The 229,168-nt window shown below is 61.8% G+C and carries 213 protein-coding genes, 3 tRNA genes, 2 pseudogenes and 1 riboswitch (1 of these 219 cut by a window edge); of the genes and pseudogenes, 93 read left to right on the forward strand and 125 right to left on the reverse strand.

The features are described 5' to 3' along the window. Positions 1-392, forward strand: a 392-nt coding sequence (locus tag APH34_RS06620) for a LysR substrate-binding domain-containing protein (protein WP_256215535.1), incomplete at its 5' end; no start/stop codon positions are given. Between the two features lie 24 nt (positions 393-416). Here the strand turns inward: APH34_RS06620 and APH34_RS06625 are convergent. Then, positions 417-1,166 carry a sulfite exporter TauE/SafE family protein gene (locus APH34_RS06625; protein WP_054900390.1) on the reverse strand — a complete coding sequence of 250 codons (750 nt, stop codon included), beginning with the start codon at positions 1,164-1,166 and terminating at the stop codon, positions 417-419. 113 nt (positions 1,167-1,279) lie between these two features. Here APH34_RS06625 and APH34_RS06630 point away from each other — a divergent pair, with 113 nt between their 5' ends. From APH34_RS06630 to APH34_RS06640, 3 genes are all read left to right on the forward strand, one after another. Beyond that, positions 1,280-2,236: a LysR family transcriptional regulator gene (locus APH34_RS06630; RefSeq protein WP_054900391.1), complete on the forward strand. Its 957-nt coding sequence runs from the start codon at positions 1,280-1,282 to the stop codon at positions 2,234-2,236. 55 nt (positions 2,237-2,291) lie between these two features. After that, on the forward strand, positions 2,292-2,747 hold the full coding sequence (locus tag APH34_RS06635; protein WP_054900392.1) for a MarR family winged helix-turn-helix transcriptional regulator: 456 nt from the start codon (positions 2,292-2,294) through the stop codon (positions 2,745-2,747). Positions 2,748-2,888: 141 nt separating this feature from the next. Then, positions 2,889-3,317, forward strand: a complete 429-nt coding sequence (locus APH34_RS06640; protein WP_054900393.1) for an organic hydroperoxide resistance protein — start codon at positions 2,889-2,891, stop codon at positions 3,315-3,317. A gap of 70 nt (positions 3,318-3,387) precedes the next feature. Here APH34_RS06640 and efp read toward each other — a convergent pair whose 3' ends face one another. Together efp and earP are read right to left on the reverse strand one after the other, a co-directional pair. Beyond that, entirely contained in the window at positions 3,388-3,957 is a 570-nt protein-coding gene (gene efp / locus APH34_RS06645) for an elongation factor P (RefSeq protein WP_012271109.1), read from the reverse strand. Between the two features lie 48 nt (positions 3,958-4,005). Continuing rightward, positions 4,006-5,139, reverse strand: a complete 1,134-nt coding sequence (earP, locus tag APH34_RS06650) for an elongation factor P maturation arginine rhamnosyltransferase EarP (RefSeq protein ID WP_054900394.1) — start codon at positions 5,137-5,139, stop codon at positions 4,006-4,008. Between the two features lie 132 nt (positions 5,140-5,271). Between earP and APH34_RS06655 the strand changes: the two genes are divergently transcribed. Both APH34_RS06655 and APH34_RS06660 read left to right on the forward strand, forming a co-directional pair. After that, positions 5,272-5,664 carry a hypothetical protein gene (locus APH34_RS06655; RefSeq protein WP_054900395.1) on the forward strand — a complete coding sequence of 131 codons (393 nt, stop codon included), beginning with the start codon at positions 5,272-5,274 and terminating at the stop codon, positions 5,662-5,664. 2 nt (positions 5,665-5,666) lie between these two features. Next, positions 5,667-6,137, forward strand: a complete 471-nt coding sequence (locus tag APH34_RS06660; RefSeq protein WP_054900598.1) for a GreA/GreB family elongation factor — start codon at positions 5,667-5,669, stop codon at positions 6,135-6,137. Between the two features lie 97 nt (positions 6,138-6,234). Here APH34_RS06660 and APH34_RS06665 read toward each other — a convergent pair whose 3' ends face one another. Then, complete coding sequence (locus tag APH34_RS06665; RefSeq protein ID WP_054900396.1) at positions 6,235-7,173, reverse strand: LysR family transcriptional regulator; 939 nt, start codon at positions 7,171-7,173, stop codon at positions 6,235-6,237. Between the two features lie 118 nt (positions 7,174-7,291). Here APH34_RS06665 and APH34_RS06670 point away from each other — a divergent pair, with 118 nt between their 5' ends. From APH34_RS06670 to APH34_RS29205, 4 genes are all read left to right on the forward strand, one after another. Further along, positions 7,292-8,041: a 3-oxoacyl-ACP reductase family protein gene (locus APH34_RS06670; protein ID WP_054900397.1), complete on the forward strand. Its 750-nt coding sequence runs from the start codon at positions 7,292-7,294 to the stop codon at positions 8,039-8,041. Positions 8,042-8,207: 166 nt separating this feature from the next. Continuing rightward, on the forward strand, positions 8,208-9,401 hold the full coding sequence (locus APH34_RS06675) for an MFS transporter (RefSeq protein WP_054900398.1): 1,194 nt from the start codon (positions 8,208-8,210) through the stop codon (positions 9,399-9,401). A gap of 94 nt (positions 9,402-9,495) precedes the next feature. Next, complete coding sequence (locus tag APH34_RS06680) at positions 9,496-9,876, forward strand: hypothetical protein (RefSeq protein WP_054900399.1); 381 nt, start codon at positions 9,496-9,498, stop codon at positions 9,874-9,876. Positions 9,877-9,895: 19 nt separating this feature from the next. Further along, positions 9,896-10,027 carry a hypothetical protein gene (locus APH34_RS29205; protein WP_313731286.1) on the forward strand — a complete coding sequence of 44 codons (132 nt, stop codon included), beginning with the start codon at positions 9,896-9,898 and terminating at the stop codon, positions 10,025-10,027. Positions 10,028-10,112: 85 nt separating this feature from the next. On the opposite strand, the gene APH34_RS06685 is transcribed toward APH34_RS29205, so the two are convergent. Next, positions 10,113-10,202, reverse strand: a tRNA-Ser gene (locus tag APH34_RS06685). A gap of 290 nt (positions 10,203-10,492) precedes the next feature. Between APH34_RS06685 and APH34_RS06690 the strand changes: the two genes are divergently transcribed. The 3 genes from APH34_RS06690 (at position 10,493) to APH34_RS06700 (ending at position 13,086) form a co-directional block, all read left to right on the forward strand. Further along, on the forward strand, positions 10,493-11,182 hold the full coding sequence (locus tag APH34_RS06690) for a crotonase/enoyl-CoA hydratase family protein (protein ID WP_054900400.1): 690 nt from the start codon (positions 10,493-10,495) through the stop codon (positions 11,180-11,182). Positions 11,183-11,331: 149 nt separating this feature from the next. Beyond that, positions 11,332-12,051 (forward strand): 1-acyl-sn-glycerol-3-phosphate acyltransferase, encoded by a 720-nt coding sequence (locus APH34_RS06695; protein ID WP_054900401.1) that lies wholly within the window; start codon positions 11,332-11,334, stop codon positions 12,049-12,051. A gap of 63 nt (positions 12,052-12,114) precedes the next feature. Then, positions 12,115-13,086: a magnesium and cobalt transport protein CorA gene (locus tag APH34_RS06700; protein WP_054900402.1), complete on the forward strand. Its 972-nt coding sequence runs from the start codon at positions 12,115-12,117 to the stop codon at positions 13,084-13,086. 51 nt (positions 13,087-13,137) lie between these two features. Here the strand turns inward: APH34_RS06700 and APH34_RS06705 are convergent, their stop codons facing one another. Beyond that, the gene (locus APH34_RS06705; protein ID WP_054900403.1) at positions 13,138-13,872 is read right to left on the reverse strand and encodes an amidotransferase; all 735 of its coding nucleotides are present in this window, start codon (positions 13,870-13,872) and stop codon (positions 13,138-13,140) included. A 527-nt stretch (positions 13,873-14,399) separates the two neighbouring features. Here APH34_RS06705 and APH34_RS06710 point away from each other — a divergent pair. Then, positions 14,400-15,200 carry a cytochrome c gene (locus APH34_RS06710; protein WP_054900404.1) on the forward strand — a complete coding sequence of 267 codons (801 nt, stop codon included), beginning with the start codon at positions 14,400-14,402 and terminating at the stop codon, positions 15,198-15,200. 62 nt (positions 15,201-15,262) lie between these two features. Here the strand turns inward: APH34_RS06710 and APH34_RS06715 are convergent, their stop codons facing one another. The 4 genes from APH34_RS06715 to APH34_RS06730 all read right to left on the reverse strand — a co-directional run bounded on the left by APH34_RS06715 (position 15,263) and on the right by APH34_RS06730 (position 18,526). Beyond that, on the reverse strand, positions 15,263-15,592 hold the full coding sequence (locus tag APH34_RS06715) for a ribonuclease E inhibitor RraB (RefSeq protein ID WP_054900405.1): 330 nt from the start codon (positions 15,590-15,592) through the stop codon (positions 15,263-15,265). A gap of 175 nt (positions 15,593-15,767) precedes the next feature. Beyond that, positions 15,768-16,004: a hypothetical protein gene (locus tag APH34_RS06720; RefSeq protein ID WP_054900406.1), complete on the reverse strand. Its 237-nt coding sequence runs from the start codon at positions 16,002-16,004 to the stop codon at positions 15,768-15,770. A gap of 109 nt (positions 16,005-16,113) precedes the next feature. Then, entirely contained in the window at positions 16,114-18,168 is a 2,055-nt protein-coding gene (locus APH34_RS06725; protein WP_054900407.1) for an LTA synthase family protein, read from the reverse strand. Positions 18,169-18,334: 166 nt separating this feature from the next. Then, positions 18,335-18,526, reverse strand: coding sequence for a PLDc N-terminal domain-containing protein (locus APH34_RS06730; RefSeq protein WP_054900408.1), 192 nt, complete (start codon positions 18,524-18,526; stop codon positions 18,335-18,337). Between the two features lie 126 nt (positions 18,527-18,652). On the opposite strand from APH34_RS06730, the gene APH34_RS06735 reads away from it, so the two are divergent. Continuing rightward, positions 18,653-19,591, forward strand: coding sequence for a ZIP family metal transporter (locus APH34_RS06735; protein ID WP_054900409.1), 939 nt, complete (start codon positions 18,653-18,655; stop codon positions 19,589-19,591). A 61-nt stretch (positions 19,592-19,652) separates the two neighbouring features. Here APH34_RS06735 and APH34_RS06740 read toward each other — a convergent pair whose 3' ends face one another. Beyond that, positions 19,653-20,183, reverse strand: a complete 531-nt coding sequence (locus APH34_RS06740) for a hypothetical protein (protein ID WP_054900410.1) — start codon at positions 20,181-20,183, stop codon at positions 19,653-19,655. A gap of 59 nt (positions 20,184-20,242) precedes the next feature. Further along, the gene (locus tag APH34_RS06745) at positions 20,243-20,767 is read right to left on the reverse strand and encodes an ankyrin repeat domain-containing protein (protein WP_054900411.1); all 525 of its coding nucleotides are present in this window, start codon (positions 20,765-20,767) and stop codon (positions 20,243-20,245) included. 267 nt (positions 20,768-21,034) lie between these two features. Here APH34_RS06745 and APH34_RS06750 point away from each other — a divergent pair, with 267 nt between their 5' ends. Next, the gene (locus APH34_RS06750; protein ID WP_054900412.1) at positions 21,035-21,307 is read left to right on the forward strand and encodes a DUF3509 domain-containing protein; all 273 of its coding nucleotides are present in this window, start codon (positions 21,035-21,037) and stop codon (positions 21,305-21,307) included. A 117-nt stretch (positions 21,308-21,424) separates the two neighbouring features. On the opposite strand, the gene APH34_RS06755 is transcribed toward APH34_RS06750, so the two are convergent. The 3 genes from APH34_RS06755 to aroC form a co-directional block, all read right to left on the reverse strand. Continuing rightward, entirely contained in the window at positions 21,425-21,961 is a 537-nt protein-coding gene (locus APH34_RS06755) for an oxidase (protein ID WP_054900413.1), read from the reverse strand. Beyond that, positions 21,961-23,115, reverse strand: coding sequence for an MFS transporter (locus APH34_RS06760; protein WP_054900414.1), 1,155 nt, complete (start codon positions 23,113-23,115; stop codon positions 21,961-21,963). The genes APH34_RS06755 and APH34_RS06760 overlap by 1 nt, the downstream gene beginning before the upstream one ends. A gap of 117 nt (positions 23,116-23,232) precedes the next feature. Beyond that, on the reverse strand, positions 23,233-24,324 hold the full coding sequence (gene aroC, locus APH34_RS06765) for a chorismate synthase (protein ID WP_054900415.1): 1,092 nt from the start codon (positions 24,322-24,324) through the stop codon (positions 23,233-23,235). A 183-nt stretch (positions 24,325-24,507) separates the two neighbouring features. Here aroC and APH34_RS06770 point away from each other — a divergent pair, with 183 nt between their 5' ends. Then, on the forward strand, positions 24,508-25,470 hold the full coding sequence (locus APH34_RS06770; protein WP_054900416.1) for an alpha/beta hydrolase: 963 nt from the start codon (positions 24,508-24,510) through the stop codon (positions 25,468-25,470). 83 nt (positions 25,471-25,553) lie between these two features. Continuing rightward, complete coding sequence (locus APH34_RS06775; protein ID WP_054900417.1) at positions 25,554-26,342, forward strand: hypothetical protein; 789 nt, start codon at positions 25,554-25,556, stop codon at positions 26,340-26,342. Between the two features lie 37 nt (positions 26,343-26,379). On the opposite strand, the gene prmB is transcribed toward APH34_RS06775, so the two are convergent. Continuing rightward, a complete protein-coding gene (prmB, locus tag APH34_RS06780) occupies positions 26,380-27,288 on the reverse strand; it encodes a 50S ribosomal protein L3 N(5)-glutamine methyltransferase (RefSeq protein WP_054900418.1) in 909 nt (302 codons plus the stop codon). A gap of 179 nt (positions 27,289-27,467) precedes the next feature. On the opposite strand from prmB, the gene APH34_RS06785 reads away from it, so the two are divergent. The 5 genes from APH34_RS06785 to APH34_RS06805 all read left to right on the forward strand — a co-directional run bounded on the left by APH34_RS06785 (position 27,468) and on the right by APH34_RS06805 (position 30,199). Then, positions 27,468-28,058, forward strand: coding sequence for a cysteine hydrolase family protein (locus tag APH34_RS06785; protein ID WP_054900419.1), 591 nt, complete (start codon positions 27,468-27,470; stop codon positions 28,056-28,058). 72 nt (positions 28,059-28,130) lie between these two features. Beyond that, positions 28,131-28,451 carry a hypothetical protein gene (locus APH34_RS06790; protein ID WP_054900420.1) on the forward strand — a complete coding sequence of 107 codons (321 nt, stop codon included), beginning with the start codon at positions 28,131-28,133 and terminating at the stop codon, positions 28,449-28,451. Between the two features lie 146 nt (positions 28,452-28,597). Then, entirely contained in the window at positions 28,598-29,158 is a 561-nt protein-coding gene (locus APH34_RS06795; RefSeq protein ID WP_054900421.1) for a Smr/MutS family protein, read from the forward strand. 70 nt (positions 29,159-29,228) lie between these two features. Next, a complete protein-coding gene (gene folE / locus APH34_RS06800) occupies positions 29,229-29,774 on the forward strand; it encodes a GTP cyclohydrolase I FolE (protein ID WP_054900422.1) in 546 nt (181 codons plus the stop codon). Positions 29,775-29,833: 59 nt separating this feature from the next. Then, complete coding sequence (locus APH34_RS06805) at positions 29,834-30,199, forward strand: glutathione S-transferase N-terminal domain-containing protein (RefSeq protein WP_054900423.1); 366 nt, start codon at positions 29,834-29,836, stop codon at positions 30,197-30,199. Between the two features lie 55 nt (positions 30,200-30,254). On the opposite strand, the gene APH34_RS06810 is transcribed toward APH34_RS06805, so the two are convergent. Next, positions 30,255-30,857, reverse strand: a complete 603-nt coding sequence (locus tag APH34_RS06810; RefSeq protein WP_054900424.1) for a glutathione S-transferase family protein — start codon at positions 30,855-30,857, stop codon at positions 30,255-30,257. Positions 30,858-31,001: 144 nt separating this feature from the next. Between APH34_RS06810 and APH34_RS06815 the strand changes: the two genes are divergently transcribed. Next, positions 31,002-32,192: a benzoate/H(+) symporter BenE family transporter gene (locus tag APH34_RS06815; RefSeq protein WP_054900425.1), complete on the forward strand. Its 1,191-nt coding sequence runs from the start codon at positions 31,002-31,004 to the stop codon at positions 32,190-32,192. Positions 32,193-32,233: 41 nt separating this feature from the next. Here APH34_RS06815 and APH34_RS30280 read toward each other — a convergent pair whose 3' ends face one another. From APH34_RS30280 to APH34_RS06825, 3 genes and pseudogenes are all read right to left on the reverse strand, one after another. Further along, positions 32,234-33,115 carry a methyl-accepting chemotaxis protein gene (locus APH34_RS30280; RefSeq protein ID WP_371263298.1) on the reverse strand — a complete coding sequence of 294 codons (882 nt, stop codon included), beginning with the start codon at positions 33,113-33,115 and terminating at the stop codon, positions 32,234-32,236. Next, positions 33,095-34,174: pseudogene (locus tag APH34_RS30285) on the reverse strand (HAMP domain-containing protein); the annotation flags it as partial. The gene APH34_RS30280 and the pseudogene APH34_RS30285, both read right to left, overlap by 21 nt. 116 nt (positions 34,175-34,290) lie before the next feature. Then, positions 34,291-35,688: a PLP-dependent aminotransferase family protein gene (locus tag APH34_RS06825; protein ID WP_054900427.1), complete on the reverse strand. Its 1,398-nt coding sequence runs from the start codon at positions 35,686-35,688 to the stop codon at positions 34,291-34,293. Positions 35,689-35,730: 42 nt separating this feature from the next. On the opposite strand from APH34_RS06825, the gene APH34_RS06830 reads away from it, so the two are divergent. Further along, positions 35,731-36,987, forward strand: a complete 1,257-nt coding sequence (locus APH34_RS06830; protein ID WP_256215536.1) for an MFS transporter — start codon at positions 35,731-35,733, stop codon at positions 36,985-36,987. Positions 36,988-37,015: 28 nt separating this feature from the next. Here APH34_RS06830 and APH34_RS06835 read toward each other — a convergent pair whose 3' ends face one another. Continuing rightward, positions 37,016-37,777 (reverse strand): SDR family oxidoreductase, encoded by a 762-nt coding sequence (locus APH34_RS06835; protein ID WP_054900429.1) that lies wholly within the window; start codon positions 37,775-37,777, stop codon positions 37,016-37,018. Between the two features lie 210 nt (positions 37,778-37,987). On the opposite strand from APH34_RS06835, the gene APH34_RS06840 reads away from it, so the two are divergent. Both APH34_RS06840 and kdsA read left to right on the forward strand, forming a co-directional pair. Next, positions 37,988-38,989 (forward strand): NADP-dependent oxidoreductase, encoded by a 1,002-nt coding sequence (locus APH34_RS06840; protein ID WP_054900430.1) that lies wholly within the window; start codon positions 37,988-37,990, stop codon positions 38,987-38,989. A 97-nt stretch (positions 38,990-39,086) separates the two neighbouring features. Continuing rightward, positions 39,087-39,929, forward strand: coding sequence for a 3-deoxy-8-phosphooctulonate synthase (gene kdsA / locus APH34_RS06845; RefSeq protein WP_054900431.1), 843 nt, complete (start codon positions 39,087-39,089; stop codon positions 39,927-39,929). A 39-nt stretch (positions 39,930-39,968) separates the two neighbouring features. Here kdsA and pyrF read toward each other — a convergent pair whose 3' ends face one another. Further along, positions 39,969-40,670 carry an orotidine-5'-phosphate decarboxylase gene (gene pyrF, locus APH34_RS06850; RefSeq protein ID WP_054900432.1) on the reverse strand — a complete coding sequence of 234 codons (702 nt, stop codon included), beginning with the start codon at positions 40,668-40,670 and terminating at the stop codon, positions 39,969-39,971. A 183-nt stretch (positions 40,671-40,853) separates the two neighbouring features. Between pyrF and APH34_RS28555 the strand changes: the two genes are divergently transcribed. Then, a complete protein-coding gene (locus tag APH34_RS28555) occupies positions 40,854-41,021 on the forward strand; it encodes a DUF2897 family protein (protein ID WP_082422733.1) in 168 nt (55 codons plus the stop codon). 68 nt (positions 41,022-41,089) lie between these two features. Here the strand turns inward: APH34_RS28555 and APH34_RS06855 are convergent, their stop codons facing one another. The 11 genes from APH34_RS06855 to APH34_RS06905 form a co-directional block, all read right to left on the reverse strand. Further along, a complete protein-coding gene (locus APH34_RS06855) occupies positions 41,090-41,422 on the reverse strand; it encodes a ComEA family DNA-binding protein (protein ID WP_054900433.1) in 333 nt (110 codons plus the stop codon). Between the two features lie 185 nt (positions 41,423-41,607). After that, positions 41,608-43,617, reverse strand: a complete 2,010-nt coding sequence (locus APH34_RS06860) for a nucleoside-diphosphate sugar epimerase/dehydratase (protein WP_054900434.1) — start codon at positions 43,615-43,617, stop codon at positions 41,608-41,610. Between the two features lie 104 nt (positions 43,618-43,721). Beyond that, positions 43,722-44,726, reverse strand: coding sequence for a glycosyltransferase family 4 protein (locus APH34_RS06865; protein ID WP_054900435.1), 1,005 nt, complete (start codon positions 44,724-44,726; stop codon positions 43,722-43,724). Continuing rightward, complete coding sequence (locus APH34_RS06870) at positions 44,723-45,691, reverse strand: SDR family oxidoreductase (protein WP_054900436.1); 969 nt, start codon at positions 45,689-45,691, stop codon at positions 44,723-44,725. Before APH34_RS06870 ends, APH34_RS06865 begins: the two co-directional genes overlap by 4 nt. A gap of 84 nt (positions 45,692-45,775) precedes the next feature. Then, the gene (locus APH34_RS06875; protein WP_082422735.1) at positions 45,776-46,894 is read right to left on the reverse strand and encodes a glycosyltransferase family 4 protein; all 1,119 of its coding nucleotides are present in this window, start codon (positions 46,892-46,894) and stop codon (positions 45,776-45,778) included. Beyond that, positions 46,891-48,036, reverse strand: a complete 1,146-nt coding sequence (locus tag APH34_RS06880) for a glycosyltransferase family 1 protein (RefSeq protein WP_054900437.1) — start codon at positions 48,034-48,036, stop codon at positions 46,891-46,893. Before APH34_RS06880 ends, APH34_RS06875 begins: the two co-directional genes overlap by 4 nt. Further along, the gene (locus APH34_RS06885) at positions 48,033-48,929 is read right to left on the reverse strand and encodes a GDP-mannose 4,6-dehydratase (protein WP_054900438.1); all 897 of its coding nucleotides are present in this window, start codon (positions 48,927-48,929) and stop codon (positions 48,033-48,035) included. The genes APH34_RS06880 and APH34_RS06885 overlap by 4 nt, the downstream gene beginning before the upstream one ends. Beyond that, positions 48,929-49,960 (reverse strand): GDP-mannose 4,6-dehydratase, encoded by a 1,032-nt coding sequence (gene gmd, locus APH34_RS06890; protein ID WP_054900439.1) that lies wholly within the window; start codon positions 49,958-49,960, stop codon positions 48,929-48,931. The genes APH34_RS06885 and gmd overlap by 1 nt, the downstream gene beginning before the upstream one ends. Positions 49,961-50,215: 255 nt before the next feature. After that, on the reverse strand, positions 50,216-51,682 hold the full coding sequence (locus APH34_RS06895) for a TolC family outer membrane protein (RefSeq protein WP_054900440.1): 1,467 nt from the start codon (positions 51,680-51,682) through the stop codon (positions 50,216-50,218). After that, the gene (locus APH34_RS06900) at positions 51,679-53,004 is read right to left on the reverse strand and encodes an HlyD family type I secretion periplasmic adaptor subunit (RefSeq protein ID WP_054900441.1); all 1,326 of its coding nucleotides are present in this window, start codon (positions 53,002-53,004) and stop codon (positions 51,679-51,681) included. The genes APH34_RS06895 and APH34_RS06900 overlap by 4 nt, the downstream gene beginning before the upstream one ends. A gap of 12 nt (positions 53,005-53,016) precedes the next feature. Continuing rightward, on the reverse strand, positions 53,017-54,828 hold the full coding sequence (locus APH34_RS06905; RefSeq protein WP_054900600.1) for a type I secretion system permease/ATPase: 1,812 nt from the start codon (positions 54,826-54,828) through the stop codon (positions 53,017-53,019). Between the two features lie 531 nt (positions 54,829-55,359). On the opposite strand from APH34_RS06905, the gene APH34_RS06910 reads away from it, so the two are divergent. From APH34_RS06910 to APH34_RS06935, 6 genes are all read left to right on the forward strand, one after another. Continuing rightward, on the forward strand, positions 55,360-56,238 hold the full coding sequence (locus APH34_RS06910; protein ID WP_054900442.1) for a hypothetical protein: 879 nt from the start codon (positions 55,360-55,362) through the stop codon (positions 56,236-56,238). Between the two features lie 17 nt (positions 56,239-56,255). After that, a complete protein-coding gene (locus APH34_RS06915; protein ID WP_054900443.1) occupies positions 56,256-57,698 on the forward strand; it encodes a DUF4214 domain-containing protein in 1,443 nt (480 codons plus the stop codon). A 145-nt stretch (positions 57,699-57,843) separates the two neighbouring features. After that, the gene (locus APH34_RS06920; RefSeq protein WP_054900444.1) at positions 57,844-60,315 is read left to right on the forward strand and encodes a glycosyltransferase family 2 protein; all 2,472 of its coding nucleotides are present in this window, start codon (positions 57,844-57,846) and stop codon (positions 60,313-60,315) included. Continuing rightward, the gene (locus APH34_RS06925; protein WP_054900445.1) at positions 60,312-62,684 is read left to right on the forward strand and encodes a glycosyltransferase; all 2,373 of its coding nucleotides are present in this window, start codon (positions 60,312-60,314) and stop codon (positions 62,682-62,684) included. Before APH34_RS06920 ends, APH34_RS06925 begins: the two co-directional genes overlap by 4 nt. A 75-nt stretch (positions 62,685-62,759) precedes the next feature. Next, positions 62,760-64,199: a glycosyltransferase gene (locus APH34_RS06930; RefSeq protein ID WP_177337014.1), complete on the forward strand. Its 1,440-nt coding sequence runs from the start codon at positions 62,760-62,762 to the stop codon at positions 64,197-64,199. Continuing rightward, complete coding sequence (locus APH34_RS06935) at positions 64,196-65,290, forward strand: hypothetical protein (RefSeq protein WP_054900447.1); 1,095 nt, start codon at positions 64,196-64,198, stop codon at positions 65,288-65,290. Before APH34_RS06930 ends, APH34_RS06935 begins: the two co-directional genes overlap by 4 nt. A gap of 45 nt (positions 65,291-65,335) precedes the next feature. Here the strand turns inward: APH34_RS06935 and APH34_RS06940 are convergent, their stop codons facing one another. Then, positions 65,336-66,256, reverse strand: a complete 921-nt coding sequence (locus APH34_RS06940; protein ID WP_256215537.1) for a glycosyltransferase family 2 protein — start codon at positions 66,254-66,256, stop codon at positions 65,336-65,338. Between the two features lie 417 nt (positions 66,257-66,673). Here APH34_RS06940 and rfbB point away from each other — a divergent pair, with 417 nt between their 5' ends. The 4 genes from rfbB to rfbC are packed head-to-tail and all read left to right on the forward strand — an operon-like array spanning position 66,674 to position 70,114. Further along, on the forward strand, positions 66,674-67,774 hold the full coding sequence (gene rfbB, locus APH34_RS06945; protein WP_054900448.1) for a dTDP-glucose 4,6-dehydratase: 1,101 nt from the start codon (positions 66,674-66,676) through the stop codon (positions 67,772-67,774). Beyond that, a complete protein-coding gene (gene rfbD, locus APH34_RS06950; RefSeq protein ID WP_054900449.1) occupies positions 67,771-68,673 on the forward strand; it encodes a dTDP-4-dehydrorhamnose reductase in 903 nt (300 codons plus the stop codon). The genes rfbB and rfbD overlap by 4 nt, the downstream gene beginning before the upstream one ends. A gap of 11 nt (positions 68,674-68,684) precedes the next feature. Continuing rightward, positions 68,685-69,566 carry a glucose-1-phosphate thymidylyltransferase RfbA gene (gene rfbA, locus APH34_RS06955; protein ID WP_054900450.1) on the forward strand — a complete coding sequence of 294 codons (882 nt, stop codon included), beginning with the start codon at positions 68,685-68,687 and terminating at the stop codon, positions 69,564-69,566. Next, a complete protein-coding gene (gene rfbC, locus APH34_RS06960; protein ID WP_054900451.1) occupies positions 69,566-70,114 on the forward strand; it encodes a dTDP-4-dehydrorhamnose 3,5-epimerase in 549 nt (182 codons plus the stop codon). Before rfbA ends, rfbC begins: the two co-directional genes overlap by 1 nt. A gap of 32 nt (positions 70,115-70,146) precedes the next feature. On the opposite strand, the gene APH34_RS06965 is transcribed toward rfbC, so the two are convergent. The 23 genes from APH34_RS06965 to mtnA form a co-directional block, all read right to left on the reverse strand. Then, a complete protein-coding gene (locus APH34_RS06965; protein ID WP_054900452.1) occupies positions 70,147-71,079 on the reverse strand; it encodes an SIS domain-containing protein in 933 nt (310 codons plus the stop codon). A 351-nt stretch (positions 71,080-71,430) separates the two neighbouring features. Next, positions 71,431-73,497: a glycosyltransferase family 39 protein gene (locus tag APH34_RS06970; RefSeq protein ID WP_054900453.1), complete on the reverse strand. Its 2,067-nt coding sequence runs from the start codon at positions 73,495-73,497 to the stop codon at positions 71,431-71,433. A gap of 57 nt (positions 73,498-73,554) precedes the next feature. Then, the gene (locus APH34_RS06975; RefSeq protein ID WP_054900454.1) at positions 73,555-73,893 is read right to left on the reverse strand and encodes an EamA family transporter; all 339 of its coding nucleotides are present in this window, start codon (positions 73,891-73,893) and stop codon (positions 73,555-73,557) included. Next, positions 73,890-74,933 (reverse strand): glycosyltransferase family 2 protein, encoded by a 1,044-nt coding sequence (locus APH34_RS06980; RefSeq protein ID WP_054900455.1) that lies wholly within the window; start codon positions 74,931-74,933, stop codon positions 73,890-73,892. The genes APH34_RS06975 and APH34_RS06980 overlap by 4 nt, the downstream gene beginning before the upstream one ends. A 71-nt stretch (positions 74,934-75,004) precedes the next feature. Next, positions 75,005-75,394: a GtrA family protein gene (locus APH34_RS06985; protein WP_054900456.1), complete on the reverse strand. Its 390-nt coding sequence runs from the start codon at positions 75,392-75,394 to the stop codon at positions 75,005-75,007. Continuing rightward, positions 75,391-76,341, reverse strand: a complete 951-nt coding sequence (locus tag APH34_RS06990; protein WP_054900457.1) for a glycosyltransferase family 2 protein — start codon at positions 76,339-76,341, stop codon at positions 75,391-75,393. The genes APH34_RS06985 and APH34_RS06990 overlap by 4 nt, the downstream gene beginning before the upstream one ends. Next, on the reverse strand, positions 76,341-77,930 hold the full coding sequence (locus tag APH34_RS06995; protein WP_232964022.1) for a DUF6311 domain-containing protein: 1,590 nt from the start codon (positions 77,928-77,930) through the stop codon (positions 76,341-76,343). Before APH34_RS06995 ends, APH34_RS06990 begins: the two co-directional genes overlap by 1 nt. Before the next feature lie 81 nt (positions 77,931-78,011). After that, entirely contained in the window at positions 78,012-80,537 is a 2,526-nt protein-coding gene (locus tag APH34_RS07000; protein WP_054900459.1) for a glycosyltransferase family 1 protein, read from the reverse strand. Further along, on the reverse strand, positions 80,537-81,892 hold the full coding sequence (locus APH34_RS07005) for a bifunctional 2-polyprenyl-6-hydroxyphenol methylase/3-demethylubiquinol 3-O-methyltransferase UbiG (RefSeq protein ID WP_054900460.1): 1,356 nt from the start codon (positions 81,890-81,892) through the stop codon (positions 80,537-80,539). The genes APH34_RS07000 and APH34_RS07005 overlap by 1 nt, the downstream gene beginning before the upstream one ends. Continuing rightward, complete coding sequence (locus tag APH34_RS07010; RefSeq protein ID WP_054900461.1) at positions 81,885-83,105, reverse strand: ABC transporter ATP-binding protein; 1,221 nt, start codon at positions 83,103-83,105, stop codon at positions 81,885-81,887. Before APH34_RS07010 ends, APH34_RS07005 begins: the two co-directional genes overlap by 8 nt. Further along, positions 83,102-83,896 (reverse strand): ABC transporter permease, encoded by a 795-nt coding sequence (locus APH34_RS07015; protein WP_054900462.1) that lies wholly within the window; start codon positions 83,894-83,896, stop codon positions 83,102-83,104. Before APH34_RS07015 ends, APH34_RS07010 begins: the two co-directional genes overlap by 4 nt. A gap of 2 nt (positions 83,897-83,898) precedes the next feature. Further along, the gene (locus tag APH34_RS07020) at positions 83,899-85,260 is read right to left on the reverse strand and encodes a phosphomannomutase/phosphoglucomutase (RefSeq protein ID WP_054900463.1); all 1,362 of its coding nucleotides are present in this window, start codon (positions 85,258-85,260) and stop codon (positions 83,899-83,901) included. Between the two features lie 126 nt (positions 85,261-85,386). Next, positions 85,387-86,829, reverse strand: coding sequence for a mannose-1-phosphate guanylyltransferase/mannose-6-phosphate isomerase (locus APH34_RS07025; RefSeq protein WP_054900464.1), 1,443 nt, complete (start codon positions 86,827-86,829; stop codon positions 85,387-85,389). Between the two features lie 323 nt (positions 86,830-87,152). After that, positions 87,153-88,601 (reverse strand): MBL fold metallo-hydrolase RNA specificity domain-containing protein, encoded by a 1,449-nt coding sequence (locus APH34_RS07030; RefSeq protein ID WP_054900465.1) that lies wholly within the window; start codon positions 88,599-88,601, stop codon positions 87,153-87,155. Between the two features lie 98 nt (positions 88,602-88,699). Continuing rightward, the gene (locus APH34_RS07035; RefSeq protein WP_054900466.1) at positions 88,700-88,966 is read right to left on the reverse strand and encodes a lipopolysaccharide assembly protein LapA domain-containing protein; all 267 of its coding nucleotides are present in this window, start codon (positions 88,964-88,966) and stop codon (positions 88,700-88,702) included. Positions 88,967-88,985: 19 nt separating this feature from the next. Beyond that, positions 88,986-89,282 carry an integration host factor subunit beta gene (gene ihfB / locus APH34_RS07040; protein WP_012313292.1) on the reverse strand — a complete coding sequence of 99 codons (297 nt, stop codon included), beginning with the start codon at positions 89,280-89,282 and terminating at the stop codon, positions 88,986-88,988. Positions 89,283-89,527: 245 nt separating this feature from the next. Beyond that, complete coding sequence (gene rpsA, locus APH34_RS07045; protein WP_008095150.1) at positions 89,528-91,204, reverse strand: 30S ribosomal protein S1; 1,677 nt, start codon at positions 91,202-91,204, stop codon at positions 89,528-89,530. 123 nt (positions 91,205-91,327) lie between these two features. Next, positions 91,328-92,014, reverse strand: a complete 687-nt coding sequence (cmk, locus tag APH34_RS07050) for a (d)CMP kinase (protein WP_054900467.1) — start codon at positions 92,012-92,014, stop codon at positions 91,328-91,330. Further along, positions 92,011-94,251, reverse strand: coding sequence for a bifunctional prephenate dehydrogenase/3-phosphoshikimate 1-carboxyvinyltransferase (locus tag APH34_RS07055; RefSeq protein ID WP_054900468.1), 2,241 nt, complete (start codon positions 94,249-94,251; stop codon positions 92,011-92,013). Before APH34_RS07055 ends, cmk begins: the two co-directional genes overlap by 4 nt. 79 nt (positions 94,252-94,330) lie before the next feature. Then, on the reverse strand, positions 94,331-95,425 hold the full coding sequence (gene pheA / locus APH34_RS07060) for a prephenate dehydratase (RefSeq protein WP_013971453.1): 1,095 nt from the start codon (positions 95,423-95,425) through the stop codon (positions 94,331-94,333). Then, a complete protein-coding gene (gene serC / locus APH34_RS07065) occupies positions 95,425-96,510 on the reverse strand; it encodes a 3-phosphoserine/phosphohydroxythreonine transaminase (RefSeq protein WP_054900601.1) in 1,086 nt (361 codons plus the stop codon). Before serC ends, pheA begins: the two co-directional genes overlap by 1 nt. A 158-nt stretch (positions 96,511-96,668) precedes the next feature. Continuing rightward, entirely contained in the window at positions 96,669-99,440 is a 2,772-nt protein-coding gene (gene gyrA / locus APH34_RS07070; RefSeq protein ID WP_054900469.1) for a DNA gyrase subunit A, read from the reverse strand. 303 nt (positions 99,441-99,743) lie between these two features. Beyond that, positions 99,744-100,820, reverse strand: a complete 1,077-nt coding sequence (gene mtnA / locus APH34_RS07075; protein WP_054900470.1) for an S-methyl-5-thioribose-1-phosphate isomerase — start codon at positions 100,818-100,820, stop codon at positions 99,744-99,746. Positions 100,821-101,021: 201 nt separating this feature from the next. Here mtnA and ubiG point away from each other — a divergent pair, with 201 nt between their 5' ends. The 3 genes from ubiG (at position 101,022) to APH34_RS07090 (ending at position 103,200) form a co-directional block, all read left to right on the forward strand. Further along, complete coding sequence (gene ubiG, locus APH34_RS07080) at positions 101,022-101,720, forward strand: bifunctional 2-polyprenyl-6-hydroxyphenol methylase/3-demethylubiquinol 3-O-methyltransferase UbiG (RefSeq protein ID WP_054900471.1); 699 nt, start codon at positions 101,022-101,024, stop codon at positions 101,718-101,720. Positions 101,721-101,722: 2 nt separating this feature from the next. Continuing rightward, the gene (mupP, locus tag APH34_RS07085) at positions 101,723-102,394 is read left to right on the forward strand and encodes an N-acetylmuramic acid 6-phosphate phosphatase MupP (protein WP_054900472.1); all 672 of its coding nucleotides are present in this window, start codon (positions 101,723-101,725) and stop codon (positions 102,392-102,394) included. A gap of 65 nt (positions 102,395-102,459) precedes the next feature. Next, positions 102,460-103,200 carry a YciK family oxidoreductase gene (locus APH34_RS07090; RefSeq protein WP_054900473.1) on the forward strand — a complete coding sequence of 247 codons (741 nt, stop codon included), beginning with the start codon at positions 102,460-102,462 and terminating at the stop codon, positions 103,198-103,200. A gap of 60 nt (positions 103,201-103,260) precedes the next feature. On the opposite strand, the gene APH34_RS07095 is transcribed toward APH34_RS07090, so the two are convergent. The 7 genes from APH34_RS07095 to APH34_RS07125 all read right to left on the reverse strand — a co-directional run bounded on the left by APH34_RS07095 (position 103,261) and on the right by APH34_RS07125 (position 111,083). Continuing rightward, positions 103,261-104,046, reverse strand: a complete 786-nt coding sequence (locus APH34_RS07095; protein ID WP_054900474.1) for a TenA family transcriptional regulator — start codon at positions 104,044-104,046, stop codon at positions 103,261-103,263. Between the two features lie 40 nt (positions 104,047-104,086). Further along, the gene (locus APH34_RS07100) at positions 104,087-106,543 is read right to left on the reverse strand and encodes an EAL domain-containing protein (RefSeq protein WP_054900475.1); all 2,457 of its coding nucleotides are present in this window, start codon (positions 106,541-106,543) and stop codon (positions 104,087-104,089) included. Between the two features lie 94 nt (positions 106,544-106,637). Next, positions 106,638-108,470 (reverse strand): ABC transporter ATP-binding protein, encoded by a 1,833-nt coding sequence (locus APH34_RS07105; protein WP_054900476.1) that lies wholly within the window; start codon positions 108,468-108,470, stop codon positions 106,638-106,640. Beyond that, on the reverse strand, positions 108,463-109,095 hold the full coding sequence (locus APH34_RS07110; RefSeq protein ID WP_054900477.1) for a DsbA family protein: 633 nt from the start codon (positions 109,093-109,095) through the stop codon (positions 108,463-108,465). The genes APH34_RS07105 and APH34_RS07110 overlap by 8 nt, the downstream gene beginning before the upstream one ends. Before the next feature lie 3 nt (positions 109,096-109,098). Further along, complete coding sequence (locus tag APH34_RS07115) at positions 109,099-110,031, reverse strand: rhodanese-related sulfurtransferase (protein WP_054900478.1); 933 nt, start codon at positions 110,029-110,031, stop codon at positions 109,099-109,101. 217 nt (positions 110,032-110,248) lie between these two features. Beyond that, a complete protein-coding gene (locus APH34_RS07120) occupies positions 110,249-110,548 on the reverse strand; it encodes a BolA family transcriptional regulator (protein WP_054900479.1) in 300 nt (99 codons plus the stop codon). Between the two features lie 10 nt (positions 110,549-110,558). After that, entirely contained in the window at positions 110,559-111,083 is a 525-nt protein-coding gene (locus tag APH34_RS07125; protein WP_054900480.1) for a DUF2059 domain-containing protein, read from the reverse strand. Between the two features lie 154 nt (positions 111,084-111,237). Here APH34_RS07125 and APH34_RS07130 point away from each other — a divergent pair, with 154 nt between their 5' ends. Beyond that, the gene (locus APH34_RS07130) at positions 111,238-112,632 is read left to right on the forward strand and encodes a class II fumarate hydratase (protein WP_054900481.1); all 1,395 of its coding nucleotides are present in this window, start codon (positions 111,238-111,240) and stop codon (positions 112,630-112,632) included. Between the two features lie 98 nt (positions 112,633-112,730). On the opposite strand, the gene APH34_RS07135 is transcribed toward APH34_RS07130, so the two are convergent. From APH34_RS07135 to pap, 3 genes are all read right to left on the reverse strand, one after another. Next, positions 112,731-114,050 (reverse strand): hypothetical protein, encoded by a 1,320-nt coding sequence (locus APH34_RS07135; RefSeq protein WP_054900482.1) that lies wholly within the window; start codon positions 114,048-114,050, stop codon positions 112,731-112,733. A gap of 136 nt (positions 114,051-114,186) precedes the next feature. Beyond that, on the reverse strand, positions 114,187-115,140 hold the full coding sequence (locus APH34_RS07140) for a DMT family transporter (RefSeq protein ID WP_054900483.1): 954 nt from the start codon (positions 115,138-115,140) through the stop codon (positions 114,187-114,189). Positions 115,141-115,262: 122 nt separating this feature from the next. Next, positions 115,263-116,756, reverse strand: a complete 1,494-nt coding sequence (gene pap, locus APH34_RS07145; protein ID WP_054900484.1) for a polyphosphate:AMP phosphotransferase — start codon at positions 116,754-116,756, stop codon at positions 115,263-115,265. A 153-nt stretch (positions 116,757-116,909) separates the two neighbouring features. Between pap and mnmC the strand changes: the two genes are divergently transcribed. From mnmC to APH34_RS07170, 5 genes are all read left to right on the forward strand, one after another. Continuing rightward, positions 116,910-118,874 (forward strand): bifunctional tRNA (5-methylaminomethyl-2-thiouridine)(34)-methyltransferase MnmD/FAD-dependent 5-carboxymethylaminomethyl-2-thiouridine(34) oxidoreductase MnmC, encoded by a 1,965-nt coding sequence (gene mnmC / locus APH34_RS07150; RefSeq protein WP_054900485.1) that lies wholly within the window; start codon positions 116,910-116,912, stop codon positions 118,872-118,874. Positions 118,875-119,005: 131 nt separating this feature from the next. Further along, on the forward strand, positions 119,006-120,793 hold the full coding sequence (locus APH34_RS07155) for an N-acetylglutaminylglutamine amidotransferase (RefSeq protein WP_054900486.1): 1,788 nt from the start codon (positions 119,006-119,008) through the stop codon (positions 120,791-120,793). Positions 120,794-120,796: 3 nt separating this feature from the next. Further along, on the forward strand, positions 120,797-122,542 hold the full coding sequence (gene ngg, locus APH34_RS07160) for an N-acetylglutaminylglutamine synthetase (RefSeq protein WP_054900487.1): 1,746 nt from the start codon (positions 120,797-120,799) through the stop codon (positions 122,540-122,542). Between the two features lie 133 nt (positions 122,543-122,675). Further along, positions 122,676-123,860, forward strand: coding sequence for an osmoprotectant NAGGN system M42 family peptidase (locus APH34_RS07165; RefSeq protein WP_054900488.1), 1,185 nt, complete (start codon positions 122,676-122,678; stop codon positions 123,858-123,860). A gap of 58 nt (positions 123,861-123,918) precedes the next feature. Further along, positions 123,919-124,146, forward strand: a complete 228-nt coding sequence (locus APH34_RS07170) for a YheU family protein (RefSeq protein ID WP_054900489.1) — start codon at positions 123,919-123,921, stop codon at positions 124,144-124,146. A gap of 99 nt (positions 124,147-124,245) precedes the next feature. On the opposite strand, the gene csrA is transcribed toward APH34_RS07170, so the two are convergent. Both csrA and APH34_RS07180 read right to left on the reverse strand, forming a co-directional pair. After that, complete coding sequence (csrA, locus tag APH34_RS07175) at positions 124,246-124,434, reverse strand: carbon storage regulator CsrA (protein WP_054900490.1); 189 nt, start codon at positions 124,432-124,434, stop codon at positions 124,246-124,248. A 127-nt stretch (positions 124,435-124,561) separates the two neighbouring features. Beyond that, on the reverse strand, positions 124,562-125,371 hold the full coding sequence (locus APH34_RS07180) for an SDR family oxidoreductase (protein ID WP_054900491.1): 810 nt from the start codon (positions 125,369-125,371) through the stop codon (positions 124,562-124,564). Positions 125,372-125,577: 206 nt separating this feature from the next. On the opposite strand from APH34_RS07180, the gene APH34_RS28560 reads away from it, so the two are divergent. After that, complete coding sequence (locus tag APH34_RS28560; protein ID WP_012271016.1) at positions 125,578-125,730, forward strand: DUF3309 family protein; 153 nt, start codon at positions 125,578-125,580, stop codon at positions 125,728-125,730. Positions 125,731-125,792: 62 nt separating this feature from the next. On the opposite strand, the gene APH34_RS07185 is transcribed toward APH34_RS28560, so the two are convergent. The 3 genes from APH34_RS07185 to APH34_RS07195 all read right to left on the reverse strand — a co-directional run bounded on the left by APH34_RS07185 (position 125,793) and on the right by APH34_RS07195 (position 128,809). Then, positions 125,793-127,457, reverse strand: coding sequence for a cation acetate symporter (locus APH34_RS07185; protein ID WP_054900492.1), 1,665 nt, complete (start codon positions 127,455-127,457; stop codon positions 125,793-125,795). Continuing rightward, positions 127,454-127,765, reverse strand: coding sequence for a DUF485 domain-containing protein (locus tag APH34_RS07190; RefSeq protein ID WP_054900493.1), 312 nt, complete (start codon positions 127,763-127,765; stop codon positions 127,454-127,456). Before APH34_RS07190 ends, APH34_RS07185 begins: the two co-directional genes overlap by 4 nt. Positions 127,766-127,948: 183 nt before the next feature. Further along, the gene (locus APH34_RS07195; RefSeq protein WP_054900494.1) at positions 127,949-128,809 is read right to left on the reverse strand and encodes a glycine betaine ABC transporter substrate-binding protein; all 861 of its coding nucleotides are present in this window, start codon (positions 128,807-128,809) and stop codon (positions 127,949-127,951) included. 197 nt (positions 128,810-129,006) lie between these two features. On the opposite strand from APH34_RS07195, the gene APH34_RS07200 reads away from it, so the two are divergent. After that, positions 129,007-130,569 (forward strand): hypothetical protein, encoded by a 1,563-nt coding sequence (locus APH34_RS07200; protein ID WP_054900602.1) that lies wholly within the window; start codon positions 129,007-129,009, stop codon positions 130,567-130,569. On the opposite strand, the gene APH34_RS07205 is transcribed toward APH34_RS07200, so the two are convergent. Next, positions 130,566-130,937, reverse strand: a complete 372-nt coding sequence (locus APH34_RS07205) for a hypothetical protein (RefSeq protein WP_054900495.1) — start codon at positions 130,935-130,937, stop codon at positions 130,566-130,568. The genes APH34_RS07200 and APH34_RS07205 overlap by 4 nt on opposite strands. A gap of 194 nt (positions 130,938-131,131) precedes the next feature. On the opposite strand from APH34_RS07205, the gene APH34_RS07210 reads away from it, so the two are divergent. Then, the gene (locus APH34_RS07210; protein ID WP_054900496.1) at positions 131,132-132,430 is read left to right on the forward strand and encodes a serine/threonine protein kinase; all 1,299 of its coding nucleotides are present in this window, start codon (positions 131,132-131,134) and stop codon (positions 132,428-132,430) included. Then, positions 132,423-133,247, forward strand: coding sequence for a VacJ family lipoprotein (locus tag APH34_RS07215; protein ID WP_082422737.1), 825 nt, complete (start codon positions 132,423-132,425; stop codon positions 133,245-133,247). Before APH34_RS07210 ends, APH34_RS07215 begins: the two co-directional genes overlap by 8 nt. Positions 133,248-133,292: 45 nt before the next feature. Here the strand turns inward: APH34_RS07215 and APH34_RS07220 are convergent, their stop codons facing one another. After that, a complete protein-coding gene (locus tag APH34_RS07220; protein WP_054900497.1) occupies positions 133,293-134,441 on the reverse strand; it encodes a patatin-like phospholipase family protein in 1,149 nt (382 codons plus the stop codon). Positions 134,442-134,504: 63 nt separating this feature from the next. Next, positions 134,505-135,440, reverse strand: coding sequence for a lipid A biosynthesis lauroyl acyltransferase (locus tag APH34_RS07225; protein WP_054900498.1), 936 nt, complete (start codon positions 135,438-135,440; stop codon positions 134,505-134,507). A 111-nt stretch (positions 135,441-135,551) separates the two neighbouring features. Between APH34_RS07225 and minC the strand changes: the two genes are divergently transcribed. The 7 genes from minC (at position 135,552) to APH34_RS07255 (ending at position 142,179) form a co-directional block, all read left to right on the forward strand. Beyond that, entirely contained in the window at positions 135,552-136,316 is a 765-nt protein-coding gene (minC, locus tag APH34_RS07230) for a septum site-determining protein MinC (protein WP_054900499.1), read from the forward strand. 99 nt (positions 136,317-136,415) lie between these two features. Then, positions 136,416-137,228: a septum site-determining protein MinD gene (minD, locus tag APH34_RS07235; protein ID WP_054893840.1), complete on the forward strand. Its 813-nt coding sequence runs from the start codon at positions 136,416-136,418 to the stop codon at positions 137,226-137,228. A 3-nt stretch (positions 137,229-137,231) separates the two neighbouring features. Continuing rightward, a complete protein-coding gene (minE, locus tag APH34_RS07240) occupies positions 137,232-137,486 on the forward strand; it encodes a cell division topological specificity factor MinE (RefSeq protein ID WP_003252572.1) in 255 nt (84 codons plus the stop codon). Positions 137,487-137,637: 151 nt separating this feature from the next. Then, positions 137,638-138,273, forward strand: a complete 636-nt coding sequence (locus APH34_RS07245) for an RluA family pseudouridine synthase (RefSeq protein ID WP_054900500.1) — start codon at positions 137,638-137,640, stop codon at positions 138,271-138,273. Between the two features lie 126 nt (positions 138,274-138,399). After that, positions 138,400-139,689, forward strand: a complete 1,290-nt coding sequence (locus tag APH34_RS07250; RefSeq protein ID WP_054900501.1) for a M18 family aminopeptidase — start codon at positions 138,400-138,402, stop codon at positions 139,687-139,689. Positions 139,690-139,810: 121 nt separating this feature from the next. Next, positions 139,811-139,978, forward strand: coding sequence for a hypothetical protein (locus APH34_RS29510; protein WP_176512607.1), 168 nt, complete (start codon positions 139,811-139,813; stop codon positions 139,976-139,978). A gap of 44 nt (positions 139,979-140,022) precedes the next feature. Further along, positions 140,023-142,179 carry a mechanosensitive ion channel family protein gene (locus APH34_RS07255; RefSeq protein WP_054900502.1) on the forward strand — a complete coding sequence of 719 codons (2,157 nt, stop codon included), beginning with the start codon at positions 140,023-140,025 and terminating at the stop codon, positions 142,177-142,179. A 60-nt stretch (positions 142,180-142,239) separates the two neighbouring features. Here the strand turns inward: APH34_RS07255 and APH34_RS07260 are convergent, their stop codons facing one another. Beyond that, on the reverse strand, positions 142,240-142,953 hold the full coding sequence (locus tag APH34_RS07260) for a UTRA domain-containing protein (RefSeq protein WP_054900503.1): 714 nt from the start codon (positions 142,951-142,953) through the stop codon (positions 142,240-142,242). Between the two features lie 340 nt (positions 142,954-143,293). Here APH34_RS07260 and APH34_RS07265 point away from each other — a divergent pair, with 340 nt between their 5' ends. The 6 genes from APH34_RS07265 to APH34_RS07290 all read left to right on the forward strand — a co-directional run bounded on the left by APH34_RS07265 (position 143,294) and on the right by APH34_RS07290 (position 148,590). Then, a complete protein-coding gene (locus APH34_RS07265; protein WP_054900504.1) occupies positions 143,294-144,358 on the forward strand; it encodes an ABC transporter substrate-binding protein in 1,065 nt (354 codons plus the stop codon). A gap of 135 nt (positions 144,359-144,493) precedes the next feature. Then, entirely contained in the window at positions 144,494-145,300 is an 807-nt protein-coding gene (locus APH34_RS07270) for an alkaline phosphatase family protein (RefSeq protein WP_054900505.1), read from the forward strand. Next, positions 145,297-146,136, forward strand: coding sequence for an ABC transporter permease subunit (locus APH34_RS07275; RefSeq protein WP_054900506.1), 840 nt, complete (start codon positions 145,297-145,299; stop codon positions 146,134-146,136). Before APH34_RS07270 ends, APH34_RS07275 begins: the two co-directional genes overlap by 4 nt. Next, positions 146,126-146,932, forward strand: coding sequence for an ABC transporter permease (locus APH34_RS07280; RefSeq protein WP_054900507.1), 807 nt, complete (start codon positions 146,126-146,128; stop codon positions 146,930-146,932). Before APH34_RS07275 ends, APH34_RS07280 begins: the two co-directional genes overlap by 11 nt. Position 146,933: 1 nt before the next feature. Further along, a complete protein-coding gene (locus APH34_RS07285; RefSeq protein ID WP_054900508.1) occupies positions 146,934-147,923 on the forward strand; it encodes an ABC transporter ATP-binding protein in 990 nt (329 codons plus the stop codon). 13 nt (positions 147,924-147,936) lie between these two features. Beyond that, entirely contained in the window at positions 147,937-148,590 is a 654-nt protein-coding gene (locus APH34_RS07290) for an HAD family phosphatase (protein ID WP_054900509.1), read from the forward strand. Positions 148,591-148,651: 61 nt separating this feature from the next. On the opposite strand, the gene APH34_RS07295 is transcribed toward APH34_RS07290, so the two are convergent. Beyond that, on the reverse strand, positions 148,652-149,614 hold the full coding sequence (locus APH34_RS07295) for an NAD(P)H-quinone oxidoreductase (RefSeq protein ID WP_054900510.1): 963 nt from the start codon (positions 149,612-149,614) through the stop codon (positions 148,652-148,654). Positions 149,615-149,754: 140 nt separating this feature from the next. On the opposite strand from APH34_RS07295, the gene APH34_RS07300 reads away from it, so the two are divergent. Beyond that, a complete protein-coding gene (locus APH34_RS07300; protein ID WP_176512611.1) occupies positions 149,755-151,836 on the forward strand; it encodes a carboxy terminal-processing peptidase in 2,082 nt (693 codons plus the stop codon). A 78-nt stretch (positions 151,837-151,914) separates the two neighbouring features. Here APH34_RS07300 and APH34_RS07305 read toward each other — a convergent pair whose 3' ends face one another. From APH34_RS07305 to pcaQ, 5 genes are all read right to left on the reverse strand, one after another. Next, the gene (locus APH34_RS07305; RefSeq protein ID WP_054900512.1) at positions 151,915-152,283 is read right to left on the reverse strand and encodes a hypothetical protein; all 369 of its coding nucleotides are present in this window, start codon (positions 152,281-152,283) and stop codon (positions 151,915-151,917) included. Then, positions 152,280-152,618 (reverse strand): helix-turn-helix transcriptional regulator, encoded by a 339-nt coding sequence (locus APH34_RS07310; RefSeq protein ID WP_054900513.1) that lies wholly within the window; start codon positions 152,616-152,618, stop codon positions 152,280-152,282. Before APH34_RS07310 ends, APH34_RS07305 begins: the two co-directional genes overlap by 4 nt. Positions 152,619-152,718: 100 nt before the next feature. Then, the gene (locus APH34_RS07315; protein WP_054900514.1) at positions 152,719-153,159 is read right to left on the reverse strand and encodes a YkvA family protein; all 441 of its coding nucleotides are present in this window, start codon (positions 153,157-153,159) and stop codon (positions 152,719-152,721) included. 279 nt (positions 153,160-153,438) lie between these two features. Beyond that, complete coding sequence (locus tag APH34_RS07320) at positions 153,439-154,191, reverse strand: FKBP-type peptidyl-prolyl cis-trans isomerase (RefSeq protein WP_054900515.1); 753 nt, start codon at positions 154,189-154,191, stop codon at positions 153,439-153,441. Positions 154,192-154,420: 229 nt separating this feature from the next. Next, a complete protein-coding gene (gene pcaQ / locus APH34_RS07325; protein ID WP_054900516.1) occupies positions 154,421-155,353 on the reverse strand; it encodes a pca operon transcription factor PcaQ in 933 nt (310 codons plus the stop codon). 174 nt (positions 155,354-155,527) lie between these two features. Here pcaQ and APH34_RS07330 point away from each other — a divergent pair, with 174 nt between their 5' ends. Continuing rightward, positions 155,528-156,847 (forward strand): hypothetical protein, encoded by a 1,320-nt coding sequence (locus APH34_RS07330; RefSeq protein ID WP_054900517.1) that lies wholly within the window; start codon positions 155,528-155,530, stop codon positions 156,845-156,847. 105 nt (positions 156,848-156,952) lie between these two features. Here APH34_RS07330 and nirD read toward each other — a convergent pair whose 3' ends face one another. The 3 genes from nirD to APH34_RS07345 all read right to left on the reverse strand — a co-directional run bounded on the left by nirD (position 156,953) and on the right by APH34_RS07345 (position 164,134). Continuing rightward, positions 156,953-157,315 carry a nitrite reductase small subunit NirD gene (nirD, locus tag APH34_RS07335; RefSeq protein WP_054900518.1) on the reverse strand — a complete coding sequence of 121 codons (363 nt, stop codon included), beginning with the start codon at positions 157,313-157,315 and terminating at the stop codon, positions 156,953-156,955. Beyond that, positions 157,315-159,867: a nitrite reductase large subunit NirB gene (gene nirB, locus APH34_RS07340; RefSeq protein WP_054900519.1), complete on the reverse strand. Its 2,553-nt coding sequence runs from the start codon at positions 159,865-159,867 to the stop codon at positions 157,315-157,317. The genes nirD and nirB overlap by 1 nt, the downstream gene beginning before the upstream one ends. A gap of 277 nt (positions 159,868-160,144) precedes the next feature. After that, entirely contained in the window at positions 160,145-164,134 is a 3,990-nt protein-coding gene (locus APH34_RS07345; protein WP_054900520.1) for a bifunctional nitrate reductase/sulfite reductase flavoprotein subunit alpha, read from the reverse strand. A gap of 309 nt (positions 164,135-164,443) precedes the next feature. Here APH34_RS07345 and map point away from each other — a divergent pair, with 309 nt between their 5' ends. Further along, positions 164,444-165,220, forward strand: a complete 777-nt coding sequence (gene map, locus APH34_RS07350) for a type I methionyl aminopeptidase (protein ID WP_054900521.1) — start codon at positions 164,444-164,446, stop codon at positions 165,218-165,220. 143 nt (positions 165,221-165,363) lie between these two features. Here the strand turns inward: map and APH34_RS07355 are convergent. Both APH34_RS07355 and APH34_RS07360 read right to left on the reverse strand, forming a co-directional pair. Then, positions 165,364-165,440: transfer RNA gene (locus APH34_RS07355), tRNA-Asp, on the reverse strand. A 13-nt stretch (positions 165,441-165,453) separates the two neighbouring features. Further along, positions 165,454-165,529 (reverse strand) — tRNA-Val (locus APH34_RS07360). A gap of 216 nt (positions 165,530-165,745) precedes the next feature. Between APH34_RS07360 and rdgC the strand changes: the two genes are divergently transcribed. From rdgC to sugE, 3 genes are all read left to right on the forward strand, one after another. Continuing rightward, positions 165,746-166,666, forward strand: coding sequence for a recombination-associated protein RdgC (gene rdgC, locus APH34_RS07365; RefSeq protein WP_054900522.1), 921 nt, complete (start codon positions 165,746-165,748; stop codon positions 166,664-166,666). A gap of 95 nt (positions 166,667-166,761) precedes the next feature. Then, entirely contained in the window at positions 166,762-167,727 is a 966-nt protein-coding gene (locus APH34_RS07370; protein ID WP_054900523.1) for a bile acid:sodium symporter family protein, read from the forward strand. Between the two features lie 120 nt (positions 167,728-167,847). Then, positions 167,848-168,165 (forward strand): quaternary ammonium compound efflux SMR transporter SugE, encoded by a 318-nt coding sequence (gene sugE / locus APH34_RS07375; protein ID WP_054900524.1) that lies wholly within the window; start codon positions 167,848-167,850, stop codon positions 168,163-168,165. 10 nt (positions 168,166-168,175) lie between these two features. Here sugE and APH34_RS07380 read toward each other — a convergent pair whose 3' ends face one another. Further along, positions 168,176-170,050 carry a 1-acyl-sn-glycerol-3-phosphate acyltransferase gene (locus APH34_RS07380; RefSeq protein WP_054900525.1) on the reverse strand — a complete coding sequence of 625 codons (1,875 nt, stop codon included), beginning with the start codon at positions 170,048-170,050 and terminating at the stop codon, positions 168,176-168,178. 259 nt (positions 170,051-170,309) lie between these two features. Between APH34_RS07380 and APH34_RS30290 the strand changes: the two are divergent. Then, positions 170,310-171,374 (forward strand): annotated as a pseudogene (locus APH34_RS30290) (methyl-accepting chemotaxis protein); the annotation flags it as partial. Next, positions 171,366-172,229: a methyl-accepting chemotaxis protein gene (locus tag APH34_RS30295; RefSeq protein WP_371263299.1), complete on the forward strand. Its 864-nt coding sequence runs from the start codon at positions 171,366-171,368 to the stop codon at positions 172,227-172,229. The pseudogene APH34_RS30290 and the gene APH34_RS30295, both read left to right, overlap by 9 nt. Positions 172,230-172,315: 86 nt before the next feature. Here the strand turns inward: APH34_RS30295 and APH34_RS07390 are convergent, their stop codons facing one another. From APH34_RS07390 to APH34_RS07400, 3 genes are all read right to left on the reverse strand, one after another. Continuing rightward, the gene (locus APH34_RS07390) at positions 172,316-173,149 is read right to left on the reverse strand and encodes an amidohydrolase (RefSeq protein ID WP_054900527.1); all 834 of its coding nucleotides are present in this window, start codon (positions 173,147-173,149) and stop codon (positions 172,316-172,318) included. A gap of 24 nt (positions 173,150-173,173) precedes the next feature. After that, positions 173,174-174,448: an MFS transporter gene (locus APH34_RS07395; protein ID WP_054900528.1), complete on the reverse strand. Its 1,275-nt coding sequence runs from the start codon at positions 174,446-174,448 to the stop codon at positions 173,174-173,176. Between the two features lie 132 nt (positions 174,449-174,580). Beyond that, the gene (locus tag APH34_RS07400; protein ID WP_054900529.1) at positions 174,581-175,312 is read right to left on the reverse strand and encodes a GntR family transcriptional regulator; all 732 of its coding nucleotides are present in this window, start codon (positions 175,310-175,312) and stop codon (positions 174,581-174,583) included. A 190-nt stretch (positions 175,313-175,502) separates the two neighbouring features. On the opposite strand from APH34_RS07400, the gene APH34_RS07405 reads away from it, so the two are divergent. After that, positions 175,503-176,681, forward strand: a complete 1,179-nt coding sequence (locus tag APH34_RS07405; protein WP_054900530.1) for an MFS transporter — start codon at positions 175,503-175,505, stop codon at positions 176,679-176,681. A 129-nt stretch (positions 176,682-176,810) separates the two neighbouring features. Then, on the forward strand, positions 176,811-180,287 hold the full coding sequence (locus tag APH34_RS07410; protein ID WP_054900531.1) for a hybrid sensor histidine kinase/response regulator: 3,477 nt from the start codon (positions 176,811-176,813) through the stop codon (positions 180,285-180,287). Here APH34_RS07410 and rmuC read toward each other — a convergent pair. Both rmuC and APH34_RS07420 read right to left on the reverse strand, forming a co-directional pair. Beyond that, the gene (gene rmuC / locus APH34_RS07415) at positions 180,259-181,632 is read right to left on the reverse strand and encodes a DNA recombination protein RmuC (protein ID WP_176512647.1); all 1,374 of its coding nucleotides are present in this window, start codon (positions 181,630-181,632) and stop codon (positions 180,259-180,261) included. The genes APH34_RS07410 and rmuC overlap by 29 nt on opposite strands. Positions 181,633-181,827: 195 nt before the next feature. Next, entirely contained in the window at positions 181,828-182,247 is a 420-nt protein-coding gene (locus APH34_RS07420) for a tetratricopeptide repeat protein (protein WP_054900533.1), read from the reverse strand. Positions 182,248-183,200: 953 nt separating this feature from the next. Between APH34_RS07420 and APH34_RS07425 the strand changes: the two genes are divergently transcribed. The 3 genes from APH34_RS07425 (at position 183,201) to APH34_RS07435 (ending at position 185,568) form a co-directional block, all read left to right on the forward strand. Further along, the gene (locus tag APH34_RS07425; RefSeq protein ID WP_054900534.1) at positions 183,201-183,425 is read left to right on the forward strand and encodes a hypothetical protein; all 225 of its coding nucleotides are present in this window, start codon (positions 183,201-183,203) and stop codon (positions 183,423-183,425) included. A 248-nt stretch (positions 183,426-183,673) separates the two neighbouring features. After that, a complete protein-coding gene (locus tag APH34_RS07430; RefSeq protein ID WP_054900535.1) occupies positions 183,674-184,156 on the forward strand; it encodes a hypothetical protein in 483 nt (160 codons plus the stop codon). 146 nt (positions 184,157-184,302) lie between these two features. Continuing rightward, positions 184,303-185,568, forward strand: a complete 1,266-nt coding sequence (locus APH34_RS07435) for an OmpP1/FadL family transporter (protein ID WP_054900536.1) — start codon at positions 184,303-184,305, stop codon at positions 185,566-185,568. Between the two features lie 41 nt (positions 185,569-185,609). On the opposite strand, the gene APH34_RS07440 is transcribed toward APH34_RS07435, so the two are convergent. Next, complete coding sequence (locus APH34_RS07440; protein ID WP_054900537.1) at positions 185,610-186,539, reverse strand: LysR family transcriptional regulator; 930 nt, start codon at positions 186,537-186,539, stop codon at positions 185,610-185,612. Between the two features lie 114 nt (positions 186,540-186,653). Between APH34_RS07440 and APH34_RS07445 the strand changes: the two genes are divergently transcribed. Beyond that, the gene (locus tag APH34_RS07445; protein ID WP_054900538.1) at positions 186,654-186,914 is read left to right on the forward strand and encodes a DUF2798 domain-containing protein; all 261 of its coding nucleotides are present in this window, start codon (positions 186,654-186,656) and stop codon (positions 186,912-186,914) included. Between the two features lie 177 nt (positions 186,915-187,091). Here the strand turns inward: APH34_RS07445 and APH34_RS07450 are convergent, their stop codons facing one another. The 15 genes from APH34_RS07450 to cobO all read right to left on the reverse strand — a co-directional run bounded on the left by APH34_RS07450 (position 187,092) and on the right by cobO (position 199,564). Further along, positions 187,092-187,643 carry a glutathione peroxidase gene (locus APH34_RS07450; protein WP_054900539.1) on the reverse strand — a complete coding sequence of 184 codons (552 nt, stop codon included), beginning with the start codon at positions 187,641-187,643 and terminating at the stop codon, positions 187,092-187,094. 46 nt (positions 187,644-187,689) lie between these two features. Then, complete coding sequence (locus APH34_RS29885; RefSeq protein ID WP_256215539.1) at positions 187,690-187,812, reverse strand: hypothetical protein; 123 nt, start codon at positions 187,810-187,812, stop codon at positions 187,690-187,692. Then, positions 187,809-189,011: an MFS transporter gene (locus APH34_RS07455; protein WP_054900540.1), complete on the reverse strand. Its 1,203-nt coding sequence runs from the start codon at positions 189,009-189,011 to the stop codon at positions 187,809-187,811. Before APH34_RS07455 ends, APH34_RS29885 begins: the two co-directional genes overlap by 4 nt. A 63-nt stretch (positions 189,012-189,074) precedes the next feature. After that, on the reverse strand, positions 189,075-189,479 hold the full coding sequence (locus APH34_RS07460) for a MarR family winged helix-turn-helix transcriptional regulator (RefSeq protein ID WP_054900541.1): 405 nt from the start codon (positions 189,477-189,479) through the stop codon (positions 189,075-189,077). A 42-nt stretch (positions 189,480-189,521) separates the two neighbouring features. Continuing rightward, positions 189,522-190,700, reverse strand: a complete 1,179-nt coding sequence (locus tag APH34_RS07465; RefSeq protein ID WP_054900542.1) for a glycoside hydrolase family 5 protein — start codon at positions 190,698-190,700, stop codon at positions 189,522-189,524. Between the two features lie 99 nt (positions 190,701-190,799). Beyond that, complete coding sequence (locus tag APH34_RS07470; RefSeq protein ID WP_054900543.1) at positions 190,800-191,534, reverse strand: adenosylcobinamide-GDP ribazoletransferase; 735 nt, start codon at positions 191,532-191,534, stop codon at positions 190,800-190,802. Next, on the reverse strand, positions 191,535-192,101 hold the full coding sequence (locus tag APH34_RS07475; protein ID WP_054900544.1) for a histidine phosphatase family protein: 567 nt from the start codon (positions 192,099-192,101) through the stop codon (positions 191,535-191,537). Further along, a complete protein-coding gene (cobT, locus tag APH34_RS07480) occupies positions 192,098-193,153 on the reverse strand; it encodes a nicotinate-nucleotide--dimethylbenzimidazole phosphoribosyltransferase (protein ID WP_054900545.1) in 1,056 nt (351 codons plus the stop codon). Before cobT ends, APH34_RS07475 begins: the two co-directional genes overlap by 4 nt. Next, positions 193,150-193,671, reverse strand: a complete 522-nt coding sequence (gene cobU / locus APH34_RS07485; RefSeq protein WP_054900546.1) for a bifunctional adenosylcobinamide kinase/adenosylcobinamide-phosphate guanylyltransferase — start codon at positions 193,669-193,671, stop codon at positions 193,150-193,152. The genes cobT and cobU overlap by 4 nt, the downstream gene beginning before the upstream one ends. A gap of 1 nt (position 193,672) precedes the next feature. Beyond that, on the reverse strand, positions 193,673-195,127 hold the full coding sequence (locus APH34_RS07490; protein WP_054900547.1) for a cobyric acid synthase: 1,455 nt from the start codon (positions 195,125-195,127) through the stop codon (positions 193,673-193,675). Then, a complete protein-coding gene (gene cobD, locus APH34_RS07495; protein WP_054900548.1) occupies positions 195,124-196,116 on the reverse strand; it encodes a threonine-phosphate decarboxylase CobD in 993 nt (330 codons plus the stop codon). The genes APH34_RS07490 and cobD overlap by 4 nt, the downstream gene beginning before the upstream one ends. After that, a complete protein-coding gene (gene cbiB / locus APH34_RS07500; RefSeq protein WP_054900549.1) occupies positions 196,109-197,017 on the reverse strand; it encodes an adenosylcobinamide-phosphate synthase CbiB in 909 nt (302 codons plus the stop codon). The genes cobD and cbiB overlap by 8 nt, the downstream gene beginning before the upstream one ends. Then, positions 197,014-197,664, reverse strand: coding sequence for a 5,6-dimethylbenzimidazole synthase (gene bluB / locus APH34_RS07505; protein WP_054900550.1), 651 nt, complete (start codon positions 197,662-197,664; stop codon positions 197,014-197,016). The genes cbiB and bluB overlap by 4 nt, the downstream gene beginning before the upstream one ends. Next, complete coding sequence (locus APH34_RS07510) at positions 197,661-198,956, reverse strand: cobyrinate a,c-diamide synthase (RefSeq protein WP_054900551.1); 1,296 nt, start codon at positions 198,954-198,956, stop codon at positions 197,661-197,663. Before APH34_RS07510 ends, bluB begins: the two co-directional genes overlap by 4 nt. Further along, entirely contained in the window at positions 198,953-199,564 is a 612-nt protein-coding gene (gene cobO, locus APH34_RS07515; RefSeq protein WP_054900552.1) for a cob(I)yrinic acid a,c-diamide adenosyltransferase, read from the reverse strand. Before cobO ends, APH34_RS07510 begins: the two co-directional genes overlap by 4 nt. A 121-nt stretch (positions 199,565-199,685) precedes the next feature. After that, positions 199,686-199,907: riboswitch (cobalamin riboswitch) on the reverse strand. Between the two features lie 154 nt (positions 199,908-200,061). Between cobO and APH34_RS07520 the strand changes: the two genes are divergently transcribed. Both APH34_RS07520 and APH34_RS07525 read left to right on the forward strand, forming a co-directional pair. Continuing rightward, positions 200,062-200,640: a hypothetical protein gene (locus APH34_RS07520; RefSeq protein WP_054900553.1), complete on the forward strand. Its 579-nt coding sequence runs from the start codon at positions 200,062-200,064 to the stop codon at positions 200,638-200,640. A gap of 58 nt (positions 200,641-200,698) precedes the next feature. Next, on the forward strand, positions 200,699-202,015 hold the full coding sequence (locus tag APH34_RS07525) for a sorbosone dehydrogenase family protein (protein WP_054900554.1): 1,317 nt from the start codon (positions 200,699-200,701) through the stop codon (positions 202,013-202,015). Between the two features lie 10 nt (positions 202,016-202,025). Here the strand turns inward: APH34_RS07525 and APH34_RS07530 are convergent, their stop codons facing one another. The 5 genes from APH34_RS07530 to APH34_RS07550 form a co-directional block, all read right to left on the reverse strand. Further along, positions 202,026-202,559: a C40 family peptidase gene (locus APH34_RS07530; RefSeq protein ID WP_054900555.1), complete on the reverse strand. Its 534-nt coding sequence runs from the start codon at positions 202,557-202,559 to the stop codon at positions 202,026-202,028. 139 nt (positions 202,560-202,698) lie between these two features. Beyond that, positions 202,699-203,340: a C40 family peptidase gene (locus tag APH34_RS07535; protein WP_054900556.1), complete on the reverse strand. Its 642-nt coding sequence runs from the start codon at positions 203,338-203,340 to the stop codon at positions 202,699-202,701. Positions 203,341-203,466: 126 nt separating this feature from the next. Then, on the reverse strand, positions 203,467-204,174 hold the full coding sequence (hda, locus tag APH34_RS07540) for a DnaA regulatory inactivator Hda (RefSeq protein WP_008092169.1): 708 nt from the start codon (positions 204,172-204,174) through the stop codon (positions 203,467-203,469). Between the two features lie 189 nt (positions 204,175-204,363). After that, positions 204,364-205,437, reverse strand: coding sequence for an AI-2E family transporter (locus APH34_RS07545; protein ID WP_054900557.1), 1,074 nt, complete (start codon positions 205,435-205,437; stop codon positions 204,364-204,366). 12 nt (positions 205,438-205,449) lie between these two features. Continuing rightward, positions 205,450-206,511 (reverse strand): DUF2066 domain-containing protein, encoded by a 1,062-nt coding sequence (locus tag APH34_RS07550; RefSeq protein WP_054900558.1) that lies wholly within the window; start codon positions 206,509-206,511, stop codon positions 205,450-205,452. 341 nt (positions 206,512-206,852) lie between these two features. On the opposite strand from APH34_RS07550, the gene purM reads away from it, so the two are divergent. The 4 genes from purM (at position 206,853) to APH34_RS07570 (ending at position 209,645) form a co-directional block, all read left to right on the forward strand. Beyond that, positions 206,853-207,911, forward strand: coding sequence for a phosphoribosylformylglycinamidine cyclo-ligase (gene purM / locus APH34_RS07555; RefSeq protein ID WP_054900559.1), 1,059 nt, complete (start codon positions 206,853-206,855; stop codon positions 207,909-207,911). Then, complete coding sequence (gene purN / locus APH34_RS07560) at positions 207,911-208,564, forward strand: phosphoribosylglycinamide formyltransferase (protein WP_054900560.1); 654 nt, start codon at positions 207,911-207,913, stop codon at positions 208,562-208,564. The genes purM and purN overlap by 1 nt, the downstream gene beginning before the upstream one ends. Positions 208,565-208,572: 8 nt before the next feature. Next, the gene (locus APH34_RS07565) at positions 208,573-209,283 is read left to right on the forward strand and encodes a DUF3108 domain-containing protein (protein WP_054900561.1); all 711 of its coding nucleotides are present in this window, start codon (positions 208,573-208,575) and stop codon (positions 209,281-209,283) included. A 179-nt stretch (positions 209,284-209,462) separates the two neighbouring features. Further along, positions 209,463-209,645 carry a hypothetical protein gene (locus APH34_RS07570; protein WP_054900562.1) on the forward strand — a complete coding sequence of 61 codons (183 nt, stop codon included), beginning with the start codon at positions 209,463-209,465 and terminating at the stop codon, positions 209,643-209,645. 46 nt (positions 209,646-209,691) lie between these two features. On the opposite strand, the gene APH34_RS07575 is transcribed toward APH34_RS07570, so the two are convergent. From APH34_RS07575 to APH34_RS07605, 7 genes are all read right to left on the reverse strand, one after another. Then, a complete protein-coding gene (locus APH34_RS07575) occupies positions 209,692-210,231 on the reverse strand; it encodes a DUF2058 domain-containing protein (protein WP_054900563.1) in 540 nt (179 codons plus the stop codon). A 26-nt stretch (positions 210,232-210,257) separates the two neighbouring features. Further along, positions 210,258-211,091, reverse strand: a complete 834-nt coding sequence (gene mazG / locus APH34_RS07580) for a nucleoside triphosphate pyrophosphohydrolase (protein WP_054900564.1) — start codon at positions 211,089-211,091, stop codon at positions 210,258-210,260. Positions 211,092-211,207: 116 nt separating this feature from the next. Continuing rightward, on the reverse strand, positions 211,208-213,448 hold the full coding sequence (gene relA, locus APH34_RS07585; protein ID WP_054900565.1) for a GTP diphosphokinase: 2,241 nt from the start codon (positions 213,446-213,448) through the stop codon (positions 211,208-211,210). 96 nt (positions 213,449-213,544) lie between these two features. Continuing rightward, the gene (gene rlmD, locus APH34_RS07590; protein WP_054900566.1) at positions 213,545-214,903 is read right to left on the reverse strand and encodes a 23S rRNA (uracil(1939)-C(5))-methyltransferase RlmD; all 1,359 of its coding nucleotides are present in this window, start codon (positions 214,901-214,903) and stop codon (positions 213,545-213,547) included. After that, complete coding sequence (gene cysM / locus APH34_RS07595) at positions 214,904-215,803, reverse strand: cysteine synthase CysM (protein ID WP_054900567.1); 900 nt, start codon at positions 215,801-215,803, stop codon at positions 214,904-214,906. It lies immediately after the preceding gene. A gap of 87 nt (positions 215,804-215,890) precedes the next feature. After that, positions 215,891-217,297 (reverse strand): sensor histidine kinase, encoded by a 1,407-nt coding sequence (locus APH34_RS07600; RefSeq protein WP_054900568.1) that lies wholly within the window; start codon positions 217,295-217,297, stop codon positions 215,891-215,893. A gap of 3 nt (positions 217,298-217,300) precedes the next feature. Then, positions 217,301-218,017: a response regulator transcription factor gene (locus APH34_RS07605; protein ID WP_054900569.1), complete on the reverse strand. Its 717-nt coding sequence runs from the start codon at positions 218,015-218,017 to the stop codon at positions 217,301-217,303. Positions 218,018-218,210: 193 nt separating this feature from the next. Between APH34_RS07605 and APH34_RS07610 the strand changes: the two genes are divergently transcribed. The 4 genes from APH34_RS07610 to APH34_RS07625 all read left to right on the forward strand — a co-directional run bounded on the left by APH34_RS07610 (position 218,211) and on the right by APH34_RS07625 (position 222,937). After that, complete coding sequence (locus APH34_RS07610; protein ID WP_054900570.1) at positions 218,211-220,970, forward strand: response regulator; 2,760 nt, start codon at positions 218,211-218,213, stop codon at positions 220,968-220,970. A 107-nt stretch (positions 220,971-221,077) separates the two neighbouring features. Then, positions 221,078-222,067: a 2-hydroxyacid dehydrogenase gene (locus APH34_RS07615; protein WP_054900571.1), complete on the forward strand. Its 990-nt coding sequence runs from the start codon at positions 221,078-221,080 to the stop codon at positions 222,065-222,067. 31 nt (positions 222,068-222,098) lie between these two features. Next, positions 222,099-222,536 (forward strand): hypothetical protein, encoded by a 438-nt coding sequence (locus APH34_RS07620; protein ID WP_054900572.1) that lies wholly within the window; start codon positions 222,099-222,101, stop codon positions 222,534-222,536. Beyond that, complete coding sequence (locus APH34_RS07625) at positions 222,533-222,937, forward strand: META domain-containing protein (RefSeq protein WP_054900573.1); 405 nt, start codon at positions 222,533-222,535, stop codon at positions 222,935-222,937. Before APH34_RS07620 ends, APH34_RS07625 begins: the two co-directional genes overlap by 4 nt. Positions 222,938-223,018: 81 nt before the next feature. On the opposite strand, the gene APH34_RS07630 is transcribed toward APH34_RS07625, so the two are convergent. Further along, the gene (locus APH34_RS07630; protein WP_054900574.1) at positions 223,019-223,483 is read right to left on the reverse strand and encodes a TlpA disulfide reductase family protein; all 465 of its coding nucleotides are present in this window, start codon (positions 223,481-223,483) and stop codon (positions 223,019-223,021) included. An 85-nt stretch (positions 223,484-223,568) separates the two neighbouring features. Between APH34_RS07630 and arsC the strand changes: the two genes are divergently transcribed. From arsC to APH34_RS07645, 3 genes are read left to right on the forward strand one after another with little or no spacing between them, the layout of a single operon-like run. Then, positions 223,569-223,922: an arsenate reductase (glutaredoxin) gene (gene arsC, locus APH34_RS07635; protein ID WP_054900575.1), complete on the forward strand. Its 354-nt coding sequence runs from the start codon at positions 223,569-223,571 to the stop codon at positions 223,920-223,922. After that, on the forward strand, positions 223,919-224,524 hold the full coding sequence (wrbA, locus tag APH34_RS07640) for an NAD(P)H:quinone oxidoreductase (protein WP_054900576.1): 606 nt from the start codon (positions 223,919-223,921) through the stop codon (positions 224,522-224,524). The genes arsC and wrbA overlap by 4 nt, the downstream gene beginning before the upstream one ends. Further along, complete coding sequence (locus APH34_RS07645) at positions 224,517-224,930, forward strand: DUF2069 domain-containing protein (protein ID WP_054900577.1); 414 nt, start codon at positions 224,517-224,519, stop codon at positions 224,928-224,930. The genes wrbA and APH34_RS07645 overlap by 8 nt, the downstream gene beginning before the upstream one ends. Positions 224,931-224,966: 36 nt before the next feature. Here APH34_RS07645 and APH34_RS07650 read toward each other — a convergent pair whose 3' ends face one another. Together APH34_RS07650 and ttcA are read right to left on the reverse strand one after the other, a co-directional pair. Further along, positions 224,967-225,638: a DNA-3-methyladenine glycosylase I gene (locus APH34_RS07650; protein WP_054900578.1), complete on the reverse strand. Its 672-nt coding sequence runs from the start codon at positions 225,636-225,638 to the stop codon at positions 224,967-224,969. A gap of 3 nt (positions 225,639-225,641) precedes the next feature. Then, positions 225,642-226,466 (reverse strand): tRNA 2-thiocytidine(32) synthetase TtcA, encoded by an 825-nt coding sequence (gene ttcA, locus APH34_RS07655; RefSeq protein WP_054900579.1) that lies wholly within the window; start codon positions 226,464-226,466, stop codon positions 225,642-225,644. A 283-nt stretch (positions 226,467-226,749) separates the two neighbouring features. On the opposite strand from ttcA, the gene APH34_RS07660 reads away from it, so the two are divergent. Together APH34_RS07660 and APH34_RS07665 are read left to right on the forward strand one after the other, a co-directional pair. Continuing rightward, a complete protein-coding gene (locus APH34_RS07660) occupies positions 226,750-227,349 on the forward strand; it encodes a Yip1 family protein (protein WP_054900580.1) in 600 nt (199 codons plus the stop codon). Between the two features lie 131 nt (positions 227,350-227,480). Then, positions 227,481-227,975 carry a SprT family zinc-dependent metalloprotease gene (locus APH34_RS07665; RefSeq protein WP_054900581.1) on the forward strand — a complete coding sequence of 165 codons (495 nt, stop codon included), beginning with the start codon at positions 227,481-227,483 and terminating at the stop codon, positions 227,973-227,975. Positions 227,976-228,198: 223 nt separating this feature from the next. Here APH34_RS07665 and APH34_RS07670 read toward each other — a convergent pair whose 3' ends face one another. Further along, a protein-coding gene (locus APH34_RS07670) for a dicarboxylate/amino acid:cation symporter (protein ID WP_054900582.1) crosses the window boundary here: on the reverse strand, positions 228,199-229,168 show its 3' portion. 353 nt of this gene lie beyond the right edge of the window; 970 of the gene's 1,323 nt are visible here — the last part of the coding sequence; its start codon lies off the right edge, out of view — the gene reads right to left on this strand; its stop codon occupies positions 228,199-228,201.

Consider the following 229,168-nt stretch of genomic DNA (forward strand, 5'->3'; position numbering starts at 1 on the left):
ACGAGATTGGCCAATTGCTACGCCAGGAACGCCTGGTATGGGCCGCCGCCGAAGGCTTCTGCCCGCAGGAACAACGGCCGATGCCGGTGGCCCTGTTCAACACCGACTGCTTTTGCCGCGCCTGGACCTGCAACGCCCTTGAGGCGCAGGGCATCGACTATCGCATCGCCTATACCAGCCCCAGCCTGGCGGCGATCTTTGCCATCGTCACAGCCGGGCTGGCGGTGACGGCGCAACTGCAGAGCCTGATTGGCGGGAATATCCGCATCCTCGGCGAGCAAGAAGGGTTGCCGCAGTTACCCGTGGCCAATGTAATGCTGTTGCGTAATACGCAGAGCCAGTCACCGATCACCGACTGCATGGCCGACTACATCATCGAAGGGTTCAAATAACCCGGACCGGCTGCGCCCCTCGGCTCAGAGCTCAAACCCCAGCATCAAAGCGCACACCACCAGAAACACGCAGAACATCCCCCGCAAGACCTTCTCGGGCAGCGCATGGGCCAGGCGCACCCCCCAACTGATGCTGAGCAGGCCACCCACTGCCAACGGAATGCCCACGCCCCAGTCGACACTGTGGTGCACCCCGTACGTCAGCAAGGTCACCATGGTGCTCGGTGCAGCCAGCGCCAGTGACAACCCCTGCGCCACCACCTGAGTGGTGCCGAACACACTGGTCAGGATCGGCGTAGCCACCACCGCGCCACCCACGCCGAACAGGCCACCCATGGTCCCGGCAAAGCTGCCCAGCACGCCCAGCCAAGGCCAGGCATAGCGCAGTTCAGCGCTTGGTGGGGCGACCTTGAGGAACATCCGCGCGACGTTCCAGACAGCCAACGCCACCAGAAAGCCGACGAAGCCCAGACGCATGGCGTGGGCATCGATGCCCACCGCCCAGATCGACCCCAGCCAGGCGAACACAAAGCTGCACAGTGACAACGGCACGGCATGGCGCAGTTCGATGCGGTTGCGTTGGTGATAGCGCCACAGCGCCAGCAGCACGTTCGGCACCACCATCACCAGCGCCGTGCCCTGGGCCAACTGCTGATCGAGGCCGAACAGCACCCCCAGCGCCGGAATCGCGATCAGCCCGCCGCCTATGCCGAACAGCCCACCCATGGTGCCCAGTGCAGCGCCCAGCACGATATACAACAACCACTCGATCATCAGGGTCTCATCCGCCTGTTTTTGACAATGGGGGCATGCTAACGATTGGGCGCTGGCAGGGAAACGCACAGCAACGCACAATGGCTATGCGTTTTCCGCAAAAGCGACCGGTCATGAACCCAGACACCCTTACCGAACAACTGAGCCTTTTTCTGGATGTGCTGGAAACCGGCAGCTTTTCTGCCGCCGCCCGCCGGCATCCACTGACCCCTTCGGCGGTGGCCCGGCGCATCGACACCCTCGAAAACGCCGTCGGCAGCCGCCTGTTCACCCGTAGCACCCATGCCGTGCGCGCCACACCGGCGGGCAATGCCTTCGCCGAACGCGCCCGGCGCATCATCGAAGAGCTGCGCCTGGCCCGTGCCGAAGCCGTTTCACTGAGCAATGCCCCAGAAGGGCTGATCCGAATCGACGCCCCAGCTGCCTTTGGCCGCCGTCACCTGGCCCCGGCCATCGCCGACTTCCTGGTGGCCTACCCCGGCCTGGACGTGCACCTGCGGCTGATCGACAGCTTTGTCGACCTGCACGGCAGTCACCTAGGTGAAGTGGACCTGGTGCTGCGCGCCGGTCCCCTGGCCGATACCCGCTTGGTCGCCACACCGCTGGCTTACATGGTGCGCATCGCCTGCGCCAGCCCCGCCTACCTGGCCAGCCGCGGCGTACCCACCTGCCCCAGCGAGCTGCCCGAACACGATGGCCTGGACTGGGACGGCCTGGCACCGCCCTTCGCCTGGCGCTTCGATGTTGCCGGGCGGCCCCGGGTGTATCGCCCGTCACGCATGCGCATGGCCGCTAACAACGCCGAAACCTTGCTGTTCGGAGCGCTTGCAGGCCTAGGTATCGCCCACCTGCCCACCTGGCTGATCAGCGAATACCTGCTGCGCGGTGAGTTGCTACCGCTGTTCTGTCACAACGGCCTGCCGGCGGCGGAGACCAGCGGAATTTATGCGCTCCGCCTGGAACATGAAACGAACTCTCGCAGCCGCTTGCTGCTCGAATTCCTCAAGAGCCGCTTCAGCCCGATACCACCGTGGGACCTGGCACTGCGCAGCGAACTGCATTGGCAATGAGCGCACTAACAATCAGCGTGCTAGATTCCCCAACTGATTACATTCAAGGACCTGCATGAACGCCGAGACCCAAGCCTCCTCTGACGCGCAGCTGCTGGACAACCAGGTCTGTTTTGCCTTGCATTCGACCTCGCTGCTAATGACCAAGGTCTACAAACCCTTGCTCCAGGCCCTGGGGCTGACCTACCCGCAATATCTAGCCATGCTTGTGTTGTGGGAGCAGGACGGTTTGACCGTGGGAGAAATCAGCCAGCACCTGCTCACCGACCCCGGCTCGCTCACCCCCCTGCTCAAGCGCCTGGAAAGCGAAGGCTTGCTCAAGCGCAACCGCAGCCGCGAAGACGAACGGGTGGTATTGGTGCAACTGACCGACAAGGGTCGCGCCTTGCAGCAGCAGGCCAAAACGGTGCCGCAGTGCATCCTCAAGGCCACCGGTCGCAGCCTGGAGCGCCTGCAACAGCTGCAGGCCGACCTGCTCGAGTTGCGCGAGAGTCTGCAAAAGAACCTCTGAGGGCTATGCTGTGTGATGCCCGTTCGGATGAGCGGTTGCGATTTATCTTGCGCGCAAACTAATTGCGCGCTAATTTAAATCCCGTACCCACCCGGCGCCTCTGGTCACACCAGAGCGCCCTGCACACTAGCGAGGCTCAAGATGCAAAAGGTCACTCCGCTGTACATCGCAGAAGCCACCTCCACTGGCGGTCGCGACGGTAAATCTCGCTCCAGCGACGGCAAGCTGGAGGTCAAGCTGAGCACCCCCAAGGAACTGGGCGGCGCTGGCGGTGATGGCACCAACCCTGAGCAGATGTTCGCCGCGGGTTATTCGGCCTGTTTTATCGGCGCATTGAAGTTTGTGGCCGGCCAGGAGAAAAAACAGCTGCCGGCTGACGCCTCGATCACCGCCAAGGTCGGCATTGGCCAGATCCCAGGTGGGTTCGGCCTGGACATCGACCTGCACATCAACCTGCCCGGCCTGGCCCAAGCCGATGCCGAAGGGCTGGTGGAAAAAGCACACAAGGTTTGCCCGTACTCCAACGCCACACGCGGCAACGTGGATGTGCGCTTGCATGTGACGGTCTGACCCCAGAGGCGCACGCCTGGGAAACAAAAAAACCCGGCCAAGGCCGGGTTTTTGCGCATCGCAAGAAGCATTACTTCTTGGAACGGCCCTTGAAGCTGTTGTCGCGAGTGTCGATGTCGATCCACTCGTCGATCTGGATGAAGTCGGCAACCTGGATCTCAGTACCGTTCTTCAGTTTGGCAGGCTTCATGACCTTGCCCGAGGTGTCGCCGCGAGCAGCGTTCTCGGTGTAGACAACCTGACGGCTGATGGTGGTCGGCAGTTCAACCGACACCAGGCGGCCTTCGAAGAAGACGGCTTCACAGATGTCTTCCATGCCTTCTTCGATGTACGGCAGAACGGCGTCGATGTCTTCGGCGTTCAGTTCGTACATGGTGTAGTCGGTGGTGTCCATGAAGGTGTACGAGTCACCGCTGATGAACGACAGGGTCGCTTCTTTGCGATCCAGGATCACGTCATCCAGCTTGTCGTCCGCACCGTAGACGGTTTCGGTCTTGTAGCCGGTCAGCAGGTTTTTCAGCTTGGTCTTCATGATCGCGCTGTTGCGACCCGACTTGGTGAACTCGGCTTTTTGAACCAGCCACGGGTCGTTGTCGATCCGCAGTACGGTACCGGGTTTCAGTTCTTTACCAGTTTTCATTACGAAGTATCCGAATCTGGATGGATTTATAAAAATCGAGGCCGCATATCATAGCCAATTTCGGTAAAACTGTACCAGCGCCTTGGCAAGGTCCGGCCGAGCGGCCTGGCGGGCGGCCCAATCCCGGGCATGCTGTTGCAGCTGCGGCCAATGTTTGCGGGCGCCTTGCCAGGCCTGGTGCATGTCGCGATCCATGTTCCAGGCGCGCCACAATGCCACCATTGCCTCGCCGGCGGCGTCCGACAAACCCTGTCGATAAAGCTTCAGAAACGCTTCGAGCTTTTCCCAGTGGGCGTTTTCTTCCTGCACATAGATGTGCCACAGCATCGGGCGACCGGCCCACTGCGCCCGCACGAACGAGTCCTCGCCGCGCACGGCATTGAAGTCGCAGCACCACAACAGGCGGTCATAATCGTCCTGGCTGACGAACGGCAGGACCTGCACGGTCAGTGCGCCTCGCTGGAACAGTTCGCCGACCTGAGGCTGCGCTACGCCCAGCCAAGGGCCAAGGTCAGCCAGGATACGGCCCTGCGGGACCAGCAGGTGCGTTGCGCAGGTGTCGGCCGCCAATGCATCGAGCCAGGCACCGAGTTGCGGGTTTTCGTAGGCGAACAGCGAGATCAGCAGGGCATCGGCCTGCACGTGCACACCCAGCCCCTGCAGGAACGCAGCACGCGCCTGGGCAGAATGCTGGAAGGCCTGGCGACGCGGCAGCAAGGTTGCCTCACGCAGCAGCCCACCGGTCTTGTCGGTAAACCCCGGGAAGAAAAATACTTTGCGCAGCCCATTGGGCTGGGGCGACGGCAAACCGTGGCAGCCTTCCACCCAGTCCTCTGCGCTGAGGTAGTCGAGGTTCAGCCACAGTACCGGCGTTTCACGGGCGCGCATGGCGTCGACGTATTGCGCCGGCAACTGGCAGGCAAAAGCACCGATAACCACATCGGCCGGTGCCACAGGCTGCCATTCGCTCAGCCAGGCGCGCACCTCCACCCCCTGCTGCCATTGCTGCGCGGCGCTGGCGTCGGCGCCCGGGCACAGGGGCACGAAGGCGTTCAAGTCGTCGACCCACAGGCGCACCGCCACGCCGTGTTCGGCCACCAGTTGCCGGGCCAGGCGCCAAGTCACGCCAATGTCGCCGTAATTGTCGACGACCGTGCAGAAGATGTCCCAGGTGACGTTCATGTGCCCTTCCCCGCCCGGCGCAAAAACCGCGAATTCTGCGGCTAAATTGTCGCAGACAAAAGCACCGGCGCTGAAAAACCGCCCGACGCCATGCGACAATGGCGCCTGGACCCACCTTGCCAGGAGGCCGCCGTGCGCCGCCACCGTGAACTGACGATCACCCTCAAACCCTTGCAACTGATCCTGTGTGTGGCGCTCGGCCTGTGGCTAGGTGCCGTGGCCATCGCCTTGAGCCTGTGGCTGGCCTTGCAGCTTTGGCCCGACCAGGTGCAACCGCTGGCCCAGGCCGTTGCGCCGGCCATCGCCCAGCCGCCAGCCCCGCCTGCGCATCCTGTGGATGCACAAAGCGAGATGTTCGAGCGTTACAAGGACATCCTGCACAAGCAGGAACTGCAACAGGCCGCCGATGCTGCCCAAGGTAACCCACGCAAGCTCAACAGCCCCAAGTGCCAGTTCTGGCTCTCGCAAAACCGCACCGCGCCGACCGACAAGAGCCAGGCCAACGTGCTGGAGTTCTGTTACTGATGATGGACAAGGCTACCCTGCTCGCACGCATTGTCGCGGCGCTGGAAACGGACATGGACGTACTGCGCCGCGCCGCCCAGACCGCCTACGAAGCCGCCCTCGCCGAAGAGAACATCGCCGAGAACAAGTACGACACCCTGGGCCTGGAAGCCTCGTACCTGGCCACCGGTCAGGCGCGGCGCACGGCCGAGATCCGCCAGGCGCTGGTGATCTATCAGCAGTTGCTATTGCGCGATTATGACCCAGTGCGTGGGATACAGATCAGTAACCTGGTGACCTTGGAAGATGAGACAGGTGCCCGGCGTCACCTGTTCCTGGGCCCGGAGGCGGCGGGCTTGAAAGTGGATGGCGGGGACGGATGGGTGACGGTCATCACGCCGCGTTCGCCGTTGGGGCAGCAACTGATGGGCAAGAAGGTCGATGATGAAGTGAGCCTGGGAACACAGGCGCTCTTCGTCATCGAGGTTGTCTGAGCTGGCCGGCTACAGGCAAAACCGGCCTCACGAGGCCTTACGCTGTTCACTGGCTCAAGTGAAGGGGTTGGAAGCGGCCAGCATTGGCACTGCTCGCCTATGCCCCTGCCAGCGCATCGAACCGCCCTGCCCACCCCCGTTCGGCAAACTGCTCCTGCACGAACTCAATGAACGCCCGCGTCTTGCCCGGCAACAGCTTGTGCTCAGCGTAATACAGGCTGATGTGCCCGTCCTCCACATACCAGTCCGGCAACACCCGCTGCAATTGCCCGCCTTCCAGGTAAGGCACGGCGAACGGCAGGCTGACCAGGGCAATACCCAACCCTTGCTGAGCCACTGCGCACGCCGCATCTGAATCACTCATGGTCATCGCCTGGCGCAATTGCAGTGGCTGCTGCTGCTGCCAGCGACTGGTCAATGGCCACGAGCGCACGCGGCCAGTTTGCGGCGAGCGAATCAGAATACCGGCATGAAGCTCAAGCTCCTGGGGCTGCTCAATCGCCTCGTACCGCGCCAGGTAGGCCGGTGCCGCCACCAATACCCGGTGCGCCGGGGCCAGCTTGCGCGCCACCACCCCGGGCGGCAACTCGAAACCGCCGCCAATGGCGGCATCGAAGCCTTGGCCAATCAAGTCGACCTGACGGTTATCGAAATGCCAGTCCGGGATGATCGCCGGGTAACGCCGTAAAAACTCACCCAGCAGCGGTAACACGTAGAGCCGGCCAAATACGGTGCCCATGCTCACCCGCAACAGCCCCGCTGGCTGGCCCTCGGCGCTGGCCAGGTTGGCCACGGCGTACTGGATGGTACGGAAGCTGTCACCCACTTCACCCAGAAAACGCTGGCCGGCCTCGGTCAGTGTCAGCTTGCGCGTACTACGCTGGAACAGCCGTACACCCAGGCGTCCTTCCAACTGAGCCACATGCTTGCCCACGGCGGCAGGTGTGAGGCTCAAGCGGCGGGCCGCTTCGGCAAAGCTGCCAACCTCAGCGCTGCGGATGAAACACTCGAGGGCGTTGAACGATTCCATGGCCATGATTGGCAACCCAAAGTTTACTCTGCCGATAGCGATTACCATCTTATCAGCGATTAATCATCAGCCGATACTGCACCCCATCCAAGGCATTCAGCCTTAGTTTGAACAGGAGATCGACATGTCCAAGCACCTTACGCTCGAAGGTAAAGCCGCCCTGGTCCAGGGCGGCTCGCGCGGCATTGGCGCCGCCATCGTCCGCCGCCTGGCCCAGGAAGGCGCACAGGTTGCGTTCACCTACGTCAGTTCGCAAGGCCCGGCCAACGACCTGGTCGAGCAAGTCAAGGCAGCCGGTGGCCAGGCACTGGCCCTGCGCGCCGACAGCGCCGATGCTGCCGCTGTACAACTGGCGGTGGACGACACCGTGAAAGCGTTCGGCCGCCTCGATATCCTGGTCAACAACGCTGGCGTCCTGGTGGTAGCGCCGCTGGCAGACTTCGACCTCGCAGACTTCGACCGCACCCTGGCCGTCAACGTGCGCAGCGTGTTCGTCGCAAGCCAGGCCGCCGCCCGCTACATGGGTCAGGGGGGGCGCATCATCAATATCGGCAGCACCAATGCCGAGCGCATGCCGTTTGCCGGCGGCGCGCCGTATGCCATGAGCAAGTCGGCCTTGGTTGGCCTGACCCGCGGCATGGCGCGTGATCTGGGGCCACAGGGGATTACCGTGAACAATGTCCAGCCAGGGCCAGTGGACACTGACATGAACCCGGCAAGCGGCGAATTTGCCGAGAGCCTGATCCCGCTCATGGCGATCGGCCGTTACGGCCAGGCGGATGAAATTGCCAGCTTCGTGGCGTACCTGGCCGGGCCAGAGGCGGGGTACATCACCGGGGCCAGCCTGACCGCCGACGGGGGTTTCGCCGCCTGATCGAAGGGTTACCGTTACCGGCCCTGCGCGGGTCAACCCGCGCAGGGCTCCCCCAACCGCGCCTCATCTGCGTTCAAGATGAACAACGTGACAACGAGCCAATGGCGCCACGCCTGACACTTATTGATACTGGCGACCCATTACTGCCGCCCGCAACGAGATTTCCATGAACACCCCGACCTTGAGCCGCGCCTTGATTCTGCTGATGGCCACCGCCACCGGCCTGGCCGTGGCCAGCAATTATTACGCACAGCCCCTGCTGCACAGCATCGCCGAACAGTTCGGTTTGAGCACCGCCAGCGCCGGCAGCATCGTCATTGCCGCCCAGCTCAGCTACGGTGCAGGCCTACTACTGCTAGCACCGCTGGGCGATCTTTTCGAGCAGCGACGGCTGATCGTGGTGATGACAGCCATTTCCACCTTGGGCCTGGTGATCAGCGCCTGCGCCCCAAGCCTGCCTTGGCTGATCCTCGGCACCACGCTGACCGGCCTGTTCTCGGTGGTGGCCCAGATACTGGTGCCCATGGCCGCAACCTTGAGCGCGCCTGAGCAACGGGGCCGCGCCATTGGCACGTTGATGAGCGGCTTGCTGCTGGGCATCCTGCTGGCGCGCACCGCCGCTGGCTTCATGGCCGAGCTGGGAGGCTGGCGCAGCATCTATGTTCTGGCCGCCATGCTGATGGCCATCACCGCGCTCGCTCTGTACCGCAGCTTGCCGCAACACCACAGCCATGCCGGGCTGAAGTACCCGGCGCTGATCGGCTCGGTGTTCCGCCTGTTCAAGGACGAGCCCGTGCTGCGCCTGCGCTCGCTGCTCGGCTTGCTGGCGTTCAGCTTGTTCGCCCTGTTCTGGACACCCCTGGCGTTCCTCCTGGCCAAAGAGCCCTACCACTATTCCGATGCAGTGATCGGCCTGTTCGGTCTGGCAGGGGCAGCAGGTGCCTTGTCGGCCAACTGGGCCGGGCGCCTGGCAGACCGCGGCAAAGGCTCGCTGGGCACCACCGTGGGGCTGGTGGCACTGTTGCTGTCATGGGTACCGCTGGGCTTTGCCGAGCACTCGCTGGCAGCCTTGCTCGTTGGCGTACTGGTGCTGGACCTGGCCGTGCAACTGGTGCATGTGAGCAATCAGAATGCAGTGATTGCCCTTCGGCCTGAAGCACGCACGCGGCTGAACGCCGGCTACATCACCTGCTATTTCATCGGTGGCGCATTGGGCTCATTGCTGGGCACGCAGCTGTTCGAGCGCCAGGGCTGGATGGGTATCGTGGTCGCCGGGTTGCTGATCGGGGCCTTGGCCCTGGCGCTATGGGCGCTGGCCGAACGCAAGCGCAAACGTGGCTTGCCGGCCTGCGCGGCATAGCGCCACAACCCTCCGTCGCCTTGTCGTTGACTTGCCCTTTGCACCAGCGCATCAGTAAGCGTTGGTCAAAGCTCTTTCACTACAGGACGACCCCATGACAAGGCTCACGGTGCAATCCGGTGATTTCTTGCAAGGTGAAGGCGAGTACCGCAATGGATCGCTCACACTCAAGACCCCGCGCAGCCCCTCGCCTGGCGAGCGGATTTCCCTGACCCGCATCACTGACTTGCGGCTTGCCAGCCTGGAGTCCAGCCGCAGCCTGGGCACTGCCCTGGGCTGGGGCATGGCCGGTGCGCTGGTAGCAGGCCCGGTAGGGTTGCTGGCCGGCCTGTGGCTGGGTGGCAAAGAGGAGGAAGCCACCTTCCTGGCCACCTTCAAGGACGGTCGCAAACTGATGGCCAGCACGGATGGCAAGACCTGGTCGAAGATCGATGACAGTTGGCGCCAGCATCGACGCCCGCCTGTCAGCGACTGAGCAATGACTCGATGACACCGTGCTGCGGCTGACCGTGGATAACGTCTTCGACATACGCTATTGGCGGGATATAGGGGATTACCTGGGTGACCACTACCTGTTCCAGGGGACGCCGAGGACCGCACGGTTGTCGGCTTCCGTGAGTTTCTGACGGGTCGAGGGGCCGCTTTGCGGCCCCAATACCCTGAAAACAAAAAGCCCCCGGACTTTTCAGTTCGGGGGCTCTTCGTAGAATGTGGCGGTGAAGAAGGGATTTGAACCCTTGATACGATTTCTCGTATACACACTTTCCAGGCGTGCTCCTTCGACCACTCGGACACTTCACCGTTTTCTCTTCAAGCTGTTCAGCCTGTCGAGGCGCGCTAATTTAGTAGAAGAGCTTTTCTTTGGCAAGCATTTTTTTCAATTTTTTCATGCATTTAAGCCAACCCACTGAAAACCCCAGCCTGCCACGGCATTGCTGCCAATCTCGCCAGCGCTTTTACCACCCGCCCACGCCGCGCCCCGGCAGCACACGGCATGGCGCGCCAACGCTGACTGATCGGTCAGCCTTGCTGCTTTACCTGGCCCGCCGCGCTGGGTAACGTCATCGCCACGCCCCCTAAAGGACTCTGTCATGAGCGAGCTGATTACCTACCATGCCGAAGACGGCATCGCCACCCTGACCCTGAACAACGGCAAGGTCAATGCCATTTCTCCGGATGTCATCACCCAGTTCAACGCTGCGCTCGACCGCGCCGTCCAGGACCGCGCGGTGCTTATCATCACCGGCCAACCGGGCATTCTGTCTGGCGGCTATGACCTCAAGGTGATGACCGCCGGCCCGAAGGAAGCAGTCGGCCTGGTCACCGCCGGTTCTACCCTGGCGCGGCGGCTGTTGTCGCACCCCTTCCCGGTGATTGTCGCCTGCCCCGGCAACGCGGTGGCAAAAGGGGCCTTCCTGCTGCTGTCGGCCGACTACCGCATCGGCGTCGAAGGGCCGTACAAGATCTGCCTGAACGAAGTGCAGATCGGCATGACCATGCACCACGCCGGTATCGAACTGGCCCGCGACCGCCTGAGCCGGGCGGCCTTCCAGCGCTCGGTCAACAATGCCGAGGTTTTCGACCCGCACGGCGCCGTTGAGGCTGGCTTTCTCGACAAGGTGGTATCGGCCGAGCAACTGCAGGACGCTGCTCTGAGCGCGGCGCGCGAGCTGAAAAAGCTGAACATGCTGGCGCACAAGAACACCAAGCTGAAGGTGCGCAAGGCGTTGCTGGATGCGCTGGACGAGGCGATCCTGCTGGACCAGAATCATATGGGCTGACGCTCCCGCTTGAGAGGGATCAGAATCGGCAGTGGGCCATGGACGTAGAGCCGGCGACAGGGCCATCAGCCCAGACGCCTGACCGAGGGTTTGCCCAACACAGTGCACAGCCGTACACTGCACCGCGACTGTCTGGTGTGAGTCGTACCATGCTCTACTCCCTTCGCATGCTCCTGCTGGCGCTGCATTTTCTGCTGGTAGGAGTCATCGGCCTGCTGATTGGCCTGCTGCGCCCCTTCAACCGTGACAACAGCCGCGTGTTCGCCCGCCTTTACAGCTTGCCCGCCACTTGGCTGATGCGCATCAAGGTCAAGGCCGAAGTTGGCCCGCTGTGGGACCAGCCACCCGGCTGCGTGATCGTTGCCAATCACCAATCCAACTTCGACCTGTTCATCCTCGGCCATGTGGTGCCGCAGCGAACCGTCGCCATCGGCAAGAAAAGCCTGGGCTGGATTCCGCTGTTCGGGCAGCTGTTCTGGCTGGGCGGCAACGTGCTAGTGGACCGCAAGAACGCCTACCAGGCGCGCAAGGCCATGCAGGTGACCACCCGCATCCTGCGTGACGACACCTCGATCTGGATCTTCCCGGAAGGCACGCGTAACCCCGACGAGCAGTTGCTGGCTTTCAAGAAAGGGGCATTCCACATGGCCATCGAAGCGGGTGTGCCGATCGTGCCGGTGTGTGTCAGCCGTTATGCGCGACGCCTGAGCCTGAACAGTTGGCGGCGGCGTACGGTGATTGTGCGCTCGCTGCCCCCCATTGCCACCGCGGGCTTGAGCCAGCAGGACCTGCCGGCGCTGATCGAACAGTGCCGCGGGCAGATGCAGCAGTGCATCGACCACATGGAAGGCGAGCTGGCCAACCAGTAGGTTGCCCTTGCGCGCCTTACAGCCCAAGCTGTAACCCGTGTACAACCGAAGAAGTGGATCACCATGGGGCGAGTCGTGGCATCGGCGGTTTACAGCGCCGGCAGAAAGGTCACCAACATCAGCATCGACGAAGGCGCCGAATGGGCACGCAAGCCGGGACACTTCGTGTGGATCGGCCTGGAGGAGCCCAACGCCGAAGAACTGGCCAACTTGCAGTCGCAGTTCAACCTGCACGAACTGGCCATCGAGGATGCCCTGGAGAAACACAGCCGGCCCAAGCTGGAAACCTTCGGCGACGCCCTGTTCATCGTCACCTATTCGCCGGTGCGCCACGAAGGCAAGCTGGAGTTCATCGAGACACACATTTTTGCCGGTAACGGCTACATCATCACCTGCCGCAACGGGCACTCCAAATCCTATGCCCTGGTCCGCCAACGCTGTGAAGCACGCCCCTTGCTGCTGGAACACGGTGAGGACTTCGTGCTCTACGCGCTGCTGGACTTCGTCACCGAAAACTACCAGCCCGTCAGCGAGGCCATCCACGGCGAGATCGAGGAGCTGGAGCAGAGCGTCCTCAGTGGCTCGCTGCTGGAGGAAGACATCCGTCGCCTGCACGGCCTGCGCCGCGACATCCTGCGACTGCGCCGCTACGTGGCACCGATGGTGGAAATCAGCGAAGAACTGCAGCGCCTGAGCTTTCCGTTCATCGACAAGAACATGCGCCCGTACTTTCGCGACGTCCAGATCCACGTGACACGGCAGATGGAAGACCTGGTGGGGATCCGCGACATCGCCAGCCAGACCATCGAGATCGGCATGCTGCTGGAATCGTCACGGCAAAGTATCGTGCAACGCAAGTTTGCGGCGTGGGCGGCGATTCTGGCCTTCCCCACGGCCATTGCCGGGATTTACGGGATGAACTTCCAGAACATGCCGGAGCTGGGGTGGCATTACGGCTATTTCGCGGTACTGGGGGTGATTGGGCTGGGCTGCGCAGGTCTGTATGCCAGCTTCAAGAAGTCGGGCTGGCTTTGAGGGCCCAATCGCCGGCACGCCGGCGATTGGGCTGCTACGCCGCCCCGAGCATCAGGCAGCGCTATCGCGGGCCTTGGTCGGCTGCTGGACGAAACGCAACATCCACTCCCCTACCAAGTCGCCCTGGTGCTCGGTCGCCAGGCTAGCGATCGCCTTGTGGTACACCTCATCACCCAGGTAATCCTGGCGCGCATCGAGCAGCGCCCGGGAATAGTCATGGACGAACTCAGGGTGGCCCTGGAAGCAAAGCACCTGGTCCCGAATGTGGTAGGCCGCGTTAGGGCAGAAATCACTCGACGCAATTACCGTGGCGCCTTCGGGCAGCTCGGTGACCTGGTCTTGGTGGCTGATCAGCAGGGTCAGCTCGGAGACCTCAGGGTCCATCCATGGCGCGTGTGCCGCCAGCGAATACCGGTGCACGCCTACACCCCAGCCCTTTTCAGCGCGCTCGGCCTTGCCGCCGAGGGTCAGCGCCAGCAATTGATGGCCAAAACACACCCCGAGCAACTTCTCACCGCGCTCGTACAACGTGAGCAGGTACGCCTTCAGGGTCTGGATCCACGGGTCGGTGCCGAATGAATCAGCCTTGCTACCGGTCACCAGGTAGGCATCGAAGCGTTCGTCATCGGCGGGGTAGTCGCCGTTCATCACGTTGTACACACGAAACTCGGCTGCGATCGGCTGCCGCGAGAAGAGCTGCTCGAACATCCTTCCGTAGCCCTGGTACTGCGCGGTCAACTCCGGTCGCAGGACATCGGTTTCAAGGATGCAGATGCGTAACGACATAGGGATAGTCCTGAACGACATGAGTGGGAATCTGCTGTAGAGACTGACGCGAAAGGCACGTACAAGCAAGTAGGCCGCACTGACGAACGGTCACATTTTGTCGGCCCTCTGCAGAGGCGTATGCGGGTGTCTAGCCAGAGGCTGTCAACGAAATGGCCCTTGGCCGCAGTGCAATCTGAAATAAAAAAGCCAAACTTATAGAACAAAGAGTTCTTAAACAGAGATGACGTTCGCCCTACTGTAGGTTGTATATCGACTCTAAGAGGCAAGCAGTACCGGCGTGCCCGCACGCCACTGTGATCGACCCGAAGCGCGACAAGGAAGCCAACGGGTATTCAGGAATAACAACAAGAAGGCGGTCCGCCATGTTCAGACACTCGAAACTGCGTCAAGCTGGACTCATTCTTTTCGCCACCACACTGCTATTGATCCTGCCGAACCTTTCACGCTTGTTCGGTTGACGGCGGCTGTGGCTTTGACGGGCAATGCCCAGGTAACCTGCCGGCCTTGACGGTCGGAGATTGCCCATGCGCCATTGTTTTGCCCTGCTTGCGCTTCTTCTTAGCCTGCCGCTAGCGGCGGCGCAACTGCACCTGGAGTTGGGCAATATGTCGCGCCAATGGGACAGCAACGAACTGCTGGTCCATCCGCAGGCCCGCGACATCCGTATCGATCAGGACGTTTCCTACAAGCGGCCCATGCGCTATCGCGCCGTGCCGTTGGCCACCTTGCTCACGGGCATAAAGCCCGATGACCATCTGCAAGCCGTGGCGCTGGATGGATTCGCCGCCGAGATGCCCGCCGCAGCGTTGCTGCAGGAGGGCCCGGCACGCGCTTGGTTGGCCGTTGAAGACCCTGCCAAGCCATGGCCGGCCTTGGGCAAGGGGAAACCCAGTGCCGGGCCGTTTTATCTGGTATGGACCGCCCCCCAGGCCAATGGCATCCGCCCAGAGCAATGGCCGTTTCAGATCGCCACGATCCGCCGGTTGGCATCGGTCGAGCAGCGCTTCCCGGCGCTGCTGCCCGACCCCAACCTGCCAACCGATGACCCGGTGCGCAAAGGCTTCGCTCTGTTCCAGCAAAACTGCCTCGCCTGCCACCGGCTAAATGGCGCGGGTGATGCGCAGTTCGGGCCGGACCTGAACCTGCCCCATAACCCTACTGAGTATTTTCAGCCGGCGTTCTTGCGCCAGTACATCCGCAACCCGCAAAGCTTGCGGCAATGGCCACAGGCGCGTATGCCCGGGTTTAGCGACAGTGTATTGAGTGAACAGGAGTTGGATGCGTTGCTGGCTTACCTGCGCCATATGGCCGGGCGCAAGCCTTGAACCCGGCCGCACGAAAGACAAGTGGCCTGCTGAGGATGGGCTGCATGGCAGCCCCCCAGGGTTCAGGCAATCGGCCGCTCTTGCTTGACGCCCCACCCTTCTACCTCACCGCCATAGGGTGAAACGGCCTGCTCGAACGTTTCTTCGAAGTCACCAATACCACCATAGGTGGCGTACATGATCTTGCTCAGCTCCAAGTGCCACACACCATCGTCCCGTTCACGCACCTGAGCATTGAGCGACTCACCGCGAAACTGACCGGCGGCCCTTCGCGCGCCGGCTTCATCTGGAAATACCGCGTAGAACTCGATGGGGTGGATACGGCTGAAGTCGAAACCGCCAGCTTTCATCTGGCGTAGAACATTGCTGCTGATATCGTCGTGGCTGCTCATGAATCGTCCTCCTGAATAACGCAATGGATAGACTTTCCGTGCACTACGCACCTGCCGGCAGGGCCGGGCAGATCGAGCGGATGCAAGACGCGAATTGAACAGGTGCAGCCCCGCAGAACAGGCCAACACCTCACACCAGCGTAGTGCCTACCACGGCACCACGCCAACCTGTGGGTCAGGGAGCTTCCTGGATGCTGCGGATGATCACGCCGTTCTGCTCCTTGAGCCAGCGTGCAGTGGGGGATGGGGCACGATCCTGGAAGTCGTTGAGGTCCAGCTCGTCCATGACCGGGAAAAGGTGCGAACGGATGGCGCGGGCCGCCTCCTCTTCGCTGGGGCACTGCTCACCGTGCATCAGCAATGTGGTCGGCTCGCCTTTCTGGTCGGCAAAAATGACTTCCCACTCTTTCATCGAATAGCCCTCTCAAGCAGAGAACATCGGGGGTGATGCCTGTAATTGCTTGACCGTGGGCCGGAGGATTTGTTCAGTCCGATCCGGCCCATCGAGGGCTAGCTCAGCGCTACTTCGGTGTACCGTGCACTACACCGGCAGTGTTATCCAGCAAGCTCTTGGTCGCCGTCTGGATGTAGGCTTCAAGCTTCTTGAGCAACTCCGGCTGGTCCGGGCTTTCGATCAGCTCGGCCTTGAACTCGCTGCCCAGTTGGTAGCGATACATGCGCGGGGTCATGTCCTTGGACTCGATGAGGATGCGGTCACCCTGCACCAGGCCGACAATCTGCTCGCTGCCCGACGGTTTGATCATGCCCACACCCTGGTCGCCCTCAGGCAGGTTGAGCAGGTCGCGGCCCCAGCACTGGTGACGGGCCTGGCCACCCAGGCGGCCCATGATGGTCGGCACGATGTCGACCTGGGTACCGACGGTGTGATTGACCGCACCGAACTTCTCCTGGATGCCCGGCGCAATCAGCAGCAGAGGCACATTGAAGCGGCCCAGGTCGAGCTCGGTGACCTGCTGTTGGTTGCCGAAACCGTGGTCACCGACAATCACGAACAGGGTGTCCTTGAAGTACGGCTCCTTGCGGGCCTTTTCGAAGAACTGGCCCAACGCCCAGTCGGAGTAGCGCATGGCAGTCAGGTGCTCGTCCAGGCGGCCCTGGCCTGTGACCTTCTCTACCGGCAGGTTGGCAGGTAATGCGTATGGCGTGTGGTTGGACAGCGTCTGCAGCAGCGCGTAGATCGGCTTCTTGCCATCGTGCTTGGCCAACTCCTCATTGCCACGGTCGAACATGTCCTGGTCGGACACGCCCCAGGTCGGGTCGGAGAACACCGGGTTGACGAAGTCGTTACGGCCAATGAACGTGGTCATGCCCTGGTTACCGAAGAACCCGGACTGATTGTCCCAGGCAAAGTCACCGTTGTAGACGTAGACGTCGTCGTAGTCTCGGGCGCTGAGCAGTGCCGGTAGGCCAGACAGCTTGTGGCCGCCCTCCGGGGTCTGCATCAGGTACTCGAAGCCCGGCAGGTTGGGGAAGCAGGCCATGGTGGCGAACATACCCTGGTGAGTGTGGGTGCCGTTGGAGAAGAAGCGGTCGAACAGCAGCCCCTCCTTGGCCAGCTTGTCGAAGTACGGGGTAATGTTGTTCGGGCTGCCCAGGGCTCCCACCGAATGACCGGCGAAGCTCTCCATCAGGATGACCACGACGTTCTTGATCGGCAGGGTACGCTCGGCCGGCGGCACGAAATCACGGCGTACGGCCGCTTCATCGGCGTCTACCAGGGTGTCGTAGGGGGTCAGCAGTTGGTCACGCACGGTCTGCGTGGCCAGCGTCTGCTCCAGTACCGGCTTCCAGATATTGGCGCGGTCCTCACCGAAGCGGCTCTTGGCGGCGTCGATGAGGGTCAGGGTACCGTTCAGGCCCAACTGGTTGACGAAGTTGGAATCGGTGGTGAAGGCATCACCCCAGCGCATGGGCGGGCCCTGGCGCAGGGTGCCACGGGCGGCGACCACGGCCACCAGCAGAATCACCATGAACACCGCAAGGCGGTTGTACCAGGGCGCAACGCGTTGCTGGCCAGTACCGCGGGTCAGGCGGTCGATACCCTTGAACAGCAGGCTCAGCAACCAGGTGCCGAACAGCCAGGCCAGCAGGTAGCGAACCACCGGGAAGCCGTACCAGAGCATGCTCAGCACGGTCTTCGGGTCTTCCTTGATGTACTGGAAGACCAGGCCGTTGAGGCGCTGGTGGAACTCGCGATAGAAGTCCATTTCCATCAGGCCGAGGAACATCACCACACTCGAGGTGATGGTCAGCCAGAAGCGAAACAGGCCGCGCTGGGCCATGGCCCAAGGGCTGAGGGTAGCCAGCAGCAGCGGCACGCTCAGGTACACCACCACCCGCAAGTCGAAGCGCAAACCGTTGAGCAAGCCCTCGGCGACGGTCGAATAGGGGGTGTCGCCGATCATGTCGCTGTTGTAGATCAGCAGCGCCAGGCGCACCAGGCTGAGCATCAACATGATCACCAGGCCGCTGAGCAGCGTGTAGGCCAGGTGGGATTTCAAGGTCGGCGTGAAAGCTCGCGCGCCCTGTTGCTTCAAGGCATCCGTGTTAGCCATGAATGGGGAGATCCTAGGATTGCGGGTTTGCGGAGATGGCGCAGGCCAACGGCCCACGCAGCATTGTGCGGGTGCGGATTCTGTTTAAACCAATGTGAAAATTTTGTCACGAGCCTGTTGCTGTTTTTGTCTGTTACGGGCGCCTCGCGGGTAAATCCGCGCCCGGTCATGCCCGTACATTGCCCCTGGGCCCGGCAATCGCCCAGATCACCAACCCGATCACCGGCAGCAGCGCGATCAGCAAAATCCACAACACCTTGACCCCCACCTCACTGCCGCTCCTGAACACATTGAGGATCGCCCAGATGTCCAGGGCCAGAATGATAAGGCCAACCAGGCCATTGAAAGTGGAACCCATGCCAATACCCTCGTTAGAAGTGCGTGAGGCTGAGCATAGTCAGCTATCACGTCGATAGAAGGGAATCCTTGGCCAGCCCTGTGGGTCACTGGATAAACTGCAGTCATCCACCGTTTAGAGGTTCGCATGCCCCCAGCCCATACCCAAAGCGCCACCCCGCCCTCTTTGCTGAGCGCCTGGCGGCAACAGGTCATGAACACCCCATGGCTCAGCGCGGGCCTTGGGGTGAGTTTGCTGGTGGTCATCGCGCTGCTGGCGGCAAGCTTCTGGAACGCGGTAAACGGCGACCATGCCGACAACCTGCACCTGGCGCTACTGGGTGGCTTGTCGGGCTTCGGCGCCACGGCTCTGGGTGCGGTGCTGGCAGTGGTGCTGCGCGACGTCAGCGCACGCAGCCAGGATGTGATGCTCGGCTTCGCGGCAGGCATGATGCTGGCGGCCAGCTCGTTTTCGCTGATTCTGCCAGGGCTGGATGCGGCACGGGAAATCACCGGCAATGGCCCGGCCGCAGCCTTTACCGTGGTATTGGGCATGGGCCTGGGCGTGCTGCTGATGCTCGGCCTTGACCGTTTCACCCCGCACGAACATGAAAGCACCGGCCCCTGTGGCCCCGAGGCCGAGCGCATCAGCCGGGTGTGGCTGTTCGTGCTGGCGATCACCCTGCACAACCTGCCAGAGGGCATGGCGATTGGCGTGAGCTTTGCCAATGGCGACATGAACATCGGCCTGCCGCTGACCAGCGCCATCGCCATCCAGGACATTCCCGAGGGCCTGGCCGTGGCCTTGGCTTTGCGCGCAACCGGCCTGTCAAACATGAAGGCTGCGCTCGTGGCGATCGGGTCAGGCTTGATGGAGCCTCTGGGCGCAGTGATCGGGCTCGGCATTTCTACCGGATTTGCGCTGGCCTACCCCATCAGCATGGGGCTGGCGGCGGGGGCGATGATCTTCGTGGTGTCACACGAGGTGATCCCCGAGACCCATCGGAACGGGCACCAGACGTCGGCAACCCTGGGGTTGATGGGCGGGTTTGCGGTGATGATGTTTCTGGATACCGCGCTGGGCTGAAACCCATCCGGTTGACCGCACTGGCCCTGCACGCGTATTCCCGTAAAGGGCCATGGGCGCATCAGACATGCACCGCGACCTTAAGCGCCTCCAACGCCGGCTCGACCTTGATGCCCAGTTCCGTTCCCAGCTCCAGCACCCGCAGCAGGTCGTTCTGGCCCACCATCACCATCTGTAGCTCGTCATCGAGCAACTGGCTGAAATTGACCAGCACATAACCGCCAGCGTCCTTGTTCAAGGCACCCATTTGCACCTGAATACGGTTTAGCGCCGTCAGCGGTTCGGTACGCGCCAGCTGCTTGGGCTTGAGGGTCAACGGCACGCTTTTGTCGAACGAGTCACTGATGTGCTGGAACAGCTCCTGGTAACTGTCGGCCTGGAACACCACTGTGTCCGGCAGGCTGCCCAGCACCACCCACTCCCCAAGCGGGATGGGGAAGCTGTCGTCGTAGTTGATGTCCGGGTTGGCAGCGAGGAAGGCGGCGGGGTCGGCGTAGGCCTGGGCGGCCTCGTCGGCAATGCGCTCGATATCGTCATCGCGCATGCAGCCGGCGGCAATGAGACTGATGAATTCGAGCAACTGGTTTTTCATGAAGGGGGCCTGCGACGGGTGAAAAGTCGCCAAGGATAGCCGCAAATGCCCCCTTGCAGTTAGCCGGCCAGCGCCTGCAGGCGTGCGGCAGTGTCCGCCGCGCCCATGGTCTGGGCAGCCATCAGCGCGGTAGCGCCCCGCGCATCCTGGCGCGCAGGGTCGGCGCCTTGGGCCAGCAGGTAATCAAGGATTTCACTGCGGTTGAACATGGCCGCCAGCATCAGTGCGGTACGCCCGTCCTGGGCCGCGGCATCCACCGGCACGCCGTTGTCCAGCAACAGGCGGATCATCGCCAGATCCCCCTTGAATGCAGCACCGGCAATCGGCAGTTGGCCGTTGTCATTGGCAATCAGGGCGTCGGCGCCATGCGCCAACAGCACACGTACCGCATCGTGATGGCCATGGTAACTGGCCAGCATCAGCAGCGTGTCACCCTTGTGGTTGCGCAGGTTCGCCGGCAGACCGCTGGCCAGCAGGCGTTCGAGCATCGGAGCATCGCCCTGGCGTGCGCGCTCGAAGACCTGTTCGGCGAATGCCGCGGTTTCTTCATCGGTCATGGCAGCGGGCGTGTGTTGGTCGGACATCTGGAACCTCCTGGCAGAAAAGATTGCCCAAGTGTTTGTCAGGCACGGCCGGTAGGTCAAAGGTTCAGAATCTATGAGGACGATAGAGATTACCCCGCCCGTGCAAAATGCACTATGCAAAATGCACGACCATGCAGCCTGCACGACGCCACTGGCTAAAACAGTACGTAACTCATTGATTTTAAAGCACTTTATGATAAGTACAGTTCTGGCACGGTCACTGCAACATACAACTCACGTCTGCCCACTTAACAGTCAGGAGTTGATATGGACCTCATCCAGGAAAAATTTGTCTCGGTGTTCTCGGCCTACCAGGTCACCACCCAGCCACGCCCCGATGGTGGCATCCTGCTGACCCTTCGCGCCGCTGATGGCAAAGTGACTCGCCGCGTGCTGACCTACGGGCAACTGCACAGTGCCGAGCAACTTTCCTGGGCGATCAGCGCCATTCGCCGTGATCTGGCCGAACAGGCCAGTGAATTGCCAGTCATCTCGATGCTGCAGAGCCAGCAGCGCTTCGCGCTGCCCACCTACCGCTGAGTTTGTCTGCACCGGCCCTGGCGCGGGTAAACCTGCTTTCACCACGTACTGCATTGCCCATAGGGATGGCGGGGTACGTGGTAAAACAGGCTTACCCGCAAGGGGCCGGAGCGGACACTAAAGCTCGTCGATCCCTGCGAAGGATCGCGCCGTTTCATCCCCGGTAAAGCGCGCCTGGGCCCCATGTTCACTGGCAAACAAGCGCAGCGCCAGGCAGAACGGATTGTCCCCCAGCTCTATCCAGCGCCGGCTACCTGCCGGTATCTCCAGTTGGTCGCCCTTCTCACACAACACCGCATAGACATAGTCGCCAAGGCGCAACCCTATTTGCGCACGGCCTGTCACCACGGCAAACACTTCGTCAACATCATGCACATGCTCATCACGCAGGTCGGCCTGCGCCGGGTCGGCACCGTTGCGGTTGAGCACGGTGAACGCCTTGCTGCCCTGGGCGGTCATCAGCGTATCGAGGTGTTCGCGGCACGCGTTGAGCACCTCGTCCTGGCTGGTGCCTGGACGCACCCGTAATTCGAGCGAGGTGTGGACAAAACGCACGCCCTGCTCGGCCAACGTCGCGGCGATGTCGGCATGGTGGGTCAGTACCTTGTTCGGCAAGGCCGGGCTGGACAGGTGGTAAACACAGAGGATGCTCATCAGCGGCGGGTCCTGGTCGATTTCAAACGAGTGGCAATGATAACGGCTGCCGCTAGCGCTGCGGCACTGGCCATACCAAAGGTGAAGGTCGGCCCCAGCCATTTCCAGCTGTAGCCTGAATACAGCGCCCCCAACGCACCGCCTGTGCCCGACAGCGCCGCATACAGCGCCTGACCCTGGCCTTGCTGGCGGGCGCCGAAACTGGCCTGCACGAATGCGATGGACGCAGCATGAAAGCAGCCGAACGTCGCAGCATGCAACAGTTGGGCGAAGATCAGCACGCTCGGTTCGCCCGCCAGGTTGCCCAACAGCAGCCAGCGCACGGCCGCCAGCACAAAGCTGACCAGCAACACCTGCTGCACGCTGAAGCGGGCAAAGATGCGACTCATGGCCATGAACATGAGCACTTCGGCCACCACGCCCAGCGCCCATAGCAACCCGATGGCCCCGCGGCTGTAACCCAGGTGCTCAAGGTGCAAGGTGAGGAAGGTGTAGTACGGGCCGTGGCTCAGTTGCATGAGCGCGACACAGGCGTAGAAAGCCACAACCCCCGGGGCCATCAACTGACGCAGGAAGCCTCCTGCTGCGCGGCGCTCGCCCTGCTCCACCGGCTGGGCGTTGGGCACCCACAGGCTGGCAGCGACGATACCGGCCATGATAGTCACCAGGGCGACGGGGTAGATGTCCAGGCTTAGCCATTCGAACAAACGCCCCAACCCCACCACGGTCAGGATGAAACCGATCGAGCCCCATAGCCGCACCTGGCTGTAGCGCGCCGTCTGGCCGTGCAGGTGGGCCAGGGTGATGACCTCGAACTGCGGCAGCACCGCGTGCCAGAAGAACGCGTGCAAGGCCATGACCAACGCCAGCCAGGCATAGCTCTTGCCAAAGAAGATCAGCGAGAAGGTGGCCAGGGTCGACAACGCACCCAACCGCACGATCAGTAGCCGCTGGCCGCTGCGGTCACCCAGCCACCCCCACAGGTTGGGGGCGATGCAGCGCATCAGCATGGGGATGGCCACCAGCTCGCCGATGCGCGCCGGAGGGAAGCCGAGGTGGTCGAAGTACAGGGCCAGGAATGGGGCTGTGGAACCCAGCAGCGCGAAGTAGAACAGGTAAAAGCTGGACAGGCGCCAGTAGGGGATCGGGTTCATCAGGGCTCAGCCAGTAGGGTATTGCCTGTTCCGGCCCTCACAGGCTCACCCCCCTTGCGAAACGCGTGGGGTGTCTGTGGAGAGCCGGCTCGCCGGCGATAAGCCGGAACAGACCAATCAGCGCTGGCCCAGCACCGGGGTAGCGACCTTCACCTCGGCATTCTGCGCACGATGACGCAGCAGGTGGTCCATCAGCGCGATGGCCATCATCGCCTCGGCGATGGGCGTGGCGCGGATACCCACGCACGGGTCATGACGGCCCTTGGTGATCACCTCCACCGGGTTGCCATCGACATCGATCGAGCGGCCCGGCGTGGTGATGCTGGAGGTCGGCTTGAGCGCCAGGTGAGCGACGATCGGCTGGCCCGAACTGATACCGCCAAGGATGCCGCCGGCATTGTTGCTGAGGAACCCTTCCGGGGTCAGCTCATCACGGTGTTCGGTGCCGCGCTGAGCGACGCTGGCGAAGCCCGCGCCGATTTCCACCCCCTTGACCGCGTTGATGCTCATCAGCGCATGGGCGAGCTCGGCGTCGAGCCGGTCGAAGATCGGCTCGCCAAGGCCCGGCATCACGCCTTCGGCGACCACGGTGATCTTGGCGCCGACTGAATCCTGGTCGCGGCGCAGTTGATCCATGTAGGCCTCGAGCTCTGGCACCTTGTCCGGGTCCGGGCAGAAGAAGGCGTTGTCCTCTACCGAGTCCCAGGTCTTGAAGGGGATCTCGATCGGGCCAAGCTGGCTCATGTAGCCGCGCACCTGAATACCCTGCGTCGCCAGGTACTTCTTGGCGATGGCTCCGGCGGCCACGCGCATGGCGGTTTCGCGGGCCGAACTGCGGCCACCGCCGCGGTAGTCGCGGGTGCCGTATTTGTGGTGGTAGGTGTAATCGGCATGGGCCGGCCGGAACAGGTCCTTGATGGCCGAATAGTCCTTGGACTTCTGGTCGGTGTTGCGGATCAGCAAGCCGATCGAGCAGCCGGTGGTGCGGCCTTCGAACACGCCTGAGAGGATTTCGACTTCGTCCGGCTCCTGGCGTTGGGTGGTGTGCCGGCTGGTGCCAGGCTTGCGCCGATCAAGGTCGTGCTGCAGATCGGCGAGGGAGATTTCCAGGCCCGGAGGGCAGCCATCGACAATGGCGACCAACGCCGGGCCATGGCTTTCGCCAGCGGTGGTGACAGTGAACAGCTTGCCGTAGGTATTGCCGGACATGAATGCTCCGCGAATCTGCCTGAGGTGAACGAGGCCGCCAGTATACGGAAATTTTCATGTGGGTTGGTTGTCTGTGCAGGCCTGTTCACGGCCAACCTCACGAACAGACCTGCACCGCCCCGCTATCTGCCGAACCTTCCCGCAAACGTTGGGTCAAAACGTCATCTCCCCATGTAGTACCGCATGATGCCGCGCCTCGTCGCCTTCCTCCTTCTGCTGTGCACCGGCCTGGCTCAGGCCGCCGCGCCTACCGTTCTGCAACGCCCCATCGACCTGGACACCGGCCAGGGCGTGCTGCACGGCAGCCTGCTGTTGCCCCAACAAGCCACGCCACCCCCGGTGGTGCTGATCATCGCGGGCTCCGGCCCCACTGACCGCGACGGCAACAACCCAGCCTCGGGGCGCATCGATAACCTCAAGCGCCTGGCGCTGCTGCTGGCCAACGAGCATATCGCCAGCGTGCGTTACGACAAGCGCGGCGTGGCCGCCAGCCAGCCGGCCACGCCTGACGAACGCAATCTCAGCGTCGAGCGCTACGTCGCCGACGTAGTGGCCTGGAGCCGCAAGCTCAAGGCCGACCCACGCTTCGGCCCACTGATCCTGGTCGGCCACAGCGAAGGCGCGCTGATCGCCAGCCTCGCTGCCGAGCAGGCCGGCGCCAGTGCGGTGATCACCCTGGCCGGCAGTGGCCGGCCGCTGGCGGACGTGCTGCGCGAGCAACTGGCGCAACGCCTGCCCCCGACCCAACTGGCCCGCGGCAGCGCCCTGCTCGACCGCCTGCAGGCCGGGCAAACCAGCCTGGATGTGCCGGCCCCCTTGCGCCAGGTGTTTCGCCCCAGCGTGCAGCCGTACCTGATCTCGCTGTTCCGCCAGGACCCGGCACAGGCCTTCGCCCGCCTGCCCATGCCGGCGCTGATCGTCCAGGGCCGCAACGACGTGCAGGTAGACGTCGCCGATGCCGAGCGTCTCAAGGCGGCCAAGCCGGACGCCCAGCTGGTGCTGATCGACGGCATGAACCACATGTTGCGTATCAGCCCCAAGGACATGCGCTTGCAACGCGACAGCTACCTCAACCCGGAGTTGCCCTTGGCCCGCGAACTGGGTGAACGGGTAGTGACGTTCATTCACCAACTGCCCTCCGCCTGAGGAGATCGGCGCAAAATGGCCTCAGGTCCTGGACGATACGGCCGATACGCTCTGTATTGGCCTGTATTTTGAGAACCGTCCAGATGACCGATGCCCCCGCCGCCGTAGAGCCGGCCGAAGAGCCACAAGCCCCGGAAAGCCCCCCGCTACCTTGGGCCGACCTAGCTGTCGAACACTTCCAGTTGCTGCGCCTGGCGCCTCTGCCCACCGACCGCAGCAGTGGCGCACGACCACTGCGCTTCGTGGAGTTCGGCCATGCCGAGCGTCACGACAAGGCCCACAGCCTGCTGCGCATGGAAATCCGCCTGCCTGGGCAGAAAGTGCGCAAGGAGCAGAACCAGCTGGACGTGCGCGTGGACCACGCCGAGCGCCAGGTGAGCATCGGCAATGACGGCGGCCTGCAGCTGGAGCCCGTGAACCGCGGCCTTGGCCGTTTCATGCTGGCCCAGGCAGTGCAGTGGCTGCAGCGCAAATGGCCGCATTACCAGGTTCAAGGCATGGCCCTGCCAAACAAGGATGCGCTGAATGAAGATACGCGCCTGCGCCGCGACCGCTTCCTCGGCGCGACCGGCATCGAGGTCGAATACGCCGACCCACAGCATCTCAAAGGCCGTAGCGTCGAAACCACGGTGGGCCAGCTCAAGGGTGGTTGGAACAGCGAAAAGGTACAGCGCGTAGGCATGCTCGATGCGGCGGGCATGTTGCAGCAGGCCGAGCAGCAGCTGCAGGAGAAAGTCGCCCAGTTGCGCGAGCGTGATGAGCGGGTGGCCAAGTACCAGCGCGAAGACAGCGGGCTGCGCTTTACCATCACCTGCCTGGTGGCCTTTGCAGTGTTCCAGGCGGGGTTGTTGATCTGGATTGCCACGCACTAGGGACCCGGGGCTGACGTGCAGCCCCAGGCCTTCAGCGTCAGACCCGAGCCTTGAACAGCTCCTGATGCTGCCGGCACTGCTCCGCCGTCAGCATGAACACCCCGTGCCCGCCCCGTTCGAACTCCAGCCAGGCAAAATCAACCTCGGGGTACAGCGCCTCGACATGCACTTGGCTGTTGCCCACCTCGACAATCAACAGCCCTTTGTCGGTCAGGTGTTCGGCCGCCTCGGCAAGCATGCGTCGCACCAGGTCCAGGCCATCGTTGCCACACGCCAGGCCTATCTTCGGCTCGTGGTGATACTCGGCCGGCATGTCACCGAAGTCTTCGGCATCGACATACGGCGGGTTGGACAGGATCAGGTCGAAACGCTGCCCTGGCAGGCCGCCGAAACCGTCGCCTTGCACGGTGTACACGCGCTCCTCGAGGCCATGGCGCTCGATGTTCTGGTTGGCCACCTCCAGTGCCTCGAAGGACAGGTCGGCAAGCACCACCTCGGCGTCGGGGAACACTTCGGCCGCCACGATGCCGATGCAGCCGGAGCCGGTGCACAGGTCGAGGATGCGTGCAGGTTCGGCCGCCAGCCACGGCTCGAAGCGTTTTTCGATCAGCTCGCCGATCGGTGAACGGGGCACCAGCACGCGCTCATCGACGATGAACGACATGCCGCAGAACCAGGCCTCGCCCAGCAGATAGGCGGTGGGCACGCGTTCTTCGATACGGCGCTTGAGCAGGTGCTGCAGGCGTACGCGCTCGTCGTCCTCGAGCTGGCAGTCCAGGTAGCTGTCGGCTACCTCCCAGGGCAGGTGCACCGCACCGAGCACCAGCAGGCGGGCTTCGTCCCAGGCATTGTCGGCACCGTGGCCGAAGAACAGCTCGTGCTCATGGAAGCGGCTGACCGCCCAGCGGATGTGGTCGCGCAACGTGCGCAGACGAGATGTGATCACGGGGTACTCCTATTCAGACCTGACAAAAGTCTAACAGCCCAAACCGCACAATTGTTGCCACGGATCACCCCGTGAGTAGCCACAGGCCAGTAATCACGCCGGTTACGATGTCAACCATTCCCATTGGCGCCAAGGCAGGGGAGAATAGGTATACAAAAGCCCTACCCAAGGAGCCCTTGATGTCCGTTCCAACCACGATGTTCCGCCTCACTGGCCGCGACTACCCGCCGGCCAAGCTGAGCCAAGCCAGCCTGATCATCATCGATGCGCAAAAAGAGTACCTCAGTGGTCCGCTCGCGCTGTCGGGCATGGACGAGGCCGTGGCCAACATCGCCAGGTTGCTCGACGCCGCCCGCAAGGCCGGCCGTCCGATCATCCACGTCCGCCACCTCGGCACTGTCGGCGGTCGCTTCGACCCACAGGGCCCAGCGGGTGAATTCATCCCGGGCCTGGAGCCACGCGACGGTGAAATCATCATCGAAAAGCGCATGCCCAACGCCTTCAAGAACACTAAACTGCACGAAACCCTCCAGGAGTTGGGCCACCTGGACTTGATCGTGTGCGGTTTCATGAGCCATTCCAGCGTCAGCACCACGGTACGCCGGGCCAAGGACTATGGTTACCGTTGCACCCTGGTGGAAGATGCCTCGGCTACCCGCGACCTGGCCCTGAAAGACCAGGTCATTCCGGCTGCACAGATTCACGCGTGCGAAATGGCCGTGATGGCCGACAACTTCGCCTGCGTCGCGCCTACCGCCAGCCTGATCTGACCGCCCGGCGGCCAGGCGGAACCCGAAGGTCGACCGCAGGTCGTATTCCGGATGTCCACAGAGGAAATCGGAATGAAACTCAAAGGCAGTTTCGACGCCAAGCGCCTGCGCCCGCGCGAACCGCGTAACTGGGGTGCCCGCCTGGCCGCCGGCTTGTCGGCACTGCTGGCAACGCTCGGCGTGCTGCTGGCCATGGCCGGCGTCGCCGGGCTGCTCGGCAATTACCCGGCGCTGGCCGAACTCAACGCCAATCGGGCGTTGTCCGGCACCCTGACGGTGGCCGGGTTGTTGCTGTTGTACCTGGGGGTGCGCTTCTGGCGGCGTAGCCGCATTCGCTTGCGCCGCGGGCGAGAGCTGAACCTGTCGCCGCACCTGATGAAGAAGCACGACTAAAGCCCTCGCTGCCTCCATGCCCTGTCGCCGGCAAGCCGGCGCCCACAGTTCGATGGTGCCTTAGCGGAGCCGGCTTACTGGCGATAGGGCCGGTGCTGACGCAAAAGGGCTGATCGCGTAAACTACGCCGCCCACGCGGAGGCAGCATGCAAGACGACGATTTCTCCCTGTTCAGCGCCGAGGTGCGCGGCGTCAAGCCGATCAAGCACGACCGTGCCGAAGTCGGTAAACCCAAGGCTGACCGCAAGCAGCTCGCCGGCCTGCGGCAGGCCGCGACCGTGCCTAGCGACCAGCCGCTGGTGATCGACGGCCTGTCGGACCAGTTCGTCATCGACGTGGGCGCCGAAGACGAACTGATGTGGCGCCGCGACGGCGTACAGGAAAGCCAGATCCGTAAGCTCAAGCTGGGTCAGATTGCGTTCGAGGGCAGCCTCGATCTGCACGGCATGAGCGTGGAAAAGGCGCGCGAGACCCTCTGGGACTTCATCGCCGAGGCCACCAAGCTGGAAGTGCGCTGCGTGCGCGTTACCCACGGCAAGGCGGCACGCCTGGATGGCAAGCGCCCAATGATCAAGAGCCACGTCAACACCTGGTTGCGCCAGCACCCGCAGGTGCTCGGTTTTACCTCGTGCCAGGCCCGCCACGGCGGCACCGGTGCGGTGTACGTGATGCTCAAACGAACCATGATGGAAGGCCGCGACGAGTAACGCCACGCTTGCAGCAAGGGCGTTGCCGCCGTACCCTTCGTTTTTGCGATTTTTTCCCACAGGTAGATACATGTCCCTGGAACAGAACTACACCGAGATCCTCAGCCAACTTGGCGAGGACGTCTCCCGTGAGGGCCTGCTCGACACGCCCAAGCGGGCTGCAAAGGCCATGAAGTACCTTTGCCGCGGTTACGAGCAGACGCTGGAAGAAGTGACCAACGGCGCCCTGTTCACCTCCGACAACAGCGAAATGGTGCTGGTCCGGGACATCGAGCTGTATTCGATGTGCGAACACCACATGCTGCCTTTCATCGGCAAGGCCCATGTGGCCTACCTGCCCAAGGGCAAGGTGCTGGGCCTGTCCAAGGTCGCGCGGATCGTCGACATGTACGCCCGCCGCCTGCAGATCCAGGAAAACCTCAGCCGCCAGATCGCCGAGGCCGTACAGCAGGTCACTGGCGCTGCGGGTGTGGCCGTGGTCATCGAGGCCAAGCACATGTGCATGATGATGCGCGGTGTCGAGAAACAGAACTCGACCATGCTCACCTCGGTGATGCTCGGTGAGTTCCGCGAGAACGCGGCAACCCGCAGCGAGTTCCTCAGCCTGATCAAGTGATCGGCGCGTGACCCGAGCCGACCCTGTGGGGTCGGCTTTTTCATTTCAGGAGTTGCAACATGATCGTCAAAGCCTTGCGGGTCGGCCTCGGCCAGCTCATCGTGTTCGGCGACTGGATCAGCCGCCCGGCCAAGCGCAAGCGCGATGCCGCGGCACAGGCGCGTGTCGAGCAAGAGGCCAAGGGCCTTGCGCTGTACCAGTTCCATGCTTGCCCGTTCTGCGTGAAGACGCGGCGTACCCTGCACCGCTTGAACGTGCCGGTGGCGCTGCGCGATGCCAAGAACGATGCGGTGCACCGCCAGGCGCTGCTGGAAGGTGGCGGGCGGGTGAAAGTGCCGTGCCTGCGCATCGAAGAGGCAGGACAGGTGACCTGGATGTATGAATCCAAGGCCATCATTGCCTACCTGGACAAACGCTTTGCGTGATCGATAAAACGTGCTGCCCTATCGCCGCCGAGCTGGCGATAGGGCCAGTAACGCCTCAATCGACCATCGACACATGCCGAGGATGCGCGGCCACACGCTCCAGCCAGGCCCGCACCGCCGGGTAATCCGCCAGCTCGAAGCCACCCTGATGGGCCACATGGGTGTACGCATACAGCGCCACGTCGGCAATCGAGTACTGGTCACCGACCAGGTACGGCGTCATCTGCAACTGCCGCTCCATCACCTTCAGCGCCTTGTACCCACCCTTGTGCAGCTTGCGGTATTCCTCCACACGCTCGTCCGGCAAGCCCAGGTAGAACTGGATGAAACGCGCCACAGCAATGTATGGCTCATGGCTGTACTGCTCGAAGAACTGCCATTGCAGCACCTGGGTGCGCAAGCGTGGCTCGCTGGGCAGGAACTCGCTGCCATCGGCCAGGAAGTTGAGAATCGCGTTGGACTCCCACAGGTAGGTGCCGTCCTCGAGCTGCAGCACCGGCACCTTGCCGTTGGGGTTCATGGCCAGGAATTCGGGCGTTTCGGTCTCACCCTTGAGGATATCCACCGGATGCCATTCGTACGGACGGTCCAACAGGCTCAGCATCAGCTTGACCTTGTAGCAGTTGCCCGACTGGTAGTCGCCATAAACCTTGTACATCGCCCCTCCCCTCCCATGCAGTGAGCATTCGTGCCCAATAGTTGGCGACTGTACGGTTAAAAGCAATGCCTGCTGTATGGCAAAGATCAACCTTGGGCGCGGTAGTCTGCAAAAACTGCTTACACATGGACAAGGACCTACCCCATGACCGATGCCACCTCCGCACGCCTGCGGCCCCTGGCAGACAGCTCCCCTTCAGCAGTGGTCGCCGGTTTCATCGCCATGCTCACCGGCTATACCAGCTCGCTGGTGCTGATGTTCCAGGCCGGCCAAGCTGCCGGCCTGACCACGGCGCAGATTTCCTCGTGGATCTGGGCCCTGTCGATTGGCATGGCGGTTTGCAGCATCGGCTTGTCACTGCGCTACCGCACGCCCATCACCGTGGCCTGGTCGACGCCCGGCGCCGCCTTGCTGATTACCAGCCTGGGCGGGGTCAGTTATGGCGAAGCCATCGGCGCCTACATCACGTGCGCCGTGCTGGTGCTCATCTGTGGCCTGACCGGCAGTTTCGATCGCCTGGTCAAACGCATTCCGGCATCGCTGGCCTCGGCGCTGCTCGCCGGGATCCTGTTCAAGATCGGCAGCGAGATTTTCGTGGCGGCCCAGCACCGCACGCTGCTGGTGCTGGGCATGCTCTTCAGTTACCTGCTGGTCAAGCGCCTGTCGCCGCGGTACTGCGTACTGGCCGCCTTGCTAGTGGGCACGGCGCTCTCCGGCGCCCTCGGCCTGCTGGATTTCAGCGGCTTCGCGCTGGAAGTGGCGACACCGGTATGGACCACCCCGAGCTTCTCGCTGGCCGCGACCATCAGCATCGGGATCCCGCTGTTCGTGGTGGCCATGACATCGCAGAACATGCCCGGCGTGGCCGTGCTGCGCGCCGATGGCTACCAGGTGCCGGCCTCGCCGCTGATTTCGACCACCGGCTTTGCCTCGCTGCTGCTGGCGCCGTTCGGCTCGCACGGGGTCAACCTGGCGGCGATCAGTGCGGCCATCTGCACCGGGCCACATGCCCATGAAGACCCGAGCAAGCGCTATACCGCGGCGGTGTGGTGCGGGATCTTCTACGGCATTGCCGGGGTGTTCGGCGCAACGCTAGCGGCATTGTTCGCCGCGCTGCCCAAGGAGCTGGTGCTGTCGATCGCGGCGCTGGCATTGTTCGGCTCGATCATGAACGGCTTGACCGTGGCCATGGGCGAGGCGCGCGAGCGTGAGGCCGCGCTGATTACCTTCATGGTCACTGCGTCGGGGTTCACTCTGTTCTCGATCGGGTCAGCGTTCTGGGGGATCGTGGCAGGAGTAATCACCTTGCTGATCCTGAACCCGCGCAAAGCGTGATCACCCCACTGCTTGCACCGGCCACAGGGCCGGTGCAGCACTTACAACCGGAAGTGCCCCACCATGCCCTTCAAGTCGCTGCCCAACTGCGCCAGTTCGATGCTGGACCGGGCATTGCCCTGCATCGCCTGCGCCGCCTGATCGGCGCTGCCACGGATCTGCGTGACACTGCGGCTGATCTCTTCGGCCACCGAGCTCTGCTGCTCGGCCGCCGCAGCAATCTGCTGGTTCATTTGCTGGATCATGGACACTGCCGCAGCGATGCTGCCCAGGGCGCTCTCGGTATGCAGCGCATCGGCCACCGCCAGGCGCACCAGTTCGGTACTGCCACGAATCTGCGCCACCGACTGCTGGGCATTGCCACGCAGGCTGGCCACCAGCCGTTCGATCTCTTCGGTCGAGTGCCGGGTGCGCCGGGCCAATGCCCGCACCTCGTCGGCAACCACGGCAAAGCCGCGCCCCTGCTCACCGGCCCGGGCCGCTTCGATGGCGGCGTTGAGCGCCAGCAGGTTGGTCTGCTCGGCAACGCTTTTGATCACCTCCAGCACATCACCGATGGTATGAATTTCGGCACTGAGGCTATCGATACCGGCACTGGCGGCTTCTGCCGCCACCGCTAGCTGCTCGATGCGTTGCATGCTCTGGCGCACCACCACCTGGCCGGAGTCGACCTTGTCGTCGGCGGCCTGGGCTGCCAGCGCTGCCTCTTCGGCATTGCGCGCCACATCGTGCACCGTGGCGGTCATCTGCTGCATCGCGGTGGCCACCTGTTCGGTTTCTTCTTTCTGGCTACCCACTTCGCGGTTGGTCTGCTCCGTCACCGCCGACAGCGCCTGGGCACTCCCGGCCAACTGCTCGATACCCTGCTGCAGGCCGCTGACGATTCCCGACAGCCCCGCCGCCATCTGTTCGATGGCCTGCATCAACTGGCCGATCTCATCGTTACGCGGCGGCTCTGCCTCAAGGTTCAGTTCTCCCGCAGCGATACGCTGCGCCCGACCGATCACGCGCCTGAGCGGTGCGACCACCGCGCGGGTGATCAGCCAGGCCGCCAGCACGCCTACCACTAACGCCAGCCCGGTCGCCAGGGCGATGGCCACCGCATTGCGTGTCAGCTCGCCCTGCATGGCCAGTTCCTCACCGGCATACGCCTGGTCGACCTGGCGGGTGACCTGTTCAGCACGCGCCTGTAACTGGGCCTTGATGCCTTGCTCCTTGCCGAGCAGGTCGGTGTATTCGTTGAGTTTCTCGGAAAAGCTGCCAATGTGCCCGGCCACCTCACCGAGCACACTCTGGTAACCGGCATCGCCCACCGAGGCCTTGAGCTGTTCGACCAGTAGCGCAGCCTCCTCTGTCTGGGCGATGCGCGACTGGCCTTCACCCGCCTCGCCTTTGCGGCTTTTGTCCAGGCGCACCCGCGCCTCATCCATGGCCTGCAGCATCAACCGGGCAACCTGCGCCACTTGCGCGGCCTGCTCGAGAAACTCGCCGCCCTGCTGGCCTTGGGACTGCTTGAGGGTATACGTGCCATCGTCCGCCAAACCGGCCTGCAACACGTCGAGGTTATTGGCCACACTGGACACCGACCAGCTGGCCATGTCCAGCGCCAGCTCCTTGGCCTGCACCACCTCGACGAACGCTTCGAAGGCCTGGCCATACGCCGCCAGGTCCGCCTGCGCGGTTGCCAGCGCCGGCAGAATACGCGCGCGATCGCTCAGGTTTTGCAGGCCACTGCGCAAGGCATCGGCCTCCTGGGCGTCGGAGCGCAGGGCAAAGGCCTGTTCGTGCTGACGCAACCTGAGCAGGTCGGTATTGAACTGGCCCAGCTGACGCAGGCCATCGAAGCGCTGGCCGACCCCGTGCAAGGCAACAATGCCGATGCCCGCCACCGCCAAGGTCAGCAGCAATACCAGGGCAAAGCCCAGGCCCAGTTTGCGGGCCATGCCCAGGTTGGCCAGAACACCGTGCCTGCTCGCCACCATCGCCGATCCCCTTCGCTTTGTGCGGTTTCCCCGAAGGCCAAGCGTGGCAACTCGGACGCCCCGGCAACAAGACCTTGGCGGAAGAATGGTGTCAAATGGCTATACAGGCGTCGCTATCAGCTTGCTGAAGGTCGTCCTGCGTGCAAAAGGAAGGCTTGAGCGCGGGAATCCTGTCCATAGGCGACATTGATGCGTAGCCAGTCACTGCCGCACCCTTGGTAGTCGAACGCACTGCCGGGGGTGAGCAGTACGGCATGTTGCGTTGCCAGCCGTTCGAGGCTGGCGAAGTCACGCCCTGGCACCCGCGCCCAGACGAACATACCGCCATAGGGCTCGCAGAACACTTGCCAACCGTACTGCTCCAGTTGCCCAAGCAATTTGGCCATGTGCTGCCCCAGGCGCACCCGCAGGCGCTGGGTACTCTTGCGATAACTGCCGTTGGCGAGCATCTGCCCGACCACCTGCTCGGCAAAGCGTGAAGTGCCGATGCCGCTGACCATTTTCAGCTCGGCCAGGCGCGCCAGCAATGGCGCATCGGCCACCAGGTAGCCCACCCGCAGCGAACTGCTCAGGGTCTTGGAAAAGCTGGCCATGTAGATGACCCGTTGTTCACTGTCGAGGGTGGCCAGGCGGGTGGCCGGGCCTTCCTGGAAGTCCGCGTAGATATCGTCTTCGATGATGCGCACATCGTGCTCACGGGCCAGTTCCAACAGGCGGTAAGCCACTTTGGGCGTCAGGCTGGTGCCGGTCGGGTTCTGGTACAGGCTGTTGATGAACAGGCAGCGGGGACGGTGCTCGGCCAGCAGTTGCTCGAGCACGGCCACGTCCGGGCCGGCGACCGTGCGCGGTACGGGCAGCATGCGCACCTGGTGCTGGCGCAGCAAGTTGTACAGGTTGTAATAGCCTGGGTTTTCCACCAGCACCGTGTCGCCGGGGCACAGCAGCGTGCGCACCAGCAGGTCGAGGCCATGGCTGGCGCCCTGGGTGGTGAGGATACGCTCCGGGCCGGCAGCAATGTCCAGCCGCGCCAGACGCTTGTGCAGTTGCAGGCGTAGCTGGGCCAAGCCCATGGGCGGGCAATAGTCGAACAGATCCTGCGGGTTGCCGCGGCTGACCTGGCGTATGGCCTGGGCCAACTCGGCCTCCGCCCGCCACGCGGTGGGCAGCCAGCCACAGCCCAGTTTGAGCACCTCATCATGGCCTTCGCGAAACTGCCGCCAACTGCCATCGCCGGCCTCGCCCCACACGGGTTGGTCATCCACCGCCAGCCCTGGTTTGCGTTCAGCGACGAAAAAACCGGTGCCGTGGCGCGCCTCGAGCCAGCCGCTGGCGACCAGACGGTCGTAGGCCTCGATCACACAGGACGCACTGATCGCCTGAGTACTTGCCAGGGTGCGGATCGAGGGGAGACGCGCGCCGGGGCGCAGACGTTGCTGCTCGATCCAGGCTTGCAGGTGGTTGGTGAGTTGCTGCACCAGAGGGATTGGGCTTTGGCGGTCGAGGGGAACGTGCATGGCGTGAGTGTTCGGCGGTTTTGAGCGAACAGTTAAGCATAAATGGGGCGGTGCTGTGTCTTGTTGGCGGGCAGAGCAAGCAGCACTGTTGCCCGTACCTACATCCCAGTACTCCAGGAATACTCCATGCCCCCACGCTCCAACCCTGCCCTGCTGGCCTTTGCCCTGTGCTTGATCACCCTGGCCGTGAACCTGCAGGCCCCGCTCTATATCACCTACGCCGACCTCTGCGGCCAGGGCGCCGCCGCCACCGCCGTGGCCTTCTCCGGTTATGTCCTGGGCGTATTGCCTGTGCTGCTTGCTCTGGGCGGGCTGGCCGATCGGGTGGGGCGCCGACCGCTGATTATCGCTGCACTGTTGCTGTCGATGGTCGCCACGGTGCTCATGCTGCTGGCCCCTGGCCTGAAAACCCTTGGCCTGGCCCGCCTGTTCCTGGGCCTGGGCACCGGCCTTGCCTCGGCCACGGCAACCGCCTACATGGGCGAGCTGATGGGGGCCGACAGCAGCGGCCGGGCCGCCAACTGGGTAACCGCCAGCACCTCGCTGGGTTTTGGCCTGGGCGCGGCGCTGACCAGCCTGTTCCTGCTTAGCGGCCCGAGCCTGACCCCTGGCAGCTTCCACGTGCAGCTGTTGCTCGCCGCCGTGGCCGTGATGCTGGTATGGCGCCTGCCCGACCCGCGCCCGGCGCAACGCAGCGCCATGCTGCGCCTGCCCTTCTATCCCAAGGGCAGCGTGGTATACGGGCTGGCCATCCTGCTTGCCTGGGCTTGCGTCGGCCTGGTCATCGCGTTGCTGCCAGGGATACTGCGCCAACACGGCCTGAGCGCCTGGTCTGGCTTTTCGACCTTTTGCGTGATCAGCTGCGGCCTGCTGTTCCAGCCACTGGCACGGCGCCTGGCCAGTGTGAGGGCCACCCTGCTGGGCCTGGCGATCCTGCCCTGCAGCTACGCGCTGCTGGCCTGGGGCGCCGAGCGGGGCCACCTGGCTGCGGTGCTGTTCGGCGCGGTGGCGGCCAGCAGTGCGTGCTATGGCTTCATTTACCTGGGCGGGCTGGCGGCGGTGAACCAGTTGGCCGGTAGCGAGAAAACCCGAGCCAGCGCTGGGTTCTTCTTGTTGGCATACCTGGGGTTCAGTGTGCCGGTGATCTTTACCGGGTTGCTGAGTGACCGGCTGGGATCGGGCCTGGCCTTGCTGATGTTTGGCGGGGTGCTGGTGTGTGGCTGTGTGGCTGTGGCGTTGGTCTTGAGGTTACCGGCAACCCTGTCGCCGGCAAGCCGTCTCCCGCAGGCACCCCGCTGACCTCACGCCTGGTGGCGACTGGCCTGGGTCAGATCGCCGTCGCGCCACCGTCCACCGTCAAGCTATGCCCCGTGGTGAATGCAGCCCCATCACTGCACAGGTACAGCACCGCGCTGGCAATTTCTTCCACTTTGCCGATGCGCCCGACCGGGTGCATGGCGGCCGCGAACTCGGCCTTGCGCGGGTCGGCCTCGTACGCACGGCGGAACATGTCGGTGTCGATCACGGCCGGGCACACCGCATTCACCCGGATGCCCTTCTTGGCGTATTCGATGGCCGCCGATTTGGTCAGGCCGATCACCGCATGCTTGGAGGCGCTGTAGATACTCATCTTCGGCGCCGCCCCCAAACCTGCCACCGAGGCGGTGTTGACGATCGCACCGCCTCCCTGGGCCAGCAGCAGCGGCAGTTGATACTTCATGCACAACCACACACCTTTGACGTTGACGCCCATGATGGCGTCGAACTCCGCCTCACTGCCCTCGGCCAAGCGGTGCTGCTCGATCTCGATGCCGGCATTGTTGAAGGCATAGTCCAGCCGGCCATAGGCCTGGATGGCTTGCTGGTGCAACTGACGCACATCGGCCTCCCTGGTGACGTCGCAGGCCACGAACAGCGCCTCGCCATCCGCTTCACGAATCAGCGCCACCGTCGCCTCGCCCCCCACGGGGTCCAGGTCGGCCACCACCACCTTCAGGCCCTCGCGGGCAAACGCCACCGCCGTCGCCCGGCCGATGCCTGCCGCACCGCCGGTGACCAGGGCTACCTGGCCGGAAAAGGTCATGCTCATGTTCTGCTCCTGAAGGGGGTGGGGCGCTAATCGGCTCAGCGCTGCCTGGGCGGCCTTGGTGTCTAGGCTGAGTCTAGCCAGGGCACCGCCCGGCTGGGCAGCATCATCACACCAGCGGTTGAGCTACCATGCTTATCAGTGATTTTGCAGACCTACTGGCATCACCACGTTAAATTGCCCTTACTCTTTCCTGCCCACAAGGACCCTGCCATGACCCAGACCAATCGCCGCTTCCTGCTCGCCAAACGCCCGGTCGGCGCCGTGCGCCGCGATGATTTCACCTTCGAGACGGTACCCGCCCAAGCCCCGGGTGACGGCCAGGTGCAAGTACGCAACCTGTACCTGTCGCTGGACCCGGCCATGCGTGGCTGGATGAATGAAGGCAAGTCGTACATCCCGCCGGTCGCCCTCGGCGAGGTGATGCGCGCCCTGGGCGTGGGTGAAGTGGTGGCGTCCAACCACCCAGGCTACAAACCCGGCGACCACGTCAGCGGCGTGCTGGGCGTGCAAGACTATTTCACCGGCGAACCCCAGGGCCTGTACAAGATCGACCCTGACCTGGCCCCCCTGCCCCGCTACCTTTCAGCCCTCGGCATGACCGGCATGACCGCCTACTTCGCCTTGCTCGACGTCGGCCAGCCCAAGGCCGGTGACACCGTGGTCATCTCCGGCGCTGCCGGAGCGGTGGGCAGCATCGTCGGCCAGATCGCCAAAATCAAAGGCTGCCATGTGGTCGGCATCGCCGGCGGAGCGCAGAAGTGCCAATACCTCAAGGACGAACTGGGCTTCGATGGCGTGATTGACTACAAGGCCGAAGCGGTGCTCGACGGCCTCAAACGCGAATGCCCCAAGGGTGTCGATGTCTACTTCGATAACGTGGGCGGCGAGATCCTCGACGCCGTGCTGACCCGCATCAACTTCAAGGCCCGCATCGTGATCTGCGGGGCGATCAGCCAGTACAACAACAAGGAAGCGGTCAAAGGGCCGGCCAACTACCTGGCACTGTTGGTGAACCGCGCGCGGATGGAAGGCTTCGTGGTGACGGACCACACCAAGGAGTATGGCAAGGCGGTGCAGGAAATCGCCGGATGGCTGGCCAGTGGCAAGGTCAAGAGCAAGGAGGATGTGGTGGAGGGGCTGGAAACCTTCCCGGAGACGTTGCTCAAGCTGTTCAGCGGGGAGAACTTCGGCAAGTTGGTGTTGAAGGTTTGAGAATGGGTTGAATCAGTCCCTGTCAGGAAATACAAACCGCAGAGGCTGAATCTAGTAAGATTCAGCCTCGCACCTTATGGGATTTGCAGAGTAGACCATGATCAAGATCACCCCAACCATCGAGTGCTCCAACACCGCGCCCTTCGTGCTGTTCGGCGGCATCAACGTCCTCGAGTCCGAAGACCTTGCCCTGAGGGCCTGTGAAGCGTACGTGCGCGTCACTCAGAAACTGGGCATCCCCTACGTCTTCAAAGCCAGCTTCGACAAAGCCAACCGCTCCTCGATCCACTCCTACCGTGGCCCAGGCCTGGAAGAAGGCCTGCGCATCTTCGAAAACGTGAAAGCAGCGTTCGGCGTGCCGATCATCACTGACGTTCACGAAATCCACCAGGCCGCGCCAGTGGCCGAGGTGGTCGACGTGCTGCAACTGCCTGCGTTCCTGGCCCGCCAGACGGACCTGGTCATCGCTTTGGCCAAGACCGGCAAGCCTGTCAACATCAAGAAGCCTCAGTTCCTGAGCCCTTCGCAAATGCAGAACATCGTGCAGAAGTTCAAGGAAGCCGGTAACGACCAGCTCATCCTGTGCGACCGCGGCACCTGCATGGGCTATGACAACCTGGTGGTCGACATGCTTGGCTTCGGCGTAATGAAACGCACGTGCGACAACCTGCCGATCATCTTCGACGTGACCCACGCCCTGCAGAACCGCGATCCATCCGGCGCCGCTTCCGGTGGCCGTCGCGAACAGGTCGTGGACCTGGCCCGCGCCGGCATGGGCGTTGGCCTGGCGGGCCTGTTCTTGGAAGCCCACCCGAACCCGGACCAAGCCAAGTGCGATGGCCCAAGCGCCCTGCCGCTGGACAAGCTGGAGCCCTTCCTGACGCAGATCAAGGCGCTGGATGACCTGGTGAAGTCGTTCCCGCCGCTGGTGATTGCCTGAAATGAAAAGGGGCTGCACTGCAGCCCCTTTGGGTATGGATCAGCCGCGAATTTCGGCCACCACCGCCGCCAGTGCTTGCGCCGGGTCTGGCGCCTGGCTGATCGGGCGGCCGATCACCAAGTAATCGGAGCCGGCATCCAATGCCTGACGTGGCGTCAGGATGCGGCGTTGGTCGTCCTGGGCACTGCCCGCCGGGCGAATACCTGGGGTAACCAGTTGCAGCGACGGGTGCGCTGCCTTCAGTGCCGGGGCTTCGAGTGCCGAGCAAACCAAGCCGTCCATGCCCGCCTTTTCGGCCAACGCGGCCAGGCGCAGCACCTGCTCCTGCGGCTCGATATCCAGGCCAATGCCTGCCAGGTCCTCGCGCTCCATGCTGGTCAGCACGGTCACACCGATCAGCAGAGGTTGCGGGCCGCTACGCTTGGCCAGTTCTTCGCGGCAGGCCGACATCATGCGCAGGCCCCCGGAGCAATGCACGTTGACCATCCACACGCCCATCTCGGCCGCTGCCTTGACCGCCATGGCGGTGGTGTTGGGAATGTCGTGGAACTTGAGGTCGAGGAACACCTCGAAGCCCTTCGCGCACAGGGTTTCGACAATGCCGGCAGCGCTGCTGGTGAACAGCTCCTTGCCAACTTTTACCCGGCACAGCGCGGGGTCAAGCTGGTCGGCCAGTTTCAGGGCGGCGTCACGGGTAGGGAAATCCAGGGCGACGATCAGGGGCGTCTGGCAGGCGGACATGTCGAGGTCTCTTTGGCAAGTCGAAAACGGCGCGCATTGTAAACGAAGTAGGGGTGCCTTTGGGGGCCGCAGGTCACGAGATTTGGCCAGGTAGCGTATGGCTCCTATAATTGAACCAACGAATACGGCAATCGCTCATAGTTGATATAGGCGATGCGGTAGACGATGACAGGAGATAAACACATGCCTTGGTATGCCTGGCTGATACTCATCATAGCCCTCGGCTCGATTGTCGGCGGGCTGATGATGTTGCGGGATACGGCAAAGAAGCTGCCCTTGACCGAAGAGCAGCTTAAGAAGGTGCATGAGCGCAATGCGCAAGCGGATGCCCAGGACGGGCAGGACCGCTAGTTTCCCTTCGCTGGCAAGGGCGGCCCCTGAGGCGAAGGGGCCGCGTTGGTACAGTGCCGTTAGACGTTCTACTCCACCCTCAACTTGTCGCGATTGCGCTCCAGCAGCGCATTGCCGATGCCCTTGATCTCCAGCAGTTCATCTACCGAAGCGAACGGGCCGTTGGCATCCCGGTAAGCGATGATGGCCTCGGCTTTTGCCTTGCCGATGCCGTTGAGCGCCTTCTGTAACGTCGGTGCGTCAGCATCGTTGAGGTTCAGCTGGGCAGCAGGGGCCGCGATTTGCGACACCTGGGGTACCGGTTGTGCCATGGCGGCGCTGTCGGCCGGTGCCGCACTGAGGGAAAAAGACAGGCCGGCGAACAACGGCAGAAACAGGTAGGACAGAACGGTATTACGCATTTCGGACACTCCTTCGAGTCTGATTACGAGGCAGCGTTTCCTTAGCTGCCCCGTAAAACTAGCGACTTGAGGGAGGTTGAGAAAGTGCGATGAACAACCGATTAGTTACCAAATCGAACAGCCGACAGCGCCAAATGAAACGCCCTGTAGGAGAGCGCCGCAAAGCATGAAGGTGCCTTCTGCGCTTACCGATCCTGGCGCTGCTGCTGGTAAACCCAATCGACGATCTCCCCTTCCGGCGCATAGCCGCTGACCAGCTCGCGCAGCAGTTGCCGCACCCGGGTGAAGTCATCCTCCGCCACCGCCTTGAACAACGTGCCCAGGCGCTCCCTCAACAGGTCCCAGGCGACGTAGTCTTCGTTGGCGGCCATGATCATCGGGTGCGCGGTAGGGGAAACATCATCGCCAATCAGCAGTTCTTCATAGAGCTTCTCACCGGGGCGCAGCCCGCTGAATTCGATAGCGATGTCGCCATGGGGGTTACTCGCGTTACGCACACTGAAACCGGACAGGTGAATCATTTTTTCCGCCAGTTCCACGATCTTTACCGGTTCGCCCATATCCAGCACGAACACATCACCGCCCTGCCCCATGGCACCGGCCTGAACGACCAACTGCGCCGCCTCGGGGATGGTCATGAAGTAACGCGTGATCTTGGGGTGGGTAACCGTCAGTGGGCCACCGGCTTTGATTTGCTGGTGGAACAACGGAATCACCGAGCCCGAGGAGCCCAGCACATTGCCGAACCGCACCATGGTGAAGCGGGTTTTGTTCACGCGTGAAATCTTGCCACTGTCACCGTACATCACCGGCGCCGCTTCGCGGCTCAGCGCTTGCAGAATCAGCTCGGAAAGCCGTTTGGAGCTGCCCATCACATTGGTCGGGCGCACGGCCTTGTCGGTGGAGATGAGCACGAAGTTGGCCACGCCCGATTGCAGGGCCGCCTGCGCGGTGCAGAGGGTGCCAAACACGTTGTTCAGAATGCCCTCCGCCACGTTGTGTTCGACCATCGGCACATGTTTGTAGGCGGCGGCATGGTAGACCGTGTCCACCTGCCAGGTGCTCATCACATCGGCCAGATGATGCTGATTACGCACCGAGCCCAGTATCGGCAGCAGGCGCACCGACAGCGATTCCCGCGCCGCGCGCTGTTCCAGTTCACTGAGGATGCTGTACAGGTTGAACTCGCTGTGATCGAACAGCAGCAAGGTCGTTGGCCCCGACCCGATGATCTGACGGCACAACTCGGCGCCGATCGAGCCCCCCGCACCGGTCACCAGCACGGTTTGATTCTTGATGCAGCGTTCCAGCAACTCTTCCTGCGCGGGCACCGGGTCGCGCCCCAGTAAATCGGCAATGTCGACGTCCTGAATGTCGTCGACTTTCACCCGCCCGCTGGCCAGGTCGGCAAATGCCGGCACACTGCGCACATGCAAAGGGTACGGCTCGAGGAACGCGAGGATCTCCTTGCGGCGGGCCCGTGAGGCCGATGGCAGTGCCAGCAGGATTTCCTGCGCCCCGGTTTCCTTGATCATCTGTTCAAGGTGCTTGGGCTTGTACACCTGCAGGCCGGAGATAACCCGGTTGGCAAGGTCGCCATCATCGTCGATGAATGCAACAGGCCGCATCGCCCGCCCCATGCGCAACGCTGCCAACAGTTGATTGCCGGCTGTGCCGGCGCCATAGATAGCGACCCTGACCTGGCCATCATCGCGGTTGGCGAAAGGAATCTGGTGGGCACCGGTAAACCAGTCCCCCAAAAAATACTGGCGCATGATCAGGCGCAGGCCACCGATGATCACCAGGCTCAGCCACCAATAGTTGAAGATGATCGAGCGCGGCACGATGACTTTGTGGTTGCTGTACCAATACACCACCACCGCAAGAATCAGCGAGGACAAGGTGACAGCCTTGATAATGGCGATCAGCGCATCATTGCCGAAGTAGCGCATCACCGCCCGGTACATGCCAAAACGGATGAACAACGGGATTGCAACTGCTGGGGCTGCCAGGAACAGCCACGTGTGTTCGACGATAGGGTTGTACATCTCATCGATACCCAAGCGCACGATGAACGACAACCACAAGGCGAACCAGATCAGCAGGACGTCAGTGCACACCTGTATCAGGCGCTTCTGCCGTCGAGACAGGTTCACCAGGTACTGGCGGACCCTGTCTTTGCTCGCTTCACTCATCCGGTTCTCCTGTTTTGCAAATCGCCCTGATCATAGGGCCGTTGGCCTGCCAGCCAAACCGCACATTCAACACCTTTGTGCGAAGCCCAATCCGTCCGGCCATGTTACTCACGTTTACCTGCACGATATTTGATCGCCAGCAGTGTAAGAGGCCCATAGGCCACCAAGGTTCCCACTGCACCATCGAGTTGCAGTACCACCACCGCAACGGCAATGGGCAGCAACCAGCCAAGGTTGATGGCTGCCACGGCCAGGCTTACAGGCAAATGGCTGCCGTACTGGCGCGACGCATGCTGGTAGGCGTGACTGCGATGGGCCTCATAGACCTTTTCGCCACGTAACAGACGCCGAACCAGGGTGAACGTGGCATCGACCACGAATACACCCAAAAGTATTAACCACCCCCAGAAGAGTAGCGGGTTTATCCAGCCTGCCTGCAACGCCAGCAAACCCAGCACGATCCCCAGGAAACCACTGCCCGCATCGCCCATGAAAATCCGGGCCGGGGGGAAGTTCCAGAACAGGAACCCCGCCACCGTCGCCGCCAGCAGCAGCGGTAGCCAGAGTGCCTGGGTATTGCCTGTAAGCCAGTACAGCAGGCAGCCACCCAAACAGGCACAAATGGCCTCAATGCTGGCCAGCCCATCGATGCCGTCCATGAAATTGTAGAGATTGAGCAACCACACCAGGTACAACGCCCCGAGCATCGCGCCTAGCCAGGCCAAGTCCAGCTGCAGCCCGAACAGCGTGAGCGGGGGCATACCCCCAAGCCAGTACAACCCCCACCCTGCTGCCAGGAAATGCCCGAGCAAGCGCCAACGGGCGGCGATGTGGCCGTGGTCGTCCATGAAGCCGATCAGCGCAACCAGGCCTGCGGCCCCCAAAACACCGACCAGCAGCGCCGTTGGCACTACCCCGCTCCAGCCCAGCACCAGCATGGCGATCAGGAATGACACGACAAACGCCACGCCGCCACCGCGTGGTGTTGGCAAGGTGTGCGAACTGCGGGCGTTGGGTATGTCCAGCAGGCTGCGGGACAAGGCGTAACGGCGCAGCGCTGCGGTCATTGCCAGGGAGGCGAGGCCTGCGGCCAGAATCAGCCAGCTCATGAATGATGGGTATCCAGGAAAGATCGAGCGGTCATGTTCAGTCCTTGCTCAACTGAGCAGGGCGGGGTCCAGCCCAGCACCTCGCGGTTCTTGGCGATGTCCACCTGCAATGAACCCAGCAGGCGCTGGGCAAGGTCGCCACGACCCAGCAGCCCTGCCGTCACGCGCAGCAAGCCAGGCGGGACGGGCAGCAAACGTGCCGGGCGACCTAGTGCACGGCCCAAGGTACGCAGCAGCCGGCTCAACGAGACATCGTCGCCGTCGCTTGCCAGGAACGTTTGGTTGGCAGCCTGGGGATGGTCGATGCAAGTCACGATCAGGTCGACCAGGTTGTCTATGCCCACCAGGCTGCGGCGGTTATCCACGGCCCCGAACGGCAGCGGCACGCCGCGGTGTACCCAGCGCATCATGCTCTGGAAGTTGGCTTTGACGCCTGGCCCATAAACCAGTACCGGGCGGATCACCACCACTTGCATGCCAGTGGCCGCGGCCAACTGGTGCAAACCCTGCTCTGCTTCGTGCTTGGAGATGCCATAGGCATCCTGGGGTGCCGGCAGGTCGTCTGCACACACGGGCTGGCCCGGCTGGCTGAGTTCACCGTTGACCTTGATCGAACTGATGAAGATAAAGCGCCGCACGCCGGCTGCTGCCGCCTGACGGGCCAGGCTCAGGGTACCTTCGACATTGACACGGCGAAACTCGGCCAGGCTGTCGGCGGCGGTTTCCTGCATCACATGCACGCGCGCTGCGGCATGCACCACTGCATCGACACTGGCGAGGGCCGGCGCCCAATCGGTTGACGCAGTCATTTCGCCCACGGCTACGCCCGCGATCTCGGCCGGGCCGGTGCCGCCCGTGCGCAACGCCGCACGGGCGGCATAGTCGCCCAGTGTGCCAAGCTTGCGGCATACAGCACTGCCAACGAAACCGCTGGCACCGGTGACAAGAATGGTGCGTCTATCCATGAGTGATCATCCAGCCCGTGGGCATTACAAGCATCGACTGGCGGGCAAACCCGCTCCCACCGGCCCCCGCACAATCAAACAAGGTTACCTGCCCTTCAACAGGCTGCGGTAAAGCTCGGCATAGGCGCTGACCATGGCAGGCGCCGTGAACACCTCTTCATAACGCTGCTGCGCCTTGGCGCCCATGGCCTGTGCCATGGCCGGGTCAGCCCACAGACGCTGCATGGCCTGCGCCAGCGCGCCGGCATCGCGGGGCGGCACCACCAGGCCGGTCTGGTCGGCCAGGTTGATGAAGGTGGTACCCGAGCCCATCTCGCAGGAGATCAGCGGCTTGCCGTACATCGCCGCCTCCAGCAACGAGATGCCGAACGACTCGGAGCGCAGGTGCGACGGGAACACGAAGCCGTAGCACAGTTCCAGCAGCGCGGCCTTGTCGTCGTCAGGCAACCCGCCAAGAAAATGCACATGGCTCAGGCCCAGCGCGGCAGCTTGCTGCTTGAGTTCGGCCTCCAGGAAGCCGCCGCCCATTATCACTACCGGCAAGCCGTTTATTTTCGCGGCTTGCAGCAGGTAGTCCAGGCCCTTGTAGTAGCGCAACGCGCCAACGAACAGGAAAAACCGCTCGCCCAGCCGTGCCCGCCAATACGCCAGCTTTTCGACGGACGCCTTGGGGTACGTTGCCCGGTCCAGGCCATAGGGGATGATCGCAACCTTGTCCTTGAAGCGCGTGAGCACCGGGCTGTGGGCCGCGTAGTTGGGCGACGAGGCAACCACCCTGTCGACGCTGGAGAAGAAGCGGTTCATCAGCGGCTGGTAGAGCTTGAGCAGCCACTTCTGCTTGACGATATCCGAGTGGTAGCTCACCACGGTGGGCTTGTTCAGCCGCGTGATGAAATGCACCAGGTCCATGTAGGGCCAGGGGAAATGGTAATGCACGATGTCTGCCTGCCTGGCCAGCTCGGCAAAGTCCTTGAGCGCCGACAGCGAGAAACCGGTAGACGCCAGGTGCAGGTCGAGCTTGGCGCGGTGGGTCAGGTGGTTGCCCACCGGTTCCCCGCGTGCAGCCCCGCGGTTGCTGAGGTACAACACCTGCGAATCGATACCTTGTGCCCGGCCACCTTCGGCGATCTGGAAAATGACCTGCTCGATACCGCCCATGGAGTCCGGGTAGTAGGTCTTGAAAAAGTGCAGCACCTTGATCATCGGCCCTCCTTGACCTTCTGGTACACCTCGAGGGTGGCCTGGGTGCAGCGCTCCCACGAGAACCCGCTGGCATGGCGCAAGCCCTGCGCCACGGCTGCCGCACGCCAGCTTTCATCTTCCAGCCCCTGTTGCAGCAACGCAGTGAGGGCATCCACGTCATCGGGCGCACACATCAATGCGGCCTCGCCGGCCACTTCAGGCAGCGACGAACTGTTGGAGCACACCACCGGCACGCCCGAACTCATGGCTTCAAGCACTGGCAGACCAAAGCCTTCGTAGTGCGATGGGAAGGTGAACAGGCGTGCGCCGGCAAACAGCAGCGGCAGGTCTTGGCTGGGCGCAAAGCCCAGGTAGCGCGCCCAGCCTTGCTGCTGCGCCTGGGCGATACGTGCATGAATCGCGTCGCTGCGCCAACCATGGTAGCCGGTGAGGATCAACGGCCAACGCTGACGCAACGCCAGCGGCAGCCTGCCGTAGGCGTCCAGCAAGGTTTCCAGGTTCTTGCGCGGCTCAATGGTGCCGACGAACAGGCTGTAGCCACCCGGTTGCAGGCCATGGCGCGCGAGGGTTTCGCGCAGCGCCTCAGGGCTGCGTGGGTAGAACTCCGGGGAGCTGGCCAGCGGGATGGCATGAATACGCTCGATGGGCCAGGCGAAATAATCGGCCAGCTCCTGCCGGGTATAGCGCGAGTCGGTGATCAGCGCATCGGCACGCTCAAGCGTGAGCCTGAGCTCTTTCTGCAGGTAACGGGCAACCTGCGGCGCGTGGCAATGCGCCCACGTAAACGGCGACAGGTCATGGAAGGTGGCCACGCTGCGGCCAGCGAACGGCGGCAGGTAGTAGTTGGGGCTGTGGTAGATGTACTCGTCATACCCTTGCAGCGCCCGCTTGCGCAAATACGGCATCAGCCGCCGATAGGCTTCCACAGCCAATGCGTTTTTCTGCACAAGGCGCTTGAGCCCATGCACGGCATCGGACTGCTCCGAGGGTGTGGGCAGGCCTGGTAGAAAGCGTCGGCCGGCAAACAGCCGCAGGTCGGTGACTTCGCTACTGCGCTGCAGCCGCGAGGCCAGCTCGTAGGTGTAGCGGCCAATGCCGGTCAGTGGGAAACGGACCGGCTCGACGGATAGAATGAGCTTCATTTACCCGCAAGCATCCATCCCAGGGTTTCATCCAGCGAAGGGGTTTGCCACCCCGGTACCAGCCCTCGCAGCCGGGCATTGTCGCCGCAGAGGGTCTTGACCTCGTTGGCCCGCACGAACGCGGGGTTCACCTGCACTTCGATCGAGTGCCCGGTAATGGCCGTGCATTTGGCGATGACTTCGCGCAGCGAATGGGTGTGCCCGGAGCTGACGTTCACCGTCTGCCCCAGCGGGCGCGCTTCGATCAGCCCGCGGTAGGCCTGGACCACTGCACGCACGTCGCTGAAATCGCGCCATACGTCGAGGTTGCCCAGTTCGATAGTGTCGGCCTTGCGGTGAAAGTGCGAGACGATCTTGGGCAGCAGGAAGTTTTCTGCCTGCCCAACACCGGTGTAATTGAAGGGACGCGCGATGACGATCGGCAGGCGATCGCACCACAAACGCGCCATGTATTCCATGGCCAGCTTGCTGACCGCGTAATCATTGGCTGGCGCGGGCGGCGTCTGCTCGTCGAGCATCCCCTCGGAAACGTTGCCATATACATTGGCACTGCTGGCAAGCAACACACATTCAGGTGCCTTGCCACAAGCAGCGATGGCTTCGAGCAGGTTGCGCGTGCCCAGCAGGTTGACCTGGTAAAACGCATCGGCAGCGCCATGCCCGACAAATGCAATGGCAGCCAGATGCACGATGACATCTGGCTGCACTTCGGCCAACAATGCGCGCAAGCCCAGGCCGTCAGTAAGATCGACCTGGTGGTAATCCGGGGCATCCAGCGCTTGGCTGCCCGTGCCGATTACCTCATAGCCACTGGCTCGCAACTCGTCCGCCATGTAGCGGCCGGTGAAGCCCTGAACCCCTGTGATAAGCGCGCGTTTGTTGGCCTTTTGCATCAGAACGAGAACCCTTTTTCGTTACGACGCAGGTCGGCTTCGACCATCATGCGGCACAGCTCTTCAAGACTGGTCTTGGGCTCCCAGCCCAGCACTTGCTTGGCCTTGGCCGGGTTGCCGATCAGCAGTTCGACTTCGGCTGGGCGGTAGAATTTCGGGTTGATGACGACCAGCACCTTGCCAGTGGCGGCGCAGGTGCCCTGCTCTGCCTCGTCCTTGCCGCTCCACTTGATTTCGATGCCCGCGGCCTTAAAGGCCATGGTGACGAAGTCGCGTACGGTTTCGGTACGGTTGGTGGCCAGCACGAAGGTGTCCGGCTCGTCAGCCTGCAGCATGCGCCACATGCCTTCGACGTATTCCTTGGCAAAGCCCCAGTCGCGCTTGGCGTCGAGGTTGCCCAGTTCGAGTTTGTCGAGCAGGCCGAGTTTGATCTTGGCAACCGAGTCGGTGATCTTGCGGGTCACGAACTCACGGCCGCGCAGCGGCGACTCGTGGTTGAACAGGATGCCGCTGGTGGCAAAGATGTTGTACGACTCACGGTAGTTGATGGTCATCCAGTGGGCGTACAGCTTGGCCACGCCGTAGGGGCTGCGCGGGTAGAACGGGGTGGTTTCGACCTGCGGGATTTCCTGGACCTTACCGAACATTTCCGAGGTGGACGCCTGGTAGAAGCGTACCTTCGGGTTGACGATGCGGATCGCTTCGAGCAGGTTCACGGCGCCCAGGCCGGTGATTTCAGCGGTAGTCAGCGGCTGCTCGAACGAAACACCCACGAAGCTTTGCGCAGCGAGGTTGTAGACCTCGGTGGCTTCGGTGGTTTGCAGCAGGCGGATGCTGGCCGACAGGTCGGTGAGGTCGTATTCGACCAGGTGCAGGTTGGGGTTAGTGTGGATCCCCAATTCCTCAATGCGCCAGAAATTGACCGAGCTGGTACGGCGGTAGGTGCCATAGACTGTATAGCCCTTTTCCAGCAGCAGTTCTGCCAGGTAGGCGCCGTCTTGACCAGTGATCCCAGTGACGATTGCTTTCATGCGACTTAACCAACTCCGATAGTGCCGTACGGGCATGTGTGATTATTAGACCCGGCGCGAGCGATTCCTGCCGCGCACGTGAAGGTTCGATGTCGGAGTATACATCTGTTGGGCAGTGTGCTCGACTCAGAAAAGACTGACGTAGGCCAGCGGGGAGCGTTTCCTCCGTGCGTGGCCTTTCTACAGATGCCTCTAAGAGACCAGCACTACCTCCACAGCCATGCTGGCCCTCACGCTTGAGCGGCGCCCGACACTCTAGTTCAGCGCGGTGTGACCCGCAGGCGACTTGCCGGCGATGGGCTGCCCAGCAGCCCCGGCATCCAGACGCGCTACATCCCCCCCTGGCAGGCTGGTTTCCGGCACTGGGCTGAGCCACATGTTGACGTTGTCGACGCTTTCCTGATTCAACTCCCCCGCCCAACGGTTCAGCAGGAACAGGTTGGTGATGAAGTCATACTGGGTTTTAAGCAAGTCTCGACGCGCCTTGAACTCGTTCTGCACACTGGTCAGTACATCCACCGCGTTTACAACGCCGAAGCTGAAGGCCTTTTGCGCAGCGATGCTGGACTGTTGCGCAGAAGACAGCGCATTACGGTTAGCGCGGATTTTCTCTACTGCAGCCTGAGCGGTGAGGAAGGCGGTGGTGGTTTCCTTCACCACCTGACGGCGCACGCCTTCAAGCTGCTCTTCAGCTGCCAGTTGATCATCGTAGAGACCGCGCACACGGGCAGACGTCGAACCGCCACTGTAGATCGGGATTTTCACGCCCAGCGTGGCCACGTAGCTATCGCTGCGTGGCGCCTGAGTGTTGTCGTAGCCTTGGTCGCTCTGCTGGGCGCTCAGGCTCAGCGACAGTTGGGGATAGTGTTCGCCTTTGCCTTCACGTACCGCTGCCATGGCTGCTTCGGCACCGCTCTTGGAGGCTCTGAGCGAAGGGTTGGCTTCTACCGCTTGGGTAATCCACTGTTGCAGGGGGCGCGTCGGCGCTTGCAATGCCACATCGTTCCGCACACGGCTGAGCGGTTCGGTGATAGGCCGTCCCACGATTTCGGCCAAGGCCTCACGGCTCACCAGCACCTGGTTGCGCGCCTCCACTTCCTGGGCGGCCAGGAAATCCACACGCGCTTGCATGTCCAGCTTGTCGGTGATCTTGGCCATCTGCCGGTCGAACAGGCTGCTGACGCGGTCCAGGTTTTTCTGGGTGGCACGGCGTTCGGCTTGTACCAAGGCCAGCTCATCGTCGGCCGCAAGGGCCACGAAGTAGCGTTTGGCAAGGTCTACGGTCGCTTCGGCCAATGTGTCTTCGGCTTGCTGACCCTTCTGCTCGTTGACGCTCTTGGACTTCTGGTAGCGCTCCCAAGCCGGCTTGTTATACAGGTACTGGGTCAGGCTCAACGAATAACTTTCGTTGTTGTAGATGTCGCGACTGATTTCGTTTTTGCGCAGGACGCGGCTGGTGTTGGCATTCGCCGACACCTGCGGCAGCAAGCCGCCGAGGGCCTCACGTTGTTGGGCAGTCGCAGTACGCGCGCGCGCGTAGGCAGCAAGCACCCGAGGATCCTCCAGCCGGGCCTCACGATACAGGCCCGCCAGGTCCAACGCATAGGTCGAAGCCGAAACAGCCTTCAGTTGCTCGCCCGCCGGGCCCATTCCTTCGGCGGCCACCGCTTGCCAGGCGGCCATGCACATCAGCATTCCAGGTAGCAAACGCAGCACAATCATTCCTCGATCAGCGATTCGGCGAACATGTTGCGGGCGGGTTTGAGCAGGTACTGCAGCATGGTGCGGTCACCGGCATTGATGAGGACATCGGCTGGCATACCCGGGTGCAGCTTGCGGTTACCAAGCTTCTGCATGCCGTCTTCAGTAACCTGAACGCGCACTAAGTAGTAAGCATCCCCGGTACGCTCTTCGGTCAAACTGTCTGCAGAGATACGAACAAGCTTGCCCTCGATAACAGGTGTGGTCGCTTGGTTGAAAGCAGTGAAACGAATGTCTGCAGTTTTACCCAACTCCAGACGGTCGATATCGCGGGTGGCAACTTTAGCCTCCACCACCAGCTCGGACTGCGCCGGTACGATATCCAGAATCGGCGTAGCCGCACTGATGACGCCGCCAATGGTGTGCACCTTCATATCAAGCACCATTCCACTTTCTGGCGCACGAATCACCACACGAGACAAACGATCACGCAACGCCGCCTCTTTTTCCTGAAGATCGAAAACCTGAGCCTGCACTTCCGACAGCTCATTGGCGACGTCGGAGTCAAACTTCTTCTTCAGCTGCACGATCTGCAGCTCGGTTTCACCAATCTGTAATTTGGTCTGAGTGATGCCCGACTGATGATCGGCGACCTCGGTCTTCAGCATGTCCAGCTTGCGCTCCTGCTCAAGCATGCGCTGGTTATCGACGAAACCTTCGGCCAACAGTTCTTTGAGCTGCTTGATCTCACCGGTATAGGACTTCTCCAATCCGCTTTTGGTACGGATCATGTCGTTGAGCCCAGCTATTTGCTGTTTCATCTGCTGAATGCGCTCGCGGTTTACCGAGATCTCACCCTGCAGCGAATTACGGCGAGCCAAGAACACCTGCTGCTCACCCGCCATGGCTTCCTGGGCACGGGCAGAATCCGTGCCGTCCATGGTGACTGGCGGGATAGCGTCCAACCCATCGCGCTCGGCCCGCAACCGCGCCTCTTTATATCGAGCCACGATCAACTGGTTACGGGTGGACTCGTATTCAGCGCTAAGCTGGGACTCGTCCAGCACAATCAAAGGGTCACCCTTCTTGACCAAGTCACCATCACGGGCGAGGAGTTCTTTAACGATGCCCCCTTCAAGATGCTGCACGGTCTTGCGGTAGTTCTGCACGGTGACCACACCAGAACCATGCACCGCATTGCTCAACGGCGCGAATGCAGCCCAGCTGCCAAAAATACCGAAGGTGACAAACACGATAGTCAGACCAATACGGCGGATACCCCGATCAGAGGTGGGCATGTCATCGAAATTGTGGTCGAACGCGGTAATCGCTTTACTGCTCATTTAGAAATCCTTTCAAGCGCCGGTGCTGGTCGAGGTGGCAGGCGCAGGAGCCGGTGCCGCAGGTGGGGCGGAGTTGGGGGCAGCCGAGGGTGCTGCGGGCGGCTGCGGCGCGGCTGGCTGAGCCACACGCTGCTGGGCTTTGGCCTGTTGTGCGGCCAGTTCCGCGATGACCCGGTCACGCTCCCCATACAGCGAGATGGTGCCGCCTGCCATTACCATAATGCGGTCAAGGCGCGTAAGAATGTTGGGGCGGTGCGAAACGATGAACACCGTGGCGCCGGTTTCTTTCAGTTTCTGCAGGGCCACACCCAACGCACGCTCACCGACGTCGTCGAGGTTGGAGTTGGGTTCATCGAGAACGATCAGGCGCGGGTTACCGTAGATGGCACGTGCCAGGCCAATGCGCTGACGCTGGCCACCCGACAGGTTGACACCATCACTGCCGATTACCGTGTCGTAGCCGTCTGGCAACATCAGAATCATTTCGTGTACGCCAGCCATTTGCGCTGCGGCCACCACCTTGTCCGGGTCGACCTTGTCAAAGCGGGCGATGTTTTCGCTGATACTGCCTTCGAACAGCTCGATGTCCTGAGGCAGGTAGCCCACATAGGGACCAAGCGCTTGCTTGTCCCAACTGGCGATATCAGCACCATCAAGACGCACCACGCCATGCTGAGGTGGCCAGATGCCCATCAGCGCGCGTACCAGCGTGGACTTGCCGGCGGCACTGGGGCCAACGATGCCCACAATGGAACCCGCCGGGGCTACAAAGCTGATGCTGCGTATCACTGGTGCCTTGGCACCTGGAGGCGCAACGATGAGGTTCTCGACTTGGATATGACCTTCAGGCGCGGGCAGCGGCATGCGCTCAGGCTCGTTATTCAAATCATCCATGACTTTATTGAGGCGATCGTACTGAACCTTCGCAGAAACAAAACCCTTCCAGCTACCGATCATCTGGTCGATCGGTGAAAGAGCACGCCCCAGCAACAGCGAACCCGCCATCAGCAGGCCTGGGTTGATCTCATGGGTAACCACAAGGTAAGCGCCGATCGCCAACATGATGGACTGCGACCAGATGCGGAAGGTCTTGGACGTTGAACTGACAACCCCGCCCTTGTCACTGGCACCCGACTGCAACAGCATGATGTTGCGCTGGCGTTTGGCCCAACGGTCCATCAACGTGTCCAGCATACCCATGGACTCGATAACTTCGGCATTGCGCAAGGTTTTGGTGGTGACCACATTGGACGCTACGTTTTCCTTGTTGGCAGTCGCCAGCGCACCGCCAGTAACCTTGTGGTTCACTACCGCCAGTACAGTCAGCACCAAGCCGCAGCCCAACGTCATCCAGCCGAACCATGGATGGAAAAGGAACATGACGATGGTGTAGATGGGAAACCAAGGCGCATCGAAGAACGCGAACAGCCCAGGGCCGGTGAAAAACTGTCGCAGCGAGGTGAGGTCATTCAGCGACTGCGCGGTGGCATCCGAGCCACCACTGTTAAGTGCACGCTTGAAGCTTGCCCTGTACACATCACGGCTCAGCAACACATCCAGGCGATTACTGATACGCACCATGATGCGCGAGCGTACCCACTCCAACGCACCCATGGTGATAACCAGGACGGTCATGATGAGGGTAAGCATAAGGAGCGTGGAAGTACTACTGGAAGGGACGACGCGGCCGGACACCTGAATCATGAAGAAGGTGGGCACCAGCATCAGCGCGTTGACGAAGAAGCTGAAGAAGCCTACCGAAAGGAAGCTGCTTTTGCAGGCTCTGAGGGCGGCTTGCAGATTGTTTTCCGATTGATAACTCATGGTGTCCATACTGAGAATGACGAAAGCGGCGGGCAGTGTAACATCCAGCCAGGAGGGCAGCGTGTCAGATTGTTCCCCTAACCACTTCGTTCAGCGACGAAGTGCACCTTTTGATGAAATTTTGAAAACTGCCGCAGCTATTGCCTTTGGGCTACACCTCAGGCGCCCTCACGCGACAAACGGCAATGCTAACCCTCAACGTGAAAAGCCGTCGCCAAAAAAACCACAAAAGTCGGAAAATAGCCCCACAGCTAGGATAATATCCTGATCCTCGAGACCTTTTTTTACCGTCAAACTCTCCAACTGAAACGCTCAGGTATAGCCAAAACTGCGCTACCGATCACCCCGCTTATAGCTAAGTTCCACTAAAGATATGAAATATTTTTTAGATTTCTTGGTTGACATCCCCTCCCCCGGACGGCATCTTCGCCACTCACAGGGAGCCTTCAATGGCCGTTTAGTGTATGCACGGGTCTGAGCACGTTAGCTACCAGTGTTGCTGCTTAAAAGGAGCTTAACAACGCCATGTCTATGCCTTCGCACACCCTTGATGGCTTGAAAATCAGCTCTCGAGTGACACTGCTCGAACCAGGCATGTACATTTTCAGGTACGCCTCGCAGCCTCCTGCAGACAAACCGGTCTGTATCGCCCTGCAGCAAGCACCGCTGGGTAAGGGCTCCATCGATTTCTTCCCGGCCGAGGGGGTTAGCAAAAATATGCTGACCAAGCTTGGCGATACTATTGTTGCGCGCGTCAAAGCGGGCGTAACCACGGTGTTGATCACTGAATACCACATGTTCGACGATGTGATTGACCCGGTTGACCTGCGCATCGACCGCATCGATACCTCACCGGCGATCATGCGCACGTTCGCCGTAGTTGCCACCGAACCTGCACAAGCCCTTCCTGCCGACGCCAATCCTCTTCCTGTGACCATTGCTGCACATTTGCAGCAATCGGGCGAAGTTGTTTCCAAGGACGGTTATGTGGGGGCGCCGAACAGCAACGAATTCATCGAATGTTTTGCAATCGACCTGCCGAACAAACCGGCCGGGGTCGATCTGCTCTATACCTGCATGGTGGCAGGGTCCGGCCCCAGCCGGAATGTATCGACAGGCACCACAGTAGGTGCCCGTGGTCAGGGCTTGCCCCTGATATGCGTGGGCTTCAGCCTGGTAGGCCCGCTGCGCAAACACTACGAATTGACCGGCCTGATCGCATTTGGAAATGCGGAACCTCAGCGCCTGGTGACCAATCAGATGATGCACGGCCCCACCGGCAATGAGCCGCTGGTGGCGTTGCACCTCGCCGTAACCCCCGTAACGAAGATGAACGCTGCCCGCCTTAAGTCTCCGTGGGAAAACTCTGCGTCACAGCAGAATACTATTGCAGCAGGCCAAACGGCCTGAAGTAACAGGAAGACATCATGCAATACGATAGCCCTCAATCGAGCAGCGCTCTGCAAGCTAACCTGAGCGCAGACAGCGCCAACCTCTCCGACGTGACCCTGGCAGCCATCAACAGCCTGCTGAACCTGAACACCGTTGAGACCGTCGGTATCGCCGGCATCACCGGCAACACCGTACAGCTGCCAACTTCCGGCACCGCCGACATCGTTCACGGTGTAGTTGAAGGCGCCAAAGGTGACCAGGTTGTTGTTGACCTGTCCGCCGCAGAAGCTGCTGGCATCAGCGCTTACGTGCTGCAGAGCGATGCCAACCTGGTTGTTGACCTGCAAGGTCAAGCAGCCGCTGGCGACGTTCAAGCCTTCGCTGCTGCCATTGCCCCAGCCGCTGTTGATACTTCGGCCATCGAACTGGTAGTGACTACCGGTAACGGCGACGACGTGATCACCGTTAAAGGTGACCAGAACACCCTGATCGATGCTGGCGACGGCAACGACACCATCGTGACTGGCAACGGTAACAACACTGTTATCGCTGGCAACGGCAACAACAACATCACCACCGGTTCGGGCGATGACACCATCATCCTGAGCGGCAGCAACCACGCTGACATCGTCAAGGCTGGTGCAGGCTACGATATCGTCCAGCTGGACGGTTCGCGCGATGACTACACCTTCACCGTCGGCAACAACTTCACCGTCAACCTGACTGGCAATCAAACTGCCTCGATCACCGACGCTGAGTTCCTGACCTTCGTCAACGGTGACACCACCGAAACCGTAGCTCTGGCTCACAGCGACGCAGAAGCTGCTGCCCTGCGCCTGTACCAAGGCATCCTGGGTCGCGACGCTGATGCTTCCGGCGCCAAAGACTTCACCAACCTGGTGAACGAAGGCACCTCGCTGACCGATATCGCCAACCAGTTCCTGAACTCGGCTGAGTTCGCTGGCGCTGCTTCGGCTCAAGACATCAACGAGCTGTACCAGGCTATCCTGGGCCGCGCTGCTGATGCCGAAGGCTCGACTGCATGGCAAGCCGTGCTGGCTAACGGTGGCACTCTGAACGATGTGGCGGCTGGTATCGCCCTGTCCAACGAAGCCATCCAGCTGGATCAGTCGAACGGCGACTTCGTCCGCGAACTGTACGAGAACGTACTGGGCCGTGAAGTTGAGCAAGAAGGCCTGGACGCTTGGGTATCCCAGCTGTTCAACGGCACCAGCCGTGCCGAAGTGGCTGCTGGCATCGTTGGCTCGGCTGAGGCTGCTCAGAAGTCCAACAGCGACTTCATCGACTCCCTGTACCAGTCCGCGCTGGGCCGTGATGCTGATGCAACTGGCAAAGCTGCATGGGAAGCTGTACTGGAAAACGGCGGCACTCACGCCGACGTGGCCCTGGGCATTGTTGGTTCCAACGAAGCCATCGCACACATCGACAACGTCGTTGTGCTGCACGGCCAGGTGTAACTAGCCCTGTCGTAGCGAAGCATACGCCCGGCCGCAAGGCCGGGGGTATGTGAAAGGGGGCGACTTTCGGGTCGCCCCTCTTTTTATTATCTGTAGTCAAGCCAAGCTTATGTCCAGACAACTCGACCATGGGCGAGAAACGCTCATGGACATCTTCCACCGCCACCGTCAGGCCAGCGAGCACGACGCGGCGGCAACTGCACTCGAACGTGCGTTGCAGATTCCCGAGTACCGGGCCGAAGCCCTCGTATGGAAAGGCATCGCGGCGTTGCCGCAGAAGCCCGAGCTGGCTTTTTTATTTTTTGCCGATGCCGCCCAGGCATTGCCCGACCGGGCGGATGTTCACGCGCTGGTGGGACGCAGCCTGCTGGCACAAGATCAATGTGAGCTGGCCACGCGTTACCTGACCAATGCTTGGAAAACTCAACCCAACGACCTTGCCCTGCGCCTGACACTGTGGGAGGCCCGCAGCCGATCAGAGACGCCAGCCGAACTACGGCGCATGATTCTGGCCCATCTGCCCGATATCCATACGGGGAAGGAGCTGGGGTTGGTATTGAAGCTTCTGGCCGCACAGAGCGACGCCCCCAGCACCGTCGGTGTTGTGCACTATCTGCCCGAGCAGAAGGAAATCCAGGGCTGGGCAATCGACTTGCAGAACCTGCAAGCACCCGCAACGCTCCAGATCGAAGCCAATGGCGCTCGCCTCAACGCCACCGCCAGCGCCACCCATCCGCTGCTCAGCGCAGCGGGCCTGCCCGCTACCCATGGCGGTTTGCGGGTGAGCGTGCCAAACCCGACACCTGCCGTGCACCTGCAATTTACCAACGGTATCCCCCTGCTTGGCAGCCCGATTTACGCGATACCGGTCTTCGTTCCGCCTGCCAGCGTTGGTGGCGGTGAAAACAACCCAGTGGATGTACTGATTCCGGTCTATAACGGCCTCGAGGAAACCCTGGAGTGCATCAATAGCGCGTTGGACGCGCGCAAACTGAACCGCACCCCGCATCGCCTTGTGGTCATCGAAGACAAGACGCCCGTCCCCGCGCTGGCCAAGGCCCTCAAGGTGCTGGCCGCCAAGGGCAAGATCACGTTGGTTCACAATGCAGTGAACCTCGGCTTCATCCGCACCATGAACCGCGCTATGGCCCTTTGCCCGAACAAGGACGTGGTGTGGCTGAACGCGGACACCCGAGTACACGGTGCCTGGCTGGATCGCTTGCGTGAAGTCGCTTACAGCGACAAACGCATTGCATCGGTGACGCCGTTCACCAACAACGGCGAGCTGATGAGCTTCCCTCGCAGCCAGATCTGCCACGACATGCCCAGCGCCAAGGCCCAGGCCGAACTGGACGAACTGGCCCGACAAGTGGCCAGCCCACCGGTTGAAATCGAGACGGGCTGCGGCTTTTGCCTGTACATCAAGCGGGCTGCACTGGACCACGTCGGTTACCTCGACGAAGTGCACCTGGCCCGGGGCTATGGTGAAGAAACTGACTGGTGCCTGCGCGCCCGCAGTCACGGCTGGCGCCACATGGGCGCACCCAATGTGTTCGTGGCACACCAGGGCGGCATTTCGTTTGGTGCCGAGAAGGTGATGCGCGTCGCGGCGAACAACGCCACACTGCGCCAACGCTACCCCGACGCGTCAGCCCGCTATAAAGCATTTTGTCTGCGTGACCCCATCAAACCCGCACGGCAAGCCCTGCAGCAGGCGCGCCTAGAGCAGTTGGCCCGCAAGCCCGCTAGCGAGCGTAGTGCACGTTGGCAGCCGGGTGTGGACAACACACTCTACATCCATGATGGCTCCCTCGACGGTGCCGATTTCAGCCTGGGTTATCACCAGAGCAGCCACCGTACATGGGTGCAGTTGACTGCCCCACTGTGCCCTTTGCCGTTGAATCTGGAATTCGAACTGCCAGCCGATTTCACTCGGCTGGTCGAATGCCTGCGCCAGCTACCGCTGCAGGCAATCGTGTTCCAGAACCTGGCCCGGTGCCCGCTGGGGTTATGTGATCTGCCGGCAATGCTGGACATCCCGTACCGCATTCAGTGCCAGGACGATCGCTTGCTCGAACAGCAGAGCGATTACGACTGGCAGCGTTTTGCCCGCGAGGCCGCCAGCGTTCAGCTGCCGTGGGCGGCGCTAAAGCCTAGTTACTGCGATGCACTGCCAGGTGCCAAGCTGGTGACCGATGCAGCCCAGGCAAACAGAAGCGCTACTGCCCTTCTACCCGAAACGCTTGTGATTGGTGACAGCCTGCGCGATACCGCCACTGCCCACTGCTGGCTGGATGTCGCCCGGCATATCAGCCGCGCCAAGTTACCCATTCACTTGGTTGCGCCAAGCGATAGCCCCTGGCTGAAGCAATTGCAAGCGACTGGGACCGTTCATGTTTTGCCTGAACTACAGGGTTTCAGCCTGGCCGAACGTGCCCAAGCCGCTGGCTGCGATGCCGTGCTGAGCCTGGCTGACAAACCCAGCAGCGATTGGCTAGCGCCTGGTTTGGCCGCCCAACTGGGCGTGCCGCTGTTCGCTCACCCCAACCTGCTGGGAAGCGAAACAGGGGCCATCACCCTTACCTCTTTGCCTTTCACCCCGAGCCTGGCCCGATGACTGAACACCTCCTGGATCAACCGCAGACGACACAGCCCGTCACCCTACCCGCCTTCAGCGGCGCCATTCTTGGTCTTCAGGGCGATGTGCTGCACGGCTGGGCGATGGACAACACGCAGCCGGAACACCGCCCGGTGATCGAGGTGTTCATTGACGGGGCAAGTGTCGCACTGGTGCGCGCCGACCAATACGAGCCCAACGCACCAGCGGGTGATCAGTACCATGGCTTTGCCGTGCAACTACGCCAGCGCTGGCTTGATGAGGCCCGGTTGATTACCGCTCACATCGCCAACCAGTCCTTCGTTTTGGAAGGGCAACTATCGCTCCCGGCAGCACCCAGCGAGGACAGCGCGTCGATCGCGTCCCAGGTTTGGCATTCTGGCGGCCTGCGTGTCGGAGGTTGGTGCTGGGACCCGAAAGCACCGAATCGGCATGTGGAGGTGACGGTCCGCAAAGGCGATCAAGTGGTTGGTCAGGCCATCTGTAATGAACACAATCAAGCCTTGGCCTATCGCGCGACCAGCGACCACGGTTTTGCCATCGACCTGCCTTGGGAGTTGGCCGATGGCAAGGTGCATGAGCTGGAAATCGTCAATGACCTTGGCCAACAACTGGCAGGCAGCCCTATTCGCTTGTGCTGCTGGCCGGAGGGTATCGAAGGGCTGCTCCAGCAACTCGACCCGGCACATGACAGCACAACGCTAGCTCTGCTGACTGAAGTTGCCAAGGAACAAACCCTACGGCTGCCGAAAAGCGCTGGTTGGCAGCACTACCCACAATGGTTTGAGGCGTTCCAACGCCTGGATTCCCAGCCGGCACCGCAACTGCAAGGCAAACTGGGCCTAATGCTGCTGAGCGATGGCGATACGACACTTGAACAGGTGAGTCTGAACAGCCTGGGTGCCTGCCATACCGGCGTTCACGCAGTGGCCACCGGTGCCCCTGCCCACCTGTTGCCAGCGCTGGACCAGTTGATTGAAGCCGGCTGCGATCGAATTTTGCCGTTGACGGCGGGTGATCGCCTGGCGCCGTTGGCCCTGGCGCACCTAAGTGCTTTGCTCGACGATGGCTGCGCATGGGCATTCGCCGACTGCGACCGCGATGGTCCGCAGGGTGAACGCAGCCTGCCATGGCTGAAACCGGTGTGGGACATCGACCTTTTCATCGGGGCCGATATTTTTACCCCTGGGGCGATCTACAGCGTCAGCATCATCAAGCAAGCCTTGGCGCTGCTCACGGCGGGTGCAACCGACACGCCAGTAAACTGGCACCACCTCACAGCCGGCATCGCATTGGCCACGCAAAACACCCAAGCGCGCGTTGCCCACCTGCCCAGGGTACTGTACCACCGCGCCGTCCACACACCCGCCAGCCCCGAGCAGGCCCAGCCGTCCCCGCTGCGGCAACAGGCACTTGACTGGTTGTGCCAACGGTTGGCCCCTGGCGCCACGGTGAGCCAAGTTGCCGACTACCCGGCGCTTTTCAGAGCCCACTGGCCATTGCCAGCGCAACTACCCCGCGTGAGCCTTATCGTGCCAACGCGGGACCAGTACAAGCTGCTGCATGCCTGCATCGAAGGGCTGCTGAACGACACTGATTACTCCAATCTGGAAATCATCGTTGTCGATAACCAGTCCAGCGACCCAAAAACGCTGGCCTACCTCACCGAGCTGAGCACGCGCGGTGTCACGGTGCTATCTCATCCCTACCCGTTCAATTACTCGACGATCAACAACCGTGCAGCGAGCGTTGCCACTGGCGAACTGATTGGCCTGGTGAACAACGATATCGAGATCATTGAGGCCGACTGGTTGAAGGAGATGGTTGCGCAGGTGCTGCGACCTGGAGTTGGCGCAGTGGGCGCCAAGTTGTTGTGGCCAAACAGGATGGTGCAGCACGGTGGCGTAGTCGTTGGGGTCAATGGCCTTGCTGCTCACACGGGCAATAACCTGGAGCAGCGGGACCCTGGATATCTGGGCATGAACCAGATCACTCGCCGACAAAGCGCTGTAACAGCGGCATGCCTATTGTTGCGCAAGTCAGTGTTTGACTCAGTAGGCGGGCTGGACGAGCGGGCTTTCCCAGTCGCGTTCAATGACGTGGATCTGTGCTTAAAAATCTTGAAAGCAAAACGGGCTATTTTGTGGACTGCGCACGCAAAACTCGTCCACGCAGAATCCGCAAGCCGGGGCAAGGACGACTCTAAAGAGAAGAGCGCAAGAGCGCAGCGTGAACAGCGCAACTTTATTCAAAAATGGGGAGCGCACGCAATATTCGATAGCTATTACCATCCTGCATTGTCGCTAGACTATCTAAGCGGGCCTTACGGAGGTCTATCTCTCCCACCAAGACCACTTGTACGGCCCTGAACCTTTTCTGAAATTTAATATTCCCCAGCAACGTTTAGGCTTGCGGGAAGACTTATAAACCGCAAGGGAATGACTATGACGATCAAAAAGAATTTAAAAAACACAACGAAAGCGAAAGAAGAAATAGCTGTAACTTCGCCCCCCCCTCTGCGCTCCGCAGGAGAAACTGTTAGCACGACTGGCGAGCCAGCCTTATCAATAGAGCAGGTGCCAGCGACCGCAGCCATCGTTACAACCAAGAAAGCTCCTAAAGTTACCGAAATCGCTTCGAATCCAACAAAGACGTTCGTTGAGCAACTGATGCGTGACAGGCCCGACTTAACATCGGACCACATTTACAGATGCCTCATAGATCACAACAAATACACAGAAAAATACAAGGACGTGCTATCTAGCGGCATGCATGCGGCCGATCATTATTTTACATTTGGCCACAAAGAGTCTCGCGAATTCAAGCGTACCGGATTAATCAAGCACAACCAGAAATTCGACATTCAGCATGAAGCTATTCTGTTCCTATCAAGTGCAGAGCTCCGTGATGGATCTTTTATTTACCGATGCCTGCTTCAATCTCAGCAGTATCAAAAGAACTTGGTGTACTCCGGAAGGACGGAGATATTAAAGCTGGTCCGCGCAGTATTTAACTGCAAGGAACTGATATTCTCACGTCCAGAAAAAAACGAAACTGCATTCTACCTTATTGAGCTTGCTAAAAATATTGGTGTCAAGGTCACACTCGACTATGACGACCTTCTATTACCGGAGCACGCCGAATATCTCGGCCACGTGAGATCGAGCGATGGCACCAGTATTGAAGAAGCTCGCAAAAGCCTGATAAATAAATCATCCTTCTTGCTTTACGCAGATGCATTCCGGTGTAGTACGCCACTTATCGCAAAAGCCATGCAGCATCTATCCAAGCCTATAGATGTATACAAGAATAAAATTCTTGGCAAAATGGTGCTACCCAAACAACACTGCGCCGCACGCTTGAGCGATATCAACCAGAGAAAGATAAAACTCCTTTATCTTTCCGGCACCGCAACCCATAAGAAAGATTTTTCAATTATTCAAGGCCCATTATTAAAACTAGCTCAAGAATTTCCAGATCAGTTTGAGATAACCTTCCTAGGTAACACAGGAAGCAATATCGGCCCAATTTCTCTTTACAACTCACACGTCAAAATTATATCGCGAGTAGAGTTTAGCGAGATGTTAAAAGTTATCTCCGAACACGACTTAGCGCTTGCGCCACTAGAAGACACTATATTCAACAACGCAAAATCCAATATTAAGTTCATTGAATGTGGCTCTCAAGGCGTACCCGTATTAGCAAGCCCCCGCGACGAGTTCAGAAGCGCTATTTCTCACAACTCTAATGGATGGCTATGCGAATCGCAAACCGACTGGTACCACCAACTTAGAAAGCTTATCAAAGATCGTTCACAGATATTGCGTGTTTCGCTAAAAGCAAGAGAAGCAGTCATCAAACACTTCACCTTGGGGGAAAAATGAACAACCTCATCCAATCAGAAATCCTCCACAAAAAACACAGCAATCCTACGATCCTGTACATCACTAACAACTTCTCACAAGTTGAACTAGCATTACTTTCGGTAGCCGAGTCCAAGTACGACTTCCTCATCTACAACAACGTTACACACAAAGAATACAATCTAGCAACAGACTACTTACTTCCGAAGAATGTTAAAGTTACGTCTGATCCAAAATCTGTGATCATGCTGTCAGGAATATTCAGCGCGGCCATTACGACCGTGGGGCACATTAGCCCTGTCTTGAACGCTAAGATTGTATCTATTCTAAAGGCTTGCGTTGCCATCAACCTTCCAATTATTGAGGTTCCTCATGGACTATACCAATGGGGATTCAATCTCTCAGACGACTCAAAGTTCATCAACACTGCTTCTAACACCCTAGGGGCCGGCTATCCTGTTCCAAGTTTTGCCGACCATCAAATAAGCTGGTTTGATGACAACTCGATCGGTTACCCTCGGTACAGATCAGAGAGCGTTAAGAAAAAATACGATGTTGTGGTCCCTAAATATACTGTGATCACCACAAATACTAACTGGTATCTTTATAACTACAATGACCAAAGGGTGCTGGCACAAGCACTTTTCGAGCTTGCCCGAGCCAATCCGGAAGAAATGTTTATTTGGTCTCCGCACTCAGCGGAACTCAACGCCCACAATTTAATCAATAACATGCTGGGAGCAAAACCCGCTAACTTGTTCCGCTACGGATACGATAAAGATATATACTTCCACTCCATTGACACTACTGAAGACCTCATAAGTCATGCAGCAGCCGGAATAACGACAGTATCTACCTGCCTACTTGAGTATGAAATACATAAGATCCCCACTGCGATCTTCAGCACCAACTCGCTCCAAACCGTCACATCTTCGATGTTGGACGGTGCATTTTTCGCGACCCCCGACGACCTGAAATCTTTGGACTTCAAGCCGCCGATCACCGGCCAACTTCACAGGTACGACGTGGAAGGATTTGACTCGCGCCTAAGTCAAATTCTCATCTCCCCGAAAAAAAACAACCCTATCAAAAACTCTATACTTTATCTGTAAGTATCAGCAGTTCACTTAAGGGTCATGCGAAACCAATTAGACTTATCACTGAAAGTCAACGGTAACGCTGGCCCTTGAGCCAGCTCTGCGCTCCGCATATTTTTCACTTATTCTAACCAACTCAATCGCAACTTTCTCACGACTTTGCACAGGATAGTCACCTGGCTTCACACCATACTTTTTCTCGAACACTTCAATCGCCGCCGCTACATTCTTGGCGTGTGCGGGATTTGATGAGATTTTTGATTGAGCGATTGCCCATGGCTCGTCACCGATAAAACTTTCGGAGTTTTCAATATCCGCAAAAAACCAAAATGCTGGATGCATCCCTTCCTTGATTATCCTAAGGGAGTGATCCACATGCTCCAACGCATTGAAATAATCCAAATCCATCAATCCAACTTTTCTCAAGCAATCACGTGAATAGTACGAGAACGCACCCACACAATGCCGGTACAGCGCCAAGCGAACCTCACAGTAATCAACCCGCATCACTGGCTTCGCTTTACCTTCTCCATCTTTATTGAGCAGCCCGTGCTGACTGAAATTCAAGTGTTGCAATCCACTTATTTTCGAGGCTTGGATATACCTTTCAAAAACGGAGGCATCTTTAACATATACATCATCCTCTACAAGAAATATGTGCTCACAACCCTTTTCGAGAAGATAGCTGGCCGCCCTATTCTTCGATGCACCGACACCGACATTTAAATCATTCTCCAATAATACACCTACATCTAAACCGCCCTTTAGCTTATCTCCATCGTTAACAACTACAACTTCGTCCAAGTGGCTATTTGATATCGACTTGAGCAACCGGCTCAGCCCCGCAGGACGATTATATGTGACGATTCCACACCCAATTTTCTGCGCTGCCTTCATCACAACCCTCTCACGAACGACAATTTTATCTCCTCCACTTACTACCATATAAGCGAGAAGCTTATCAAGTTCAGATCGTTCCAAGCTTCGACCTGACCGCGCCCACTCTCTTAAGCCACCTGATGAGATCTACCACTTTATTAGGAATAAGAACTTATCCTCGCTAACCTTTTTTACTCACAGCCGATATAGGAATTTACGCATCAAGCGCTCTCCTTCAGCCACAGCTGGAAATCTCTCACCGCCCACAGTAGCGCCCTAAGACTTCGACTCTCCATAGGATGCGTAATCCAGATGCAGAGTATTTTCTCTCAAGATATGTTCATGGTAAGATCTCCACTTTGGGTTTTTGTCGCTTTCACACCAGCCGTTTCGCTGCGAACGAAAGAGTGGCCCTCCGCCGTTAAGGTCAATGCTTACATTCATGGCCTAGCTCTGACTCCGTTATGTATGGAAGATCGCAAAAAATTTCATCAACTCGATTTCTCAAAGGATGGATAAATGATTTTGGTAACAGGCGGAGCCGGCTTCATCGGCTCAAATTTCGTTCTGCAATGGTGCGCTCATAACGACGAGCCCGTTCTCAACCTGGACGCCCTGACCTACGCCGGCAACCTAGCCAATCTGCAGTCGCTGGAAGGCAATAACCAGCAGCGGTTCGTTCAAGGCAACATTTGCGACGCAGCCTTGCTGGCCAAGCTATTCGCCGAGCACCGCCCCCGCGCCGTGGTGCATTTCGCTGCCGAGTCGCATGTCGACCGCTCCATTACCGGCCCAGAAGCTTTCGTCGAAACCAACGTAGTCGGCACCTTCCGCTTGCTGGAAGCGGCTCGGGCGCATTGGAACAATTTGGAAGGCGCAGAGAAAGCAGCCTTCCGCTTCCTGCATGTGTCCACCGACGAGGTCTACGGTACCCTGGCCCCTACCGACCCAGCCTTTACGGAAACCACGCCGTACGCGCCTAACAGCCCATACTCCGCAAGCAAGGCGGCAAGTGACCACTTGGTGCGCTCGTACTACCACACCTATGGCATGCCGGTGCTCACCACCAACTGCTCGAACAACTATGGTCCATTTCACTTCCCCGAGAAGCTCATCCCGTTGATGATCGTCAATGCACTGGCTGGCAAATCGCTGCCGGTGTATGGCGATGGGCAACAGATCCGTGACTGGCTGTATGTCGAAGACCACTGCTCGGGTATCCGGCGTGTACTGGAGGCTGGTACCTTAGGCGAGACATACAACATCGGTGGGTGGAACGAAAAAGCCAACATCGACATTGTGCGCATTGTCTGCGGCCTGCTCGACGAGATGGCTCCTGCAGCAGATCGCCAAGTAATCAATCAGCAGACGGGCAAGCCGGTGGAGCAATATGCGGAGCTGGTCACGTATGTCACCGACCGCCCTGGCCACGACCGCCGCTACGCCATCGACGCGCGCAAGATCGAGCGTGAGTTGGGCTGGAAACCCGCCGAAACCTTCGATACTGGCATCCGAAAAACGGTCGCTTGGTACTTGGCAAACCAAGAGTGGGTTAAAGGGGTCATAGATGGCAGCTACCGTGATTGGGTAGCGCAACAGTACGGAGCGAACAACGCGTGAAAATCCTGCTGCTGGGGAAGAACGGTCAGGTGGGTTGGGAGCTGCAACGCGCCCTTGCTCCACTTGGCGAAGTGATCGCCCTGGACCGCCAGGGCGCAGATGACCTGTGTGGCGACTTGGCGGATCTTGCTGGCCTGGCTGCTACCGTGCGGAAGGTGGCTCCGGACGTGATCGTCAATGCTGCGGCCTACACGGCGGTGGACAAAGCTGAAAGTGAACAAGCATTGGCGGCGTTAATCAACGCCGAGGCGCCAGGCATACTGGCCCGCGAGGCAGCGGCACTGGGCGCCTGGTTGATCCACTACTCGACCGATTATGTGTTTGACGGCAGCGGCCAGGCACGCTGGCAGGAAGATGCCGCCACTGGCCCACTGTCGGTCTACGGCCGCAGCAAACTCGAAGGCGAACAGGCCATCGCCGCCAGCGGTGCCCTCGCCGTAGTGCTGCGTACCAGCTGGGTATATGCTGCCCGCGGTCATAACTTTGCCAAAACCATGCTGCGCTTGGCCCGCGAACGCGATGCACTCAACGTGGTCGCCGACCAGTTCGGTGCCCCCACTGGCGCAGAGCTGATTGCCGACGTCACCGCGCACATTCTGCGCCGGGTCGCCTGCGAGCAGGACGCCAGCCACCTGGCCGGGACTTACCATTTGAGCGCGGCCGGCGAAACCAGCTGGCACGGCTTTGCCCAGTTCGTACTGGCTTATGCCAGCAACCAAGGCGTTGCGCTAAGGGTCAGCGCCGAACAGGTGGGTGCAATCAGCACCGAAGCTTACCCAGTACCCGCGCCACGCCCGCGCAATTCGCGCTTGGCATTGGGCAAGCTGGAAAGCACATTCACCCTTAAAATGCCGCCTTGGCAGCAAGGCGTGCAACGTATGATGGACGAAATTCAGTAATAGGGACTCATATGGCTCGTAAAGGAATTATTCTGGCTGGCGGTTCTGGCACACGTCTGCACCCCGCCACACTTTCTGTTTCCAAACAGTTGTTGCCGGTGTACGACAAACCGATGATCTACTACCCGCTCAGCACCCTTCTGCTGGCTGGTATCCGCGACATTTTGATTATCTCGACACCGCAGGACACCCCACGCTTCGAGCAACTGCTGGGGGATGGCAGCCAGTGGGGCCTTAACCTGACCTATGCCGTGCAACCAAGTCCGGATGGTCTGGCGCAGGCATTCACGATCGGTGCCGATTTCATCGGTAACGACCCTTCGGCACTCGTACTGGGCGACAACATCTTCTATGGCCACGACTTCCAGTCGCTGTTGCTGAACGCCGGTCAGCGCGATGCAGGTGCTTCGGTGTTCGCCTATCACGTACACGACCCGGAACGTTACGGCGTAGCCGAATTCGACGAGACCGGTCGTGTGCTGTCGCTTGAAGAGAAGCCCAAACTACCGAAATCCAGCTATGCCGTAACCGGCCTGTACTTCTACGACAATCAGGTAGTGGACATGGCCCGCAGCCTGAAGCCGTCGGCTCGTGGCGAACTGGAAATTACCGACCTCAATAATCTTTACTTGCAACAGGAACAACTGCAGGTCGAGATCATGGGCCGTGGTTACGCATGGTTGGACACGGGCACACATGACAGCTTGCTGGATGCCAGCCAGTACATCGCAACCATGGAACGCCGCCAGGGCCTGAAGGTCGCTTGCCCAGAAGAAATCTGCTACCGCGCCGGCTGGATCAATGCCGAGCAGCTTGAGCGTCTGGCTCAGCCGCTGCTCAAGAACGGTTACGGCCAGTACCTGAAAAACCTGCTTAAAGAGAAAGTCTTCTAATGAAAGCGATACCTTTGGCCATCCCCGAAGTCTTTCTGTTCACCCCAACGGTGTTCGGTGATGAGCGCGGCTTTTTCTACGAGAGCTTCAATGCCCGCGTCTTCAATGAAATAACCGGGCAGCAAACAGAATTTGTTCAAGACAATCACTCTCGCTCGACAAAGGGCGTGCTGCGCGGCTTGCATTATCAACTGCCGCCGCACGCTCAGGGCAAACTGGTGCGCGTAGTTCAGGGTGAGGTTTTTGACGTAGCGGTAGATATCCGCCGCTCCTCGCCCACCTTTGGTAAATGGGTGGGCGCTGTCCTGTCCGCGCAAAACCATAACCAATTGTGGATTCCGCCTGGTTTTGCCCACGGTTTCGTCACGCTGAGCGAGACGGCAGAGTTCCTCTACAAGACAACGGACTTCTACTCACCTCAATGCGAGCGCTGCATTGCTTGGGATGACCCGGAAATCGCAATCGAGTGGCCCATCGATTACACGCCCTCGCTCTCCGCGAAGGATTGCCTGGGCGTGTCATTGAGCAACGCAGAGCACTTCGATTGAGGTGATGCTGCGTAGCGTGGTCGGGATGTCGACTAGTCGAATATTTCGACCACGCCTACCACTGCCCCATCCTCATTCGTGACCGCCAATGCCCTGATTTTATTATTCAGCATGTAAGCCTCCGCCTCGGAGAGCTGCGCATCCTCAAGAATGGTGTGCGGTTTCCCGGTCATGAATTGCGCAACGTTTTCTCGAATGATGCCGTCGTTTTCCAGCAGTGCACGGCGCAGGTCGCCGTCAGTCACGATGCCTACCAACTGATCACCCTCCAACACCACCGCCAAACCGAGACGGCTGCGAGTCATCACCAATAGGCAATCGTGGAAGCGGGTAGCGCGCGTTACAACCGGAGCCGGCGAATGCATCACATCCTTTACTCGAGTCAACAATTTACGGCCAAGGCTACCCCCTGGGTGGTAACGGGCGAAGTCCATAGGTTTGAACTGGATAGCTTCGATTAACGCTACCGCGAGTGCATCACCCATGGCCATCGTCGCCAAGGTAGAAGTGGTGGGTGCCAGATTATTTGGGCAAACCTCACGTTCTACCGAAATATCGAGCCAAATGTCGGCATGCTTCGCCAGGGTGGATTTGGCATTGCCTGTCATGGCAATAATCTTGTTCCCGAATGACTTCAGGCTTGGGATGAGCTTGATCACCTCCTCAGTTTCGCCGCTGTAACTGATGAGAATAAGTACGTCCACAGGCTTCAACATGCCGAGGTCGCCATGGAAGGCTTCAGCAGGGTGTAAAAAGAAGCTCGGAGTGCCTGTGGAGGCGAATGTCGCCACCATTTTCTGGCCAATGAGGCCTGATTTGCCCATACCGCACACCACAGCGCGGCCTTGACAGCTAAGCAAAAGCTCCACAGCACCTTGGAACTCACCGTCCAACCGATCAGCGAGTACGTTAACGGCGCGTGCTTGGGCGATGAGCGCTTGCTTGGCGATATTGAGGTGATTCATATTCTTCCATGAAGGATTTGGTTAAAGGGGAACGTGCGAATTCTAAGGGCTTCAGTGCCCAGTGCAAAGTATGACAGCTGTTATATTCATGCCTCTGTTCGCGCAAGCAGCGTCAGCGTAACTATGGATTGCGCTGCGATGCTCAGGACGGCTGAACTGCTATGTACAAATCAGAATGTACCCCTTCCCTCCAAAGGTTTGATGCAATAGGTGAGAGGTACAGCAGTTGATATCACTGAGTGAAAATCGCCATTCGGCGAGTAACCTGTAATTTTTTCCATAAGCCGAGGAGACTCGGATCAGACGGACGGTACCTATCGTTTTGACCGTATAGGTACCGTCACAGTCTCTCTACTCTACTTCCTGAATAACAATCTGCTGAACACCAATCCCAAGCTTACGTTTATCGGTGCTGACGCCCAACTGCTCGGGCGATGTCGCCTGCGGCACCTTGATCGTCAGCTCGCTCACCTCGTCGGGATTCTCGATCTTCAAGCTATACGTCTCCATCTCAGCGCTGAGCTTCAACGGATAACGGCGATCATCAACCTTCACTTCAAAGGCTCGGTCCTGGTTAGGGCCGAACGCTTTGGCATTGATCTCCAGCGTGAACACTTTAGGAAGCGGTCGCGTGAATTGCAGGGTCACCGTGTCAGCATCGGACCATGCTCCCCAGCTCTCGGCATGGGAAATGCCACGAAGCGCTTCGACAGCATCGGTGTTAATGTCCGTGCGGAAGTCGAGCACCAGCGGGTTGTCCTTGGGCACCTTTTTCGCCAATGAGAATCCATTGAGCTTCAGAACCTTAAAGTCGCCTTTGGCGAACTCCACATCCCCTACTACCAAAATCCATTTCTTGTCAGCCGGCGACTGATCGGCCGTGTAGATTTCGCCTGGTTTATAGGACAAATCTGGCCCCGCGTTCAAGTCCTCGACCCAAAACAGCGCTCGCAGAATCGATGCAGGATTATCCCCTACCACTAGCAGATGCGGACGCTCGGTCACTGGCAAGTATTGACGTGCAAACATCCCAGCCTTGTCGTAGACGTCCGCCTGGTTACGCTCCAACAAAGAAATGCTGGCATACACCGTGCTAACCAGTACAGAGAGCGGCAAGTAGATGTACAGGAACAGCTGCATGCTTTTGCGCGGTTTGGTACACCACAGAATAAGGCTGATCAGCGAGAGCAGAGCGAGTACCACAAAGATCTTTTTGTGGTAGGTAAAGCCGCGCAGCTCAGGGTTATCGATGAAGCTCAGTGTGAACGGGTGCATGCGCGTGATGCCTGCATAGAGCACAGCGCTCATGATTACAATCGCTACCCCCCACCGCACGTAACGATGCGGTGCGAGCTTGGTGCCAGCCAGTTCGGCGCCTGCGGCGATGAACAGCAGCGGGAACATGAAGTCGTAATACCGCATGTGTAGCCGCAACGCTGTCTCCACTGCGTTAGTCCCTGCGACAGACGCCGAGAACAATGCCACCACCGCAATCAGGTTCAGTAGCAGGAACAGCGTGAAGAAGGCAAATTTGCCATCGTCCCCGATTGCTCGGGTTCTCAGCGTTGCGATGCTGGCGGAGATGATGATCGCCAAGGCGCATCCGAACATCACGGTATTGCCCAGTAGATGTCCGGCAGCGATGGTCGGTGCGGCCTTCAGGATAGCCAGGTACCGATCAAGGCTAGAGGCGCTCGACTCAAGTGTGGTGGCATAGAAATTGCCAAACAGCGTAAGGCCTGCCTTGCCTGCTACCAGGTAGCTGAAGCCCCACTTCGTGAGCAACATCACGCCGAAAAAGATAGCTGCGTTTTTCACCGCGGTAACGAACCACCGGTCCACGTCTTTGTATGCAAAGTACGCAATGCACAGGCAGAAGGCCGGAACCACGAACAGCGCATGTGGTTTGACGAGGGAGGAGCAGCCCATCAGCACACCGAGCAGCGCCCATCGTTGCCAAGGTGCGCTCGAGTCCAGCGTCAGGAAGTACCAAACGCTTACCCAGAAGGTCAGGTAGAACAGCGCTTCAGGCATGAAGTACGTGGTATAGCTGTTAATTGGCCCAAGCATGCTCAAGGCCACGATCAACACCGCTACCCGTGCGCTGCAGAAGCGGCGCGCCACCATGAAAATAAACGGTGAGGCGAGTACGAAGAACAAGGCGTTGAGCAGCTTGGTGCAACTGACGAACCCGTCCCCGCACATCAACGTTGACTTGTAAATGCTCAAATAGAGGTAATTGGGTATCGACGCACTCGAAAGCGGCAGCACGCGCGCCATTGAACTGTACGTATACTCATCCCCGAAGACGGTCGGATAGATACCACTTGAACGCATCAGCAACAGCACAAGGGCCAGTGCCATGATTGCCGCTACTGCCACGGCCGCGTTTAGGTGCGACCTGTCTATCAACTTCATACTAGCCTATCCCTTCTACTGCTCTTCATTTCCATGACCTGATGCGTATGCGCCATTTCAGGACTTAACGGCCAGTACGATGCCGAACATGATGAATGCGACGCCGATGAAATACTGGACCTGGAATCGCTCACCCAGAATGAAATGGCTGCCAATGGGCACGAGAACGAACGCCAGCGCCATCAACGGGTAAGCTTTGCCCAACTCGATCTTCTGCAGCACCCACACCCAGGCGATGGTCGTCACCCCATACAACGCGAACGCAGCGCCAAGAATCATCAGCGTCTTGAGATCGAAGATCGTACCGGCCCGTTGCAGCGCGCTAGCGCTGAGCTTGAACATGATCTGACCGGTCGCAATCCCCACGACGCATAGAATTGCAATGGCGTACATCATGGACGCTTACCTGCCTTGAATTTAGACTTCAGTCGCGAAAGATGGAACGGTCTTCTCGGAACCGACGCGATGTCCTGCCCCAGGAAAGCCAGGATCAGTTGAATACCCAGGAATATAGGCAAGGCAGACAACATCACGGTACCAGCAGAATTGGCGACCCCGGTGTAGATGGACGAAGCCCAGTGAGACAAGCCGAAAACCAGTCCCCATACCAGCAACAGCAGGCCAGCTGGAAGCTCAAGTGAGGCCAGCGACATGTCACGCAGGTAGTAGTTGTAGAAGATCCGCTTGCCAAAATTGCGCACGTGTTTGGCCAGAAACTCACCCACAATCTTGGAAATCTTCAGATTGCTGACCTCATCACCGTATTTGGCGTCCATGGGTACATCCACGACGACAGCGCGCAGGGTATTGAGACGGAACAAGATATCCGTTTCAAAAAAGTAGCGACGGCTGATTTTGGAAAACGGCAAGTGGCGTGCGACGTCACGGTGGATAGCCGTGTAGCCATTGGTAGGGTCGAACAGATCCCAATAGCCCGACGAAAACTTGGTCATGAAGGACAGTACGGCGTTGCCGAACAAGCGAATCCTCGGCATCGCGCGGATTTCTTCCAAGTCATAGAACCGGTTGCCCTTGGTGTAATCCGCAGTGCCCTCAAGAATGGGCGTGACGAAATTCATCAGTAGACCTGGGTCCATCTGGCCATCGCCATCGATCTTCACGATGATATCCATGCCATCTTGAATCGCTGCCTGATAGCCCGTCATTACCGCACCGCCAACTCCCTGATTCTCAGGGTTGTGCAACACGACAACACGCGGATCTGTAGCGTGCTCCTCCACGTAACGGCCGGAACCTTCCGGGCAGCAGTCGTCGACCACGTAGATGCGCTGAACTTCCGGGCCGATATCGGCAATTACGCCCAAGATATGAGCGATTACTTTATAGGAAGGAATCACGACCGCAATGCTGGTTGAGCGGTCTTCGCAAGGTTGCGTACTGCCAGGCGAAAGGTGTTCTTGCTGGCCAATTGTCATAATTTGAGTACCTGTGACGTATTCCAAAAAAATTTATTTCTGTGCTCTGGGCGGTATAGAAATGGGCGGTTTCATGACTTTGCTGGGGCAAACGCCCAGAGCTTCATAACTATGAAATTGAGCACCGGCACGATGAAGACCACCATCAACAAGCCCACCCCATAATGCCATCCCATGTACTCAACCCACGAGGTGATGAGCAGCGTTAGCCCCAGCGACACGAGTGAGACCAGCAAAAAGCGCCGGTATCCCAACCAACTCATAGGCACACGGAAGGTAAACCGGCTATTGATGCAGTAAGACATCAGGTTAGCCACGATGAATGCACACGCGTTGGCCACTGCAGCTGGGGGTGCCAGGGTTTCCATAAGGCCGATCACAACCCCCGCGTGCACTGCAGTGTTGGCTACCCCAACCATGGCAAAACGCAGAAACTGATAGTACTTGCCCGGAATGATCATTGGTCGGTCTTGACCACTTCGCGCACGACGTACACTGGTCGACGCTTCGATTCGACGAAAATCCGCCCTACATACTCCCCTAGAACCCCGATGCCGATGAGCTGCACCCCGCTGGCGAAAAGGATGGTGATCATCAACGATGCGTAACCTGGCGTATCGGCGCCGAAGCACAGGGTTTTGATCAGTAGGTAAACCGCATACAGAAAAGCCATGGCCGAGACTGCGCAGCCAAGGTAAGTCCATATACGTAAAGGTGCCGAGCTGTAGCTGGTGATTCCCTCGATGGCAAAATTCCAGAGTTTCCACGTATTGAAGCTGGTTTTCCCAGAGCTTCTTGGGGCCACTTGATATTCAATGGTGGCGGTGCGGAAGCCTACCCAGGCAAAAAGCCCTTTCATGAAGCGACGGCTCTCTGGAAGCCTTTTCAATGCGTCAACGACCTTGCGATCCATCAATCGAAAATCACCCACGTCGGCGGGTATATGAATGTCCGATATGGAGTTGTGCAGTTTGTAGAAACCGTTGGCGGTGAACTTCTGCACAGTGCGGTCGGTGCGTCGATCCACTCGCTTTGCCAGAACCACCTCGGCGCCCTCCTCCCATTTGGCGACAAGCTCTAGCACCACTTCAGGCGGATGCTGAAGGTCGGAGTCAATAGGCACCACCGCATCGCCGTTCGCGAAGTCCAGGCCCGCTGAAAGCGCGGCTTCTTTCCCGAAATTACGTGACAGGTCAATGATGGTCACATAGGGGTAAGCCACCTGGGCCTTCAGCAACTCCTCGTAGGTCTGGTCCCTGCTGCCGTCGTTGATCGCAATGACCTCGAAGTCATAGCGATCACCCAACGTTTTGAACAGCGCGTCCACCCGGTCAAAAAACGCGACAACACCGCGCTCCTCATTGTAAAACGGCGAGATCAGTGACAAAAGACGCCTGGGTTCGCTCATCAACGGCGCTCCTTCTCCGCATCAAACTTGCACACGTGGGCGTAATCGACCTCCGTGCACGTGGGCTGCTGGTTGGCTGGAAAAAGCGCCAGCGCCTGGCTCACTTCAGGGAAATCGCCTTTAACGAATACATACAGAGAGTGGTGCGCATCCGAGGCGGCTATTTCGGCTTGCGTGCTTTCCACCGCACAGTTGGAGTTAGCACGTGCGACGTAGCCGGTGTTGATCTTGAGCCCGTGCTCGACTGCATAACGCATGGTCGGCATCAGCGTACTCAGTATCAAGTCCGAGCGCCCACAGCGGAACTTGGGGAAGAAGTACAGATAACGGACGTCACCCTGAATCTGCGCATCCCACGACGCCTGGCTCAAGACCGGCGTCACAGGACGCCTAGCGCCATCAATCAAACGATGGCGCTGTATAGACATATCAGCCACCTGAACCACGATCATCACCAGCATCGCCAGCGCAAAGGCGGGCTTGGGCAGCCTGCGGTACAACAGCACGATAGCCGCGATGGTGAGTGCATAGCCCACAGGCCAAAAGAACCGGCCAGACGCCCGGAATTGGGTGGTAATGGCCTCCATGAACGCCGGGTAATGGAGGACCAATACCTGGCGGGTACCCCAGTAGATCATATCGGAAAGCGCATACAGGGTGAGCCCAAGCATCACCAGTACCAGCGGCCAGTTGTCTGCAGCCCACCGCAATACCCTGCGCCCACCCAGGAAAAGGCCGGCCAGCAACCCCAGCAAGACCCCTAGGCCCAGGTAATTGAAGCCTTCGTACTGACCCGGCATTTCTGCGTTTTCAATGGGAAAGAACTTGCCCCCTGAAAACGGAGCCAGCAAGTTCATGGAAAACGTTCCGAACCCTGTTTCCTTGGCCACATTCGTCGAGTCCATAGGAAACACGGTGACCCAAAGACTGATGCCGATTATTAAGAAGGGCAACAAAGCCCGAGGCAAATCCAGCCATCGATAATTACGTGGTTTGGCAAGCCAGTTCGCTACATAGATTGCGCTCGCCATCACGCACAGGTAGATGTTTATGTAGAAGCCCGCAACCAACAGCGCTGTCCAGCCTGCAACGGGCACCTGCCCGATCCGCTGCCCACGCAAATAAAGCGCGATCGCAGCCAGGATGATCCAATGCGTCATCAACGAAATGTGCGTCACGCGCGCAGTGAATGCTGGGAAGATCAGCAGGCACACGACCAGCGCCACCAATGCCAGCCAGGACTTTACCTCGAGCTCACGCAGTATCCACCACGCCCCTACTGCTTGGCCTATGAATGCCAGCCCCACCCAGACACCGTATGGATTGAACGGTGCGTACGTCGAGGGCACGACCAGTTTCAGGATAAGCGCATAGAGCGGAATGGTGTCCATGAACGTCGCGCGCGTTCCCTGCGGATAATTGATGCTGTCGAATGCCAGCAGCGGATATCCGAAAGGCGCACTGAAGAACGCATCGAAGCCAGAGATGTATTGTGTAACGTCGTCGACTTCCGACTGCCAGTACGACGACGTACCGGCGATGAAACCCGAAGGAAAATGATGCCACACGAACCAGACAGCGATAGCCAACGCTAACGCCAGGCCCGTCCTCCCCGTGGAACCCAACCTTGAACCCATTGCAAACGCCCCAGTATGTGTTTTATAGGCGCGTTAGAACGCGCACTTATCTATTGCATCTACCAGCTGTTGTGCGCTGGCTTTCCATGTCAACCATGGCATTTCGTTGGATTGAGGATGCTCGCCCTTTTCGAACAACCCCAGCCATTGCTTAATCTTCTGCGCAATTTCTTCTGTGTGCGTGCCGTCGAAGTACCAGGCGTGATCACCAGCCACTTCCCGGAACACAGGCAAGTCCCTGGCAATAATCGGCAGTTTGTGTTGCGCGGCCTCGATCAACGGAAGGCCGAAGCCTTCACCGTAGGAACCGGCAATCAGGCAGTCAGACGCTTGATACAGATGCTCCAGGTACTCGTCGCTCGCACCCGAGAGCCACAACAGCCGCTTGCCACGCTCTGCGTGATGGGTCAGCCGCTGCGCCAGTTCATCGACCAGCCAGCCATGTTTACCCACAATGACAAGATTGACTTGTACCCCATCGGCCCATAGTTGTTCGAACGCCTCAAGCGTCTGCGCATGCCCTTTACGGGGTTCCAGCGTACCTACCATGAGGAACGTGGGGTTGTCTTCCAGCGCTTCAAGGCGCATGGCAGGGTCTTCCGGGAACCCTAACGATGGAACAGACTGATCAAGGTCCGCACCCAGATGGAAAGCGCCGATGTGGAACGGACGCTTACGAGGGGGCATGTGCTCTAGTCGCCAGTCATGTAACTCGTCAGCCACTGCTTGTGAAATACAGATAGCACCATCGTATTGTGCAACCGTATGGATCCATTTCTCATAATGTTCGTGCAGGCTGTCTACGAAACAGTGCGGAAGTTGCAGAATCAACAAGTCATAGACCACAAACAGGATACTGACGCCGTGATCGCGCATCGCATTGAAATAGGCTTTTTTGTGCGGTAGCACATCCATCAAGAGATCGAGGCCAAGGTAGACGTCCCCTGCACGGTAGCTGATCACCTCGTCTTGCAATGCCTCGCTCGGTTCCTGGCCCAGGAACTTGGCAGTAAATGCCGAGGCTTCACGATAGAACGGCTCTCCCGCATTCGTGTACACAGGTACGACCTTGTATGCCGAAGGCGGGTTGACTAGCCACTCCAGCAAAATGCTGCGCACCACACGCTGTATACCGCTCTTGCCGTCGTGCTTACACAGCTCTGAAATGTCCACGAACAAACTGGGCACGTCTGCTGGCTGCTGCGTGGAGTAATCCACGGCCTTGGCCAGGCGCTCGATGGAGACATCACCGTTGAGCAGCGGTGCACTCGCACTGAGTGTTTCAATCAGCCTTTGAAGGTGATCGCCCCCCTGCTCAACGTGGCCCTCGCCAGCCTGACGATCGGCCAGGGATTGTTCGAAGGCCTTGATGGCAGCTTGCCCTGTACGGTCCCATGAGAAGTGCTCGGCCCGGTCTGCCCCGTGCACAGCCAAGGCCTTGCGGAAGGCATCGTCCAGCAATGCTTGCTCCAGCTTGCTGGCGATCGCCGCTGGGTCATGGGGGTCGAAGGTCGCGGCATCCCAACCAATCACCTCCGGTACGCTGGAGGCGTTCGCACCGATTACGGGGGCGCCACATTTCATGGCTTCCAGCGGTGGCAGCCCGAAGCCTTCGTGCCAGGACGGGAACACATACAGCTCACATATGCTGTAGAGGCTACGAAGTTCGGCATCACTGACGAAACCGGTGAAAGCCAGATCGTCCACGCCTAACCCGTGGTCAAGAGCATGGTGACGATATAGATCCACGTGGTACTGCGGCATCTTGCCGGCGAACACCAATTGTGTATCCCCGACGTTTGATTTGACGGCTGCAAAGGCCTCGATCAAGCGAGGAAGATTCTTGCGCTCATCTGCACCGCCGGTATACAAAACGAACGGTTCACGCAGGCCGAATTTTTCCAGCAGAGCCAACCGTTCTTCGTGGGTTAGTGTGACTGGGTAAAACACGTCATCTGCAGCGGTTGATACGTTAACGACACGCGCGTCGTCCAAGGGCAGCAGAGATAGCGCTTCCTGGCGAGCAAAGTCCGAGATCGACAGCAACAAATCATACCCCTGGAACGCAGCGACCTTGGCCAGATAATGGCTCTTGTAAGCAGGATTGCCGTCCAGGTATTGCTGAGGACTTACCAGAGGGATCAGGTCATAGAGCGTGGTGCTGATCAACGCGTTCTGATGCAGCGAAGCACTTCCAATCACCGCGTCGTCAATGTAGCCCTCCACCGAACTGGTCACGTGAACCACATCCGGCTCAAGCGCATCGATACACGCCTGCCGGACATATTCGGCCGTCTGGCGACGCGCCAGGTTATCCGGATGACTGTCCGCAACTGGCCCTTCGGCGTACCAGACACGTATGTGGCTTTGCGGCAGCAAACCGATGAACGCCGTACGGATAGGCTCTATGCTCTCGTGCAGCATGCCGTTGAGCACGAGATAGATCTCATGCTCGCCTCGATTGCGCACTATGCTCTGGGCGAACGCCATGCTGTAGCGGCCGATGCCTCTAAAGCGGCTTTCGGTCTGCGCGCCCTGCATGTCAATTACGATACGCATTACTTCTGGCCCTTCGTTACGGCAGCACGAAGTGCGCTCTCGATCTGGCGCCCCCGTGGGGTCAATGGAGCATGGTCGATCAAACCGTGCTGTGGGTCGTTCGCTTCTACAGGAATGACAGGCGCATCCACTTTCAACAGGTTGCGCAGCACGCTACTGAGCCAGGGGCTACGTTGAACCAGCGACCTGACCTTGCGTTCGATCGCCGGGCGACGCGCCAGCCAGAGGCGAGCATGAGGCGCAAGACGGCGCAAGCCATGCTTGGCCGTCGCCGAGACACTACGAGGGTGCTTGACCAGATGGCCTAGCTGGCGAACTGGCGCGGTCGCTCGCCACACCGTGCTACTCTGCAGCGCCGTCAATTGCTGTTCCAGAGCGGTGGCGCGCAGGTACCAGTTGTGAGCATTGCTCAACGAAGTGTTCATCTCGACCCGTAGCCGGTCAGCCTGCGCGCGCGCTTGGTCCAGCTCGCTCTCCCACTGCCCCTTCTCCTGCGCAAACCCAGCCTCGAGCAATTGCACCCGCTCGGCCTGTTCGGCTTTCAGGGCGCCAAGTATGTCGTGTACTTCGGTTGCCATTTGATTCTCTAGAGTATTCAACCGACCTTCCAAGGCCTGGTCATAACGCGAAGCCAATTCGTCCAGCGCCACGCCATACACTTGCGCGAACGGAGCGTCGAACGCTGCCAGTACGTCGTCTGCTGCCTGTTTTTGCGCCACCACGGCGTAATCCGGGCTGGTGCCGGCCAGCACGTCCATGACGCCCAGCTTGCGCTCAGGGTCGCGCAGGTCCGGCGCTTCTTGCAAACGAAGTACCTTGGAGCGGGCGAAGCCCTTGAACTCCGTCAGAAACGAAAGCAGCAAGCTGGGGATCGGGCGGTCGTGTGTGGGGTCGACGAAGAAATTGTTGGTACCAACCACCACGTTTTCAGCGTTGGGCGTTTCCAGGATAAGCAAGCCGCCGGGCTGCAGCACACGCATGGCTTCGCCGACCATTTCTTCCAGCACGGCGAACGGGATGTGCTCGGCGATGTGGAAACCGCTGACGGCAATCAGACTTGCGTCGGGCAACTGGCGCAGCGCGTTGAGCGCATCATCAGTGCGCACTGGCAGGCCCAGTTCGCGACAGGCCTCGAGCATGCCTTCGTCAAGGTCGACACCGCTGGCGTCATAGCCTTCGCGGATGAGTATTTCCAGCCACTCGCCACGACCACAGCCTACGTCCAGCACGGCTGGGTTGGAGTAGAGGGTCTTCAGAGGCGCCAGGAACGGCAGGTAGACTTCAAGACGGCTGGCGATCAACGCTCGCGACCCGCGATGGCGGTCTTCGAACGCACGGTAAAATCGGCTATCCATTAATACACTCCACGGTCGGTGGTATCCAGGCAAGGCCTACGAAAGTACTTCCCGACACGTTGACGACGTTGAATACCAAGGCCAGGTCGCGCCATTCGTAGTTGTCCACCACGTGCGCATCTGCGGCATGCAGCGCTACGGCTACGGAATAAGAGCCCACGCCCAGATTGGCGGGGAAGCGGAATCGGTAAGACAGTTGCGTGCCCTGCGCGAGGTCCTTGCGCGCACACCCCAGATGATGGGTATTGGTGCCGTAAACGTCCTGCCCCAGGCGATCCTTGATTACATAACCCACGACCAGCTCTGGCAAAGGGGCATTGATGGCCACATCCACGGTCAAGCAGATATCCTCGCCAACCGTGACGTACTCTGCAGCTGCCCCTTGAGCGTTATACAAAGTGACGCCTTCGATACTGGCCTTGCCACTGCCCGAGCGCGTTTGAACCGCACCATTTTCGAGGGTCTGCACTTCAACGGTGGCGTTTTCCTTCTGCGCGATGATGGCGTTGTAGTAATCCATCACCTCCTCGGGCGGGCCGTCCTTGATCACGGTGCCGCCATCGAGCAGGATCGCGCGGTTGCACAAGGCCTGGATGGCGGCACGGTCATGGGAGACGATCAGCAACGTGGTGCCCGCCTTCTGGAATTGCTTGATGCGGCCAAAGCTCTTGTGCTGGAAGTAACTGTCACCTACCGACAAGGCTTCGTCGATGATGAGGATTTCCGGGCGAAACGCGGTCGCCACCGAAAACGCCACGCGCATCTGCATGCCGCTGGAGTAGGTACGCACAGCCTGGTCGAAGTACTCGCCGATTTCGGCGAAGGCTTCGATGTCGTCGATGACACTGTCGATCTGCTCGGTATTGAACCCCATCAGCCCGGCGGCGTGGTAGACGTTCTGGCGGCCGGTCAGCTCGGAATTGAAGCCCATGCCCAACTCGAGGATGGCCGCGATGCGGCCATTGACGTGGACCTTGCCTTCGGTGGGCTGCAGGGTACCGGTGATCATCTTCAACAGGGTGGATTTACCGGCTCCGTTCTGGCCGACCAAACCGATGGCCTCGCCTGCTTCGATAGTGAAGCTGACATGCTTGAGCACCCAGTGCTCGTTGCTAGCCTTGACCGGCAGGTAGAACCAGCGGGCAATACGTTGCCATTCCGAGCGGTAACCGCGGTAGGCCTTGCCGACATTGTTGACTGACAGAAGGGTCATAGTGAGTCCACCATTTCCGCGGAGGCCCGACGGAACAGGAACAGGCCAAGCACCATGAGGCAGAGCGCGATGGCGACCGTCATGCCGACGGCAGCCAGGTTCGGCGCGAGCTTGTAGACGAGCACGTTATGGTAGGCGGTGACGAGCGCGTACATAGGGTTGATGTCCAGCGTACCCTTGAGGTAATCAGGCACGATGTTCACCGAATAGACGATGGGGGTGAACCAGAACCACACCTGCATGATGATCGGCACGACTTGGCCAATATCGCGCAGAAACACATTCAACACCCCCAGCACCAGGCCCAGCCCTACCGCGAAGGCCACCACAACCAGGGTCAGCGGCAGCAACCAGAACATCTGCACATTCGGGGCATGCCCAAGGATGGCGAAGATGATCATCACCGCGGCAAACAACAGCAGGTTGTTGAGCAGGCACGACCCCACCACGATCACCGGCAGCGCAATGCGCGGGAAGCGCATCTTCTTCATCAGGTTGCCCTGCTCGATGAAGACCGTCAGGCAGCGCCCGACGATTTCGGCAAACAGGTTCCAGGCCAGGATGCCGGCGATCAGGTACAGCGCATAGGCGTACTTGTTGTCGATGCCCGGCAAGCGAGCGCCGAGCACGTTGGACAGGATCAGCGCATAAATGGCCACCTGTGCCAATGGATGGATGATCATCCATAAGCCACCCAGTTTGCTGCGCGCAAAACGCGAGATGAACTCGTTCTTGATGGACGTGAGAATGAAGCCTCTGTAGTCCCAGACGCCCCGGAGCATGCCGAACATAGTTATCCTTGAATCAGACGGGCGATTTCTGCAACACGTTGAGCCACCAGGGCCTCATCGGCGCGGCTCTCGACGTTCAAGCGCAGCAGCGGCTCAGTGTTCGAGCCACGCAGGCTGAAACGCCAGTCGGCGAACTCGACACTGATGCCATCCGTACGGTCGACGCTTGGGCTCTGTGGCGTGTAGAAGTCGAGGATCTTCTCGATGGTGCCTTTCACGTCGGCGACTTCGTAGTTGATTTCACCGCTGCACGGGAACGCGGCAATCCGCTCGTCGACCAGTTGGGCCAGGCTCTTGCCGCTGACGCTCATCAGCTCGGCCACCAACAGCCAAGGGATATTACCGCTGTCGCAGTAGGCAAAATCGCGGAAGTAATGGTGGGCGCTCATTTCGCCGCCATACACGGCATCTTCAGCGCGCATGCGCTCCTTGATGAAGGCATGGCCGGTCTTGCTCTGGATGGCCACACCGCCTGCAGCTTCGACTTGCTCGATGGTATTCCAAGTCAGGCGCGGGTCGTGGATGATCTTGCTGCCCGGGTGCTTGGCCAACAGCATTTCTGCCAACAGGCCGACCACGTAGTAGCCTTCGATGAAGCGGCCCTGGTTGTCGAAGAAGAAGCAGCGGTCAAAGTCGCCGTCGAAGGCAATGCCCATGTCCGCGCCGGTATCGAGCACTGCCTGGCGGGTCAGGTCTCGGTTTTCTGGCAGCAACGGGTTAGGGATGCCGTTGGGGAAGTTGCCGTCCGGTTCGCCATTGATGATGGTGATATCCAGCGGCAGGCGCGCCTTGAGCAGTTCCAGCACCGGGCCGACGGCGCCGTTGCCAGGGTCGGCCAGCACCTTCAGCGGCTTGAGTGCGGACAGGTCGACGTAGGTCAGCAGGTGGTCGATGTAGGCGGTTTTGTCAAATGCCTCACGAACACTACCTGGCGTAGCCGCTTGCACACCCAGGTTACCGGCTTCCACGCGCTGACGGATGTCGTTCAGTCCGGTATCACCACTGATCGGGCGGGACTGTTCACGCACCAGCTTCATGCCGTTGTAACCCTTGGGGTTATGGCTGGCGGTGACCATGATGCCGCCGTCGGCCTGATGATGGCTGGTGGCGAAATAGACTTCTTCAGTGCCGCACAGGCCGATATCGATCACATCGGCACCGCCTTCGGTCAGGCCTTGCATCAGCGCGCGGGACAGGCCCGGGCTTTCCAGACGCATGTCGCGCCCGACCACGTAGGTGCGCCCGCCCAGTTCAGCCACCAGGGCGCGGCCGATGCGGTAGGCCACATCGTCATTGAGGTCGGCGGGCACTTGGCCACGGATGTCATAGGCTTTGAAGCAACGGGTCTGGATAGGTGCGTACATACATCTCACTTGATGCGGCGCCGGGTGAGCAGCGACCGATTTGAAGACGAGGTTGGCATTGGATTGCCACCAGAAACTGGCCCGGCCCCTCAAGGAGGCATATGCGGGCCAGCAGGAAGGCCAGGATCAGGCGTCGCAGCGACCGTACTTGTCCTCGAACCGCACGATGTCGTCTTCGCCGAGGTAGTCGCCGCTCTGCACTTCGATCAGGACCAGGTCTATGACACCTGGATTTTGCAAACGATGCTTGTGGCCGGCACGAATGAAGGTGGATTCGTTGGTGTTGAGCATCAGCTCCTGGTCATCATTGACCACCACGGCCATGCCGCTGACCACGATCCAGTGTTCGCTGCGGTGATGGTGCATCTGCAGCGACAGCGACGCCTTGGGCTTGACCACGATGCGCTTGATCTTGAAGCGCTCGCCGTCTTCCAGCGTGGTGTAGGTACCCCATGGGCGGTGCACCGTCTGGTGCAGCAAGTGTGCGGCGTGGCCGTCACTCTTCAGGCGCTTGACGATGTGTTTCACGTCCTGCGCGTGGTCCTTGTGGGCAATCAGCAGTGCATCCGGGGTGTCGACCACCAGCAGGTCTTGCACACCGACCAGCGCCGCAAGACGGTCTTCGGTGCTGACATAGTTGTTGCTCGCCCCATAGGCCATCACTTCGCCCTCGAAGCGGTTGCCCTGCTCGTCCGGCGGGGTCAGTTCGCTGACCGCATTCCACGAGCCGATGTCGCTCCAACCGATGTCACACGGGATGGTTGCGACCTTGCGCGAGCGCTCCATGAGGGCGTAGTCGATCGAGATGTCCGGCACCTTGGCGAAGCTGTCGGCATCCAGGGCCAGGCAGCTGTAGCCGGCGGAGGTGGAGCGACGGGAAGCTTCCAGGGTATGTGCAACGGCCTCGAGCACATCCGGCGCGTGCGCCTTGAATTCTTCGATAACGGCGCCGACCTGGAAGCAGAACATCCCCGCGTTCCAGAAGTAGTTGCCGGCTGCCACGTAGGACTCTGCGGTTTTCAGGTCGGGCTTTTCGACGAAACGCTCGACTTTAAGGCCGCCCTCGAGCACACCGCCGGTGGCGGCCTCGATGTAGCCGAAGCCCGTTTCAGGGTACTGTGGCTTGATCCCGAAGGTTACCAGCCAACCTTGCGAAGCCAGGTGCATGGCCTTGGTGACCGCCTCGGAGAAGGCTGCTTCGTTCTGGATCAGGTGGTCGGCAGCCAACACCAGCATGTGGGCCTGCGGGCCATGGGTCTGGTGCAGTTGCAGGGCTGCAGCGGCTACCGCAGCCGCTGTGTTACGGCCGAAGGGTTCAAGAATATAGCCCTGGGCGTGGCCATTGGTATTGATCGTGCGGTACTCGTCTTCCGTCTTGAACAAGAGTTCACGGTTGGTAACGGTCAGTACTTCGACCACACCTTCCAGCCGGGCAGCGCGCAGGAATGTCTTCTGGATAAGATTCTGCCCGTCCGGCAAGGTCATGAAGGGCTTGGGATGAGCCTCACGGGATACTGGCCACAGACGGCTGCCAACGCCACCGGATAGGATTACCGGGATCAATTCCATATTCGAGTCCTTAACGGCCACTTGAAGTTGTCAACCTCAGGGAACCTGCATGTGTCTTATTTCTGACCGCCATCGCGATGGGCCGCGACGGCGCTAAAATGTACGCGCCCAGCGTGTTTAATCCCTGGCCATCCATAGGCTCAAGACGCAAGCATCGGCCTGTAGAATACCAGAGTTTTTTCTTGGAGGCTTGCCCGCCAGGCACAGGCTACGCCGCATACAGCGCTGAGTTGCAGCAAAATGCCAGCACCTGTAAACGCCATGAAACACCTCATGGCGCGCATGAGACAACAAAGCGCGTCAATGTTCTGTGAACGACCGTTTTATTTTGCAACAAGAATATCCGGACACTCCCCAAGTGCTGAAAACCGACGTTTCAAGGCATTTGCCAATGCAGTTTTCGCGCGACTTTCCCCGTGCACCAAAACAATCTTTGTCGGGGCTTGCGGTATGCCTGCGGCATATTCAACCAGCCCGGCCTGATCGGCATGTCCCGAATATCCGCTCAAAGTCATGACCTTCGCCCGGATGTCATACATCTCCCCATCCAGGTCGATCTGCACGAAGCCTTCTGCACCTTCGCTGGCCTGAAGAATGGCACCGGGTGTGCCCTTGGCCTGGTAGCCGACAAACAGCACTTCGTGCCGGGGATCACCCAGCATTGCCTTGAGGTAATTGACGATTCGGCCCCCCGAGCACATGCCGTTACCGGCTATGACGATCGCTGGCCGGCCAGTGCTTTTGAGGTAGTTGACCACTTGCTGATGTTTGGCGTGGGTGTCCACGCTGACTAGCTGACCAAAGCCGAGCGGCTCCCTGCCCTGGCCCAGTCGCTGCCTGGCGTCGCAGTTCCAGTATTCATGGAGTTGCGTATATGCCTGGGTAATGCGCTGAGCCAGGGGCGAATCGAGGATGACCGGCAAACGGGACCAATCCAGGGTGAGCAACGGATCACCCTGCCCTGCCACTTTGCCCTCACTCAACAGGCACTTGCGATGCAGAATATCTTCGATTTCGTACAGTAACTCCTGGGTGCGCCCCAGGCTGAAAGCGGGTATGAGCAGGGTGCCGCTATCGGCCAGCGCCCGATCGATAGCGGCCTCCAGGCGCTGCAGGCGACTGCTGCGCTCGGCATGCAGCCGGTCGCCGTAGGTACTCTCGAGCACCAGAATGTCAGCCCGTTCCGGGGGCTGGAGCGCACGCAGCAGCGGGTTGCAAGGTGCGCCCAGATCACCGGAGAACACCACACGAGCACTGGGCTCCGTGCCGGGATAGCGCACATCACACTCTACATAGGCCGAACCCAACAAATGCCCTGCACGCTGCAGGCAAACTGAACAGCTCACCCCTTTACTTTCAACCACGTCATGCCACTGCTCGAAGGGCAGCGCTACAACGAGCCGTTGCAACAACGCCAGATAGCGCTCGACCTGGACCTGATCAGCGCTAACCCGTAGCTTGTAGGCATCTTCCAATACAAGCGGCAAGAGCTTGGCCGATGGCTCGCTGCAAAGAATTGGGCCGCGATAGCCGGCAGCCAGCAATGCAGGGATGCGACCGACGTGATCAAGATGAACGTGAGTGACAACCAGCGCTTGAATGCCACTGATATCGAAGCCGATAGGAGCAAATTCGGCACCAGGCGCAGCGTCAGCACCCTGTTCCAGACCACAGTCGACCAGCAAGCTGGTGGTGCCATCGAGGTGCAGCTGGTGGCAGGAACCGGTTACGCCCCGGGTACCACCATGATGAGAAAGGGCGGGAAATTCCATACTGCTGCACGCTCGCCAAGGCCGAAAATGAAGTGCGTATTACTTCATTTCAACGGGAGCGTGGAAAGGTAATTTTTCCCATAGCCGCGTAAGAACTTTCAGCTATTGCCGCTCAATGCAGCCTGCCGCGCCGAAGCACGAATCTTGCGCTTGCTACGCTGCACGCCATAAGCGCCCAACAGCGGCCCTATCGCCAAACCGATTACCAAGGCTGCCAGCACAGGCACCGCCACCGGCAAGGCCGGCGCCGACCAACCGAACAACACCAGCGCTACCGCCTGTTGGTTCTCCAGCACGAAAAACAACACCACTGCCGCCAGCAGCAGCACAAACAGCGCCGCCAAGGCGCGCTTGAGGTTACGCATGAGACTGCTCCTTCATCACTCAGGGGTGCTCGTGCTCTTCTTCATTGACACGATCACGCAGCTCTTTGCCTGGCTTGAAATGCGGCACGAACTTGCCTTCAAGCTCTACCGACTGGCCGGTCTTGGGGTTGCGACCTACCCGCGGGGCGCGATAATGCAAGGAAAAGCTGCCAAAACCGCGAATCTCGATACGATCGCCGGTGGCCAGGCATTGGGACATCTGTTCAAGCATGGTCTTGATGGCCAACTCTACATCCTTGGATGAGAGCAGCCCTTGATGGGTGACAATACGTTCGATCAGCTCCGACTTCGTCATATTTTTCCCTTCGTTATCAAGCAGCTAGATCATTGCTTAATCAGTTTGTAGCACGCTGGGAGAGATTTGAACAGGGCGGTTCTTGACTTAATAAAAAAATTCAAGAAGGGAACGTAAGGAAATAAGCGCATGGCTGCGCTGCAGCCCCTCGTCAACGATCCGAAGGCCCAAGGCGCGGAAGGGAAAATAAGGGCATAAAAAAAGGGTGACCCGAAGGCCACCCCTTTTTACCGATCAAACAGAACTTAGTTCTGCTTGGCCATAGCTTCGCGCAGCAGCGCAGCCATGGTGGTGTCGGCAGCCGCTTCCGGAGCGTTTTTCAGGCTCTGGATGGCTTCGCGCTCTTCAGCGTCGTCTTTCGACTTGATCGACAGGCTGATAACGCGGGACTTGCGGTCAACGCTGATGATCTTGGCTTCGATCTCTTCGCCTTCCTTCAGAACGTTACGCGCGTCTTCAACGCGGTCACGGCTGATTTCGGAAGCCTTCAGAGTAGCTTCGATGTCGTCGGCCAGGGTGACGATGGCGCCTTTGGCGTCAACTTCTTTCACGATGCCCTTGACGATAGCGCCCTTGTCGTTGACAGCAACGAAGTTGGAGAACGGATCGTCTTCCAGCTGCTTGATGCCCAGGGAGATGCGCTCGCGCTCTGGGTCAACCGACAGGATGACGGTTTCCAGCTCGTCGCCCTTCTTGAAACGACGCACGGCTTCTTCGCCAGTTTCGTTCCAGGAGATGTCGGACAGGTGAACCAGGCCGTCGATGCCGCCGTCCAGACCAATGAAGATACCGAAGTCGGTGATCGACTTGATGGTACCGGTGATCTTGTCACCCTTGTTGAACTGGCCGGAGAAGTCTTCCCATGGGTTGGACTTGCACTGCTTGATGCCCAGGGAGATACGACGACGCTCTTCGTCGATGTCCAGAACCATGACTTCCACTTCGTCGCCAACCTGAACGACTTTCGACGGGTGGATGTTCTTGTTGGTCCAGTCCATTTCGGAAACGTGTACCAGACCTTCAACGCCTTCTTCCAGCTCAGCGAAGCAGCCGTAGTCGGTCAGGTTGGTAACGCGAGCCTGTACGCGAGTACCTTCTGGGTAGCGCGAAGTGATAGCAACCCACGGATCTTCGCCCATCTGCTTCAGACCCAGCGAAACGCGGTTGCGCTCACGGTCGAACTTCAGAACGCGTACGTCGACTTCGTCGCCAACGTTAACGATTTCGGAAGGGTGCTTGATACGCTTCCAGGCCATGTCGGTGATGTGCAGCAGGCCGTCGATGCCGCCCAGGTCCACGAAGGCGCCGTAGTCGGTGAGGTTCTTGACGATACCTTTGACCTGTTGGCCTTCCTGCAGGGTTTCCAGCAGGGCTTCGCGCTCGGCGCTGTTCTCGGCTTCCAGCACGCTGCGACGGGAAACGACAACGTTGTTGCGCTTCTGGTCCAGCTTGATGACCTTGAATTCCAGCTCTTTGCCTTCCAGGTGGGTGGTGTCGCGCACTGGGCGGACATCAACCAGGGAGCCCGGCAGGAACGCACGGATGCCGTTAACGTCGACAGTGAAGCCGCCCTTAACCTTACCGTTGATAACGCCCTTGACCACTTCTTCGGCGGCGAAAGCTGCTTCCAGAACAATCCAGCACTCGGCGCGCTTGGCTTTTTCACGGGACAGTTTGGTTTCGCCAAAGCCGTCTTCGACCGCGTCCAGCGCAACGTGAACTTCGTCACCGACCTTGATGGTCAGCTCGCCAGCTTCGTTGTAGAACTGCTCGAGCGGGATGACGCCCTCGGATTTCAGACCAGCGTGTACGGTAACCCAGTCGCCGTCGATGTCGACAACGATACCGGAGATGATCGCGCCCGGCTGAAGATTGAGGGTTTTCAGGCTTTCTTCAAAGAGTTCTGCAAAGCTTTCGCTCATTTTAATTCCTGTAGATTCGGGCGAAACATACGCCCATCGCCACATTCCAGACAATGTGGGTTTCGTTAAGTAAAGGAAAGCCTGCAGGACGTTGACTGGTGCCCCTGCATGCTTTCCTGGCGATCAGAGCAAGTCGCGCTGGGCGAGCTCGCTCCTGATACGTTGCAGCACCTGCTCGATGGACAACTCGGTAGAGTCCAGCTGAATGGCATCGGCCGCCGGCTTGAGCGGGGCCACTGCGCGCTGGGTGTCGCGCTCATCGCGCGCACGTATCTCATCTAGCAGACTCGACAGACTAACATCTTCGCCCTTGCCCTTCAACTGCAGGTAGCGGCGGCGGGCACGCTCCTCGGCACTGGCGGTGAGGAATACCTTGAGCGGCGCGTCCGGGAAGACAACGGTGCCCATGTCGCGGCCATCGGCAATCAGGCCAGGCGCCTCGCGAAAGGCACGCTGGCGCTGCAGCAGCGCTTCGCGCACCGCAGGCAGCGATGCAACCATCGACGCACCAGCACCGACGGTCTCGGTGCGGATGACATTACTGACATCCTCACCCTCGAGAATGATCTGCTGCAGCTTACCCGGCTCGGCGGCGATGAACTGCACATCCAGATGGGCGGCCAGGGCCTTGAGCAGTTCTTCGTTGGTCAGGTCGACGCCATGGTTGGTGGCGTTGAACGCCAGCAGCCGGTACAGCGCACCAGAGTCCAGCAGCCGCCAGCCCAGCTCACGCGCGAGCAGGCCAGCAACGGTGCCCTTGCCCGAGCCGCTTGGGCCATCGATGGTGATGACAGGCGCCTGCGCGTTCACGACTTGCCCTCTTCAGCAACGCGGATGCCGACTTCGGCGCACAGTTTGAGGAAGTTGGGGAAGGACGTGGCGACGTTGGCGCAATCATGGATGCGGATCGGCGCGCTGGCACGCAGCGAGGCGACACTGAAAGCCATGGCGATACGGTGGTCACCGTGACCATGCACTTCGCCGCCGCCGATCTGGCCGCCGTCGATGATGATGCCGTCCGGGGTCGGTTCGCACTTCACGCCCAAGGTAATCAGCCCGTCGGCCATGACCTGGATACGGTCCGATTCCTTCACGCGCAACTCTTCGGCGCCACGCAGCACGGTGCGCCCTTCGGCACAGGCGGCGGCGACGAACAGTACCGGGAATTCGTCAATGGCCAGCGGCACCAGGTGCTCGGGAATGTCGATACCCTTGAGCTTGGCGCCGCGCACGCGCAGGTCCGCCACCGGCTCACCGCCCACTTCACGCTGGTTCTCCAGGGTGATATCGCCGCCCATCAGGCGCAGGATGTCGATGACGCCGGTGCGGGTCGGGTTGATGCCGACATGTTCGAGTACCAACTCGGAGCCTTCGGCGATGGACGCGGCAACCAGGAAGAATGCCGCGGAAGAAATGTCTGCCGGCACTTCGATACGGGTAGCCGTGAGCTTGCCGCCGGACTGCAGCGAAGCCACCGGGCCGTTCGACTCGACCGAGTAGCCGAAGCCACGCAACATGCGCTCGGTGTGGTCGCGGGTCGGTGCAGGCTCGGTTACGGTGGTCTTGCCTTCGGCATACAGGCCTGCCAGCAGCAGGCAGGATTTGACCTGGGCGCTGGCCATCGGCAGCGTGTAGGTCAGCGCCTTGAGCTTATGGCCGCCACGGATGGTCAGTGGCGGACGGCCCTCAGGGCCGGTCTCGACCACCGCGCCCATTTCGCGCAGCGGGTTGGCCACACGGTTCATCGGGCGCTTGGACAGCGAGGCATCACCGGTCATGGTGACGTCGAACGACTGGCCGGCCAGCAGGCCCGACAGCAGGCGCATGGAAGTCCCCGAGTTACCGACGTAGATCGGACCGGGTGGCGGCTTGAGGCCGTGCAGGCCTACGCCGTGGATGGTCACGCGGCCGTGGTTCGGGCCCTCGATGACCACACCCATGTCACGGAATGCCTGCAGAGTCGCCAGGGCGTCCTCACCCTCGAGGAAGCCTTCGACTTCGGTCGTGCCTTCGGCCAGCGAGCCAAGCATGATCGAACGATGGGAAATGGACTTGTCGCCCGGTACGCGGATTCGCCCGGTCAGGCGGCCACCCGGTTGGGCCAGGAAAATCAGATCGTTGGCGTTCATAGCGTCCACATAGGCCCGGCGGGCCAGGATTTTACTGAAATGCTCGCGGGCAACGCGTGCGCGGGTGAATACGCCCAGCAGCTGGTGCCCGTCCCCAGCATCGACCGCGTCGCGCAAGGCGTCGAGGTCGCTGCGAAATGTGTCCAGCGTGCGCAGGACAGCCTCGCGGTTGGCGAGGAAGATGTCGTGCCACATGGTCGGATCGCTGCCGGCGATTCTGGTGAAATCGCGGAAACCACCTGCAGCGTACCGGAAGATCTCGAGGTTTTCATTGCGCTTGGCCAGCGAATCGACCAGGCCAAAGGCCAACAGGTGCGGCAGATGACTGGTGGCGGCCAGCACTTCGTCGTGACGCTCCACCGACATGTGCTCGACATCGGCATCCAGCGCACGCCACAAGCAATCGACCAGCGCCAGGGCGGCCGGATCGGTTTCTGCCAATGGCGTGAGGATGACTTTGTGGCGGCGGAACAAAACGGCGTTGGAGGCTTCCACCCCACTCTGCTCGGAACCGGCGATCGGGTGCCCGGGCACGAAGCGCGCCAGGCGCTCGCCCAAGACCGCACGCGCGGCGCGCACCACATTGCCCTTGGCACTGCCAACGTCGGTGATGACGGCGTCGCCCAGCTCCAGCTGAGCCAGCCGCGCCAGGAGTTTCTCCATGGCCAGGATCGGCACAGCCAGTTGAATGACATCGGCGCCCACACAGGCTGCGGCAAGGTCTTCTTCGCAGCGGTCGACCACACCCAGGGCCACGGCCTGCTTGCGCGACGGAGCGTCAAGGTCGACGCCGACCACTTCGCGGCACAGGCCGCTTTCACGCAGCCCCTTGGCAAAGGAGCCGCCGATCAGACCCAGACCTACGACGACCAGGCGATTGATAAGCGGTGCGGGGTTGGTTGTTACTGCATTTACCACGAGTGCGAACCCTGTTCAGAAATCAGGACAGTGTGTACGGCCGCCGGGGCTGCGTTGCAGCGGCCACCGGCGAACGCATTCAAAGCACCGCCTTTGGATAAGAGCCCAGCACCTTCAGCGCCACAGCCTCCTGGCTGATCTGCTCCAGCACCGCCTTGATCAGCGGGTCGCGGTGGTGGCCAACGAAGTCGATGAAGAACACGTAGGTCCACTTGCCGCTGCGCGACGGACGAGTCTCGATGCGGGTCAGGTCGATGCCGTTCTGGTGGAAGGGCACCAGCAGCTCATGCAAGGCACCGGGCTTGTTGCTCATCGACACGATGATCGAGGTCTTGTCGTCGCCGGTCGGCGGTACTTCCTGGTTGCCGATCATCAGGAAGCGCGTGGAGTTGTCGGGGCGGTCTTCGATCTTCTCGGCCAGACGGGTCAAGCCATAGAGGTTGGCCGCCATGTCGCCGGCGATCGCCGCCGAGTTCCACTCACCCTTGACCCGCTTGGCCGCCTCGGCATTGCTCGACACCGCCACGCGCTCGACGTTCGGGTAGTGCGCATCCAGCCATTTGCGGCACTGGGCCAGCGATTGAGCATGGGAGTAGATGCGGGTGATGCTGTCGGTCTTGGTGTTTTCCCCCACCAGCAGGTGGTGGTGAATACGCAGCTCGACTTCGCCACAAATGACCATGTCGTGCTCGAGGAAGCTGTCCAGGGTGTGGCTGACGGCACCCTCGGTGGAGTTTTCCACCGGCACCACGCCGAAGTTGACAGCGCCGGCCGCCACCTCGCGGAACACTTCGTCGATGGCTGCCATCGGCCGGCTGATCACCGCATGGCCAAAATGCTTCATCGCCGCCGCCTGGGTGAAGGTACCTTCCGGGCCCAGGTAGGCGATTTTCAGCGGCTCTTCCAACGCCAGGCAGGACGACATGATTTCACGGAACAACCGCGCCATCTCTTCATTGTCCAGCGGCCCCTTGTTGCGCTCCATGACACGCTTGAGCACTGCCGCTTCGCGTTCAGGACGGTAGAAGACCGGCTTTTCGCCCTCGGCCAGCGAGGCGGTCTTGACCTTGGCCACTTCCTGGGCGCAACGGGCACGCTCGCTGATCAGCTCGAGGATCTTCTCGTCGAGGCTGTCGATGCGAACGCGCAGCGCCTTGAGCTCGTGTTCGGACATCAGCCGTGCTCCTTCTCGAATTCGGCCATGTAGGCCACCAGGGCTTCAACGGCGTCCAGGCCCAGGGCGTTGTAAATCGAGGCGCGCATACCGCCTACCGAACGGTGTCCCTTGAGGTTGAGCAGGCCGCGGGCGTCGGCACCGGCCAGAAACGCTTTGTCCAGACGCTCGTCAGCCAGACGGAACGGCACGTTCATCCACGAACGGGCGTTATGGCTGATCGGGTTGGTGTAGAACGCGCTGCTGTCGATGAAACCGTACAAACGGTCTTTCTTGGCGCGGTTGCGCTGCTCCATGGCGTCGACACCACCCTGCTCCTTGAGCCACTCGAAGACCAGGCCCGAGAGGTACCAGGAATAGGTCGCCGGGGTGTTGTACATGGACCCGTTGTCCGCCGACACCTTGTAGTCGAGCATGGTCGGGCAGCTGCTGCGGGCATGGCCCAGCAGGTCTTCACGAACGATCACCACCACCAGGCCGCTCGGGCCGATGTTTTTCTGTGCGCCAGCGTAGATCAGGCCGAATTGCGACACGTCGATCGGGCGCGAGAGAATGTCGGACGACATGTCGACCACCAACGGGACCTCGCCGGTTTCAGGTACCCAGTCGAACTGCAAGCCACCAATGGTCTCGTTGGACGCATAGTGAACGTAGGCTGCGTTCTTGGTCAGGTTCCAGTCGTTCTGGCCAGGGATCGCCAGGTAGTCGTAGGGCTTGGCGCTGGCGGCGACGTTGACGTTGCCGAAGCGACGCGCTTCCTCGATGGCCTTTTTCGACCAGATACCGGTTTCGACATAGTCGGCAGTGCCGTTTTCCGGCAGCAAGTTCAGCGGGATCTCGGCGAACTGCTGGCTGGCGCCACCCTGCAGGAACAGGATTTTGTAGTTCGAGGGGACGGACAGCAGGTCACGCAAGTCCTGCTCAGCCTTCTCGGCGATGGCCACGTAGTCGTCGCTGCGATGGCTCATTTCCATCACCGACAAGCCCTTGCCACGCCAGTCCAGCATTTCGGCCTGGGCCCGCTGCAGAACAGCTTCAGGAAGCGCGGCAGGGCCTGCGCAGAAGTTAAAGGCTCGTTTGCTCACATCCACTCTCGCTCTGCCAAATAGAACAAAATCGTATCTTGCTGGCCCGCCCCGCAGGGACGGCCTGGCTGTATCGGGGCTGCTTCGCAACCCGTTGGCCGCCTGTAATCAGTCAAACGGGGCGACCTTGGTCGCCCCGCTCGGGTTGTTGCGCTTGCTTACTCCTGCGGTGCCTCTTCGGCGCCCGCAGTGTCGTCATCCGCCGCGTCTGGTGCGTCGGCCTCGACACCCTCCCCATCCGCCTCGATCAGTTCGTCGAGTTCTTCCTCGGAGGGCTCCTGGATACGCTCCAGGCCTACCAGCGTTTCGTCAGCGGCCAGCTTGATGAGGGTCACACCCTGGGTGTTACGGCTCAGGCTGGACACTTCACCCACCCGCGTACGGACCAAGGTGCCCTGGTCGGAGATCAGCATGATCTCTTCACCTTCCTGCACCTGGATGGCACCGATCAACAGGCCATTGCGCCCCTTGGTGCCCATGGCGATGACGCCCTGGCCACCACGGCCGCGACGCGGGAACTTGGACAGCGGGGTACGCTTGCCGAAACCACGCTCCGAAGCGGTAAGGATCTGCGCGCCAGACTCCGGGATCAGCATCGAGATGATCTGCTGCCCCTTGCCCAGCTTCATGCCGCGCACACCACGGGCGGTACGGCCCATTTCGCGCACCACGCTCTCGGCGAAGCGGATCACCTTGCCGGCGTCGGAGAACATCATGACTTCCTTGGCACCGTCGGTGATGGCCGCAGCAATCAAGGTATCGCCTTCTTTCAGCTTCAGCGCGATCAGGCCGTTGGAGCGCGGGCGGGCAAACTGCACCAGCGGGGTTTTCTTGACGGTACCGGAAGCAGTCGCCATGAAGATGTACGCGCCGGTCGGTTCAGCCACCCACTCCGGGGTGTCGCCGTCTTCTTCGTCGACTTCTTCGACGTCTACCACTTCACCTTCGATCACGCCCTCGTCGCCGTCTTCCAGCTCTTCATCCGGATCGGCGCTCATCTGCAGCGCCTCGAGGTCGATCTGCAGCATGGCGGTGATGCGCTCACCCTCCTCCAGCGGCAGCAGGTTGACCAGCGGGCGGCCACGCGCGGCGCGGGATGCCTCAGGAATTTCGTAGGTCTTCTTCCAGTACACCTTGCCCTTGCTGGAGAACAGCAACAGGGTGGCGTGGCTGTTGGCGACCAGCAGGTGCTCGATGTAGTCCTCGTCCTTCACGCCAGTGGCCGACTTGCCTTTGCCGCCACGGCGCTGGGCCTGATAGGCGGACAACGGCTGAGTCTTGGCATAACCACCGTGGGAGATGGTCACCACGCGCTCTTCTTCCGGGATCATGTCGCCGTAGTTGAGGTCGTGGCTGGCATTGAGGATCTCGGTGCGGCGCGCATCGCCATATTCGGCACGGATCGCTTCGAGCTCTTCGCGAATCACTTCCATCAGGCGCTGGGCACTGCTGAGGATGCGGATCAGCTCGCCGATCTGCTCCAGAATCTCCTGGTACTCGGCCAGCAGCTTCTCGTGCTCCAGGCCGGTCAGGCGGTGCAGGCGCAGGTCGAGGATCGCCTGGGCCTGTTCTGGCGACAGGTAGTACTTGCCTTCACGCAGGCCATACTGCTCTGGCAGGTCCTCCGGGCGGCAGGAGTCGGCGCCGGCGCGCTCGACCATGACCTGCACGGCGCTGGATTCCCAGGCAGTGGAAATCAATGCTTCCTTGGCTTCGGACGGCGTCGGCGAGGCCTTGATCAGGGCGATGACCGGGTCGATGTTGGACAGCGCAACCGCCTGCCCTTCAAGGATGTGGCCACGCTCACGCGCCTTGCGCAGCTCGAACACGGTACGGCGCGTCACCACTTCACGGCGGTGGCGGACGAACGCTTCGAGCAGGTCCTTGAGGTTGAGCACGCGTGGGCGGCCGTCGATCAGCGCTACCACGTTGATGCCGAACACGCTCTGCAGCTGGGTTTGCTGGTAGAGGTTGTTGAGCACCACCTCGGGCACCTCGCCGCGGCGCAGCTCGATGACGATGCGCATACCGTCCTTGTCGGACTCGTCGCGCAGCTCGGTGATGCCTTCGATCTTCTTCTCTTTGACCAGCTCGGCGATCTTCTCGATCAGCCGCGCCTTGTTCAGCTGGTACGGCAGCTCGGTAACCACGATCTGCTGGCGGCCACCGACCTTGTCGATATCCTCGACTTCGGAACGGGCGCGCATGTAGATGCGGCCACGGCCGGTGCGGTAGGCCTCGATGATGCCCTGACGGCCGTTGATGATACCGGCAGTCGGGAAGTCGGGGCCCGGGATGTACTGCATCAGCTCATCGACGGTGACTTCGGGGTTGTCGATCAGCGCCAGGCAGCCATCGATGACTTCACCGAGGTTGTGTGGCGGGATGTTGGTCGCCATACCCACGGCAATACCGCTGGAGCCGTTTACCAGCAGGTTGGGGATACGGGTCGGCATGACCGCCGGGATTTGCTCGGTGCCGTCGTAGTTGGGCACCCAGTCGACGGTTTCCTTGTGCAGGTCGGCCAGCAATTCGTGGGCCAGCTTGGCCATGCGCACTTCGGTGTATCGCATGGCCGCGGCGTTGTCACCGTCGACCGAACCGAAGTTGCCCTGGCCGTCGACCAGCAGGTAGCGCAGCGAGAAAGGCTGGGCCATACGCACGATGGTGTCGTAGACCGCAGTGTCGCCGTGCGGGTGGTACTTACCGATCACGTCACCGACCACACGGGCGGATTTCTTGTACGGCTTGTTCCAGTCGTTGCCCAGTTCGCTCATCGCATAGAGAACGCGGCGATGCACGGGCTTCAAGCCGTCACGCGCATCGGGCAGCGCTCGCCCGACAATCACGCTCATCGCGTAGTCGAGGTAAGACTGTCTCAGTTCGTCTTCGATATTGACCGGGAGGATTTCTTTGGCCAGTTCGCCCATGAGAAGCCTGATTCCTTTTTCTGGTGAAACTTCGCAGCTCCATCAAGGGCCGAACGAAGCTCGCCGCCGCAGCGCATAGGGGTGCGACGACTTACGACAAATCAATGAGTTGTGCCATGGATCTGCGCAAAATTGGCCGCCGTGATGGGCGGTCTTGGAAACTGCCGGATGTTATCACAAAGGCAGTGGCGGTGGGGAGATATGGCAGGTTGCCGCTGGGGCAGGAAGTTGCGGCTGCTTTGATTCGCTCCTATCGCCGCCAAACCGGCCCCACTGGGTTAGGCCGGCGATAGGACAGGCCTGCTAGTGCAAGCGCTTGCGGCACATCAATTGAGCCAATTTGGCGGTGTCCGGCCGCTCGACGATACCGCGCTCGGTCACTATCACATCGATCAAGTCCGCAGGGGTCACGTCGAACACCGGGTTGAACACTTCCACCTGCGGTGCCACGCGGGTGCCGGCGTAATCCAGCAACTCGTCGGCGTCACGCTCTTCGAGCGGGATATCTTCCCCGGTGGCAAGGTTCAGGTCGATGCTGGTGCTCGGCGCCACCACCATGAAGCGCACACCGTGGTGCATGGCACTGACGGCCAGTTGGTACGTGCCGATCTTACTGGCAACATCTCCATTGGCAGCGATGCAGTCGGCACCGACCACCACCCAGGTGATGCCCTTGCTCTTCATCAGGTGAGCCAGCGCCGAGTCAGCGCACAAAGTGACCGGTATGCCATCGTTGGCCAGCTCCCAGGCAGTCAGGCGCGATCCCTGCAACCAAGGGCGGGTCTCGCCGGCATACACGCGCTCGACCATCCCTTCGAGGAACCCTGCCCGGATCACCCCCAAGGCCGTACCGATGCCGCCACTGGCCAAAGCCCCGGCATTGCCGTAGGTCAGCAGCGTCTGTTCGTTGCCCTGGTGGCGGCGGATCAGCTCGATACCGTGCTGCGCCATGGTCAGGTTGGCCTCGCGATCGCTTTCATGGATCGCCACCGCCTCGGCCTCCAGCACCGCCAGCACGTTTTCGTCCGCCCGCACGCGCTGCAGGCGCTCACGCATGCGATTGAGCGCCCAGAACAGGTTGGCGGCGGTGGGGCGTGCCTCGGCAAGGCTGAGGAAGTCTTCTTCCAGGTCCATTTCCCAGTCGCCCCCCTCGGCCAGGCGCTCCTCGAGGGCCAATACCAGGCCATAGGCAGCAGCAATGCCGATGGCTGCTGCGCCCCGCACGGCCATGTCGCGGATGGCTGCAGCCACCTGCGCGACATTGTCGCAGGCCAGCCAGCGTTCTTCCGACGGCAGCAGGCGCTGGTCGAGCAGGTGCAGGGCGCCGTCGTGCCAGCGGATGCCGGTCACCTTCTCCGCCGCCAAAAGTCGCTCGCGCATCGCCTCTCCCCGTCGTTCGGATATCAAAAGCCGGCGATTATAGCGACCATCAGCCTCGGGCGCTCGGGTATACTGCAGCCCTTTAAGCTGCGCGCGTCCAGTTGCAAGCTGCAAGCACGCGCGGCGCATGCACGATCTACTGTTTTTTGCGGCCTGCAGCCAGAAGCCTGCAGCTCGCATCCACGTTCAGAGGACTGTTCAATGAGCAACGTCGACCACGCCGAAATCGCCAAGTTTGAAGCCTTGGCGCACCGCTGGTGGGACCGCGAGAGCGAGTTCAAGCCGCTGCACGATATCAATCCACTGCGCGTCAACTGGATCGACGAGCGCGTCAGCCTGGCCGGCAAAAAGGTGCTGGACGTCGGTTGCGGCGGCGGCATTCTCAGCGAGGCGATGGCCCTACGTGGCGCCACCGTCACCGGCATCGACATGGGCGAGGCGCCGCTGGCCGTTGCCCAGCTGCATCAACTAGAGTCGGGCGTACAGGTGGAATACCGGCAGATCACCGCTGAGGCCCTGGCTGAAGAAATGCCAGCGCAGTTCGATGTGGTCACCTGCCTGGAAATGCTCGAGCACGTGCCCGACCCATCCTCGGTCATCCGCGCCTGCTACCGCATGGTCAAGCCCGGCGGCCAGGTGTTCTTCTCGACCATCAACCGCAACCCCAAGGCCTACCTGCTGGCCATCGTCGGCGCCGAATACATCCTCAAGATGCTGCCGCGCGGCACCCACGACTTCAAGAAATTCATCCGCCCGTCCGAGCTGGGCGCCTGGAGCCGCGTTGCGGGCCTTGAAGTCAAGGACATCATCGGCCTGACCTACAACCCGCTGACCAAGCACTACAAGCTCAGCAGCGACGTCGACGTCAACTACATGATCCAGACCCTGCGCGAGGAATGAGCATGCGTTTGCGAGCAGTACTTTTCGACATGGACGGCACCCTGCTCGACACGGCGCCGGACTTCATCGCCATCTGCCAGGCCATGCTCGCCGAGCGCGGCCTGCCTGCCATCGACGACAGGCTGATCCGCGACGTGATTTCCGGCGGCGCCCGCGCCATGGTAGCCGCAACCTTTGCCATGAGCCCCGAAGCCGAGGGCTTCGAGGCCCTGCGCCTGGAGTTCCTCGAGCGCTACCAGCGTGACTGCGCGGTGCACAGCAAGCTGTTCGACGGCATGGCCGAGCTGTTGGCCGATATCGAGAAAGGCAACCTGCTGTGGGGCGTGGTCACCAACAAGCCGGTGCGCTTCGCCGAGCCGATCATGCAGCGCCTGGGCCTGGCCGAACGCTCGGCGCTGCTGATCTGCCCGGACCACGTGAAAAACAGCAAGCCCGACCCCGAGCCGCTGATCCTGGCCTGCAAGACCCTGGACCTGGACCCGGCCAGTGTGCTGTTCGTTGGCGATGACCTGCGCGACATCGAGTCTGGTCGCGATGCCGGCACCCGCACGGCGGCGGTGCGCTATGGCTATATTCATCCAGAAGACAACCCGAACAACTGGGGTGCCGACGTGGTGGTGGACCACCCCCTGGAACTGCGCAAGGTGATCGACAGCGCCTTGTGCGGCTGCTGATCCCTAGCGCCTGACCACTGATCCTGTGGGATCGCATTTGCCTTAAAGAACACAGGGGAACTTCAATGTTCGACTACACCGCCCGCCCCGACCTGCTCAAGGGCCGCGTCATTCTGGTCACCGGCGCTGGCCGTGGCATTGGTGCCGCCGCCGCCAAGGCCTATGCCGCCCTGGGCGCCACCGTACTGCTGCTGGGCAAGACCGAGGCCAACCTCAACGAGGTCTATGACCAGATCGAGGCCGCTGGCCATCCGCAGCCAGTGGTCATCCCGTTCAACCTGGAAACCGCCCTGCCCCACGAGTACGACGGGCTGGCAGTGATGATCGAGGAGCAGTTCGGCCGCCTCGACGGCCTGCTCAACAATGCCTCGATCATCGGCCCGCGCACGCCGCTGGAGCAGCTTTCCGGCGATAACTTCATGCGCGTGATGCACATCAACGTCGATGCCACCTTCATGCTCACCAGCACCCTGCTGCCGCTGCTCAAGCTGTCGGAGGACGCCTCGGTGGTGTTCACCTCCAGCAGCGTCGGACGCAAGGGCCGGGCCTATTGGGGCGCCTATGGCGTGTCGAAGTTCGCCACCGAAGGCCTGATGCAGACCTTGGCCGACGAACTGGAAGGCGTGGCACCCGTACGCTCCAACAGCATCAACCCGGGCGCCACGCGCACGGCGATGCGCGCGCAGGCCTACCCCAGCGAGAACCCGCAGAACAACCCGCTGCCCGAAGAGATCATGCCGGTGTACCTGTACCTGATGGGGCCGGACAGTACTGGGGTGAACGGGCAGGCGTTCAACGCCCAGTAGGTTTTCGCCAGTACGGCCCCGCGGCGGGCTCATCCGCGAAGGGGCCGTACCGGCGAAAGATCAGCCCGCCGCCAGCGCCGGGCGCATGCGCCCTTGCTGGTGACCTTCCATCTGCATGCACCGCTCCAGGAACAGGTACATGCAGTCATAGCTCTTGCAAATGGCCTTGCGCAGCTCGTTGCGCAGCCCCTGGGTGGGGTTCTCACCGGCCAGCGTGCAGATGATCTCCAGCGCCTCCCACGGGTGCGCGTCGTCATACTGGGCGTGCATCTTCAGCCATTTCATGGCGCGCTTGCGCTGGTCCTCGGGGAAGCCCATGGCATAGGTGTCCTCGGCGCAGACCACCGCCGACCACTCCCCAGTCGCCCCCTCGATAGCGTAGTTGGTGGCCGCCATGGCAATGGCCAGCGACTCAGTGGTGCACACCCGCCAGCACCAATCGTTGAGCCCGTTGAGCTCCGCTGGCACCTCCTGGCTCTGCAACTGGTGCAGGTGGATGCCATGGGCATGGCACCAGTGCACCCAGTAGTCGGCATGGTTGAGCTCGACGCGGATATTGCGCATCAACCAACGGCGCGCCATGTCCTCGCCAGGGTGGCGCGCGTAGCGGGTCTTGGTCAGGTTGTGGGCCATGTACAGCGAGAACTGTTCCACCACCGGCCAGCCACCGATCAGGTACTGGCGGATGGTCGCCTGGCGCAGCTGGCCGTCACGCAAACGCTGGTAGAACTCATGCTCGACTACGCGGCGCTTGCTTTCGCGACACTCCTCGATCAGTTGCTGTGCCCATTGGGGGTAACTGGCGGGGTCCATCAATGGCCCGATTCGAACGAATGCATCAATCACTTTTGCGCTCCTTGATCCCTGTGATTAAGCCGACGCTTTTTCAGCGAAAGGTTCCAGGCGCCCGATGCAGCAGGGGCCGTGCAGCAATCCGTTGGCGCCGCAGACTGTCGCAGGTGAACACCTGCGGTCGTTCGATCAGATAGCCCTGGGCGTAGTCCACGCCGATCTCCTGCAAGGCCTGCTCGATCAACGGTGTTTCGACGAACTCGGCAATGGTCCGCTTACCCATGACATGGCCGATGTGATTGATCACCTCGACCATGGCCCGGTTAACCGGATCATCCAGCATATCTTTGACAAAACTTCCGTCGATCTTCAAGAAGTCGACGGGTAAATGTTTTAAATAAGCGAATGACGACATTCCGGCACAGAAATCGTCGAGGGAGAACTTGCAGCCCAGTCCTTTCAATTCGTTGATGAATCGGATGGCACTGCCCAGGTTGGCGATTGCGCTGGTCTCGGTGATTTCGAAACAGATCAGCCGCGGCGGAATGGCATATTCGACGAACAGCCGGTGCAGGTACTCAAGGAACTTGTCATCTCCAATGCTCGACCCTGAGAGGTTGATCGCGCACATTGACAGCGGCCCTTCCCTGCCCTCATCCAGGCACTGGCGGATGATCTGGAACACATTGCGCACTACCCAGCGATCGAGGGCAGTCATCAAGCCATAGCGTTCGGCCGCCGGTATGAAGCTGTCCGGCAGAATGGTGCGGCCACTTTCATCGTGCAGGCGCAACAGGATTTCGATATGACCCGGCCCTTCAATGGACGTCAACGCGGCGATTTCCTGGGCGTAGAGGCAAAAACGGTTCTCTTCCAACGCCACATGCAGGCGCTGGATCCAGGCCATCTCACCAAAGCGCATCGACAGCTCGCTGTCGTCGGCATGGTACACCTGCACCCGGTTGCGCCCCTTCTCCTTGGCCATGTAGCAGGCCATGTCGGCCGCACGCAACGACGCCTCCAGGGTGCCCGGTGCCTGCGCCATATGCACCAGGCCAATGCTCACGGTGGTGACGAAAGGCCGGCCCTTCCACACGAAATGCAGGCTTTGCACAGCCTGGCGCAGGTTTTCGGCGATTCGCTCGGCTTGCTCCGGCGGGCAACTTTCCAACAACACACCAAATTCATCGCCGCCCAGTCGGGCCAGGGTATCCCCCTCGCGCAAGCCGGATTGCAGCACGGCACAGATGTGCCGTAACAACTCATCGCCGGCCGCGTGGCCACAGGTATCGTTGACCAGCTTGAACTGGTCCAGGTCGAGGAACATCAGCGAATGGCGCCCCGACTGGCGCACCAGTTCGTTGAGGGCCTGCTCCAGGCGGTATTCGAACTCGCGACGGTTGGCCAAGCCAGTCAAGGCGTCGTGGGTGGCCTGCCAGGACAGGTTGGCAATGTACTGGCGCTCCTGGGTCATGTCGTGCAACACCAGCACGATGCCGGCCATTTGCCCATCACTGATGATCGGCGACCCCACCAGGTTGATCGAGACCGTGCTGCCGTCCAGGCGCTGGATCAGCCGAGCATGCTCAGCCCCGCCTTTCAGGCTGCCGCTGAGCACCTGGTCCAGCAGCGAGCCACTGTCGTTCTCGGCCTGCTCGTCCACCAGGCTGAACAGCGCAGTCAATGGCAGGCCCAGGGCCTGCCCTGCCTGCCAGTGGGTCAGTTGCTCCGCAGCCGGGTTCATGTAGACGATGCACCCCTCGACATCGGTGGTGATCACCGCATCCCCAATAGCTTGCAGGGTAATCTGTGCTCGCTCTTTTTCCGCCTGCAAGGCACTGGCGAAGGCCTGGCGCTGGGCCAGCAGCTTGCTTGAACGGCGCCAGGCAATGGCGATGAGAAACAGTGCTGTCAGCAGGTTGGTGATCAACAACACCCGCAACAGCATCCGCGAACCCTCTCCCAGGGCATCGCTGAAGGCCTTAGCCGCTGGCGTCACGCCCTCGTTGATAGCGACGATGCGGGCTCGCCACTCACTGACCTGACGGGCCTCGGCACGGCCACTGGCGAAGCCTGCCCGCATGTCGTTGGCCAGCACGTCCAGTTGGTTCAGGTAGTTGTCACCGATGTTCCAGTAGGCAATCGCCGTCTGCATGTAGCTGAGCTGGCGAAAATTGCGGTAGAACCAGATGATGCGATCGACGTCATCCGGGTGGTTGCCACCCTGCAGCACGGCCTGACGGGCGGCTTCGAGGTCCGGGCTTGCCTGGTCAAGCACCTCGCGCAGCTGGTGGTCGCCTTGAGGTACGCTGATCACCTGGCGATAGCGTTGGTAGGTACGCTCGTCACCGCTGTCGGCATACAGGTTGAGGTAATAGATGGCGTCTTTCTGGGCCTTGGACCACAGGCTCTCGCCCGCCACATAGGCACGAACCGCCGACAGCGCGTAAAGGCTGAGGCTACCCAGCAGTACCTGGAAGACTACAACGGCGATGAAGGGCCAGATGATACCCAGCAGCCTTGGCGCCTCTAGCGTGCGATTTCCCTTCATGTAGTCCCTGTCACAGAGCAGATAAGGCTCGAATCAACCCAGACAAGCACAGCGTAGGCCATTTGCCATCTGAGTGACGGGGAATTTATTGCCGTCAGGTCTGCTGCAGATGCCCATACAACTTGGCATACAACCCACCCTCGGCAATCAGCTGCTGGTGATCGCCGTCCTCGGCCACATGCCCGCCATCGAACACCAGCACCCGGTCGGCCTGCTTCACGGCCGACAAACGGTGGGCGATGATCAGCGTGGTACGGCCACTGAGGAACCGCGCCAAGGCCTGGTGCAGGTTGTACTCAGTGGCCGCGTCCAGCGCCGAAGTTGCCTCGTCGAGGATGACCACCTTCGGCTCGGCCAGAACCATGCGGGCAATCGCCAGGCGCTGGCGCTGCCCACCCGAAAGACGCACACCCGAGCGGCCGACCACGCTGTCCAGCCCTTGCGGCAACGCGGCGATAGTGGCGTCCAGCTGGGCGATGCGCAGTGCCTGCCAGCAGGCTTCATCGCTGCTTTCGCGCCCCATGGTCAGGTTGGCGCGCACGCTGTCGTTGAACAAGGAGGGATGCTGCAGCACCACAGCCACATGCTCGCGCAAGGTTTCCAGGCCAATTTCCTGCAGGCTGGCACCGCCAAAGCGGATGGTCCCGGCCTGGGCGCTGTAGAGGCCCAGCAGCAGTTGCACCAGGGTGCTCTTGCCGCCGCCACTGGCGCCGACGATCGCGACCTTTTCGCCCGGGGCGATGGACAGGTCGAGGTGCTCGAGCACCGGCTCGTCGGCATAGGCAAAGCGCAGGTCGCGCACCTCGATACCGACCGTTTCACGGCCCGCGAACGGGTCGCTCGCGCCTGGGTATTGCGGCTCGTCGTCACGCGCCAGCAGCTCATTGAGGCGGCTCAATGCGCCACCGGCGGCGTAGTACGCATATTGCAGGTTGAGCAGTTGCTCGACCGGGCCAATCATGAACCATAGGTAGCTGAACACCGCTAGCATCTGGCCGATCGACAGGTCGGAGAACAGCACCGTGAGCATCGCCGCGGCACGGAAAATGTCGATACCGAACTGGAACAGCAGGCCACTGGCGCGGCCGCTCGCGTCGCTCTTCCACTGCGAGTCCACGGCATAGTCGCGCACCTCGCGGGCACGCACGCCAAGGCGCCCGAGGAAGTAGCCCTGACGGTTGCTGGCACGGATCTCCTGGATGGCATCCAAGGTTTCCGCCAACGCCTGGGTAAAACGCGACGTGCTGTCGTTTTCGAGCTTTTTCAGGTGTTTGACGCGCTTGCCCAGCTGCACGGTGAAGTAGATCACCAGCGGGTTGAACAGCAGGATCAGCAGGGCCAGCTTCCAGTGCATCCACATCAGGATCGCCGCCGTGCCGGTCAGGGTCAGCATCGCGACGAGAAAGCGGCTCAGGGTTTCGCCGACGAACTTGTCGAGGGTATCCAGGTCGGTGACCAGGTGCGTCGTGACGGTGCCGCTGCCAAGGCTTTCGTATTCTTTGAGGGAAATACGCTTGAGCCGCTCGATCAGGCGGATGCGCAGACGGTACACGATGTCCTTGGCCAGCCCGGCGAACAGTTTCGCCTGCACCACGTTGAACGCAAGCGCAGCAAGGCGCAGGGACAGCGTAACGACCAGCATCAGGCCAATGTAGCCGGCCGCCACCTGCCACCCATCAGGCAGCAGATGGTTCATGAACTTCAGTGCGGCATCACCGTGGCCAAGCAGCACTTCGTCTACCAGCAGCGGCAACAACAAGGGGATGGGTACACTGCAGCAGGCCGCCAGCACAGCGACCAGGTTGGCGGTCCAGAGGCTTTTCTTGTGGTGCAGCGCCAGGCGGCGGATTTCTGCCCAGCTCAGTCGGTCAGGCGCAGCAGCGGGCTTCCCTGGCACAGGGTCTGGCGACCCTGGCAAATCAAGCACAGGCGGCCTGCTGTAGCCAGCGAGCAAGTAAGGGTTGCAGGCTCTCCAGCGGCTGGTAGCCATTGGTCAGCAGGGCCAGTTGGCCGTTGCGTTCGGCCAGCAGCGTGGGGAAGCCGGCGATGCCCAGGTCCTGCACCCAGCTGAAATCGGCCGCGGTGGCAGCGCGGGTGTCGGCACTGGCAAAGGCTTCGGCAAACGCCGCACGATCAAAGCCGGCCTGCTCGGCCTGCTCGACCAGTTGCGGTGCTGTGGTGACGTCCAGGCCTCGCTCATAGAACCCACGCTGGATCGACGCCAGCAACGGCCAGACCCGCTCAGCATCAAGCTCGCGGGCAGCCACCAGGGCGCGGCAGGCCGGTTCGGTGTCGTAGACGAACCCATCAGGCATGGCGCCGTCGAAACGAAACGGCTGGCCGGTGGCGTCGGCCACCGCCTGCCAATGCTCGAGAATGTATTTGCGGGTAGAGGCGTCCAGCGCGGTGCCGCCAGTACGCAAACCACCCGGTATGAGGCGGGTAGGCACGCCCGCTTCACGTGCCTGGGCGATCAAGGCCGCAGCGACGGGTGCGAACCCCCAGCACCAGGAGCACATCGGGTCCATCACATAGAGCAGGCGTGCAGTCATGCATCAGGCCTCGGCTTTGTAGTTGTAACCGATCGGGTGCGGCAGGTTGCGCGCCTTGGCCAGTTCGATCTGCTTCTGCCGGTCGATGGCACTGCGCCGGGTCTTCTCACTAAGGCTGTCCCAGCAGTGCGGGCAGCTCACGCCGGGCGAATAGTGCTCGGACGCACGGTCTTCGACGTTGATCGGGTGGCGGCAGGCATGGCACTGGTCGTATTCGCCTTCGCTCAGGTCATGGCGCACCGTGACGCGGTTGTCGAAGACAAAGCAGTCGCCGTCCCAGAGGCTTTGTTCCTGAGGCACTTCCTCGAAGTATTTCAGGATGCCGCCCTTAAGATGATAGACCGACTCGAAGCCTTCACCGAGCATGTAGCTGGAGGCTTTTTCGCAGCGGATGCCGCCGGTGCAGAACATGGCCACCTTCTTGTGCTTGCTCGGGTCGAAGTTGGCCTTGATGTACTCGGGGAATTCGCGGAAGGTCTCGGTCTTCGGGTCGATGGCGCCCTTGAAGGTGCCGATGGCCACTTCGTAGTCGTTGCGGGTGTCGATCAACAGCACTTCAGGGTCGCTGATCAGGGCATTCCAGTCCTTGGGCTCGACATAGGTGCCGACCGCCTGGTTCGGGTCCACCCCCGGCACCCCAAGGGTGACGATCTCTTTCTTGAGCTTGACCTTGGTGCGGTAGAACGGCTGCTCGTCGCAGTAGGATTCCTTGTGATCCACATCCACCAGGCGCGGGTCGTTGCGCAGCCAGGCGAGCAGGCCGTCGATGCCTTCGCGGGTGGCCGAGACGGTGCCGTTGATGCCTTCATTGGCCAGCAGCAGGGTACCTTTGACACCGTTGTCGAGCATGGCCTTGAGCAGCGGCTCGCGCAGCTCGACGTAGTCTTGCAAGGTGACGAACTTATACAGCGCCGCCACGACGATGGGTTGAGTCATTGCGTTGAATCTCCAGGTGGTTGCCCTCGTAAGGGGCGGACCGGGGTCACATGAAACAGGGGGCAGTTGCGCAGGCCATCGCCGACGAGGCGACGCCTACAGGTACGGCGCACCTCTTGAGAAGTGCACTGTATCTACAGGAGCCGGCTCGCCGGCGATGGGCCGCGCAGCGGCCCCCTTAGGATGGTGCGCAGTGTACCAGAACGACGGAAAGGATTCAGTGCTTGGCGCCACCTGCACACACAGGCGAAGCCGGTGCGGCCCCCACCTGTGCCCACTCCTGGGCGGTGTAGGTATGGATGGCCAGGGCATGGATCTGCTGCATCAGCTCACCCATGGTGGCGTAGACCTTCTGGTGGCGCTTGACGCTGTTGAGCCCGGCAAACTGCTCGCTGACGATCACCGCCTTGTAGTGGGTCTCTTGGCCACGGCTGTGCATGTGGCTTTCGTTGAGCACTTCAAGGTGCTGCGGCGCCAGGCCGGCCAGCTGCTGCTCGATGCGTTGCTGCATGGTCATCGGGTATTACTCACTTCTTCGCCGGGGCTACGGCCTTGCCGGCGGTCGGGTCCAGTTCCTTGGTCATGTCTTCGAGCAGCTTGTTGACCACCGGTACCGCAGGTTCCAGGCTTTGCTGGGTCAGCTGGGCCGACTGCTGGGTAACCTTGGGCATTTCACGCAGGACTTTCTTGCCCAGCGGCGATTCGTAGAATTTGACCAGGTCCTTGAGCTCCTGCTCGGTGAAGGTCTGGGTGTACAGGTCGACCATCTTCGGTTTCAGCTTGTTCCAACCGATGGCGTTGTCCAGCGCGGCGTTGGCCTTGGCCTGGTAGCTCTCCAGCACCGGTTGCTTGGACGACGGGGCCTTGGTCTGGGCGAAGCGCTGAGCGAACATCTGCTGGACCTGCATGTACACCGGGGTGCCCAGCTTGTCGGCGTTGGCCAGGGTCAGGAATTTCTCGGCGGCAGCGTTATGGCTGGCGGTGGCAGCGAGTACCTGGCCGCTGGCACAGGCCAGGGCGACGGCAGCACAGAGGACACGGAGACGGGTCATTGCATTTCCTTCAAGGAGGGGAGGCGGTACCTCAGAGTAGAGCATTCTGCTCCCGCCAGGGCGCAGTGCTCAAGTGGCACGACGAGCGATTGAACCGCTCGGTCGCATGAGGGCCTAAACTGCTGATTCTGACTGACAAAGGAGTGAACGCAGCATGAGCCGTATCGAGACAGACAGCCTGGGCCCGGTCGAAGTTCCGGAGGACGCCTACTGGGGCGCGCAGACCCAGCGCTCGCTGATCAACTTTGCCATTGGCAAGGAACGCATGCCGCTCGCGGTGCTGCACGCCCTGGCCCTGATCAAGAAGGCTGCAGCCAGGGTCAACGACCGCAATGGCGACCTGCCGGCTGACATTGCCCGGCTGATCGAACAGGCCGCCGACGAAGTGCTGGACGGCGAGCACAACGACCAATTCCCGCTGGTGGTGTGGCAAACCGGCAGCGGCACGCAGAGCAACATGAACGTCAACGAGGTGATCGCCGGGCGGGCCAATGAACTGGCCGGCAAGGGCCGTGGGGGCAAGGCGCCAGTGCACCCCAATGACCACGTCAACCGCTCGCAGAGTTCCAATGACTGCTTCCCCACCGCCATGCACATCGCCGCCGCCCAAGCGGTGCATGACGACCTGCTGCCGGCGATCGCCGAGCTGTCCTCGGGGCTGGCCGAGTTGTCGGCTCGTCACCACAAACTGGTCAAGACCGGCCGCACCCACATGATGGATGCCACGCCGATCACCTTCGGCCAGGAAGTTTCCGCCTTCGTCGCTCAGCTTGACTATGCCCAGCGTGCGATCCGCGCCACCTTGCCGGCAGTATGCGAACTGGCTCAGGGGGGCACGGCCGTCGGCACCGGGCTCAATGCCCCGCATGGCTTTGCCGAAGCCATTGCGGCCGAGCTGGCCGCCCTCTCCGGCTTGCCGTTCGTCACCGCGCCGAACAAGTTCGCCGCCCTCGCCGGTCACGAACCGCTGACCAGCCTGGCGGGCGCGTTGAAGACCCTGGCAGTGGCCTTGATGAAAATCGCCAACGACCTGCGCCTGCTCGGCTCTGGCCCCCGCGCGGGGCTTGCCGAGGTGCGCCTGCCGGCCAATGAGCCGGGCAGTTCGATCATGCCGGGCAAGGTCAACCCGACCCAATGCGAGGCGCTCTCAATGCTGGCCTGCCAGGTGCTGGGCAACGACGCGGCCATCGGCTTCGCCGCCAGCCAGGGGCATTTGCAGCTGAACGTGTTCAAGCCGGTGATCATCCATAACCTGTTGCAATCGATCGAACTGCTTGCCGATGGCTGCCGCAACTTCCAGCAGCACTGCGTGGCGGGCATCGAGCCGGATGCAGAGCAGATGGCGGCACATCTGGAGCGCGGGCTGATGCTGGTAACAGCGTTGAACCCCCATATTGGCTATGACAAGGCAGCGGAAATTGCCAAGAAGGCCTACGCCGAAGGCAAGACATTGCGCGAGGCGGCGCTGGAGTTGAAGTACCTCACCAACGAGCAGTTCGATCAATGGGTACGGCCGGACAAGATGCTCGCACCGGGTGGCAAGGGCTAGATTCATCTGTTGCCTCGCGCGGTTCTAGCGCGGGACAAAACCCCGCTCACAGGTTCACCACAAGACCCAAGTAGTGTGATGAACCTGGAGCAACCACCTCATTTCTCAGGCAATTCTTTTACGATGAGGTTGTCGAGCACCAACAGGGCATTGTCCTCCTCCGTGTCGACAACCAGCGTCAACACCTCAGGGCCGTCGATGATCAGCTCCTTGGTGCCGAAATGCATGGTCGGCCCAGGGCCCTCTTCCGACAACTCTTCATGCTCACCAGCGATCTCAGTCTGGACCCCGCAATAACTGGTGCATCCCCAGGCGAAGGTGACCAGTCGACGCCCGCCACCTTCGAGGACCAGCTTGATCGATGAATCGGCTTCCAGATGATGGCCCTTGATCAGCTCCTCGCCGCCTTCGCGCGGTTTGTCGCTGACGCCTCGGGTGACCCGGCTGAGCTGGAATTCGACGCCGTGAGCAAGCAGACGCGCATAGTGCCCGGGCGTCACGTCTTCGAAATCGATGCGAGGTGTAGGTGTCGGCCGGCCCACGGCCTGATCCTGTTCGTCATAGCTGAAGCTCATGCTGCCAGACCGGTCGGTGGGGAATCGTACACTGATCACCGGCACCCGTTGTTCGTAAAGCTGGTGGTAACGAATCTGGTCGTATTGGGCCTTGGCCAGGGCTTCGCGCTCGCCTTGCACATAGAAGAACGAATGCACCGGCAACACTCCCCCTTGGCCCTTCTCCCACGCCGGTAGCAGTACTTCGTTGTTGATCGACCAGTGCGCGTCGGCCATGCCTTGGCGAGCCCGCAGGGCGGTGTTGAACGCATGGGCCGACGCTGCGGCAGGTTGCCGAAGGTCCCAACCACACACCCTGTAGTTGCTGGCTTGCGGATACTTGTCCAGCCATTGCTGCGCCGTATTCACCCCCAGGGCCTGGCAGGTATCGGTGGTTTCTTCGAAGCCGCTGATCGGGCCGCAGCCTTGCAGGGTCGGGCGTTGATTGGTATTGGCATTGATGGGGAACGTGCAGAGCACGTTCAAAGCGGCAAGGCTGCCAGGCGGCGCGTACTGGGGCGGGTACAGCACCAGCCCATTCTGGTTACCGAAGGGCCTGCCGAAGGTGCTGTCACGGCGTACCCACGAAAACGCTATGCTGCCCTTTTCGAGCTGACTGTCGGTCGGCTCCCATGGCAGGAAACCGGTGCTGCTGGTCGTCGTCCGCAGCGCGATGCCACTGCACAAGTAGCCGGGTTTGTCCGGGCCACCGCAATCATCGGTGACGCTGTTGTACCAGGTATTGAGTTGATCCACTGCCGTCTTCGCGCGCTCGCTGAGCGTTCGTGTCGCATCAGCGGCCAGTAGCGGTGGGGCCGAAAGGGTAATCAGCAGTGCAGCGATCGGTCGGCACAGGTTCCTCATGACGGATTTCCTTTGTCATCCAGGGAATGTCAGCCGATTAGCTCACTCATGACACGTTGGCGCTACTGGCAGAAATAACAGGGCGCTGTGCGTTTGCCGGTAAACCGGCTCATCCGCAAGAGGCCCTGGCAGGCAATCAAGCAACCCTGGCCCTCCTCGCCCACCACCCGGCTACAAGCGAGGGCCCCACCGCTACCAGCGTAGACCCCAACACCACAGTCACCGCCCCCACATACCCCAAGGCATTGATGTCCTCGGCCTGCACATAGTCAGGCCACACCCAGGCCGCCAGCGCCACTGCGACGAAGGTCACCAGCGGCGTCATCGCCAGCGTTGCACTCACCCGCGAGGCTTCCCAGTGCGCCAGCGCCTCGGCAAACGCGCCATAAGCGACCAGCGTGTTCAAGCAACAGGCCAGCAACAGCCAGCCTTGCAACGGGCTCAGTTGCAGCGCCTCCAACGGGTGAACCCAAGGCGTCAGCAGCGCGGCGCAGCTAAGGTAGATCACCATCATCACCTGCTGCGAATGCCACACCGTCAGCAACTGCTTCTGGCTCAGGGCGTAAAACACCCAGATGCTGGTCGCCAGCAAGATGGTCAGGACGCCGGTCGTGTAGGTGCCCAGCGAAGTCAGCAGCTCTTCCAGCCGCTGGTTGAAGAACAAGCCAAACCCCACCAGCAGGATCAGAAGGCCTAAGCCCTGCCCCAGGCTGAAGCGCTCGCGAAACACGAACACGCTGGCCACCAGCAACAGTACCGGCCCGACTTGTACCACCAACTGCGCGGTGCCTGGGCTTAACAGGTTCAGGCCGATCAGGTACAGCACGTAGTTGCCCATCAGGCCAAGCACAGCCACGAGCAACAGGCCCTTGCCCTTGGACGACAATGTGCGCAAGGAAGGCAAACGCCGCCGAGCCGCCAGCCAGGCAAACAGCAGCCCGCCGGAAACCAGCAGGCGGTACCAGGTGACGGTGATCGGGTCCACCACTTGCAGCACCTGCTTGAGCTTGATGGGCAGGATGCCCCAAAGCAATGCGGTCAAAAGTGCCAGGAACAAGCCATAGCCCCAGCGGCCGGAAGTGGTGTGCATAGCGTCCTCGATCAAGCCCGTGGTGGGGGTGTCTGGATTCTACGGGCTTGGAGGGCGGGTACGGTGGCCAATGCCGAGAAAAGAATTCATCAGGTCATTCTTCTACGGCATGGCTTGCGGGCTTACTTCTTGTCCTTGGCAAACGCGGCCTCAAGCGCCTGGGTGATGGTGCGCAACACTTTCACCCGCGCCCAACGCTTGTCATTGGCTTCCACCAGCGTCCACGGGGCAATCTCGCTGCTGGTGCGGTCAACCATGTCGCCCACCGCGGTGGTGTATTCGTCCCACTTGTCGCGGTTGCGCCAGTCATCCTCGGTGATCTTGTAGCGTTTGAATGGAATCTGCTCGCGCTCTTGGAAACGTTCAAGTTGTGTCTGCTGGTCGATTGCCAGCCAGAACTTGACCACCACAACCCCGGCATTCACCAACTGCTCTTCAAAGTCATTGATCTCGCTGTAGGCGCGCATCCAGTCAGCCGGGCTGCAAAAACCTTCCACCCGCTCCACCAGGACCCGGCCATACCAGGAACGGTCGAAGATGGTGAACTTGCCACGCGCCGGAATATGCCGCCAGAACCGCCACAGGTACGGCTGCGCGCGCTCTTCTTCAGTGGGCGCGGCGATCGGCACGATGCGATACTGGCGCGGGTCCAGCGCCGCCGCCACGCGGCGGATCGCACCGCCCTTGCCGGCAGCATCGTTGCCCTCGAATACCGCCACCAGTGCGTGCCGACGCATGCGTTTGTCACGCAGCAGGCCGGCCAGCCGGGCCTGTTCGGTGACCAGTTGTTCCTGATAGTCAGACTTGTCCAGACGCAGGGTCATGTCCAGGGCGCCGAGCAGGCTACGGTCGTCGATGCTGTGGCCCAGCGGGGCCACGTTGCCCTTGTGCTTACCCTTAGGGTTGTTGGCCAGCGCGGCTTGCAGGCTTTCCAACAGAATGCGCCCCACCGCCAGGCTGCGGTAGTTCGGGTCGACCCCTTCGACGATATGCCACGGTGCATAGTCGCGGCTGGTACGGCGCAGCACGCGTTCGCCAAAACGTACAAAGCGGTCGTAGGTTTCGGACTGCTGCCAGTCCAGTGGGCTGATCTTCCAGCTGTGCAGCGGGTCGTCCTTGAGGGATTTCAGGCGCGCTTTCATCTGTTTCTTGGACAGGTGGAACCAGAACTTGATGATCAACGCACCTTCATCGCAGAGCATCTGCTCCAGGCGCTCGGCGCCCGTGATGGCCTGGTCGAGCACGGCATCCTTGAACACCCCATGCACCCGCCCCTGCAGCATCTGGCTGTACCAGTTGCCGAAGAACACCCCCATCCGCCCCTTGGGTGGCAACGCCCGCCAATAGCGCCACGCAGGTGGCCGGGCCAGCTCTTCATCGGTCTGCTGATCGAAGGTGAGCACATCGATCATGCGCGGGTCCATCCACTCGTTGAGCAGTTTTACCGTCTCACCCTTGCCGGCGCCTTCGATGCCGTTGATCAGCACGATCACCGGGAAGCGCGCCTGCTGCTTGAGTTCGTACTGGGCTTCGAGCAGGGCCTCGCGCAAAGCGGGCACCTCGGCGTCGTAAGCCTCCTTGTCGATACTGTGGCCGATTTCGGCAGATTCGAACATGCATTGGCTCCTTCAATGGATAAGCAAGACTAGCGGATTTAACTGGCGCCTGTACCGGCCCTCTCGCTGGCTTGCCAGCGAGAGGGCCGGTACAGCCTGCGCAAACCCTTCAGATGTCATAAAATCCTGCCATCCGCTGCAACCGAGCCAACCATGTCCACCCTCCTCCAGCACGCCCAGATCGATTGGGACGACCACGGCCGCCCCCATTCGCGGCAATACGACGACGTCTATTTCGCGGTCAACGAAGGCATCGAAGAAACCAAGCACGTGTTCCTCGGCCAGACCCGTCTGGCCGAGCGCTGTGCCGACCTTGCGCCACACACCTGCCTGGTGATCGGCGAAACCGGTTTTGGCACCGGCATGAACTTCTTCTGCGCCTGGCAGCTGTTCGACGAGCACGCACACAGCAATGCGCGTTTGCATTTCGTCAGTGTCGAGAAATACCCCCTCGGCCACGAAGACATGCTCCGTGCTGCACGCCTGTGGCCAGACCTGGCCGCCTACACCGAGCCCCTGCTGGAGCAGTACGTGGCCGTGCACCCAGGGTTCCAGCAGTTCACGTTCGCTGATGGCCGGGTCACGCTCACCCTGTTGATCGGCGATGTGCTGGAACAGCTGCCGCAACTCGATGCGCAGATCGACGTGTGGTTCCTCGATGGCTTTGCCCCCGCCAAGAACCCGGACATGTGGACCCCGGCGCTGTTCGCGCAACTGGCGCGCCTGTCCCACCCTGGCACGGTGCTGGGCACCTTCACCACCACCGGCTGGGTACGCCGCAGCCTGGTCGAAGCCGGCTTCGCCATGAAGAAGGTGCCGGGTATCGGCAAGAAGTGGGAGGTAATGAGCGGCGCTTACGTCGGCCCTCTGCCCGGCCCCGGCGCGCCTTGGTACGCGCGCCCAGCGGTTGTCCAGGGGCCGCGTGACGCGCTGGTGATCGGTGCCGGTCTGGCCGGCAGCGCCAGCGCTGCCAGCCTGGCCCGCCGAGGGTGGCAGGTCACCGTGCTGGAGCGCCACCAGGCCCCGGCCCAGGAAGCGTCGGGCAACCCGCAAGGTGTGCTGTACCTCAAGCTGTCTGCCCATGGCACCGCGCTTTCGCAAATGATCCTCTCCGGCTTCGGCTACACCCGGCGCCAGCTCGAGCGCTTGCAGCGTGGCCACGACTGGGAGGCCTGCGGCGTGCTGCAGCTGGCCTTCGACAGCAAGGAGGCCGAACGCCAAGGCAAGCTGGCTGCCGCCTTCGACCACGGCCTGCTGCACGCCCTGGAGCGCGCCGAGGCCGAAGCCATCGCCGGGGTGGCCTTGCCGGCCGGCGGATTGTTCTACCCCGAAGGTGGCTGGGTGCACCCGCCGGCGCTGTGCCAACAGCAATTACAGCACCCGCGTATTCGCCTGCTGACACACCAGGAGGTCATCGAGCTGCGCAAAGTCGATGACCACTGGCAAGCCTGGGCAGGCGAGCGACTGCTGGCCAGCGCGCCGCTGGTGGTCCTGGCCGCAGCCGCCGAAGTGCGGCGCTTCGAGCCGTGCGCGCAATTGCCACTCAAGCGTATCCGGGGGCAGATCACCCGGTTGCCGGCAACCGACGCCAGCCGCGCACTGCGCACGGTGGTGTGTGCCGACGGCTATGTCGCGCCGCCCCGGGGTGATGAGCATACCCTGGGGGCGAGCTTCGACTTCCAAAGTGAGGACCTGGTGCCGACCGTGGCAGAGCACCAGAGCAACCTGGCGCTGCTCAATGACATTTCCACGGACCTGGCCCAGCGCCTCGACAGTGCGGCCCTTGACCCCGCGCAGTTGCAGGGGCGCGCCGCGTTTCGCTGCACCAGCCCGGACTATTTACCGATAGTCGGGCCGCTGGCCGACCCGGCTGCGTTTGCCAAGGCGTATGCGGCGTTGGGCAAGGATGCGCGGCAGGTGCCAGAAGTACCCTGCCCCTGGCTGGACGGTTTGTACGTGAACAGCGGCCATGGTTCACGGGGGCTGATCACGGCACCGCTGTCGGGCGAATTGATCGCAGCCTGGGCGAGTGGCGAGCCCTTGCCGTTACCGCGAGCGGTGGCCGAAGCATGCCATCCAAACCGCTTCGGCTTGCGCAAACTCATCCGGGGCAGGTGACCAGCGCTATCCTAGCGTTCTACTGCTTATAACAGATCGATCTAAAACTCTCACAATTCGCTCAGGTCAGTTCCTTACAGGTGCCCTAATCCGGGGCACTGATTCCCCAACGGAAAAACCGGTAAGGACCTATGTGCGGATTAGCAGGAGAGTTACGTTTCACCCCCCTCGGCCAAGCCCCTCGCCCGGCGGACCTCGCCGCGGTAGAGCGCATGACCCATCATTTGGCGCCACGCGGTCCCGACGCCTGGGGCTTCCATAGCCTGGGGCCGATTGCCCTCGGCCACCGGCGCTTGAAGATCATGGACCTGTCCGATGGCTCGGCGCAGCCGATGGTCGATAACACCCTCGGCCTCTCGCTGGCCTTCAACGGGGCCATCTACAACTTCCCCGAACTGCGCCAGGAGCTCCAAGACCTGGGCTACACCTTCTGGTCCGACGGCGACACCGAAGTGTTGCTCAAGGGCTACCACGCCTGGGGTGCGGCCCTGCTGCCCAAGCTCAATGGCATGTTCGCCCTGGCCATCTGGGAGCGCGATAACCAGCGCCTGTTCCTGGCCCGCGACCGCCTGGGCGTCAAGCCGCTGTACCTTTCGCGCAACGGCGAGCGGTTGCGTTTCGCGTCGACCCTGCCAGCGCTGCTCAAAGGCGGCGACATCGACCCGATGATCGACCCGGTAGCGCTCAACCACTACCTCAACTTCCACGCCGTGGTGCCAGCGCCACGCACCCTGCTGGCCAACGTGCAAAAGCTCGAACCCGGCACCTGGATGCGCATCGACCGCCATGGTGAGGTGGAGCGCCAAACCTGGTGGCAGCTGCAGTTCGGCCCCAACCCGGATGAGCGCGAGCTCGACCTGGAAGGCTGGACTACCCGGGTACTCGACGCTACACGTGACGCCGTGGCAATTCGCCAACGCGCTGCCGTGGACGTCGGTGTACTGCTGTCTGGCGGTGTCGATTCCAGCCTGTTGGTCGGGCTGCTGCGCGAGGTGGGCGTCGACGACCTGTCGACCTTCTCCATCGGCTTCGAGGATGCCGGGGGCGAGCGCGGCGACGAGTTCCAGTACTCCGACCTGATCGCCAAACACTACGGCACCCGCCACCACAAGCTGCGCATCGCCGAACACGAAATCATCGAGCAGTTGCCGGCGGCCTTCCGCGCCATGAGCGAACCGATGGTCAGCCATGACTGCATTGCCTTCTACCTGCTCTCGCGGGAAGTGGCCAAACACTGTAAAGGTGTGCAGAGCGGCCAGGGCGCCGACGAATTGTTTGCCGGGTACCACTGGTACCCGCAGGTGGACGGCGCCGAAGATGCCTTCAGCGCTTACCGCAGTGCGTTCTTCGACCGTAGCCATGCCGAGTACCGCGACACCGTACAGGCCCCTTGGCAGCTGGACACCGACGTGGCGGGTGATTTTGTCCGCGAGCACTTCGCCCGCCCCGGCGCCCCCGATGCGGTAGACAAGGCACTGCGCCTGGACAGCACGGTGATGCTGGTCGACGACCCGGTCAAACGGGTCGACAACATGACCATGGCCTGGGGCCTGGAAGCACGTACGCCGTTCCTCGACTACCGCCTGGTCGAACTGTCGGCGCGCATTCCGGCGCGCTTCAAGCTGCCGGACGGCGGCAAGCAGGTGCTCAAGCAGGCCGCGCGACGCGTGATTCCCCATGAAGTGATCGACCGCAAGAAAGGTTACTTCCCGGTGCCGGGCCTCAAGCACCTGCAGGGTGCGACGCTGGATTGGGTACGCGAACTGCTGACCGACCCGAGCCAGGACCGTGGCTTGTTCAACCCCTCCATGCTTGACCGCCTGCTGAGTAACCCCCACGGCCAGCTCACCCCGCTGCGCGGCTCCAAGCTATGGCAGCTGGCAGCCCTGAACCTGTGGCTCAGCGAACAAGGAATCTGACCGATGAAAGCTCATGAAATCGCTTACGGTCAGCGCCTGCTGCGTGGCCAGACGCCGTCTTACGAGCGCCTGCAGGCACGCCTGGCGGGTGATGGCAGCGAGCCCCACGACCAGCCGCGGGCTTTGCACTGCGGTTGGGGGCGGCTGCTGATCGGCCATACTTACCCGGACCCTGCCAGCCTGGCAGAGGCGCTGCAGGACGAACGTCCTGGTGAGCGCGACATCGCCCTGTATGTGGCCGCGCCTCAGCAGTTGCTGGCACAGGCGCCGCAGCATTTGTTCCTCGACCCGTCCGACACCTTGCGGCTGTGGTTCACTGATTACCGCCAGGCGCAACGGGTCTTTCGTGGCTTTCGCATCCGCCGGGCGCAAAGCGATGCCGACTGGCAGGCGATCAACACCCTGTACCAGGCGCGCGGCATGCTGCCTGTGCAGCCGGACCGCCTCACGCCGCGCCATCAGGGCGGCCCGGTGTATTGGCTGGCCGAGGACGAAGACAGCGGCGCGGTGATTGGCAGCGTCATGGGCCTGAACCATAGCAAAGCCTTTGACGACCCCGAGCATGGCAGCAGCCTGTGGTGCCTGGCCGTGGACCCTCAGTGCACCCGGCCCGGGGTTGGCGAAGTGCTGGTGCGCCACTTGATCGAACACTTCATGAGCCGGGGCCTGGCCTACCTGGACCTGTCGGTGCTGCACGACAACCGTCAAGCCAAGCGGCTCTATGAAAAGCTGGGTTTTCGCAACCTGCCGACCTTCGCGGTCAAGCGCAAGAACGGCATCAATCAGCAACTGTTCCTTGGTCCCGGCCCCGAAGCCGGGCTCAACCCCTATGCGCGGATCATCGTCGATGAAGCCTATCGGCGAGGAATCGAGGTGCAGGTGGACGACGCCGAGGGCGGCCTGTTTACCCTGAGCCTCGGCGGGCGCCGGGTGCGGTGCCGCGAGTCGCTGAGCGACCTGACCAGCGCGGTGAGCATGACGCTGTGCCAGGACAAGCGCCTGACCCAGCAAGCGCTGCACGCGGCAGGCTTGCAGGTACCGATGCAGCAGCTGGCGGGCAACGCCGATGACAACCTGGCGTTTCTCGACGAACACGGCGCCGTGGTGGTCAAGCCGGTGGATGGCGAACAGGGCCAAGGGGTAGCGGTCAACCTGAGCACTTATGACGAGGTGAGCCAGGCCATCGAGCACGCGCGACGCTTCGACAGCCGCGTGCTGCTGGAGAGCTTCCACCCCGGCCAGGACCTGCGCATCGTGGTAATTGGCTACGAAGTGGTGGCAGCGGCGATACGCCACCCGGCGCACGTGGTGGGTGACGGCAAGCACAGCATCCGCCAGCTGATCGAAGCCCAGAGCCGCCGACGGCAGGCCGCCACGGGTGGCGAAAGCCGCATTGCGCTGGATGACGAAACCGAACGCACCCTACGTGACGCCGGTCTGGACTACCTCAGTGTGCTGCCCGCCGGCCAGCGCCTGGCCGTGCGCCGGACTGCCAACCTGCATACAGGTGGCACCCTGGAAGACGTGACTGAGCGTTTGCACCCAGTGCTGGCCGACGCGGCCGTGCGGGCAGCACGGGCACTGGAGATTCCAGTGGTGGGCCTGGACCTGATGGTGCGCGATGCCGAACACCCGGATTACGTGATCATCGAGGCTAACGAGCGCGCCGGCTTGGCCAACCATGAACCGCAGCCAACGGCAGAGCGCTTCGTCGACTTGCTGTTCCCGCACAGCCGGGCGTTGGCGTGAATCAGTGACGGCCCTGTCGCCGGCACGCCGGCGCCCACACGTACTGCACCGCTCTCTAGCCGTGAATGGTCTGTGAGAGCCGGCTTGCCGGCGATAGGGCCTGCAACGGTACAGCATGACCCGAGGAGTACCCATGTCTGAACGACACCCCGAACCCGATCTCGACTACCTCAAGCGTGTCCTTCTGGAGATGCTGGCCATCCCCAGCCCAACCGGCTTCACCGACACCATCGTGCGTTATGTCGCTGAACGCCTCGACGAACTGGGCATCCCCTACGAACTGACCCGCCGCGGCACCATCCGCGCCACCCTCAAGGGCCGGCAAAGCTCACCCGACCGCGCTGTCTCGGCCCACCTCGACACCATCGGTGCCAGCGTGCGCCAGTTGCAGGACAATGGCCGCCTGGCCCTGGCGCCGGTGGGTTGCTGGTCGAGCCGTTTCGCCGAAGGCAGTCGGGTCAGTGTGTTCACCGACACCGGGGTATTGCGTGGCAGCGTACTGCCGCTGATGGCCAGCGGGCACGCGTTCAACACCGCCATCGACCAGATGCCGGTCAGTTGGGAGCACGTGGAAGTGCGCTTGGACGCTTACTGCACCACCCGAGCCGACTGCGAAGCCTTGGGTGTATCCATCGGCGACTTCGTCGCCTTCGACCCGTTGCCAGAGTTCACCGAAAGCGGCCACATCAGTGCGCGCCACCTGGACGACAAGGCCGGCGTAGCCGCCTTGCTGGCCGCGCTGAAGGCTGTAGTGGAAAGCGGCCGTCAGCCGCTGATCGACTGCCACCCTCTGTTCACCATCACCGAGGAAACCGGCTCTGGCGCTGCTGCGGCCCTGCCTTGGGATGTCAGCGAATTCGTCGGCATCGATATTGCCCCGGTCGCGCCCGGCCAGGCCTCCAGCGAACATGCCGTCAGCGTGGCGATGCAGGACTCTTCGGGGCCTTACGACTATCACCTGTCCCGCCACCTGCTGAATCTGGCCGGCGACCAGAACCTGCCGGTGCGCCGCGACGTATTTCGCTACTACTTCAGCGATGCCCACTCGGCGGTGACCGCTGGGCATGACATTCGCACAGCGCTGGTAGCGTTCGGCTGCGATGCCACCCATGGCTACGAGCGTACTCACATCGACAGCCTGGCCGCGCTCAGCCGTCTGCTGTCCGGCTACCTGCTCAGCCCACCGGTCTTTGCCAGCGACTCGCACCCGGCCAATGCCTCGCTGGAGCGCTTCAGCCATCAGCTTGAGCACGATGCCCAGATGGAGAGCGACACGCGGGTCCCGGCGGTGGACAGCCTGGTGGGCAACAAGGGGTGAGCACCCGGTGCCAGGTTTCGCGTAGCATTGGCGTCATTCATTACCGAAGCCGAACCCCATGCTGATCCCCTACGAGCAACTGCAAGCCGAAACCCTGACCCGCCTGATCGAGGACTTCGTGACCCGTGACGGCACCGACAACGGCGACGATACCCCGCTGGAAACCCGCGTACTGCGGGTGCGCCAGGCATTGGCCAAGGGCCAGGCGTTCATCCTGTTCGACCTGGAGAGCCAGCAATGCCAGTTGCTGGCCAAGCATGATGTGCCGCGGGAGCTGCTTGACTGAATCACAAGCCCTATCGTCGGCAGGAACACGCGCGGCCAGCACCGTTCACCAGGATTGATGTGGGAGAGGGCTTGCCGGCGATAGCGCCGGCAAGCCCTCTCAGACCGACTTCGACTTGCGTGCCTCCCCCGCCTTGATCCGCTTGTACACCTCCGCCCGGTGCACCGACACCTCCCGCGGGGCACTGATGCCAAAACGCACCATGCCGTCTCGTGCTTCCACCACCATGATCCGAATATCGTCACCTATGGTGATGACTTCGCCGACTTCACGTCCAATGACCAACATGTTCCGGTCCTCCGGCATCAGGGAAAACCGGAGATTGCATGGGGATATTCCGCTACTCAACGCCTTCACTGCAAATCAGAACAAGCCTACGCAGACGGGTAATTACCCTTACAGACAAACCCTAAAATCAGCGCACTTGGGCCTTGCCCCGCATCTTCACCGCCATTTCCGCCATCTCGTCGTACAGCCGCTCCGGCGTCTGGCGCTTGAGCTGCCAGGCCTGGCGCCCGGCCTCATGGGGCAGGATCAGAAACTCGCCGGCACCGACCTGCTGATGGATGTAGTCGGCGATGTCAGCCGCGCTGATCGGCGAGCCCTCCAGCAACTTGCCGACCTGGGCCTTCATCGCCGGATTGGGGCCACGGAACGAATCGAGCAGGTTGGTCTGGAAGAACGACGGGCAGACCACATGCACCGCCACCTCCAGCTGGCGCAACTCCACCAGCAGGCTCTCCGACAGTGCCAGCACGCCGGCCTTGGCCACGTTGTAGTTGCTCATGCCCGGCCCCTGCATCAGCGCCGCCATGGACGCCACGTTGATGATGCGTCCCTTGCTGCGCTCGAGCAGCGGCAGGAAGGCCTTGCAGCCTTTGACCACGCCCATCAGGTTGACCGCGATCTGCCAGTCCCAGTCCTCTAGCGACAACTCGGCGAAAAAGCCACCCGAGGCGACCCCGGCATTATTGACGATCACATCGATGCCGCCGAACTTCTCCTGGCAGGCCTGGGCCAGGGCGGTGAGCTGGCTGTAGTCGCGTACGTCGCAGCGCTGGGTAAACCCATCGCCGCCGGCCGCACGCACCTGCTCGAGGGTTTCGCGCACGCCGGCTTCGTTGACATCGGCCAATGCCAGGCGCCAGCCCTCACGGGCCCAGCGCAGGGCGATTTCGCGGCCGAGGCCAGATCCGGCGCCGGTGATCATGATGCGGTTGTGCATGGTGGCAGGCCTTGTTCTGCTGGGATGTCTGGCGAGTCTAATCAAGGCCTTGGCGCGAGGCAGGGTTCATCAGGCTAGTGAATGGGTTGGCATGACCCAGTGGTCAGTGCGCAGCAAATGGAATCTTTGCCAAGCGGCATCGGTCCGAATAAACAAGAGGCCAGCTGTACGAGGCCCTTGACCCTCAACCACGCAAGGACTCCGTCATGACCACGATCCTCATCATCATCCTGATCCTGCTGTTGATTGGTGGCTTACCGGTCTTCCCGCACTCGCGCAGCTGGGGCTATGGCCCTTCCGGCATTGTCGGCGTGGTGCTGGTGATTCTGTTGGTGCTGTTGTTACTCGGCATGATCTAGCACCCGAAACAAAAAACCGCGCTACGGCAAATGCCGTAGCGCGGTTTTTCATTGCGCGTGAGTCAGTGGGAGACGGCGCCGGAAGCCCCCAGGCCCGTCTGCGAACGCACGAACTGTGGGAAGAACAGCGCACGTTCGTTTTCAGCGGCCTTGGACTTGTCAGTCACCGAGAAGAACCAGATACCGACGAAGGCAATCAGCATCGAGAACAGCGCTGGGTATTCGTACGGGTAAATCGGCTTCTCGTGACCGAGGATCTGCACCCAGATAGTCGGGCCAAGGATCATCAGGCCCACGGCACTGACCAAGCCCAACCAGCCGCCGATCATGGCGCCGCGGGTGGTGAGTTTCTTCCAGTACATCGAAAGCAGCAGCACCGGGAAGTTGCAGCTGGCCGCGATGGAGAATGCCAGGCCGACCATGAAGGCGATGTTCTGCTTCTCGAACAGAATACCCAGGCCGATCGCCAGCACGCCCAGGGCGATGGTGGTGATCTTCGATACGCGGATTTCATCCTTGTCGTTGGCCTTGCCTTTGCGCCAAACACTGGCGTACAGGTCATGGGACACTGCCGAGGCGCCGGCCAAGGTCAAGCCGGCCACCACTGCCAGGATGGTGGCGAACGCCACCGCCGAGATGAAGCCGAGGAACACGCTGCCACCCACGGCGTTGGCCAGGTGCACCGCCGCCATGTTGTTGCCACCGAGCAGGGCACCAGCGGCGTCCTTGAAGTCCGGGTTGGTGCTGACCAGCAGGATCGCGCCAAAGCCGATGATGAAGGTCAGGATGTAGAAGTAACCGATGAAGCCAGTCGCGTACAGCACGCTCTTGCGCGCTTCCTTGGCGTCGCTGACGGTGAAGAAGCGCATCAGGATGTGCGGCAGGCCAGCGGTACCGAACATCAGCGCCAGGCCCAGCGAGAAGGCTGAGATCGGGTCCTTGACCAGGCCGCCCGGGCTCATGATTGCCTCACCTTTGCTGTGCACCTTGATCGCTTCGGAGAACAGGGTGTTGAAGTCAAAGCCTACGTGCTTCATCACCATCAGCGCCATGAAGCTGGCACCGGACAGCAGCAGCACCGCCTTGATGATCTGTACCCAGGTGGTGGCCAGCATGCCGCCAAACAGCACGTACAGGCACATCAGGATCCCCACGAGGATCACCGCAACGTGGTAGTCGAGGCCGAACAGCAGCTCGATGAGCTTGCCGGCACCCACCATCTGCGCGATCAGGTAGAAGGCCACCACCACCAGCGACCCGGAGGCCGACAGGGTACGGATTTCCTTCTGCCCGAGGCGGTAGGAAGCCACATCGGCGAAGGTGTACTTACCCAGGTTGCGCAGGCGTTCGGCGATCAGGAAGAGGATGATCGGCCAGCCGACCAGGAAGCCGATCGAGTAGATCAGGCCATCGTAGCCAGAGGTGAACACCAGCGCGGAAATACCCAGGAAGGAGGCTGCCGACATGTAGTCGCCGGCAATCGCCAGGCCGTTCTGGAAGCCCGTGATGCGGCCACCGGCGGCGTAGTAGTCCGACGCCGACTTGTTGCGCTTGGACGCCCAGTAGGTGATGCCGAGGGTGAAGGCAACGAAGGCCACGAACATGGCGATCGCCGAAACGTTCAACGGCTGTTTGTGCACCTCACCGGTCAGGGCGTCAGCGGCCCACACGGCAGGTGCAAAAACGCCGCAGGCCAGTACGGCCAGAGCTTTGGCGTGGCGAATCATTGTTGCGCCTCCTTGAGGATGGCCTTGTTCAGCTCATCGAACTCGCCGTTGGCGCGGCGTACGTAGATGGCGGTCAGGACGAATGCCGAAACGATCAGGCCGACGCCCAGGGGAATGCCCCAGGTAATCGACGACTCAGGGCTGAGCTTGGCGCCCAGAATCTGAGGACCGTAGGCGATCAGGAGGATGAAAGCGCAGTACAGGCCGAGCATGATCGCCGAGAGAATCCAGGCGAACCGTTCGCGTTTGGTAACCAGCTCCTTGAAGCGCGGGCTGTTTTGTATCGAGAGGTAAATGCTGTCGTTCATTGTTTTTGTCCTAGCAGCACAGATAGGGGTAAACCCACCTTCACTTTATGCTGCCTTTGAACGCCAACCAGACGACCTTAGTCTTAGATGCAATAGTGTTTTGCAGGATTGGTAACAACCCGATAGCCGTGTGCCCCCGTTGCCGGCAAGTCGGCGATTGGGGCACACGGGTGCTCAAATCAATTATTTACCGGTCCACTCCTTGACCCGATCCGGATGCTTGGCCACCCAGTCCTTCGCTGCGGCCTCAGGCTTGGCGCCCTCCTGGATCGCCAACATGACCTCGCCGATCTCATCCTTGGACTGCCAGCTGAACTTCTTGAGGAATTCGGCCACTTCCGGCGCCTTGGTCGCCAGTTCCTTGCTACCGATACTGTTGACGGTTTCAGCTGCGCCGTAGACCCCTTTCGGGTCTTCAAGGAACTTCAGCTTCCACTTGGCGAACATCCAATGCGGCACCCAACCGGTCACGGCAATCGATTGCTGCTTGGCATAAGCACGGCCAAGTTCGGCCGTCATCGCCGCACCGGAACTGGCCTGCAGCTTGTAGCCAGTCAGGTCATAGTCCTTGATCGCCTGGTCAGTCTTGATCATCACCCCTGAGCCTGCGTCGATACCGACGATCTTCTGCTTGAAGCTGGTATCGGTCTTGAGGTCGGCGATGCTCGCCGCCTTGACGTACTCAGGGACGATCAGGCCAATTTTGGCATCCTTGAAGTTGGCGCCATAATCGACCACGTTGTCCTTGTTCTTGGCCCAGTACTCGCCATGAGTCACCGGTAGCCAGGCCGACAGCATGGCGTCGAGCTTACCCGTGGCGACCCCCTGCCACATGATGCCCGTGGCCACGGCCTGCAGCTTGACGTCATAGCCGAGCTTCTGCTTGATCACTTCGGCGGCCACGTTGGTGGTCGCCACGCTGTCGGCCCACCCATCCACGTAACCAATGCTTACTTCTTTGGCCATTGCCTGCGCAGCGCTCATGGCCAATACCAGGGCGCTGCCCACACCCAGGAAACGTCGCATTCTTTTCAAAGTCGCCATCAAAGCATCCCCTCGTCAGGTCTCGGAGATTGCATCATCTTCCTGCAACAAAGCATGACCTGCTCCAGCTGCGACCTTTACCCGAACCCTTTGCGACAGCACTATGCCATTAGCGCCATCGGCGTACGCTGCCCAGCGCGATCCTTGCATGCCAAAGGATTGGCGCCGGGCTACTATCTAACGTTTTGCGCCTGACGATGGACCGCCTGATGCCCACCTCTGCCCGCCTGCTGTTTGTCTACCTGTTCGCCTGCCTGCTGGCCCTGCTTGGCCTGGGCGCGCTGTGGTACGGCCTGGGCAAGCCCATACAGCTGCCGGACGCGGCCAGCCCCACGCACAAATTGCAGTGCGCCTCCTATACCCCGTTCGACAAGGATCAGTCGCCGTTCGACCAGCCTTTTCGCCTGCGCCCGGCACGCATGGATGCCGACCTGGCGCTGTTGGCCGAGCGATTTCAGTGCATCCGCACGTATTCCATGACCGGTCTGGAAGCAATTCCTGCGCTGGCGCGCAAGCATGGGCTCAAGGTGATGCTCGGCGCCTGGGTCAATGCCAACCCGGTCGATACAGACAAAGAAGTGCAATTGCTGATCGCCGCCGCCAATGCCAACCCCGACGTGGTCAGCGCGGTGATCGTCGGCAACGAGGCGCTGCTGCGCAAGGAAGTCACCGGCGAGCGACTGGCTGCGCTGATTGGCGAGGTGAAACGCCAAGTCAAGGTGCCGGTGACCTATGCCGATGTGTGGGAGTTCTGGCTGCAACATCCGCAGGTGGCACCTGCAGTGGACTTCCTGACCATTCACCTGCTGCCCTACTGGGAAGACGACCCCCGCGGCATTGACGATGCCCTGGCGCATGTCGCTGACGTGCGTCGGGTGTTCGGCACGCGCTTCGCGCCCAAGGACATCCTCATCGGCGAGACCGGTTGGCCCAGCGAAGGCCGCCAGCGCGAAACCGCCGTGCCCAGCCGGGCCAACGAGGCGCGTTTCATCCGCGGCTTCGTCGCCCTGGCCGAGGCCAACGGCTGGCATTACAACCTGATCGAAGCGTTCGACCAGCCCTGGAAGCGTGCCAGCGAAGGAGCGGTAGGCGGCTACTGGGGCCTGTATGACGCCGACCGGCAAGACAAAGGCGTACTGGAGGGGCCGGTAAGCAACTTGCAGCACTGGCCGCAATGGTTACTGGCAAGTGCCGTGCTGATGGCAGCCATGCTGATGCTCGCCGGGTGCCCGGCAACAACGCTTGGCGCCTTGCTGTTGCCGCTGTTGGCGGCGTTTGGCGCGGCCTGCCTGGGGCTGTGGGGCGAGTTGATGCGTACCCATGCGCGGTTCGCCGGCGAATGGGTGTGGGCGGTGCTGCTGGCAGGGCTGAACCTGCTGGTGCTGGCCCATGCCGTGCTCGCGCTGGCGCGGCGGGCAGGCTGGCGTGAACGCTTGTTTGCCTGGCTGGAGGTGCGCGCTGGGTGGTGGCTGCTGGCGGCCGGTTTTGCGGCGGCGGTGAGCATGCTGGCGATGGTGTTCGACCCGCGTTATCGCAGCTTTCCTACGCCGGCATTGGCGTTGCCCGCGCTGGTTTACCTGCTGCGACCGGTAGCGGCGGCGCGGGCGGAGGTGGCGCTGCTGGCCTTAATCGTCGGCGCTGGGGTGTTGCCGCAACTGTACCGGGAAGGGCTGCAGAATCAGCAGGCCTGGGGCTGGGCGGTGGTCAGTGTGGTGATGACGGCGGCGTTGTGGCGCAGCTTGCGCAGGCGCAAGGTTTAGCGACCGCAGCGCCCTTGCCGCACCAACCGCAACCCCGCCAGCACCACGGCAAACACCGCAATGCTGGCGGTATACAGCACCAGCGCCGGTACGCCGAACACGAGCGCCAATACCGCCAGCCACCAGCCGCCTCGCCCCGGCACCACCTGCCCCAGCAGCGCCAGGCCCAACCCGGCCCAGGCCATCACCTGAAAATGAATGCCCAAGCCCAACAGCGCGCGCGCCTGGCATTGCCAGTACTCACCGGGTGTCGTGCACAAGCCAACCCACTGCGCATCCTCCATCAAGCCGTAGCGCACGCCATAGCTGGCAGCCAGCCACAGCGCGAGCCACAGCAGCAACAGTGCAACCGGCCAGGTACGTGACATCCCGTTCTCCAAAAGCGGTAATGGAAGCCCTGCATGATCACCCAAGGCCAGTTGTAAGGCAAAATGACCGTCGTGCAGCTATGTTGCAGATACCAAGCACACCAAAGGCCGCTGCACCTGGCAACTTTGCCCAGGTAGTCGCGGTCCTAGCCTGCACAGCGCACTACCTTGCCTGCGTTCTTTTGGGGGATTACATGCTTCGATCTTGGCGCCTAGCCGCCCTTCTTGGCGGCCTGCTCATGGCTGCGGCCGCTTCGGCGCGAGACATCGACGCCGCAACCTATGGCTACCCCTTGACCAACCCGTTCGAGGCGACCATCGCCACCACGCCGCCGGATCAGCGCCCCACGCTGCCCAGCGACGATGAAATCGACCAGGCCGACTACAGCCTCAACCTACGGCCAGAACGTGAGTTCACCTTGCCCGACAACTTCTGGGCAGTGAAAAAACTCAAGTATCGCCTGGCCCGCCAGGACCACGAGGCGCCGCTGATCTTCATCATCGCCGGCACCGGTGCGCCCTATTCGAGCAGCATCAACGAATACCTGAAAAAACTGTACTACCAGGCCGGTTTCCATGTGGTGCAACTGTCTTCACCCACCAGTTACGACTTCATGAGCGCCGCCTCGCGCTTCGCCACCCCCGGTGTCAGCCAGGAAGATGCCGAAGACCTCTACAGGGTCATGCAAGCGGTGCGGGCCCAGCACCCACGCCTGCCGACCAGCGAGTACTACCTCACCGGCTACAGCCTCGGCGCGCTGGACGCCGCATTCGTCAGCCGCCTGGACGAAACCCGGCGCAGCTTCAATTTCAAGCGTGTGCTGCTGCTCAACCCGCCGGTCAACCTGTACACCTCGATCAACAACCTGGACAAACTGGTGCAAACCCAGGTCAAGGGTATCGACCGCAGCACCACGTTCTACGAACTGATGCTCGAAAAGCTGACCCGGTACTTCCAGGACAAAGGCTACATCGACCTCAACGACGCGCTGCTGTATGACTTCCAGCAATCGCGCCAGCGCCTGTCGAATGAACAGATGGCCATGCTCATCGGTACCTCGTTCCGCTTCTCGGCCGCCGACATTGCCTTCACTTCCGATTTGATCAACCGCCGCGGCCTGATCATTCCACCGAAATTCCCGATCACCGAGGGCAGCAGCCTTACGCCGTTCTTCAAGCGGGCATTGCAGTGCGATTTCGACTGCTACATGACCGAACAGGTGATCCCGATGTGGCGCGCCCGTACCGACGGCAACAGCATCCTGCAACTGGTCAACCAGGTCAGCCTGTACGCCCTGGAAGATTACCTGCACAACAGCCCGAAGATTGCCGTGATGCACAATGCCGATGACGTCATCCTGGGCCCCGGCGATATCGGCTTTCTGCGCAAGGTGTTCGGCGACCGCCTGACCCTTTACCCCCACGGCGGCCACTGCGGCAACCTTAATTACCGCGTCAACAGCGACGCCATGCTGGAGTTTTTCCGTGGCTAACAAATTCCTCCTTGCCACCGCCCTGCTGATTGCCGGCAATGCCCTGGCCGCGGAAACCGCGCCACGTGCCAGCGTAATCGAGGCCGACCCCCAGGTGACCGCCCAGCCACTGGCGCCTGAAGCCGACGGCTTCATCGACCCGCTGCGCGAACTGAAATTCAACCCCGGCCTCGACCAGCGCGAATTCGAGCGCTCGACCCTGGCGGCATTGAACGTGTACGACCCGCTGGAATCGATGAACCGGCGCATCTACCACTTCAACTATCGCCTGGACCAATGGGTGCTGCTGCCGCTGGTCGATGGCTATCAGTACGTCACGCCGCGTTTCGTGCGCAGTGGGGTGAGCAACTTCTTCAACAACCTCGGCGACGTGCCGAACCTGCTCAACAGCGTGCTGCAATTCAAGGCCAAGCGCTCGGCAGAGATCACCGCAAGGCTGATGTTCAACACCCTGATTGGGGTGGGTGGGCTGTGGGATCCGGCGACCAAGATGGGCTTGCCGCGCCAGAGCGAGGACTTCGGCCAGACCCTGGGCTTCTATGGCGTACCTGAAGGGCCATATATCGTGCTGCCGGTGCTGGGGCCGTCGAACCTGCGCGACACCACGGGCGTGGTGGTGGACTATGCCGGCGAACAGGCGATCAACTTCCTGGACGTGGCCCAGGCCAGTACCGATCACCCGGAGATCTTCCTGCTGCGGGCGGTGGACAAGCGCTACACCACCAAATTCCGCTATGGCCAGCTCAACTCGCCATTCGAGTATGAGAAGGTGCGGTATGTGTACACCCAGGCGCGCAAACTGCAGATCGCTGAGTGATGGCTATCGGCCCTATCGCTGTCGATAGGGCCTGTTAAACCAGCTTCAAATCCCCAGAAACTGCTCAAGTTCGCGACGCTTGGCCAACGCATCCCGCCGCCCCAGCTCGATCAGTTCGCTGCAATAACTGGCCTCGAACAGCAGGTAACTCAACACCCCTGCGCCACTGGTGCGGGTCGCGCCCGGCCCACGCAGGAAAACCCGCAACGCCGCTGGCAGTTCCCGCCTGTGCCGTGCGGCAATCTCGTCCAGCGGCTGGCTGGGCGCCACCACCAACACATCGATTGGCGCCAGGCCAAGGCGCCGCGCATCCAGGTGCGCGGGCAGCAGGCGGCTGAGGTGGTTGAGCCGCTGCAGCAGCTCGATGTCGTCCTCCAGGCTGTCGATGAAGGTGCTGTTGAGCATATGCCCGCCAATCTGCGCCAGGCTTGGCTGCCGGCCACTGAACACACGCTGAGGCGGCAGCGGCGGCGCTGGCCGCTGCGGATTACCGCTGACCCCGACCACCAGGACGCGGCTGGCGCCCAGGTGCAGCGCCGGGCTGATCGGCGCCGACTGGCGCACTGCGCCGTCACCGTAGTACTCCTCACCCAGCCGCACTGGGGCGAACAACAGCGGAATGGCGGAACTGGCCAGCAGATGATCGATGGTCAATGGCGTGGGCATGCCGATACGGCGATGGCGTAACCAGGCGTCGATGCTGCCGCGGGCCTGGTAGAAGGTCACCGCCTGACCGGATTCGTAGGCGAAGGCGGTCACCGCCACCGCGCGCAGTTGCTCGCTGGCCAGGGCCTGGTCAATCCCGCCCAGGTCAAGGTGCGTTTGCAGCAAGCTGCGCAATGGGCTGCTGTCGAGCAATGCCACCGGCCCCTGGCCCCCCAGGCCCAACAGGCTGTGGCCAACGAAGTGGCTGGCCTGGCGGATAACCCCGGGCCAGTCGCTGCGGATTACCAGGTGGCTGCGAAAGTTCTGCCAGAACGTGGTAAGGCGTTGCACCGCGTCGCTGAAACGAGCGGCCCCGCTGGCCAGGGTCACGGCGTTGATGGCGCCGGCCGAGGTGCCGACGATCACCGGGAACGGGTTGGCCGCACCGGGTGGCAGCAGTTCGGCAATGCCGGCCAGGACACCGACCTGATAGGCGGCGCGGGCACCACCGCCAGAGAGGATCAGGCCGGTGATTGGGGGTGGGGCCATGTATTGCTCCCTGGAGCTGTGACGGTCAGGCCGGCGATCGGCGCCGGCCTGACAAGAGACAAATCAGCGTTTTTTCTTGTCGTACAGCCGCGGCGCACCCTCGGGTCGCGACTTGAAGCGCCGGTGCGCCCACAAATACTGTTCAGGGCATTCGCGCAACACACCTTCTACCCACTGGTTGATGCGCAGGCAATCGGCCTCTTCGCTTTCCCCGGGGAAGCCCTCCAGCGGCGGGTGAACCACCAGGCGGTAGCCGCTGCCGTCCTCCAGGCGCTTCTGGGTGAAGGGAATGACCTGTGCCTTGCCCAGGCGGGCAAATTTTGTGGTGGCAGTGACCGTCGCCGCCGGGATACCGAACAGCGGCACGAACAGGCTCTGCTTGGCGCCATAGTCCTGGTCCGGGGCGTACCAGATCGCACGGCCCGCGCGCAGCAGTTTGAGCATGCCGCGCACGTCTTCGCGCTCCACCGCCAGCGAATCGAGGTTATGCCGCTCGCGGCCGCTGCGCTGGATGAAGTCGAACAGCGGGTTGCCGTGCTCGCGGTACATGCCGTCAATGGTATGGGCCTGGCCCAGCAAGGCAGCACCGATTTCCAAGGTGGTGAAGTGCACAGCCATGAGGATGGCACCCTGCCCTGCCTGTTGGGCAGCCTGCAGGTGCTCGAGGCCTTCGATATGAGCCAGGCGCGCCAGCCTGGCCTTGGGCCACCACCAGCTCATGGCCATTTCGAAGAACGCGATGCCGGTGGAGGCGAAATTCGCCTTCAACAAACGGCGCCGTTCGTCGACGGACATTTCCGGGAAGCACAGCTCAAGGTTGCGCGCAGCAATGCGCCGGCGCTCGCCGGCCACCCGGTACATCAGCGCCCCCAGGGCACTGCCGAGCCACAGCAGGGCACGGTATGGCAACTGCACCACCAGCCACAGCAGGCCCAGGCCAAGCCACAGGCCCCAGAAACGCGGGTGCAAGAAATAGGGACGAAAACGCGGACGTTCCATTGAAGCTTCCGGTAAGACAAAGGCCGAGCATTCTACATCGGTTCGGCGCCGGTTGCGGCCAACCGGTCTTATCGTTATAAGTCAGGGCACTTTTTTCGTAACAAGCCGTCTATGCAGACCATGAGCCCAAACCACACACCCGACACCGCCTCCGTGTTCCAGCTCAAGGGCAGCATGCTCGCCATCACTGTGCTGGAACTGGGGCGTAACGACCTGGAAGCCCTCGACCGCCAACTGGCGGCGAAAGTGGCCCAGGCGCCCAATTTCTTCAGCAACACGCCGCTGGTGCTGGCCCTGGACAAGCTGCCTGCCGACGAAGGGGCGATCGACCTGCCCGGGCTAATGCGCATCTGCCGCCACCACGGCCTGCGGACCTTGGCCATCCGGGCCAACCGCATCGAGGACATCGCCGCGGCGATTGCCATCGACCTGCCTGTACTGCCCCCTTCCGGTGCCCGGGAACGGCCGCTGGAGCCCGAACCGGAAGTGAAGAAGCCTGAGCCGGCACCGCCACCTGCACCGGTGGCCGCGCCAGAGCCGGAAATCCGCCCGACCCGGATCATCACCTCGCCGGTACGTGGTGGCCAACAGATCTATGCGCAGGGTGGCGACCTGGTGGTGACCGGTTCGGTCAGCCCAGGCGCGGAACTTCTCGCCGATGGCAACATCCATGTGTACGGCGCCATGCGCGGCCGTGCCCTGGCCGGTATCAAAGGCAATACCAAGGCACGTATCTTCTGCCAGCAGATGACCGCGGAAATGGTGTCGATCGCTGGCCAGTACAAGGTTTGCGAGGACCTGCGCCGCGACCCGTTGTGGGGCTCCGGCGTGCAGGTCAGCCTGTCCGGTGACGTGTTGAACATCACCCGTCTTTAACGGATACTTGCCTACATTTTTAGAGCAACTTTTTCACTCGTTGCCGTTTTTGCATTTTGCTGGGACACAAGTCCCGTCTTTTTTTAGGGGTGAAACACCTTGGCCAAGATTCTCGTCGTTACTTCCGGCAAGGGGGGTGTGGGCAAGACCACCACCAGCGCCGCCATCGGCACCGGCCTCGCACTGCGCGGCCACAAGACAGTCATCGTCGACTTCGACGTGGGCCTGCGTAACCTCGACCTGATCATGGGCTGCGAACGCCGCGTGGTCTACGATTTCGTCAACGTCGTCAATGGCGAAGCCAATCTGCAGCAGGCCCTGATCAAGGACAAGCGCCTCGAGAACCTGTTCGTGTTGGCCGCCAGCCAGACCCGGGACAAGGACGCACTGACCCAGGAAGGCGTGGAAAAGGTGTTGATGGAGCTGAAAGAACAGTTCGATTACGTCATCTGCGACTCCCCGGCCGGTATCGAGAAAGGCGCACACCTGGCGATGTACTTCGCCGACGAAGCCATTGTCGTGACCAACCCAGAGGTTTCCTCGGTACGTGACTCCGACCGTATGCTGGGCATCCTGTCGAGCAAGTCGCGCCGCTCCGAAAACGGCGAGGAGCCGATCAAGGAGCACCTGCTGATCACCCGCTATCACCCCGAGCGTGTCGAAAAAGGCGAAATGCTCAGCATTGCCGACGTCGAAGAGATCCTGGCGATCAAGCTCAAGGGTGTGATCCCCGAGTCCCAGGCAGTGCTCAAGGCTTCCAACCAAGGTATCCCGGTCATCCTTGACGACCAGAGCGATGCTGGCCAGGCCTACAGCGACACCGTCGACCGCCTCCTGGGCAAAGAGAAACCCCTGCGTTTCATCGAAGTGCCGAAGCAAGGATTCTTCGCGCGCCTGTTTGGAGGCAAGTAAACCATGAACCTTTTTGACTTCTTTCGTGGCAGACAGAAACAGACCAGCGCGTCGGTAGCGAAAGAGCGTCTACAGATCATCGTGGCGCATGAGCGCGGCCAGCGCAGCGAGCCGGACTACCTGCCGGCGCTGCAGAAAGAACTGCTGGAAGTGATCCGCAAGTATGTGAACATTGGCAACGATGACGTGCATATCGAGTTGGAAAACCAAGGCAGTTGCTCGATTCTTGAGCTGAACATCACCTTGCCTGATCGCTGATCGGCCAAGCTGGCACTTTGGGGCTGCCTTGCAGCCCATCGCAGGCAAGCCAGCTCCTACAGGGTCGCGCTGTACCTGAAGGAGCTGGCTTGCCTGCGATGGGCCGCAAGGCGGCCCCAATGGTTTTCCCCGATTTAACCGAGATCACGCAATGCCGCTGTCCAACATTCAGATCCTGCACGAAGACGCCGCCATCCTGGTGATCAACAAACCGACCCTGCTGCTGTCGGTACCAGGCCGTGCCGACAACAACAAGGACTGCCTGATTACCCGCCTGCAGGAAAACGGCTACCCGGATGCGTTGATCGTGCACCGCCTGGACTGGGAAACCTCCGGCATCATCCTGCTGGCACGGGATGCCGACAGCCACCGCGAGCTGTCGCGCCAGTTCCACGACCGCGAAACCGAAAAAGCCTACACCGCACTGTGCTGGGGCCAGCCGACGCTGGACAGCGGCAGCATCGACCTGCCACTGCGCTACGACCCACCCACCAAGCCGCGCCACGTGGTGGACCATGAACAGGGTAAGCATGCCCTGACCTTCTGGCGCATCATCGAGCGTTGCGGCGACTACTGCCGGGTCGAGCTGACCCCCATCACCGGCCGTTCCCACCAGTTGCGTGTGCACATGCTGTCGATCGGGCACCCGCTGCTAGGTGACCGGCTGTACGCCAACCCTGAGGCCTTGGCGGCGCATGAGCGGTTGTGCCTGCATGCGGCAATGCTGAGTTTCACCCACCCGACTACCGGGGAGCGGTTGAAATTCGAGTGCCCCGCACCTTTTTAAGCTGCACGCCTCAAGCTACACGGCTGCAAGAAAAAGCCAGGGCAGATCGCGTTGGAGCTTGCTCCGCGAGCTGCTCTTGCTTGAAGCTTGCAGCTTGCAGCTTGAAGCTCGAATCTGGAGTGAGTTATGCGCGAAGCACTGAATACCGGCCTGATCGATTTCCTCAAGGCTTCCCCCACGCCCTTCCACGCCACCGCCAGCCTGGCCCAGCGCCTGGAGGCTGCCGGCTACCAGCGCCTGGACGAGCGTGACAGCTGGGCCACGGTGCCTGGCGGCCGCTACTACGTCACCCGCAACGACTCTTCGATCATCGCCATCAAGCTGGGCAAGCAAGCGCCGCTGCTGGGCGGTATCCGCATGGTCGGGGCGCACACCGACAGCCCGTGCCTGCGGGTCAAGCCGCAGCCAGAGCTGCAACGCCAGGGCTTCTTGCAACTGGGCGTGGAAGTGTACGGCGGCGCCCTGCTGGCGCCGTGGTTCGACCGTGACCTGTCACTGGCGGGCCGGGTCACCTTCCGCCGCGACGGCAAGGTCGAAAGCCAGCTGATCGACTTCAAGTTGCCGATCGCGATCATCCCTAACCTGGCGATCCACCTCAACCGCACCGCCAACGAAGGCTGGCAGATCAACCCGCAGAACGAACTGCCGCCGATCCTGGCCCAGGTCGCGGGTGACGAGCGTATCGACTTCCGTGCCCTGCTCACCGAGCAGTTGGCTCGCGAACATGAACTGAACGCCGACGTGGTGCTGGATTACGAACTGAGCTTCTACGACACCCAGGATGCCGCACTGATCGGCCTGAACGGCGACTTCATCGCTGGCGCTCGCCTGGATAACCTGCTGTCGTGCTACGCCGGCCTGCAGGCCCTGCTGGCGGCCGACAGCGATGAAACCTGCGTGCTGGTATGCAACGACCACGAAGAGGTCGGCAGCTGCTCGGCCTGCGGCGCCGACGGCCCGATGCTGGAGCAAACCCTGCAGCGCCTGCTGCCGGACGGCGACGCCTATGTGCGTACCGTTCAGCGCTCGCTGATGGTCTCGGCCGACAACGCCCATGGCGTGCACCCCAACTACGCCGACCGGCACGACGGCAACCACGGGCCCAAGCTCAATGCCGGGCCTGTGATCAAGGTCAACAACAACCAGCGCTACGCCACCAACAGCGAAACGGCTGGTTTCTTCCGCCACCTGTGCATGGCCGAAGAAGTGCCGGTGCAAAGCTTCGTGGTGCGCAGCGACATGGGTTGCGGCTCGACCATCGGCCCAATCACCGCCAGCCACCTCGGTGTACGCACGGTCGACATCGGCCTGCCGACCTTTGCCATGCACTCGATCCGCGAGCTGTGCGGCAGCCATGACCTGGCACACCTGGTGAAGGTGTTGACGGCGTTCTACCGCAGCCGCGAACTGCCCTGATCGACAGCAATGCCCGCCCCATCCGTGGAGCGGGCATTGCTGTGATGCATGTCATCCCGCTTCGCCAGCTAACCACTATGCTTAAAGCATCCACCTTCACCGTGCACAAGGATCGCTCACCATGTCCCCCTTCATCTCGCTGTTTATCCCGGTATTCCTGTTCCTGATGCTGCTGACGATCGGCTTCAGCATGCGCGAGCGCAATGTCGGCGTGCTGATGATGTGGATCGGCACCTTGGGCATATTCGGCCTCACCTGCTGGAAGATCCTGGAGAAACTCCCCACATAAACCTCTACACTCGGTCAATCGTTTGACCTGAGGTAGATTTCCCGGTGCCAGCCTTTCTGCGTTGCCTGATCCTGCTGCTTTTTCTGTTCATCGCCCCGGTACAGGCCGCAGGCCTGCCCGGCCTGCTTGGCTCCAGCACCCCCGCACAGCCAGAAGCCACCGAGCCTTTGGGCAAGTCGCTGGACGAGGTGATCAAGAACCTGGAAAACGACCAGCAACGCGCCAAGCTGCTGGCCGACCTGAAGAAGCTGCGCGACGCCACAAAACAATCTCAACCGACCGTGGAACAAGGCGTGCTGGGCCTGATCGGCGGCGCGCTGCATGACTTTGAACAGCAGTTCAGCGGCGATGCCAGCCCGTTTCATCGCTGGTCGCTGGAGATCGACCAGGCGCAGGCGGAGTTGGCTGAGCTGGTGGTACCGGTGCACCAGTGGCCGGCAATCCTCTTCGGTTTTGCCGCGATCTTCGCGGTCTGGAGCCTGCTGGCCTATGCCTTCAACTGGATCGGCCACCGCGTCCGGGTCCGCTTTGGCCTGACCGAGGAACTGCCGCAGCACCCCCGTACCTGGGACTTGGTGCGCTTCGCCTTGCGCAAGCTGGGGCCCTGGCTGGTAGCGCTGGTGTTCACGGTGTACCTGAGCTTTGCCCTGCCCTCCTCGCTCGGCAAGTCGATGGCCATGGTGCTGGCCTATGCGCTGGTGGTAGGCACCTGCTTCTCGGCCATCTGCGTGATCGCCTTCTCGCTGCTCGACGGCCCGCACCGCCACCGCGCCTTGCACATCCTGCGTCACCAAGCCTTCCGCCCCCTGTGGCTGATCGGCAGCTTCGCGGCCTTTGGCGAAGCGATGAGCGACCCACGCCTGACGGTCGCCCTAGGCACCCACCTCGCGCACGCCCTGGCCACCTTGGCCAATGTCGTCGCCGCGCTGTGCACCGGGTTGTTCATCCTGCGTTTCCGCCGCCCGATCGCCCACCTGATCCGCAACCAGCCGCTGTCTCGGCGCCTGACGCGGCGTACCCTGAGCGATACCATCGAGATTCTTGGCAGCTTCTGGTTCATTCCGGCGCTGATTCTGGTAGCGATCTCGCTGTTCGCCACCTTCGTTTCGGCCGGTGACACCAGTACCGCATTGCGCCAGTCGCTGATGTGCACGGTGCTGGTGGTGGTGTGCATGGTGCTCAATGGCCTGGTGCGCCGCCACGCCGCCAACCCCAAGCGCGCCAACAAGCGCCAGGCGGTGTACACCGAGCGCCTGCGCAACTTCGCTTACGTGCTGTTGCACCTGTTCATCTGGCTGGTGTTCATCGAGCTGGGCCTGCGCGTGTGGGGCCTGTCGATGATCAGCTTCGCCGAGGGTGACGGTCATGAAGTCAGCCTGCGCTTGCTGGGCCTGGCCGGCACGCTGATTGTCGCCTGGCTGGTGTGGATCCTGGCCGACACTGCCGTGCACCACGCGCTGGTGCGTTCGCGCCGAGGCCTGGCCAATGCCCGGGCGCAAACCATGATGCCGCTGATCCGCAACGTGATGTTCGTGGTGATCTTCATCATCGCGGTGATTGTCGCCCTGGCCAACATGGGCATGAACGTCACCCCGCTGCTGGCCGGTGCCGGTGTGATCGGCCTGGCCATCGGCTTTGGCGCCCAATCGCTGGTGGCCGACCTGATCACCGGTCTGTTCATCATCATCGAAGACTCGCTGGCCATCGACGACTATGTCGACGTCGGCGGCCACCTGGGCACCGTAGAGGGCCTGACCATCCGCACCGTGCGCCTGCGCGACATCGACGGCATCGTGCACACCATCCCGTTCAGCGAGATCAAAAGCATCAAGAACTACTCCCGCGAATTTGGTTATGCGATCTTCCGCGTGGCGATTCCACACAGCATGAACATCGACCAGGCCATCACACTGATCCGCGAAGTGGGGCAGAAGATGCGCAACGACCCGCTGATGCGCCGCAATATCTGGTCGCCGCTGGAGCTGCAGGGGGTGGAAAGCTTCGAGTCGGGCTCGGCAGTGCTGCGGGCGCGCTTCAAGACCGCACCGATCAAGCAGTGGGAGGTGTCGCGGGCATTCAACCTGGCGTTGAAACGCCAGCTGGATGAGGCAGGGTTGGACCTGGCGACACCACGCCTGTCGGTGCAGGTGGTGACGGCAGGCGGGGGTGGCCTCTCAGACACTGCGGGCGCTTCCAGCTAGGGGCCGCTTTTAGTCCAAGTGATTTGCAGGGCAAGTCGCTCCTGGAGCGATTGCCCAGCCCTACCCTGCCTGTGCGCGGATGCGAATCGCATCATGGCGCCAATACTCCAGGTCACAGTCGATCAGGTGCCCATGCTGGTCACTGTTGACCCGGGTGATATGCAACCCCGGGCTGCCCGTGGACACCTTCAGTGCCGCTGCCGCCTCCACCGGCAATGCCGTCGGCAGGATCTCGAAACGCACCTGCCCATAGCGGATGCCATACACCCGCCCGTAAATCTCCGTGAGCGATTGCGCCAGGTTCTGCTCGAGGATAGCAGGGAAGTACGTCGGGTTGAGGTAATGCTCGGCGTACAGCACCGCACGCCCATCGATACGCCGCAACCGACAGATCCGCACCACACTGGACAGCGCTGGCAAGCGCAGGCGCGCACAGATGGCCGCCGAAGCCGGTTGCAGCCGGGCCGACAGCAGCTCGGTGCTTGCCTCCCGCCCCTGGTCCCGCACCATTGCATGAAAATGGCTACGCTCGATCAGGTCGTAGGTCAGCCGCTCTGGCGCAACGAACCAGCCGCGCCGCTCTTCACGGTAGATCAACCCGTGTGCCTCCAGTTGCGCCAGCGCCTCACGCAGGGTAATGCGGGTGGTGTCGAACACTTCGCTGAGCTTGCGTTCGGCCGGCAGCTTGCCGCCCGGCGCCAGCAGGCCGTGCTCGATCTGCTCCTGCAAGGCATGGCAGATGGCTGTTACCGCACGCGGTGGCGTTGACTGCATCAAAGGTTACCTATCTGGACTAGTCCAGCCCCAAAACAGGGCAGTTGGAGAATAGTGCAAGCCTAGGCAGGGCTTATGAACATCCTGTGACAAAGGCTGCGCCCCCCATTGCCCGAGCATTGCGAGATTCGGGCCAAGCCCTGTAAATCGCGGGCTGCGATCTGGGCTACGCTGTATTTTCAGCAAACCTTGCCACCTGTTTGAGGGCATCCCGTACATCAAATTGTCACGCAAGCGGCCTACCTTGGCTCAAGGTTTGCTGACCTAGACCAAAGGGTTCACAAGCAAAGGTTTCATTCATAACAACGATCGCTAAAGGCACCCACCCAAGGAGCTTCGGATGAAAAAGTTCTTCATGGCCTCACTGCTCGGCTCGGCCATCGCATTGTGTACCTCGGCCATGGCGGCCGGCACCGACCTCAAGGCCCTGGAAGACGCCGCCCGCAAGGAAGGCACCGTCAACAGCGTGGGCATGCCCGATGCCTGGGCCAACTGGAAAGGCACCTGGGAAGACCTGGCCAACAAGTACGGCCTCAAGCACAGCGACACCGACATGAGCTCGGCCCAGGAAATCGCCAAGTTCGACGCCGAGAAGGACAATGCCAGCGCCGACATCGGCGACGTGGGCGCAGCCTTCGGCCCGATTGCCGTGGCCAAGGACGTGAGCCAGCCATACAAGCCCAGCACCTGGGACCAGGTGCCCGACTGGGCAAAGGACAAGGACGGCCACTGGGCACTGGCCTATACCGGCACCATCGCCTTCATCATCAACAAGGACCTGGTGAAGGAAGAGGAACGCCCTAAAACCTGGCACGACCTGGAAAAAGGCAAGTACAAGGTCGCCATCGGTGACGTCGGCACCGCCGCCCAAGCTGCCAACGGCGTACTGGCTGCGGCCATCGCCTACAAGGGTGACGAGAGCAACGTCGCGCCGGGCCTGCAGCTGTTCACCAAGCTGGCCCAGCAAAAACGCCTGTCGCTGGCCAACCCGACCATCCAGACCCTGGAAAAAGGCGAAGTGGAAGTCGGCGTGGTGTGGGACTTCAATGGCCTGAGCTACCGTGATCAGATCGACCCCAAGCGCTTCGAAGTGCTGATCCCTTCGGACGGATCGATCACCTCGGGCTACACCACCATCATCAACAAATACGCCAAGCACCCGAACGCGGCCAAGCTGGCACGTGAATACATCTTCAGCGACGCCGGGCAGATCAACCTGGCCAAGGGGCATGCCCGGCCGATCCGCGCCGAGCACCTGAAACTGCCGGCCGACGTGCAGGCCAAGCTGCTGCCCAACGCGCAATACGGTGCTGCGCAGCCGATCAAGAATGCCGAAGTGTGGGAAGCGACCTCGAAGAAGCTGCCGCAGATGTGGCAGGAGCAAGTGATCATCGAGATGGAGTGACAGCGAGGGCAAGCCCTCGTTCGCGGGGCAAGCCCGCTCCCACAGGTACAGCACAGCTGTGGAGAACCAATGGGAGCGGGCTTGACCCGCGAACGGCCGCACAGCGGCCGATCTTGAAAACCTGCGGAGCTTCGAATGAACCACAATGTCATCCTGGTCCTGCTCGACGGCCTCAACTACCAGGTGGCCCACCACGCCATGGGTCACCTGCACGCCTACGTCGAAGCCGACCGCGCCGCGCTGTACCGCGTGGAATGCGAGTTACCTTCCCTGTCGCGCCCGTTGTACGAGTGCATCCTGACCGGCGTACCGCCGATCGACAGCGGCATCGTGCACAACAACGTCAACCGCCTGTCCAACCAGCGCAGCGTGTTCCACTACGCCCGCGAAGCCAACCTGGGCACAGCTGCGGCGGCCTATCACTGGGTAAGCGAACTGTACAACCGCTCACCCTTCGACCCGCTGCGTGACCGCCATACCCACGCACCGAAGCTGCCAATCCAGCACGGCCTGTTCTACTGGGCTGACCATTACCCCGACTCGCACCTGCTGGCTGATGCCGAATACCTGCGCCGGCGCCATGCCCCGAACTTCCTGCTGGTGCACCCGATGAACATCGACGACGCCGGCCACCGTCATGGCCTGGACAGCAGCCAGTACCGCAACGCCGCACGCAGCGCCGACATTCTTCTGGCCGACTATCTGCCACGCTGGCTCGAAGAGGGCTACCAGGTGCTGGTCACCGCCGACCACGGTATGAACAACGACCGTTCGCACAATGGCCTGCTGGCCGAAGAACGCGAGGTGCCGTTGTTCGTGTTCGGCGATGCTTTCAGCCTCGACCCGGCGGCCAAGCCGTTGCAGACCGAACTGTGCGGCACCCTCTGCGAGCTGTTGGGCGCTCCCCATGACAAGACCGTCTGCCGGGAGCTGCTCAAGTGAAGTCCAGCTCCCGTGGCCGTTACCTCGCCCTGCTCTGCCTGCTGCCGTTCACCGTGTTCTTCATCATTTTCCAGATCGCCCCGCTGGCCTGGGTGGCGATCAACAGTGTGCAATCAGAGGCTGGCTGGGGTGTTGAAAACTTCAGTAAGGTGTTTGCCTCCAAGTTCTACCTGCAGGCGCTGCAACGCAGCCTGGAGATCAGCTTCTGGTCGAGCCTGTTCGGCATCGTCATCGCCACGCTGGGTGCCTATTCGCTGCGCCAGGTCGATTCACGGTTGCGCGACTTCGTCAGCGCCTTCGCCAACATGACCAGTAATTTCACCGGTGTGCCGCTGGCCTTCGCCTTCATCATCCTGCTCGGTTTCAATGGGGCACTGACCCTGCTGCTCAAACAGATCGGCCTGCTGGAAGACTTCAGCATCTATTCCAAGCCCGGCTTGATCCTGGTCTACACCTACTTCCAGATCCCCCTGGGCGTACTGCTGCTTTACCCGGCATTCGACGCCTTGCGCGAAGACTGGCGTGAATCGGCCGCGCTGCTGGGCGCCAGCCACTGGCAGTACTGGCGGCACATTGGCCTGCCGGTATTGACCCCCGCGCTGCTGGGCACGTTCGTGATCCTGCTGGCCAACGCCCTGGGCGCCTACGCCACGGTGTATGCGCTGACCACCGGCAACTTCAACGTGTTGACGATCCGCATCGCTGGCCTGGTGGCCGGGGACATCAGCCTCGACCCGAACCTGGCCAGCGCCCTGGCCATGGTGCTGGTGGGGTTGATGACGCTGGTCACAGTGGCCCATCAATGGCTGCTGAAAAGGAGCTACCATGCCCGCTAAGCCCTTGACCAAGCCGAACCCCAGCAGCCTGTATCACCGGCTGGTGGTGTACTTGCTGTTCCTGATCCTGCTGCTGCCGCTGGCGGGCACCCTGCTCTACTCGCTGGCCACCAATTGGTCCGCCAGCCTGCTGCCCAGTGGGCTGACCCTGAAATGGTACGTGGCATTGTGGAGTGAACCGCGCTTTCTCGCCGCCTTCGGCCAATCGCTGCTGGTGTGCGTGGGTGCGCTGATGCTGTCGGTGGTGCTGATCCTGCCGCTGCTGTTCGTGGTGCACTACCACTTTCCCAAGCTCGACGCCTTGATGAACGTCCTCATCCTGCTGCCGTTCGCGGTGCCGCCGGTGGTGTCCTCGGTAGGTCTGTTGCAGCTGTACGGCAGTGGTCCGATGGCCATGGTCGGCACTCCGTGGATCCTGATCGGCTGCTACTTCACCATCGCCTTGCCCTTCATGTACCGGGCGATCACCAACAACCTGCAGGCCATCAACCTGCGCGATCTGATGGACGCCGCCCAGTTGCTTGGTGCCAGCACCTGGCAAGCCGCGTTCCTGGTCGTGCTGCCTAACCTGCGCAAAGGCCTGATGGTAGCGCTGCTGCTGTCGTTCTCGTTCCTGTTCGGTGAGTTCGTGTTTGCCAACCTGCTGGTCGGTACTCGCTACGAGACCCTGCAGGTGTACCTGAACAACATGCGCAACAGCAGCGGCCACTTCAACAGCGCGCTGGTGATCTCGTACTTCGCCTTCGTGCTGGTGCTGACCTGGGTTGCCAACCGCCTGAACAAGGATAAAACCTGACATGAGCTTCGTCAGCGTACAGAAACTGCACAAAAGCTATGCCGGCACCCCGGTGTTCGAAAACATCGATTGCCAGATCGAACGCGGCGAGTTCGTCACCCTGCTTGGGCCCTCCGGCTGCGGCAAGTCCACCCTGCTGCGTTGCATCGCCGGCCTGACGCCGGTAGACGGCGGGCAGATCCTGCTCGACGGCCACGACATCGTCCCGCTGAGCCCGCAAAAGCGTGGCATCGGCATGGTGTTTCAGAGCTACGCGCTGTTCCCCAACATGACCGTGGAGCAGAACGTCGCCTTCGGCCTGCGCATGCAGAAGATCAAGGCCGACGAGAGCCAGGTGCGGGTGCGCGAAGCCCTGGACCTGGTAGAACTGGGCAGCTTTGCCGGGCGCTACCCGCACCAGTTGTCGGGGGGCCAATGCCAGCGCGTGGCCTTGGCCCGCTCGCTGGTCACCCGCCCACGCCTGCTGCTGCTCGACGAGCCGCTGTCGGCACTGGATGCGCGTATCCGCAAGCACCTGCGCGAGCAGATTCGCGCCATCCAGCGTGAGCTGGGGCTGACCACGATCTTCGTCACCCACGACCAGGAAGAAGCGCTGACCATGTCAGACCGCATCTTCCTGATGAACCAGGGGCGCATCGTTCAGAGTGGCGATGCCGAGACCCTCTACACCGCGCCCGTCGACCTGTTCGCCGCAGGCTTCATCGGCAACTACAACGTGCTCGATGCAGACAGCGCCAGCCGCTTGCTGCAGCGCCCGGTCGCCAGCCGCCTGGCCATCCGTCCTGAGTCGATCACCCTGGGCCTGAACGGTGAACTGGAGGGTGAGGTACGCAGTCACAGCCTGCTCGGCAACGTGATCCGCTACCGGGTGCGGGTGCGAGAGGTAGAGCTGGTGGTCGATGTGCTCAACCGCTCACCGGCCGACCTGCACCCCGACGGGCAGCGGGTATCCTTGTCGATCGACCCCACGGCGCTACGGGAAGTGGCCTAAGGAGATTCAATACATGGCACTGGCAATATTCGATCTGGACGAAACCTTGATCCACGGTGACTGCGCGTCGCTGTGGAGCGAGCAGATGGCACGGCTGGGCTGGGTCGACGGCAAGGAGTTCCTGCGCCGTGACCATGAACTGATGGAGGCCTACGGCAAGGGCCACCTGCAGATGGAGGACTACATGGCCTTCAGCCTGGAGCCGATTGCCGGCCGCACTCTGGAAGAGGTCGAGCACCTGGTGGAGCCCTGGGTCGAGGAAGTGATCGAGCCGATCATCTACGGCGATGCTTGCCGCTGCATCGCTGAACACCGCCAGCGTGGCGACCGCATTCTGATCATCTCAGCCTCGGGGACGCACCTGGTTGGGCCAATTGCCGCACGGCTGGGCGTGGACGAGTACCTGGCGATCGAGCTGGAAGCGGTGAATGGGGTATATACGGGCAAGACCCATGGCGTGCTGACTTACCGTGAGGGCAAGATTACCCGGCTGCTGGAATGGTTGGACCAGGAGCAGGAAAACCTGGAAGGGGCCAGTTTCTATTCCGACTCGAGGAATGACCTGCCGTTGTTGTTGAAAGTGGATTACCCCCATGTGGTGAACCCGGATGCTGTGCTGCGCGAACACGCCCAGACCAATGGCTGGCCGATTCTGAGCTGGTCCTAGCCTTTGCCAGGGTTTTCGTTCCGGCCGCTTCGCAGGTTGACTGCGAAGCGGCCGGCCCTGATTACACCAGGCTCGGATCTATCACCATCACCAGCTTGCCAGACACCTGATTGCTCTCAAGCTCGGCATACGCCGCCTGGGCAAACTCTACCGGGTAGGTATCCACCAGCTGTGGCGACAAGCGCCCTTCGGTAAACAACGGCCACACCTGCTGCTGCAGCTCGCGCAGCAGTTCGGCCTTGAACCCATCGTCGCGGTTGCGCAATGTGGAGCCGGTGATGCCCAGGCGCTTGCCCAGTACCTGAGCCAGGTCCAGCTCGACCTGGCGCCCGCCCATCAGGCCAATGATCACCCAACGCCCATCGCGTGCCAGCAGCTTGAGGTTCAATTGCCCGTAACTCGCCCCCACTGGATCGAGAATCACGTCGAACGGCCCGTGCCCCTCGAGATCATCGAGGTTCTCGTTACGCACCACACCCCCGGCCGCACCCAGGGCCTGGCAGTATGCAAGGCGGTCCTGAGAGCCAACGCTCACATACACCGGGCTGCCAAACGCCTTGCACAGCTGGATCGCCGCCGAGCCCACGCCGCTGGCCCCCGCGTGCACCAGCACTTTCTCGCCCGCCTTGACTGCGCCCAACTGGAAAATGTTCAACCACGCCGTGGCGTACACCTCGGGCAGCGCTGCCGCCTCGTGCAGGCTCAAGCCTTCTGGCACCGGCAGCACATGGCGGGCGTCCACCACGACTTCTTCGGCCATGGCGCCGCTGGCCAGCAGCGCGCATACCCGATCGCCTACCCGCCAGTCAGCGCCCGCCCCCACTTCTTCGATCACCCCAGCGCATTCCAGGCCCATGTATGGGCTGGCCCCTGGCGGTGGCGGGTACAGGCCCTTCATCTGCAACAAGTCAGCGCGGTTCAGCCCGGCAGCCGCCACGCGAATACGTACTTGGCCGGCGTCACAGGCCGGGCGTTCGGCCTCGACCCACTCCACATGTCCGTCAACGCCTTGCAATGCCTTCACAGTGCCTCCATAGTTGAATCATGACTGAGCCTGGGGAACGCTTACCCCAGGCTTTTTGCAGTATTTGTCCGGCTCAATGGAACCGGCAACGGAAAAGACGGCCTACTATGCGTGATCAATTGCCTCCACGTCGAATCAGCATGAAGCATTTCCTACCAAGCACCGCCCTGGCCCTGATGATTGGCCTGGGCAGCCTCACGCTCGGCGGCAATGCGGCGGCCGCCAACAAGTGGGACAGCCTGCAGCCGGACCGTGACGAAATCGTCGCCAGCCTCAACGTGGTGGAGCTATTAAAGCGCCACCACTACAGTAAACCGCCGCTCGATGACGCCCGCTCGGTCATCATCTACGACAGCTACATCAAGTTGCTGGATCCGGCGCGCAGCTATTTCACCGCCGCCGATATCGCCGAATTCGACAAGTGGAAGACGCAGTTCGACGACTTCCTCAAAAGCGGTAACCTGGACCCCGGCTTCACCATCTACAAGCGCTACCTCGACCGCGTCAAGCAACGCCTGGACTTCGCCCTGGCCGAGCTGAACAAGGGCGTGGACAAGATGGACTTCACCACCAAGGAAACCTTGCTGATCGACCGCAAGGATGCCCCGTGGATGAAGAACCAGGCCGAGCTGGACGACCTGTGGCGCAAGCGCGTCAAGGACGAAGTACTGCGCCAGAAGATCGCCGGCAAAGAGCCCAAGCAGATCCAGGAAACCCTGACCAAGCGCTACAAGAATCAACTGGCGCGCCTGGACCAGACCCGTGCCGAGGACATCTTCCAGGCCTACATCAACACCTTTGCCCAGTCCTACGACCCGCACACCAACTACCTGTCGCCGGACAATGCCGAGAACTTCGACATCAACATGAGCCTGTCGCTCGAAGGCATCGGCGCTGTGCTGCAAAGCGACAACGACCAGGTCAAGATCGTGCGCTTGGTGCCTGCCGGGCCTGCGGCCAAGACCAAACAGGTCGCACCGGCCGACAAGATCATCGGCGTTGCCCAGGGCAACAAGGAAATGGTCGACGTGGTCGGCTGGCGCCTGGACGAAGTGGTCAAACTGATCCGCGGCCCGAAAGGCTCGGTGGTGCGCCTTGAAGTCATCCCGGCCAGCAATGCGCCGAGCGACCAGACCAGCAAGATCGTGTCGATTACCCGTGAAGCGGTGAAACTTGAAGAGCAGGCAGCGAAGAAGTCGGTGCTCAAGCTCAAGCAGGATGGCCGTGATTACAAGCTGGGCATCATCGAAATCCCGGCCTTCTACCTGGACTTCAAGGCCTACCGTGCCGGGGATCCGGATTACAAGAGCACCACGCGCGACGTCAAGAAGCTGCTGACTGAGCTGCAAAAGGAAAAAGTCGACGGCGTGGTCATCGACCTGCGCAACAACGGCGGCGGCTCCTTGCAGGAAGCCACCGAGCTGACCAGCCTGTTCATCGAGAAAGGCCCGACCGTACTGGTACGCAACAGCGACGGCCGCGTGGATGTGCTGGAAGACGAAAACCCTGGCGCCTTCTACAAAGGCCCGCTGGCACTGCTGGTCAACCGCCTCTCGGCTTCGGCCTCGGAGATCTTCGCCGGCGCCATGCAGGACTACCACCGCGCGCTGATCATCGGTGGCCAGACCTTCGGCAAAGGCACCGTGCAGACCATCCAACCGCTTAACCATGGTGAGCTGAAGCTGACCCTGGCCAAGTTCTACCGGGTTTCCGGCCAAAGCACTCAACACCAAGGCGTGTTGCCGGATATCGACTACCCGTCGATCATCGACACCAAGGAAATCGGCGAGAGTGCCCTGCCCGAGGCCATGCCATGGGACACCATCCGCCCGGCGATCAAACCGGCAAGCGACCCGTTCAAGCCGTTCCTGGCCCAGCTCAAGGCACAGCATGAAGCGCGCAGCGACAAGGATGCGGAATTCACCTACATCCGCGACCGCCTCGCCCTGACCCAGAAGCTCATGAACGAGAAAACTGTCAGCCTCAACGAGCAGGACCGTCGTGCGCGCCACGATGAAATCGAGGCCAAGCAGCTGGCGCTGGAAAACACCCGCCGCAAGGCCAAGGGTGAAGAGCCGCTCAAAGAGCTGAAGAAAGAGGATGAGGACGCGCTGCCGGCCGAGGACGAAAACACCAAGCCGGAGGACGACGCCTACCTCTCCGAAACCGGTCGCATCCTGATCGACTACCTGAGTGCCAGCACCAAGGTAGCCAAGCAGTAACCGCGTCACGGACGTGAAGCAAAAGGGCCGGGCATCTCAATGCCCGGCCCTTTCGTTTTCAAGCCCGCTGAGAACCGATCAGGCGATCTCGGGATAGCTGTATTCGAACACCCGCACCACCTCCGAGGCATGCCATGAGGCTGCTTCCATGCCATCGGCCGGCCCTGTAAAGCGCCCCAGGCGCTCTACGCACTCGAAAAAGCCGGTGCGCGGCAGGCGGCTGGCGCCTTGGCTGATCACCAACGAGCTACGCAGGGGCTGCTCGGCACGGGCATCCAGTACTGCCAGGTACTCCAGAGCGGCCGTGAGTGTCTGCATCGCTGGACAGGGCAATTGCAAGCGCTCGATCAGCGCGCGGTAAGTCAGCAAGTGCCGTTGACGGCGGGCCAGATCAAGCTCGTCCAGCAGGCTTTGCCAATGCTGACGACTGATCCTGACCTGGCTCATGACGGCTCGCTCCAACCCGCGACGCCCAGGTGCCAGGCCAGGGCACGGCGGATTGCCGCATCCGGCTGGCGCTCACCTGACTCGATCATGCTCAGGTACGCCGGGCTTACGCCGACATTACGCGCCAGCTGCTCTGGAGCGATACCTTTGGCCTGACGCAACTGCGACACCTGGCTGAAGGCCGGCAAAGGTGCACTTGACGCATTGCCCTCGCTGGTTTCGGCAAGCACCTCGGCAGGGGCTTGCCCTGCGGCCCTAAGCAGCGCTTGGTATTGCTCCCAGGGAACGACGGCGTACTCGGGCTGACCGTCCCGGCTAATGACCTGAATACCCATTACAACCCCCTTACGTAGGATTACGGCATGTAATCCGTAGGCATAATCCTTATGCCAATTATATTACCAAGTGCGGGAGTGTGTGGGGACCTGCTTGCCTTCAGTGCGATTTACGCTCCAGGCGCAGCGCTTCAGGGGTATCGGGCAGGCGTTCGACCACACGCAGGCGCTCGGGTGTCTGGCTGTCGCGCCAAGCCTTGAAGCGCGCCAATTCATCGGCGACGGTCTTGAGCACCCAGCCCAGCACGGCGATGTCATCAAGGAAGCCGACGCCGAGGATCCAGTCGGGTATGGCGTCGATGGGGCTGACGAAGTACAGCAGACCGGCGACGATCGTTACCAGGGCCTTGGGGCTGATCGCTCGGTACTCGCCACGCCACCAGGCCAGGCACAACGACTGCATCAGCTTGACGTCTTCGCGCAATTGGCCAAGGCGCGGGCCCTTGCGCGCCACGGCAAACAGCAAGGCCGGCAACCGGCCGCGGCTGAGCAGGCGCTCAGCCAAAGGCAGGAAGCGTGCGAAATTCCAAGGTGCGCTCATGGACCCTCCAGCAGGGAATAGGTTATCCACATTTATTGTGGATAACCTTGTGAACAGGGTGAAGTTTCTGACGGCAGGCGCCCACAAGGCAAGGGCCCCGGTCAGATCGGGCGTTTTTTACACAGTCGTTGCAGTTGCGCAAACAATTAGCGTCACACGCACTGTGCTTCTTCACGCTGCCTCTTCTCGGACAGTGACCAGGCTGCGAGGTTCGCCCAGCGTGGTCCAGATATGACAACGCCCCGACGAGGCGGGGCGTTGTACGCGGTGCAGCCAGTATTACTTGGCGGGTGCTTCAGCCGGAGCTTCGCCTTCCGGCGCATCACCCTGCAGTTGGGCCGGGTCCTTGATGGCGATCAGTTCCAGATCGAACACCAGGACCGAGTTGGCCGGAATGAGCGGGCTCGGGCTTTGCGCACCGTAAGCCAGCTCAGCTGGGATGAACAGCTTGTACTTCTCGCCAACGTGCATCAGTTGCAGGCCTTCGACCCAACCTGGGATCACACCGCTGACTGGCAGGTCGATCGGGCTGCCGCGTTCGACGGAGCTGTCGAACACCTTGCCATCGATCAGCTTGCCTTCGTAGTGAACAGTGACCACGTCGGTCGGCTTGGGCTGCGGGCCGTCGGCCTTCTTGACCACTTCGTACTGCAGGCCCGAAGCGGTGGTGACAACGCCTGGCTTCTTGGCGTTTTCTTCAAGGAATTTCTTGCCGGCGGAGGCGGCTTCTTCGCTGGCCTTGGCCAGGCGCTCCTCGGCACGTTTTTGCAACGAGGTGAAAGCTTCTACCAGCTCTTCGTCCTTGATGCGCTGCTCTTTCTTGCCAACGGCATCTTCGATGCCCAGGGCCACGGCCTTGGAATCAAGGTCTTCCATGCCTTCCTGAGCCAGGCTCTTGCCCATGTTCAGGCCGATACCGTAGGAGGCTTTCTGTGCCGGAGTCTTCAGCTCGGGGGTGCTGGCTTGTTGGTCGCAGCCAGCCAATACCAGGCCTACCAGGGCAACCGCAGCCGCCAGACGATGCTGTTTCATGCTATTTCCTTGTTCATGCGCCATAAGGGCAATCAGGGTAAAGCCGCGAGCTTAGCAGGCGGCCATGACCAATGGCTACCGGCATAGGAGCGGGTTTTAGTAAGGAAGTTCAGTAGTTAAACGCTTATTCATCCAAGCGTTTGCAGCCAGTGGCCAGTATTGACCTGTTGTGCCGTTTTTGCCCGGTTACTGCGGGGGTTTATTTCACCGGATGTTGAAATACCTGCGCTCAGGGGTACTTGCCCTCGCGGTACTCCCCTGCCACCTCGCGCAGCACTTCGCACACCCACTGCCCCGGCAGGCTCTGCGGCAAGGCGGCATTGCGGCATATGCCAACCGAGCCGCCCGGCTCGCGCATGCCCAGGTCAAGCTCCACCAGCTCGCCACGGCGCAGGTCGAGCAGCACCGCATCGCGCGGCGCCACCCACAGTGCATCGCTGCCCAGCAGGTAGCGCCGGCTCAGGGCCAGCGACAGCGTCTCCAGACGCTGCGCCGGCATCTGGATGGCGCATTGCACAAACAGGCTGTCGGCATGCTGGCGGATGGTGGTGCCTGCGGGCGGCAACACCAACGGGTAACGCCCCACCAAGGCGCGCTCGACCGGCGTGGCGGCCAGCAGCGGGTGACCCGGGCGCACTACCAGGCTCATCGACTCGCTGTACAGGTGCTCGAACGAAAGGCCCTGGATCTGCGGGCTGTCGGTCATGCGCCCGACCACCAGTTCCAGTTCGCCCAGGCGTAGCTGGCCGAGCAGCTGCGCGCTCACCCCGGTGGCCACACTGAGCACCAGCGCTTCATGGCGCTGGTGCAGGCGGCACAGTACCTCGGGCATGAGCAGGCCCTCTACCGTCGACAGCACGCCGATACGCACCTGTGACGGCGCCCGCGCTTCGCCGCGCAAGCTGCTGACGCCGTCGCGCAGGGCCTGCACGCTGGGCCCGGCGTAACGCATGAAGCGCGTCCCGGCCGGGGTCAGCTCGACGCCCTGGCGACTGCGCGCGAACAGGCGTGCTTCCAGCAGGTCTTCGAGTTCCTTGAGGGTCTTGGAAATGGCCGGCTGGCTGATGGCGAGCACGTCGGCAGCCCTGGCCAGGCTGCCCTGCCGGGCGATCTCCAGGAAGCACAGCAGGTGACGGTACTTGATGCGGGTGTCGAGATTCATGCCGCAAGCTTACCGCATCGCCGCCTGCGGCGTATCCGGGTCATGCCGCCATAGTTTCACTCGTCAACCCATGATTTGAACACTCACGCACCTGTCATTTCTGCCAGTAGCAGATCCTGGCAGCATGGGGCTGAATAGGCCTTCCGATCTCTACTACACCGGGAGCTCAAAGCCATGACCCGACTCAGGAAGCCTGTACGCTCGCCCCACCCCGTCCGCCCTTTCTGCGAGGCCGCTGCGCAACAGCCTGTGGCCCCCATCGATTTCAGCTATGGCCAGAAAGGCCATGGCCACTTCACAGACAACCGCGAGGGTAACCGGGGGTCTGCGACCAGCGTGCTCAAGAGCAAAGTACGGCCGGGGCGATTCTACGTAACTGGCTATCAGGCCGATTCCGATGGTCAACACCAGGTCTTCATTGTCTGCCTGGACGAGAATGGCAAGCCAGACACCACGTTCAACGGCAGTGGTATGGTCGATTTCACCAAGCTGTCCACGGGGAACTATCTGAAAGCCGATGCGGTAGCAGAGGACGAGTCGGGCAATCTGCTGGTGAGCGTGTCGGTTATCCAAGAATCAACCACCCATCTATGGAAGCTGGGTGCCAAAGGCGAAGTCGATCCGAATTTCGGCCAAGGTAAGGGTTATGTCGACACGCGTGATTTGTTCGGTGTGGATCTTGTGCTGCAGAAACTGGCCTGTCACCGAGAAGGTACAGTTGCAACGGCTCTGCGCCGCGAAGAAGGTTTATTCATGGCGGTGGTTGTGGCCCTGAAGGCCGATGGTGGCAGGGACAGCGGCTTCGGTGAAGAGGGGTTGCTAGCCATGAGTAACCTGATTCCCGAAAGTCCGGTGCACATCCTTGACGGCATTGCCGTCATCGCCTCAAAAACCGGAGTACAGCGAATAGTCATCTCCACTTATGTGAGTCTTAATGGGGACGATCATGCCGTAACCAGTAGCCTGTCACTGCGAGGAAGTCTCGACGAGACATTCGGCGATAAAGGCCATCACTGGTCGGAGGTAGGCATTATCAACAATGGTTTTACGGTAGAAGATAGCAGCGAGCGCATCACTTTATACGGCCAGTACTACTCGATTGACGACGACAACAGCCCACCGACCCTCTACCGGCTGGATTATCAAGGCAAACCTGCAGCCGAGTTCAACAATGGCCAGGTGGTACGTTTCGACATTGACGGCGCGTGGGATCACATCGCTGAAGCCGACGGTAGCCTGATCGGATACGGTTCGTTCTATTACTTCGTCATGGCAGTGCGCTACACCTCGAGCGGCCAACTCGACACCCGCTTTGTCCCCCCCCATGGCTACGGTCAGTTTGGCGCGATCTCGCCGCAGTATGGGTTCTATTCCGATACCTACTCGATGATCATCGATACCGAAAAACAGCGCATGCTGGTGAGCGGAGAAGACGCGCAGCCGAGCTATCAGCTCCCCTGCCTGATCGCCGTTTCCTTGAAACAGGCCCAGTAGTACGCCGCTGCAGCAGAGGCAAGTTCAAAGCCTCTTTGTGGGTAAACCCGCTCCCGCAAGAGCGGGTTTACCCACAAAAGGGCCGGCACTGGCAACACAGGAAAATCAGGCTATAGCCAACTCGACAGCACCATCGTTCAACCGCACCGGCCACACCCGCAACCTCTGCCCGCCATCCTCCAGGCACTCCCCGGTCTGCAGGCTGAAATGCTGCTTGTACAACGGCGCCGCCACCACCAGTTCGCCCTGCACAGTGCCCACCAGCCCGCGGCCGATGATGTTGGCACCGGAACGCGGGTCACGGTTGTCCACCGCGTACAGCGGCTGCGCCTGCCCCGGCAGGTAGAACAACGCCACCTGCGCCCCATCGAGCCATACCACCACCCCAGAATCGGCGACCAGGTCGTCGGCCTGGCAGACCGCCTGCCAGTTCACCTGCGTTGTCACAGCAGCATTGAGCAGAGCCATCAGACAGCCTCCTCGACGGTTGGAATAAGGTGCAGGGGTGCAGCGGGGCGACGCTGCTGGCGCTCACGGATGAAATGCACATCCGGGTCGGCCCGCTGGTCGTTGACGAAGGTACGGAAGCGCTTGAGCTTTTCCGGGTCGCTGAGGGCGTTGGCCCACTCGCATTCATACTGATCGACCACGTGCTGCATTTGCGCCTCCAGCTCGGCGGCCAGGCCCAGGCTGTCGTCGAGGATCACCTGTTTGAGGTAGTCCAGGCCGCCTTCCAGGCTTTCACGCCACACCGAGGTACGTTGCAACTTGTCGGCGGTGCGGATGTAGAACATCAGCACGCGGTCGATCAGGCGCACCAGGTTTTCATCGTCCAGGTCGGTGGCAAACAGCTCGGCATGCCGTGGGCGCATGCCGCCGTTGCCGCACACGTACAAGTTCCAGCCCTTGTCGGTGGCGATCACGCCGATGTCCTTGCTCTGCGCCTCGGCGCATTCGCGGGTACAACCAGACACCGCGAACTTGAGCTTGTGCGGGCTGCGCAGGCCCTTGTAGCGGTCCTCCAGGCGCAGCGCCATGGCGACGCTGTCCTGTACGCCATACCGGCACCAGGTGCTGCCCACGCACGATTTCACCGTGCGGGTGGACTTGCCATAGGCATGGCCAGTCTCGAAGCCTGCCTCGATCAACTCGCCCCAGATCAGCGGCAGCTCATGCAACTGGGCGCCGAACAGGTCAATGCGCTGGCCGCCGGTGATCTTGGTATAGAGGTCGTATTTTTTCGCCACCTGGCCGATCACGATCAGTTTGTCAGGGGTGATTTCCCCACCGGGGATGCGTGGTACCACCGAGTACGTGCCGTTCTTCTGCATGTTGGCCATGAAGGTATCGTTGGTGTCCTGCAGCGGCACCAGGGCGGGGTCCATGATCGGCTGGTTCCAGCATGAGGCGAGGATATTGCCCACCGCTGGCTTGCAGATATCGCAACCGACATGCCCCTGGCCATGGCGCGCAAGCAGGTCGTTGAAGGTACGGATGCCTCCGACCCTTACCAGCCCGTAGAGCTCTTGCCGGGTATAGGCGAAGTGTTCGCACAGGCGCTTGTCCACGGTCACGCCTCGGGCGGTAAGCTCATGCTCGAAGACCTGCTTGAGCAGCGCCGCACAGCCGCCGCAACCGGTCGCCGCCTTGGTGCAGCCTTTGAGCGCGGCCAGGTCGCTGCAGCCACTGTCGATTGCCGCGCACACAGCACCTTTGCTGACGTTGTGGCACGAGCAAAGGGTCGCGCTGTCAGGCAATGCATCGGCGCCCAGGGTTGGCGCACCGCCGCTTTGCGGCAGGATCAGCGCGGCCGGGTCGGCCGGTGGTGCGATGCCATTCTGGACGTATTGCAGCAGGGTGTCGTAATAGCTGTTATCGCCCACCAACACGGCACCCAGCACCTGCTTGCCACTGGCATCCACTACCAGCCGGCGGTAGGCGGCGTTGGCTTCGTCGATGAAGCGGTAGCTGCGCGAGCCAGGGGTGGCCCCGTGGGCATCGCCGATGGAGCCAACATCCACACCCAGCAGCTTGAGCTTGGTCGACAGGTCGGCACCGGTGAATTCCCCTGCCTGCGCGCCCAGCAGCAGCGCCGCCAGGTTGCGCGCCATGTGGTAGCCGGGGGCGACCAGGCCGAACACGCTGCCATTCCACGAAGCGCATTCACCGATGGCGAAGATGCAGGGGTCGCTGGTGCGGCAATGATTGTCGATCACCACCCCGCCGCGCGGGGCAATCGCCAGGCCGCAGGCACGGCCCAGGGCATCCTGCGGACGGATGCCGGCGGAAAACACGACCAAGTCGGTTTCCAGGTGTTCGCCGCCGTCAAAGTTCATGCGGTAACGGTAGGCCTGGCCGGGGCTGATCGACTGGGTCGCACACGACAGGTGCACACCTACGCCCAGCGCTTCAATCTGCGCCTTGAGTGCCGCGCCGCCTTCGTTATCCAACTGGACCGGCATCAACCGGGGGGCAAACTCCACCACGTGGGCTTCCAGGCCGAGGGATTTGAGTGCATTGGCGGCCTCAAGGCCCAGCAGGCCGCCACCCACTACCACACCACGGCGGGCACCGCTGGCTGCAGCGCGGATCGCGTCGAGGTCGTCAAGGGTGCGGTACACCAGGCAGGCATTGGCGCTGGAGCCCTCGATCGACGGCACGAACGGGTAGGAGCCGGTGGCCAGGACCAACCGATCGTAGCCGTAGCGGCCTTGGGCCGTAACCACTTCGCGGCGCGCGCGGTCAATCTCGAGCACTGCTTCACCCAGGTGCAGGTGCACGCCGCTGGCGTCATAGAAGCCCGGCTCACAGAGGGCGAGGGTTTCGGCGCAGCTGCCGGCGAAGTACTCCGACAGGTGCACACGGTCGTAGGCGCGCTGGCGCTCCTGGCCGAACACCCGCAGCTCGAAGCGCGCCAGCGCGCCGCGCTCGACCAGGTGCTCGACGCAGTGATGACCGACCATACCGTTGCCGACGATGACCAGCCGCTCTCGTTGCCCACTGCTCGCTGTTGCCTTCATAAGCCGATCCTCGATCAAAAAAAAAGCGCCTGGAGCCGAAGCCCCAGGCGCCTTTGCCTGTATTCATCACGGAGTGCCCAGGTGTGATCGCCATTGATCAGTGGGCGTTGTTGTAGCTGAGCTGAAGCAGGGACTGTGCCAACCCTGACTCCTGTGCTGGCCTCTACCCGGGCAAGCCCGCGCCTAGGGAATTGGTTTGCCGCGACCCCCTGCCTGGTGAAGAACCCGCCACTGACGATGCACTTTCCCGGTGCAGCACTCCCCAACCTGGGGCACCTCAATACACATCGCGCCGATACCGCTTGGCTTTGCTCAGCGCCTCGACATAAGCATCGGCATCCGCACCACCGTGCGCCGCAATCACCTCGCGCAGTGCCGCATCCACATCCTTGGCCATGCGCCGGGCATCTCCACAGACATAGACATACGCCCCCGCTTCCAGCCACTGCCACACCTGTGCCCCCTGCTCTCGCAGGCGCTGCTGCACATAGATCTTTTCGGCCTGATCACGGGAAAACGCCGTGTCCAACCGCAGGTGGCCACTCGCCTGCCAGGCCTGCAATTGCGCCTGGTAATAAAAGTCGGTGGCTGCGCACTGCTCGCCAAAAAACAGCCAGTTGCCGCCTTTGGCACCCCGTGCCTCACGCTCCTCAAGGAAGGCACGGAACGGCGCAATCCCGGTGCCAGGGCCGATCATGATCACCGGCACGTTGTCATCCTCGGGCAGGCGAAAGTGCTTCGACACCTGCGGGAAGATCGCCACCTTCGCTGCCTGCCCGCGGTCGGCGAGAAAGCTTGAGCACACCCCCTTGCGCGCACCATAACGCACGGTGGAAACGGTCAAGTGCACCTGGCGCGGATGGGCCAACGGGCTGGAGCTGATCGAGTACAGCCGTGGCTGCAGAGGTTTGAGCAACGCGAGCCAAGTGGCCAGCGGCAGGTTCTGCGGGAACGCGCGCAACACATCGGCCAACTGCCGGCCCCACAGCCAGTCCTGCAACTGTGCCTTGCAGTCGGGCTGCAGCAAGCGCTGCAGGTCGGCGGCCTGCTGGCTGAAGACCTGCAGTTGCTGCAGGGTGACGTTGGCAATTTCCAGGTGCGATGCCAGGGCCTCGGCCAGCGGCATCGGCGCATGGCCTTTGAGCTCCACCTGGGCCTGGCCATCGAGCTGCATGAGGGCCAGCAATTCCTCGACCAGCGCCGGGCAATTGTGCGGCCATACGCCCAGGGCATCGCCAGCCGCGTAGGTGAAACCGCTGTCGGCCAGGTCGAATACCAGTTGGCGGGTTTCCTTGCCGGCGCCCGGGCCGCTAAGCAAGCGGTTTTCCAGCAAGGTCGCCGCGCAGGGGTGATGTTTGCTGTAGCTGGCAACGGCTGCAGGCTCACTGATTGGCAGTTGCGGCGCTTCGCCCCCCAGTTTGGGCAACAACGCATCAAGCCAGTTAGCGAAGGCGTCCTCGTAGTCCGGCTCACAATCAACCCGTGGCAGCAAACGGCGCCCACCCAGCTCGGCCAGGCGCAGATCGAGCTTGCGGCCAAACCCACAGAACTGGTCATAACTGGAATCTCCCAGCGCCAGCACGGCATAGGGCAGCGCCGCGCAATGGGCGCCACCCTCGGCTTGCAGCGCCTGCCAAAAGGCCCTGGCGCTGTCGGGCGGATCGCCATCGCCGAAGGTGCTGGCGATCAGCACGACACTGGCCGCGCCCTGCAACTGGCCGAGGTTGACCGCGTCCAGGCAAGAGAGCTGCACCTGCAACCCCGCCCCACGCAAACCTTCGGCACAGCGTTCGGCCAACGCTTCGCCGTTGCCGGTTTGCGAGGCCCACAGCACTAGATGGCAAGGCGATGTGGCAACCGGCGCAGCCACTGGCGCCGGCTGAGCGAACAGCCCCGCCAGCAACCCGTCGACGAACAACCGGCGGGCAGCGGCCAGTGGCGCGTTGGCCGGCAAGCTGGGCACGCCCTGGGCGCGCGCCTGGTCAAGACCGAGCAGAAAGCCCTGTAGGTAATGGCGCTCATCGTCTGCCAGAACGGGCGTTTGCAGGGTGTCCAGACCCAGCAGGCGTGCAAGGGTCGCGGTTGGCATGGGGGCAGGCTCCGGTGCAAAGGTTGCGGTGCTGAGGTCGAGGGCGTCGATGCGTTCGCCAGCGATCCGCTGCAGGGTCACCGCACAGTGCTTGAACGCTGGCTGCAGCGACACAGGGTCGACGGCATCACAGGTGACGGCATTGATCGCCAGTTGCTCACCGATCACATCGTTCCAATGAAAGGGCGCAAAGCAGTTGCCCGGCATGACCCGGTCACAGACCCGCGCCGGCAGCACGGCCTGGCCACGGCGTGAACGAATCGCCACCTGGTCCTTGTCCTGGATACCCAGCCGCGCCGCATCGTCGGGGTGGATTTCGACGAAGGGGCCTGGCTCCAGCTTGTTCAGCGCAGGTACTTTGCCGGTCTTGGTCAGGGTGTGCCAGTGGTGTTGCACGCGCCCGGTATTGAGCACCAGCGGGTACTCAGCGTCCGGCAACTCGGGCGCGGGCAACCAGGGCCGGGCAAAAAAGCGTGCCTTGCCGCTGGGCGTAGGAAACAACAGAGCGCTCGGGTCGCCCTCACGGAGGTAACGCAGGGGGCTGCGGTCGTCCGTACGACCCGGTGCGCAGGGCCACTGGCGCGGCCTGTCGCGCAATTGCGGGTAGCCAATACCCCGCAGATCGTAGCCGGTGGCCGGGTTGTGAAAACGGCGAATCTCGTTGTACACCGCCTCGGCATCGGGGTAGTCGAACGCCTCGCCGTAGCCCATGGCGCAGGCCACTTTGGCGATGAGCTGCCAGTCAGGCAGGCTTTGCCCCGGTGCCTCCACCGCTCGGGGCATCAACGTCAGGTTGCGCTCGCTGTTGATCATCACACCCTCGCCTTCGGCCCACAGGGCGGCGGGCAACAGAATGTCGGCGTAACGGTTGGTTTCGGTATCGAGGAAGGCATCCTGGGTGATCACCAGTTCAGCCTGGCGCAGCCCTTCGATCACCTGCTGGCGGTTGGCGACGCTCGCCACTGGGTTGCTGCAGATAATCCAGCAAGCCTTCACCTCACCGGCCTGCATCTGCTCGAACAAGGCAACGGTGCCCTCCCCCCCTTCTGCACGTACGCTGCCGGAGGGTAGCCCCCACTGCGCCTCGACAAAGCGGCGGTCCGCCTCCACCAGTGCCGAGCGCTGGCCCGGCAGGCCTGGCCCCATATAGCCCATTTCGCGCCCACCCATGGCATTGGGCTGGCCCGTCAGCGAGAACGGCCCGCTGCCAGGCCGGCCGATGGCGCCGGTGGCCAGGTGCAGATTGCAGAGCGCATTGGTGTGCCAGGTGCCATGAATGCTCTGGTTAAGGCCCATGGTCCAGCAGCTCATCCACTCGCGGGCGCCGCCGATCAATGCCGCTGCCTGGTGGAGAGCGGCTTCGCTCAAGCCAGTGATGGCGGCTACCCGCTCAGGGGTGTAGTCATCGAGAAACGCTGGCAGCTCAGCCCAGCCTTCGGTGTGCCGGGCGATGAAATCGGGCTGGGTCTGGCCGTTGCGGTGCAGCAGGTGCAGCAGGCCGTTTAGCAGGGCCAGATCGCTGCCGGGGCGCAGTTGCAGGAACAGGTCGGCCTTCTCGGCGGTGGCGGTGCGCCGCGGGTCTACCACGATCAGCTTGGCCCCGGCTTTTACCCGGTCGAGCAACCGCAGGAAAAGAATCGGGTGGCAGTCGGCCATGTTCGCGCCGATCACCAGAAACACATCGGCCCGGTCGAAATCCTGATAACTACCAGGCGGCCCATCAGCGCCGAGCGACTGTTTGTAGCCACTGCCCGCGCTGGCCATGCACAGGCGCGAATTGGACTCGATATGGCGGGTGCGAATGAACCCTTTGGCCAACTTGTTGGCCAGGTACTGGGCCTCCAGCGACATCTGCCCCGACACATACAGCGCTACGGCGTCCGGCCCATGCTGGTCGATGATGCCACGCAGACGCAGGGCGGCTTGGTTGACGGCCTGGTCCAGGCTGCAGCGGGCCGGTTCATGGTCACGTTGATAGCGCACGAAGGCACTTTCCATTCGCCCGACGGCGGTCAGCGGCACGTGCGCGGTGATGCCTTTGGTGCAAAGGCGGCCGAAATTGCTCGGGTGCTGCTTGTCACCACTGATCTTGCTGACCTTACCGTCGGCCACACTCATGACGATGCCACAGCCGACGCCGCAATAGGGGCACACACTGCGTACTTCGGTGCTGGCCATGGGGGCTCCTGATGGAAACGCAAAAGGCGCCGGCTGCCCGGGCTTGCTTGGCAAGCGGGGGCAACACGGCGCCTTTGTCGTGAAGGTTGCAAGGCGGTCGACGTTGACGGCCCTGGGTGGAGGGCTTTCAGCAATTCCTGGGCCAGTTGCGCTGGCCCCTGCCCGGGGCAAGCGCGCTCATACCGTGACGGCGATGCTTGTTGGATCAAGGCCCCGCGCGAGCCGCTTCACTGCACCATGCGGTAGCACCGCAAAGGCCCATGGCGCTATGCTGGGGCAATTTCCAGCCAGAGTTACTACCCCTCCCCCATGTCCCAAGTGATCCTCAAGACCCCTGTCCAACTCGACCTGATGCGCAATGCCGGCCATTTGCTGGCCCAGGTTTTCGCCGACCTCGACGCCTTCATTCGCCCCGGCGTGACCACGATGCAGATCAACGACCGCGCCGAGGCGTTCATCGTCAACACCCTCAGGGCACGCCCGGCGAGCAAGGGGCAGTACGGTTTTCCCTACGCGCTCAATACCTCGGTGGACCACGTAGTCTGCCACGGCATGCCCAAGGCCGATGAGGTACTGAACGAAGGATCGATCATCAACGTCGACATCACCTTGGAACAGGGCGGCTACATCGCCGACTCATCGAAAATGTACTGCCTCGGCGAAATCAGCGAAGCGGCGCGGCGCTTGGTCGACACCACCTACGAGGCGCTGTGGAAAGGCATCAGCCAGGTTCGCCCCGGGGCAACGCTCGGCGACATCGGCCACGCCATCCAGGTGCATGCCGAGGCGGCCGGCTACAGCGTGGTACGCGAATACTGCGGGCATGGCATTGGCCAGCAGATGCATGAGGGGCCCGAGGTGCTGCATTTCGGCCAGCGCGGCATGGGCATGAAGCTCAAGCCGGGGATGGTGTTTACCATCGAGCCGATGATCAACCAGGGCGGGCGTGGTACACGAACCCTGAAAGACGGCTGGACGGTAATTACCCGCGACCACCTGTTGTCGGCGCAGTGGGAGCATACCGTGGCGGTAACAGAAGATGGCGTAGAGGTGCTGACATTGCGCGAAGAAGAGCGCAACCGCTGACAGAAGCCCCGTGGGTGCTGCCGTGGCTTGACCAGCATCCGCGGGAACCTGAGCAGCCATTGAATCAGGCACAAAAAAAAAGCGACCCTAAGGTCGCTTTTTCTGTAACTTCCGGGTGTTCAGTGGGCCCTGGAAGTTGAATATGGCGCAGCGGACGGGACTCGAACCCGCGACCCCCGGCGTGACAGGCCGGTATTCTAACCGACTGAACTACCGCTGCGCTATACATCGAGTGGTGGGTGATGACGGGATCGAACCGCCGACCCTCTGCTTGTAAGGCAGATGCTCTCCCGGCTGAGCTAATCACCCTTCGTCTCGGTGTGGCGCGCATTCTACGGAGGGCATGCCACCCTGGCAAGCACTTTTTTCAACTTTTTTAAAAAAAATTCTCAGGCCTTTCAAAGACCTAGCCGCACTGGCGTTTTCCTTCCTTATAAGCAGCTGCTGGCCCTATGACAGGGCTGGCCTGGAACCGCCGCTCGGAGAATAATGCCCGCCTTATGCATTAAGGAGAGATTGCCCCCCATGTGGTTCAAGAACCTGCTGACCTACCGCCTGACCCAGGATGTCCCGTTCGAGCCTGAAGCGCTGGAAGCCGCCCTGGCCAGCAAGCCGGCCCGCCCCTGCGCCAGCCAGGAGCTGACCACCTACGGATTCGTCGCGCCGTTTGGCAAAGGCGAAGATGCTCCCCTGGTGCACGTCAGCGGCGAGTTCCTGCTGATTGCCGCGCGCAAGGAAGAGCGCATCCTGCCAAGCAGCGTGGTCAACGACGCGGTCAAAGAAAAGGTCGAAGAGATCGAGACCGAGCAGATGCGCAAGGTCTACAAGAAGGAGCGCGACCAGATCAAGGACGAGATCATCCAGGCGTTCCTGCCGCGCGCCTTCATCCGTCGCTCGATGATCTTCGCGGCCATTGCCCCGCGCCTTGGCATGATTCTGGTCAACTCGGCCAGCGCCAAGCGCGCCGAAGACCTGCTGTCGACCCTGCGTGAAGTCATGGGCTCGCTGCCGGTACGCCCGGCCACCGTGAAAATTGCCCCCAGCGCGACCATGACCGACTGGGTCAAGTCACAACACGCCGCCGAAGGCTTCTATGTACTGGATGAATGCGAGCTGCGCGATACCGCCGAAGATGGCGGCATCGTGCGTTGCAAGCGCCAGGACCTGACCGGCGAGGAAATCCAGCTGCACCTGAGCACCGGCAAGGTCGTCACGCAACTGGCCCTGGCCTGGCAGGACAAACTGTCGTTCGTGCTCGACGATAAAATGGTGATCAAACGCCTGAAGTTCGAGGAGCTGCTGCAGGAACAGGCCGAACAGGATGGCGGCGATGAAGCCCAGCAACAGTTCGATGCCAGCTTCCTGCTGATGATGATGACCTTCAGCGAGTTCCTTCCGGTGCTGTTCGAGGCGCTGGGTGGGGAAGAGATTCCGCAAGGGGTCTGACACCAGGCTGCAAGCGCAACGCGACAAGAACAATCAGAAGCGCCAGTGCGGTGCCCCACGTGGCACCGCTTGAAGCTCGAACCGGAGGTTTTCAAATGCGTGCCCTCGCCGCCTTCAGCCGCTTCGTCGGCAACACCTTCGCCCTCTGGGTGCTGGTGTTCGCCTGCCTGGCCTTCCTGCAACCACAATGGTTCATCGCCCTCAAGGTCGCCATCGTGCCGCTGCTGGGCCTGGTGATGTTCGGCATGGGCCTGACCCTCAAGCTCGACGACTTCGCCGCTCTCGCCCGGCAACCCTGGCGCGTGGCCCTCGGCGTGGTCGCCCATTTCGTGATCATGCCGGGCATGGCGTGGTTGCTGTGCCAGCTGTTTCACTTGCCGGCGGAAATCGCCGTGGGCGTGATCCTGGTCGGCTGCTGCCCAAGTGGCACGGCGTCCAACGTAATGGTCTGGCTGTCCAAGGGTGACCTGGCACTGGCGGTGGCAATCGCTGCAGTCACCACCCTGCTTGCCCCGCTGCTGACTCCGGCGCTGATCTGGTTCCTCGCCTCGGCCTGGTTGCCGGTGTCCTTCATGGACATGTTCTGGTCGATCCTGCAGTTGGTGATGCTACCGATCGTGCTCGGCGTGCTGGCCCAGCGCCTGCTGGGCGCGCGGGTGCAGGTGGCGGTGCAGGTGCTACCGCTGGTTTCGGTGGTGAGCATCGTCATGATTGTCTGTGCGGTGGTGGCGGCCAGCCAGGCAAAAATCGCCGAATCGGGGCTGCTGATCATGGCAGTGGTGGTGCTGCACAACAGCTTTGGCTACCTGCTCGGCTACCTCACCGGCAAGTGCTGCAAACTGCCGCTGGCGCAGCGTAAATCGCTGGCGCTGGAAGTGGGGATGCAGAATTCGGGGCTGGGGGCTGCGTTGGCGGCGGCGCATTTCTCACCATTGGCGGCCGTACCCAGTGCGCTGTTCAGCGTTTGGCACAATATTTCCGGGGCACTGCTTTCGACCTGGTTCCGGCGGATGGAAGCGCCTTCACCGGCAGTGGAGCGTGCAGAACCTGCCAGGGATTGATACTGGCTTGCCGAGCCATCAACAGATGTGCACTATAGTGCCCACTGTGAGGACGGCCTCACGACGCAACGCGTGACCATTCCGGGGACGGCCCCATCATTCAAACGATGGAGACTCACTATGTCCTGGATCATCCTGTTCTTCGCCGGCCTGTTCGAAGTCGGCTGGGCTGTCGGGCTCAAGTACACCGACGGCTTTACCCGCCCACTTCCCACGGTGCTCACGGTCGGCGCCATGGTCATCAGCCTGGGCCTGCTGGGCCTGGCCATGAAAGAGCTGCCGCTAGGCACCGCTTATGCCATCTGGACCGGGGTGGGCGCAGTGGGTACGGTGATCGCCGGCATCATCCTGTTTGGCGAATCCATGGCGCTGGTGCGGTTGGTCAGCGTGGCACTGATTGTCTGCGGCCTGATCGGCCTCAAAGTCAGCGCCAGCTGAAAACCTGTCCTTAACGCAGGTCGCCGCGCAAGCGGCTGACCTGCTCACGCAGGGCATCCGGCTGCGCTGCCTCCACCGGGATGGCGGCACCCGCCACGATGGTCACCCGCGACCACAAGCGCTTGAAGAACCCCTTGGCCGGATCACGGCTGAAGAAGCTGCCCCACAGCCCTTGCAATGCCAACGGAATCACCGGCACCGGGGTTTCCTCCAGGATACGGCTGATGCCGCCCCTGAACACATCGATCTCACCATCGCCAGTCAACTTGCCTTCCGGGAAGATGCATACCACCTCCCCCGCCGCGAGGTACTGGGCGATGCGGGCGAAGGCGCGTTCGTAAATGGCCGAGTCCTCGTTGCGCCCGGCAATCGGGATGGCCCCTGCGGTACGGAAGACGAAATTGAGCACCGGCAGGTTGTAGATCTTGTAGTACATGACGAACCGGATCGGCCGACGGATCGCCCCGCCCAGCAGCAGCGCATCGACGAAAGACACATGGTTGCACACCAGCAGGGCCGCGCCCTCGTCCGGGATGCGCTCAAGGTCACGGTGCTGCACGCGGTACATCGAATGGCTGAGCAGCCAGATCAGGAAGCGCATGGTGAATTCAGGCACGATCCTGAAGATGTAGGCATTGACCAGAATGTTGAGCAGCGACACCACCAGGAACAGCTGCGGGATGGTCAGGTCGGCCAGGCCCAGCAACACCATGGTGAGGATGGCCGAGACCACCATGAACAGGGCATTGAGTATGTTGTTGGCAGCGATCACCCGGGCGCGCTGGTCCTCGGCAGTACGCGCCTGGATCAACGCATACAGCGGCACGATGTAGAAGCCGCCGAACACACCAAGGCCCACGATGGACAGCAGGATCCACCACGCCTGGTGCATGCCCAGCAACGCCAGCCAGTCGTGTGGCGCTGCGCCAACCGGCACGTCGCCGGAATGCCACCACCAGAGCAGGCCGAACACGGTCAGGCCGAACGAGCCGAACGGCACCAGGCCGATCTCCACCTTGCGCCCGCTCAGCCGCTCGCACAGCAGTGAACCCAGGGCAATGCCCACGGAGAACAAGGTCAGCACCAGCGTTACCACGGTGCCGTCGCCGTGTAGCCAGTCCTTGGCGTAGGCCGGGATCTGGGTCAGGTAGATGGCACCGACGAACCAGAACCACGAGTTGCCTACGATCGAGCGCGACACCGCCGGGGTTTGCCCCAGGCCCATGCGCAGGATCGCCCAGGACTGCTTGAAGATGTTCCAGTCCAGTTGCATCTGCGGCGACACAGCCGCTGCACGCGGGATCCAGCGGCTGGCCAGGTAGCCCAGCACGGCAGTACCCACCACGCCGCCTGCCACCACGGTGGCGTAGCTGTCGCTGGCCATCATCATCCCAGCACCGATCGTGCCGGCGAGGATCGCCAGGAAGGTGCCCATTTCCACCAGGCCGTTGCCGCCCACCAGCTCTTCTTCACGCAGGGCCTGGGGCAGGATCGAGTACTTCACCGGGCCGAACAGCGCTGAGTGTGTACCCATGCCGAACAGCGCCACCAGCATCAGCGCCAGGTGATTGCTGACAAAGCCGAGCGCGCCGATGGCCATGATGACGATCTCGGCCAGCTTGATGGCCCGTATCAGCGCGTCCTTGGCGAACTTCTCGCCAAACTGCCCGCCCAGCGCCGAGAACAGGAAGAACGGCAGGATGAACAGCAGCGCACACAGGTTGACCCAAATCGAGCGGTCGCCGTCGCCCAGGCTGAGTTTGAACAGGATGGCCAGAATCAGCGACTGCTTGAACAGGTTGTCGTTGAAGGCACCCAGCGACTGGGTGATGAAAAACGGCAGGAAGCGCCGCTTGCCGAGCAAGGTGAATTGCGAGTGACTCATCGTCCTTGTTCCTGGAGAGGCTTTGTCATTGGAGGTACGCAGGGCGCAATAAGCCACAAATCTGCACAGGAAAGCCCTGGCCTGGCAAGTGACGCCGAGGCCAACTGCAACAGACCGATAGCACAATAGTGGCTATTTCTTTGCTGTAACCGTTCAGATTTTGTTACATCTGCCGACAATTCATATAGATAACTATATCTGACATAAGGAACAGACCTCCGGTCTCCTCCAACGCATAAGAAAAGGAGCTCAGCAGCATATGTTTACCTGGTTCGGTGATCTCAAGATCGCCAATAAGCTTTTTCTCGGATTCGGTCTGGTGCTGTGCCTGACGCTGATCCAGTCACTGATCGGCTGGAACGGTCTGGGCAGCCTGGTGCGCCGCAGCGAAGTGGTCAGCGACGTTTCCGGGCTCAATGATGCCCTGGGCGATCTGCGGGTGGCGCGCTTGCGCCACGCCATGGCCAATGGCGAGGAGAGCGAGGGCAAGGCATTGCAGGCGGCACTGGATGCATTCGAGCAACCTCTGATCAAACTGCGCGGACTGTTGGTAAAGCCGGACAACCTGGCCATCCTCAGTCAAGCCGAGCAGGCCCTGCATACCTATGCCGGCAACCAGGCGCTGAGCTTCCAGGCCTACCAGAAGATGCGCGCCGCCCAGCAACAGATGGGCGCACTGGCGACCCAGTCCTTTGCCAGCATCGAGCAGGTCCGCAACCAGGTACGCGCCCTGCCCGACGCCGAACAACGCTTCGTGCGGAGCGAGGCGATCAACCAGATTCGCGAAAACCTGATCCTGTTGCGTTACCACGTGCGTGGCTACACCGGTAATACCAACGCCGAAACCGAAAAGCTGATGAACACCCAGATCGCGACCACGGTGAATGAGCTGTCGGGCCTGGTGTCACGGTTCAACGGCAGCTTTGCCGACGAATTTGCGCAGCTCGAGCAGCAGGTACGGGCCTATGCCGATGCCGTGGAGGCCTTTCGCGGTGAAGTGAGCAAGCTGGTGCAATACCGCACTGCCATGGCTGATGATATCGAACAGCTCAACACCCTGATCGGCAAGCTGCTCGATGCACAGGCCGTGGCAGTGGTCCAAGACAGCCAGTTCGCCAAAGCCCTGCAGATAGTCACCACGCTCCTCGCCCTGCTGATGGGCGCGTTGGCCGCCGTGCTGATTGCCCGGCAGATCAGCCAGCCGCTACGCCACTTGCTCAAGGCCATGGAACAGGTGGCCGCAGGTGACCTCGGCGAGCAACCGGCCAGCCACCGGCGTGACGAAGTCGGCCAACTGCAGAATGCCCTGCAGGGCATGACCCGTAACCTGCGCGAACTGATCGCCCAGGTGCGCGACGGTATCTCGCAGATCGCCAGCGCCACTGAAGAACTTTCGGCGATCACCGAGCAGACCAGCGCCGGTGCCAACAACCAGAAAGTGGAAACCGACCAGGTTGCCACTGCCATGCAGGAAATGGCGGCCACCGTACACGAAGTGGCGCGCAACGCGGGTGAAGCCTCCCAGGCCGCCAGTGCCACCGACGACGAAGCACGCGAAGGCGACAGCGTGGTCAACCGCGCCGTGGCGCAGATTGGGCGCCTGGCCAGCCAGGTGGATGCCACAAGCGAGGCCATGGACGCCCTGCGCAGCGAAAGCCAGCGCATCGGCAAGGTCATGGATGTGATCAAGGCCGTGGCCGAACAGACCAACCTGTTGGCACTCAACGCCGCGATCGAGGCAGCCCGGGCAGGCGAAGCGGGCCGAGGCTTTGCCGTGGTCGCCGATGAGGTGCGTAGCCTGGCCCAACGTACGCAGGCATCGACCCAGGAGATCGAGTCGGCCATCGCCAGCCTGGAAGACGGCACCCGCTCGGTGAGCGAGTTGATGGAGCAAAGCCAGAACCTGACCGAAAGCACTGTGGCACTGGTGCGTGAGGCGGGTGTAGCGCTGGGAGGGATTACCCAGCGGGTGTCAGGCATACAGCTGATGAATCAGCAGATTGCCGCAGCGTCGGAACAACAGAGCGCAGTGGCCGAGGAAATCAGCCGCAGCGTGGTGACCGTGAGGGATATTTCCGAACAGACGGCTGAGGCCAGCCTGCAGACTTCGGCCTCCAGCGTGGAATTGGCGCGGTTGGGTGGGCAGTTGCAGCAAATGATCAGCCGGTTCCGGTTCTAAGCGTAAGCAAGCCGCCTGCAGGCGAACTCAGCCTGCTGCGCCCCCATCGCCGACAAGCCGGCGACAGGGGCGCAGCTACCGCTGTATCACTCGAAACCAAACAAGTCCCGCGCCGTATCCACCAACAGTGCCCGACGCAGCTCAGCCGAACAGCCCAAGGCCTCGAACTGCTCCACCACTGTGGCAAAGCTCACCGCCGCCTCATGCTGGGTATGCGGCCAATCGCTCCCCCACATCAGCCGCTCGGCACCATAATGCGCCTCAAGCGCACCCAGGGCCTGGCGCGCGAACGTCAGGTTCTGCTCCGGCGTGCCTTCCAGGCGGTAGACCCCAGACACCTTCACCCACACCTTGCCCTTGCCGCCGAGTGTCAGCAGCTCGGCAAAGCCCGGCTGCCCCAGCCCCAGACGGGCGTCGGGCCGGCCGAAATGATCGATGACGATGTTCAGGCCGTAGGGCTCGAGCGCTCGCACCAGCGCCGGGATGTCGGCCACGTGACGGTGCAGCTCCAGGTGCCAGCCTTGTTCGGCAATGCGTTCCAGCAACGGGCGCCACGCACGGTCGCGCAGGTCGGGCAGGGCCTGGCCCATGAGGTTCAGGCGCACGCCCCTGACACCAAGGCGGGCCATTTCATCCAAGGCTGCACGCTCAACGTCCGGCTCCAGCATCACCACCCCGCGTAACTGCCCCGGCACGGTTTGCAGCGCGCTGAGCAGGTAGCGGTTGTCGGTGCCCAGAAAACTGGGCTGAACCAGTACGCCATGGCTGAAACCATGGCGTTGCAGCTGGCCCAGGTAATCGCCCAGCAGTGCGTCGTAACTCGGCGCGTAGCGGCGCTCGCTGGCCAGGTTCAGCCCACGGGTAAAGACGTGGGCATGGCTATCGATAGCCGTTGGAGAGGAAGCAGGAACGTCGGGCATGGTGGTCTTCAGGACTTGATCAGGTTACTTGGCGCCAGCCGTCGCCATGGCTGGCACTGGGGTGGCTTCGAGCGTGCGCCCACGGGTTTCCGGCAGGCACAGTGCGGCAATCATGGCGACGCCGTAGGCAATGCCGGCATCGATGCCGATCGCGCTGCCCAGCGACATGGACTCGCTCATGTGGCCGACCAGGAACGGGAACACTGCCGACAGCACACGGCCGAAGTTGTAGCAGAAGCCAACCCCAGCGCCGCGTACGTCGGCCGGGTACAGCTCGTTGAAGAACGAGCCCAGGCTGGCCGGAATGCCGGCGGCGAAGAAGCCCAGCGGGAAGCCGAGGAACAGCATCTGGGTATTGGTCAGCGGGAAGAATACATAGGCCTGCACGGTCAGCACGCAGCACAGGGCAAACAGCAGAATGTTCTTGCGTCGGCCAATGCGGTCGATCAGCAGGCCGCTGATCACGCAGCCGCACCAGAAGGCGAAGATGATGACGGCCAGGTAGCCGCCGGAGTTCAGCACCGAAAGGTTGCGCTCGGTCTTGAGGAAGGTCGGCAGCCAGGTCATCACCGCATGGTAGCCACCATGGGCACCCAGGCCCAGCAGGCCGCCAAGCAGGGTCACGCGCAACAGTTCGGGGCGGAAGATCCCGGCCATGGATTTGAAGAAGCTGCCCGGGATGGCCTTCTCTTTCTGCAGGCGCTGGAAGCTGTCCGGCTCTGGCACATTACGGCGTACCCAGATAATCAGGAGCGACGGCAGCAGCCCGACGAAGAACATCACCCGCCAGGCGAACTCTTGCGGTACCAGCGAATAGATCAGCGCGAACAGCCCGACCGCCAGGCCCCACCCCACGGCCCAGGCGCTCTGCACGGTGCCCATGACCTTGCCGCGGTATTTCGGATTGATGGTCTCGGCCATCAGCACCGCGCCGGCCGCCCATTCACCACCGATGCCAAAGCCTTGCATGGCCTTGACGAACAACAGCGGGTAAAAACCGGTGACGAACGCGGAAAGAAAGGTGAAGAAGGAGAACCAGAGGATCATCCACTGCAGCGTGCGCACGCGCCCGTAACGGTCCGACAGGGTACCGCCGAGCCAGCCGCCGATGGCGGAGGTAACCAGCGTCAGGCCGCTGATCAGGCCTGCGTCACTCTTGGTCAGGGAGAACGCGGCAATCAGCGCGGGAATGGCCAGGCCGAACATCTGCACTTCCAGCGCATCGAGCGACCAGCCACCGAAACAGGCCCAGAACGTCTTGCGTTCCCGTGAAGTGATCTGGCGATACCAACTGAACATGGTTTTTATCCTTCTAGTCGTGTGTGTTACGGCCGGGCGTGCCGAAGCTCTTGGCGCGCGGGCGACCGGGCAGGCGAAGCCACTGCGCCGAGGCAGACCGGCGCAGACGGGTAACGGGGTGAAACAGCCGGGTCAGCGAATGTCGATGCGGTAGCGGAAGTGCTGCGCATGGCCGCGCGAGCGGCGCCATTCCAACGGTTTGCCGGCGTAATCACGGGCCAGACGCTCGATCACCACCACCGGGCTGTTGGCCGGCAGTTGCAACAAGCGGCCATGCGCCGCATCGACCGCTTCGGCGGTCAGGGTCTCTTCGGCGTAGGCGACCACCTGGCCGCACAGTTGCTCGTAGATCGGGTAGAGCAACGGGCCTTTGCTCTGCAACTCGACCTCGAGCAGGGGCTGGAAGGTCTGCCGTGGCAGCCAGATTTCCTCAGCAAGCACCGGTTGGGCGCCGAGTAGACGGGTACGAACAATACGAATCACCTCGGCTTCGGCCTGCAGCCCCAACGCTTCGGCCACCGCAGACGGTGCAGGCACGGGCGCGATGGAGAGGATGCGGCTTTCCGGCATCAGCCGTTCGCCGCTGGCAGACTCGAAACGGAAGAAGCGGAACAACGAGGACTGGAACTGCGGGCGGCGGATGAAGGTGCCGCGGCCTTGCTGGCGCTCCAGCACACCTTCGGCCACCAGCACGTCGACAGCCTTGCGCACGGTCCCCACGGACATGTCGAATTCGGTGGCCAGGGCCGCTTCGGTCGGAATCGCCTCGCCCGGGCGCCAGCGATTATTGGCAATCTGCTCGACCAGATGGTCACGCAGTTGTTGGTAGCGGGGCAGTCGAGCATCACCGGACAGTGGGTGCATGGGTCGCTCTCTCGTCTTGTTATATAAACATATATATGAATTTTTCCGAGAGTATTCCCGCAGTACCGCAGCGTGTCAATCCTCCGCTGGTCGCCTGCGCAAACCGGCGACGAGGCCAGCACAGGCGACACACAACCTCAGCCTCCCTTATGCTGAAGCATCGGCACCCCACCACAACAAGGAAGTGGCAATGCTCGCCGCCCTCAAGCACTACCCTGCTGCCGTACGCCTGCTGTTGGTCACCACCTTCACCCTGACCGTGGCCCGTGCCCTCACCCTGCCCTACCTGGTGGTCTACCTGGCCGACAACTTCCAGCTTTCGGTCAGCCAGATCGGCCTGCTGATCGGCGGCGCGTTGATCGCAGCCTCGTTACTGAGCCTGTATGGCGGGCACTTGGTGGATACGTTGCGCAATCACACGTTGGTCAGCGCTAGCACACTGGTGTTCGCCCTGGCCTTCGTGGCGGCCATCTCCAGCCGCTCGGCAGTGCTGTTCTTCCTGTGCCTGGTGCTGATCAACCTGGCCCTGGCAGTGGTCGACATTGCCGCCAAGGCCGGCTTTTGCGCCTTGCTGCCCGTGGAGCAACGGGCCGAAGTGTTCGCCATCAAGTACACCCTGAGCAATGTGGGTTACGCCATCGGTCCGATGCTGGGCGTGGCGATGCTGGAGCTGGACGATCATTTGCCCTTCTTCGCTTCTGCGCTGATTGGCATGGGCATGTGCCTGGCGTACTGGCGCCTGGGCGAGCGCACGCTCAAGGCCAGCGCACCGGCGCAGCCCGGTGCGGGCTTCGCCCAGGTGGCGCTGGGCCTGGCGCGCGACCGGCGGCTGGTCTGCTTCACCCTCGGCGGTGTACTCAGCGCCGTGGTATTCGGCCAGTTCACCGCGTACCTGTCGCAGTATCTGGTGGTGACCACCAGCGCCAGCGAAGCGGCGCGGCTGGTGGGCTACCTGGTAACCACCAACGCCGTGACGGTGATTGCCCTGCAGTACCTGATCGGCCGACGCATCAGCCGCCAGCAGTTGATGCCCTGGCTGCTGGCGGGCATGGCCCTGTTCATTGCCGGCCTGCTGGGCTTCTTCCTGGCCGGATCGGTGCTGGCCTGGTGCCTGGCCATGCTGGTGTTCACCCTGGGCGAGATCATCGTCATCCCGGCCGAGTACATGTTCATCGACCTGATTGCGCCAGAGCATTTGCGCGGGGTGTATTACGGCGCGCAGAACCTGTCCAACCTGGGAGCGGCGCTAGGGCCGGTGATGGTCGGACTGGTCCTGGGACACTGGTGGCCGGGGCTGATCTTCTACCTGCTGGTGTTGTCGGTGATACTGGCAGGGGTGTTCTACTGGAGGGGAACTCGGCAGGCATGAGGCAGTACAGGTATACGCCCAACCCTGCGACGACGCGCCACTGCGACCATCGTCGGCGCTGACGAACCCTCGTCTGCGTGCCAGACTGATTGATCGGGACCGCGTTATCTTTTTTGCTCCGGAGTTTTCATGTCGTTGTCCAGCGGGCTGATCGCCGTGGTCGCCCTGGCCTATATGGCCATCATGTTCGCCATCGCCTTCTACGGCGACCGCCGCAGCACACCGTTGCCGCCGCGGCTGCGTGCCTGGGTGTACAGCTTGTCATTGGCCGTGTACTGCACCAGCTGGACCTTCTTCGGCGCGGTCGGCCAAGCCGCCGAACAGCTCTGGGCTTTCCTTCCCATCTACCTGGGGCCGATCCTGCTGCTGATCTTCGCACCCTGGGTGCTGCAGAAAATGGTGCTGATCAGCAAACAGCAGAACATCACCTCGATCGCCGACTTCATCGCCGCACGCTACGGCAAGTCGCAAACCCTGGCGGTGGTCGTTGCGCTGATCTGCCTGGTCGGCGTGCTGCCCTATATCGCCTTGCAGCTCAAAGGCATCGTGCTTGGCGTCAACCTGCTGATCGGGGCCAATGCCGATGCCACCGGCACTCGCGTGCAGGACACTGCCCTGGTGGTGTCGCTGGTGCTGGCATTGTTCGCCATCGTTTTCGGTACGCGCAGCCTGGATGTCACCGAGCACCACCGCGGCATGGTCCTGGCCATTGCCTTCGAATCGCTGATCAAGCTGCTGGCCTTCCTGGCCGTGGGCGTGTTCGTGGTATTCAACCTGTACGACGGCTTCGACGACCTGTTCACCCAAGCACGCCAGTCGGTGCAGCTGGACAGCTATTGGCAGGAAACCATCAACTGGCCGTCGATGGTGGTGCAGACCGCCGTGGCAATGATGGCGATCATCTGCCTGCCGCGGCAGTTCCACGTGACCGTGGTGGAGAACATCGAGCCCCAGGACATGCGCCTGGCACGCTGGGTGTTCCCGATGTACCTGGCACTGGCGGCGCTGTTCGTGGTGCCGATCGCCCTGGCCGGGCAGATGCTGTTGCCCGGCACGGTGATTTCCGACTCGTTCGTGATCAGCCTGCCATTGGCCGAAGCGCACCCGAGCCTGGCACTGCTGGCCTTCATCGGCGGCGCCTCGGCCGCTACCGGCATGGTCATCGTCGAGGCGGTGGCGCTGTCGACCATGGTCTCCAACGACATGCTGCTGCCCTGGCTGCTGCGCCGCAACAATGCCGAACGGCCTTTTGAAGCCTTCCGGCACTGGATGCTCTCGGTGCGCCGGGTGACCATCGTGGTCATCCTGCTGCTGGCCTATGTCAGCTATCGCCTGCTCGGCTCCACGGCAAGCCTGGCCACCATCGGCCAGATCGCCTTCGCGGCCGTGACCCAACTGACCCCGGCCATGCTGGGCGCGTTGTACTGGAAGCAGGCCAACCGCCGCGGCGTGTTCGCAGGCCTGGCAGCGGGCATCTTCCTGTGGTTCTACACCCTGGTGCTGCCCATTACCGCCCATAGCCTGGGCTGGTCACTGCAACTGTTCCCGGGCCTGGCGTGGCTGCACGGCAACCCGCTGAACCTGCCGATCACGCCCCTTACCCAGGGCGTCGTGCTGTCACTGGCCGGCAACTTCACGTTGTTCGCCTGGGTTTCGATGCTTTCACGTACCCGCGTGTCGGAACACTGGCAGGCCGGGCGCTTCATCGGCCAGCAGACCAGCGCTCGCCCCAGCAGCAAACCGTTGCTGGCCGTGCAGATCGACGACCTGCTGACCCTCGCCTCGCGTTTTGTCGGTGAAGAGCGTGCACGGCAAAGCTTCATCCGCTTTGCCTATCGCCAGGGCAAAGGCTTCAATCCCAACCAGAACGCCGACGGCGACTGGATCGAGCACACCGAGCGCCTGCTCGCTGGCGTGCTCGGCAGCTCCTCGACCCGCGCTGTCGTCAAGGCGGCCATCGAAGGCCGGGACATGCAGCTTGAGGACGTGGTGCGCATCGCCGATGAAGCCAGCGAGGTGCTGCAGTTCAACCGCGCCTTGCTGCAAGGTGCCATCGAGAACATCAACCAGGGCATCAGCGTGGTCGACCAGAACCTGCACCTGGTGGCCTGGAACCGCCGCTACCTGGAACTGTTCAACTACCCCGACGGCCTGATCAGCGTTGGCAGGCCGATCGCCGACATCATTCGCTACAACGCCGAACGCGGCCTGTGCGGCCCAGGCGAAGCGCAAGTCCATGTGGCGCGGCGCCTGCACTGGATGCGCCAAGGGCGTGCGCACTCCTCCGAACGGCTGTTCCCCAACGGCCGGGTGATCGAGCTGATCGGCAACCCGATGCCCGGTGGTGGCTTTGTGATGAGCTTCACCGACATCACCCCGTTCCGCGAAGCCGAGCAGGCCTTGCGTGATGCCAACGAAGGCCTGGAGCAGCGGGTAGCCGAACGCACCCATGAACTGTCCCAGCTCAACCAGGCGCTGTCGGAGGCCAAGAGCCAGGCCGAAGCGGTGAGCAAGTCCAAAACGCGCTTCCTGGCAGCGGTCAGCCACGACCTGATGCAACCGCTCAATGCCGCCCGGCTGTTCTCCGCCGCCTTGTCGCAGCAGGCCGAAGGCATGAACGAAGAAGCCCAGCAGCTGGTTCAACACATGGACAGCTCGCTGCGCTCGGCCGAAGAACTGATCAGCGACCTGCTGGACATCTCGCGCCTGGAAAACGGCAAGATTACCCCAGATGCCAAGCCGTTCGCACTCAACGACCTGTTCGACACGCTGGGGGCGGAGTTCAAGCTGCTGGCCGCCGAAAAGGGCTTGGAATTCCGCCTGCGTGGCAGCCGCCTGCGGGTCGACAGCGACATGAAACTGCTGCGCCGGGTATTGCAGAACTTCCTCACCAACGCCCTGCGTTACGGCAAGAGTCCTATCCTGCTGGGTGTACGCCGCCAGGGCGAGCACCTGTGGCTGGAAGTGTGGGACCGTGGCCCGGGCATTGCCGACGACAAGCTGCAGGTGATCTTCCAGGAATTCAAGCGCCTGGACAGCCACCAGACCCGCGCCGAGAAAGGCCTGGGGCTAGGTCTGGCGATTGCCGACGGCCTGTGCCGAGTGCTTGGCCATAAGCTGGAAGTGCGCTCATGGCCCGGCAAAGGCACCGTGTTCCGGGTCAACGTGCCGATCGCCCGCCAGGCTGTGGCAGCACCGAGCGCACCCGTGGAGCAGGCGAGCCAGCCGCTGGCCGGCCTTCACGTGCTGTGCGTCGACAATGAAGACAGCATTCTGATCGGCATGAACAGCCTGCTCAGCCGTTGGGGCTGCCAGGTATGGACTGCTCGCAACCGCGCCGAATGCGAGGCACTGCTGGCCAAGGGCATGCGCCCGCACCTCGCACTGGTGGACTACCACCTGGATGATGGCGATACCGGTACGGGCCTGATGGGCTGGCTACGAGCCCGCCTGGGCGAACCGGTCCCCGGTGTAGTGATCAGTGCCGACGGCAGCAAGGAAACCCTTGCCACGGTGCATGCCGCAGGCCTGGACTACCTGGCCAAGCCGGTCAAGCCGGCGGCCTTGCGCGCCCTGCTCAATCGCCATCTGAGCCTGGTGCAGTAACCGCCTCGTCCGGCAGCGCTTCGCCGGACAATGCCCGCTCCAGCAAGTCGGCCGGCAGGCTCTTGCTGGCACGGGCACCGAGCAGTTTGAGCTGTTCGCTGCGGCTGATCAGGTTGCCGCGCCCTTCGCAGAGCTTGTTGCGCGCAGCAGCATAGGCTTTGTCGACCTGCTGCAAGCGGTTGCCCAGTTCATCCAGGTCCTGAATGAACAGCACGAACTTGTCGTACAGCCAGCCCGCACGCTCGGCGATCTCACGGGCATTCTGGCCTTGGCGTTCCTGCTTCCACAGGCTGTCGATGACCCGTAGGGTAGCCAGCAAGGTGGTTGGGCTGACGATCACGATCTGCCGGTCGAATGCCTCCTGAAACAGGTTGGGCTCAGCCTGCAGGGCAGCCGAGAAGGCCGCTTCAATGGGCACGAACAGCAACACGAAATCCAGGCTGTGCAAGCCTTCGAGACGGCTGTAGTCCTTGCTGGACAAACCTTTGACATGGCTGCGCAGCGACTGTACGTGCTGTTTGAGCGCGCCTTCATCGTTACTGCTGACGAACTGCTGATAGGCCGTAAGGCTGACCTTGGCATCGACCACTACCTGCTTGTCGCCAGGCAGCATGATCAGGACGTCGGGCTGATAGCGCTCACCTTCGGCGCTCTTGAGGCTGACCTGGGTCTGGTACTCGCGGCCCTTCTCCAGGCCGGCATGCTCCAGCACGCGCTCGAGGATCAACTCGCCCCAGTTGCCTTGGGTCTTCTGGCCCTTGAGTGCCTGAGTAAGGTTGGTAGCTTCATCGGACAGGCGCAGGTTGAGCTGTTGCAAGCGCTCCAGTTCCTTGCCCAGGGAGAAACGCTCACGGGCTTCCTGCTGGTAGCTTTCTTCCACGCGTTTCTCGAAGGCCTGGATCCGTTCCTTGAGCGGGTCGAGCAACTGGCCCAGGTGCTGCTGGCTGGTCTGGGCGAAGCGTTGCTCGCGCTCATCGAAGATTTTCGTGGCCAGGTCGGCGAACTGCGCACGCAGGGTATCGCGGGCTTGCTGCAGGTCTTCCAGACGCTGCTGATGGCTTTCCTGCTGTTCGCGCAGCTCGGCTTCCAGGCGTGCAGCCTGCGCCTCCAGCCGACGCAGCTCGGCTTCACGGTTAGCCCGCTCGAGGTGCCAGGCGTGGGCGGCATCGCGGGCATTGTCACGATCAATCTGCAACAACTCCAGCTCGCGGCCCTGCGCAGCCAACTGGGCCTGTTTGACGCTGTTGGCTTCGCTGAGGTCGCTGACCTCATCACGGCTGGCGTCCAATTGCGCCTGTAAGCTGGCCTGAGCCAGCAGCGCGCTGTTCAGGCGCTCTTCGAGCAAGGCGTGCTCGCCTTGCCGGGCACTTTCGCGGCGCTGTAGGTACATGACCCATCCCAGGCCAGGCAAGGCGCCTGCCACCAAGCCCAACAGAATGCTGGTCAGATCCACTGCCATGCTTACCCCAATCGAACGGTTGCGAAGTGAGTGCAGCTTATCAGCCTGATTGAGCGCACGCCTGCACAGGCTCAGCGCTCGTCAGCCTGGAAACCACTGCCGGAGCAGCCGCAGAGCTTCCTGCGAGCCCTGCCCCGCTGCCAGCTCAAGCCAGTAACGCGCCTGCTCCGGCTCAGCGGCCTGACACAGCCGCGCATACTCCAGTTGCGCCCGCCGATCGCCCGCGCGGGCCGCCTGGCGTAGCAAATCATGGCCGATACGCCGATCACGGGCATTGCCACAATCCCGGCACAGCATCTGCCCCAGCCGGCTCTGGGCCACCACCACGCCCTGGCGGGCCGGTTGCTTGAGCAGACGCCCCGCCAAATGCTTGACCTGCGGTTTGTCACCCAGGCGCGGGCTGTCGAGCAACCAGAGGGCCACTTTCAAAGAAAAGCGTTTGGACGCAGGGGCTGACGACGAAACAGCAGGGCTGGCGAGGGGTTTACCGCGAAGCTTCATGACAAACAGGGAAGGCAGCTCGAAAGGCGCGCCACTCTACTCCTTTTTTTGGCCCATGGCCCATCCATTTCCGGAGGATGGAAAAAAAATTTCACTGATCTTTTCTTGACGTTTCCAAGTCAGTGACCAGGCAGTCGTCAACTGCCGGATGATTGTCGGACAGTTCTGTAATTTGCTGGCACGCCCGTGCTAGAGCAAGTGCTTTGGACAATCCACAGTTCCTGTGGATAACTCGGTGGACAACCCCCTTAATGACCCCGCAAACCCCTATGAATTAAGGCTTCCAGTCAAACTGACGATTTTTTCACCAGCTAAAATTAGTGTTTTTTTTCATTGACTTAAGGTATCAGTCAAGGCATTGGCGAGCGTTGGCGGGCCTGTTGCAAGGCTGTTACAAGTCGCGCCTCAAATGTGAACAAGTGCACCAGAAACCCGCATTTGAATGCACGAAATCGGGACATTCGACCAAATGCGGGTTATTCACCCCCCTTCCCACAACGTGAAAGACGCGCCATACTGCGCGGCTCGCCTGAAGAAACATGGCAAAGCTTGCAAAGCCCGCCAGGTTCCGGTAAGGTGCGCCTCGTTAGTACCAAGCTGAAAGTCAATTCTGGCCAGAAGCGTCCTTGCAGAACAGCTCCCCCCAAGAGCATCACTGCTGAAACCAGGACCGGCCCTTTCGATGATTCACTCGCCAGCCTTGCGCTGCCCAAGCACGAATCACGTGACAGATTGATCAGGATTCCATTCCGACGGCCTAGAACCTTGGCCCCGGCATGCTGCCTGCCCTCTGAAGTACCTACCAGTCAGCCCAAGCGCCCACATTTGATTGCGCCCCCTCTGGCTGCCCTGTTCCAGTCAGGTTCGTTCGTCCCTTAATAAAGGCGTCACTGGAACGTTTCTATCATGCACGGATCATATCCACCGTGTTTAAAGCAGGAACATCCAACAATATGCAAACTCATCATCAAATTCAGGCTGCCATTGGCACCCTCTCCCAGGCCTTCTCGCCGTTGAAGTGCCTTATCACTGCCCCACGCAAGGGCAACTTCAGCTTCACGCTGGTGGACGAGCACGGCGTCGCCTGCCACACCGAACGCCTGTACCCTGAACAGTACAGCCGCTCTGGGCCGCTGCAGGCAGTCATTGATCGCACGCGCCAATCGCTCACTGCGTGAGCGGCGAATACCGTGGCATTCAGTGGCTGAATTCTATCGACAGTACCCTGCCTGAACGTTCTTGGCGTAATTGCCTCAGGGCATATAGCGCCCTACGTCAGGCAGCAATCGATTTAAAAACAGCTCTTTACACCACGATTATCACACTACACTTCAACTCGAGCGGTCCTAACCGCTTCCGGCGGGCCTGAACATTCACCAGCTGCCAAGCTCCAGCGCCCGTCGGCCCCTTACTGCTCGAGGGCATCATGGGTATTGCGGCGAATGAATTGTGTCAGTATGTGATCCGACCGACCCTGGTCTACCTGAATCGTCATTGCGCCAGTGCCGAAGCCCTGCTGTTGGGCATCGCGGCCAGCCAGTCGGCGCTTGGTTCAGCCTTGCATGACCGCCGTGGCCACGGCCTCTACCGCATCGGTGAAAACCGGCACCAGGCGGTGTGGGACGACTTTCTCGCCCGCGACCCGGAGCTGGCCAGCCTCGTGCGCGGCCTGGCAAGCCAGCACGCCTTTCTTGGCGGCCCGCACCTGGAACTCACGGTAAACCTGCGCTACTCCACCGCCATTGCCTGGATGCTCATCGAAGAGCAGGCCACGCGCTTGCCTGCCGCGGACGATCTGCTGGGGCAAGCGCGCATCTGGCGGCAGATTTTCCATCCCCAAGGCCGCCTGCGGGACTTCACCCAGGCCTGGCATCACTGCGTTGATCAGAAATTACCTCAAGCATCTTAGGAAGCGTCCTACATCATTACCGGAAAAAATGGAATTTTAGTCGGATTGTCCTACAAAACCGCTCTATCTCCAGTGATTGAGGCTATAGCGCGGCGCGTGATTTGTTGGTAGCTTTTCGCCCCGGAGATCCCAAGGAGTTTCTAATAATGAAAAAAGCAATGCTCAAAACCTCCCTCGGCGTAGCCGTTGCTCTCGCTTCCAGTCAATTGTTCGCTGCCGGCTTTGCCCTCAACGAACAAAGCGTCAGCGGCATGGGGACAGGTTTCGCGGGTCGTTCTTCCGCTGCCGATGATGCCAGCACGGTGTATGGCAACCCTGCCGGTATGTCTCGCCTGAAGCGCCAGCAAGTCACCGTGGGCGGCGCAGCCGTCATCGCCAAAACGGACATTTCGGGTGCGGGCAGCAGCCCACTGCCAGGGGAAACCGATGGTGACATGGTGCCTGTGGTTGGCGTACCAATGGGTTACTACGTCAAACCGATCGACGATCACTGGAGCGTCGGCTTCGGCGTTTACGTGCCGTTCGGCCTGGTAACCGACTACGGCAGCGGTGACGCCGCACGCTACTGGGGCAAAAAGAGCCACGTCGAGGTCATCACGTTCCAGCCTACTGTCAGCTATGCCTTCAACGACAAGGTTTCGATTGGCTTCGGTCCGACCATCAACCGCATCAAGGGTGAACTGGGTTCCAACACCCTCAACCCGCGCTCGCCCGGCTTCAATGACGGCGAAGTGAAGATCAAAGGTGACGATACCGCTGTCGGCTACAACGTCGGTATCCTGGTGCAAGCCACCGACCGCACCCGCGTCGGCCTGACCTACCATTCGATGGTCGACTACAAGCTCGAGGGCGACACCAAGGTCAACAACGCCTTGATCGGCCCGTTCAGCGGCAGCAAGTTCGATGCCACGCTGAAGATCAAGACTCCAGAGTCGGTCGACTTCTCGGTCACCCACGAACTGGACGACCAGTGGACCCTGTACGCAGGGAGCACCTGGACGCGCTGGAGCCGCCTGAAAGACATCACCGTCAACAACGAAGTACCTGCACCGCTGGCTGCTCAGTTCGGCACCATTACCGAGGAGCAGAACTGGCACGACACTTGGGCGCACGCCATTGGCGCATCGTACAAGGTGAACAAGGAATGGGTACTGCGTACCGGCTTCTCCGTCGACCAGTCGCCAACCAACAACCACGACCGTTCGCCGCGCATCCCTACGGGTGATCGCAAGGCAGTCAGTTTTGGTGCCGGTTGGAGCCCGAACGACGACATGACCATCGACGTGGCCTACTCCTACCTGTGGGAAGAGGACACCAAGGTCAACCTGGCCAGCCCTACCAAGGGTCGCTACCAGGCCAAGTACGAGAACAGCGCTCACGGTATCGGTGCTTCCCTCACCTACCGCTTCTGATTCGTACCGCTGCATGGAAAACCGCCCTCGTGGCGGTTTTTTTACGCCTGAACCTGCCAGTTGTCGCCCAGCGCATCGCGCAGGTAGTCCATGAACACGCGCACCTTGGCGGTCATGGCGAAACGGTCGGCCAGGCACAGGTAGATATCCATCGGCTCGGTCTGGGCATAGGCCTGACCGTGGTCGCTGTATTCAAACAGCGGCACCAGCGCACCGCTGGCCAGATGCGGCCGGACAATGAACTCGGCGAGCCGGGTGATGCCACCGTCGTTGAGCGCCATCTGGGTCAGGGCATCGATGTCGTCACTGATCAGCACGGTGCCGAATTCCGCTTCAAAACGCAGCCCGTCGCGCATGAACCCCCAACGCAGGAAGCGGCCATCCACGGGGTAGCGAAACACCAGGCACCGATGCTCACGCAATGCTTGGGGCGTGGTGGGCAACCCGGCGCTTGCCAGGTAGCCAGGCGAGGCACAGCAGATGAACGGTATGCGAGCGATGTGCCGTGCCAGCAGGTGATCCTCCAACTGCGGAGTGATGCGCAGGCTGACATCGACATCCTCACGGGCATGGTTGACACGTCGATCAGTCGTTATCAACTCTATCGAAAGCAGCGGGTAGCGGGCGCTGAATGCCGGGATCAGCGGCGCCAGGACATGGCGCCCGAACGCTGAGGTAGAGGCAATGCACAGTCGCCCCTGGGGTTCGCTATCAGGGGTGGTGACAGCCTGCTCGGCCAGGGCCAGATCGCGCTCGATGTGCCTGACGCGGTCATAGTAGAGCGCGCCGGCTGGGGTCAACACCATGCTGCGGGTGGTGCGGCTGATCAGGCGTACCTGCAGGTGCCCTTCGAGGCGTGCGAGGTTCTGGCTGACCGCTGCGGGGGTGAGGCCAAGGTTGCGTGCGCCAGCGGCGATGCTGCCAGCTTCCACGACCTTGATGAAACAGCGGATAGCGTTGAGGAGATCCATGGGGGAACGCTTTTATTCGTAAGAATCTCTTTATAAAGAACTCAGTATTACCGGTCTACAGTTGTTACCTGTTGCATTGCTAACCTGCGGCTCCAACCTCATCAAGGAAATCGCATGAGCAACCTGCCCCAGCCGCGCAGCCTGCGCAAATTGCGCCCAGGTGCAACCCCTTACGTATTCGCGTTCTACATGTCATCCATCATGGCGCTGTTGATGTGCTTCGTCATCACCGCCGCCAACGCGGGAGTCAACCCACAGTATCTGAGCAATGTGCTCAAGGCCTACCAGTTGGCAATGCCAGTGGCATTTGTCTGTGTGCTGATGGTCAGGCCGTTGGTCGTGCGTTTGGTTGCGCTGACGGTGCACCCACATTGACCCAAGTTGCTCTGGCTTGTGCCGTTGCTTCTGCTTCAGGAGGCCGAACGCAGGTCTTGCTCAGGGAGGTGACGCCATGGATGTAGGCCAAGCGCTGCGGCCCAGGAGGGCCCGGTCAGCGCGGTACTTCCAGGCACAAGACCGGAGCAAGAGAACCCCAAGCGCGGGAGCCGGCCTTCAAGGTTGCGAGGCAATCGCCTTGTCAATTGCCGCCCTGAACGCAGGATCATCAGGCTTGGTCAGGCTGGAAAAATTGGCAATCACCTTACCCTTGCGGTCCACCACATACTTGTAGAAATTCCACTTCGGCGCACTGCTCTGCTTGGCCAGCTCCACAAACAGTGGAATCGCATCCTTGCCACGCACCGCCTGGGCCTTGGTCATGGTGAAGGTCACACCGTAATTGGCGTAACACACCTTGGCAGTCTTCTCGCTGTCCGCATCTTCCTGCTTGAAATCGTTGGAAGGCACACCCAGCATCTCCAGGCCCTTCCCGTGATAAGCCTTGTAAGTGGCCTCCAGCCCCTCGAACTGCGGAGCAAAGCCGCAATAGCTGGCCGTATTGACCACTACCAACGGTTTGCCGACAAAACGCTGGCACAAGTCGACCTGCCCCTTGCCCCGCAATTCCGGCAGGCTCCCCTGCAACAACGCCGGGCAATCTCCCGCCCAGGCAGAACCCGCCGCCACCAAAGCCAGCAACGGCATTGTCAACCAATGTGCACGCATCGTTGGGTACTCCTGCAAGACAGTCCAAGAACTTGCAGGGTAGCGCTTAACAAACGCCCATGCCCAGTTGCATCAACGCCATGCCACCCCGATGCCAGCCCCACCACACCAGCGCCAGCAACAGCACGCCAGCGCCAGCCAGCAAGCCACAGGCCCAGTAGCGGTTCATGCCGCCTTGGCCTGCAGCCGAGCGACCGGGCGCTCGCTCACGGGCCAGTTGAGCGCTGCAGCCAGCAAGCTGAGCAGGATCGAAATCTGCCATACCAGGTCGTAGTTGCCCGTGCGGTCATACACCACACCGCCCAACCAGCCCCCCAGAAACGCGCCTAATTGGTGGAACAGGAAAACGATCCCACCAAGCATGGACAGGTTACGTACACCAAACAGGGTAGCCACCGTGCCGTTGGTCAACGGCACAGTAGAAAGCCACAACAAGCCCATGGCGATACCAACCAGATAGGCGCTGAATTCGGTCACCGGCGCCCACAGGAACAGTACGATCACCACTGCGCGTAGCAGGTAGAGCCAGGTGAGCAGGCGCGGCTTGGACATGCGCCCGCCGAGCCAGCCCGCGGTATAGGTGCCCACAATGTTGAACAGCCCGACCAGCGCCAGCACGGTGGTGCCGGTGGTGGCCGCCAGATGCTGATCGACCAGATAGGCCGGCAGGTGCACGCCGATGAACACCACCTGAAAACCGCAGACGAAAAAGCCCAGGGCCAGCAGCCAGAACCCGGAATGCGAGCACGCCTCGCGAAGCGCCTGCCCCAGCGTCTGCTCCACACCATGGCTGGGCAGTGGGCGGTCGCGCAGCATCCCGACGAAGGGCACGATCAGGGCCACCAACAGGCCCAGCACCAGCAAGGCAGCCGACCAGCCCAGCCATTCGATCAGGCCAAGGGTACCCGGCAACATGGCGAACTGACCGAACGAACCGGCAGCGCTGGCAATGCCCATGGCCATGCTGCGTTTCTCTGCCGGGACAGCGCGGCCGACCACGCCCAGAATCACCGAGAACGAGGTGCCGGAGAGGCCAATACCAATCAGCAAGCCGGCACTGAGTGACAGGGACCAGGCCGAATCAGCGGTGCTCATCAGCAACAGGCCTGCGGTATAGAGAATGCCACCGATGATGACGACCCGTGCTGCGCCGAGGCGATCGGCCAACGCACCGGCAAACGGCTGAGCCAGCCCCCAGATGAGGTTCTGCAACGCAATGGCGAAGGCAAACACCTCGCGCCCCCAACCAAAATCGGCGCTCATCGGCGCCAGGAACAGCCCGAACCCATGCCGCACGCCAAGCGACAACGCCAAGATCAACGCTGCCCCCACAAGCACCCAACCGCTGGTTCGCCACACCGAAGTCATTGTTGTTATCTCCAGCACATCGCAAGGTTATGCGGGTATATACCCGCGTTTGGTCGTAGTCGATCAGGCCAGCCGTTCCAGCAAACGCACCAGTTCATCGCGCGGCCCTTCGCCCAGGTGCTCCACCAACCTCTGCTGCGCAACCTCCCACGCCGGGTAGGCGACCCGCAGGCGCGCTGCGCCTGCCTCGGTCAGCAGCACCACACGGTTGCGCTGGTCGTCACCGTCAGTCAAGGCCACCAAGCCCTCCGCCTCCAGGACCCGCAGGTTGCGCCCCAAGGTACTGCGCTCCAGGCCCATGGCCTCGGCCAGGGTGGTGATACTGGGTCGGTCAAGCCGCTGCAGGTGGCGCAGCAGGGAAAACTGGGCGACATTGATACCGAAACCGGCAAGGGCCTCGTCGTAATGTCGGCTTACTCCGCGCGCGGCACGACGCAGATGGGTGCAGATACATTCACTGGTCAACATGGGTACGTGTATATACCCGCAACCTGGACGTTGCAAGCAGTTTCACGGCGCCAACCGCCGGCGGATAGGCTCGAACACCTCCGTGGCGCGCCGCGGGAGGCTGTCCGGGGTACCCTGTTCGATGGCCTGCCAATAGCGCCATGGCACCTTTGCCACGCCCAGTTCGTAATCCATGCCATCCCAACTGTCTTCACGAAAGCTATAAAACGCCCAGTGCAGCTGATTACGCTCCAGCACCGTGAGCACGTCTTCCAGGTATTGCCGACAACCTGGCAGGCGCCGCATGCAGCCAAATTCGCCGACAACCAGCCGTGAACGCGGCACCTTCATCGCATCCACCCACCCCAAGGCTTGAGCGAGGTACTGTTCGACACGCTCACCGTCCCAGTATTGACGTGCGCCCGCGAACGGCACCGGGCCTGGATAGGCGAAAGGCCGCTCACGCGACAAGTTAGGCGCGCTGGTGGCGGCATAGGGCTCGTACATGTGCACGCTGTAGAGCACGCGCTCATCCTGCAGCGGTTCGGGCCAGTAGCTGAACGCATCGGCGCCGGCATACCAGCCAGCATCCACCATGATGGGGGTATGTGTGTCCACCTCGCGAATAGCCGCCAGCAGTTGGCCATACAGCGCTGGCAAGTCTCGCGCACTGCCCCTGGCCTGCCCGTACCAGCGCTGCATCTGCTGTGCAGGGGCATGCTCGGCGAGGCCGCCATGCTTCTCCGGGGCCGGTTCGTTGATCAGGTTATAGGCGGCGACGGCCGGGTGATCCTTCAGTTCACGGGCCAGGTCGCCCCAGAACGTGGCCGCCTGTGACCAGAAGCGTTTGTCCTGCCACAAACGGTCGTCGAACTGGCCCTGGTTGTTCTGCGACCATCGCATGCCCGGCAATGACAGCGGTGCGATGACCACCTTGAGCCCGGCCTGATGAGCACGGTCAAGGGTGTCGCGCAAGCGTTTCAGGTCCGCGGCGGGCAGGCCCTGGTAGTGGTCGGCATCGCCCAGCAGAACGTCACGCTGCGCGGGCTGCCATTTATCGTAGGACAGCCGTACCCAGGTGGCGCCATAGGCGCGCAAGGCCTCGAAGTAGGCCTGGTCGGGCGGCAGACGGTTGAAGCTGTTGCCACCATGGCGGGGGGTGTTCCAGAAGTCGATGAGGTCTGCGGCGCTGGCCAGAGGCGACAACATCGCCAGCAGACTGGCAAGGATCCAGTGATGCATGGGGCCTCCCGGCCAATCGAACAGACAGCCGAGGATAACCCCGCAAGGTCAGGGAAATGGGCACCAATGCATTGCTGAAAATGACTGTACGCGGTCAACTCAACGGGTGAGCGCCAGCCCCAGCAGTACCGTGAGCTCGAGCAACTCCAACAGCGCACCGGCCGTGTCCCCGGTAGTGCCGCCCAGGCGTTGGCACATCAACCGCCGCAACCAGCAGAACACCCCGAGCGCCGCCAGCATTGCCCAGGCCGCCCCCAGCCCGCCAAGCACCAGGCACACCAGCAGGCTGGCCAACAACACCCAGGTTGCCGCAGGGCGCGGCAGGTGCTCGGCCAAAGCCTGCCCCAGGCCGCCTTTGCGCACGTAGGGCGTGCCGAGGAACAATCCAAGCACCGCCGTTCGCCCCAACACTGGCGCCAGCACCAGCAGCGCGCCCGCACCGCGCTCGACCAATACCCACAACGCACAGAACTTCAGCAGCAACACCAGTACCAGGGTCACCACGGCAATCGGCCCGCTGCGCGGATCCTTCATGATCGTCAATGTGCGTTCGCGGTCGCCGAACCCACCCAGCCAGGCATCGGCGCTATCGGCCAAGCCATCCAGGTGCAACGCGCCACTGAGCAGCACCCACAGCGTCAATAACAGCGCCGCGTGCAGAGGCGCTGGCGTCCCTTGCAGCAGGTGGCTCGCCAGCCACAACAGCAGGCCGAAAAGCAGGCCTACCAGCGGGTAGAAAAGCAGCGAGCGACCCATTTCACGAGGCGCGGGCATGCCTGGCAAACGCACCGGCAGGCTGCTGAGAAACTGCAAGGCAATCCAGAACGGCAGCACTCAGCACACCTCCTGCAGCAGGTCGCCGTTCACATCCAATCGCACCAACGCACCATGGCCAACCTCAACCTGCAACAGGTGCGCCCGAGGCAAGCCACGGGCTCGTGCCAGCAGCAGACGCATGACGCCACCGTGGGTGACCAGCAACACGCGCTTGCCCGCATGTTGCTGCCCCAGGCGCTCGATGCCCGCGAGGACGCGGTCGGCGAATGCGCTAACCGGCTCGCCTGCAGGCGGCGTATAACCATAGGGGTCGGCCCAGAAACGCCCCAACTCATCCGCATGGGTTTGCATGAGCTGCAGAGCGCTGCGCCCTTCCCAATCGCCAAAATGCAGCTCTTGCAGGTCGGCCTCCCGCTGCACCGGCAGGCCCAGGCGCGCCCCCAGTTCGTCGGCAAACCGTGCGCAACGCTGCAACGGCGAGCTGACCAGCACCTGCCAAGGCCCTCCGGCGGCCACGGCCTCTCGCATCTGCGCCCAGCCTTTTTCGGTCAAGGCATCGTCGAGGCTGCCACGCAGGCCGCCGCCGTACTCGGTTTCACCGTGGCGCAGCAGGTCGAGGATCATGCCGGCCGATCCGCCACCGCCGCTTCGGCAAACGTCGCCATCTGGCCATGCAGGGCGCAGGCCAGGCGTAACAGCGGCACCGCCAGGGCCGCACCACTGCCCTCGCCCAGACGCAGGCCCAGAGCCAACAGCGGTTCGGCATCCAGGGCAGCGAGCAAGGCCTTGTGCCCTGGCTCGGCGCCCTGGTGGGCGAACAGCAGCCAAGCGCGGCACTGCGGGTTGATACGGACCGCCACCAAAGCGGCAACGCTGCAGATGAAACCATCCACCAGCACCGCGATGCCTTGCTGGGCGCACGCCAGGTAGGCACCTGCCAGGGCTGCGATCTCAAAGCCGCCAACGCAGGCCAGTGCGTGCAGCGGCTCATCGGCACGCAGGCCATGCAGCACCAGGGCGCGCTCGATGACTTCAGCCTTGTGACGCACACCGGCAGGGTCCAGGCCAGTGCCTGGGCCGCTCAGTTCAGTGGCCGGACACGCCAGCAGTGTGCTGGCAAGGGCCGCGGCGGCCGTAGTGTTACCAATCCCCATTTCGCCACCGATGAACAACTGCGCACCGCTATCGGCAGCGCGCCGAGCACTGTCCCGGCCCGCCTGCAGGGCCGCGTGCAATTGCGCCTCAGTCATCGCTGGCTGGTGCGCGAAATTGGCAGTGCCCGCTCCAAGCCGCACGTGGTGCACACCCGGCAGTTCCAGGTGCGGATCGACAGTACCCAGGTCAACCACCTCGAGGCTGGCTTGCAGTTGACGCGCCAGCACGCTGATTGCTGCACCGCCGCCGACGAAATTACGCAGCATTTGCCCGGTGACCGCTTGCGGGTAGGCCGAAATGCCCTCCTGCACCACCCCGTGGTCACCCGCGAACAGTGCGATGGCGACATGCTCCAGGGTCGGCCGTGCACAGCCCTGCAGGCCGGCCAGTTGCACCGCCAGGCCTTCCAGCTGGCCAAGCGACCCGGCAGGTTTCGTCAGCTGCTGCTGACGGGCCTGGGCCAGGTCCATGGCAGCGTTATCGAGGGGTTGGCAGGCGTCACGCCACCAGGGTTGATTCATAGTGCGGGTCCTTTAAGCATAAGAGGCAGGCCGGCCACGGTCAGTACCACGCGCTCGCAGCGCCCGGCAACGGCCTGGTGCAAGCTGCCGGCCTGGTCGACATAGCGCCGTGTCAACTCGCCCATGGGGACGACGCCCAGGCCGGTTTCGTTACTGACCAGGATCACCGTACCGGGCAAGTGCGTCAGGCATTCGAGCACAGCATCGCGCTCCTGGGCCAGGCGCTGGTCGTTTTCAAGCATCAGCAGGTTGGTAAGCCACAGGGTCAGGCAGTCCACCAGCAGGCAGCGCCCTTCGGCGGCCTGGGCGCGCAACACGGCGGCCAGCGCCAGTGGCTCTTCGATCAGCCCCCAGTCAGCCGGCCGACGCGCGCGGTGCAGGCGCACACGCTCGTTCATTTCACCATCGAGCGGCTCGCTGGTGGCGATGTAGGTCACGGGCAGGCCGCTGTCGATCGCCAACTGTTCGGCCAGGCGGCTCTTGCCGGAGCGGGCACCGCCAAGGATAAGGTTGCGCATGTCAGGCGACTCCACACAATTGCCGCAGGTGCGCGGTGTCCAGGTGCTTGTCCACCAGGTCCGCGAGGCGTTCTATGTCCCGCTCACGCAGGGCTTGGTAATCGACCGTCTGCACCTGTTCAAGGCCCGCCCAGCGTAACAGCGCAGCGCACGACTGGCTGCCTTCGAACAGGCCATGCAGGTACGTGGCGAGCACTTGCCCGTCAGCACTGATGGCCCCATCAGCACGGCCACCGGCCAACTGCACGGCAGGGTGCGCCAAGGCAGGGCCTGTGGTGACGCCGGCATGGATTTCATAACCGGCCACTGGCGATTGCTCAAGGCTCAACGTACCGGCCACGTTGCGCAGTTGCTTTTCTGCCTCGAGCACGGTGGCGTAGTCAAACAGGCCAAGCCCCGGGCTTGATCCGGCAGGCCCTTCCAGACCAAGCGGGTCGTGCACCTCAAGGCCAAGCATCTGCAGGCCACCGCAGATCCCGATCAGCTTGCCGCCATAGCGCAGGTGCCGCGCGATGGCCTTGTCCCACCCGCGCTCGCGCAGTTGTGCCAGGTCGCCACGCACGCTTTTGGAGCCGGGCAGGATGATCAGGTCGGCGGCCGGAATCGGTTGCCCAGGGCCGATGAACTGCAGGTCTACCTGTGGGTGCAGGCGCAGCGGATCGAAATCGGTGTGGTTGCTGATGCGCGGCAGCACCGGGACGATCACCTTGAGCACGCGCTCATCCTTGGTGCCCTGACGCATATCGATACCGTCCTCGGCCTCCAGGTGCAGGTCGCTGACATAGGGCAACACACCCAGAACCGGTTTGCCGGTGCGCTGCTCCAGCCAGTCCAAGCCCGGCTGCAGCAGCGCGATGTCGCCACGGAAACGGTTGATGACAAACCCTTTCACCCGCGCCTGCTCACTTGGCGACAACAACTCAAGGGTGCCGACCAGGTGGGCAAAAACCCCACCGCGGTTGATGTCGGCGACCAGGATTACCGGGCAGTCGACCGCCTCGGCAAATCCCATGTTGGCGATGTCGCCGGCGCGCAGGTTGATCTCCGCCGGGGAGCCAGCGCCTTCTACCATCACCACGGGGTAGGCATCACTGAGGCGCTGGTGGGAGGCCAGCACCGCCTGCATGGCGATAGCCTTGTAGTCGTGATAGGCCACCGCGTTCATGCTGGTGACCGCCCGGCCATGGATGATCACTTGAGCGCCGGTGTCGCTGTTGGGCTTGAGCAGTACCGGGTTCATGTCGGTGTGCGGGGCCAGCCGACAGGCCTGGGCCTGCACCGCCTGGGCCCGGCCGATCTCACCGCCGTCGGCCGTCACGGCGCTGTTGAGTGCCATGTTCTGCGGCTTGAACGGCACCACGGCAACGCCCTGGCGCAGCAGCCAGCGGCACAGGGCAGTGACCAGCGTGCTCTTGCCAGCATCGGAGGTGGTGCCTTGCACCATGAGGGTGGTCATGCCATTTCCTTCTGATAAGCGAGCAGCGCCTGGGCCAGGCGCTGCTCATCCGCCGAGCACGCGGGCAGGCCCAGGCGGACGGCAAGTGGCTGCTCGAACAAGCGCACCAGGATGCCGCGACGGGCGAGAAACTCATGCAACGCCGCGGCGTGCTCGCTGCGCACGTACTGGAACAGGTCGCAACCGCCGCTGGGGGCCAGGCCTGCGCGCTGCAACAACGTGGCCAGCCGCTGGCTGGCCTGCGCGCATCGGCTTATCTGGGCCTGGTGTGCGGCCCGATCGGCGAAACAGCGCTGAGCCAGCACCCGGGTGGGGCCACTGACTGTCCAGGGTCCAAGAGCATCGGCCAACCGATGCAGCAAGGGCAGCTCAGCAACAACACAACCCAGGCGCACACCGGCCAGGCCAAAGAATTTGCCGAACGAGCGCAGCACGATCAGGCCCGGCCGCTCAGCGCAGTCGACCACGCTGTACTCGGGGGTGTTGTCCATGAATGCTTCGTCCACCAACAGCCAGCCGCCACGCGCAGCCAGGCGAGCATGCCAGGCGAGCAGGCGTTCACGAGAGATGCGGCAACCGGTGGGGTTGTTCGGGTTGACCAGCACCAGCACGTCGAGCTCGTCGAGGCAGGCTTCGATTTGGGTTTCATCCAGCTCGACCAGGGTGTGCCCTGCCCGCCGCCAGGCATGTGGATGCTCGGCATAACAAGGCGACATCACGCCTACGCGGCTGCTCGGGCGCAACAGCGGCAATGCCTGAATCGCCGCCTGGGAACCGGCGACCGGGAGCAGTTGGCGGGCCCCGTAATAGCGGCGCGCCGCGTCTTCGAGGCCATCTTCCACCTCTGGCAAGCGAGCCCAGGCGTCCACGGGGATCGGTGGAATCGGGAAGGGCCACGGCGCGATGCCGCTGGACAGGTCGAGCCAGGCTTCACGGGCAATCCCGTACCGTTGGACAGCGCGCAGCAAACGGCCTCCGTGTTCAAGCATTGAGGTACGCTCCCAGGCAGATCACGAGCAGCCACAGCCACACGCTGCGCTGCACCAGGCTCCAGCCACGCTCGATGGCATCGGCATCAGCCATGGGGCCCTCCCCCAGGCGAGGGCGCTCATGCAGTTCACCGTGGTATACCGCCGGCCCGCCGAGCTCGACCCCCAGCGCTCCAGCGCCTGCCGCCATCACCGGCCCGGCGTTGGGGCTGTCCCACAAGGGCCCCTGCTTGCGCCAGCAGGCCAGCGCCAGGCGAGTCTTGCCCAGCAGCGCATAGGTCAGCGCCACCAGCCTGGCGGGAATATAGTTGAGCACATCGTCGATGCGCGCCGCGCACCAGCCGAAACGCTCGAAGCGTTCGTTGCGGTAGCCCCACATGGCATCCAACGTATTGCTCAGGCGATACAGCACCACGCCGGGCGCCCCCGCCACGATGAACCAGAATAACGCGGCGAACACTGCATCGCTGCCGTTCTCCAGTACCGACTCAGTCGCAGCCCTGGCCACGGCAGGCTCATCCAGCTCGCGGGTTTCACGGCTGACCAGAAAGCCGACGCGGCGGCGCGCCTCCTCCAGGTCGCCCTGGCGCAGGGCGCTGGCAACCGGCACCACGTGTTCACCCAGGCTGCGCAAACCCACGGCGCAATACAGCGCCAGCACGTCCACCAGCCAACCAATGTAGGGCAGCCAGGACAGAATCAGCGCCAGCAAGGTCAGGGGCACCACGGCCAGGAACCACGCGCTGACGCCGTGGCTGCGCCAGCCGCGCCCGCCCGCGTTCAGGCGCCGCTCCAGGCTCGACGCCAAGTTGCCAAAGGCCACCAAGGGATGGCGCCGTTGCGGCTCACCGAACAACGCATCCAAGGCCACCCCGGCCACGGTCAGCAACGCCACGCTCATGGGTGCTCTCCCCAGTGGTTTTCATAGAGCAGGTCGCTCAATGGCCGTTCCTCGGCCCAGTGTTCCATGACCAGCATCGGTGCTGGATAGAATGCAGTCACAGGCCCCAGGCACAGTATCGCCACCGGTTTGGCCCCCGCAGGCATACCCAGCAGCTCGCCCAGCGCCTGCGGATCGAACAGGGACACCCAGCCCAGACCCAACCCTTCGGCACGGGCCGCCAGCCAGAGGTTTTGTATGGCGCAGGCCAGCGAGGCAAGGTCCATTTCCGGCAGGGTCCGGCGGCCAAAAATGTGCGGTTCGCGGTTGTCCATCAGCGCCGCCACCAACAGTTCGGCACAGTCGTTGATGCCTTCGACCTTGAGCGTCATGAACGCATCGCTGCGCTCGCCCAGGGCGTGTGCCGTGCGTACGCGCTCCTGCTCGACCAATGCCTGAATGCGCCCGCGCAGGTCGCTCTGGGTAATGCGAATGAAACGCCAGGGCTGCATCAGGCCAACGCTGGGGGCCTGATGGGCTGCGCCGAGCAGGCGGCCCAGCAGGTCAGGGGCAACGGCACCACCGGCGAAGTGGCGCATGTCACGGCGCTCACCAATGGCTCGGTAGACGGCGGCGCGCTCGGCGTCACTGAAGGCATGTTCGCTCATGGTCGCAACAACGCCGCCGCCGCATCAGGGTTGGAAGGGAAATAAAAATGCACATACGAGGCTGTCAGGCGACCCCGGCGGTACACCGCTTCGTTGCCACGCCCACCATTGGGGCTCAGGCCGCGGGCGATGGGTTCGAGGGCGGTGCTGGTCAGCGAATGATGGTAGGTGTGCCCGCGCAGGGTGCCCTCCGGCAGCTCCACCGCTTGCAGTGCAAGGGCCGCCAGGCGCTTCTGCATAACGGCTTCGCCCGGCAGCAGGCCGAGCAGCTCGGCACGCTCACCGGCAACGTCGGTCAGGGCATCGAGCAGGTACAACATGCCGCCACATTCGGCCAGCAGAGGTTTGCCTGCGCCGTGGTGGGCGCGGATCGCCTGGCACATCGGCGTATTGGCCGCCAGTGCGTGGTGGTGCAGTTCAGGGTAACCGCCGGGCAGGTACAGGCTATCCACTGCTGGCAGCTCACGGTCGTGCAACGGTGAGAAGAATGCCAGTTGCGCGCCCAGGTTGCGCAGCAGGTCAAGGTTGGCGCCGTAGGTGAAGGCAAACGCCTCATCCTTCGCCACGCCAATGCGCACCCCGGCCAGCGGCGTGGCACACGGCTGCGGCTCGGCTTCGGCGAAGCCCACAGGGGGTGGCAAGGCTGCGTCGCAACTGTCCCCCAGCGCCTGCGCGGCGGCATCCAGGCGTGCATCCAGGTCGTTCAACTCACTGGCCTGTACCAGCCCCAGGTGGCGGCTGGGCAGCTCGATCCCACGCTCGCGCGACAGCCCGCCATACCAGCGCAAGCCTTCGGTCAGGCTACCCTCAAGCAGTTGAGCATGGCGCAGGCTACCCACCCGGTTGGCCAGTACACCGGCGAACGGCAGGTCAGGCTGGTAGCGCGCCAGCCCCAGGGCCAGCGCGCCGAACGTCTGGGCCATGGCGGTGCCATCAATCACCGCCAGCACCGGCACGCCGAAGTGGCGGGCCAGGTCGGCGCTCGAGGGCGTGCCGTCGAACAAACCCATCACCCCCTCGATGAGGATCAGATCGGCCTCGCCCGCCGCTTCCCACAACAGGCGACGGCTTTCCTGCGCGCCAATCATCCACAGGTCGAGTTGATAAACCGGCGCCCCACTCGCCCGCTCCAGGATCATTGGGTCGAGAAAGTCCGGCCCGCACTTGAACACCCGTACCTTGCGCCCCAGGTTGCGGTGCAGACGTGCCAGGGCCGCGGTAACGGTGGTCTTGCCCTGGCCGGAAGCCGGCGCGGCAATCAGTACGGCCGGACAATGTCGCGCGTGGCTCACAGTTCGACGCCCTTCTGCGCGCGGATGCCCGCCTGAAAGGCATGCTTGAGCATGCCCATCTCGGTGACGGTATCCGCCAGTTCGATCATTTCGGCCTTGGCCGCACGCCCCGTGACGATGACATGCTGCATGGGCGGACGCGCCTGGATATCCGAAAGTACCTGATCGAGGTCGAGGTAGCCGTGCTTCAGCGCAATGTTCAACTCATCGAGCACCACGAACTGTACGCTTGGGTCTTGCAGCAACTGCCGCGAAACCACCCAGGCCGCTTCGGCGGCGGCGATGTCACGCTGGCGGTCCTGGGTTTCCCAGGTGAAGCCCTCGCCCATCACGTGGTAACGCACCTGTTCGGGGAAGCGGCGGAAGAACAGCTCTTCGCCGGTACTGTTGCGCCCCTTGATGAACTGCACCACGCCGCACTGCATGCCGTGGCCCAAGGCGCGGGCCAGCATGCCGAACGCCGAACTGCTTTTGCCTTTGCCGTTGCCGGTCAGGACCAGCAGCAGCCCGCATTCGTTAGGGGAATTGGCGATACGCTCGTCGATGATCGCCTTCTTGCGCTGCATGCGCGCCAGGTGGCGTTCGTCGCGTTCGGTGGGTTCGCTCATGAAGGTTCTCCGCAGGCTGACGCCACGCGAAGAAGCGGCGACAGGTCGATAGACAGGCAGACGGGGAACGCGCAGGGGCCGTGGCCGGGATGCCACGGTGCACCGCGCATCACCCTCCGTGATGCCGTTGGCAGTGACAGGCCGGTCTCCGGGCTCGTGAGCGGGCCTTTGGCCCAAGCCTGCGCGCCTTCCCGGGTGCGTGCACCCAGTGGCCCTGCGCGGCCTTCGACTCACCTACCGTTGCGGGGGCAGCGCCGGGATCGCACCTTGTGGCGCCCACCGGCTTCCCAGTTTCACCCTGCCCAGACGGGGCTGGCAGGGCACCTGAAACACGCCGCGAAGGTTAGAGGGTTGCACCGGGAGCGTCAATCGAACAGGGCCGAATTAGCCCGTATCAATGGCCGATCCGTCAGCTTGTGCCACACTGACAGCAAGTGATATCACATGGCTATCACCGTAGCGCTGAACGCGATCATAACGATAAAGGAGAGCGCAGCATGCAAGGCCAACTCATCAACAACCCGCGCCTGGAGTTCCTCAGACCGGTACTGGAGCGCTGGGTCGATTGCATCGACCGCTTCAACCAGTACGCCGGTGATGCCGACGCCGCTTACTGGCATGGCGCCGCCGCCAACGCTGGCGTGCTCGCAGCGGCAGCGTGGCAGGCCGAACTGGCGGCGCTGCAGCAGTTTCCAAGCAAGAAACAACGGGACGAGGGCGAGCGCGAAGGGCGTTGCGACCTGGCAATCGTCAGCGCCGACGAGGCACTTTACCTGAGCATCGGCCAGCGCTGGCCAAAGCTTGCCCGACTGGACGCGGCCACCGCCCTGCAAGAAACCGCCGCTCAGGCCCGCCAGGTGGCCTACTCCAGCCAGCTGAAAGCCGGCGCGCTGTTCGTCAGCCCATGGAAGGCTGGCCAGCATGCCAGCCCAGAAGAACTGCAGGACTGGGTCGATGATTTACAGAAGCACTCCGCCTGCGCCATTGCCTGGTACTTCCCCTACGCGTACCGCAAGCTGCACAACGAATTGGGACACTATTTCCCCGGGGTAGCACTGCTGCTCAAGCAGGCCTGAACCACCGCCGTCAAACCACGCTCTGATCATTAAAGCGTAACGTTTGAGGGCGGCGAACATGAAACGCATCGGCATCGTCTTACCGTGGCTGTTCGGCGCCTGTCTGACAGGGTGTGGCGACACTGCCTTGCTGAGTGTGGATGACGGCAGCGGCACCTCGCCACAACTGCCCGCCCCCCACAAGACCTTGCTCCCAACGGTCAATATCGCCCCCGCCGTCGGCTGGCCGGGCGGTGCCAAGCCGAAAGCCGCCACCGGCCTGCAGGTGGTGGCCTTTGCCGACAAGCTCGACCATCCGCGCTGGCTCTACGTGCTGCCGAACGGTGACGTTCTGGTGGCTGAAACCAACGCCCCACCCAAACCCGATGACGGCAAGGGCATACGTGGGTGGATCATGGGCAAGGCAATGCAGCGGGCCGGAGCAGGCGTGCCCAGCGCCAACCGCATTACCTTGCTGCGTGACGCCGACCATGATGGCGTTGCTGAAATACGCACCACGTTCCTCGACGGACTCAACTCACCGTTCGGCATGGCCTTGGTCGGCAATGACTTCTATGTTGCCGACACCGACAAGCTGCTGCGCTTTCACTATCCGCCAGGCGCCACCCAGCTTCGCGAGCACGGAACGCAGGTCGTCGCGTTGCCTGGGGGCCCCCTGAACCATCACTGGACCAAAAATGTGATTGCCAGTGCCGATGGCAAGCACCTGTATGTGACGGTGGGTTCCAACAGTAACGTAGGGGAAAACGGCCTCGACCAGGAACAGGGCCGTGCAGCGATCTGGGACGTCGATGCCGCCACTGGCGCACATCGGCTCTATGCATCAGGCCTGCGCAACCCCAATGGGTTGGCCTGGGAGCCACGCACCGGCCGGCTGTGGACGGCAGTCAACGAGCGGGACGAGATTGGCAGTGACCTGGTGCCTGATTACATCACCTCGGTCAAAGAGGGCGGTTTCTATGGCTGGCCGTACAGCTACTACGGCCCACACGTCGATAAGCGCGTACAGCCGCAAGATCCGCAAAAGGTCGCACAGGCATTGGTCCCGGACTATGCGGTAGGCCCGCATACCGCCTCATTGGGCTTGGCATTCGCCCAGCCGCAGACGTTGCCAGCGCCCTTCGACCGCGGTGCATTCGTGGGCCAGCACGGCTCGTGGAACCGAAAGCCACACAGCGGCTACAAGGTCATTTTCGTGCCGTTTGACAGCACAGGGAAACCAGTCGGCAAACCACTCGATCTGCTCACCGGCTTTCTGGACAGTAATGGCAAGGCAATGGGCAGGCCGGTTGGGGTAGCCACTGACCCACGCGGCGGCCTCCTGGTGGCCGATGACGTCGGCAACGTCGTGTGGCGGGTGAGCAAGGCGCCGTAGCGCCTGATGCTCAGGGGTTCTGCGCCAGGTGCCCCTGGGGGATAACCCTTTTGGCCTGCAGGTAGGCCTTGGACCAGTAGCTGTTGGACAGGTAATCCAGGCGCACCGTACCCCCTGTGGAGGGCGCATGCACGAAGCGCCCTTCACCTACGTAGATCCCGGCGTGGCTGACCTGCGAGCCGCCACTGGTGGCAAAGAACACCAAGTCGCCGGACTGCAGCGCGTTGATGTTCACCGTCGGCGCCCGCATCACGATCATTTCGCGGGTCGAGCGCGGCAGGCTGATACCTGCAGCATCGCGGTAGACATAGCCAATCAAGCCGCTGCAATCAAAACCAGAGTCGGGGGTATTGCCACCCCATCGGTACGGCGTACCCACCAGCCCGATGGCGCGAATAAGCACGTCGTCGGCAACCGGGGAAACACTCGGTTGGCTATAGGTAACCTGAGGCTGCACCACGGGCGCCGGTGCAGGAGCACGGCTGGAGCAGGCAGCAAGTGATGCCACCAGGGAAAGAAATACGAAGCGCGCCATCATCGTCATGGCCAGAACTTCCTGTCTAAGACCGCACGACCGCAGCCGAAAAGAGTTGAGAATTTAGATTAGACGCTTTCTGTAAATGCGCACGGCGGCGAGCTTTTTTTCAAGCATCGCCGCCGCGGCAGGGTACATCATTTGGCCATCAGTTGCGCGCGATATTGGTAGTCGGCGCCATCGCCAAGGCACGCTTGGCTTCGATGAAGGTCTTGCTCCAGTAGCGATCACCGAGGTTGTCGATGCGTACGCCACCGCTGCGGCGGCTGCTGGAGTGGATGAACTGGTTGTCACCCAGGTAGATACCGGCGTGGCTGACCCGGCCACGGCCATTGGTGCTGAAGAACAGCAAGTCGCCTGGCTTGAGCTTGTTGCGGGCAACCTTGGGCGCATCGACGTTGATCATCTCGCGGGTCGAACGCGGCAGGTTCATGCCCGCCTCCTCGCGGAACAGATAACCGATGAAACCACTGCAGTCGAAGCCGGACGCTTCCGAGGTACCACCGAAGCGGTAGCGGGTGCCGATCAACGACATGCCGCGCTCGAGGATACTGTCCGCCAGCACAGGCAGCTGGTAGGGCTTGCTGCTGGAGAATGCCTCCAGGTCATCTTCAGTGGCCAGCTCTTCCTGTTCGCCGAATACCGACGAAGCCGAGGCTTTGGCCTTGGTCACCGACTGGGTGGCGACCGGGGTGTGCTCCTGAGTCTGGGAAACCGGGCTTTGAGCCGCGCAGCCAAACAGCAGGGTCACGAGTGCGAGTGGCACGAGGGGTGCGAAGCGCTTTAGCATGGGCACGACCGTGTCTGTAATCCTTTAGAAGGGGGAAACTATGCCTTCTATCGGGACCATTTGCAAATTTTATCGAAAAAGATGTGACTTTTTTGTTTTACCGCTCAAAGCCCCGTATTTACGGGCTTACCAGCCGAGCGTTTCCTTCAGGAATGGGATGGTCAGCTTGCGTTGCGCCTGCAACGAAGCCTGATCGAGGCGCTCGAGCAGGTCGAACAGCGCGCTCATGCTGCGCGTGCCACGGGTGAGGATGAAATGCCCGACTTCGTCTGTCAGGTGCAGCCCGCGGCGCGAGGCGCGCAGTTGCAGGGCGCGCAGTTTGTCTTCGTCGGACAGCCCGCGCATCTGAAACACCAACGCCAGGGTCAGGCGGGACTTGAGGTCGGGCAGCTTGATCGGCAGTTCACGGGGCGAGGCCGAAGCCGCCAGCAGCAGTCGCCGGCCACTGTCACGCAGGCGGTTGAACAGGTGGAACATGGCCTCCTCCCAATCAGCCTTGCCAGCGATGACATGCAGATCGTCGATGCACACCAGCTCGTACTGGGCCAGGTAGTCGAGCAGTTCCACGCCGCGGTCGAGCAACTGGGCCAGCGGCAGGTAGACGGCAGGCTCGCCGCGCTGCTGGAAACGGTGCGTGGCAGCTTGCAGCAGGTGGCTGCGACCGACACCCTGCTTGCCCCACAGGTAGATGAGGCTCTCGGTCCAGCCGGCGTCGGCTTCGCATAGCCGCTCGACGTAACCCAATGCCGCAGCATTGGCGCCCGGATAGTAGTTGATGAAGGTGGCGTCATCGCGCAGGCGCACACCCAGGGGCAACTGGATCGGTGGTTTCATGCTCGCGGGCGGTCGGGAGACCACAGGGGGCCTTTGGTGAACGGTGCGCAAAGTCTATACCTGCAACGCCGGAGGCACAATCGCACAGGCGCAGAGCACAAGCAAAATCAACGAGTTGCGCCGTATAAGGCGCTGCCTCGCCACCCTCGCGCCGTGGTGCCGTCGCAAGGGAGACGCAGCGGCCAAGGCTTACAACTCAGGGTCGACGTCCCCTGCATACATGTCGGATTCCTTGTACAAATCATGCACATGCCGCAGCAGCACCATGATCACCGCAGCCACAGGCAAGGCCAGGAGCACACCGGTGAAACCGAACAGCTCGCCGCCGGCGAGGATGGCAAAAATCACGGCCACCGGGTGCAGGCCGATACGGTCACCCACCAGCAGCGGCGTCAGCACCATGCCTTCCAGCGCCTGGCCGACCATGAACACCGCCACGATGCCGAGCATGGGGTACAGGTCACCGCCAAACTGGAACAGCCCCGCCACCAAGGCCGCACCAATGCCGATGATAAAGCCCATGTACGGCACGATGGCGGCCAAGCCTGCAAGCATGCCAATCAGCAGCCCCAGCTCCAGCCCTACCAGCATCAAGCCAGCAGAATAAATGACACCGAGCGCCAGCATCACCAGCAACTGGCCACGCACGAATGCCCCCAGCACTTCATGGCACTCGCCCGCCAGCTCTACCACCTGCGGCTCACGTTGACGCGGCAGCAAGCTGCGTAGCTTGGCCATCATCACGTCCCAGTCACGCAGCAGGTAGAAACCCACCACCGGAATAAGCACAAAGTTGGCCAGCCAGGCGATCAGCGCCAGGCTCGAGGCTGTGGCCTGGGACAGCACCACGCCGACGATGTCTGTGGTCTGACCCATGTGTTCGCCAATGGCGGCCTTGATCTTGTCGAACTTCCAGAAGCCATCGGCCAGGCCCAGACGGTGCTGCACCCACGGCAGCGCCACATGCTGCAGCCAGTCGAGCATCTGCGGCGCCAGTTCGTACAGGCGCACCAACTGCTTGGCCAGCATGGGGACCAGTACCAGCAGCAAGGCGAGCAAGATCAAGGTGAACAGGGCGAAAACCACCACCACACCCCAGGTACGCGACAACCCCAGGCGCTCGAGGCGGTCGACCAACGGGTCAGCCAGGTAGGCCAGGAGAATGCCGACCAGGAACGGTGTGAGAATGTTGTGCAGGCTATACAGCAGTACAGCCAGCAGAAGGGCTGCCCCCAGCCAGATCCAGCGACGGGTATCGATCATGGTTACCACTCCTTACCAGCGAAAACGCAGACCGTCGAACGGCTTGGCTGCAGGTTGGGCGGTTGCAGGTTGCTCCTGCGATGGCCCTGGCGCAGGGGCCGCTGGCGCGACTGGTGCCGGTTCGTCCGGCAACTCCTGCAACTTGGCCAGGCCAAGCTGGGCGCGCAACTGATCGCGGTTGGCGGTCACGCCATAGGTCAGCGTGTTGCCCTCGGCCATCTGCAGGCGCGGCCCGAACGGCTCGAGCACGCGACTGAGCTCGGCATAGCGCTGCAGGTTCATGCCCTGCACCTGCACCTGCAACTGGCTGCTGGCGCCCGGCCGGGTCACGTAGCGCGGCGCCATGCGGTTGCTCACCGCCAGCATCACCGCGTCGGCCAGGGCGGCCTGGTCGGCACCTTCAGCAGTCCCTTGCTCGCGCTGGTCGCCTTGCCACAACTGCCATTTGCCTTGCCATTTGCCGTCGGCGTCCTGTGCATGCACCGCCAGCAGCGCATCGGCGCCGTAGCGCTCGGCCGCTTCGCGCAGTGGCCCAGGGTCGTTGCCTTCGAGCTGCTTGGCGTTGGCCACCAGTTGCTCCTGCAGGTCGGCCAACGGCAAGCGCAGCGGCAGGCCACGGTGCTGGGCAGCGAGGCGCAGGGGCTGGGCACTGGCCTGGCCATCACCGACCAGATTGCTGCCTTCGACACTGTCGTTGAGCCACCAACCCAGAATGGACGGCCGGTTGCTCCCCCACAGCGCCAGCCCGGCCTTGCGCAACGCCCGTTCGGTGCTGCCCGGGTCGAACTCGACCAGTACCGACTCCGGCGGGCCGGCCTCGGTGCCGACCTGGTTGATGATCTGTTGTGGGTCCTTGCGCAGTTCGCCCAGCGCTGGGTTTTGTACCGCCTTGGGGTCGCCGGTCAGGCGCAGCACCAGGGTATCGAATGCCTTCACGGTGGCTGCAGTACGGGCTTCGGCGCCCTGCCCCGCGACCGGTTCGCGCACCTGATAAAGGCCAGAAACGTTTTCGGCCTGGGCGGCCAGCGTGACCAGGGCCAGGCAACTGCCTGCCAGGATGTTGAAAAAGCGCATGGAGGATTCCTGTCCAGAAAACAAGGAGCAACGGGCTGCTACGTGCTGGCTGTGTGACCGCCACGGGGCAACGATTGCTCCCTCGCACGGCGCATTTTGCGCCATCGCCTTTCCTATACCTTATACAGCCACCTGCACGGCAACCAGTCGAAGCCCGTGAAAGGATGTTTTTTAATGCTTTAGTGCCCTGCCCGTCGGCCTGAGGATGGCCGCTGCACGGCAACCCTGATAAAATCGCGCGCCTTCACAGACTCTGACGTTTCAGGCAGCCGCCGCTTCCCAGCCGGCCTTGGCCGTCACGGTCGTTTTTACGAATCCCTCCCTCTTAAAGGCCTGGATCAATGAGCAAGCAACCCTCCCTGAGCTACAAGGACGCCGGTGTAGACATCGACGCCGGCGAAGCACTGGTCGAACGCATCAAGGGCGTGGCAAAGCGCACCGCACGCCCTGAAGTCATGGGTGGCCTGGGCGGCTTCGGCGCCCTCTGCGAGATCCCGGCCGGCTACAAACAGCCTGTACTGGTCTCTGGCACCGACGGCGTCGGTACCAAACTGCGCCTGGCGCTGAACCTGAACAAGCACGACAGCATCGGCCAGGACCTGGTCGCCATGTGCGTCAACGACCTGGTGGTCTGCGGTGCCGAGCCGCTGTTCTTCCTCGATTACTACGCCACCGGCAAGCTCAACGTCGACGTGGCCGCCACCGTGGTCACCGGCATCGGCGCCGGCTGTGAACTGGCAGGTTGCTCGCTGGTGGGCGGCGAAACCGCCGAAATGCCTGGCATGTACGAAGGTGAAGACTACGACCTGGCCGGTTTCTGCGTGGGCGTGGTGGAAAAAGCCGAAATCATCGACGGCTCCAAGGTTGCCACCGGCGACGCGCTGATCGCCCTGCCCTCGTCCGGCCCGCATTCGAATGGCTACTCGCTGATCCGCAAGATCCTCGAAGTGTCCGCGACCGACATCGAAAACACCCAGCTCGACGGCAAGCCGCTGACCGACCTGCTGATGGCGCCGACCCGCATCTACGTCAAGCCACTGCTCAAACTGATCAAGGACACCGGCGCCGTCAAGGCCATGGCCCACATCACCGGCGGCGGCCTGCTGGACAACATCCCGCGCGTTCTCCCAGACAACGCTCAGGCGGTGATCGACGTGGCCAGCTGGCAGCGCCCGGTGGTGTTCGACTTCCTGCAGGAAAAAGGCAATGTCGATGAGCACGAAATGCACCGTGTGCTGAACTGCGGCGTGGGCATGGTCATTTGCGTGGCCCAGGACCAGGTCGAAACCGCCCTGAACGTACTGCGCGCAGAAGGCGAGCAACCTTGGGTCATCGGCCGCATCGAACAGGCCGCCGAAGGCGCTGCCCAGGTCGAGCTGCAGAACCTCAAGGCACACTGATGCCGAGCAAGCCCTGCAATGTCGTGGTACTGCTGTCGGGCTCCGGCAGCAACCTGCAAGCCTTGATCGACAGCAGTTGTGGCGCGGACAGCCCGGTGCGCATCGCTGCGGTGATTGCCAACCGCGCCGATGCCTACGGCCTGCAACGGGCCGCAGCGGCCGGTATCGCCACCGAGGTGCTCGAGCACACCGGTTTCGACGGCCGTGAAGCCTTCGATGCGGCGCTGATGGCACGCATCGACGGCTTTGCGCCAGACCTGGTGGTGCTGGCCGGCTTCATGCGTATCCTCAGTGGCGGCTTCGTGCGCCACTATCAGGGCCGCCTGCTCAACATCCACCCGTCGCTGCTACCCAAATACAAGGGCCTGCATACCCACCGCCGGGCACTGGAGGCAGGCGACGCCGAGCATGGCTGCAGCGTACACTTCGTCACCGAGGAACTCGATGGCGGCCCCCTGGTCGTACAGGCAGTGGTGCCGGTGGCGCCAGGCGACACGGTTGAAAGCCTGGCCCAGCGGGTACACCATCTGGAACACCAGATCTACCCATTGGCAGTGCACTGGTTTGCCGAAGGCCGCTTGCGCCTGGGCGAACAGGGTGCGTTACTGGATGGCCAGCCATTGCCGGCCAGTGGTCACTTGATCCGACCCTAGGAGAATATATGCGTCGCGCCCTGCTCTTGGCTCTCGCCGTGCTCGCCCTGCCCCTTCAGGCAGCTGACCTCAAGCCTTTCTCGGCCAGCTACACCGCCGACTGGAAGCAACTGCCCATGAGCGGTACTGCCGAGCGTAGCCTGGTCAAGAATGCCAACGGTACCTGGGACCTTAATTTCAAGGCTTCCATGATGATTGCCAGCCTGACCGAACAAAGCTCCCTGCGCCTGGACAACGATACCCTGCTGCCGCAGAAGTACCACTTCGAGCGCGGCGGCCTGGGCAAGGCCAAGAAAGTCGACCTCACGTTCGACTGGAACAGCAAGAAAGTCACTGGCACTGACCGTGGCGATGCCATCAACCTGCCGCTTAACCGCGGCGTGCTGGACAAGTCTTCCTACCAGCTGGCACTGCAGCATGATGTGGCCGCCGGCAAAAAGAGCATGACCTACCAAGTGGTGGACGGTGACGAGATCGACACCTACGACTTCCGCGTGCTCGGCACCGAGAAGGTCACCACCAAGACTGGCCAGGTCGATGCCGTGAAGGTCGAGCGTGTTCGCGACCCAAGCCAGAGCAAGCGCATCACCGAGCTGTGGTTTGCCAAGGACTGGGACTACCTGCTGGTGCAGTTGCGTCAGGTCGAGACCGACGGCAAGGAGTATGTGATCGTGCTGCAGGATGGCACGGTCGATGGCAAGTCGGTAAAGGGTAACTGAACCGCCACAGCCCGCAGCATCCAAAGCCCCGCCTTGTGCGGGGCTTTTTTGCACCTGAAGCGCGGCGCCGCTTCATGAAACTTGTTTCATCGCTGTTTTATTTACTTAGCCTGCTAACAAACTCTATAAAGAAGGTGTGCGACACAGTGTCGCAACCAACTGGAAAGTGGAGTTTAACGATGACAGTCCAAGTAACCGAACGCGACGAATCGAAAATGTCCCACGAAGGCCTGGCCGCTGGCGTGCGGATCTGGGATGTGCACCAGCAGGGCCAATTGGTCGGGATGTTCCACAATGAACATGAAGCCCACCAGTACCGGGTTGAGCTTGAAGTCCTGGAAAACCAGCGCACCACGCAATGACACAGACTTCTCAAAGAAAACCCCGCCTAGGCGGGGTTTTTCGTGTTTACCACATCAGATCGTCAGGGATCTTGTAGGCCGCGTACGGATCATCTTCGTCCGCTTCCTCGACATGGGTGTTGAGCAGCAGGATACGATGAGGGTCGCGCTCCTGAATCTTCACCGCCGCCTCGCGGGGGATCACCTCGTAGCCGCCGCCATGGGACACGATCGCCAGCGCACCGTTGCTCAGCTTGCTGCGCATCAAGGCATTGACAGCAATGCGCTTGACCTTCTTGTCGTCGACGAAGTTGTAGTAGTCCTCGGTGTTGAGCTTGGGCAGGCGGGTCGCTTCGATCAACTGCTTGACCTGCGCGGCACGGGCTTTCTGCTCGGCCTTTTCCTGCTGCTGACGGTTGAGTTCCTGGTCACGCTTGGCCTTTTCGGCCATCGCTTCCTTGGCCAGACGCTGCTGGCTGTCGTCAACTTCGACCTGGCCTTTGTGTTCCAGGCGTTTCTGTTTCTTCTCGGCCTTATTGGCCTGGGAGACCTGTTTCTGGTTGACCAGACCGGCCTTGAGCAATTGATCGCGAAGGGAAAGACTCATGAATGTTCACTCACTTATGCAGCCACTCAGCCGCAGCTGGGCAGGTTCTTTTCCTGACGTTTGGCTTCTCCCCAAAGGGCGTCCAGCTCGTCAAGGTTACAATCTTCAATCGGTCGGCCACTGTCGCGCAATGCCTGCTCGATAAAGCAAAAACGCCGCTCGAACTTGCGATTGGCGCGGCGCAGGGCGTTTTCCGGGTCTTGCTTGAGGTGTCGAGCCAGGTTCACGGCGGCGAACAACAGGTCGCCAACTTCATCTTCAAGGGCCTGGTCATCGTCATCGGCCATGGCCTGCAACACTTCGTCGAGTTCCTCGCGAACCTTGTCCAGCACCGGCAACGCCGAAGGCCAGTCGAAACCGACCGTGGCCGCGCGCTTCTGCAGTTTGGCCGCCCGCGACAGGGCCGGCAAGGCCGCAGGCACGTCATCGAGCAACGACAGTTGTTCAGGCCCACTCTTTTCGGCGCGCTCTTCGGCCTTGATCGCGTCCCAGCGCGACTTCACCTGCTCCTCACTGAGGCTGGGCGTGTCCAGGGGCGCATAGAGCTCACCGGTAGGGAACACATGGGGGTGGCGGCGGATCAGTTTGCGGGTAATGGCATCGACCACTCCGTCGAACTGGAAACGCCCTTCTTCGCGGGCCAGTTGGCTGTAGTAGACCACCTGAAACAGCAAGTCACCAAGCTCACCCTGCAGGTGCTCGAAATCTCCGCGCTCGATGGTGTCGGCGACCTCGTAGGCTTCCTCGATGGTGTGCGGCACGATGCTGGCGTAATTCTGCTTGAGGTCCCATGGGCAGCCGTATTGCGGGTCACGCAGGCGGGCCATGAGGTGCAGCAGGTCTTCGAGGGTGTAGGTCATTGGCTTCTATTCCCAGGCGAGGGCTTCGCCCCGATCGCCGGCGAGCCGGCCCTCACACGGTATCTGTGGGCGCCGGCTTGCCGGTGATCGGCCGCACAGCGGCCCGATGCAGTTGTTCAAGGGGTGCGATTGCGCCGCGTCTCGATGATGTTAGGCAACTGCGAGATCCTGCCCAGCAAGCGGCCCAGCGCATCCAGGCCAGGAATCTCGATGGTCAGCGACATCAGCGCGGTGTTGTCTTCCTTGTTCGAGCGGGTGTTCACCGCCAGCACGTTGATCTTTTCGTTGAGCAGCACCTGCGACACATCACGCAGCAACCCCGGGCGGTCGTAGGCACGAATGACGATGTCGACCGGGTAGGTCTGCACCGGTATCGGCCCCCAGCTGACCTGGATCATCCGCTCCGGCTCACGCCCGGCCAACTGCAGCACCGAGGCGCAATCCTGGCGGTGAATGCTCACGCCGCGGCCCTGGGTGATATAGCCGACGATGGCATCGCCGGGCAGCGGCTGGCAGCAGCCAGCCATCTGCGTGAGCAGGTTGCCGACGCCCTGGATCTGGATGTCGCCCCGTTTGCCGGTACGCGTGCCGGTGGGCTTGCGCGGCACCAGTTCGATCTGCTCGATACGCTCGGGTTCGAGCAGTTGCTGGGCAGCGTTGACCAGGTGCGCCAGGCGCAAGTCCCCGGCACCGAGCGAAGCGAACATGTCCTCGGCGGTCTTGACGTTAGTCTTCTCGGCCAGGCGCTCGAAGTCCACTTGCGGCAGGCCCAGGCGGCTGAGCTCACGTTCGAGCAAGGTTTTGCCGGCAGCCACGTTCTGGTCACGCGCCTGCAGCTTGAACCAGTGAACGATCTTGGCCCGGGCCCGCGAGGTGGTGACGTAACCCAGGTTGGAGTTGAGCCAGTCACGGCTCGGGTTGCCGTGCTTGCTGGTGATGATCTCCACCTGCTCGCCGGTCTGCAGGCTGTAGTTGAGCGGTACGATGCGCCCGTTGATCTTGGCACCACGGCAGTTGTGGCCGATCTCGGTGTGCACGCGGTAGGCGAAATCCAGCGGTGTGGCGCCCTTGGGCAGGTCGATGGCGTGGCCGTCGGGGGTAAACACATAGACCCTGTCAGGTTCGATATCCACCCGCAACTGCTCGGCCAGGCCTCCGATGTCGCCCAGCTCTTCGTGCCACTCGAGCACCTGGCGCAACCAGGAAATCTTTTCCTCATAATGGTTGGAGCTGGGTTTGACGTCGGTGCCCTTGTAACGCCAGTGGGCGCAGACACCGAGTTCGGCTTCCTCGTGCATGCCGTGGGTACGGATCTGCACTTCCAGCACCTTGCCCTCGGGGCCGATCACCGCGGTGTGCAGCGAGCGGTAGCCGTTTTCCTTGGGGTTGGCGATGTAGTCGTCGAACTCCTTGGGAATGTGCCGCCACAAGGTATGGACGATACCGAGCGCGGTATAGCAGTCACGGACCTCAGGCACCAGAACACGCACCGCGCGCACGTCGTAGATCTGGCTGAATTCCAGGCCTTTGCGCTGCATCTTGCGCCAGATCGAATAGATGTGTTTTGCCCGGCCGCTGATATCGGCATTGACCCCGGTGGCCAGCAGCTCATTCTGCAACTGGTTCATCACATCGCTGATGAAGCGCTCGCGGTCCAGCCGGCGCTCGTGCAAAAGCTTGGCGATCTGCTTGTACTGATCCGGTTCGAGGTAGCGGAACGAAAGGTCTTCAAGCTCCCACTTGATGTGGCCAATACCCAAGCGATGGGCCAGCGGCGCATAGATGTCGAACACCTCGCGCGCTACGCGCAGGCGTTTTTCGTCATCGGCGGACTTCACCGCCCGGATCGCACACGTCCGCTCGGCCAGCTTGATCAGGGCCACGCGAACATCGTCGACCATGGCCACCAGCATCTTGCGCAGGTTTTCGACCTGCGCCTGGGACCCTAGCACCAGCGACTGGCGCGGGCTCAGGCTGGCACTGATGGCCGCCATGCGCAGCACGCCGTCGATCAGCTTGGACACCACCGGGCCGAACCGCTGGCCGACCTCGGCCAGGGTCACCTTGCCTTCGCGCACCGAGCGATAGATTACCGCCGCCACCAGGGAATCCTGGTCGAGCTTGAGGTCGGCAAGAATTTCGGCGATCTCAAGGCCAGCCTGGAAGCTGGACGTACCATCGGCCCAAGAATGCTTGGCCGGGTTGCCCTTCTTCTCGACTTCCTGGGCGAACTCGCAGGCCTCCTTGAGTGCGACGCGATCCAATGCCGAATCGACGCTCACTACATGATCCAGCCATGCTTCGAGATTGATACTGCCGTCCGTGTTGACCGGCTGGTGCACTCTCACCTGTACCATCTTTGTTTTACCTTTCCATACAGCACACCCCGCGGGTGCACTGGCTATCACCGTGTGGCCTCCCATCCGTGGAAGCCGCACCAAGGGGCCAGCCTGCTAGCCCACTTCGAATAACGCCATGGCCTCGACATGCGCCGTCTGAGGAAACATGTCGAGAATCCCGGCCCTTTTTAACCGGTACCCCTGGCCAACCAGCACCTGGGCGTCTCGCGCCAGCGTGGCCGGGTTGCACGATACATACACCAGCCGCCTGGCCTTGAGGCGGGCGATGTCTTGCACCACCTCGAAAGCACCGTCACGCGGTGGGTCCAAGAGTACCGCAGAAAAGCCCTCGGCGGCCCATACGGCACCGGCCAAAGGCTGCGATAAATCGGCCTGAAAAAACTGTGCGTTATGCACATTGTTGTTTCGGGCATTGGCAGCAGCCCGATCGACCATGGCCTGCACACCCTCTACTGCGACCACTTCACGGGCGTACCGGGCTAACGGCAAAGCAAAATTGCCCAGCCCGCAGAACAGATCGAGCACACGCTCGTCGGCTTGCGGTGCCAGCCAGGCCAGGGCCTGCTCGATCATTGCGCTGTTGACCTGGGCGTTGACCTGGACGAAATCGCCCGGGCGCCAGGCCAGCTCAAGTTGCCAGGGCGCCAGGGCAAAGCCGAGCGTGGCCTGCGCCTGCACAGGCGCCGGCTCACCCTCACCCTGCAGCCACAACTGCGCCTGAGCTTCAGTGCAGAATGCCTGCAGGCGCGCCAGGTCATCAGTTGGCAACGGTGCCACATGGCGGACCAGCACAGCCTCGGCGGTGCCGCTGAACAGCTCTACATGGCCAATGGCCTGGGGCTTGCCCAGCGAACGCAGCACAGTCGGCAGATGACGCAAAATAGACTGCAAGGGCTGTACCAGCACCGGGCAATCGTCGATGGCAACGATGTCCTGGCTGGCTTCGGCGCGCAAGCCCACGTCCAGTTGGCGCGCTTTCACGTCCCAGCGCACCGCTACCCGCGCCCGGCGCCGGTAACCGAATTCCGGCCCGCTCAATGGCGCGGCCCATTCTTCAGGTTGTACCCCGGCCACCCGCTGCAGCTGTTCGGCCAGGGTACGCTGCTTGAGCGCCAGTTGACTGGCGTGCGGCAGGTGCTGCAGGTTGCAGCCACCGCAGCGCTGATAATGACGGCACGGCGCCTCACTGCGTTCGACGCTGGCCTGCAGCACCCGTTCCAGACGCGCCTCTACCACCTTGCCGCGGGCATTGAGCACCCGTGCCTCGACTGTTTCACCGGCCAGCGCACCGCTGACGAACCAGGTGCGCCCGTCATGGAAGGCGATGCCACGGCCGTCACCGGCCAGGCGCTCGATAGCCAGGCGCTGCTTTTTGCCCACAGGTACCTGGGGGGTGCGGTTGCCGCCGGCCGGTTGGAAGCGCAGGCCGCTGTTGCTTTTCTTTCTGGACATTTAGCTCGGGTCGAACAGGCCGGTGGACAGGTAACGGTCGCCGCGGTCACAGATGATCGCGACCATCACAGCGTTTTCTACTTCGCGGGACAGACGCAACATGGCTGCGACCGCACCACCGGAAGACACGCCACAGAAAATGCCCTCTTCGCGGGCAAGGCGGCGAGTGGTGTCTTCGGCTTCCTGCTGCGACATGTCGACCACCCGGTCGACGCGGGTAGCGTCGAAGATCTTCGGCAGGTACTCCTGCGGCCAGCGACGGATGCCGGGAATGGCCGAGCCTTCCATCGGCTGCAGGCCGACGACCTGTACCGCCGGGTTCTGCTCCTTGAGGTACTGCGAGCAGCCCATGATGGTGCCGGTGGTACCCATGGAGCTGACGAAATGGGTGATGGTGCCTTGGGTCTGCTGCCAGATCTCCGGGCCGGTGCTGGTGTAGTGGGCGATCGGATTGTCGCCGTTGGCGAACTGGTCCAGGACCAGGCCGCGGCCTTCGGCCTGCAGCTTCTCGGCCAGGTCGCGAGCACCTTCCATGCCCTCTTCCTTGGTCACCAGGATCAACTCGGCACCATAGGCAGTCATCGCTGCCTTGCGTTCAGCGGTGGAATTGTCCGGCATGATCAGGATCATCTTGTAGCCCTTGATCGCCGCCGCCATGGCCAGGGCGATGCCGGTGTTGCCGGAGGTCGCTTCGATCAGGGTGTCACCGGGTTTGATCTGGCCACGCAGTTCGGCGCGGGTGATCATCGACAGTGCCGGGCGATCCTTCACCGAGCCCGCTGGATTGTTACCCTCGAGCTTGAGCAGGAGAATATTGCTGGTTTCGCCAGCGATGCGCTGCAGGCGAACCAGAGGCGTATTGCCGACGCAATCGGCGATGGTTGGGTACTGCAAGGTCATGGCGTATTTCACAATCCGAACGGCAGGGGCGCCTATCATACCGGCAAACCCTTCCCGGCCATATCACGCAATCTGTAGTCGCTATAGCTACACGTTATAAGCCCCTGCGATGGGCTGTAGCTGGGCAAGCGCAGTGCCCCGCGAAGTAGGCACTGCATGCGCGGGCAGGCGCATGCACAAGCGCAGCCCACGCTTGCCGTTCTCCGCCCACAAGGTGCCGCCTTGGCGCTGAATGGCACTGCGGGCAATGCTCAGCCCCAGGCCGAACCCACCGTCCCCGGGGCGCGAGCCATCGAGCCGGGAAAAGGGTGCAAAGATCCGCTCGAGGTCCTCCTGGGCCACTCCGCTGCCTTCATCTTCCAGCCACAGGTGCCAGTACCCACCCTCACGCTGCCCGCCCAGCCTTACCAGGCCTTGGTCCGGAGAGTGGCGAATGGCATTGCGCAGCATGTTCTCCAAGGCCTGGGCCAGGTAATTGAGGTTGCCTTGCACCCAGCATTCAGCCGGCAGCTCGCAGCGCAGTCGCGTGGGCGACCAACCGCTTTCGTAGCTGGCGTCCTCAACCAGCAAATCCCATAGCGCCTGCACCTGGATCGGCTCAAGGTTCATCGGCGCGCGCTCGGCGTCCTGCCAGGCAAGCTGCAAGGTGTTCTCGACCAGTTGCTGCATGCAGTCCACCTCACGGCCCAGGCGCTCGCGCAGGCGCTGCAGGTCGGTTTCGCCATCGCAGGCCACCCGCAGGCGGCTCAACGGTGTACGCATCTCGTGGGACAAGTCGCGCAGCAACTGTTGCTGCATGGCCACGGTACCCTGCAGCCGCTCGGCCATCTGGTCGAAGGCGCGGGCCAGTTCGCCCAGTTCGTCATGGCGGGCGATGGTGCGTGAGTCCAGGCGGGCTGAGAGCTGGTCGGCGCGCCAGGCATTGGCCTGCTCGCGCAGTTGATTGAGCGGCACGATCAGCATGCGGTACAACCCCACGCACAGCAGCAAGGTGAACAGGCCAGGGATGATGCCGTTGGTCACCACGCGCCACAGCACGCGGTATTGACCAGGGTTGAAACGTTCTGGCAGCTCGATCACCAGCATGCCCTGCTCCGGTGCACCCGGGAACGGTATGCGTACCCAGGGTTGGTCGATACTGCGCCGGCTCATGGGCCAGTCGACCCCTCGCAGGCGGGTGAGCCGTTGCATGATCTGTGGGCCAAGCGTGGCGCTGTCGAGCGGCCGCAGGTTGATGTCGAGCACCCCGATCCAGCCACGCTCACGCTGGTGCATGGCCGCCACCCAGCGGTCCAGCCCAGCTCGCCCGCCGCTGCGCCAGGCCTGCTCGGCCTCACCGGCGTAGCCGCGCAGCGCCTGGCGGGCGGGCTCACTGAGAAAGGCATTCTGGGTTTCCATATGACGGCCCCAGGTGTAGCTCAGGCCGATCATCAACAGGCAGAAGCCAATCAACAGGATGGCCAGCTTCCAGAACAGCGAATGGCGGTCGAGCATGATCTACTCCGCCTCGCCGACGCTGAGCACGTAGCCTTTGCCCCACACAGTGCGGATCTGCCGCTCCTGATAACCCATACCCTTGAGCTTGCGGCGGATCTGACTGATGTGCATGTCCAGGCTGCGGTCATGCCGCGAGTAACCACGCTGCAGCACCTGCTGATACAGGAAAGGCTTGCTCAGCACCTCGTCGACATTGCGATTGAGGATGTCGAACAGCCGATACTCACTGGGGGTCAGCCCAGCCGGGCGCCCTTGCAGGCTCACATCGCACAGCACCTCGTCGAACACCAGCTCGCCGGAGGCGGCCTCCTGCAAAGGCAGGTGGCGACGCTCAAGGGCGACGCGGCGCAGGATCGCTTCGATGCGTACACGCAGTTCGGCCATGCTGAAGGGCTTGGGCAGGTAGTCGTCAGCCCCGCGCTGAAAGCCGCTGATGCGATCGGCCTCGGCCCCCAGCGCCGACATCAGGATCACTGGCGTTGCGCTGCGCCGGCGCAACTGGGCCAGCGCATCCAGGCCATTGAGCCCTGGCAGCAGGATGTCCATCAGCACCACGTCGAAGGCTTGCCGGCCGGCGGTTTCCAAACCCTCCAGGCCATTACGGCACCAGGTGACCTGGAAGCCGCCACGCTCCAGCTCTTCGTGCAGGTAGGCCCCCAGGATCGGGTCATCCTCGATGGCGAGGATGTTCGATGTATGAATAGCTACGGGATTCATTGGCAACTGCCATCCATTCTCAGTTGCGCAATTATTGGGCATGCACTCAGTCTAGGCAACCGCCTGGCGACCAATGCCTCGACACACCCGTGAAAACACCGACAAAGGGTGCATTAGTGCGGCAGGCGGAGTAACTTTCCGCTTTGGTCCGTCGCCTCGCCGACGGCGTCCAGGCACATCACAGGAGGCGAGTGTGCTCGATCGTTTGGGAATCAGAAGCCGGGTTTTGCTGCTGGCGCTCTTGCCTGCCAGCCTGATGGCACTGGTACTGGGCAGCTATTTCACCTGGCTGCAGCAAAACCAGTTGCGCACCCAGTTGCTGCAGCGCGGCAAGATGATCGCCGAGCAGCTGGCGCCGCTGGCCGCCCCCGCACTGGCCCGGCAGACACCCGCGCAACTGGAACGGATCGCCGCCCAGACCCTGGAGCAGGCCGACGTTCGCGCAGTGGCCTTCCTTGCCCCAGACCGTACACGCCTGGCCCATGCCGGCCCGAGCATGATCAACCAGCCGCCCAGCGGCGGTACCGGCACCCAGTTGCTTGAGCGCAGCGGCAACGACGCCACCCGCTACCTGATGCCGGTGTTCGGCCACCACCGCGACCTGGCCACCGACGCCGTGCCGGCCGAAGCCGAGCGCCTGCTGGGCTGGGTCGAGATCGAACTGTCACACGACGGCACCCTGCTGCGTGGTTACCGCAACCTGTTCACCAGCGTGCTGCTGATCTTCGCCTGCCTGGTGCTCAGCGGCCTGCTGGCGATGCGTATGAGCCGCACCATCAACGACCCGATCGCACGCATCAAGCATGCGGTCAACCAATTGAAGGACGGCCACCTCGAGGAACGCCTGCCGACCATGGGCAGCCATGAGCTGGACGAACTGGCCCGCGGTATCAACCGCATGGCCGAAACCCTGCACAGCGCCCACGAAGAGCTGCAGCACAGCATCGATCAGGCGACCGAGGACGTGCGCCAGAACCTGGAAACCATCGAAATCCAGAACATCGAGCTGGACATGGCGCGCAAGGAGGCGCTGGAAGCCAGCCGCATCAAGTCGGAGTTCCTGGCCAACATGAGCCATGAAATCCGCACACCGCTCAACGGCATTCTGGGCTTTACCCACCTGCTGCAGAAAAGCGAGCTGACCCCGCGCCAGCTGGATTACCTGAGCACCATTGAAAAGTCCGCTGACAACCTGCTGGGCATCATCAACGAGATCCTCGACTTCTCGAAGATCGAGGCCGGCAAGCTGGTCCTCGACAGCATCCCGTTCAACCTGCGTGACCTGGTGCAGGACACCCTTACCATCCTTGCCCCCGCCGCCCATGCCAAACAGCTCGAACTGCTCAGCCTGATCTACCGCGATACCCCGTCCTCGCTGGTCGGCGACCCACTGCGGCTCAAGCAGATCCTCACCAACCTGGTGAGCAACGCCATCAAGTTCACCCGCGAAGGCACCATCGTCGTGCGTGCCATGCTCGAGGACGAACACGAAGACAGCGCGCAACTGCGCATCAGTGTGCAGGACACCGGCATCGGCCTGTCTCCGCAGGATGTGCGCACGCTGTTCCAAGCCTTCAGCCAGGCCGACAACTCGCTGGCGCGGCAGCCCGGAGGTACCGGTCTTGGCTTGGTGATCTCCAAGCGCCTGATCGAGCAAATGGGGGGCGAGATTGGCGTCGACAGCACACCGGGCGAAGGCTCGCAGTTCTGGATCAGCCTGAACCTGCCCAAGGCCCACGACGACGTCGAAGAGCAGCCCTTGCAACCGCTGCTGGGCCGCCGCGCCGCCATCGTCGACGGCCATGAGCTGGCACGCCAGGCCCTGGAACATCAGCTGGAAGACTGTGGCCTGAGCGTCAGCCTTTTCGGCTCCTACGAGCAGCTGCTGCACGGGGTGCAGGCTGGCTTCCAGGCCGGGCTGCCGTTCGAATTTGCAGTGCTCGGCGCCAACCTGGGCAACCTCTCGCCCGAACAGCTTGGCCAGTACCATCAGGAGCTGGAGCGCTATCACTGTCAGTGTGTGGTGCTATGCCCAACCACCGAGCAGGCGCTGTACCACCCTTACCTGCCCAATGGCCACGGCCAACTGCTGTCCAAACCGACCTGCACGCGCAAGCTGCGCCGCCTGTTGCTGGAGCTGTTGCAACCGCGCCGCCCACTGGGTGAGCCGGCCCCGGGTAACAGCGGCCAGCGCCGGCCGAAAATTCTTTGTGTCGACGACAATGCTGCCAACCTGTTGCTGGTGCAGACCCTGCTCGAAGACCTGGGCGCCGAAGTGCTGGCGGTGGACAACGGCTATGCCGCCGTGCAAGCCGTGCAGAACGAACCCTTCGACCTGGTACTGATGGACGTGCAGATGCCAGGCATGGACGGCCGGGCCTGCACGGAACAGATCCGCCTGTGGGAGAACACCCAGAGCGGCAGCCCGCTGCCGATCGTTGCCCTGACTGCCCACGCCATGGCCAACGAAAAACGTGCCCTGCTGCACAGCGGCATGGATGATTATCTGACCAAGCCGATCAGCGAACGCCAACTGGCCCAGGTCGTGATGAAGTGGACCGGCCTGAGCCTGGGTGCCGCCCCGTTGGAGCGCCAGGAACAACAACTGGCCGAAGGCTCTGAGCTGGCGATCCTCGACCCGGAGGAAGGTTTGCGCCTGGCGGCCGGCAAGCCGGACCTGGCCGCAGACATGCTGGCGATGCTGCTGGCTTCGCTGGACAGTGACCGCGAGGCGATCCGTGCCGCGCGCGAGGCGCAGGACCGCACAGGACTGATCGAGCAAGTGCATCGGCTCAACGGTGCCTCGCGGTACTGCGGTGTGCCACAGCTGCGCGCGGCGTGCCAACGCAGCGAGACATTGCTCAAGCAGGACCACCCCCAGGCGCAACAAGCGCTGGATGAACTGGACGGAGCGATCTGCCGGCTGGCGGCGCAGGCGCGTCTGAGCGCCTGAGCTCACCGCCCTCATTGCCGGTTTGCCGGTAATGAGGGCGGTGCAGATCAACATCCCTCTCCAGCCAGGTGGCTACAATCGCCCAACCCCCGCCAAGGAGCCCGACCATGCGCGCCCTGTTGTTCAGCAGTCAGCACTATGACCAGGAAAGCTTCACCCAGGCCAGCCGCGACCAGGCCCTGGACCTGCATTTTCAGCCCGCCCGCCTGACCCTCGACACCGCCGCCCTGGCCCACGGCTTCGAGGTGGTCTGCGCCTTCATCAATGACGAACTCGACGCCCAGGTACTGCAATGCCTGGCCAACGGCGGCACGCGCCTGATCGCCCTGCGTTCGGCGGGCTACAACCATGTCGACCTGGCTGCCGCCAAACAGCTGGGCCTGGCGGTAGTGCGTGTACCAGCCTATTCGCCGCATGCCGTAGCCGAACATGCCGTGGCGCTTATCCTGGCACTCAATCGACGCCTGCACCGGGCTTACAACCGCACCCGCGAGGGCGACTTTACCTTGCATGGCCTGACCGGTTTCGACCTGCATGGCAAGACTGTCGGCGTGGTCGGCACCGGCCAGATCGGCGAGGCCTTTGCCCGGATCATGGCGGGCTTCGGCTGCCAATTGCTGGCTTACGACCCCTATCCCAACCCGCAGTTGCTGGCATTGGGCGCACGCTACCTGGAGCTGCCCGAGCTGCTGCGCGAGGCACGGATCATCAGCCTGCACTGCCCGTTGACCGAACACACCAAGCACCTGATCAACGCGCAAAGCCTGGCCCTGTTGCAGCCCGGAGCCATGTTGATCAACACCGGCCGCGGTGCGCTGGTCGACACCCCGGCGCTGATCGATGCCCTCAAGAGCGGCCAACTCGGTTACCTGGGCCTGGACGTATACGAGGAAGAAGCTCAACTGTTCTTCGAGGACCGCTCCGACCTGCCGCTGCAGGATGATGTACTAGCGCGGCTGCTGACCTTCCCGAATGTGATCGTCACTGCACACCAGGCCTTTCTGACCCGCGAAGCACTGGCTGCGATTGCCACGACCACACTGGACAACATCAGCCGCTGGGCGGCAGGCAATCCGCAGAATCTGGTCACAGGTTGATGCTAGGATACGCGGCATTTCTGGAGGACCCATGGTCGAGCACGATTTCCGCTACACCCTTTTCAATCCGCAACACACCCTGATCGAGTGCCGCGCCCTGGTGCCGGGGCGCTACCAAGTGACCGGCAACGGCGGCTCGATGCACAAAGGCGATACCTTGCTGGTAACCCTCAAGGGCAGCAAGGACCTGGCCATGCGCCTGAGCGTCGAAAGCGTGCGCCACCTGATCAACCCGCGCGGCCAGTGGGTCGCTGTGGCCAGCGGCCCGGTGTTCAACGAGCTGGAAATCCTCAACTGGCAGGCCGAATGCGACAGCTGCGACGCGGTGCTGGACTTCGAGTTCGCAGTCGATGCCAAGCTGGGCAAGAAGGCCCGCCAACCTGCGGCCAGTGCGCGCATCGCTGAACTGGGCTGGGCCAGCCGCGGTGACAAGCACCTGTGCCCCCGTTGCCAGGAGCGCGCCGAGTGAAGAACGTGTTGACCGGCGTGCTGGTTGCCACCGGCCTGCTCGGCTGCGCCGCCGAACCGTCGAAGCTGCAGCAGGAGCGCAGTTATGTGCTTGAGTGGATCGGCGAACGCCCGTTGATGGACTACAGCCACCTGACCCTGACCTTGGCCAGCGATGGCCGCGCCTATGGCAATGCCGGCTGCAACCACTGGTTTGCGCCCTATACCTTGGATGGCGAGCGTTTGAGCTTCGGCAAGGTCGGCAAGACCCGCAAGCTATGTGCGCCAGCGCTGATGGAGCAGGAAAAACGCTTCTTGCAGGCGCTGGAAACCGTACAGCGCTGGGATGTATCGCCCATCGAGCAAGTGCGCTTCTGGCCGGCCGAAGGCAAGCCGCTACGCTTTTGGCCTGAGGAAGGCTAAACGCTCAACTGCAAGCTGCAAGGAAAAGCAGACCGAGCACCGTTCTGTCTTTACCTGCAGCTTGTAGGTTACCGTTTCCTGTCAAGCGCCCTTGAGGGCTTTGATCTTGGCCTGCAGCCCTTCCAGGGTCTGCTCGCCCAGCAACTGCTCGCGCACCTTGCCCTTGTCATCGATGATGTAGGTCACCGGCAGCGCCTCGCTGCGGGGCAGGTCGTAGCGTTCGGCCGGGTCCTGGGCCAGCACGGTGAAACCAATGCCCAAGGTATCGGCAGCCTGCTTAAGGTCCTGCCCCTGCAAGCCGTCGAAGTTCACGCCGACCACCCTGATACCATCGGCCGCCCACTGCTTGGCCGCTGTGTTCAATTCCGGGATTTCAGTACGGCACGGGCCGCACCACTCGGCCCAGTAGTTGAGCACCAACCAGTGCCCGTCGATCTGCTCGGCCTTAACCGTATTACCGTGTTGGTCCACGCCATAATCGGCACCGCAACCACCGAGCAACAGGCTCGCGGTGATGGCCAGTACTGCTGCCAAACGCCTTGCCATGGGTCAATCCTTCTCGAAGTTTCAAGCAAATGGGTCAGTCGCTGCGGTTAGAATAGCCGTCACAACCCGCTGGATGCGACCCGACATGACTGACCTGACGCTCTATCATAACCCGCGCTGCTCGAAATCCCGCAGCGCGCTGGAACTGCTCGAAAGCCGCGGCCTGGCGCCGACCGTCGTGCGTTACCTCGAAACCCCGCCAGACGCCAACACCCTCAACGTCCTGCTCGACAAGCTGGGCATTGCCCCGCGCCAGTTGCTGCGCACCGGCGAGGACGAGTACAAGGCACTGGACCTGGCCAACCCGGCCCTGACCGATGCGCAACTGATCGATGCCATGGCGCAGCACCCCAAGCTGATCGAACGGCCAATCCTGGTGGCCGGCGACAAGGCGGTGATCGGCCGACCGCCGGAGAAGGTGCTGGAGATTCTGCCGTGAGCCAGCCTTATATCCTTGTGCTGTATTACAGCCGTCACGGTTCCACCAGCGAGATGGCCCGGCACATTGCCCGCGGCATCGAACTGGCCGGCATGGAAGCGCGTCTGCGGACGGTACCGGCGATTTCCACCGAGTGCGAAGCCGTGGCCCCGGACATCCCGGCCACCGGTGCGCTGTATGCCACCCTCGATGACCTGCGCCACTGCGCTGGCCTGGTATTGGGCAGCCCGACCCGCTTCGGCAACATGGCCGCGCCGCTCAAGTACTTCCTCGACGGTACCAGCAGCCTGTGGCTGGGCGGTGAACTGGTCGGCAAGCCAGCCGCGGTGTTCACCTCCACCGCCAGCCTGCATGGCGGCCAGGAGACAACCCTGCTGTCGATGATGTTGCCGCTGATGCACCACGGCATGCTGGTGATGGGGCTGCCCTACAGCGAGTCGGCATTGCTCGAAACCCGGGGCGGCGGCACCCCTTACGGGGCCAGCCACCATGCCGGTGCGGACGGTAAGCGTGAGCTCGACCAACACGAAATCACCCTGTGTCGTGCCCTTGGCCAACGCCTGGCAACCACTGCCCTGGCCTTGGAGTCCGCGCGTGGCTAAAAAGCCCAAGGCGTTACCGCCACTGCACTGGCTGGCACCGCGCCTGCGCCTGACTCGGGCCTTGAGCCTGGCGTTCTTCTTCGGCCTGATCGCGCTGCTGGTGGTGAACAACCTGTGGTTCGCCAACCTGCATGGCGCACGGGTCGAGGTGATCCTGGCGATCGAGCTGGTACCCCTGCTGTTGCTGCTGCCGGGCATGTGGCTGGGCAGCGCCCGCGCGCACGCCTGGACATGCTTTGTGGTGAATATCTATTTCATCAAAGGGGTGCTGGCAGCGTTTGACCCGGCGCGGGCGTTTTTCGGCTGGGTTGAGGTGGTGGTGAGCCTGGGGTTGTTCGTCAGTGGGCTGTTGTTTGTGCGCTGGAAGTTCCAGCATGAGCGACGCCTGGCCGGCGAAGGGCGCTGAGTTCTTCGCGGGTAAACCCGCGAAGGCGGCCTGGGGTCAATGATTGACGGTGTGCGCCAGCATCACCGACAACTGGCACAGCGGGCGCCCGCTTTCTTCATGCCACTGGTTGAACGCCTGCTGCACCAACGCCAGGTCGCGCTGGCTGGTCGGCTGCTTGTCGATCACCTTCTGGGCAATCAACGCGGCGGCCATGTCGTCGGTAGGGATGAACGTGTCCTTGCCGACCATCCGCAGAAAGCGCGGCGCTGACAACCCACCCAGCTGGTTGCCATGCTTGGCCAGGTACTTCCACAACCCGACGATATCGGTCACAGGCCAGTCGGCGATGAATGCACCAAAACTGCCCCGCTCCTTCGCCACATCGAGGATCATCTGTGCATTGCGCGGCACGCTCTTGAGCTTGCCCAGGTGGCGGATGATGCGCTCATCCTGCATCAGCCGCTCCAGATGCTCGGCGCCCATCAGCACTACCTTTTCCGGGTCGAAACCAAAGAACACCTGCTCGAAGGCCGGCCATTTGGCGTCTACCAGGCTGTGCTTGAGCCCAGCGCGGAATACGCGCAGGGCCAAGGTGGACAGGTAGCGATCATTGCTGATGTCGCGCAACTGAGCCGGCGTACGCGGCTGCGGCAGGAAGGCTTCCAGGGCCTGGGCCGAGCCGAAGCGGTTCAGGCAGTACTCATGCAGCCATTGGTAATCACGCATGGGTCAGATGTTCAGCACATCAAGAAAACGCGGCGTAGCGCTCTGGTCGATCTTCAGGCTGGTGAAGTCGAACAGGTTGCGGTCGGCCAACTGCGACGGCGCCACGTTCTGCAGGGCACGGAAGATGCTCTCGGTACGGCCTGGGTGCTTGCGCTCCCACTCCACCAGCATGTCCTTGACCACCTGACGCTGCAGGTTCTCCTGCGAACCGCAGAGGTTGCACGGGATGATCGGGAATTCCTTCATGTCCGAGTAGGCCTGGATGTCCTTCTCGCTGCAGTACGCCAGCGGGCGGATCACCACGTTGCGGCCATCGTCGGCACGCAGCTTGGGTGGCATGCCCTTGAGCGAGCCATTGAAGAACATATTGAGGAAGAAGGTTTCGACGATGTCGTCGCGGTGGTGCCCCAGGGCCATTTTGGTCGCACCGATTTCATCGGCGAAGGTGTACAGCGTGCCACGGCGCAGGCGCGAGCACAGCGAACAAGTGGTCTTGCCCTCGGGGACCAGCTCCTTGACCACCGAATAGGTGTCCTTCTCGACGATGTGGTACTCGACGCCCAGTTCCTTGAGGTAGGCCGGCAGCACATGCTCGGGGAAGCCCGGTTGCTTCTGGTCCATGTTCACCGCGACGATCTCGAACTTGATCGGTGCCACCTTCTGCAGGTGCAACAGAACGTCGAGCATGGTGTAGCTGTCCTTGCCGCCGGACAGGCAGACCATGACCTTGTCGCCATCCTCGATCATGTTGTAGTCGGTGATGGCTTCGCCGGCGAGACGACGCAGGCGTTTTTGCAGTTTGTTCTGGTTGACCGAAAGGGTGCCCATAGCGCTTGGATCCGCGAGGTGTGACAAAAGGCGGCTATTTTACGCACAAACCGATCGCCGCTGTAGGGCTTGGCCGATATTAGGGGCCATATCCGATAAAGACTTCAAGGTAATCAGTAGCGCTGGCGACAGCGCAATTTGCTCTAAAAAGCCGGGTTTGTGCGGGGAACCGCTTCCTATACTGCGACATAAGGCCACATTGCCGCTTGTATCGGTGTCCTGGCCTCGGGCCGCTGGCGCTCCATCTGGGGGGCGTTTGGCAACGACGATAGGAGTGACCGGCATGATTCATCACGTTGTGGGGCTGTTTACCCATCCCGACCAGGAATGGCGAGAGATTCGGGGCGAAGAAGAAAGCATCAGCCACATGTACCTCACGCATACTCTGATCCTGGCGGCGATCCCTGCCATTTCCGCGTTTATCGGCACGACCCAGGTAGGCTGGGTGATCGGCGGGCGGCCGGCAGTGATGCTGACCATGGAAAGCGCGTTATGGATGAGCATCATGTCTTACCTGGCGATGCTGGCCGGGGTGGCGGTGATGGGGGCGTTCATCCACTGGATGGCCCGCACCTACGACGCCAACCCGTCCATGGCGCAATGCATAGCCTTTGCCACCTATACCGCCACGCCGCTGTTCCTTGGCGGCCTGGCGGCACTCTACCCACACCTCTGGCTTGGCATGCTGGTAGGTACGGCTGCCATTTGCTACACCGTCTACTTGCTGTATGTCGGATTACCGACGTTCATGAATATCCCCTCGGATGAAGGTTTCCTGTTCTCCAGCTCAGTGCTGGCAGTGGGCCTGGTGGTACTGGTAGCGATCATGGCTGCCACCGTGATCATCTGGGGATTGGGCGTGGGGCCCATTTATACCAATTGAGACACTGTTACCAACACTGGGGCATCAAACCAGAGGCCGCCGCAAGGCGGCTTCTGACTCTGTGCTGACCGGTGGCTCCGCAACCGGCCATTGCTTGCGGCATAATGCCCGGTCAGGAGAATTACCACGCCATGCCCGAGCTGCTCAAACAACGCGTCGAAACCTGTTACCAGCAAGCCGAAGTCTTTTTCAAACGCCCCTTCCCCCGCCCGGACGTCAGTTTCAAGTTGCGCGGTCAGAAGGCGGGCGTCGCCCACCTGCACGAGAACCTGCTGCGCTTCAACCTGCAGCTGTACCGCGAAAACCAGGAAGACTTCCTGCGCCAGACGGTGGCCCACGAGGTGGCCCACTTGGTTGCCCACCAAGTGTTCGGCGACCGAATCCAGGCCCATGGCGAGGAATGGCAGTTGATCATGCGCGGGGTCTACGAGTTGCCACCCAAGCGTTGCCACAACTATGAAGTGCAGCGACGGGTGGTGACCCGGTATATCTACCGCTGCCCGTGCCCGGAAAGCGATTTCCCGTTCACTGCACAGCGGCACAGGTTGGTGCACCAGGGGCGGCGGTATCTGTGTCGGCGGTGCCGGGAGATATTGGTGTACAGCGGCGAGACGCGGGTTGAGTGATCGGCCCCGTCGGCGGCACGCCTGGATGACGACCCGCGCCGCCCGAAACAGCGATCAAGCAGCAAGCCAGTACTGAACGATGAGCGAACTGCCAGAGTGATCCAAGCGGGCTTGCCCCGCGAACAGGCAATGCGGTGGCTGGTACCGGCTTCGCCGGCGACAGGGCCATACAGGCACAAAAAAGGCGACCCGAGGGTCGCCTTCTTCATTTATTGCATCAGCCTCAACGAGCCGGGCCTTCAGCCACGCCCAGGTCGTCAGTCGGACGGGTATCAACCAGTGGCGCACCACCGGAAGCCAGTTCCGACGCCAGCTTGTCGTTGTCCATTTCCTTGACCCACTTGGCCACCACCACGGTGGCCACGGCGTTACCGACCAGGTTGGTCAGGGCGCGGGCTTCGGACATGAAGCGGTCAATACCCAGGATCAGCGCCAGGCCGGCCACCGGCAGGTGGCCGACCGCCGAGAGCGTGGCAGCCAGGACGATGAAGCCCGAACCGGTTACACCGGCAGCACCCTTGGAGGCCACCAGCAGTACCAGCAGCAGGGTAATCTGGTGAGTGATATCCATGGTGGTGTCGGTGGCCTGGGCGATGAACACCGCAGCCATGGTCAGGTAGATCGAGGTACCGTCCAGGTTGAAGGAATAACCCGTCGGGATCACCAGGCCAACTACCGACTTCTTGGCGCCCAGGCGCTCCATCTTGGCCAGCATGCGTGGCAGGGCCGACTCCGAGGAGGAAGTGCCCAGCACGATCAGCAGCTCCTCACGGATGTAGCGGATCAGCTTGAGGACGCTGAAGCCGTGGGCACGGCAGATGCCGCCCAGCACCACCAGCACGAACAGCAGGCAGGTGATGTAGAAGCAGGCCATCAGGTAACCCAGCTGTACCAGCGAACCAACGCCGTACTGGCCAATGGTGAAGGCCATGGCACCGAAGGCACCGATCGGCGCCAGCTTCATGATCATGTTGATGATGTTGAACATCACATGGGCGAAGCGATCGATCAGGTCCAGCACCGGCTTGCCGTAGCTGCCCAGGCGGTGCAGGGCGAAGCCGAACAGCACCGAGAACATCAGCACTTGCAAGATGTCGCCGTTGGCGAAGGCGCCGACCACGGTGTTGGGGATGACATTGAGCAGGAAGCCGACAGTGGTCTGCTGCGCGCCGGCGGCGGCGTAGGCGGCCACG

The organism is Pseudomonas sp. NBRC 111131 (assembly GCF_001320525.1).
Taxonomy (GTDB): Bacteria; Pseudomonadota; Gammaproteobacteria; order Pseudomonadales; family Pseudomonadaceae; genus Aquipseudomonas; species Aquipseudomonas ceruminis.

Bases quoted from the DNA above. Each gene is read 5' to 3' on its own strand.
- APH34_RS06625 (WP_054900390.1), bottom strand. From the start codon at position 1,166: ATGATCGAGTGGTTGTTGTATATCGTGCTGGGCGCTGCACTGGGCACC.
- APH34_RS06630 (WP_054900391.1), top strand. From the start codon at position 1,280: ATGAACCCAGACACCCTTACCGAACAACTGAGCCTTTTTCTGGATGTG.
- APH34_RS06635 (WP_054900392.1), top strand. From the start codon at position 2,292: ATGAACGCCGAGACCCAAGCCTCCTCTGACGCGCAGCTGCTGGACAAC.
- APH34_RS06640 (WP_054900393.1), top strand. From the start codon at position 2,889: ATGCAAAAGGTCACTCCGCTGTACATCGCAGAAGCCACCTCCACTGGC.
- efp (WP_012271109.1), bottom strand. From the start codon at position 3,957: ATGAAAACTGGTAAAGAACTGAAACCCGGTACCGTACTGCGGATCGAC.
- earP (WP_054900394.1), bottom strand. From the start codon at position 5,139: ATGAACGTCACCTGGGACATCTTCTGCACGGTCGTCGACAATTACGGC.
- APH34_RS06660 (WP_054900598.1), top strand. From the start codon at position 5,667: ATGGACAAGGCTACCCTGCTCGCACGCATTGTCGCGGCGCTGGAAACG.
- APH34_RS06665 (WP_054900396.1), bottom strand. From the start codon at position 7,173: ATGGCCATGGAATCGTTCAACGCCCTCGAGTGTTTCATCCGCAGCGCT.
- APH34_RS06670 (WP_054900397.1), top strand. From the start codon at position 7,292: ATGTCCAAGCACCTTACGCTCGAAGGTAAAGCCGCCCTGGTCCAGGGC.
- APH34_RS06675 (WP_054900398.1), top strand. From the start codon at position 8,208: ATGAACACCCCGACCTTGAGCCGCGCCTTGATTCTGCTGATGGCCACC.
- APH34_RS06680 (WP_054900399.1), top strand. From the start codon at position 9,496: ATGACAAGGCTCACGGTGCAATCCGGTGATTTCTTGCAAGGTGAAGGC.
- APH34_RS06690 (WP_054900400.1), top strand. From the start codon at position 10,493: ATGAGCGAGCTGATTACCTACCATGCCGAAGACGGCATCGCCACCCTG.
- APH34_RS06695 (WP_054900401.1), top strand. From the start codon at position 11,332: ATGCTCTACTCCCTTCGCATGCTCCTGCTGGCGCTGCATTTTCTGCTG.
- APH34_RS06700 (WP_054900402.1), top strand. From the start codon at position 12,115: ATGGGGCGAGTCGTGGCATCGGCGGTTTACAGCGCCGGCAGAAAGGTC.
- APH34_RS06705 (WP_054900403.1), bottom strand. From the start codon at position 13,872: ATGTCGTTACGCATCTGCATCCTTGAAACCGATGTCCTGCGACCGGAG.
- APH34_RS06710 (WP_054900404.1), top strand. From the start codon at position 14,400: ATGCGCCATTGTTTTGCCCTGCTTGCGCTTCTTCTTAGCCTGCCGCTA.
- APH34_RS06715 (WP_054900405.1), bottom strand. From the start codon at position 15,592: ATGAGCAGCCACGACGATATCAGCAGCAATGTTCTACGCCAGATGAAA.
- APH34_RS06720 (WP_054900406.1), bottom strand. From the start codon at position 16,004: ATGAAAGAGTGGGAAGTCATTTTTGCCGACCAGAAAGGCGAGCCGACC.
- APH34_RS06725 (WP_054900407.1), bottom strand. From the start codon at position 18,168: ATGGCTAACACGGATGCCTTGAAGCAACAGGGCGCGCGAGCTTTCACG.
- APH34_RS06730 (WP_054900408.1), bottom strand. From the start codon at position 18,526: ATGGGTTCCACTTTCAATGGCCTGGTTGGCCTTATCATTCTGGCCCTG.
- APH34_RS06735 (WP_054900409.1), top strand. From the start codon at position 18,653: ATGCCCCCAGCCCATACCCAAAGCGCCACCCCGCCCTCTTTGCTGAGC.
- APH34_RS06740 (WP_054900410.1), bottom strand. From the start codon at position 20,183: ATGAAAAACCAGTTGCTCGAATTCATCAGTCTCATTGCCGCCGGCTGC.
- APH34_RS06745 (WP_054900411.1), bottom strand. From the start codon at position 20,767: ATGTCCGACCAACACACGCCCGCTGCCATGACCGATGAAGAAACCGCG.
- APH34_RS06750 (WP_054900412.1), top strand. From the start codon at position 21,035: ATGGACCTCATCCAGGAAAAATTTGTCTCGGTGTTCTCGGCCTACCAG.
- APH34_RS06755 (WP_054900413.1), bottom strand. From the start codon at position 21,961: ATGAGCATCCTCTGTGTTTACCACCTGTCCAGCCCGGCCTTGCCGAAC.
- APH34_RS06760 (WP_054900414.1), bottom strand. From the start codon at position 23,115: ATGAACCCGATCCCCTACTGGCGCCTGTCCAGCTTTTACCTGTTCTAC.
- aroC (WP_054900415.1), bottom strand. From the start codon at position 24,324: ATGTCCGGCAATACCTACGGCAAGCTGTTCACTGTCACCACCGCTGGC.
- APH34_RS06770 (WP_054900416.1), top strand. From the start codon at position 24,508: ATGATGCCGCGCCTCGTCGCCTTCCTCCTTCTGCTGTGCACCGGCCTG.
- APH34_RS06775 (WP_054900417.1), top strand. From the start codon at position 25,554: ATGACCGATGCCCCCGCCGCCGTAGAGCCGGCCGAAGAGCCACAAGCC.
- APH34_RS06785 (WP_054900419.1), top strand. From the start codon at position 27,468: ATGTCCGTTCCAACCACGATGTTCCGCCTCACTGGCCGCGACTACCCG.
- APH34_RS06790 (WP_054900420.1), top strand. From the start codon at position 28,131: ATGAAACTCAAAGGCAGTTTCGACGCCAAGCGCCTGCGCCCGCGCGAA.
- APH34_RS06795 (WP_054900421.1), top strand. From the start codon at position 28,598: ATGCAAGACGACGATTTCTCCCTGTTCAGCGCCGAGGTGCGCGGCGTC.
- folE (WP_054900422.1), top strand. From the start codon at position 29,229: ATGTCCCTGGAACAGAACTACACCGAGATCCTCAGCCAACTTGGCGAG.
- APH34_RS06805 (WP_054900423.1), top strand. From the start codon at position 29,834: ATGATCGTCAAAGCCTTGCGGGTCGGCCTCGGCCAGCTCATCGTGTTC.
- APH34_RS06810 (WP_054900424.1), bottom strand. From the start codon at position 30,857: ATGTACAAGGTTTATGGCGACTACCAGTCGGGCAACTGCTACAAGGTC.
- APH34_RS06815 (WP_054900425.1), top strand. From the start codon at position 31,002: ATGACCGATGCCACCTCCGCACGCCTGCGGCCCCTGGCAGACAGCTCC.
- APH34_RS30280 (WP_371263298.1), bottom strand. From the start codon at position 33,115: ATGCAGGCCATCGAACAGATGGCGGCGGGGCTGTCGGGAATCGTCAGC.
- APH34_RS06825 (WP_054900427.1), bottom strand. From the start codon at position 35,688: ATGCACGTTCCCCTCGACCGCCAAAGCCCAATCCCTCTGGTGCAGCAA.
- APH34_RS06830 (WP_256215536.1), top strand. From the start codon at position 35,731: ATGGGGCGGTGCTGTGTCTTGTTGGCGGGCAGAGCAAGCAGCACTGTT.
- APH34_RS06835 (WP_054900429.1), bottom strand. From the start codon at position 37,777: ATGAGCATGACCTTTTCCGGCCAGGTAGCCCTGGTCACCGGCGGTGCG.
- APH34_RS06840 (WP_054900430.1), top strand. From the start codon at position 37,988: ATGACCCAGACCAATCGCCGCTTCCTGCTCGCCAAACGCCCGGTCGGC.
- kdsA (WP_054900431.1), top strand. From the start codon at position 39,087: ATGATCAAGATCACCCCAACCATCGAGTGCTCCAACACCGCGCCCTTC.
- pyrF (WP_054900432.1), bottom strand. From the start codon at position 40,670: ATGTCCGCCTGCCAGACGCCCCTGATCGTCGCCCTGGATTTCCCTACC.
- APH34_RS28555 (WP_082422733.1), top strand. From the start codon at position 40,854: ATGCCTTGGTATGCCTGGCTGATACTCATCATAGCCCTCGGCTCGATT.
- APH34_RS06855 (WP_054900433.1), bottom strand. From the start codon at position 41,422: ATGCGTAATACCGTTCTGTCCTACCTGTTTCTGCCGTTGTTCGCCGGC.
- APH34_RS06860 (WP_054900434.1), bottom strand. From the start codon at position 43,617: ATGAGTGAAGCGAGCAAAGACAGGGTCCGCCAGTACCTGGTGAACCTG.
- APH34_RS06865 (WP_054900435.1), bottom strand. From the start codon at position 44,726: ATGAGCTGGCTGATTCTGGCCGCAGGCCTCGCCTCCCTGGCAATGACC.
- APH34_RS06870 (WP_054900436.1), bottom strand. From the start codon at position 45,691: ATGGATAGACGCACCATTCTTGTCACCGGTGCCAGCGGTTTCGTTGGC.
- APH34_RS06875 (WP_082422735.1), bottom strand. From the start codon at position 46,894: ATGATCAAGGTGCTGCACTTTTTCAAGACCTACTACCCGGACTCCATG.
- APH34_RS06880 (WP_054900437.1), bottom strand. From the start codon at position 48,036: ATGAAGCTCATTCTATCCGTCGAGCCGGTCCGTTTCCCACTGACCGGC.
- APH34_RS06885 (WP_054900438.1), bottom strand. From the start codon at position 48,929: ATGCAAAAGGCCAACAAACGCGCGCTTATCACAGGGGTTCAGGGCTTC.
- gmd (WP_054900439.1), bottom strand. From the start codon at position 49,960: ATGAAAGCAATCGTCACTGGGATCACTGGTCAAGACGGCGCCTACCTG.
- APH34_RS06895 (WP_054900440.1), bottom strand. From the start codon at position 51,682: ATGATTGTGCTGCGTTTGCTACCTGGAATGCTGATGTGCATGGCCGCC.
- APH34_RS06900 (WP_054900441.1), bottom strand. From the start codon at position 53,004: ATGAGCAGTAAAGCGATTACCGCGTTCGACCACAATTTCGATGACATG.
- APH34_RS06905 (WP_054900600.1), bottom strand. From the start codon at position 54,828: ATGAGTTATCAATCGGAAAACAATCTGCAAGCCGCCCTCAGAGCCTGC.
- APH34_RS06910 (WP_054900442.1), top strand. From the start codon at position 55,360: ATGCCTTCGCACACCCTTGATGGCTTGAAAATCAGCTCTCGAGTGACA.
- APH34_RS06915 (WP_054900443.1), top strand. From the start codon at position 56,256: ATGCAATACGATAGCCCTCAATCGAGCAGCGCTCTGCAAGCTAACCTG.
- APH34_RS06920 (WP_054900444.1), top strand. From the start codon at position 57,844: ATGGACATCTTCCACCGCCACCGTCAGGCCAGCGAGCACGACGCGGCG.
- APH34_RS06925 (WP_054900445.1), top strand. From the start codon at position 60,312: ATGACTGAACACCTCCTGGATCAACCGCAGACGACACAGCCCGTCACC.
- APH34_RS06930 (WP_177337014.1), top strand. From the start codon at position 62,760: ATGACGATCAAAAAGAATTTAAAAAACACAACGAAAGCGAAAGAAGAA.
- APH34_RS06935 (WP_054900447.1), top strand. From the start codon at position 64,196: ATGAACAACCTCATCCAATCAGAAATCCTCCACAAAAAACACAGCAAT.
- rfbB (WP_054900448.1), top strand. From the start codon at position 66,674: ATGATTTTGGTAACAGGCGGAGCCGGCTTCATCGGCTCAAATTTCGTT.
- rfbA (WP_054900450.1), top strand. From the start codon at position 68,685: ATGGCTCGTAAAGGAATTATTCTGGCTGGCGGTTCTGGCACACGTCTG.
- rfbC (WP_054900451.1), top strand. From the start codon at position 69,566: ATGAAAGCGATACCTTTGGCCATCCCCGAAGTCTTTCTGTTCACCCCA.
- APH34_RS06965 (WP_054900452.1), bottom strand. From the start codon at position 71,079: ATGAATCACCTCAATATCGCCAAGCAAGCGCTCATCGCCCAAGCACGC.
- APH34_RS06970 (WP_054900453.1), bottom strand. From the start codon at position 73,497: ATGAAGTTGATAGACAGGTCGCACCTAAACGCGGCCGTGGCAGTAGCG.
- APH34_RS06975 (WP_054900454.1), bottom strand. From the start codon at position 73,893: ATGATGTACGCCATTGCAATTCTATGCGTCGTGGGGATTGCGACCGGT.
- APH34_RS06980 (WP_054900455.1), bottom strand. From the start codon at position 74,933: ATGACAATTGGCCAGCAAGAACACCTTTCGCCTGGCAGTACGCAACCT.
- APH34_RS06985 (WP_054900456.1), bottom strand. From the start codon at position 75,394: ATGATCATTCCGGGCAAGTACTATCAGTTTCTGCGTTTTGCCATGGTT.
- APH34_RS06990 (WP_054900457.1), bottom strand. From the start codon at position 76,341: ATGAGCGAACCCAGGCGTCTTTTGTCACTGATCTCGCCGTTTTACAAT.
- APH34_RS07000 (WP_054900459.1), bottom strand. From the start codon at position 80,537: ATGCGTATCGTAATTGACATGCAGGGCGCGCAGACCGAAAGCCGCTTT.
- APH34_RS07005 (WP_054900460.1), bottom strand. From the start codon at position 81,892: ATGGATAGCCGATTTTACCGTGCGTTCGAAGACCGCCATCGCGGGTCG.
- APH34_RS07010 (WP_054900461.1), bottom strand. From the start codon at position 83,105: ATGACCCTTCTGTCAGTCAACAATGTCGGCAAGGCCTACCGCGGTTAC.
- APH34_RS07015 (WP_054900462.1), bottom strand. From the start codon at position 83,896: ATGTTCGGCATGCTCCGGGGCGTCTGGGACTACAGAGGCTTCATTCTC.
- APH34_RS07020 (WP_054900463.1), bottom strand. From the start codon at position 85,260: ATGTACGCACCTATCCAGACCCGTTGCTTCAAAGCCTATGACATCCGT.
- APH34_RS07025 (WP_054900464.1), bottom strand. From the start codon at position 86,829: ATGGAATTGATCCCGGTAATCCTATCCGGTGGCGTTGGCAGCCGTCTG.
- APH34_RS07030 (WP_054900465.1), bottom strand. From the start codon at position 88,601: ATGGAATTTCCCGCCCTTTCTCATCATGGTGGTACCCGGGGCGTAACC.
- APH34_RS07035 (WP_054900466.1), bottom strand. From the start codon at position 88,966: ATGCGTAACCTCAAGCGCGCCTTGGCGGCGCTGTTTGTGCTGCTGCTG.
- ihfB (WP_012313292.1), bottom strand. From the start codon at position 89,282: ATGACGAAGTCGGAGCTGATCGAACGTATTGTCACCCATCAAGGGCTG.
- rpsA (WP_008095150.1), bottom strand. From the start codon at position 91,204: ATGAGCGAAAGCTTTGCAGAACTCTTTGAAGAAAGCCTGAAAACCCTC.
- pheA (WP_013971453.1), bottom strand. From the start codon at position 95,425: ATGTCCGAACACGAGCTCAAGGCGCTGCGCGTTCGCATCGACAGCCTC.
- gyrA (WP_054900469.1), bottom strand. From the start codon at position 99,440: ATGGGCGAACTGGCCAAAGAAATCCTCCCGGTCAATATCGAAGACGAA.
- mtnA (WP_054900470.1), bottom strand. From the start codon at position 100,820: ATGCGCGAGCGACTTTTGGCGGCGGAGAAGGTGACCGGCATCCGCTGG.
- ubiG (WP_054900471.1), top strand. From the start codon at position 101,022: ATGAGCAACGTCGACCACGCCGAAATCGCCAAGTTTGAAGCCTTGGCG.
- mupP (WP_054900472.1), top strand. From the start codon at position 101,723: ATGCGTTTGCGAGCAGTACTTTTCGACATGGACGGCACCCTGCTCGAC.
- APH34_RS07090 (WP_054900473.1), top strand. From the start codon at position 102,460: ATGTTCGACTACACCGCCCGCCCCGACCTGCTCAAGGGCCGCGTCATT.
- APH34_RS07100 (WP_054900475.1), bottom strand. From the start codon at position 106,543: ATGAAGGGAAATCGCACGCTAGAGGCGCCAAGGCTGCTGGGTATCATC.
- APH34_RS07110 (WP_054900477.1), bottom strand. From the start codon at position 109,095: ATGACTGCACGCCTGCTCTATGTGATGGACCCGATGTGCTCCTGGTGC.
- APH34_RS07115 (WP_054900478.1), bottom strand. From the start codon at position 110,031: ATGACTCAACCCATCGTCGTGGCGGCGCTGTATAAGTTCGTCACCTTG.
- APH34_RS07120 (WP_054900479.1), bottom strand. From the start codon at position 110,548: ATGACCATGCAGCAACGCATCGAGCAGCAGCTGGCCGGCCTGGCGCCG.
- APH34_RS07125 (WP_054900480.1), bottom strand. From the start codon at position 111,083: ATGACCCGTCTCCGTGTCCTCTGTGCTGCCGTCGCCCTGGCCTGTGCC.
- APH34_RS07130 (WP_054900481.1), top strand. From the start codon at position 111,238: ATGAGCCGTATCGAGACAGACAGCCTGGGCCCGGTCGAAGTTCCGGAG.
- APH34_RS07135 (WP_054900482.1), bottom strand. From the start codon at position 114,050: ATGAGGAACCTGTGCCGACCGATCGCTGCACTGCTGATTACCCTTTCG.
- APH34_RS07140 (WP_054900483.1), bottom strand. From the start codon at position 115,140: ATGCACACCACTTCCGGCCGCTGGGGCTATGGCTTGTTCCTGGCACTT.
- pap (WP_054900484.1), bottom strand. From the start codon at position 116,756: ATGTTCGAATCTGCCGAAATCGGCCACAGTATCGACAAGGAGGCTTAC.
- mnmC (WP_054900485.1), top strand. From the start codon at position 116,910: ATGTCCACCCTCCTCCAGCACGCCCAGATCGATTGGGACGACCACGGC.
- APH34_RS07155 (WP_054900486.1), top strand. From the start codon at position 119,006: ATGTGCGGATTAGCAGGAGAGTTACGTTTCACCCCCCTCGGCCAAGCC.
- ngg (WP_054900487.1), top strand. From the start codon at position 120,797: ATGAAAGCTCATGAAATCGCTTACGGTCAGCGCCTGCTGCGTGGCCAG.
- APH34_RS07165 (WP_054900488.1), top strand. From the start codon at position 122,676: ATGTCTGAACGACACCCCGAACCCGATCTCGACTACCTCAAGCGTGTC.
- APH34_RS07170 (WP_054900489.1), top strand. From the start codon at position 123,919: ATGCTGATCCCCTACGAGCAACTGCAAGCCGAAACCCTGACCCGCCTG.
- csrA (WP_054900490.1), bottom strand. From the start codon at position 124,434: ATGTTGGTCATTGGACGTGAAGTCGGCGAAGTCATCACCATAGGTGAC.
- APH34_RS07180 (WP_054900491.1), bottom strand. From the start codon at position 125,371: ATGCACAACCGCATCATGATCACCGGCGCCGGATCTGGCCTCGGCCGC.
- APH34_RS28560 (WP_012271016.1), top strand. From the start codon at position 125,578: ATGACCACGATCCTCATCATCATCCTGATCCTGCTGTTGATTGGTGGC.
- APH34_RS07185 (WP_054900492.1), bottom strand. From the start codon at position 127,457: ATGATTCGCCACGCCAAAGCTCTGGCCGTACTGGCCTGCGGCGTTTTT.
- APH34_RS07190 (WP_054900493.1), bottom strand. From the start codon at position 127,765: ATGAACGACAGCATTTACCTCTCGATACAAAACAGCCCGCGCTTCAAG.
- APH34_RS07195 (WP_054900494.1), bottom strand. From the start codon at position 128,809: ATGGCGACTTTGAAAAGAATGCGACGTTTCCTGGGTGTGGGCAGCGCC.
- APH34_RS07200 (WP_054900602.1), top strand. From the start codon at position 129,007: ATGGACCGCCTGATGCCCACCTCTGCCCGCCTGCTGTTTGTCTACCTG.
- APH34_RS07205 (WP_054900495.1), bottom strand. From the start codon at position 130,937: ATGTCACGTACCTGGCCGGTTGCACTGTTGCTGCTGTGGCTCGCGCTG.
- APH34_RS07210 (WP_054900496.1), top strand. From the start codon at position 131,132: ATGCTTCGATCTTGGCGCCTAGCCGCCCTTCTTGGCGGCCTGCTCATG.
- APH34_RS07220 (WP_054900497.1), bottom strand. From the start codon at position 134,441: ATGGCCCCACCCCCAATCACCGGCCTGATCCTCTCTGGCGGTGGTGCC.
- APH34_RS07225 (WP_054900498.1), bottom strand. From the start codon at position 135,440: ATGGAACGTCCGCGTTTTCGTCCCTATTTCTTGCACCCGCGTTTCTGG.
- minC (WP_054900499.1), top strand. From the start codon at position 135,552: ATGCAGACCATGAGCCCAAACCACACACCCGACACCGCCTCCGTGTTC.
- minE (WP_003252572.1), top strand. From the start codon at position 137,232: ATGAACCTTTTTGACTTCTTTCGTGGCAGACAGAAACAGACCAGCGCG.
- APH34_RS07245 (WP_054900500.1), top strand. From the start codon at position 137,638: ATGCCGCTGTCCAACATTCAGATCCTGCACGAAGACGCCGCCATCCTG.
- APH34_RS07250 (WP_054900501.1), top strand. From the start codon at position 138,400: ATGCGCGAAGCACTGAATACCGGCCTGATCGATTTCCTCAAGGCTTCC.
- APH34_RS29510 (WP_176512607.1), top strand. From the start codon at position 139,811: ATGTCCCCCTTCATCTCGCTGTTTATCCCGGTATTCCTGTTCCTGATG.
- APH34_RS07260 (WP_054900503.1), bottom strand. From the start codon at position 142,953: ATGCAGTCAACGCCACCGCGTGCGGTAACAGCCATCTGCCATGCCTTG.
- APH34_RS07265 (WP_054900504.1), top strand. From the start codon at position 143,294: ATGAAAAAGTTCTTCATGGCCTCACTGCTCGGCTCGGCCATCGCATTG.
- APH34_RS07270 (WP_054900505.1), top strand. From the start codon at position 144,494: ATGAACCACAATGTCATCCTGGTCCTGCTCGACGGCCTCAACTACCAG.
- APH34_RS07280 (WP_054900507.1), top strand. From the start codon at position 146,126: ATGCCCGCTAAGCCCTTGACCAAGCCGAACCCCAGCAGCCTGTATCAC.
- APH34_RS07285 (WP_054900508.1), top strand. From the start codon at position 146,934: ATGAGCTTCGTCAGCGTACAGAAACTGCACAAAAGCTATGCCGGCACC.
- APH34_RS07290 (WP_054900509.1), top strand. From the start codon at position 147,937: ATGGCACTGGCAATATTCGATCTGGACGAAACCTTGATCCACGGTGAC.
- APH34_RS07300 (WP_176512611.1), top strand. From the start codon at position 149,755: ATGAAGCATTTCCTACCAAGCACCGCCCTGGCCCTGATGATTGGCCTG.
- APH34_RS07305 (WP_054900512.1), bottom strand. From the start codon at position 152,283: ATGAGCCAGGTCAGGATCAGTCGTCAGCATTGGCAAAGCCTGCTGGAC.
- APH34_RS07310 (WP_054900513.1), bottom strand. From the start codon at position 152,618: ATGGGTATTCAGGTCATTAGCCGGGACGGTCAGCCCGAGTACGCCGTC.
- APH34_RS07315 (WP_054900514.1), bottom strand. From the start codon at position 153,159: ATGAGCGCACCTTGGAATTTCGCACGCTTCCTGCCTTTGGCTGAGCGC.
- APH34_RS07320 (WP_054900515.1), bottom strand. From the start codon at position 154,191: ATGAAACAGCATCGTCTGGCGGCTGCGGTTGCCCTGGTAGGCCTGGTA.
- pcaQ (WP_054900516.1), bottom strand. From the start codon at position 155,353: ATGAATCTCGACACCCGCATCAAGTACCGTCACCTGCTGTGCTTCCTG.
- APH34_RS07330 (WP_054900517.1), top strand. From the start codon at position 155,528: ATGACCCGACTCAGGAAGCCTGTACGCTCGCCCCACCCCGTCCGCCCT.
- nirD (WP_054900518.1), bottom strand. From the start codon at position 157,315: ATGGCTCTGCTCAATGCTGCTGTGACAACGCAGGTGAACTGGCAGGCG.
- nirB (WP_054900519.1), bottom strand. From the start codon at position 159,867: ATGAAGGCAACAGCGAGCAGTGGGCAACGAGAGCGGCTGGTCATCGTC.
- APH34_RS07345 (WP_054900520.1), bottom strand. From the start codon at position 164,134: ATGGCCAGCACCGAAGTACGCAGTGTGTGCCCCTATTGCGGCGTCGGC.
- map (WP_054900521.1), top strand. From the start codon at position 164,444: ATGTCCCAAGTGATCCTCAAGACCCCTGTCCAACTCGACCTGATGCGC.
- rdgC (WP_054900522.1), top strand. From the start codon at position 165,746: ATGTGGTTCAAGAACCTGCTGACCTACCGCCTGACCCAGGATGTCCCG.
- APH34_RS07370 (WP_054900523.1), top strand. From the start codon at position 166,762: ATGCGTGCCCTCGCCGCCTTCAGCCGCTTCGTCGGCAACACCTTCGCC.
- sugE (WP_054900524.1), top strand. From the start codon at position 167,848: ATGTCCTGGATCATCCTGTTCTTCGCCGGCCTGTTCGAAGTCGGCTGG.
- APH34_RS07380 (WP_054900525.1), bottom strand. From the start codon at position 170,050: ATGAGTCACTCGCAATTCACCTTGCTCGGCAAGCGGCGCTTCCTGCCG.
- APH34_RS30295 (WP_371263299.1), top strand. From the start codon at position 171,366: ATGACCCGTAACCTGCGCGAACTGATCGCCCAGGTGCGCGACGGTATC.
- APH34_RS07390 (WP_054900527.1), bottom strand. From the start codon at position 173,149: ATGCCCGACGTTCCTGCTTCCTCTCCAACGGCTATCGATAGCCATGCC.
- APH34_RS07395 (WP_054900528.1), bottom strand. From the start codon at position 174,448: ATGTTCAGTTGGTATCGCCAGATCACTTCACGGGAACGCAAGACGTTC.
- APH34_RS07400 (WP_054900529.1), bottom strand. From the start codon at position 175,312: ATGCACCCACTGTCCGGTGATGCTCGACTGCCCCGCTACCAACAACTG.
- APH34_RS07405 (WP_054900530.1), top strand. From the start codon at position 175,503: ATGCTCGCCGCCCTCAAGCACTACCCTGCTGCCGTACGCCTGCTGTTG.
- APH34_RS07410 (WP_054900531.1), top strand. From the start codon at position 176,811: ATGTCGTTGTCCAGCGGGCTGATCGCCGTGGTCGCCCTGGCCTATATG.
- APH34_RS07420 (WP_054900533.1), bottom strand. From the start codon at position 182,247: ATGAAGCTTCGCGGTAAACCCCTCGCCAGCCCTGCTGTTTCGTCGTCA.
- APH34_RS07425 (WP_054900534.1), top strand. From the start codon at position 183,201: ATGCAAACTCATCATCAAATTCAGGCTGCCATTGGCACCCTCTCCCAG.
- APH34_RS07430 (WP_054900535.1), top strand. From the start codon at position 183,674: ATGGGTATTGCGGCGAATGAATTGTGTCAGTATGTGATCCGACCGACC.
- APH34_RS07435 (WP_054900536.1), top strand. From the start codon at position 184,303: ATGAAAAAAGCAATGCTCAAAACCTCCCTCGGCGTAGCCGTTGCTCTC.
- APH34_RS07440 (WP_054900537.1), bottom strand. From the start codon at position 186,539: ATGGATCTCCTCAACGCTATCCGCTGTTTCATCAAGGTCGTGGAAGCT.
- APH34_RS07445 (WP_054900538.1), top strand. From the start codon at position 186,654: ATGAGCAACCTGCCCCAGCCGCGCAGCCTGCGCAAATTGCGCCCAGGT.
- APH34_RS07450 (WP_054900539.1), bottom strand. From the start codon at position 187,643: ATGCGTGCACATTGGTTGACAATGCCGTTGCTGGCTTTGGTGGCGGCG.
- APH34_RS29885 (WP_256215539.1), bottom strand. From the start codon at position 187,812: ATGAACCGCTACTGGGCCTGTGGCTTGCTGGCTGGCGCTGGCGTGCTG.
- APH34_RS07455 (WP_054900540.1), bottom strand. From the start codon at position 189,011: ATGACTTCGGTGTGGCGAACCAGCGGTTGGGTGCTTGTGGGGGCAGCG.
- APH34_RS07460 (WP_054900541.1), bottom strand. From the start codon at position 189,479: ATGTTGACCAGTGAATGTATCTGCACCCATCTGCGTCGTGCCGCGCGC.
- APH34_RS07465 (WP_054900542.1), bottom strand. From the start codon at position 190,700: ATGCATCACTGGATCCTTGCCAGTCTGCTGGCGATGTTGTCGCCTCTG.
- APH34_RS07475 (WP_054900544.1), bottom strand. From the start codon at position 192,101: ATGATCCTCGACCTGCTGCGCCACGGTGAAACCGAGTACGGCGGCGGC.
- cobT (WP_054900545.1), bottom strand. From the start codon at position 193,153: ATGAATCAACCCTGGTGGCGTGACGCCTGCCAACCCCTCGATAACGCT.
- cobU (WP_054900546.1), bottom strand. From the start codon at position 193,671: ATGCGCAACCTTATCCTTGGCGGTGCCCGCTCCGGCAAGAGCCGCCTG.
- APH34_RS07490 (WP_054900547.1), bottom strand. From the start codon at position 195,127: ATGACCACCCTCATGGTGCAAGGCACCACCTCCGATGCTGGCAAGAGC.
- cobD (WP_054900548.1), bottom strand. From the start codon at position 196,116: ATGCTTGAACACGGAGGCCGTTTGCTGCGCGCTGTCCAACGGTACGGG.
- cbiB (WP_054900549.1), bottom strand. From the start codon at position 197,017: ATGAGCGTGGCGTTGCTGACCGTGGCCGGGGTGGCCTTGGATGCGTTG.
- bluB (WP_054900550.1), bottom strand. From the start codon at position 197,664: ATGAGCGAACATGCCTTCAGTGACGCCGAGCGCGCCGCCGTCTACCGA.
- cobO (WP_054900552.1), bottom strand. From the start codon at position 199,564: ATGAGCGAACCCACCGAACGCGACGAACGCCACCTGGCGCGCATGCAG.
- APH34_RS07520 (WP_054900553.1), top strand. From the start codon at position 200,062: ATGCAAGGCCAACTCATCAACAACCCGCGCCTGGAGTTCCTCAGACCG.
- APH34_RS07525 (WP_054900554.1), top strand. From the start codon at position 200,699: ATGAAACGCATCGGCATCGTCTTACCGTGGCTGTTCGGCGCCTGTCTG.
- APH34_RS07530 (WP_054900555.1), bottom strand. From the start codon at position 202,559: ATGACGATGATGGCGCGCTTCGTATTTCTTTCCCTGGTGGCATCACTT.
- APH34_RS07535 (WP_054900556.1), bottom strand. From the start codon at position 203,340: ATGCTAAAGCGCTTCGCACCCCTCGTGCCACTCGCACTCGTGACCCTG.
- hda (WP_008092169.1), bottom strand. From the start codon at position 204,174: ATGAAACCACCGATCCAGTTGCCCCTGGGTGTGCGCCTGCGCGATGAC.
- APH34_RS07545 (WP_054900557.1), bottom strand. From the start codon at position 205,437: ATGATCGATACCCGTCGCTGGATCTGGCTGGGGGCAGCCCTTCTGCTG.
- APH34_RS07550 (WP_054900558.1), bottom strand. From the start codon at position 206,511: ATGCGCTTTTTCAACATCCTGGCAGGCAGTTGCCTGGCCCTGGTCACG.
- purM (WP_054900559.1), top strand. From the start codon at position 206,853: ATGAGCAAGCAACCCTCCCTGAGCTACAAGGACGCCGGTGTAGACATC.
- purN (WP_054900560.1), top strand. From the start codon at position 207,911: ATGCCGAGCAAGCCCTGCAATGTCGTGGTACTGCTGTCGGGCTCCGGC.
- APH34_RS07565 (WP_054900561.1), top strand. From the start codon at position 208,573: ATGCGTCGCGCCCTGCTCTTGGCTCTCGCCGTGCTCGCCCTGCCCCTT.
- APH34_RS07570 (WP_054900562.1), top strand. From the start codon at position 209,463: ATGACAGTCCAAGTAACCGAACGCGACGAATCGAAAATGTCCCACGAA.
- APH34_RS07575 (WP_054900563.1), bottom strand. From the start codon at position 210,231: ATGAGTCTTTCCCTTCGCGATCAATTGCTCAAGGCCGGTCTGGTCAAC.
- mazG (WP_054900564.1), bottom strand. From the start codon at position 211,091: ATGACCTACACCCTCGAAGACCTGCTGCACCTCATGGCCCGCCTGCGT.
- relA (WP_054900565.1), bottom strand. From the start codon at position 213,448: ATGGTACAGGTGAGAGTGCACCAGCCGGTCAACACGGACGGCAGTATC.
- rlmD (WP_054900566.1), bottom strand. From the start codon at position 214,903: ATGTCCAGAAAGAAAAGCAACAGCGGCCTGCGCTTCCAACCGGCCGGC.
- cysM (WP_054900567.1), bottom strand. From the start codon at position 215,803: ATGACCTTGCAGTACCCAACCATCGCCGATTGCGTCGGCAATACGCCT.
- APH34_RS07600 (WP_054900568.1), bottom strand. From the start codon at position 217,297: ATGCTCGACCGCCATTCGCTGTTCTGGAAGCTGGCCATCCTGTTGATT.
- APH34_RS07605 (WP_054900569.1), bottom strand. From the start codon at position 218,017: ATGAATCCCGTAGCTATTCATACATCGAACATCCTCGCCATCGAGGAT.
- APH34_RS07615 (WP_054900571.1), top strand. From the start codon at position 221,078: ATGCGCGCCCTGTTGTTCAGCAGTCAGCACTATGACCAGGAAAGCTTC.
- APH34_RS07620 (WP_054900572.1), top strand. From the start codon at position 222,099: ATGGTCGAGCACGATTTCCGCTACACCCTTTTCAATCCGCAACACACC.
- APH34_RS07630 (WP_054900574.1), bottom strand. From the start codon at position 223,483: ATGGCAAGGCGTTTGGCAGCAGTACTGGCCATCACCGCGAGCCTGTTG.
- arsC (WP_054900575.1), top strand. From the start codon at position 223,569: ATGACTGACCTGACGCTCTATCATAACCCGCGCTGCTCGAAATCCCGC.
- APH34_RS07650 (WP_054900578.1), bottom strand. From the start codon at position 225,638: ATGCGTGATTACCAATGGCTGCATGAGTACTGCCTGAACCGCTTCGGC.
- ttcA (WP_054900579.1), bottom strand. From the start codon at position 226,466: ATGGGCACCCTTTCGGTCAACCAGAACAAACTGCAAAAACGCCTGCGT.
- APH34_RS07660 (WP_054900580.1), top strand. From the start codon at position 226,750: ATGATTCATCACGTTGTGGGGCTGTTTACCCATCCCGACCAGGAATGG.
- APH34_RS07665 (WP_054900581.1), top strand. From the start codon at position 227,481: ATGCCCGAGCTGCTCAAACAACGCGTCGAAACCTGTTACCAGCAAGCC.